This window comes from Nostoc sp. (assembly GCF_036918245.1).
Classification (GTDB): Bacteria; Cyanobacteriota; Cyanobacteriia; order Cyanobacteriales; family Nostocaceae; genus Nostoc.
In genome coordinates this window covers 1-230,686 of record NZ_JBALEF010000094.1, presented here as the reverse complement: position 1 = coordinate 230,686, position 230,686 = coordinate 1, and the positions used below count along the sequence as shown (strand labels likewise).

The following is a 230,686-nucleotide window of genomic DNA, read 5'->3' as shown; positions in this document are numbered from 1 at the left end:
AACCCATCAGTAACATAGGTATAATCACGCCAGTTCCATTCAAGTGAGTATTGATCCATTAGTAAAGATGGATCTCTAGCTGTGAGTAATACAATAGCAGTTACACCTAAAGCATAAAGGTCACTAGAGGGTGAACATAAACCCAAACTAATCTGTTCGCGGGGGGCATATCCCACTTTGCCGACAAGGGACATTTTGCCAACAAATGTTACCTGGTGGTTGGAATTTCTCCCCTCGTTAATGTCAGCAATTTGCTTGCCTACCCCGAAGTCAATCAGCACTGGCAGATCCTTGCCATCGGGTAACATGATGTTGTCAGGAGAAATATCTCGATGGATGATGTTGTGCTGGTGGACATATTCCAAAACAGGCAGCAGATTCTTTAGCCACTGTATAACTTCGTCTTCAGAAAAATTTCTTCCTTGACGTTGAAGTTCTCCTAGCAGTCTGGAATATGTTTTACCGTCAACATACTCTTGTACTAGGAATAACCGACCATCACCTTCAAAGCAAGCCAAAAACTTGGGAATTTGAGGATGCTGCAATTGATGAAGAATTTTTGCTTCTCTTTTAAATAAGTTACGATATTGTTCCAGTCCACTTTCGCCTGTACCAATGGGTGCAAATTCTTTGAGAACACAGGCTTCATTAAACCGACGAGTGTCAAATGCTAAGTAAGTTCGTCCCAATCCTCCCTGTCCTAGAAGTTTTTGGATAATATAGCGGTTATCGATTAGAGTTCCAGCAGCTATTTCTGGCCTTGTCATAGGGGACTGTGACATCATCATCGCACTCCTAGCGATTTTGTTATTGATAAATTATCTAATTTGCTGAAAGTCAGAAACTCTAGCAGATAAAGGCTGATAACATCCTTTAAATTGAGGTTAACACCACTATCGAGCCAAGGAAATACACTTTTCTACAATTTTCTGATGGTCTTGTGTTACCAAATAGACAATTTTAACCTGAGTAGTTTGATCATACTACTCATACTTAAGTATTTTAGCTGCTGCAACATAATCAGTGTCTGCGGTAATATCTGCAAATGTTCAGGGCATCGCCTTTTAGATTTGCTGCTGAACCTGATCTTACCCTTAGTAACCCAATTGAAACTGGATTGAGGAACAGTAAGGATATAGCATGACATCATGGTTTTTCATAAAAACTGAGGTGGCTATAGACTTGCTGAAAGGAACATTATATGTATTTCAAGTGATAAAGATGCGATCGCTCTCAAAAATTAATCTTTCTGGGAACCAATATCGTTATCAGATAGCTGCTTCGGCATCGGCTATCAAAATTATTAGTGCAGGTAATTCCTCAAAAGCAGAAAATTATGCTGCGTATCAAAAAAGACTCCTGAAGCTATAATAATTCATCTAGTTCATCAAGATTCACGCCTAACTGACGCAAACGTTCTGCTAATTGTTCTGCTTTTCGTTAGGCTTGAGTAGCTTCTTGTTCGGCAATCATAGCTCTTTGAGTTGCAGCAGCTTCCTCTGTGGGTGCGGGAATTAATTCTCCCGCCAAAGTGAACCTAGCTGCGAAGTGCAAGCGCACCGCTTTGCTAACGCCAGATTTTGAGATTACCTCTGCTACTATTATCTCTAAATCTTCGGCTTTTTTGGGTCAAATGCCACTGGACTCCAATTGTGAAACTTGCTCAAGGTTGGTAATTAGCAAGATATCACCTCTTTAAAATTTGCATTTGTGCAAGAGGTCTATTGTAGAGACGTTGCACTGTCCAGATACGCAACTTCTTTAAGAAGTCGGGTATCTAACTTATATCTGGTTTGTTAGCAAATTTTTAGCTAATCTAGCAAACCTAAATTCTTTATAAGAAGTCTAATCTTCAGGCTCAATCCCCGCAGCCCGTAATTGTGCTGCTAGTCGTTCGGCACGTTGGCGTTCTTGTTGTGCGCGTTGGCGTTCTTGTTGTGCTAATTCTCCACCCCAAAGCAGAAGGTTTCCTTGTTCATCCCACCACCGTAACCACTTTCCTACGCGATTTTCACGAGTACCTTGCCACACCCCAAGGTAAAGATTCATTTCTGCTATCCAGTAGCGTTGATTTTCATCAGGCTCTTGTAAGATGTACTGTTCGTTTTGTAAGCGATACATCTCGAAACTGCCGCTATCTGGCTCAAAGATAATGTAATTTGGCACTTTTAAAATGCGCTCGTAGAAAAACCATTTTCCTGGGGGATATGTCGCTTTGATAGAATACTCTGTCTCCTGTGTATCGGAAATAAATTCCATCACAATTACTGGTATTTCTCCTTGTAGCTGGGGAGTGTAACTGCGTTTTACCTCTTCGCGTTCAACACGAATATTAGGTATGTATGCCCAATCAGGAGCTTTGATGACCATTTTGCCATTCAAGGTGGCACAAATACCGTAATTGGTTGGAGTTAAGGCATTAACTGAAATTTTTCCGGCTAATTGTAGACTTTCTGTAAGTGCAGCAGCTAAGGCTGGTTGATTGATGTTGTCCACTGGATCATCCGGGAGTTTGTAATCATCGGGTAGTTTTTCCCAAGTGATTTGGTAGTCTTGGGTGAGGGCTGTCATGATCGGTTTTCCTTTGGTGTATAAAAAGGATTAGGGACTGTTTTCCTAATACCCAGTCCCGAAGCGGCTATGGTTACTCATCTTCATCAAGTTCTAAATCGTCTGCTGTCAATTCTTGATGGGGGATGGCGGCAATAATCGCATCTATTACTTTAGAGACTGGTAATATCTCAATATTCAAGTCAGGAAATTTTGTCCCTTTTGGCACGATCGCTCGTTTAAATCCCAACTTAGCAGCTTCTTTCAACCGCAGTTCCATTTGAGAAACCGATCGCACTTGTCCACCTAACCCAACTTCACCGATTAATACTGTACCGGGATCAACTATGCGATCGCGGAAACTAGCTACAATTGCGATCGCTATTCCTAAATCTACCGCCGGTTCTTCCACATTTAACCCACCCGCAGAAGCAACGTAGGAATCCAATTTCGACATCGGAATTCCCACTCGTTTTTCTAAGACGGCAAGAATTTGCACTAGGCGGTTGTAATCTACGCCAGTTCCAGCCCGCCGAGGGGAAGGGTAGCTGGTAGGACTCACTAAAGCTTGCAATTCTACAACGATAGGACGAGTGCCTTCGCAAGCAACCACAATGGCAGTACCTGGCGCTGGATCGTCACGGTTGCCTAAAAATAGCTCTGAGGGGTTGGAGACTTCTCGCAATCCATCTGCCACCATTTCAAAGATACCGATTTCGTGAGTTGCACCGAAGCGGTTTTTGACTGTCCGTAATAATCGATGGGAGGCAAAGCGATCGCCTTCAAAATACAACACTGTATCGACTAAATGTTCTAAAACTTTTGGCCCAGCGATCGCTCCTTCTTTGGTAACGTGTCCGACAATCAGCATAGTGACATCTTCGTGCTTTGCCACCTTCATCAAGGCTGCGGTACATTCCCGTACCTGAGCTACTGAACCTGGTGCAGAAGTCAGCGCCGGAAAAAACACCGTTTGGATACTATCAATCACCGCCACATTTGGTTTTAGAGAATCTATTTCCCGTAAAATTTCTTCTAAATCTGTTTCTGGCAGTACATATAAATCAGCACCTATACTGTCAGGGTCTATAGGAAGTGCGGGATCTACTACTACTTCAACCTTCCCCTCACTAACTACACTTAGAGGTTTTGATACTCCTAAACGGGAAGCTCGTAATTTTACCTGCTGTCCCGATTCTTCACCAGTTACGTAAAGGATGCGGTATTTCTGTGCTAATTGATTAGATACTTGCAACAATAAAGTCGATTTCCCAATACCTGGATCGCCACCAATCAGCACCATAGAGCCAGGGACAACCCCACCTCCAAGCACTCGATCTAATTCTCCATAACCAGACTCCCAACGGGCAATTTGGCGATCGGTAATTTGATCAAATGTTAAAGAGGCTCGCGCTTTAGCTGGTTTAGCATGAGATTTGCCATTGCCTTGAGCTGATTGCCAACTACTCACTCCCCCCCGACTGGGTACATCTACTGAGGATTGAATAGAAATTTGTTCTTCTAGAGAGTTGTAAGTGCCGCAAGCTGGACACTTACCAAACCACTGGGGCGATTCTGCTCCACATTCGTTACAAGTGAAAAAAGTTTTTGGCTTTGCCATTCTTAAATCTTATTAAATAATCTTAATATTTACTTAATTCTTGAAAAAAACTAAAAACTAATAATAGTGGTATTTAGAGCTTTTTCCAAATCAATTCATGGAATGATATCTTAATATTATGGTATTAAAAATTAATCATGTAAATTTTTAGTTAAGGAGCCTAGAGAAACTTGGAAAGCCATAAAGAAAAAATCTTGGTGGTAGACGACGAAGCTAGCATTCGCCGGATTTTGGAAACACGCCTTTCCATGATTGGCTACGATGTAGTGACGGCTGGCGACGGGGAAGAAGCTTTGGAAACTTTTCGCAAAACAGAGCCTGACCTGGTAGTTTTAGATGTAATGATGCCAAAGCTAGACGGCTATGGTGTATGTCAAGAATTACGAAAAGAATCAGATGTCCCCATTATTATGCTAACAGCGTTGGGTGATGTCGCCGATCGCATCACTGGATTAGAATTAGGTGCTGATGACTATGTAGTTAAACCATTTTCTCCTAAGGAGCTAGAAGCCCGGATTCGCTCTGTGCTAAGGCGAGTAGATAAAAACGGTGCTTCTGGAATTCCCAGTTCTGGGGTAATCCATGTCGCTAATATTAAAATCGACACGAATAAGCGACAAGTTTACAAAGGCGATGAGCGCATTCGATTGACGGGTATGGAGTTCAGCTTGTTAGAGTTGTTAGTCAGTCGCTCTGGAGAAGCTTTTTCTCGTTCGGAAATTTTGCAGGAAGTATGGGGTTATACACCAGAACGTCATGTAGATACCCGCGTAGTAGATGTGCATATATCACGTTTGCGGGCAAAATTAGAAGATGATCCTAGCAACCCAGAATTGATTCTCACCGCACGGGGTACTGGTTATCTTTTCCAGCGAATTATTGAACCAGGGGAGGAGTGAGAGATGAGTGAGCAGGGGGAGCAGAGGGGACAATGGGGACAAGGAGAATAACCCTACCCAATGACTAATGACTAATGACTAATGACCAAATCTGATCCTAATCGAGTTTTGCGGCGTCTACCCATTGTTGTGGGTGGGCTAGGCGCTCTACTTTTATTGATTAACCGTTTATTGACACCGGAATTAACCCAGTCTCAATCACGTGGTGATGTAGTGGGCGTGGTTTTGAGTGCGGTGTTAGTTTTGACGGGTTTAATTTGGCAGCAAGTTCAGCCGCGATCGCCTGATATTGTAGAACTAATTGGAGAAGAAGGTTTTGTACTAACAGCAGATTTACCCGAAGCCGTGAAAACAGAGCTAGCCTGGGCATCTCATTTATTGTTGACTAATACAGTAACGCGATCGCTTGTGGTTTTTTATCAAGGTAAAGTTTTGTTGCGTCGCGGGATTCTGAGTACTAAATCTGAAGTTGTGCCAGGAGTAATCTTAAAACAGGTACTCCAAAAACAAAAACCGATTTATTTAGTTGCTCTAAAAATATATCCAGGTAGGCTTGAATTTGATTATTTACCAGAAAATACTCAAGGTGTAATTTGTCAACCTATTGGCAACCAAGGTGCATTAATTTTGGGAGCAAATGCTCCTCGAAGTTACACCAAACAAGATGAAAACTGGATTGCAGGAATTGCTGATAAATTAGCCGTTACTCTTCGCTCGAATTTATCCAACCAAGCGAGTTAACCTAAATTTAGGTTTGTCATCTGTGAGAATAACTCGTAATTTGTAATTACTACCTCAAATTGACTTGCTGGTATCTATAAGTTAATTACGAATTACGAATTACGAATTATTAACTCACCAAGAAGTCAAAAAATTCCACCCTTCCTTTTCCTCTGGCGTCTTTCCTTCTTTTTCTTCCGGTTTTTCGGGTGTCTTTAAATTTGTTTGTTGAATTAAATTATCATAAGCTCCTGAATCAACCCATTTCAATAACTCGCCAGCCCGCATAACTACCCAAGAAAGCCCAGGCTCTGTATAGCTTAATATTTTGGTGACTTTATCCACACTATCAAAGTTATTGGATGCAAACTCACGGGCTTGGATGAGGAAATCTTCAATCACAGGAGCAGTCAAGTACTCATCTGGTAAACCCGCGAGTTTCATCAGTGCAGTAGTTGCTACGTTAATATCCTGACAAGCAAGCATTGCAGCACGATCAGCAGTGAATCTAGCCATCATCCGCCAATTATATAAACCTAGTTCCATACCACCAGCTACTAAGCCTCCGACTCCCAGTGTGGTACTGCTCAACAAATTTTTCAATGTTGGCATAACAATTGCCATTTGGTGGTAAATCATGTGCTGACTCTTGATGCGAGCGACTTCATGTCCGAAAACGTAAAGCAACTCATCTACGCCAAGCCACTCCATTGCATCTAAATTGATACCGACAAGGGGTTTTTCCACCCCAACAATATAGGTTTGAATGTGACCTGTGCCTCGAAATAGATACAATTCAGGAAGTGGAGCAACATCAAGAATTTGGCAGGTTTCTACAAATGCTTGATGTAAATCGGGAAAATTACGCGGCGAAATTCTGATTTCACTACCAAGGCTTTGCAGTCTGAGTAAGCGATCAATACCGTATTCGTTAATTTTTTTGAGTAGCAGAGAGACACCGGGCATATTTTGCAAAGAAGCCAGGGCTTTACGATCAAAGGGGTGTTCGTAGGCTTCTGAACTCAGTCCAGTTAATATTTTTCTCGTCATGGGTTTTGAGCTTTTAAATAGCAGTTTAGAAGCATTAGGCAAACTTGCACCACAGTGTACTAGGCATTTCTCCCTATCTTATCCAGATAGAATATACAGTAGGGGCGCACAGATGTTCGCCCCGATGAGAAAATTTGGCAATTTACAATTAATCTATGCAAATTATTTATTGGCTATTAGTTGCCGTGATGGTTGTGGGTATTATCGGTGCTGTAGTTCCAGCTATTCCTGGTAGCAGCTTAATTTTAATTGCAATTATCATCTGGGGAATCGTTAGTAGTTCCTTTGCAGCTATCAAGATTCCACTAATTGTGACAATTATAGTTTTACTGCTCAGTATCGGAGTAGATTTTTTAGCTAGCTATGTGGGAGCAAAACAAGCTGGAGCTAGCAAGTGGGGGCAAATTGGCGCAATTGTTGGTTTGGTGGTAGGATTTTTGGGATTATTACCAACTTTACCTTTTGGGGGGCCACTGTTAGGAATTTTACTAGGCCCGCTTTTGGGAGCAATTATTGGTGAGTACCTTTACCGGCGTGAATTAGGGTTGGCGGTTAAAGCAGGTATAGGAATTGTAGTGGGATCTTTGGTTGGAAATTTGATTCAAGGGTTGTTAGCGATCGCCGCAGTTGTAGTTTTTGTTGTGACAACCTGGCCACAGGTATTTGGCTCTTAGCATTTGAGAAATCTGACAGATTTGAGAACAGCGATAATAGCTAGCAATTAGCTGTTTGTTACAAACATTCAATTTGATAACCAAGACAATCCATAGTAAACAAATACAGCGGTTCCTGCCATTTATTCTATGAGAGGAACCGTTTTAGTAAATATTGCCAACTAGAAAGATTATAGATACGCTGCACACTCCATTTATCTAAAATATGGTTGAGCAGTTCTAAGTATAAAAAATACTTTTACGTTAGCATTACGTAAATAGTTTTTCTTAAAGTCGGAGCTATTGCCAATAATTTAAACCTTAGAGAGTAAGAGATATACGAAGCGCAGATATGTAAAAAATTAAAACTTTATGAAGACAATTTATTAGTTGAAGATGTGATGAAGACCACTCAGTAAATATTGCAGGTTCTAAGTCTATGTGATTTTATGGAGATAAGAAATACATCACACAAGTTTCGCTTTCGCTGACAGTATTTTAAATAGATTACTGATAGTAAAGGTCAAGCAATCAATTTCTCTGTTCCAGGTTATTATTAGGACTCTCAAACACTCATGATTAATTTTAAATCTAAATTACTAAACACTACTCTGGCTGCTAGTTTTGCAATCCCCTTGGCTACTACTGCGATGTTTACATCTGCTGGTTCAGCTCAAGCTATAAGCCTAAATGGGAGTATTGGTCTTGATGGTACATCTATCGTTCCTAATGATGGAATCAATCCACTTAAGACTAGCATTAAATTTGTCGATGTTGATGGTGTTGATACTGATGGTGATTTTACAGCCTTCTCACCAAATTTAAACCCAGGCGCAGGTATTACCATTAACCCTCTAACTTTAACCAGGACAGCTGTTCTATCAGGCACAAAAGCTACATACTCTACAGGAGTTTACACTCCATTCATTAATTTCGGATCGCGAACCCTGGGTAGTACTACTGCGCTTCTTAGCTTTGACCTAGATGATTCTGTAGTTACCAGAATTCGGAAATCGGGTACTGACATTAATGACGTAATATTGGATGGGATTACGGGGAAATTTAATTTCAATGGAAAAACTATTGCGACAGGCAATTTGGGTGCTTCTCTTAATGGAAAGACAAGCACTTACCACTTAACTCTTAACGCAGTTAGCGTTCCTGAGCCAACCACAATGCTAGGCTTAGGTTTAGTTGGTGCTGGTATGGTTATGTCTCGCCGTCGCAAAAGTGTAATTCAATAGTCCTATCCTAAATATAAAAAAGTTACTTTTAATTGCTAAAAGTAACTCTAATTGATCTATTCGATCTGGCTGGAATGCAAAATTTTCCCAACCAGGTCGAATTTTTTATACTGTCAGATAAATCTATATGAATGGTAAATTTTCTTAACCTTAGATAGACTTAAACTGACTGCAAAGATTGTTTCGCTTCGCTTGCGATCGCATCTACTTCATCATTAGCCAGAGTTTCTAATATAGATTTGGCTTCTGGATTATCCAAACGAGCTAAGGCTTGCACAAGTCTGTAACGAATTTGCCAATCTGGGTTGGTAGCATAGGGAGCCAACAGAGGAACTGCTTGTACATCTCCCAAGTCACCCAAAGAACTAATAGCAGCAGTTTGGACTAATTCGTTTTCTGATGAGAGTGCCTCTTTGAGTAGTTCAAAGGCTCGTGGATCGCCCAACTCTCCTAATGTAGCAATAATGCTGAATTGTATTAGCCATTCATCGGTTGTATGATAAAGCTGCTGTAAATCTTCAAAAGCTTCACTTAACTTCAGAGCGCCCAAACAGTCTGCTGCTGCTGCTTGTACATCTACTTCGGAGTCATGAAGTAAGCGATCGCGCAAGATATCTAAGGATAACTGTAAATCTTGGGTTCCAAGTGTATCCATTTGACTCACTGCTGAGTAACGGACACGGGAATTGCGATCGCCAATAGCACTTTGAATTAATTCAAAGCCAACCGCAGGTTCCAATTCGCGGATTTGATTTACAGCACGTAAGCGATCGCCTAAATCCTCAGAACTAAGCAATTGCTTAACAGACTCCGGAGTAATACTCATTTAGTTATCCTTGATTTTCAAATGTATAAAAAAGACAAACGCGATTAATCGCGTCTCTATTTTTGACTAATCTTGACTAGCAGCCATTGCCCGAATAATATCACCACGAGTAAGAATACCAATTACTTGATCTGTACTATCAAGTACTGGCAAGCGGTGAACGCTGCGATCGTGCATGATTGTAGCTGCTTCTTTTAAAGTTTTATCAGGGGAAATAGCGATCGGGTTTTTACTCATCACCTCCCCGACGGTTTGCCCTAGAGCTTTGTGCAAATCACGATCATACGTAGCAGGATTTTTTAAATAGATAACACTATCAAGAAACATAATGTACGCAGGTGGAGTAACACCAGTTTCTTGCCACATCAAATCGGTTTCCGAGATAATGCCCACCAATTTACCGAGATCATCCACAACAGGTAGTCCGCTGATATGGCGTTCTGCGAGAATTTGGATAGCTTCCTTGAGTGGAGTTTCCTCCCGGACGACAATAGGATCGCGGCTCATTACATCGGCAACGGTTTTAGGCATTTATTTGCTGACACATTAAATCAAAGTCCCTGCGCCTATTGTAGAAAATTGCGGGACTCAACCTGATGCAATTAATAGATTGTTACGGGATTAGTCATTAGAAATTGGGAATTGGGAATTGGGCATTGGGAATTGGGCATTGGGCATTGGTTATTAATTATTCTCCTCTGCTCCCTCTGCTTCTTTCCTACTCCCCAATCCCTTTTAATGCAGCAATAATTTGAATATTTGCTTTCGGAAAAGTAAATTGCTCCAGTTCTTCCAAAGTTACCCAGCGAATTTCATCGGATTCTAAAGGTTGGGGCACACCTGTAACATGTCGGCAATGATGTACTGTGAGAGTAACGCGCAAGTTTGTATAGCTGTGGTCAATAGTAATCAGATGCTCTCCCACTTCAATTACTATTCCCAGTTCTTCGGAAATTTCCCGTTGGATACATTCTTGGATAGTTTCACCTGGCTCTATTTTACCACCAGGAAATTCCCACAAACCACCCATCGCTCCTTCTGGACGACGACGGTCAATTAAAATTTGCTTTTGGTCATTCCAAATTACTGCAACACCAATGATTTTATAGGGTGGGAAAGAACTGGTTTCACTCATAGTTCAATGGGGAGTAGGGAAAGAATTCCTTAATTTTGACTCTTGACTAATAACAAAACTCGGCAGACTAGTTATAACTCTGCCGAGTTTAAATTTATTTATTGCAAAGGTCATCTAGCAGTGTTCGTTTATCCACAAATGTGCATTAATCATCTACAAGTACACCTCTAATATCGTGTCTGGTTAAAAACTTATTATTAAGACCGCAGAGGCCTAGAAGGGAGGAATTTTCTGGCTTTATGCATAAGTTGGGGAGTTATAACTAACTAGCCTGACATCATATAATTGATTGAATTAATCACAAAATTACAGGAGTTCACAGAGAAGCGAAATCAAAGACTCCGCGTTCCTCTGCGCTAACCTCAGCATTCCTACCCTGCGGGAAGGCGAAGCGCCTATGCGTTGAAATTTCAACCTGAATTCGTCACTATTTTGGATATTTTAAAAAACTTAGCTGATGTCTAATCGGGAATTAGCGGCAAAGATTTCGCAGAGACTTATTTTCAATTCGTATCGCCGTAACTATGACTAGCTATCAGCCTAACAATATTGATTAAATTTCCCAAATTTTACATTTCTAGTCAATTTCGCTGTTGTCAGTTTCAGATCCTTGTAAAACCATTTCAAAATTCATTCTCTGTTCAGCGTTACGCAAGAAATAACCACTAATCATCGCAGAAGCAAGAAGCCTACCTAGATTTTCCCGATTTGTGGTTACAGTAACACCAAAGTGTTCTGAAGGTAGATTACCTAATAATCCTGTAATATTCCGTTCCATCACCTGAAAGACTTCGGCAGACGTGGGTTTGGATAGCTGGGTAACTGTCTCTGGACTCAAGGATTTAACGTACTGCCAGAGTGAATCGTTAGTTTCTGATTCGCTATTAAAAAATTCTGAGACACGATTGGATGGGTTACTCATTTTTTAGCTCCTTAACTACCACTATTAGCTGCGGTGCTTGTGATTTTAATATTAAATGTCTGTTTTGGATTTGACTTAGTTATTTTGTCTTCCTGTCAACTAATGTAACAGCCTAGCGTCAGAGTGGAAGTAGGTGTAACCGTACCAAAGTCAGCGTATTTTCTCACCCCAATAAATAGGTGAGGAGTGGGGAGTTAATTACAAACTCATCACTCCTAACTTCTAACTTGCCAAATATTCATCCATGTTGGCTTTAGACTTGCGAAGTTTGCTTAAGGCTTCCCGTTCAATTTGTCGGACTCGTTCTCTACTGATGTTCAATATTTCACCAATTCTAGCCAGAGTCAGGGCTTGCCCATCAGTTAAGCCAAAGCGCAGTGTGATTACTTCCCTCTGTTGTGGCGTTAGATCGCCCATTAAGCGATCTAAGTCATAAGATAGGGAAGATTGCATAACAAACTCTTCGGGAGAAGCTCCTGGATCTTCCAGCATTTCTCCGAGTTCGGTGTCGTAGTTATCACCCAGCCGCAAATCCAAGGAAAGAGGCAAACGCGCCTTTTCTAAATACTCTCGTACTTGTTTGGGCGTCAATTCTAATTCTTGAGCTAGCTCCCCAGCCGTAGGAGCGCGTCCCAACTTTTGAGACAATTGGCGCTGTGCCTTTTTAATCTTATTTAATTTTTCGGTGATATGGATCGGCAACCGAATTGTACGAGCTTTTTCGGCTATAGCACGAGTAATAGCTTGCCGAATCCACCAATAGGCATAAGTAGAAAATCTGTACCCTTTGGTGGGGTCAAACTTTTCTACGCCCCGTTGCATACCAATACTACCTTCTTGGATCAAGTCCAGTAAATCGACGTTGCGCTTGATGTATTTTTTGGCAACGGACACTACCAGCCGCAAATTGGCTTCTACCATCTTGCGTTTGGCAATTTCACCATCTGCGATCGCTTCGTTCAACTCTGCTGGTTCTAGGTTTGTTGCTTTGGCCCACTCTTCTAGAGTCGGTTGATGACCTAGCTGGGTGGCAAGAGATTCCCTTGATTCGTGCAAAGCGCAGGAACGTTGCACCTGTTTACCATAGAAAATCTCTTCCTCGTGGGTTAAGAGTGGCACACGGCCAATCTCACGCAGGTAAGTCCGCACGAGGTCTGTGGCTATCTGAGCGGTCTTCATGGCGCTACTCTTTGGTAATGATGGGGTTGGCGGTAGGGTCATTAAGGGATAGATGCTTTCTTTATTTATTAGGGTGCTACCCAGTCAGACTGGGAACCCGTACTATGGTTTGCAACTTACGCGCCTGAGAAACTCGGCTGCTCATAATAATCAAATTTAGGCTTCTTAACTGCTAAAACTACAGTTATTTCCTACTTTTCACAAGTATCTACAGTTAGATAAAAGGTTGCTTTTTAAACATTTTTTATGGAAGTCCTATTAATAATTGTAACATTTATGAGAATATTTTGGCTAGATGGCGACATGAAATTTCCTGGTTTTTCCAGTTCATCCAACCTTGTTCTCTATCTTAAGGCTGACTAAAAGTCAATTTAAGAAATGATCTGGTTCAAATAATTTTCCTCATATTTGTTAAAGTATCTCAATGAGAACTATATTCATTCTCTTCTAACAATTGTTTAATTTTTTCTGGGAATTGGGCATGGGGCATAGGGCATGGAGCATGGAGGTAGTTATTCCCCTTGTCTCCCCTGCTCCCCTGCTCCTCTGCTTTCCTACTCTCTACTCCTTAGCGATCGGGCAGTACTCTTGGATAGTTTTTACATCCAAAGTGGTATTTTGTAAGGAACGGATGGCGGCGACGGTAGCTTTTGCACCGGCGATGGTAGTAATGATGGGAATTTTGTAAGCTAAGGCTGTGCGGCGGATTAACCTAGCATCAGTCTGGGCTTCTTCCCCTGATGGTGTGTTGATAATAAGTTGGATTTTCTGGTTTTTGATTGCATCTAGGACGTGGGGACGACCTTCATGGAGTTTTAACACTAATTCAATATTTAACCCCTGTTCCAGAAGAACTCGGCGTGTACCAAGGGTAGCCATCACTGTAAAGCCCAAATCGATAAATTCCTTGACCACACTACTTGCAGCAGCTTTATCGCGATCGCTCATTGATACAAATACAGTTCCCGTTAACGGTAAACGCTCCCCAGCACCCATCTCCGCTTTGGCAAAGGCACGGCCAAAGTCGCTGTCAATCCCCATGACCTCACCAGTGGATCTCATTTCTGGGCCCAATATTGTATCAGTTCCTGGGAATTTATTAAAGGGTAATACTGCTTCTTTTACAGCAATATGTGTGGGAATGACTTCCTCTGTAAAATGTAGCTCCTCTAAGGTTTTGCCCGACATAATTAAGGATGCTAGCTTCGCTAACTGTATGCCCGTAGCTTTAGAAACAAATGGGACTGTACGGGAGGCGCGGGGGTTGGCTTCCAAAATGTAAACTTGGGGAGAATAACTACTTGCGCCAACAACGGCAAATTGGATATTCATCAACCCCACGACTGACAGCGCTTGTGCTAGCTGCACCGTCCAAGTGCGAATTTGATTGAGAACTGCTGGTGATAGGGAAATGGAAGGTAAGGAACAAGCGGAATCTCCTGAGTGAATCCCTGCTTGTTCGATGTGTTCCATGATGCCACCAATCACCACCCTTCCTGTATGATCGGCGATCGCATCGACATCGACTTCAATCGCGTTTTCCAAAAACTTATCAATCAAAATCGGATGTTCTGGTTCCACTAGTACCGCAAAGGTCATGTAGCGTTCCAACTCAGCATCGGAATAAACGATTTCCATCGCCCGTCCCCCCAACACATAGCTAGGACGCACCACCACCGGATAGCCAATGCGTTTAGCAACAATCAGCGCATCTTCGTAACTCCGGGCAATACCATTGGGCGGTTGGGCAATATTCAACTGTTGAAGAATCTTTTCAAACCGCTCCCGGTTTTCTGCCATGTCGATGGAATCTGGTGATGTACCCCAAATTTTAGTGATCAGTTCTGAAGTGTCATTGTTAAGAAACTTTTGTAAAGGAATAGCCAACTTCAGCGGGGTTTGTCCGCCAAATTGGATTATCACCCCAACTGGATTTTCAGTTTCGATAATGTTAAGAACATCTTCTTTTGTTAACGGCTCAAAGTAAAGGCGATCGCTGGTATCGTAATCTGTCGAAACTGTCTCTGGGTTAGAGTTGACCATAATTGTCTCATAGCCCGCTTTCTTCAAAGCATAGGCGGCATGACAACAACAATAATCAAACTCAATTCCCTGCCCAATGCGGTTGGGGCCACCACCCAAAATCAACACTTTTGGCTTGGTTGCTGGCAAAACCTCTGTTTCTTCTTCGTAGGTAGAATAGTAGTAGGGAGTAAACGCTTCAAACTCAGCAGCGCAGGTATCTACGGTTTTATAAACTGGGATAATCCCTAGTGACTTGCGGTAGGTGCGAACTTCATCTTCGGTGGTTTTGGTGGCATAAGCAATCTGGCGATCGCTATATCCGTCCCGCTTCACTTCATAAAGTTGCTCTTTTGTCAATTGCTGTAAAGGTGTCCGCTTGAGAAATTTCTCGACATCTAGCAGTTGCTGAAATTTATCTAGGAACCACGGGTCAATACCAGTCAGTTCGTAGATTTCCTCAGCACTAATCCCTAGTTGCAAGGCATGGCGTACGGAGAAAATGCGATCGGGGTTAGGTGTCCGCAGTTGGGCGCGAATTTGTTCACCACTGGGTAATTTTTCGGCTTTGTCGCAACCCCAACCAGCGCGTCCGGTTTCGAGCGATCGCAGTGCCTTTTGGAAGGATTCGTTGAACGTCCGCCCAATTGCCATTGCTTCCCCGACTGATTTCATTTGGGTTGTCAGCACTGGTTCCGAACCAGGGAACTTTTCAAAGGCAAAGCGGGGGATTTTTGTCACCACATAGTCAATTGTCGGCTCAAAAGACGCGGGAGTTTTCTTGGTGATGTCATTTTTAATTTCATCCAAGGTGTAGCCCACAGCCAATTTTGCAGCCATTTTGGCAATGGGGAAACCCGTGGCTTTGGAAGACAAAGCCGAACTGCGGGAAACGCGCGGGTTCATCTCAATTACAACCACATCCCCATTAATCGGATTGACGGCAAATTGAATATTAGAACCGCCAGTTTCTACACCGATCTCACGGATGATTTTAATTGCCATATCCCGCAGCCTTTGATATTCTTTATCAGTGAGGGTTTGCGCGGGAGCGACGGTAATAGAGTCCCCGGTGTGAATGCCCATCGGGTCAAGGTTTTCGATGGAGCAGATAATCACCACGTTATCTGCCAAGTCACGCATCACTTCGAGTTCATATTCTTTCCAACCGAGTAAAGACTGGTCAATGAGAATTTGCGAAACAGGGCTGGCATCTATACCTACCTGTGCCATTTCTTCAAATTCTTCTTGGTTGTAGGCAATACCACCGCCACTTCCACCCATTGTGAAAGCTGGACGAATAATTAGAGGATAAGTACCAATTTGGCGGGCAACAGCTTTGGCTTCTTCTAAAGATTCGGCTGTGTCGCTGGGACACACAGCTACCCCAATCCTTGCCATTGCTTCACCAAACAGTTTTCGATCTTCGGCTTTTTCGATCGCTGGGAGTTTAGCACCGATTAACTCAACACTGTACTTTTCCAACACGCCATTTTTGGCTAAAGCAACGGCGAGGTTGAGGGCGGTTTGTCCTCCCATCGTTGGTAGTAGAGCATCGGGGCGTTCTTTTTCAATGACTTTTTCGACCAATTCTGGAGTTAGCGGCTCAATGTAAGTGCGATCGGCCGTTTCCGGGTCGGTCATAATCGTTGCAGGGTTGGAGTTGACCAAAACCACTTCATAGCCTTCTTCTCGCAGCGCTTTGCAGGCTTGAGTGCCAGAGTAGTCAAACTCACAGGCTTGTCCGATCACAATTGGACCAGAACCTAACAGTAGAATCTTCTGGAGGTCGTCACGGCGGGGCATAGTCGTTGCCTTGGAATATGAGAATAGAAATCCTGATCATTTTAAGGGTCTTTACCCCCTGTGGTGCTTTTTATTATTAAGTTTTCTAAGTTTGATGACAGGAAGGAGTGGGGAGTGGGGGAGCAGGGGAGAATAATTAATAACCAATACCCAAAGCCCAATGATTATTTTGTATTTCTAATTTTATTTAATTATGATCCTCAAATTTCTAAAGCTTTTGCGAATCTTTATTATTTAATCTGATGAACCTTGCGATAAATGATGATTTATTTTGACATCTATCTGTCTGCTTATTTATGCACAAATAAATTACTTAGATAAAAATTTATCTTAACTAGCTAATTGCTAAATATTTTCAACGTTAAAGATTATATAAATATGTTTACTTGTATGAAAAATGGCAGAGAAATAGGTATACCATTCTCTGCCATTTTTTATAATATTTTAATAGTTGGGCTGCCAACTTTTTCTTTGAGTCTAGGTAGACAAATCTAGATTATGAGAATTTTAGCTTTGAACTGCTTGGACAAACCCTAAAGTTAAGCTGTCTTTGGCGAGGAAGTGAGATAAATGATATGCACGTTCCTCAGTTTTCAACAAAATCTTTTCGTACAGATAGCGTGTGCCCCGATCGCCTAAACTCTCTGCCTGAGCAGCTTGACGACGAATCACGCCAATGATTGCTTGTTCGGCAGCTAGGTCGTTTTCCACCATTTGGCGAGAGGAATATACGCCTTCAGATTCTTGCTCAAAACAGGTTAATTCTGCTAATTTGCTGAAGGTACCTACTGGCACACCACCCAGTCCATCCAAACGTTCGCCAATTTCATGAACGTGGTCTTGTACTTGGTTGTAGCTTTCGTTAAAAAACTCATGCAGAGAGTAAAATTCTGAGCCTTCAACTACAAAATGATGCTTTTGGTACTGCAAGTACAGTGCCTGGAAACTAGCTAATATAACGTTAAATCCTTCTGTAACCGGAGCAGTTACACTGTGATCCAGCAATACAGGATTGTCATATACATGACCAAAATTCCGTAACAAAGTTTGCGTTTCAGACATTGTTCTCCTCTCTATTTAGCAATTATAGATTTTAACTGCTCATTGTTTACATATTAACATTTTCACAATCAGAGCAAGCCAATTTGCCATCACAAGATTTTGTATTTTTGTTTACTAAAAGTCTTAAGTTTATCGTTTGCTGGATTATGGCACGCTCATCTAGTTGTGTATATTTATCATTACTATTGACATAAAAACTTAAGTGTGCAAATATACGCCAGGAAGTGAGGGTAGATGGGGGAGTAAATACCTCCTTGTCCTGATTTTACTGGTCATTCCCCTGATCTCCCTGATGGGATGATTGCAAAAATTTTATTTTTTTTCCAAAATTAATGAGAATTGTTTGCACTTAAGGTATGCTGGTTTTGAGAGGCTAGACTACTAAGACTTTCAAAAAGCAGAGAGTTAAATGGCGGTAGTTACTGCAAGTTTGTTGCATTTTGAGGGCAATTCTCTTGAAATCGTATAGTTCAGAAATACAAATAAACCACCTTGTAGAGGTGAATTGGGTAGATCGGTGGCAAGTCTATCAACGTCTAGAGGAGTTAGACATTCCCTGTAGTTGTGCGGCTAACCAGCCATTAAAAGTTGAAATTAGCAATCTGACTGCGGCTGTTCAACTTTGGAGTGTAGTACGGCGATTTACAGCCTCTCGTCAAGACCAGATTTGGACTCTTGAGTGTTGCTGGAAAAGTCGCTATCAACAGTTATAATTTTTAGCTGCTGAGAATATCTTGCTTAATAGCTTGTATTAATTAAAAGGAGGTTAAAAAATGGGTGGATCTCAGAATATGGAAGTATCAGAATTTTGTCTTGAGGGCAGATTTATAGATTTTGTTATTAAAGATGGCTATAAGCTGAAAGGTTTACTGCTGGCTACTCATGAGGGTGAATGCTACGTTCAACTCGCTAAACATTTACGGGCTGCTTTTGACATGCGGCTACCAGCAGGTACTTGGCTACAAGTTGTTGGTTATAAAGAATACGATATAAAAAAAGACAAAGTTACACTGAAAGCTGAACGTGTGATGGCGGCGCGTTCTGAAATAGCGGCAGTTAAAACCATCGCTGCACCACAAGAACCCCCATCTATTGATGATGTCAAGGTAAAACCAGCTAAGACTAAGGCCACGATTTTGGTGTGTCAAAAGTCTGATTGTATGAAACGCGGTGGTAAAGCAGTTTGTCAGGCGTTGGAGGCGGCTTTAAGCGATCGCGGTTTAGAAGACCAAGTTACAATCAAGGGCACTGGTTGTATGAAGAACTGTAAAGCTGGGCCGAATTTAGTTATGCCAGATAAAACACGCCATAGTCGAATTCAAGCTACACAAGTTCCCGCCTTGATGAATCAGCATTTTGGCGACAAAAATTTATCAGCACAGCCGGAAAATTTAAGGGAAGCGGCAATATATAATGGGAAATTTTACGGAAAATAGTAGTGAAATGTTGACATTTTAATGAGAAAGTTTAATAATATCTTCTCAAGTGTGTTCCGTTAATACTCGGTCGTAAGCTTTGCTAGAAGTTAGCAATAAAATCAAAAAACTGGCTTTAATTAAGGCCAGTTTTTTCAATGAATAGGGTTTAAATTGAGCAATTTTTAACCGGGATGCTCCCATAAATTGGAAAGGTTCAAGGCAGCGTGATTGATTGGTGAGTATGTAGACGCACAGGGATTTGAGTGGATTTAGACAAATCCCGTTTTTACCTGGCTGATACCGTAGGGATACAGAATTGCGATCGCCTTATATTTGTATGCAATTGAGTTGAGCGATCGCCTACAGTTTCTCATGAGAAGAGCAAAGTAATAGTAGCAATCGCTTAATATTTGTATGCAATTGGGTTGAGCGATCGCCTACAGTTTCTCATGAGAAGGGCAAAGTAGTAGTAGCGTAGGCATAGCCCGCCGCAGGCATCGCTTTATATTTATAGTGGAAATTACATGATCTAAGTTAGAGAAGACTGCAACAACTGTCGCATGGATATAGCTTGCACATGGTCAGGGAACACGGTTAAAAAGTCATTTAGGTCTTGGATAGCTGCATGGGTATGCTCTAAGGAAGCACCTTGAGATAAAACATGGATATATAACCGCTCTGCTGGTTGATGATATTGAGCAGCTAAATAGTAAAGGGCTAAATTAAAGGCATTAGACCAGTCTTTAGCATCTTTTTCGTAATGCTGTTTAGCAAGCTTGATGGCAAGTGCTAGGTCAGCCCATGCTTTATCTGGTTGGTTAAGGGCTTGGTAGGCTAAAGCGCGATTATATAAATACCAATTACTCTCAGAATCTAAGTCAATAGCGCGGTTGAAATCTGCAAGAGCCTCATTATATAGCTTTAGCATCAGGTAAGTATAACCGCGACTTGCGATCGCCCAGTCAAGTTTGGGGTTAAGTTCAATGGTGCGGTCAAAATCTTGTAAGGCTTTTTCGTAACGCTTCATTGAGCGGTAAGTTTCACCGCGATGTGCCATCGCCCAGTCAAGTTTGGGGTTAAGTTCAATCGCGCGGTCAAAATCTTGTAAGGCTTCTGGGTAACGCTTCATTGAGTGATAAGTTAGACCGCGATGTCCGAGCGACCAGTCAAGTTTGGGGTTAAGTTCAATTGCGCGGTCAATATCTTCTAGGGCTTCTGGGTAACGCTCCATTAAGCAGAAAGTTAGACCGCGAAGTGCGATCGCCCAGGCATGTTTGGGGTTGAGTTCAATGGCGTGGTCAAAGTCTTGTAGGGCTTCTGGGTAACGCTTCATTGAGCGGTAAGTTTCACCGCGATGTGAGATCGCCCAGTCAAGTTTGGGGTTAAGTTCAATCGCGCGGTCAAAATCTTGTAAGGCTTCTGGGTAACGCTTCATTGAGTGATAAGTTAGACCGCGCCAACCTAAAGCAATTGGTTGCCATTTAACTTTAATCCTAGAATTTTGTAGGACTGCGGTAAACATTTCTAATGTAACTTGATAAAAATTTTCGTCATAGGCTTTTAACCCACTAGCTAGTTGCTCACCCCAACGCTCAACTTCAGCAGAATCCGCATCTTTACCAGCCTGAAGCATCGTTTCTGCAAACTGTTGGGCAAATTTACGTTGATTTTTGAGTGCAGCAAGAAATTGATTGAGAGCTACAGATAAATTCTTTTGCGGTGACTGACATAAGTTGTGATACAACCATCTCATCAATAACTGCATCTAAACCTGTGACATCACCGCTAGCTTTGGCATAGCTATAAATTGCTAATGCTGCGGCATACGCTTCGCTAGCAGCTGCTATACAGGTATCATCTACCAGTTCTTGCAGTTGCGTCAGAGACAAAAGCACCGGATACAAGTCCTCAAATATCCCTAAATCCCGGCGCATCTCTTCCAAATCAAAAGAACGAGGCAAAAATTCAGGGTTCTGTGTTGCTACTTCTAAAGCTTTGCTCACAAAAGCCCGACTTTTATCTCCCATCTTCAACATCGTTCGCCGGTCTTCGGGGGTCAAATCAATCAAAAACGGTAACTTTTCTCTAATTGTAGCGATCGCCTGCATGATTGCTTCCTTGTCTGCTGGGGCTAAACTGGCACTGATGCGATTTTCTGCCATTTTTAATACTCCTTTAGGATACTTAATTTCAGTATTCCCAAAGTTATAGAAGCGATCGCGTTTCTTGAGAGGTAATTAACAGAGTTTTACCTAGATTTACAAAAAAGAGACGGGAGTTTAGAAGAAGAGGCTTAGGATAAACTAATGAAACTGAATGCAGAAATAAATGCGTAAACAAATCATCGAATATACATCTCCACTAGATGCGCTGATTGCCCTTACTAAACAGTTAAATACCTATGAAATAAAGTACCAAATGAATTCAGAAGAATTTTTTGCCAAATATAACCAAGGCGAAACCTCTGACGATGAAGTGTTTGTCGAATGGGCAGCAAACTACCAACATTATCTAGCTCTACACCAAGAGATAGAGAGTAAACTCAGAGATGTCGCGTAAAGTTATTCAAGCCTATTTAGATGAAGTTGAGCAACTTTTACTCAACGGCTCTAATACATACATTGAGGAATATAGTGCAGTAATTTTAACGCCACAGAGAGCTAATCTCCGCATTAGGATACGTTTCGCTCTCAAATATTTACTGGCAGTCAGTGAAGCCTTTGTTATTGTAGATAATCAGATTACATATATCGATTACCGCTATCACTTTCAAGATGAGCAAAATAGTCTGATTTTTCGTTATGACAGTACACCACACTTTCCCAACTTGCCTAGCTTCCCGCACCATAAACATCTTTTCGACAACGTAATTGCTTGCGAAAAGCCATATATAGCCGATGTGCTACAAGAAGTGATGGAGCTTTTAGAGTAGAGTATAGAATTTGCATCGCAAAACAGAACAATCAAATGTAACCGTTAAAATTTTGCTCATTGTTCTATTTCTCCTAACCGCTAATCACCGCGATCGCATCAATCTCTACCAACACATCTTTAGGTAAACGCGATACCTGCACACAAGCCCGCGCTGGGGCTGTATCTTCCGGGAAATATTTAGCATATACAGCATTCACCGCCGCGAAATCATTCATATCAGCCAAAAATACAGTGGTCTTCACCACATCTTGAAAAGTCGCACCAGCTGCTGTGAGGATGGCTTCCAGGTTAGCTAATACTTGCTCGGTTTGTTTTTTGACATCATCAGTGTAGACGACATCACTAAGGCGGGGATCGATGGCAATTTGTCCAGCGATGAATACAAATTGACCAGAAGCTGCGATCGCTTGATTATAAGGGCCGACTGGAGCGGGTGCGTTATCAGTATTAATTACTTTACGGGTCATAGATATTACTTTCTCTAACGATGTTTCCTGTTTACCGATCTCTGCTTCAGCTGCGATCGGTTTGTAAACTTCTCCATCTGGCATTATCGCACCAGTCAGGTCTGCATCTTTAAAAGTTGCCCCATACATATTTGCTCCTGTTAAATCTACCTTCTTCAGGTTTGCCTCGTTTAGATTAGCGTTCATCAAATCTACTTTTTGCAGTTCTGCTTTTTCTAGATTTGTCCCTTTGAGGCAGGCTTTTCTGAAATTTACACCTATGAGCTTTGCTGCACCTAAATCAGCCCCAGCCAGATTCATACCAGACAAATCCTTTTGAGATAAATTAACACCCCGAATCTTAGCTCCTTGAAAATTGACATCTTTGAGTGTTGTAGTAGACAAATCTACTTGGCTGAAATCAGATCCAAGTAAGTTAGCCCCAGTTAAATTAGCACCCCTCAAGCTTGATCTTACGACTTTTGTTTCATTCAAGGATGCGTCAGTGAAGTTTGCAGAGTCGAGTGTAGCATCACTTAAATTAGCATTATCTAAGTTAGTGTTACTAAGGTTAGCACTACTCAAGTTTGCTTTACTAAAGTTGGCATTATTCAAGTTAGCGTTACTAAAGTTGGCACTACTCAAGTTTGCTTCACGAAAGTTTGTATTCTTCAAGTTTGCGTTACTAAAATTTCCACTACTTATATTTGCCTTACTTAAGTCAGCACTACTCAAATCTGCCCAAGTCAAATTTAAGTGAGACTTTTCCACTAAACCACTCAAATTTGCACCGATCAAAGATGCCCTAGTGAAATTAGTGTTTTGAAGTAATCCCTTACTCAGGTTGACATCATTCAAATCTGCTCCTGTCAAATCTGCATCCGTAAGGTCTATTCCACTCAGATTTGCACCTTTGAGGTCTACTCCTCTAAGATTTACTGAATGAAATTTCCCTTCTCCTGCGGCGTATTTCTCTAAAAGTTCCTCAGCGTCCATAACGCACCATTAAATACCACTGACACAGTATAATCACAAAAACTTTGTGTCACAGGTATTCCTCTCCCCTCTTCCTTTGCGCCCTCTGCGCCTTCGCGGTTCGTCCCTCTTACCCCAACCTCGGACGTATCCCATAATGCCGATATCGCCAATAATCCCGCAAAATGCGATCGTGGTCAAAACACAAATCACCAGGCACACGCCAATACTCAAAAATGCCTATACCCTTAGCATCATCTCCAGCCACCGGTTCCCCCGTAGCTGTCGCCAAAAACACAATACTAATCGTATGTTGACGGGGATCGCGATTTGGGTCAGAATACACCAGTAATTGTTCAACTAACTCCACCTGCAAACCCGTTTCTTCCTGAGCTTCCCGCCGGGCCGCCACTTCCACTGCTTCTCCATAATCCACAAAACCACCAGGAATAGCCCAACCTAAGGGTAGATTATGTCTTTCAATTAACACTATTGGCCGATGAGGTCGATCTACTAGTTCAATGATGATATCAACTGTCGGTGTAGGATTTCGGTAAGTCATAATCTGTTAACAGTGAACAGTTAATAGTTAACTGTATTTGTTAGCTCTATGACAACTGATAACTGATAACCGAATACTGTTATGTGATAGATTCGATGCGATCGCCTAGCGTGTCGTTCAGACAATAGCTTCCTCCCATAATTCAGATTACTTATGCCTTTTCCTAGATCAAGTGGTATTTTGCTGCATCCTACCTCCTTTCCCAGTCGATTTGGCATTGGGGATTTAGGCTTAGAAGCTTATCGCTTCATCGATTTTCTTAAAGAAAGCCATCAACAATATTGGCAAGTTTTACCTTTGGGCCCCACTGGATACGGCAATTCTCCGTATATGTGCTACTCGGCAATGGCGGGAAGTCCCCTGCTGATTAGCCCAGAAAAACTGCGAGATGAGGGTTTGCTAACAGAAGAAGACTTTGCTAATTTACCAGGATTTCCGGAAGAAAAGGTAGATTTCGAGAAGGTTGTGCCGATTAAGATTGGGCTACTCAAAAAAGCCTATGAACATTTTAGAGCCAATGCCACACCCATCCTACAAAAAGAGTTTGAAGGTTTTTGCGACAGCAAAGCCTATTGGCTAGATAATTACGCCTTATTTATGGCGTTGAAAGATGCCAATGAGAATGCAAACTGGCACACATGGCCGTCAGAACTTGTCAAGCGCGATCCACAAGCAATGGAGCAAGTACAGGAGCGGCTCAATGAAGAGATTTTTTATTACAAGTTTGTCCAATTTGAGTTTTTCCGCCAGTGGTCAGAGCTTAAAAGCTACGCCAACATGCGCGGTATTGACATTATCGGCGATATCCCCATCTACGTAGCTCATGATAGCGCTGATGTGTGGGCGCATCCTAACATATTTTGTCTAGATGAACAGACAGGTGCTGCTGCCCAAATGGCAGGAGTTCCACCAGATTACTTTAGCGCCACCGGTCAATTGTGGGGCAACCCAGTTTACAACTGGGAGGAATTGCAAAAACAAGACTTTAAATGGTGGGTACAGCGCTTTGAGGCAATGCTGGATTATGTAGATATAATTCGCATTGACCACTTCCGGGGCTTCGAGGCTTATTGGGCTGTGCCGCAAGGTGAACAAACTGCGATGAATGGTAAATGGGTGGAAGCGCCTGGAGATGCTTTTTTTGAAGTGATTAGGCAAAAGTTGGGCAAGCTACCCGTCTTAGCAGAAGATTTGGGAGTAATTACACCGGGGGTAGAAGCGCTGCGAGACAAGTATGAATTTCCGGGGATGAAAATTTTGCAATTTGCCTTTAGTGCTGATTCCACTAATCCATTTTTACCATTCAATTATCGGCACAATGCTGTAGTTTATACCGGGACTCACGATAATGATACAACTATAGGCTGGTTCAATACAGCTGAGGACCAGGAAAAGCAAAACTTGTTGCTTTATTTAGGTTCTATCAGCCCTGATGGCATTCACTGGGATTTGATTCGCCTAGCTTTGAGTTCTATAGCCAACCAAGCAATTATTCCCTTGCAAGATATTTTGGGATTAGGAAACGAAGCACGGATGAATTTTCCCAGTATTGCTGAGGGGAACTGGGAGTGGCGCTATCAACCAGGAGCGATAACAGACGAATTGCGCGATCGCTTAAAAGTTCTTACCAAACTCAATGGACGCGCCCCGGAAGATCAAGTCGAGTAAGGAGTGGGGCATGAGACAAGGGGCAGCAAAGGAAGAGGAAAAACGAAGATGAGTGAGCAGGGGAGCAGGGGAGCAAAGGAGAATAATTAATGCCCAATGCCCTTCAGGAGTGCTGAGTGCTGAGTGCTGAGTGGGGAATCTCACTTCTTTACTCAGCACTCGGAACTCTAAACTCGGAACTGTTTTGCCCCATGCCCAATGCCCTATACCCCATATTTCAAAACTTAGGCTTGGCAGCAATCCTAACTTCTTCCTCTTTCCCTGGCTCTCCCATTTTCTTAGCTTTCTCTTGATTGACGCTCACCAACACACCACCAGCATTATCAGTTTTCACTGTCAGTTGCTCTTGGGCTTTCCAAATTCGGTGAGTTCCCTGTGGCAGAATACCCTCAAACTCGGTTTTGCCATCGGCTACTACACGAATCCAAGATGAGGCTTTCAAAGTCACACCAACCTGGACAACCTGTCCCTTTTGGACACCGCTGAGGGTATCGCTGACAGGTTGTACCTGCGTTGACTCTTTTAGTTGAGCTATTTCTGGTTTAACAACTGACTTTTGTTTTGGATATGGCTGGTTTGGGCTATTACTTGCTTGTAGTAACGCATTATTTAATAACTGAGATAAGCCATTTACAGAGCATACTATTAGGAATATGTAAAGAAAGTAAAGATGAATCGGACGTAGTTGAGCCAGGGATGAAGTATTCCCCCTACTTAGAGGGCTAACTTGTGCAGAACTGATCGGAAAAGTGCCAGAAAATTCTACTCCATTCAAGCCTAATGCATCGGCAAATTGCCTGATCAAACCCTGAATATAGACTGGTTCTGGTAGATCGTTTAAATTACCTTCTTCGATCGCCTGCAATAATCGTCTGGGAATCCTGGTCAATGCAACCACTTGCTCTAGAGATAAACCCTGTTCTTGACGCAATGCCCAAAGTTGAGCGCCTAATTCTGCCAACTTTTCAGCTCGTTGTTCCTCTAATGAAAGTGATGGCTGGTGATTATTCTTCTTTCTTAGCCATTTCATGCCTACTGACACTCCTTAATTCCACTGAATCTTTAATAGGTTGCGTTATCTGATCTTGCAAAAAGCGAATCTCATAATCTTTAAGGGAACGATATTTACCCTCTGACAAAAAGGGTTCTTTTAGAGTTTGTAATTTAATTGGGCCAATCGCAGTCCGATGCAGCTTGATTACTGGGTATCCTAACTGTTGAGCTATCTTGCGAATTTGGCGATTTCTTCCCTCCTGCAACACTATTTCTAAAACACTTTGCTCGGTACGACGTTCTATTAGATGTACCTTAGCAGCCCTAGTTTTTCTACCCTCCAACATCACACCTTGACGCCACATTTGCAGTACTGTTTCTGAAGGATGTCCTTTGACCAAAACATGATATGTCTTGGAAATACTGTGACGTGGATGGGTTAATCCAAATGTCAGTTCTCCGTCATTAGTCAGGATTAATGCTCCTGTAGAGTCTGCATCTAAACGACCAACTGGATGAATACCTGAACCCTCCCGTAATTCTTTCGGTAGTAAATCTAGGACTGTTGGTCTTCGATGAGGGTCGTAGCAAGTCGAAACTACTCCCGGTGGTTTGTGCAGCAATAGATATATTAAAGCTGGACGCTGCTTTTGGGATACAGGCTTACCATCAATTGCGATCGCATCTTTTTCGGGATCGACTTTTTGACCTAAATGTGCCAATACCCCATTAATCCGCACCCGTGAGTGCCTAATCATTTCTTCGGCTTCACGACGTGAGGCGATACCCCATTGAGCGAGAATTTTTTGTAACCGTACCTCCATGTGGAAATTGCTTATTTATTGTTATCAATTAAATGATATTTGCATTTTGTAGCGAGTAGGCATAAATGTTACATTTAAAGCTTATTTAATTTATGTTCGGTTGTTGAATAAATACTCATAAACAAATTGATTTAGATGCCAGATCAAAATTCCCAAACAAAAAGTGCAAATAAAATCCGCATAATTACGCAGGTACTCACAACAGCCGTCAAGCTCTGGTTAAGAGCGCAAGTCAGCCAAATATCGGAATTAGAAGTGGAGATTAAAGCTAGCGATCGCCAACTTTTCTCTGGACGCATTCCTTCGGTATCTGTTTTTGCTACTCATGCAGTTTATCAAGGTCTCCTAATTACACAAATTCAATTAATAGCAGAAAATATTCGGGTAAATATCGGTTCCGTACTCAAGGGAAAACCTCTGCAACTGTTAGAAACAGTACCAGTGGTTGGCGATTTAATCGTAGACGAGAAGGATCTGAATGCTTCTCTCTCATCTGACTTATTATCGACTGCTTTGAGCGATCTATTGGTTAAGGTTTTACCAACAGATTACCCCCAGTCACAACCAATCAAGTGGCAAGAAATTCTCCTTGGGAACAACCAAATTATACTGCGAGGTTTGAGAGTAACCAATAGTGAAACAACGCCTCTAGAGATTTGTCTGGGCTTACAATTAATTAGTGGGCGTGAATTGCAACTGGCACATATCCCAATCAAGCTCGACCAGAAAAATATATTAAAAAACAATCATGAGTACAACCTGGATCTTGGCTCAGATGTTGATATTCAAGAATTAACGCTGATCCCAGGCAAGCTGGTGTGTCGTGGGCGGATTAACGTTAACCCTTGATGATGACAAATTAAAAAATATTAATACCCTATTTTAAATGATATGGCGTCTAGTGGGGAGCAGGGGAGCAGCACTTCGGCTACGCTCAGTGACCGAGGAGAGGAGCACAGGAGCAGGGGAGAATAATTAATAACCAATGCCCAATGCCCAATGCCCAATTCACCTATTTACTAAGTAGTGGCAAAAGTAATGTCACAAAATAGTAAACCAAAGGAGCTGTAAAAATATAACTATCGGTACGGTCTAAAATACCACCATGACCGGGGATTAACTGTCCAGAATCTTTGACTCCAGCATCCCGCTTCAGCATAGATTCTGTGAGATCCCCTAAAAGACTAGCAATACCAATTAGCAAACCCAATGCTAAACCAGTGAAGAGGGATTTAGGCAAGTGAAGATAATAGGCTCCTGCTATGGCTACGGCAACACTTGAAGTAATGCCAAAGACAGCACCTTCTACAGTTTTTTTCGGGCTAATGTCAGATAGACGGGTTTTCCCAAAGAATTTGCCAATGGTGTAAGCACCGATATCAGCTGCCCAAATACACAAAAAAGTCAGTAGTGTGGCTGTAAAACCTTGTGCTAAAGAAGCGGAATTTGCCTTTTCCCAGAAATCTGTCCAGGTTGTGGGCCAATAACCTCCAAAAGGGAGATTGCTAAAAGTAGCGCTATCAATTGCTCGTAACCGCACCCAGTAACTTGGTAAATAACCTACGTAAAATAGCCCCATAATGGAAGCGGAAACATCAGCGATCGTGGCAAATTTGGGTTGAAACAGCAGGTAAAAGCAAATAAGTGTGCCGGCTATTGGCATCACAGCGTCAGCTAAACTGCCATCAAGGGTGCAAATCACTAGCAAGACTAGGCTGACAGCCATAGTAGTTTTAGCGGCAGGAGCGATGCCTCTGGCTCGCACCAAATTAAAATATTCTTGTTGACCCAAAAAGATGATAACCGCAAAGATGATGGTAAAGTACCAACCCCCCAAAAGGGTTGCGAAAAGAGCAAGAGCGATCGCAACAATTCCACTAATAATCCGAGACCAAGGCATAGAAGTATTTTGGATTTAGTCTAGTTTCTCACCACTGAGGATAAAAATGGGATCAACGGCGGTAAAGGTTTGAGAAAAGCCGCGTGTTTCTAAGCGATTAACCGCAGATTGGACAACTTCGATATTTCTAGCCCTTAACAGGGAAAAGCTCTGGGAAATAGCATACAGACTTTCTAGATTAGCAGCTGTGGCTACAACCCGACCGGATGGCGGCAAATAATGCCAAGCTGCTTGCAGAATTTCCTGAATGGGGCGACCTCCTTCGATACAAACGCGGTGAGGGGTAATTTTGAGGTCATGCAAACACTCTGGGGCGCTGCCTTCAACAACTTCGACATTTTTCACATCAAAGCGATCGCAGTTACGCTTGATCAGATTAGCTACTTCTTCATCCCTTTCGATAGCGATAATTTGTCCGTCTGGACACAATAGCCCCACCTCTACCGGAATTGTACCTGTCCCTGCACCAATATCCCACAACACGGAATCTGATTTTAACCGCAGTTGGGCAATCAATAGCAGTCGGACTTCTCGCTGGCTCAGGGGAATTCCTGGCAAATGCTCGAATAATTCATCGGGAATACCAGGGGTAATATAAGGCCAAAGTTGGGAGGGCATAGAACTACGCAATTATACTAAAGATATCGATTTGCCAAATTGAAAAGCTATAAGCTATAAAACTTTTCAACCGTAGCATTACAAGAAACCATAATGATTGGCGAAATTTTAGGCGATGTCCGGGGACAAGACGCTGGGCGTCTTTGCTACGAAGTTCAGCAGCTATTAGGAAAAAAAGCAGGGCGGCGGACGCTATTAGCTCGTGATTTGCAAACTCAGGAATTAGTTGTTATCAAATTACTCTCTTTTAGTAGTGATTTTGAGTGGGATTCACTTAAGTTGTTTGAGCGAGAAGCCGAAACTTTAAAAAACCTAGCACATCCCTCAATTCCTGGCTATTTAAACTATTTTGAGGTAAATTTACCAACCATCAAAGGATTTGCTCTAGTACAAACTTATATAAGAGCACAAACTTTAGAGCAATGTTTACAGACTGGACGAAGTTTTACCGAAGCTGAAGTCAAACAGATAGCCAAAGCACTTTTAGAGATTCTCGTTTATCTACATAGGCTGTATCCGCCTGTAATTCACCGTGATATTAAGCCTAGCAATATTTTATTGGGGGAGCGTTCTGGCAATAGTGTCGGTCAAGTTTATTTGGTAGATTTTGGCTCAGTGCAGACAGTCCTAGCTGCCGAAATCGGGACAAGGACTGTGGTAGGAACTTATGGCTATATGCCACCAGAGCAATTTGGCGGACGCACTGTTGCAGCATCCGACCTTTATAGTTTAGGTGCAACCTTAATTTATTTAGTGACGGGTACTCACCCAGCCGATTTACCCCAAAAGGATTTTCGCATTCAGTTTGAACAACTGGCTAATCTCAGTCCCAGCTTTAGCAATTGGTTAAAGTGGATGATTGAACCTAGTTTAGAACGGCGTTTGAGTTCTGCCGATCAAGCGATCGCAGCTTTAGAGAAACCACAACCGACAAACTTGCCTACTTTGGTTGTTGGCAAACCAGATGGGAGTAAGATTCAACTAACTAAAAATGGGGATTCTCTAGAAATTATCGTTCCACCATCTGGTTTTGATCCATCAATAGTATTCACAGGTTTATTTGCGATCGTCTGGAATTCATTTATCTTATTTTGGACAATTGGCGCACTCTCAGCACCTTTTCCTGTCAACATCCCCTTTGCCTTGTTCTCGCTTCCTTTTTGGGGTGCTGGCTTTATGATGATGTATAAATTTATCTTTAATTTGTTTGGAAGCATCTACTTACGCCTGAATCCAGAACAAATTACCCTAACCTGGGAGTTGTTTAGTTGGAAGTTTGAGCGTCCCCGTCCATCCCCAAGGCAAAGTGTTAATAAGTTGGTTTACATTCCAAAACACTTTACTAAAGGCTCTAAAGACACTAGAGTTGCCGTTCCAGCACAATTATATATTTGCTCAGGATTACAAAAATATCAGATTGGTGGAAACGATGGCGGTATTAAATCCGAAGTAGAACTTGAATGGTTAGCTCATGAATTAAGTGAGTGGTTAGGTTTGCCAATTACCAATCCAATGGGAAGTGAGTTGAGCTAGCGATCGCTTTGTTCAATGTGTCCAATTTTGCTTCGACCATACTTGACATAGAACTTATGTACTGAATATTGGTGCAGATACTTAGCATATTGTTCTATTCATCCAGCAAATTGATCAAAAAAAATAGCTAACAGTTGGATAACTTATGCTTTTATGGATGATACTGTCTTCATAGACCGTACAACTGTACTAACAAAGTTTAGATGAGACTTAATTGTAATCCTTACTACGAAACAAAATTTGGTGCTGCTTATTTGGGAAACAGCCTAGAATTAATGGCAGGTATTCTTGACGAAAGTATCGATTTAATTTGCACCTCTCCACCATTTGCATTGGTTCGTAAAAAAGAATACGGAAACGTCGATGCTGAGGAATATGTTGAATGGTTTAAAGATTATGCAGCACACTTTTACCGTATTCTTAAACCAACAGGCTCACTAGTTATTGATATAGGTGGCAGTTGGATTAAGGGAATGCCAGTTCGTTCTCTTTATCATTTTGAACTAGTTGTTGCTTTGTGCAAAGCAAAAGAAAAAGGCGGACTTGGATTTTATCTGGCACAAGAATTGTATTGGTATAACCCAGCAAAACTACCCACCCCTGCCGAATGGGTAACAGTTCGCAGGGAAAGAGTTAAAGATTCAGTAAATACAATTTGGTGGCTGTCAAAAGAACCGCATCCTAAAGCTAATAATAGAAGGGTTTTAAAGCCTTATAGTGATGCGATGAAAAACCTTTTAAAGAATGGGTATAAACCCAAAATTAGACCATCAGGCCATGATATTTCCGATAAATTTGGGAAGGACAGGGGAGGAGCTATTCCCCCGAATATTATTGATGGACGTTGTAGTACAGACAAAGAAGAAATAGGGCAACAGACTCTTATACAAGAAACTTTATTTGAAGATTTAGTCCAGCCCGTAAATGTAATTTCTGCCTCAAATACCGCTTCCAACGATTATTACCAAAGGCGTTGCAAACAAGAAGGTTTTAAGCCACATCCAGCAAGATTCCCTCAAGCTTTACCAGAGTTTGTCATTAACCTTTGTACAGAACCAGGTGATATTGTTTTAGAACCTTTTGCTGGTTCTAATATGACAGGTCGAGTTGCAGAAACTTTACAAAGACGCTGGTTGGCTTTTGAGATTGATGAAAACTACATCAAAAGCTCAAAACTGAGATTTGAAGAAAATGCTCCTTTGGTTGTTGAACCTCCAGCAGATTTACCACCAATAGCAATAGAAAATGCTGATAATAACCAGTCAGTACAGTTAGGACTGTTTTAAAGAAGGCGCTCCAACTAATCAGATGTTTTAAGGAAATTGAAGAATGGAGTCTCATAAATTAAAAAGGTTTACTTATGGACATCAGTTTGAGCCAGCAAAATTCTCTTTAGTTGAAATTCTGGAATTATGTAAAGAGTGTCAACCAAGTCGAGACACACTGGAAGCCAATATTGCCCAACGTTATTTTTCCCAACATTCTAAACGGGCATCATCTAGGCTGGCTTCAGAAAATATCAGCAAATTGGCAATGAATTGTTTCTTATCACTCAGAGCCTATCAGCTTATTGGAGACTTGGAACAGCCACGCCAATATAAAATCACTCCTCTTGTTGAGGAAATTTTATCGAAGTCCAACAATACTTCTTTTGTAAATCGACGGTTTGCGGCTCACATATTAAATAATCTGTCAGGCATGGCTTTATTAAAAGCTATCGACGCAATTAATTCCAGAGGAGAAGAACCACAGTTGGAGTCGATAGCTTATGAATTACAAGAAAGGGGATATGCCATATCACCCAACGCCATCTACACAAGTACCATGAGAAGTTGGTTGTTCCAAGCAGGTGTTTTTGAACGGGAATACGAAATAAACTGGGATATTGTTTCAGAAATTTTAGGCATCAATAAAGATTTTATTGACGAGCTTTATACCCTGACTCCCGGACAAAAACATTTTCTCCTTAGTCTGCTGAATCTTGATGTGAGAGAACTTATACCAGCTAATAAAGTTGCCCAACATACCAGAAGTATTTATAAATTAAGACTCACAACTAAAAATTTAGTCAAGGATGTTATTGAACCTCTTGCAAATCTCGCTTTGATAGAAACAGAAAAAACCACAGGTGGTAGAGGAGCTAAACCGAATAAAGTCAGATTAACAAGCATTGCCCAGTCTGAACTACTAGCACCCTTTCTAAAATCAATCGCTAATGAAACAAGGCTTTCGGAAATTGAACTCAACCGTACCTTTGATGATGTTGTAAATGAATTAAATCATCCAGATAAACATATTAAAGGCAAAGCGTTAGAGCTTCTGGCAGTCTGGATGATACGCCTAACTAGTCTGTGTTTTACAAAATGGCGCAGTAGAGAAAATGGCAAAGGGGAAGTAGATGTTCTGGCAGCTTCAGACAGATTTGTTTATAGTCGGTGGCAGATTCAATGCAAAAATACAAATAAGGTTGATATTGATGTCTTAGCCAAAGAAATCGGGCTGACATTTGTTACGGGGGCAGACGTGGTAATGGTTGTAACAACTGGTGAGTTTACAAGGGATGCTTATCAATATGCTTACAGAATGATGGAAGTATCCCGCTATTATATGATTTTGTTACAAAAAGATGATATTGAAGCAATTAAAAGGGATAAGACGAATATTGTTGAAATTTTCGACAGAAAGGCTAGGCGAGTCTTTGCGAAGAAAGAACTCGACGTGTCTGACGAAGAGTTAAATGAAATTGAACAGGAAGAAGATTTGATGGCTGAAGCTATCGAAGAAGAAATAGATGATAACAGTTGAGATATTTGTTTGGCAATATAGGTATTATTATATGTCTAAATTAGGATTTACCTGTCTATCTAGACTCAATTTCAAGCATTCTTTATATATAAGCTTAATGAAAAAATGATGTAGCAATTAGGACTTTTCAGGTATTCAATTGTCCATCGTGTAGACACAGTTTCAACTCCTCAACAAAAAGGTTTTAATATTGAAATCTAAAATTGAGATTAAAATGACTTTTGAGGGAGAATAATTTTAAAAGTTGATTTTCAAAGAACAACCAAAAGTATTTAATAATTATTTAATATTGTTTTGACTACAAGATATTTACATTAGTAAAGATTGTGTTAAGGTGTAAAAGTAGTTAAGTATAAACAATATCACTAATGTCTAAAGGTAAAGACCAACATATCGTCCCTCACTCTGAAGGTTGGGCAGTTAAGTCTGAGGGTGCTAGTAAGGCTACTAAAATATTTCACACCCAGCAAGAAGCCATTGAGAAAGGGCGTGAGATTGCTATTAATCAGCAGTCTGAATTATTAATACATAACCGAGAAGGGCAAATTCGAGAGCGGAACAGCTACGGCAATGACCCGCACCCACCTAAAGGTTAAAGATTAGTGCATTAGTTCAAAATAGACTGTCAGGTGAGTAATTTTACCTGACATTTATTTTTCTATAGGAATAAAGAATGCTACGAACACGAGTTAGCTCAAGCGATTTGCAAAGTGTTGGTTACGATGCCACAACTTGCATACTTGAAATTAAGTTTCATAGTGGAGGCATATACCAGTATTTTAAAGTTCCAGAATCTATTAATAGGGGACTAATGGCTGCTTTTTCACATGGGAAGTATTTTCACGCTTGTATCAAAGATTTATATTTTTATCAAAAAATACTCTTAAAGACCACATATTAAAAGTTTCTCTATTAACTCTAGGTGATAGCTCTATTACTAGAAACTAGTACATTTGAATTCAATCGCAGTACCTCTATATATCGGTCTGACAAGGTTACAGACGGAATAGACTGAGGAGATTTAGTCGCACTTTTCACGGATTTGAGTTGGTTAATCACAGACTGAGCTACTTTGGCAGATTATGCCAAGTTGCTTTGCCAAAAGTTTTTGAGGACAAAAAGACTTATTTCTATTGATTTTATTTATACCCTGTTTCTGCAAGAGGGTCGAGCGCTTATCAGTGGCGAACTCATCGGATTTGAGCCATCAATGTCTATATTTAATTACAGATGCCTTAGAGGAAATTTATATGTTTGGACTGGGATGGCCAGAAATAGCTGTAATTAGCATAGTCGCTATTCTAATTTTCGGCCCAAAAAAAATTCCCGAACTGGGGACTGCACTGGGCAAAACCCTACGAGGTTTTAAGGAGGAGATGAAAACTCCCAGCGAGGAAACCAATCAGGAAGAAGAAAAACAGTAATTAAAGGAGTCAGGAGGAGCCAGCGCACTGCTTTCTCCTGATACCTGGCTATAGCAAGGTATTAACAACAGAAGAAGGTGCGATCCCATTTTGGGAATCGATGACAGTTGTGCCGGGATTTTGTTGGTGTGTCTCTTCCTTGGCTAAACCACGCAGCTTAATTAACTTAATAGCCCTACTAACACTTTCTGGCAAAATTACCACTAGGCTGTTATCAGGAGCCATGTCTAAGCCTTTATCGATCGCTTGGGTTTCATCCAGAATTGATTCATAGCGGCTATCAGGCTTAACTTCCGTGATACCTTGAATAATCAACTGGGCAGCTGAACCACGTAAGCGTCCCCGTGTATCATCGTCTTCTTTGATGATGATGTAATCAAAAATTTGTGCTGCTAATTTACCCAAAGTAACAAAATCTTCATCGCGGCGATCGCCTGGCCCGCCAATTACGCCAATTCGTTGTCCTGTAGTCCAGTTCCGCACAAAGGAACCCACAGCTTCGTAACTGGCTGCGTTGTGGGCATAGTCTACCAAAGCGTGGTAGTTGCCTAAATTAAATAGATTCATTCGTCCCGGTGTTTGGCTAACTGAAGCCCGGAAGGTCTTCAAACCAGCACGAATCTGCTCAATTGTGACGTTTTGCACAAACGCTGCCAAACTTGCTGCTAAAGCGTTGGCAATCATAAACGGCGCACGTCCGCCCATTGTTAAAGGTATATTTTCGGCTCTTTCTATGCGGTGTGTCCAATCACCTTTAACAATTGACAAATAGCCATTTTCATATACTGCCGCTACTCCACCCTTTTGGATGTGCTTCCGCACTAATTCCGAATCGGGGTTCATGGTGAAGTAAGCAATATTAGCCTTAGTTTTTTCTGACATAGCGGCGACGCGGCGATCGTCGGCGTTAAGTACCACATAGCCATCAGGGAATACAGCTTCCGCTACTACACTTTTGAGGTTAGCTAACTGCTCAATGGTATCTATATCGCCTATTCCTAAGTGGTCGGAGGCTACATTCAATACTACCCCTACATTTGCGGCTTCAAAGCCCAATCCAGAGCGGAGAATACCACCGCGAGCCGTTTCCAGTACTGCTACTTCTACTGTGGGATCTTGGAGGATGACGTGGGCACTTTGGGGACCTGTATTATCGCCAGATTCTACTAAGTAATCACCGATATATGTTCCATCAGTAGTAGTATAACCTACTACTTTTCCAGTCTGTTTATAAATATGTGCTAGTAGTCGAGTAGTGGTGGTTTTGCCATTAGTACCCGTGATGCTGAGGATGGGAATTTGGCTAGATTGCTCGTTAGGAAACAGCATATCCATCACTGCACCAGCGACGTTGCGGGGAATACCCACGCTTGGGGCAACGTGCATCCGAAAACCGGGAGCAGCGTTAACTTCGACAATCACGCCATCCACTTCCCGCAGAGGACGGCTAATATCTGTGGTGACGATATCGAGTCCGGCGATATCCAAACCGATAATCTTAACTACTCGTTGTGCCAACCACAGATTTTCTGGGTGAATTTCATCGGTACGGTCTACGGCACTACCACCTGTACTCAAGTTGGCTGTTGCCCTAAGATAACAAATAGTACCTTTGGGTGGCACGCTATTTAGGGTGTAACCTTGCCTTTCTAGGAGCTGGTAGCTGGTGCGGTCTAGTTCTATCTTGGTCAGGACGTTATCATGTCCTTCACCGCGATTTGGGTCAAGGTTTGTTTCCTCAATCAGTTCGGCAATGGTGGATCTGCCGTTGCCAATGACATGAGCCGGGACACGTTCGGCTACTGCTACTACTTTCCCATTTACGACCAGTACCCTGTGGTCACGCCCAACGTAATATCTTTCGACAATAATTGACCGGGAAACTTGTCTGGCAGCTTCGTATCCAGCTTCAGCTTCTTCCCAAGTTCTGATATCAATGGTGATCCCACGTCCATGATTGCCATCTAAGGGCTTGATGACGATGGGATAGCCGCCAACGAACTCAATGGCTTGTTCCAAATCGTCTAAGAAGTTGATTACTGTACCTCTGGGTACTGGTGCACCAGCAGCAGCGAGGATACGTTTAGTCGCTTCTTTATCGCAAGCTAGTTCTACACCCAGAATGCTGGTGTTGTCCGTCATTGTGGCCTGCATCCGCTTCTGGTTCACGCCGTAGCCTAGCTGAATCAAAAAGCGGGCTTCCAGCGACATCCAGGGAATGCCTCTTTTTTCTGCTTCTTTGACGATCGCTTCCGTGGAAGGGCCTAAGGAAGCATCACGAGTGAAGTCTTTCAGGTCTTGGATATCTTGCTCTAGTTCTGCCTTGGGATAACGGCCTCGATCAACGATACTCTGGCATAGCCGTACTGCGGCTCGTCCAGCGTAGCGTCCCGCTTCCTCATTCAGATACTCGATTACTACTTGGTAAATTCCGGGCGTGGCAGTTTCGCGGGTGCGACCAAAGCCGACATGCATCCCAGCTAATTCTTGGAGTTCTAAGGCTACGTGTTCTACTATGTGGCCGATCATAGTGCCTTCTTTGACTCGCATCAGAAAACCACCGCGACAGCCAGGCGAACAATAGTGACCCTCCAGACTTGGCAGCGCCTCAACTAATCCTTCATAAAAGCCAGGGATTTCATTCGAGGGCGTCTCGCCAAGGTTTTCTAAATCGAGGCGCATGACGATCAGTTTATGGCGTCGAATGCTCCAATAGTTTGGGCCGCGTAATGTCTGGATCTTGAGAATTCTCATGGGAATAGGTAGATGGAGATTCGGAACCAAAATTCTAGTTTCTTACTGGAATTGACCGCTAAACTGTTCGTTAAAAACAGTTTTTTCTTTTTACATGGTATTCTTATCATTTTTCTACGGTAAGAAATAATAAATGTGCGGTCAACTCAGTGTAACCTCAGATACTCTATCCCGTCAGCTGGAGATTCGGTGTACAGCAGGTAATACAGTCCGCTGGTACAAGTGGAAGCGATCGCCGTAGCTGAGGATATGGAGACGTAAATTATGCACGGTTAACGGTTCATTAGCACCGACATGGGGTTCGTTGGTATGGGTCAGCTCGGTGGGATCGACAATGGTGACACTACCTTTACCCATAACTTGTAGCCAACCATCACGTTCAAACACTGCACAAGTATCTTCGTCAATGCCAATACCTAAGCGATCGGGATGAGCTGCGATCGCACTAATCAGTCGCCCCATCCGATTACGGTTATGAAAGTGTTGATCAACGATTACTTCTGGAATAAATCCCAAACCCGTTGCCATATCTACTAGGGAACGATTGGGCGTCTCTCCACTACCGCCGCCAGCAATCATGTGATGCCCCATCACCGCCGCTCCTGCACTGGTGCCTGCTAACGTAAGTTGCCCCGCCCTCACCCGCTGGCGAATAATTTCCATTGCTGGCGTATCTGCCAATACGCCACAAAGACGCAGTTGGTCCCCTCCGGTCAAAAATACCCCACTACAGGCTTCTAAGGATGCTTTGATCTGGGAGGCTTCACACTGTTCTCGTTCGCGGATGTCTAAAATCTCTACCTTCTGGGCACCCATTTCTTCAAAAATGCGAATATACCGACCACCGATGATGGCGGGTTCGCGAGAGGCAGATGGAATAATTGTAATATAAGCCTTACTAGCACCGGCTCGTCCAAAAAAAGTTCGTAGGATTTCGCGCCCATGAACTTTATCTTCTGCGCCTCCGATAACCAGAACGGCGGTTTTAGTTGCTTGGGGTGTCCTCATTTCTAGCGATTTAGCTTGTAATTGCGGCATTGTGTTTCTCCTGTCAACAACTTCAGGTGAATTTAACAAGGTTCAGAAGCCTAATGATTTTTGCGCTTTGCTTCTTTGAGAGGACACTTTTTTGAAGTTTGGAACTGGGTCAGCCACTCTCCAAATTCTTGCTTAACGTTCGCGTTGCCTCAGTCTAAACGTGTTCGTTCCCATTCATCAAAGCCAGCGCCTTGTTTTTCACCTGTCCACTTGCAGCAGGGCAAAATAGTCCTTAAGTAGCTAGATTCCCACTCTTGGGTTAGGGACGAGCAGTTAAGACTACGCTTTTTTCTGAGACTGGCTCGATGCATCCTGGAAGTTGTTAACTTGATATGATTATTAATTTAAATGTAGTTGTGACAACATTTAAACATAAATTAAGTAATTAGAAAAACTTTTGATCCCATCTAAAATCCAAGAGGTCTGGTAGTTTTAGATACTATTGATAAAGTTTAACTGAAGTTTGACTCGACCTTGAACCGACCTTGGCTTGATGGTGTTTGCTAGACATTCAAATTTAAGATTAGTGTCCTCGAATACGAATAACTGTGCGCTTTGATATAGTTACGCTTTTTCCTGACTGTTTTAACTCTGTTCTCAATTCTGGGCTGCTGGGTAAAGCCTTAGCCAAACAGATTGCCGAAGTGCATCTGGTTAACCCACGGGACTTTACCACTGACAAGCACCGAAAAGTAGATGATGAACCCTACGGGGGCGGTGTTGGGATGCTAATGAAGCCAGAACCTATTTTTACCGCTGTGGAGTCGCTGCCGATTCTACCCCGAAGAGAAGTAATTTTGATGAGTCCACAGGGTCAAGCAATTAATCAACCTCTTTTGAAAGAATTGGTGACAAATTATGATCAGTTAGTAGTTATTTGTGGGCATTACGAAGGAGTGGATGAGAGGGTGCTACATTTGGTAACTCGTGAAGTATCTTTGGGCGATTTTATTCTGACTGGTGGGGAAATTCCAGCAATGGCTTTGATTAATGGCGTAGTGCGTCTAATACCAGGAACCGTAGCCAAAACTGAATCTCTGACAGCAGAAAGTTTTGAAGAAGGGTTATTGGACTATCCCCAATATACCCGCCCTGCAAATTTTCGCGGCTTGAAAGTGCCTGATGTCTTGCTCAGTGGGAATCACGCCGCAATCGCGCGGTGGCGTTACGAACAACAAATTCAAAAAACTCGCGATCGCCGCCCCGATCTCCTGGAAAAATTGAAGCAGGGGGAGCAGGGGGAGAATAATAACTTCTAACTTCTAACTCCTGACAAATGACAAATGACTAAAATTCGTATTGGTAATGGCTACGATATTCACCAACTGGTGAGCGATCGCACTTTGATTTTAGGTGGAATTAAAATTCCTCATGAACTGGGTTTGTTGGGGCACAGTGACGCTGATGTGTTAACGCACGCGATTATGGATGCCATGCTTGGGGCATTATCTTTGGGGGATATTGGTCATTATTTTCCTCCTAGCGATCCCAAATGGGCAGGAGCAGATAGTTTAGTACTATTAACTCAAGTACATCAACTTATTCGGCATCAAGGTTGGCAGGTGGGAAATATTGACTCAGTGGTAGTAGCAGAACGTCCAAAATTAAAACCGCATATTCACAATATGCGTGACAAACTAGCGGCGGTTTTAGAATTAGAACCAAATCAAATTGGCATCAAAGCTACCACCAATGAAAAATTAGGCCCCGTTGGGCGCGAAGAAGGTATATGTGCTTATGCTGTTGTCTTGCTAGTTACTTCAGAGTAACTTTTGTTTTAGCCTCTGATCGAGATATTGAAAACTGATTAGGATCAAAATAAATTTGAAATTATGAAATTTTTTAGACAAATATTTCTGGCAATTAAATATTTTTGGTTGCCAATAATTTTGACTTCAGCAACAGCACTTATACTTACTGCCTGCAACCCAGCTAACTTCAAAAGCGCAGCTGCTCAAGTGCCGCAATTGGTAAGTGCTATTCTTAGTGACCCCAAAACTTTTAATTATCCTCTCAGTCAGGAGTCTCCAAATGTTTTTCCTCTGATTTATGAAGGATTAACTACTGAAAACTCCATAACTGGCAAAATCGAGCCTTCTTTAGCAGAATATTGGGAAATTTCTGATGACAAATTGCGGTTTGTTTTTACCCTACGGCAGGGATTGAAATGGTCTGATGGGCAACCCTTAACAGCAGATGATGTAATATTTACCTTCAACGACATTTATTTTAACGAAGCGATTCCCACAGATGCTAGAGATGTGCTCAGGATTGGTGAAAGTCGGGCATTACCAAAGGTACGAAAAATTGATGCTCAACGGATTGAATTCACCAATCCAGAACCATTTGCACCATTTTTAGAAACTCTAGAACTACCAATTTTGCCCGCCCATACCCTAGAACGATTTGTCAAAACAAAAGACCAAGAGGGTAAGCCAATATTTTTGTCAAAGTGGGGCGTTGATACGCCTCTAGATCAAATTATCGTTAATGGCCCTTACAAGCTAGAGCGCTACGACACAAGTCAGCGTGTAGTGTTCAGGCGCAATCCCTACTATTGGCGCAAAGGGACCAAAGGAGAATCCCAACCTTATATTGAACGGATTGTGTGGCAAATTGTGGAATCAACAGATACCTCATTGCTGCAATTTCGTTCTGGCGGATTAGATACTGTCGGAGTCTCACCAGATTATTTTTCTTTGCTAAAGGTGCAAGAAGATCAGGGAAATTTCAAAATTTTCAATGGTGGCCCTGCAACTGGTACAACGTTTATTTTGTTCAATTTGAATAAAGGTAAAAGGAATGGAAAACCCCTGGTTGATCCAGTAAAGTCGCGTTGGTTTAATACTGTAGAATTTCGGCAGGCAGTAGCCTATGCGATTGACCGACAAACAATGATTAACAACACTTTTCGTGGTTTGGGTAAACCACAAAATTCACCCATTTCCGTGCAAAGCCCTTATTATCTGTCGCCTGAAGAAGGACTAAAAGTTTATAATTACAATACACAAAAGGCGAAGGAACTGCTACTAAAATCAGGATTCAAATATAACGACAAAAACCAATTAATAGATGCTCAGGGAAACCGTGTCCGCTTCTCATTGCTCACCAATGCTGGTAACAAAATCCGCGAAGCAATTGGGTCGCAGATTAAACAAGACCTAAGTAAAATTGGGATTCAAGTTGATTTCACTCCTCTGGCGTGGAATACTTACACAGATAAGCTGTCAAACTCATTAAACTGGGAAGTTTCTATGCTGGGTTTGACTGGTGGGCTAGAACCAAATGGTGGGGCTAATGTCTGGTCTCCCGAAGGTGGATTACATATGTTTAATCAGAAACCCCAAGCAGGACAAAAACCGATTGAAGGTTGGGAAGTGGCTCCTTGGGAAGCAGAAACTGCTAAGTTATATATTCAAGGAGCAAGGGAATTAGACCCAGCAAAGCGGAAAGAAATTTATGCCGAAACCCAGCGAATTAGCCAAGAAAATTTACCGTTTATTTATTTAGTTAATCCCTTATCAATGTCAGCAGTGCGTAATCGCTTTGAAGGTATCCAATACTCTGCAATTGGTGGCGCATTCTGGAACATTCACGAAATAAAAATAACGGATTAGTCATCAGTTATTAGTCAGTACTTAGTGGCAAGAATAAAGGATAAAGGACTAATGACAGATGAAAAAACCTTGCGATCGCTCCTCGAAGCGGTTGCCAATGGTAAAGTTACCCCAGATACGGCATTAGACTCACTCAAAGACTTAGCTTATGAATCTGTGGGTGAGTTTGCCAAAATTGACCACCATCGCCAGCTAAGAACTGGTTTCCCAGAAGTGATTTGGGGCCCTGGTAAAACGCCCGATCAAATTGCTCAAATTATGGAGGTGATGCGCCTCCGCAACCCGGTGGTGATGGCAACTCGCATTGAACCAGCAGTTTATACCGCACTGGAATCAAAAGTTAGCGGTTTGCGATATTACGAATCGGCGCGAATTTGTGCGATCGCTCCCCTTACCATCGAACCACAATTCCAGGGTGAAATTGGCATTCTTTCTGCTGGTACCGCCGATTTACCCGTTGCTGAAGAAGCTGCTGTCACTGCTGAACTTTCTGGTTTCCGGGTACAGCGCCTCTGGGATGTTGGCGTTGCTGGGATTCATCGTTTGCTGAGTAACCGCCACCTGATTGAATCAGCATCAGTATTGATTGTTGTAGCGGGGATGGAAGGCGCTTTACCCAGCGTTGTCGCAGGTTTAGCGAGTTGTCCTGTAATTGCTGTACCCACCAGCATTGGTTATGGCGCAAGTTTTGGTGGTTTAGCACCACTGTTGACAATGCTTAACTCTTGTGCTGCGGGAGTAGGTGTAGTAAATATCGATAATGGTTTTGGTGCAGCAGTTTTGGCGGGGCAAATTTTGCGGACTGCCGAGAAATTGCGGTTGGCATCGGCTGCATCTTGAGTTAAGACATTGAAGTTATATCCAATATTTCAGTAAATATCAGTAATTAATGTAAATAATAAACTGATGCTGAAATTTGCCACCCCTAACTTCTTAATCACCAAAGATGAGCAATTACAGCGATTTGACATCTCAGTTACTTTGGCATTTGCCTGTAAATTGGACAGCATTAGCACAAACAATCACCGATCCAAACGTTATGGGTCAGATGCAAAAAGCTTGGAGCTACTTTATACAAACAGGTCAAGTGTGGGCATTGTTGATTGGTTTAGTCATTGGCTATATGATTCGGAATCTAACTAGCTACGGTTAAAGTAATTTTAGATTTTAGATTTTGGATTTTGGATTGATGATTAATCTAAAATCCAAAATTGATGCCCACTCTCCTCATATTTATGACCAAAAAAGAAACTTGGAGCCAGCGGTTTGAATCAGCGTTGCATCCAGCGATCGCTCGTTTTAATGCCAGTATAAGTTTTGATATTGAATTAATCGAATATGACCTCACTGGTTCTCAAGCTCATGCCAAAATGCTTGCTCACACGGGCATCATCTCCCCAGAAGAAGGAGAGCAACTGGTTGCCGGTTTAGAACAAATTCGCCAAGAGTACCGCCAGGGGAAATTTCAGCCCGGTGTCGATGCTGAAGACGTACATTTTGCAGTTGAAGGCCGACTGACAGAAATTGTCGGCGATGTGGGTAAAAAGTTGCATACGGCGCGATCGCGTAATGACCAAGTTGGCACTGATACCAGACTCTACCTGCGCGACCAAATCCAACAAATCGAAAGCGAATTGCGAGAATTTCAAGGTGTTCTACTGGATATAGCCGAAAAGCACGTTGAGACTCTAATTCCTGGTTATACCCACCTCCAACGCGCCCAACCTGTGAGTTTAGCTCATCACCTCTTGGCATACTTTCAAATGGTGCAACGTGACTGGGAACGCTTAGCAGATGTTTCTCGCCGCGTGAATATCTCACCTTTGGGATGTGGTGCTTTAGCGGGCACAACTTTCCCTATTGATCGCCACTACACAGCCAAACTCTTGAATTTTGACGATATTTATGCTAATAGCCTCGATGGAGTGAGCGATCGCGATTTTGCGATCGAATTTTTGTGTGCCGCTAGCTTGATTATGGTTCACCTCAGCCGCCTTGCAGAAGAAGTGATTCTTTGGTCATCTGAAGAATTTCGCTTCGTCACCCTCAAAGATAGCTGTGCTACTGGTTCCAGTATCATGCCCCAAAAGAAAAATCCCGATGTTCCAGAATTGGTGCGGGGGAAAACAGGACGTGTATTCGGTCATCTCCAGGCGATGTTAGTCATCATGAAGGGGCTACCCCTGGCATATAACAAAGACTTACAAGAAGATAAAGAAGGTCTATTTGATAGCGTTAACACAGTCAAAGCGTCTCTAGAAGCGATGACGATTTTGCTCAGGGAAGGCTTAGAATTTCGTACCCAGCGGTTAGCATCAGCTGTGGCGGAAGATTTTTCTAATGCCACCGATGTAGCAGATTATCTGGCAGCACGGGGCGTTCCTTTTCGGGAAGCTTACAACCTTGTGGGTAAGGTGGTAAAAACTAGTATCGCCGCAGGTAAACTCCTAAAAGATTTGAAATTGGAAGAGTGGCAACAACTACACCCGGCATTTGCAGCAGATATTTATGAGGCGATATCCCCCCGTCAAGTTGTTGCTGCCCGCAACAGTTACGGAGGTACTGGCTTTGTACAGGTAAGCAAAGCACTCATAGCCGCCCGTGCTCAAATTGCTCAATAGAGGGATTGGGGAGTGGAGAGTAGGGGGGATAAGGGATACAAGGGGAATTATTGAATAAATCTCTCCCTTGTCTTTTCTCTATGCCCAATGCCCAATCCCCAATCCCCAATCCCCAAAAATAAATAAGGGCGTACAAATAAATGTGCGCCCCAAAAGGTAAATAACCCAAACAATAAGGATTTAGGCAGGCAGCTTATTCAGTGTCAGCTGCTGCTGCGCCTTCTTCTTCCTCACTCTTTGGTGGTCTTTGTTGGAACCTTCTCTGCATTCTTCCTGTCGTAGTCCGTTTACGAAACTTTCTGGCATACGCCTGGTTACGTAGCGCCTTTTCTTTTTTCGGGTTACGGCGCTTGGCCATGTTCACCTCTATTAATAAACAACAAAAAAGTAGCAACTAGGCATCACGTAGGCAAGATGAGCTACCAATGTTATTGATATACTTTTAGCCTAGTGCAGCAATAAATACGCTTTAAACAGTGTACTAGCCTATCGCATTATACCCAACTTTGTCAATAAAAATTCTGAATTATCCCCGCCAGTAAGACGAAAAATATCTTTTCTGAGATTCCAATCTGTCAAATAATTGTAAATTAGCTCATTAGTTGTTGTTCTTGAAACAAACCAATATTATCAAGAAATAATTCAGGAGTCGGTCATCAATACTCAGGAGGCATAGGTAAGTTTAAGCATAGAGTCTAATTTTTGATTTAGTGGTCTTTAATTAATTGTAGGTTTTAAACCCTACTTAATTGCCTCTTATAAATTCATAATTCAGAATTTTGGATTTTGACTTATTATTCATATTATTTTTTCATGTGTTCTAAAAATCTATTAATAACAGCTAGTTTCAGCAGCACTAATGCTAGCTATAAACTGAAAATTTACTTGCCTAAAGAAATATCATGTATATATAAATACAGTGCTTCTCATGAAACTTAATGTTAGAATTGATAATATTCTACGTAAATCGTGAGAATAAAATCTCAAACCACAAACATTTTTGCATAAAACAAAACTCAACAAAAATTTTATTAGTTGAGCCTATGTAAGTGGTAGAGAACTATAGAATACAACACATAAATTTTGAAGATTGAACGTTATTGCTTTTTTTCCGGCAGCTGTCGAGTCCACACGTAGCTTATGGCGTATTGGACAAACAGTATTGGGTATAATATTTCGTCATCCCATTACTGGCACTAGTATCATCCCAATTTTACCCGATGGTCGGATTGTACTGATCCGGCGGCGCGACAATGGTCTTTGGTCATTACCTGGAGGGATTGTGGATTGGGGAGAAGATGTTCCCAATACAGTCCGCCGGGAATTGATGGAGGAAACCGGGCTAGAATTGGTGAAAATTAACCGTTTAGTAGGAGTTTATTCTGCACCAGACCGCGACCCCAGAATCCATTCAATTTGTATTGTGGTTGAAGCCGAGGTGCATGGGACAATGGAGATTAAAGACACTTTAGAAGTCATGGAAATCCAAGCTTTCTCTCCCAGTTTACTACCTTCAGGAAAGATGTCTCACGACCATACTCGGCAGTTGCAAGACTACTTGAATGGCTTGACAACACTGGCATAACAATATTTTTTTCATTAGTCATTAGTTATTTTTCAGATGCTAATGACTAATGACTAATGACTATTTATTATGGTGCTAAAAGTTAACTACTAAATAAAATGGATACACTATTCCGTAACTCCCGGAGAAAGCTCTCTCAAGGGCTATTATTCTGGCGTGAAGTCGGTGAAAAAACTCCTATAATTTTTTTACATGGTGCTTGGAATGAGAGCAGTCAATGGTTATCTGTGATGGAGTCCCTTGCACAAGATTTTCATTGTTTTGCACCTGATTTGTTAGGGTTTGGTGAATCAGAAAATCCTAATATCCACCATTCGATAGATTTACAAGTTGAGTGTCTAGCTGAATTTTTGCAAGCTGTGAAGCTAGAAAAAGTATATTTAGTGGGGCATTCTCTTGGGGGTTGGATTGCTGCTAGCTATGCTTTAAAGTATCCAGAGAAAGTTGATGGTGTGGTACTGCTAGCACCAGAGGGCGTAGAGATAGCAGGACAAGAAGAGTATTGCCAGAAGATGCGGCGATTATTGAATTATCCACCACTAATAGTTAAATTTTTGCGATCGCTAACTCCCTTCACTAAAATTCTGGGTTGGTATGAAAAAATTGCACAGGATTTGCAATTACGTCAGGAATTGTTGCGTTACCCCATAGCTTGCCAGTTACTTTTCAAACGGCGACAAGCAGAAATTGACGCAGAATTAGTGCAAAAGCGGCTTTACATGATAGATATTCCGGTTTTTATTTTACAAGGTGGCCAAGATACACCAGATGCTTTAGCTAAAAGTCGGGTTTATGCTCAACTGATGCCGAAAGTCGAGTTGAAAATGATTGCCCATGCCGGAAATGACTTACCAGAAGCTTGTGCTGGGGTTGTGGCGGTTGAGATTCGGGAGTTTATTAAAGGAAATTAGTAATTAGAGAAAAGCGGGTTACGTATCTCAAAAGCCGTGAACTCAACCAATTAAGCTAAATCATTAAGAGTTTGCTGCCAATCTGCTACACATATTCCTTCGCTCTCAAAGCCTGATATGTGTTTCAAGTTTGTTGTCACAACTATGACCTGATCAAAACTCTTCAATTAGAGAATTGCTTGAACAGCTAGAATTACATCACCATCCAAGCTGTCATTATCTTGCCGTAGGCTTGCCCTAGTTTCGTACCCATGCCCATAATTCGGCTGCTTTTGGCATCGTTTCAGGAGTCAATGGTATAAGACAAATTTGGTTAAATTGGTTGAGGCGGCCAATACTTTTTCGTTTATGTACTCTCAAGAGTTCTGCTCGATCACAAAAATGCCGAAAACCCTTGAAGAGATTCCAGACTCAGCCTGGAATCTCTGTGCTGTCTGACAAGGGATGAAGCCTAAAAGCAGTCTTCTTAAATACGGTCTTTGGGCAACTTACCAGTTTTTTCCTCAATAGTACGACCCTCAGCATCAACATCTAACTCTTCACGTCGAATCGTTTCTTTAACTTCAACGGTTTCTTTGTCTACAACTTTTTGGACTCTGACTTCTTCGCGCACAAAAGCTTCTTTCTGGACATCAGCAACTTCTTCATAGAGTTCTATACGTGCTACCTCGCCCTCACCGAAGTTAGCTGTTTCAGCAGACACAACTTTGCCTGCATCTTGAGGAGTAACTCGCTCAATTACGACTCGCTCTTTTTCCACTGGAACAGAAACTCTTACAGTTTCTGTTTCAACGTGCTTGCCAATTGTCACTTCTCCAGTTTTACGGCGCTGTTTGTTGGCAACCAGCCTTTCTTCGTAGAGTTTGAAGGTTTGGTCTTCATGAGCATTGACATCATAGAGATCGGCGTCGTTTGCATATGTGTAGTTGTTGCGATCATAAGTGGGAGCAGTACGACCATCTGTCGATGCTACCGCAGCTGAACTTCCTACAGACGGTGTACGATATCCTCCACGCACCCGTTCTTCATAGTCGTAATCAAGCGCTGTGTGTTCTTGATATTCAGGCAACTTTTCTGCTTGCTCTTTTGTGATACCAACGGCATATACACGGTTTGCTCTAGAGTCAATACGCGATTTCCCTACTGGTAGTAATACTTTCTTGCCAAAAATCCAAAGGCCTAAGTCAACAATTAAATAGCGGAACGCTCCTTGTTCGTCTACTACAGCATCACTTACCGTGCCAATCTTCTCATCAGTTCCTTGAACATACACATCCATTCCTTTGATGTCGTTACCTTGAATAGCATCCCGGTAGTCTGTATCAAATTCACTTATTTTTTGCAGTGGCATTATTCTATTCCTTAAAAACGTACTATTTCTTTTTTATAATTTAGCACATTCAATTTAGATAAATCCTTTTGACCAAAATTAAATTAAATCATGTTGAGCTTTAAAAAAAAATAGTAATTCAATCTAGTTTTACTTGCATTCTGAAGAAGTCTTATTTCAAAAATCTTAACTTTTGTGACTCTGATGATGAAATAAATTATAACCAAATTTTTCCTGAAGGCAGTCTGGCAGGACTTTTCAGCCGGAGAGTTAACCCCACATGAAAATAAGCCGCTTAACAAAGTAGGGGTTTCAACCTTGTTCACGACTGTCGCGGTAGGAAACTCTAGAGGGCAGTACTTATAAACCAGGATACCTCTATTATTAATATTTTTGTGACTAGGTTATAGCCTAAAACGTCAGTTTAAAACTCAGCCCAACTCATATATATTCAGAACTTTCAGCTATTTAATTTTTTTACAACCTTACATTTTAATCAAATATCTTGATATTTTTTTTAGCTCTTATTATTTGAGTTGAAGTCCTAATCTCACTCTAGAGAAAAAAAACTTACTCCAAGAGATTGATGCTCAACTAATATGAAAATGCCTTAATGTTATTAAAGCCCTAATAAATTAAGCGATCGCTTCAGTCGAGATGATTACTTAGTAATAATTAAAGGTAATTCTATTGAGGGTCTGCGTGCGGAAGCGATTCTCAAACAGCGAAGAATTGAGGATTTTATTATTGATGATGCCTCCGCAGGTGACAACTGAGGAGTTCGTCAAACAGTGAGTTTTGATAACAACAGTGAAGACTCTGCTGTTACCATTGTTGATTGCCGCCATGAAACTGTTTAACTCACTGTGTAGAGTCAAAAGTTCATAGCTAAGGAAATAAAAGGCATTAAAAATGTAGTTGTTAAAGCAACTGTTGCCAAAGTTGATAGCAACAAAGCCTAAACTTTAAAACTGTTCTCATTGTAGAAAATTAGGAGAAAATTATGAAAACTGAATTCGAGCAACAGCAATACGTTGATGCTGCCTCCCAAAACCGGATAGAAGCACTTAAAGGTTCAGAGGCTGGAAACTTGCCAATGTTACCACCTGCCTCAGAAACTGAAGAACAATGGCAAAGAATTGGTAGACAGATTTCTACATTTTTGGCACAACTACCTGAGTACATAGGTCGGTTCTACCAAGAATACAAACTACCAATTATCAGCTTTGCTTTGCTTGTAATAGTGGTTACGACACTGAGAATATTTCTAGCAGTACTGAACGCAATAAATGGTATTCCATTAGTTTCTCCAATTCTACAGTTCATTGGACTGGGTTACACAATTTGGTTTACTTTTCGCTACTTGCTCAAAGATTATACTCGCCAAGAATTAGCAGAAGAAATTCGTTTGCTTAAAAAACAAATTCTAGGCATACAAGAATCCCAGACTTAGAGCTAACTACAGTATAGTGGCGAATGAAAAAGTTTTTTTTCGCCATATATAGCAATTCTAAATCATTCGTGAAAAGTTAGATACCCGACTTCTTTTACGAAGTCGGGTATCTGGACACCGCGAATTTTCACAAATCAGATAGGACTGCCATATATGTGTATTGAAATACTTGTGATCAAATAAAAAGCCGAGTTTTACTTGATCATTGTACAGATATATAGGGGTGTGCGTTAAACTAAGTCGCCCGATCATCAGGACTAGCGCTAATTAAAATAGCTTAGGGAAATCCAAATAATCAAATGCCCATATTTTTTGTGGAATTTATTTATTTTTAAAGAATAAACTGAGCGATGGCATATGGCGGGAGATAAATATATAAGTCCAATTAATAATTATCTAAACAACCTTATCTGATTTTTATAGCAAGCTTGACGATAAAAAAACAACAAAAATAAGAGGAAAAAATGCCTAGACTCGTAGGACAACGCTCTAATACTGGAGCAAATATCACCGTTCTTATCATCCTTATCGCCATCTTTGGGGTATTCCTGGAATACTTTGGTGTTATTGACATCGTTCCTGGTTTTGGCACAGAGGGACGATATTTTCAGCTAAAAATTCAGCCAACCAACGAACAAGTCACTAAATAACCCAATCAATAATAACTGCGAGGGATAGATAAATGCGTAAAGGTAGTGATGTGATCGATAAAGTAGTCGTCACCTCTGACAAGGGTCAGAAAATTCAGCGAATTCTAGATTTAATTTTTGATCACAAACGCAATCAACTTTTGGGTTTCCTGGTTGAAGAGAAGGGACTGTTTCGGGATGCAAAAGTTATTCCCCTACAAGAGGTGCAAGCGATCGGGTCCGATGCGATTATAGTTAAATCGAAAGAATCTGTTGTTAAGGCACATCGTGTCCCTGCAATTAAAGAGATTCTGCACCAGAATATCGTACTCAGAGGAACGAGAATTCTGACCACTGAGGGACTTTACCTTGGTGGACTGGTGGATTTGTTCTTTGATGAACATAGTGGACTGGTGGAAGGATACGAAGTTTCTGGCGGTGTATTTGCCGATGCTTACTCCGGGCGATCTTTCGTTCCTGCTCCCAAAGCATTGACAATTGGTGACGATGTTGCCTTTGTGCCTCCAGAAACTGCTCAAATGATGGAAGAACAGGTCGGTGGTATCCGGGGAGCCGTCCAAGCAACTGAAGACAGGTTCCAAGAATCGGCTCAAACGGCTAACCGTAGGCTACAGTCAGCAAGCCAAAATGCAGGTGAGCAACTGCAAAGCTCAGTAGAGAACGTGAACCGCAGGCTACAGTCAGCCAGCCAAAATGCAGGTGAGCAACTACAAGCCGCAACTGATGCTACTAGCAGCAAACTGCAAGACCTCAATCGAAATGCATCTGCCTCCCTGACAAATAATTTGGTTGACCCTGCCGAGCAAAAGCTATACGTGATTGGCAAGCATGTTGAGCGAGATGTGCTAACGCCAGACGGTAGTGTACTGCTACTACAAGGGCAAGAAGTCACGCTAGTTGATGCAGAAGCGGCCGCTCGTATGGGTATCCTTGATGAACTCTATCGAGCTACTGGTGGCAGTCTGACTGCAAACATCAGCCGCAATTTGCAAGCAGCAACAGAATCTACTAGCAATCGAATTGGGAGCGCAACGATGAGCAGTGCTGCTAACCTACGTCACTCTGTTAATGGGCTGGCAGCACAGGCGATCCAGCAGGTAAGAGGGCGCAGAGTCCTGCAAACGGTGCGTGCTGACGATGGCTTAATTATTGCGGCATCTGGGCAGATTGTAACTGAATCCGTCCTTGCTCGTGCCCAGACTTACGGCAAACAAGCAGAATTGCTCAACGCTGCTGGTCTGGCTCTGGCAACCGCAGTTCGTTCTACCACAAGTGACACATGGTTAGAAACCAAAGTTCAACTGCGCCAGGGGGCAAGCGTCGCTCAAGAGAACCTCAATACTTTCTGGCAAGCCTTGAAACAGAAGGCAGAAATGCTACAAAGACACAGTACACGGGCGATGAGGAAGCAACGAATTGAACAAGCACTGGGTCGTCCAGTTACCCGCGTCATTCTTGATCCAGAAGACAATGTGATTCTGAATGTGGGTGAATTGATTACGCATCGCGCTGTACGTCAGGCTGAAGAAGGTGGAGTCCTGAATATCTTACTGAGTTCGGTCTATATTAAAGAGCCAGAAATCTCTGGTCAAGAGCTACGTGCCCAAGAACATGGAATGGCGGCCCTGTCGCATCACGATAATGGGCGATCGCAACTTGAATCCAAATCAATTTCAGTAAACTAATGCTCGACTTTAACACCTTAACTGAATTTTTAAGTACTTACTGTATTGGGATTTGTGCCTTTTTAATTCCAGCCAACCTAGTTACTAAGCTGAAAAATATCACCTATTAAGGCGTAGTTCTTTTAGATATACCAAACAACATTCCTAGTATTTCAATCGTTGGTATCTGCCTCAGAGAAAATACACTATAGACATATAGCAATCCTATCTGATTTGTGAAAATTCGCGGTGTCTAGATCCCCGCTAATTCCTTTCACTAAAATTCTGGGTTGGTATGAAAAAATTGCCCAGGATTTGCAATTACGTCAGGAATTGTTGTGTTACCCCATAGCTTGCCAGTTACTGTTCAAACGGCGACAAGCATAAATTGAGGCGGAATTAGTACAAAAGCGGCTTTACATGATAGATGTGCCGATTTTTATTTTACAAGGTGGCCAAGACACACCAGATGCTTTAGCTAAAAGTCGGGTTTATGCTCAACTGATGCCGAAAGTCGAGTTAAAAATGATTGCCCATGCCGGAAATGACTTACCAGAATCTTGTACTGGGGTTGTAGCGATCGAGATTCGAGAGTTTATTAAAGCTATCTTAAAAAGCCATAATTTAAACGAATTAAACTAGCTCATTCAGGGTTTGCTGCCAATCTAATACACATATTCCTTCGCTCTCAAAGCGTGATATGTGTTTCAAGTTTGTTGTCACAACTATCACCTGATCAAAACTCTTCAATTGGAGAATTGCTTGAGCAGCAAGAATTACATCACCATCTAAGCTATCATTGCTTGCCGTAGGCTTCCCCTGGTTTCGTACCCATGCCCATAGTTCGGCTGCTTTTCGCATCGTTTCGGGAGTCAGTGGTATGAGACAAATTTGACTGACTAAGTTTGTTGAGGCGATCTATACTTTTTTGTTTTCCTTGTCTCAATAGTTCACGCCGAAGTTCATAATCGGCTATTTCTGGCACACGTATAACAGTTTCAGTTTTCTGTAAAGATTTCAACCACTGTTGGACTTTTGGGTTTACTTGTGGATGCGTTACTTGACTCAAAGGATGAGTGTCTAGCAATACGGCTCTACTGATCTGCGTTTTTACACTGACATCCGATTCTGATTCAAGCCTGTCTCAATCTGTGGGTATGTTTGTTCATCATATCCCGATTCATCAACCATCCATTCGTCAACCAGTTCCATTACCTTTTCTAAGGAATCATCTCCTTTTGATTCCGATTCCAAAAATTGGGCAACTTGATTTTGTCTTAATGCTCGTAACCAGGTTGGCAAGGGATTTGTTGCATTTGTTCTTGGTATATTTATAGTTGCAGGTGCAGCAAGGATGTCTACGTCGTTATTCTCGTTACGAATGAATGTAAATCTACTAAAACTCCCATAATATGTAGTACTTTCAGGGATCTGAACGTTACGCAAACGAAACAAAGGTGGTTGACCTTTGCCCAATGGCAACGATTGTCCCTCAATCAAGGCATCGACTCTTGCCCTAACTGCTAGTAATTCTGCTGAAGAAAGGGCATCCAATTGCTGCATAATGACATCTAGCTGTGAAGTTTTGGGCATGGTTTATTTAGGGGGAAACTTCTCTTTTAATTCTATGCTATCTGGGTTTTGGATTGTCTCTTTGCCGTGAAAATTCGGATTCCTATTCTTTATGCTCCATTACTATTTCCCGCATTCCCCAAAATATCAAATTTGGTTCCACAATCAAATGTGCTGCAATTTCAGGATACAAGGCTTGCAGATAACTTAGTAATAAAGTGCGATCGCCCCCTTTAATTGCAATATTCCCATCAGGAAATAACTGCCACCACGCCTCAATGAAATCTTTAATTCCAGCTATTAATGTGTAAATAACTCCACTTTGAATAGCCTCTGTTGTATTCAGCGCAAAACGTGATGGTAGAGAGGCAAAACTTTGTATTTCTACTAATGGTAATTGTCCTGTTTTTTGACCGAGAGTTGCAAATTGCAAACCTAATCCCGGTAAAATTGCACCTCCAACTAGACACTTATTAGCATCCGCAGCTGTAAAAGTCACCGCTGTCCCAGCATCAATCACCAACATTGGAAAACCCCAAGTTTTCGCCGCACCCCACAAAGCTAAAGCGCGGTCAATTCCTAATGTGGGATACACACCTGTTAGTGGTATCTGGTCTAAGCTAATAACGCGAATGTTGGGATAACTTTGCCAAATAGCAGTTTGGCTGGGAACTACGGAAGCGAGGAGGAGAGGGCAGGGGGGCAGAGGCGCAAAGGTGCAAAGGGGTGGAGTATTTGTGAGAAAATTACTTTGTTGATGGGGTGGAGAAATTGCCAGTAATAAATCATCTAGGGTTTGACATTCAGCTAGGTGTTGTATGACAGACTCAGGAAAATAGTCGGTATCCCAAGCTGAGTAAAGTGTCTCGCGTAAAAACAATGCCCAATGCAGCCGAGAATTCCCAATTTCCAAGGCTAGCCAAATTTCCTCTCGGTGCCTTTGTGGTTTCACACTTTTAACTTTTTTAAGTCAGTCATAGGCTTTTTAATAAAAATTAACATTCAAGCCGTGTAACAATAAACCTAGAGGAATAAATACTCAATTTGTCAAGGAGGGGAGTTATGGTAGCGCTCACCGAAAAAACTGAAAAACGGCTCACCATAGAGACTGTAGAGATTGCTCAAGAGACGACGGCTATTCGCTCTTTGGATTGGGATCGCGATCGCTTCGATATTGAGTTTGGTTTGCAAAACGGCACTACTTATAACTCGTTTCTCATTCGTGGGGAGCAGACTGCCTTAGTTGATACCTCCCACGAGAAGTTTCGTCAACTATACTTCGATACGCTCACCGGACTAATCAACCCAACAGATATTGATTATTTAATTATCAGCCACACTGAGCCAGACCATAGCGGTTTAGTTAAAGATTTGCTGCAAATAGCTCCAGAAATTACCGTTGTCGGTTCTAAGGTGGCGATTCAGTTTCTTGAGGATTTCGTACATCAGCCATTTAAGCGGCGGATTGTGAAAAATGGCGATCGCTTAGATTTGGGCAATGGTCATGAATTTGAATTCGTGATTGCCCCAAATTTACATTGGCCGGATACCATTTTCAGCTTCGACCACAAAACCAAAACTCTCTACACCTGCGATGCTTTTGGGCTGCACTATTGCTCAGATAGCACCTTTGATGAAGACTTGGCGGCGATCGAAGAAGACTTTCATTATTACTACGATTGCTTGATGGGGCCAAATGCCCGGTCAGTTTTATCTGCGCTGAAGCGGATGGCGGAACTGAAAACCATCGGTATGATTGCCACAGGACACGGCCCATTATTATCTCACAATGTTGAGGAACTAGTTGGACGTTACCGCACTTGGAGCCAAACCCAAGCCAAGCCAGAAACTATAATTGGAATATTTTACGTTTCCGAATACGGATATAGTGATCGCCTCGCGCAAGCAATTGCCAATGGTATCGGTAAAACTGGTGTTGCCGTGGAAATTGTCGATTTGGGTTCTGAAGTCGATTTACAAGAACTGCGGGAACTAGTGAGCCGATGTGCTGGACTAATTGTTGGTCTACCTCCGGCTTCTGGCGCTGCAAGCATCCAATCTGCACTCAGCACAGTTTTAGGATCAGCCAAAGAAAAGCAAGCTATCGGCGTATTTGAAACCGGTGGTGGCGATGATGAGCCAATAGATCCTTTGGTGAGTAAATTCCGCAATTTGGGTTTGACAACAGTTTTTCCAGCGATTCGGATTAAACAAACACCCACAGAAAACACTTACAAGTTGTGTGAAGAAGCGGGTACAGACTTAGCTCAATGGGTAACACGCGATCGCAGCATCAAAGCCATGAAATCTCTTGGTGCTGACTTAGATAAAGCACTAGGTAGAATCAGCGGCGGATTATATATTATTACTGCGAAAAAAGGCGATGTTTCTAGTGCCATGCTAGCCTCTTGGGTTGCTCAAGCTAGCTTTAAACCATTGGGATTCTCCATTGCAGTCGCCAAAGATCGGGCGATTGAATCACTTATGCAAGTAGGCGATCGCTTTGTTCTCAACATCTTAGAAGAAGGCAATTTCCAACCATTAATGAAACACTTTTTGAAACGGTTCGCCCCTGGTGCAGATCGCTTTGAAGGTGTGAGAACTCAGCCAGCCGAAAATGGTGCGCCTATTCTTAACGACGCCCTCGCCTATATGGAGTGCGAAGTCATCAGTAGAATGGATTGCGGCGACCACTGGGCAGTATACAGCACAGTCTACGCCGGACGGGTTTCTAAGCCAGAAGCTTTGACTGCTGTGCATCATCGTAAAGTTGGAAACCACTACTAAAAAGTTAGGAATTAGGAGTTAGAAGTTAGAAGTTAAAAATTAGGAGTTGTAGAGACGAGTTTAATAAAAAATATCGTCTGCACAACGGAAGTTAAAAGATTTAGATTAACGACTTTCTTCAACTCATAATTCATAACTCATAACTCATAACTCTTGTTTCAGCCATGTCAAAAAATAAACCCCGTGACGTTCAAGTTTATCCAATAGCTACAGATACAAGAATACTGCGATCGCGCAGTTGGTCAAGACTGAGATTTGAAATTGAATATGCCCTTGCCAAGGGTACAACTGCAAATTCTTATTTAATCGAAAGTGATAAAACCGCCATCATTGACCCTCCAGGGGAAACGTTTACGCAAATTTATTTAGAAGCTTTACAGCAACGTTTCCATCTTGAAGATTTAGATTATGTAATTTTGGGACACGTAAATCCTAACCGCGCTGCAACTTTAAAAGCTTTGTTAGAAATTGCTCCGCAAATCACCTTTGTGTGTTCTAATCCAGGGGCGATAAATTTACGTGCAGCGCTGGAAAATCCAGACTTGCAAATTCTTGTCATGCGGGGCGAAGAAACTCTAGATTTGGGTAATGGGCATAATTTACAATTTATTCCCACCCCCAATCCCCGCTATGCAGATCAACTTTGCACCTACGATCCACAAACAGAAATTCTGTACACAGATAAGTTATTTGGGGCGCACGTTTGTGGAGATCAGGTATTTGATGAAGGTTGGGAAGTATATAACGAAGATCGGCGCTATTATTTTGATTGCCTCATGGCTCCCCACGCCCGTCAAGTTGAAACAACACTGGATAAACTTGTCGATTTTCCTGTGCGAATGTATGCCACTGGACACGGCCCTTTGGTACGCTATGGCTTAATAGACCTAACCAAAGCTTATCGGGAATGGAGTCAACAGCAAACTTCTGCTGACTTGACAGTAGCGTTAATTTATGCGTCCGCTTATGGAAATACAGCCACATTAGCCCAAGCGATCGCTCGTGGAATTACAAAAGCTGGCGTCGCCGTAGAATCGATTAACTGCGAATTTACGGAACCAGAAGAAATCAGGGCGGCTGTGGAAAAAGCGGGTGGTTTCATCATTGGTTCTCCTACCCTTGGTGGTCATGCACCCACACCTGTGCAAACAGCATTAGGAATTGTGCTATCCACTGCTACTAACAATAAACTCGCTGGTGCTTTTGGTTCCTTTGGCTGGAGTGGGGAAGCGGTTGATTTAATTGAGAGTAAATTAAAAGATGCTGGCTATCGGTTTGGTTTTGATACGATCCGCGTAAAATTCAAACCCGACGATGCCACCTTACAATTATGTGAAGAAGCTGGAACCGACTTTGCCCAAGCACTGAAGAAAGCGAGAAAAGTGCGATCGCCAAGTCAACCTGCAACAAATGTAGAACAAGCAGTTGGTCGGATTGTCGGTTCTCTTTGCGTTCTCACAGCCAAGGAAGGCGATCGCTCCAGTGCCATGTTAGCTTCTTGGGTATCTCAAGCAAGTTTTAGTCCACCTGGTTTAACCATCGCCGTCGCCAAAGACCGCGCAGTGGAAACACTGACCCATACAGGAAACAAATTTGTCCTCAACATCCTTAAAGAAGGCAATCACTTGGGCTTGATGAAGCACTTCCTTAAACCTTTTGGCCCAGGACAAGACCGATTTGCTGATGTCGCCGCCCAAGAAACGGAAAGCGGTTCTCCCATACTTACGGATGCTCTAGCATATCTCGAATGTTCCGTACAAAACCGGATGGAATCTGGCGACCATTGGCTAGTTTATGCGACTGTCGAGAGTGGCAAATTGTTAGATACTGATGGCGTTACTGCTGTGCATCATCGCAAGTCGGCAACTCATTATTAATTAATCATCACCAATTTTCGACCCCAGCCTATTTTTTCTAGTACAATTGTTTCCCTTCTCGCTTTTGGGGAGGGGTGGTTTGATTTTAGGTAATCTGGGAAAAGACTGACAATTTTGAAATTGACTTTGTAAATGCTATGACCTTACGTGAACTTGAAGATCAAGCGCTGAGATTATCTGCTGAGGATCGTTGGCAGTTAATCAATACATTGATGCGATCGCTCCAACCAAAACTTCAGCCAACCCCAAAGCCAAAGGGTTTAGCTGCAAGTTTAATCGGTATTGCCAAGACTGATACCCTGCCACCTACAGATGAAGAAGTAAAAGCCATGCTAGATGAGCGGTTGGTGCAAAAGTATCTGTAATGCGAGTTTTTATTTGATACAAATGTTCTGCTGGATGCTTTGCTAGCGCGTGAACCTTTTGTGGCGGATACTGCTTTTTTGCTAGAGACAGTTGAATCGGGGCAAGTTGAAGGATTTATGTCGGCGACAACGGTTACGGATGTACATTATTTAGTTGGACGCCAGACCAAAAGTGCTGAAGTTGCGATTGCCGCAGTGACTCAATTGTTAGCACTGATGGAAATTTGTGCAGTGGATCGCGATGTCCTAGAACAGGCGATCACATTGAGGTTGACTGATTTTGAAGACGCGGTGCAAGTAGCGTCTGCGATGAAGTTGGGGTTGGAAGCGATCGTTACTCGTGATGTAGATGGATTCACAGGTTCGCCGATTCCAGTACTATCACCGAAAGAGATGAGAAATCAGTTGATGTAGCAGAATGCCTGAAAAGTTCGGGGGAAGGTAAGACTTACGCACAATAAATCTCCAACCCCCTTAAAAAGTTGGCTTTTAGGGTTGTGGCTATTTGCTAAAGCTATAAATTTGTTGCGTCTCCAAGCGATCGCTAATCGATGAAGGCAGTGTACCATCCGCGAATGTCTGCCGATCTAGCTGAACTTGTAAATTACTCAAAGGATCGCAACCAGAAGAAATCAGAAATTCTAGTTTCTGGATGTAAGGCACAGTTGCTAGGTTGTCCAGAATTTGGAAGATTGCCTGTATATAAGGATGACCACTCTGCTGATACCAATCACAGCTAGCAACTTTTGCCTGATCAAAACCCAAGTGTACTGTTAAAGATGGCTCGTCAAATAGAGCGATCGCTAAAGGACGCGCTTCTTCCTGCAACAACAGATCGTTAATTTTGGCTAAGTGTCGCAGTTTCTCTAAGCGCTCATAACGTTCCGTCACAGCTTCCGGGTCATCTTGCCAGTGGATTGCCACTGTCACCAGATAAGTCTGTAACAGCATGTGACCCAGCTTTTTCGCCTTTGTCGCTAGATAATAGGAATTGTAGTCAGTTGCCTCAATCAACAATGGCACGCGATCGACTACTTCCAACCCATAACCCTTGACTCCAGCAATTTTGCGGGGATTATTGGTAATCAAGCGAATCTTTTTGATGCCCAAGTCCATGAGCATTTGTGCCCCCATACCGTAGTCTCGCAAGTCAGCAGGAAATCCCAAACGCTCATTTGCCTCTACTGTATCTAGTCCCATATCCTGCAACGAGTACGCTTTCAGCTTGTTAATCAAGCCAATTCCCCGTCCTTCTTGGCGCAGGTATACAACTACACCTTGACCAGCAGCCTCAATCATTTTCAGTGCAGCTACAAGCTGCATCCGACAGTCGCAGCGCAAAGAACCTAAAGCGTCACCAGTTAAGCATTCTGAGTGCATTCGCACCATTACTGGCTCATCTTTGAAATTAGCTGGATCGCCCTTGACAATTGCAACGTGTTCTGTATTATCTAGGGTATGACGATAGGCGTAAATCTCAAACTGACCGAATTGACTAGGCAGCTTGGTAATTACCTCACGATACACTAGGCGATCGTGCTGTAGGCGATAACTGATTAAATCCGCAATACTAATAATTTTTAAATTGTGACGTTTCGCGTATTCAACTAACTGCTGCAACCGCGCCATTGAACCATCGGAGTTTTGAATTTCACAAATTACCCCAGCTGGGTATAGCCCTGCTAATCGAGATAAGTCTACAGCCGCTTCCGTATGTCCTGCGCGTTTGAGTACGCCTCCTTCTTTAGCCCGAATGGGAAAAATATGTCCAGGACGACGTAAATCTGTAGGTTTTGTGGCTGGGTTGAGAGTAACCTGGATAGTGCGGGCGCGGTCTTCTGCTGAGATGCCTGTGGTGACACCTAATTCTGGCCCGGCATCAATACTGACAGTGAAGGCAGTTTGGTTAGTATCTGTAATGTTGCTTACCATCAAGGGTAAGTCTAGCTCGTCTAGGCGATCGCCTGTCATTGCCAAACAAATTAGTCCTCTTGCTTGCACCGCCATGAAATTAATCGTGTCGGGTGTGGCAAATTGGGCAGCACAAATTAAGTCGCCTTCATTTTCTCTATTTTCATCATCTACCACTACAATGACGCGACCAGCTTTTAGGTCTGCTAAAGCGGCATCAATCGAATCAAATTTAAAAGCTTGGGTAGGATTAGTCTGTGACACAGAAAGATTTCCAGCTATAAACGTAAATTTTTTTAACAATTTCTTCTTTTAGATTGTAGCTTCTTTATAAGGCAGAGAAGTAGACTAGCAATGATTTGATAACGGGGCAAAAATTTTTGCTATTAAAAGTGGCGATAAAGTGCAGCGACAGTAAAGGATGAAGGGGATGAAGAAGAATAATAATCGTTTGTTTGCTCGCCCATCTCCCTAGAACAAAGTAGAGGGGTTTGAGACGTTTTGTGCGCTGTGCGTCTGGTCGCTGATATTGTTGATAGCTGAGAACGAATTAACCATTCATGGGATAAGGATTTCAGATCATGGGCAAATTTAGACGCGTACCCGTTGGGATTGTTGGCGCGTCGGGCTATGGTGGAGTGCAGTTAGTACGACTACTGATGGATCACCCAGAAGTCGAAATAGTTTATTTAGGAGGTGAAAGTAGTATCGGGAAATCTTTTGGGGATCTCTACCCGCATCTGGCTCATGCAACTAACCTGCTAATAGAAGCAGTAGAACCAGAAATAATTGCTCACCGTTGTGAAGTAGTTTTCTTGTCTTTACCAAATGGTCTGGCTTGCCAAATCGCGCCCAAATTGTTGGAAAAAGGATGTAAAGTACTAGATTTGAGTGCAGACTATCGGTTCAGTGATTTGACAACTTATACAAATTGGTATGGTATAGAGAGAAGCGATCGCACAATTGCAGCTACAGCAGTTTATGGATTACCAGAACTTTATCGCGATCGCATTGCCGAAGCTCAACTTATTGGCTGTCCTGGTTCCTATCCTACTGCCAGTCTCCTTGCACTTTCGCCACTTTTAAAGCAAGGCTTAATCAGACCAGAAACAGCTATTATCGATGCCAAGTCTGGCACATCTAGCAGTGGACGGCAGGCTCAAACCAACTTATTACTAGCTGAAGCAGACAACTCCATAGCAGCTTTTAATGTTGGTCGTCACCGTCATACCCCAGAAATTGAGCAAATTTGCAGTGACTTAGCCGGTCACGAACTCATGATCCAATTTACACCGCACCTTATCCCAATGGTACGCGGTATTTTGGCAACAGTATATGCCACAATGAGCGATCCCGGTCTAGTGCGAGATGACTTAATCACAATTTTCTCAGCTTTCTACCGCAACTCTCCTTGGGTAAGAGTCTGCGGTAGCGGCGTTTACCCGCAAACCAAGTGGGCTAACGGCAGCAATCTTTGTTACATCGGTGTAGAAGTTGACCCACGCACGGGTCGCGTAATTGTCATGTCAGCAATTGACAATCTAATTAAAGGACAGGCGGGCCAAGCTATTCAGTGTCTGAACCTGATGATGGGCTGGGATGAAACCTTGGGGTTGCCCAAGTTGGGGTTTTATCCTTGATTAGGGGACAGGGGACAGAAAATACCTATTCCCTATTCCCTATTCCCTACTCGCTACTTCGGCCCTAACCCCACAGCACCAGCATAAACGGCGCGATCGCCTAGTTGATCTTCAATTCGCAGCAAGCGATTATATTTTGCTACTCGTTCGCTGCGACACAGAGAACCTGTTTTGATTTGACCGGCACGGGTTGCTACAGCTAAATCAGCGATCGTTGTATCTTCTGTTTCACCAGAACGATGGCTAATTACTGAACGGATACTATTGCGAGTTGCCAAATCAATCGTTTCCAAAGTTTCAGTAAGCGAACCAATTTGATTGAGTTTAATCAAAATGGCATTGGCAGCTTTTTCTTGAATACCTCTTTGCAAGCGCGTGGCGTTCGTTACAAATAAATCATCCCCTACCAACTGCACCCGCGAACCTAACTTCTGGGTCAGCAATTGCCAACTTTGCCAATCTTCTTCGTGTAAGCCATCCTCAATTGACACAATTGGGTATTGGTCAACTAGTTGTCCTAAATAATCAATAAATTCAGCCGATGCGTGAGGTTTACCATCGTAAACATACTGACCATTCTTGTAAAATTCGCTAGCCGCCACATCCAACGCCAAAGCTACTTGTTCCCCTGGTTTGTAACCAGCTTTCTTAATGGCAGCAACTAGCAATTCCAAAGCCACCTGATTAGACTCTAGGTTAGGGGCAAAACCGCCTTCATCACCGACACCAGTAAGCAAACCCTTTTCATCTAACACTTGACTGAGGGTAGCAAACACCTCTGCACCCCAGCGCAATGCTTCCCGGAAGGAAGTTGCGCCAATTGGGACAATCATAAACTCTTGAAAATCCACGTTATTTGAGGCGTGTGCGCCACCGTTAATCACGTTCATCAACGGCACTGGCAGCAAATTCGCTAAAGGGCCACCCAAATAGCGATATAGAGGAATTTCTAGAGACTCAGCACCAGCTTTAGCAGCTGCTAAGGAAACCCCCAAAATCGCATTAGCCCCCAAATTGGATTTGTTAGCAGAACCATCTATCGCAATCATTGTGCGGTCTAGCAGTTCTTGGTTGAGGGCATCCAAGCCTAACAATTTTGGTGCAAGTGCTTCTCTGACGTTTTGTACTGCTTTGAGTACGCCTTTGCCCCCATAACGGCTTTTATCGCCATCACGCAGTTCGTGAGCTTCAAAAGTGCCAGTAGAGGCACCACTGGGAACTTGCGCCAGTCCGACAACGCCGTTAGCTAAATGCACTTCGGCTTCAATTGTCGGTCTACCGCGAGAATCAAGAATTTCACAGGCTGCGATCGCCTCAATGGCAGTATCTAGAAATTTACTCATCTGTACTTTATCCTTTATTCGAGTGTGTTACGCATCCAGTCCAGTTGCCTAACCCAATCGCTAGCATAGGCGGTTAAGCGACTTTCTCGGCTGAGATTAAAGAAGATTTCCATTGTCTGGATCGGGAGCAACACCAAAAATGGGTAAGAGAATGTTTATTTAATTCTTTCCTGATGGCATTTCTACCTGAAGACTTTCAGCTAGGTAAAATGTTGGCAGAGAATAAGACTAAATCAATTACAGAGAAAAGGTCAATATGCGATTACTACACACGATGCTACGGGTGGGCAACCTTGAAGAGTCCTTAAAGTTTTACTGTGAACTTCTGGGAATGAAATTACTGCGCCGAAAAGATTATCCAGGGGGAGAATTTACCCTGGCTTTTATTGGTTACGGCGATGAAAGCGACAATACTGTGATAGAACTAACCTACAACTGGGGTGTAGAAAAGTACGAATTGGGTAATGCTTACGGTCACATTGCCCTTGGCGTTGATGATATTTACGCTACGTGTGAGGAAATCCGCAATCAAGCCGGTAAAGTTGTGCGCGAACCAGGACCGATGAAACATGGTTCGACAGTAATTGCTTTTGTGGAAGATCCAGATGGGTATAAAATTGAACTGATTCAACTGGGAACTCAAGGTTCAGCAGCTAAACAGGAATCACAAGAGCAACTTGTGAGTCAGTAATTCTTATAATTAAGAATATGTAGCGCTTCTGTATTGAAGGCAATAAAGCTGTAGGAAAATACCCACCGATGTCTTGGAAAGTTGAAGCAGAAGCGGGTCGATTGATTCTTCCCGCACACTGGCGTTTCGTGCCGATAAACCCGAATGCGCGAGACTTTTCCCTTTTTGCCTCCCCTTTTTAGGCGGGTTAGGGAATCTCCTCTGCGTAAATCCTATTAGTATCAGCAACACGAAGAGCGACACCGAATAGCCCGTCTTAGACATCGCTCCAATAACACCATCTGGCAAAGTCCGCTCAGAACAGTGTTTTCGTTTTAAATTAGGAGATAGGTAGTAGATTAAACTATCACCAAATTATCAATCCTAAATTGCCACCGGAGATACACGCGGATATACGCTGAGAATGTTTGGATAATTATCTGGGTATTAAGGAGTAGGGTTACAACCACTCCCAACTCCCTACTCCCTTTAATAATCCCCAATCCTTAAACTAAAAATCCAAATTCCAAAATTCTAAAGATGCAACCTACAGATCCAAATAAATTTACTGATAAAGCCTGGGAAGCAATTGTTAAATCTCAGGATATAGTCCGTGCTTATCAACAACAGCAACTAGATGTTGAACATTTAATTATTGCCCTGTTAGAAGAACCCACTAGTCTAGCAATACGTATCCTGGCTCGATCTGAGGTCGATCCAATCCGCTTGCAGCAGCAACTAGAAGCCTTTACCCAACGCCAGCCCAAAGTTGGTAAAAGCGATCAGCTTTACCTTAGCCGCAATTTAGATATTTTACTAGACCGAGCCGAGGAAGCTAGAGCCAGGATGAAAGACTCCTACATTTCCGTGGAACACATACTTTTGGCCTTTGCTGAAGACGATCGCATTGGACGAAAGATACTCAAAGGCTTTAGTGCGGATGCACCTAAACTCGAAGCCACTATCAAAACTATTCGTGGTAGCCAAAAGGTGACAGATCAAACCCCAGAATCCCGCTATGACGCCTTACAAAAATTTGGCAGAGATTTGACAGAACAGGCAAAAGCGGGAAAACTCGACCCGGTAATCGGGCGGGATGACGAAATTCGGCGGGTAATTCAAGTATTGTCTCGTCGTAGCAAAAATAACCCCGTACTCATTGGTGAACCTGGGGTAGGTAAAACTGCGATCGCAGAAGCTTTAGCACAACGGATGGTAAACGGTGATGTTCCTGAATCTCTGAAAAACCGCAAGTTGATCTCGTTAGATATCGGCAGTTTAATTGCTGGAGCAAAATTACGGGGTGAATTTGAAGAACGTCTAAAAGCGGTTCTCAAGGAAGTTACTGAATCTAACGGTGACATTGTTCTGTTTATTGACGAACTACATACCGTAGTCGGCGCAGGTTCCAGCCAACAAGGGGCAATGGATGCGGGAAATTTGCTCAAACCAATGCTGGCGCGAGGAGAACTACGTTGTATTGGCGCGACTACCCTCGACGAGTTCCGCAAACACATTGAGAAAGACGCTGCCCTAGAACGCCGCTTTCAGCAAGTATTTGTCGATCAGCCAAGTGTGGAAAATACTATTTCGATTCTGCGGGGGTTGAAAGAACGCTATGAAGTGCATCACAACGTCAAAATTTCTGATTCGGCTTTGGTAGCAGCAGCCACTTTATCAGCACGTTATATTAGCGATCGCTTCTTACCAGATAAAGCTATTGACTTAGTGGATGAAGCAGCAGCACAGTTGAAAATGGAGATTACCTCCAAACCAGCCGAATTGGAAACCATCGATCGCCGCCTCATGCAGTTAGAAATGGAAAAGCTGTCATTAGCTGGCGAAGAAAAGGGTACTCCGCAAACGAAAGAACGTTTAGAGCGCATTGAACAAGAAATTGCCAATTTAACGGAAAAACAGCAAATATTTAATGAGCAATGGCAAGGTGAAAAGCAGATATTGGAGGCGATAAGCGCCTTAAAGAAAGAAGAAGATGCGCTGCGAGTGCAAATTGAACAGGCAGAACGCGCCTATGATCTAAATAAAGCTGCCCAACTGAAGTATGGCAAATTGGAGGGAGTGCAGCACGAGCGCGAAGCCAAAGAAGCGAGCCTTTTAGAAATTCAAAACCAAGGTTCCACGTTGCTGCGAGAACAAGTCACCGAAGCCGATATTGCCGAAATTGTCGCAAAGTGGACAGGAATCCCCGTCAATCGCTTGTTGGAATCGGAACGACAAAAATTACTGCAATTAGAAAGTCATTTGCATCAACGAGTCATTGGGCAAGAAGAGGCTGTAGAAGCAGTAGCAGCCGCAATTCGCCGCGCCCGTGCGGGGATGAAAGATCCCTCTCGTCCTATTGGTTCATTTTTGTTCATGGGCCCAACAGGTGTGGGTAAAACCGAACTCGCCCGTGCTTTAGCTCAGTTTCTCTTTGATTCTGATGATGCATTGGTGCGCTTGGATATGTCTGAGTATATGGAAAAACACTCAGTTTCTCGCTTAGTGGGTGCGCCTCCAGGATACATAGGTTATGAAGAAGGCGGTCAACTTTCCGAGGCGGTTCGCCGCCGTCCTTACTCAGTAGTACTGCTGGATGAAGTGGAAAAGGCACACCCCGATGTGTTCAATATTTTATTGCAGGTGTTAGATGATGGAAGAATTACTGACTCTCAGGGAAGGACGGTAGATTTTCGCAACACCGTCATTGTTATGACCAGTAACATTGGTAGCGAACATATTTTGGATGTATCTGGTGATGATTCCAAGTATGAAACGATGCGGAAGCGAGTAATGGAAAACTTGCGATCGCATTTCCGCCCGGAATTTCTCAACCGCGTCGATGATATTATTCTCTTCCATACACTAAATCGCACAGAAATGCGGCAGATCATCCGCATTCAACTCAAGCGGGTAGAAAATCTCCTCCGCGAGCAAAAAATCTTCTTTGAGATATCACAATCAGCCTGCGATTACCTTGTTGAATCAGGCTATGACCCAGTTTACGGTGCCCGCCCACTCAAACGGGCAATTCAGCGAGAAGTAGAAAACCCCCTTGCCACCAAATTATTGGAAAATACTTTTATCTCTGGAGACACGATTATCATTGACAAAAATGAAAACGGTCTGTCTTTTAGCAAAAAAATGCTGGTAAAGGTGTCAGTACCACAAATTGCTACATAGTACTTGGCGTCTCCCCTTCACTCAACAGGAGAAGCTAGCGCCTGCCGTATCCAAAGGGTTGTAGGGAGAAAACCAAACTGGCTTAGATAGACAAACAAAGTCTAAGAATAATTGAGGGTTTGAAACCCACGGAGGTGGTTAAACCCCGTATAGTTGCGGTTTATAACCACCCTTTTTAACATTAATGTAACTGCGTGTTGCATCTATGATGCCTAGTAGCTTCTGCCACAGGGTACTAATTTTTCGTACCTTGTGCCAGAAGCTTGCTTGCTGTTAAAGGTGGTAGTGGGATTTACGCCAAGGTGTACTAATGAGTAATTAGTAATTAATCAAAGCAATGTGAACAACAAGATTCCTGACTTCTTAATTAAAGAAGTCGGGAATCTAAGCCGCACATCTGATTATTTTGCATCTCCCTGATATCTTTTCTTTAACAGATGGGTATTATAAGCCTACTCTGCTGACAACATCTTCATAAATTTGTCTTCAAATAAAACACATTTACGCAAATATACTGTGAAGTAATGCTCTTATTATTTATCAGACTTGAACTAAATAATTCTGAAAAAATCAGTGTTTACCGGATAAAATGAACAATTTATAAATGATATAACTTTAATAAATTATCTTTTGTTATAGCTACTTTATTGGAAGTTAGTAAGGACAAATAGAAGAATTAAATAAATATCGTCTTATTTGATTCTGGACAAATACTTGATAGGCATCAATGAAGATTTTGGAAAATATAAAATACCCTATATCCACTTGACTAGGAAGCAGCTATGTCTCGAAAACGTCAGCTATTCAAGGTAATTAAGAAAACCTTCAGAAAAATTAGCAAGCAATTTTTATCTGCAATTAATAAGCAGATTATTTGGATTTTGCGAATTATTTCTGGTACTCGAAGAAGACGCAGTTCGGTTAATTCTGGCTTTGTGTTGCCAACAGTGGCGATGGTAGTTTTGGTAGTCGTGCTGTTAACAACTGCAATTTTGTTTCGGTCTTTTGAACGCTCTAAAAATGCTAGTAATGTCCGTGTTAATGAGGCTGTGCTTAACGCTGCTACGCCAGCGATTGATCGTGCTAGAGCTAAATTAGATGCATTAATAGAAGACCCAACACTACCACGAGGAACTCCTACTGATAGCGCCTTATATGATGCTTTTAAAAAAGACAAATATAGACTTGGTGATGAAACTCGCCTGAAGCTGGCTTTTGAACTTCCTTTAAAACCTGATGGCACTGCTAATACTGCGGGCATTCAAAATCCAACCAGCACCACACCAATAGAGTATGATGAAACACTAAAAACAGCTTGGAAATATGCCGTTGACACAGATAATAACGGCAAAAAAGATACTTTTACTCTTTATGGAATCTTCTTTCGCTCACCCAGTAGAGACTCTACTACAGGGCAGTTTAATCGCGAAAGAAAACCCCTAGATGCGAGAACCCCACCAATGGATAATGATGCGTCAAACCAGCAGTGTAATGCATCTGGTTTTTCTAGCTTAGTGGGCAATTCTAGTTGGTATAAATTAAATAGTGGCAATCTGGGTAAAAGCTTCTTTGTTTATACCGTTAACGTGCCGATTACTGAACAAGTTTATGATAGTCTGCCAACAACTACTACACCTAGTATTAATCAAAATAATTCTGAGCCATACAAAGGTAACAAAAGTGTTGTAGCACTAGAGTTTCAGCAAGACCGTAGTCGCGTTCCTCTAGCAAATAACGCTGTTTTCTTTGAAAATGATCTAGAAGTCATAGTTGGTAGTACAGAGTTACTTTTAAATGGAAGAGTTCACACCAATGGTAACTTGCTAGTAGGGGTTATTGATAGTGACGGTAATATAACTTTCCGGCAAGTTAGCAGCAAAACATCCTGTTTTTACAATCAAGAGAACGGGCAAATTAGCGTTGGGGGGAACGTCGGAAATGGTAGCCTCGCTCAAACTAGTAATAATGATGTAACCGTTGACCTATACCAAGGTTTTGGGAAGAGTATCAGCACTGCTGCAATTAACAGCACGAATAAATCTACAAGCGCTACTGGTGGTAGTAGTATCGGATTCAACGATGCGGCATATAATCTACGCATTGCTGCAATGAAGACTACTGCGAAGGCTTTATGCACAGATTGCAATAGCGCAACTAGCGGTAGCACTCTTAAAGCGGCTGTTGCTGCAAGTGGTTATCCGGCAGATGTGAAAACCAACGTCGATGTTAAAGTACTAAGTACTGATGATGCTACGACAGCCAAAAATATCCTTTACGACGAAATACAAATTTATTTGCAAAATCGTACTCGTCGAGTACCTTTTGCAGAAGTGTCAGACGCCACTGGATCAGGTGCAACAACTGGATATACTGCTATTGCTGCCACTTTAGAACCTCAGGCAAGTTGGAGGCAACCACTAACATCCAGTAACGAGTTCACTGGTGTAACAACACCCTCTGTAGATACATCTAAGCTAGAAGCCACACAACCAAATTTACAAAAGAAAGAAGGCGTTCAAACCAAATTAGGCGATCGCGTTTTTGTCGGCAATAACCTCCCTGCTCTGTGGCTAAAAGACGGAAAATATGTTGGTTCAGAGGCTGAACAGCCAATTTTGAACAGTTCTGGCACTGCGATTAACTGGACTAGATATGGTTCAGAACCACCAGCAAGATGGCGTAACACTCAAATACAGGCAGTTACTGACTTAGGTCTATCTGACCGTAATGGCTTTTGGGAAGAAAATGCCGCAGCAAATCCCATAAACGATTTAGATAACGTGGGTGGTGTGCGGATTGTTACTGGTGCAGGTATTTATGTAGATGGTATTGGTAGTACTGTAAACACAACAACTGGCCCGTTTTACCCACGACGTGCTAATTCATTTTTACCAGCACCAGTTCCAGGTGATATTACAGTTGTCTGGCCTGACACAATGCCGATGTCAACACCTGGAGATACTACTGGTCTCAAAGGCGATCTACTCATGCGAGCCACCGCTGTTTATCACTACAAAGTAGATTATGGCACTGACCAAGAACCGATCGCTTGTGTAAGTAGCTACTACGATCCCTCAACCGAGGAGACAAAAAATAATACACCTACACTACCTTTGAGTGGTACTAACGGCAGGTCAAACAATGGTGTTGTTTACGATTACCCGACAAATGGAAGAGGCGCATTTTTTACGAGTAATAAGACTCGTCTACAACGACAAGCCAACTTGAAATTCCCCAACGGGCGTTCGGTTAATAAACCTTTACAAGATGCTCTACTAAAAATTGGAACTAATACTACAGTACCTAGTACAGGTTTGCAGCTAGCTGATTATTCAGCAATTGACACAGCCCTTTGTGCTGTTTCAATTCTGGACTCTACAACTACTTTCGTTACTACTCCTACTAACCAGCCTAAACACGGTGCAATCAAAGAAGCAACTTTTCTTGATGGTAGGGAAGTTAAGCAGATAAGTACATCAGGCTCACCAACCACATACAATTTAGATTTAGAACAGCGTCAACCTTTAGAAATTCGCGTCACAGACATTGATTTAAGTTCCACTGCGATTGGTATAGCCACTACAGCAATAACAACTAACGAGTATTTATTGCCTTACAGTGGCATTATTTATGCAACTAGGGATGATGCTTTGCCCGATGAGAGTGATACAACTAGCGAAAAAGAGTTACTCAGCCCAACTGATTTTCGGCTAGACTCAACTCGTCGCCCAAATGGCATTCGTCTGATTAATGGGGGAACTTTAGCAAGAACTAGTGCTAATACTTACATTGCTAAAGAAAAAGGTTTGATTTTAGTAACAAATTTGCCCGCATATATTAAGGGCGACTTCAATCTGCACCGTACAAGTACAACAAGCACTACAGAAATTGAGGAATTTACAGAAACAGAGTCAGCAAGTACCAACTTTTATGATCGCAGTACTGCCAATACTGACTTTGCCTGTCGTGCAGGAAGAACCGGCTGCCCTACTTCTGGGGGCGACCTTTGGAGACCAGCAACGATTATTGCCGATTCAATGACCTTGCTTTCTGGCAGTTTCGTTGATGGTGTACGGAGATACGCAGACTACGATTTGAACAATAACACTGGCATTACTGTAGAGGATGGCTTAAGTGCCCGTCCCACGCCTTCATCTACTTTATTAGCCACTTTAAATGATAAAAGACGAAATCGTCTGAAAAATGGTTTTTGGGAAAATGCCTATTCTACCAGTTCTTTTTGGACAAGTGATGGTAATCCCAGACTAGACACTAGCGTTATTTCTACTGGCATTTCTCTCGGCTCTTACTTAGTAAATGGAGTGACTCCAGTTCAGCGCAAGGTTACTGGTCAACCCTTGTATGTCATGGAAATGTGCCGTAAGTTACTAGTTTCAGAGTGCGGTTCTGGAGATTGGGTTGTTGGGTTTGATATAAACGGTGATGGTGTTTTAAGTACTACTTTACAGAATTACACAGTGTTAGGTACTAGTGTAGCGCTGACTGAAAGAGACATCAAGACGTATCAGTTGGGTCAAGCCATACTTGCTGCAGCTCCAAGCGGCACTACTAGTATTAATTCAAATTGGTGGAATACTACCGCATACGGAACTGCTACTACTGGTAACAAGAAAATCAGAGAGCGCTTGGGGTCTGGTGATACAAGTACAAATTATTTATCTCTGCAAGCTACTCTGGCTACAGATCGTCTTTACCCCCGTCGAGTTGCATTTGCCCGTGATAATAGCAACAACCTGGTTACAAGCAGTCCTGGTATTTACAAACCGATGGGTGTAGGTTGCCCCTTGGATACTACTGGTACTGGTTATAGCAATAATGGATGTACTTATGGTACTAATTACGGTTTAACAGACACTAACATCCGCGGTCTCTGGTTTAGAACCACAAATAGTATAACTAACCCAGGAGACATAGACGAAGCAAAATACGCAAGTGACAAACCACTATTCTATTTTCCCCCCATTGATGCTAACGGTGATGGTAGTCCTGATTTGGACAATCAACCGCTCTTAGTACCAGTCTTAGAAATTCATGATGCAAAAAGGAATCCCCCTAACTTGAGAACGGATGCAACCGATGTAGCCTCAGGAGATGACTTTAAGTCTAATTGGCTACAACAGGCAACTGACACTATATTTAATACCACCTTTGTAGTAGGAAATAGTCCCAGTAGAACAGATGAAATCTCATCAGGTTTGCAAAACTTTGTGCGGTTTTTGGAAAACTGGGATACTAAAAAAGCCAAAATCAGCGGTAGCTTTATTCAATTAAAACGGAGTAGCTTCTCCACTGCGCCAATTGCACCCATTTTCACAAATAGACAATCCAGTGCTACTGCTTCTAAAGACTATAATCTCAGCATTTTTGACTACTCATTAGACACTTACCCAACTCGAAACGCTAGTGGTCTGTTACCTTTCTATGCAGCACCAAATAGAAAGTGGGGGTTTGATGTTGGTCTGTTGTCAGAGCAACCAGACTTGTTTGCCCAAAGGTTTACAGCGCCTCCAACAGGTCGCCCAAATGAGTTCTTTAGAGAAGTTGGTCGAGATGATACCTGGGTGAAAACATTGCTCTGTGCTGGTGAAGCTAGTAACCAGACAGCTATCCCAGCAACAGGAGTGACAATAGATTACGCGAACGCAGTTCCTAATGAATATCGCCCAAGTGGCTGTCCATCCATACCATCTGAATAAGCACTATAAATGCCATAAATATTAGATTAGGTAAATTGCCATGTTGATAGGGAAAAAAGGTAACAAACAAGGGTTACAGGCAACTGAAGTAGGTAATACATCTGTATTCTACCTACGACATAGCGAAGGGGGTTTCACAATTATTGAATCTTTGGTAGCGATACTTGTAGTTAGCATTTTGCTAGTTGCGATCGCACCTGTTCTTTCGCTGTCAGTAGCAACCCGTATACAATCCAGACGGATAGAATTAGCCACACAAGCTGCCAAATCATACATTGATGCGGTGAAGACTAAGAAAATTGCCGCTCCAGCACCCCCTGCTAGTAACACTGCCCTCACAGATTTTGCTGCTCCCACACCTTCTGGTAGCTTTAGCTGTACAGCAAACTCTTACTGTACAACGACAACGACCTCAGCCACCACAACAAATTTGTACTGCATAGATTTTGATGGCAGTGGTACGTGTGAAAGTACCAGTGTCACAGATATGGTTGTACAGGGTTTTCGTCCAAATAACAACACTTCCAGCGCAGGATATGCTTTAGGTGTGCGGGTTTACAGAGCTGATGCTTTCAAAGAAACCACTACTCTACTCAAGAACACTTCCACAACTAAGACAACACAAGCTACTTTTACCGGAGGCGTTGGTCAGCGCAAAGCACCTATAGTGGAAATGACAACAGATATCAATGACACTGTGCCTAAATACAGCGACCTCTGCGCCCGCTACACGGGCGGTTGCAATTGAATTTTAATTAGACTTCTTGCAAAATTTCCAATTTTAGAATCTTTCTCATACGCCTCTGCGTGACGCAAATAAATATTTATGCAAGAAGTCTATTCTTAAATATCTGTCAACAAAAGGGAAACCGCAGTATGATAAATTCACTGAAATTTATCCTGAGTACTCAATTAAAAAGCTCTGGAATAAATAAAACAATTAGCGGCTTTACACTGATTGAGTTGCTAGTAGCTATGATAATGGCAGTGTTAATCATAACACCTTTAATGGCCTTTATGATTAATATTCTAGATGGCGATCGCAAAGAACAAGCCAAGGCAACTTCTGAGCAAGAAATCCAAGCAGCATTAGATTATATTGCTCGCGACTTAGAGCAAGCGGTTTACATTTATGATGCTGATGGTGTTACCAGAAACACAAATACTACTACTATTAGTAGTTCAGGCATTGCAGACCAAATACCACCAATCAAATCCGCTTCTAGCTGTAGCCCTACTAGCGGCAGCAATCCGAGTGTTTGTACACCAATACTTGTTTTTTGGAAACGTCAGCTTATAGCTGATAGTGTTGGGATTACTTCCAGTACTCAGACTGGTGCCACAAATTTAGATGATGGTTTTGCTTATTCATTGGTAGCATACTACTTAATCACAAATCCAAATAAGGACAACCCTACCTGGTCTCAAGAAGCACGGATTGGTAGGTTTGAACTTCGAGGCCCAGTGAATGCAGCTTATGCTAATGATAACCCCGGAAAAAAATTTAATCCTGGATTTAATGCACCACCACTAAATAAGAGCGGTGCTACGCTCAAAGACAAAATGAATCAATGGCAGACTGCATTAGGTGCATCAGAAAATTACTCTTCTTCTACTGATAATCCAGTTCCAGTTGTGATTTTGGTTGATTACATTAGCACCACTGCCCCTGGCTTTACAATTAACACTGGTACTGTCGCTTCACCTGCTGCCGCTACAGATTGCCCTGGTACAAACCCTGGTTCAAAACTTGTAGGCGATCAAAAAAGTGGATTTTTTGCTTGTGTCGATGCCAACGAAGTATTAGCACAGGTGTACATCAGAGGTAATGCACTTGCTCGTCTGCAAAATAATAACCCGAGTTATAACAATAGCACAAAAACTTATTTTCCAAGTTCGAGCATTCGGGTACAAGGACACGGATTTTTATTTACTAAATAACCTCTAGCTAATCAATCAAAGGTATTGTATGCATAGTGCAGCTTTATTGAGGTTAAACAAAATTCCTAAACGATTTGTAGTGGAAACACCAAAACCGCAATGTTTAGCAAACAGACTTCGCTACGTATTCCCATACTTCCAAAAGGATGCTGGTTTTAGCCTGATAGAATTAATAGTAGTAATGCTATTGGTAGGAATTTTAGCAGCGATCGCAGCTCCTGGTTGGGTTGCCTTTGTAAATCGGCAACGGATAAATAAGGTTAACGACGCGGTTTTCGCTGCACTGCAACAAGCACAACGTGAAGCTAAAAACAAAAAACTTAGCTACAGTGTCAGTTTTCAGAGAAATAGCACAACCCAAAATGTAGAGGTTGCTATTTATCGTACCGATGCTGCAATCAGCACATGGACATGGAAACCTTTAGCGGCCGATGTAGGAGCCAATTCTGATAAATTTTTGCTGGGCGGAAATCTTAGTGGGGAAAACATTGCTAATACTACTACTAATTCTCCTGTATCCTATCCTTTAAGTACATCAGCAAAAATTACCTTTGACTATATGGGAGCTCTAACTCTGCCAAATAACTTTGGAACAGTGGCAGCAGGTACAGAGCCACCTGGGTTAAAAATAGTAATAGCTGTACCAAGCTCTGCAAATCCTACATTGGCTAGTAGCGTAAAGCGATGTGTGATCGTGAAAACTCTCTTAGGCTCAATGCTGACAGCAAAAGATGATAAATGCAGTTAAGTAATTTAAATACCACTATTTATTTAAAATACGTAATATTGCTGAACATTAAACTGCACGTTGATAGCAAAATTGAAACATCATGTGCAGTTTTAATATTTGATATATTTATTTAAGAGCCACTGATAAATTAGCCATTGGCTGAACATATAAAAAGCATCATCATCAAAATATACCTTTCGTAAAATGACTGAGAACCTTGACTTGACTGTAGCTATCCCAACTTATAACGGTGAAAGTCGTTTACCTGAACTACTAGAACGACTACAAAACCAACTTCACACCGAAAATTTATCTTGGGAAATTATAGTTGTAGACAACAACAGCACTGATAACACAGCTAAGGTTGTTCAAACCTATCAAAAAAATTGGCGATGCCCTTACCCTTTAAAGTATTGCTTTGAAGCAAAACAAGGCGCAGCTTATGCGCGAAAAAAGGCAGTTTTAGAAGCTAAAGGTAGACTCATAGGTTTTCTAGATGATGACAATTACCCAGTATCAAATTGGGTATCAGCAGCTTATGCTTTTGGTGAAAAGTATCCGAAGGCAGGAGCTTATGGCAGCCAAATTCATCCTGACTGGGAAGTAGAACCACCAGAAAACTTTCAGCGAATTGCTCCATTCTTGGCAATTACAGAGCGAGGTAATTTACCACTATTATATGAAGCAGCTAAAAAATTGCTACCCCCATCTGCCGGACTTGTTGTCCGTAAACAAGCGTGGTTAGAAAGTGTACCAGATAAGCCTATCTTAACTGGGAGAGTTAAAGGCAGTATGCTTACCAGTGAAGACTTAGAAATGTTGTCTTATATCCAAAAATCAGGATGGGAAATTTGGTATAACCCAGAAATGGAAGTTTTTCATAAAATACCAAAATTTCGTTTGCAAAAAGATTATTTAATTCCATTTTTTCGAGGTATTGGACTTAGCCGTTATGTAACGAGAATGGTTAATATCAAACAGGTATATAGACCAGTTGCTTTTTTAGCTTATCTGATAAATGACCTGCGTAAAATAATTTTACACTTGCTTAAATATAGAACTATGTTGAAAAATGATTTAGTAGCTGCTTGCGAAATGCAACTATTTTTAAGCAGTTTTATTAGTCCTTTTTATCTTTGGAAGAATGGCTATTTAACTAAAAAATATAATTAGAAATTAATATTTTATTTATATGGATATTGAACAATTAGATTTTACAGTAGCTATTCCTACATACAATGGTGCAAAACGTTTACCTAAAGTTTTAGATTTGCTACTCAATCAGACAGGTATAGAAAGCCTAAATTGGGAAGTTATTATTATTGACAATAATAGTAAAGATGAGACGAATCAAGTAGCTGATTATTACCAAAAAAAATTTAATCAAAACTTTACATTGAGGTATTTTCAAGAAAAACAACAGGGAATAGCATTTGCAAGAATGCGGTCTATTAATGAAGCTAGAGGTGAGTTTATTGCATTCATAGATGATGATAATCTCCCAGCATCAGATTGGGTTTTCCAGTCTTATACTTTTGGCAAAGAGCATCCTCAAGCTGGTGCCTGGAGTGGTCAAATCCACGGTGATTTTGAAGTAAGCCCCCCAAAAGATTTTACAAGAATTCAAGCCTTTTTAGCTATCCGGGAACACGGACTACAACCATATTTATTTGATGCAAATAATTTAAGACTTCCTCCAGGTGCTGCATTGGTTATTCGTAAGCAAGCTTGGTGTGAAAGTGTTCCTGAAGAATTGGTTTTTAAGGGTAGACTGAATAAATTGATGGTTGGCGGGGATGATACAGAAGCTCTCTTATATTTACACAAAGCAGGTTGGGAAATCTGGTATAATCCCGCGATGCATATCAATCATCAAATTCCACATTGGAGGTTAGAAAAAGATTACTTACTAGTGCTAGCGCGTGGTTGTGGTCTGTGTATTTTCCAGCTACGCTTGATCAATGCTAAAACCTGGCAAAAACCAATAGTTTTAGTTAAAACTATCTTAGGAAATCTACACCGAGTATTACAGCATCTTATTAAGTATAGAGGTCAATTAAAAACTAATTTAATTGTAATTTTTGAAATTAATTTTTACTTTGCTAGTATGATCAGTCCTTTTTATTCTCTAAAATGGAAAATAGACAGAATTTTAGGAAATACAACAAAATGATTGAATCAACTTTGGATGTAACAATTATTTCTGTAATTATACCAGCTTACAATAGCGAAAAAACCATTAAAGAAACAATTCAGTCTGTTTTAAATCAAACTTTTACTAACTTTGAATTAATTATAATAAATGATGGTTCGCAAGACTCAACTTTAGATATTATTACAGAAATTAAAGACCCTCGAATAAAAGTATTTTCTTATCCCAATGCTGGCGGAAACGTTAGTCGTAACCGAGGGCTAAACCGTGCAGTTGGAGAATTTGTTAGTTTCTTAGATGCAGATGATCTTTGGACACGTGATAAACTTAAATCTCAATTAAAGGCTCTGCAAGAAAATTTGACTGCAAAAGTTGCTTACAGTTGGACTGATTATATCGATGAAAAGAGTGAAATAGTACTCTCTGGTACACACGTTACAGCCAATGGAGACGTTTATGAAAAGTTATTAGTGACAAATTTTTTGGAGAATGGCTCCAATCCTTTGATTCGTAGAGAAGCTTTAATCGAATTAGGCGGATTTGATGAATCTCTATGTGCTGCTCAAGATTGGGATATGTGGCTGCGATTAGCCTGTAAATTTGATTTTATATGTGTTCCATCTGCACAAACCCTATACCGTATAATTGCTAATTCAGTTTCTTCCAATCTTGTCAGGCAAGAAAAAGCTTGCTTGCAGGTGCTTGAGAGAGCATATAAGGAAAGGTCTTTAGCACTTAAGAATATTTGGAATCTAAGCCTGGCGAATTTATATAAGTACCTAACATGCAAAGCCCTACAAAAGCCGTTTAATCGACAAAAAGGTTTAACTGCGGCTAAATTTTTATGGAATTATGTTATGAATGACTCTTCAAGGGTTCAGCACATAACTTTCACTTTAAAACTATTATTAAAAATTCTCATAATCCTTTTACTGCCTACGTTGCTCGATAATATTACTAACCAGCGCGAAGTAAAAAGCTAAAAAAACTGAAACATTGTTTAACAGCTAGGTAGCTGAAAAACTATCGGAATAAAAAATGGATAGCCTGGTGCATCTACCGTCTTTAGTTTATGCAAAAAATCTCTTTAAAAATAAGCACTCAAACAGTGGTTTTACCTTACCAGAGATGTTAGTAATTGTTGTATTAATTGGTATATTGGCTACGCTGGGAATAGCCAATTGGCTAGCTTTTATGGATACTCGCCGCCTTAACACTGCTCAAAACGAGGTTTACTATGCTATGCGTCAAGCCCAAAGGCAAGCCACCAAGGAAAAATTGACTTGGCAAGCAAGCTTTCGCGAACAAAACAATATCGTTCAATGGGCAGTTCATCCTGCTACAGTAAATCCATCTAACGCTAACTGGAATAACTTAGATGCTAATATAAGCCTTGATTCTGAGACAAACTTCCAACCGTCACTAAGTAGTATACAAAAAGTTCCATTTGACTACAAAGGTAACGCTAAAGATTTAGGAAGGATCACGTTATCCAGCAAATCTGGTGGTCAAGCTAAACGTTGTGTTATTGTTTCAACGCTTTTAGGGACAATGCGAACGGCAAAAGAACATACTAGAGCCGATAACGGCAAGTATTGCTATTAAACCTCGTCGATTTTGAAACCTTGAGTAGTGCGGGCATCTTGCCCACTACTACCAGCAGGTAGCAACAATGCTCCTACTACTTTTAAAAACTATGGTTCTCAAAATAGATGTGGTTTAAGATATTTTTTATTCAATTAAACAAGGTATTGTGTGCTGAACTTACCAGCAAACTCAAAACAGCACCTGATTATTTTTACTCGCTATCCAGAAGCAGGTAAGACAAAAACCCGATTGATACCTGTTTTGGGAAATGTTGGTGCTGCCAATCTTCAACGGGAAATGACTGAACACACCATATTTCAGGTTCAAGAATTGCAAAAAGCCATTGACATATCTGTGGAAGTGCGGTTTGCAGGTGGCGATTCGCAACTTATGCAAGACTGGCTGGGGTTGGATTTGGTTTACCAGTCTCAAGGTGAAGGGGATCTAGGTTTGCGGATGGCGCGATCGCTTTTTGATACTTTTCAATCTGGTGCAGAAAAAGTAATTATCATTGGTACAGATTGTCCTGGAGTAAATGCCCAGATTTTAGCAACAGCCTTTGAGAAGTTACACGCCTTTGATCTCGTACTTGGGCCTGCGATCGATGGTGGATATTACTTAATTGGTTTGCGCCAACCCATCCCGGAGCTATTCGTTAACATTGAGTGGGGAACTGCTCAAGTATTCCAGAAAACCGTGGATATTGCCCAGAAACTTAATTTATCATACGTGGACTTGTTGCCCTTAGCTGATGTTGACCGACCGGAGGATCTGCCAATTTGGGAACAAGCCCTTGCAGGAAAGATGGAGCGATCGCTTTAGGGAGTGGAATCAAAGGGGGGTCAATTTAGATAATGCAAGCTAATTGAAAAAGTGCGTAGGCATTACTTTTCCATAAAGATGTGAGCCGATGATCTTGGGGATGAGAATTAAGAGACAGAAGCAATAAAATCCTGTGGAATATCAGCACTGCTGAAATAGCTCCTTAAAGCTTTTTGAGACTGCTTCAGGTTTAGCAACAATTTCGACAATTTTATTGCGTGCATCTGCTTCAAACAGCGCCTCAACAGCAACTTGGGCGACTTTCTGCCTGGGGATGCTACCATCAAACAGTGTATCTGCACTTTGCATCACGATGTGGTCGGAGTTGTCTTCATTCTTCAACCCCCCAGGCCGGACAATCGTATAAGTAAGACCACTTTTCTGAATATACTCTTCAGCTTGTTTTTTCCACAACAAAATTAGCCAAAACAAGTTCAGCGGATGGAAAAGCCGGGAAGTACACAAAGAAGAAACTAAGATAAGATGCTCAATTCCCTTTGCCTTAGCAGCATCTACTAAATTTTTAGTCCCTTCAAAATCCACTTTATAGGGGCCAGTGGGGTCAAAGCTAGGTTTTGCCCCAGTCGCAACCAACACAACTGTGCTATCTCCCAATGCAGCAGTTAAACTTTCTGGTTGTAACACATCGCCTACCACTAATTCGGCTTCAGGAGACAGAATACCCCTAGCTTTCTCTATATCCCGCACCAAGGCTCGGACGGGAATATTCCGCGCTATCAATTCTTGCACAATCCGGCGACCTGTTTCACCTGTTGCCCCTGCTACAAATGCTTTCATAATAAATGCTATCCTGGGAAACTATTGTGTGCTTGTTCAGTTCTTTATTTTAGTAATTCTATGGAGTCGATCGCAGATTAATGAGGTTTCGGTCAAAATGGGATCTGAATGCGAAATGACCCAGGTGTGTGGGGAATCATTAATATAGACTAACGCCAAAATATACAGTAATGCATTTATGCTTTCAAGAAAAAGCGAATATAAATCCTGGGAAATAACAGAAGCAGTTTTACCTGTAGCGTCCAGCCAAGAAGCCGAGGACACATTAACAGAACCAAATGTAGCGACGCTCACAAAATTTTACGGTCGTTATCAAGATTTTATGGAAATGGCTGCCCCAGTAGAAAAGGTCGCTGAGTATCTTAATGCTCACGCCTCATGGTTTTCGCGCTGCGCTGAACCCATGAAGGTACAATCACTTGGGGAAAATGGCTATGCTTTAACAATTGGTCGTTTTGGTTCCTTCGGTTATGAAGTAGAACCGAAAATTGGTTTAGAATTGTTGCCCCCAGAGGAGGGTATTTACCGCATCCATACAATCCCCATTCCTGACTACCAGCCGCCTGGTTATGACGTAGATTATCGGGCATCTCTACAGTTAATAGGAAACGATGCTTGCAGTAGTATTGGCGAGATGACAAAAGTTGAATGGGAATTGGATTTGATAGTTTATCTTCACTTTCCCAGATTTATTCAGCGATTACCTAAGTCTATAATTCAATCTACAGGCGATCGCTTACTTAACCAAATTGTCCGCCAAGTCTCCCGCCGCTTAACTCGCAAAGTTCAGGAAGATTTTCATAAATCTTTGGAAATACCCTTTCCTGCTAATTCTAAACAAAAGCGCTGAGTCAAAAGTCCTTTGTCATTTCTCATACACTAATGACAACGGACAAAGGACAAATGACAAATGACTATGCTTGAGTGAGAATTTTTTGGACAATTTGCACCCCAGTAACAGCCTGCCAAGCAAAAAGTCCCAAAAGGATAAAATTCAGCAAAATGTGAGTTGCACGTGCCCAATTTGCCCCTTTCTGCATATAAGGAGACAAAGCAGCAGAAAATGCAATCAAACTCGTCATACCCAGTCCTGCTAGTAAGTGAGAACCGAAAAATAACTTTTGGTTATTAATGTAAGTGACAGCCATAGCAGCGATCGCACCTGCTACCATCAAAGCTAGGAGTATAGACCCCATTTGGTAGTGTTTGACGTTATATCTACCTTTAATCAGTTCTTTCTTTTCTTCCCCCTGAGCATTTCTGGTACGCTGTACTTGCAGCCCCAAATAGGCAGCATAAATTGAAAGTGCTAATAGCGCCCACATGAGCACAGGATGAATGAAGTTCAGCCAATATTTTACCGACGTAGAAAGTTCCAGACTCATCGTGTTCTCGCCTAATCATTAAATCTTCATAAAAATTAGCATAACTCTATTTTCTGTGCTTAAATTGGCACAAATTAAAAGAGACTCCCCATCCTCACCGACTATTTTCCTTCGGCCTCTTGCCAAAGTGGATAAACAATCTCAGACTAAATTTTGAGGGTAGACGAACAAAATCCCCTGTGTGGGATCTGATCCATGACTGAAAACAAAGATACTTTGCTGCTAAAAGCTGCTAAAAGTGGTGATATTAAAGGGCTGTGTACGCTATTAGCGGCTGGTACGAGGGTGGACGCGTGCGATCGCCAAGGCACTACGGCGTTAATGTTTGCTGCTAATTTAGGCTACACCGAAATTGTGCGATCGCTGCTGGATGCTGGGGCAAATATCAACTTGCCCAGAAAACTCTATGGTTTGACGGCTTTGATGTTGGCGGCTAGTGCCAAACAGCTTGACATTGTGCAACTTTTACTATCTAGAGGTGCAGATGTTAATGCTACTAATGAAGATGGCAGTACAGCTTTAATGGCAGCAGTACTCAAAGGTCATATTGATGTAGTGCGAGTTTTATTGGCTGCTGGTGCCCAAGTTAATATCGCTGATAAAGATGATGATACGGCGTTAAAACTCGCCGTTAAGCAGGGAAAAATAGAAATTATAGAAGCAATTCTCCAAACTGGTGTCGATGTCAATATCCACGATGAGGAGGGTGAGACACTCTTAATGCTAGCGGCAGACTTGGGACATTTGGAGATTGTAGAAGCACTGCTAGCAGCAGGGGCTGATGTGAATGTGAAAAACGCTGATGGTGGAACTGCCCTATCGGCAGCAGCAGCGGCTGGACACAGTGTGATCGCAGCAGCTTTACTAGATCGAGATGCCCAGATTAATCTTCAAGATCAAGATGGTGAAACTGCCTTACACCTTGCCGTTGTGGAAGGCTACATTGATGTTGTGCAAATGTTACTTAATAGAGGTGCAGAGGTCCAAATTAGCAACCACCTGGGCGATACACCACTGCTTGTAGCAGCATTGCAGGGACATAGCCAAATTGTCGAGGCACTGCTACGTTCTGGCGGAGATATAAATGGAAAAAATCTTGGTGAAGTACCTTTAACGTTGGCTGCATCACAAGGACACACGCAAACGGTGGAAGTGTTGTTAGACTATGGTGCTGATGTCAACATTTCAGGGGATGATGGCAAAACTGCTTTGATCAAGGCAACTGAACGCAAACACAAAGAGATCGTACATTTGCTGCTGGCAAAGGAGGCAGATGTGAATTTTCAAGATTCAGCGAGGGCCACATCATTGATGTGGGCTGCTTCAGCAGGTTATGGCGAAATTGTGCAGTTATTACTCCAAGCTGGGGCAGATGTGAATTTGAAAAACCGGGGCGGTTATACTGCTTTGATGATTGCAGAATTTAATGGTTATAAGAATGTGGTGCGGAGTTTGCAAAAAGCTGGGGCGCAAGAATAGCAATCTAATTTCTTCATCTAAAATATTTTCAGAAATATCTTGACAAATTATTAAATGAAGGTTAGCAGCTTAAATACCAAGGAAGTTTAAAAAAACCAAATCTAGGCGAAGAAACAAAGAAAGCAAAACTCCGTCGTAGCTGTTGTGAACTTGCTACGGCGGAGAAATAAAAAATTAAAACGCCAAAAGGGAGCAGACCAAATGCTTGCGTCACAAGGATAGAAAGAAAGCAAAAATGAAGAAGTAAATTTACCTTTTACTTTTTACCTTGTACATTTTACCTGCTCTCCCCCTTGGCGTTTCCTACTGTGCTAGATGTGCAAAATATATAGTTTTTAATTGAACAGAAAAGTATTCTAACGATCATTTTTTATATTTCTATCCTAAAGGCTAAATACAAACAGTCACAAAAAAAGGTTGATGTGCAAAGGTTTGAGACATCCTACGGAAACTCAAAGAAAAATAAATAAAAAATTAAATTTAGTGGAATCACTGTGGTGAATCCTCTGTCACCATAAACTCAAGCATTGACTCATGACTTGATCGAGTATAAATAGCCAATGATTATAAGATTTGCAGAACAACTAGTGTCATATCATCAGTGTTTTGTTTATCAGCACCGATGAATTGCTGAACTTGATCAAATAGGTAATCCACAATCTCCTCTGGACCATTGCAGTATTTACAAGCAATATTGAAGCCAGCAACAAAATTGTCTTCATCGAAGCGATCGCCACCAGCAGCAGCGGCATCAGTTAAGCCATCTGTATAGTAAATAATTGTATCTCCAGGCTCTAGCTGTGCCTGGGCATCTTCATATTGGCTATTAGCATCCAAACCGATTAACATTCCCAAAGTATCTAAACGGGTGACAGTTTTTGTAGCTGCGTGCCACCACAAAGGAGGATTGTGTGCCGCATTGCTATAAGACAGAATTCGGCTGTGGGGGTTATATTCTGAGTAAAATAGTGTTACAAAGCGATGGGAATTTTCCAAATCCGCATACATAACTCTATTTAAGTTTTGTAGAATTCTGGCGGGGGAATTACCATGTAGTACTTCTCCTCGTAGCATTCCCCGCATCATCGTCATAATCAGCCCAGCAGGGACACCTTTGCCCATGACATCTCCAATAACCAAACCCCAGCGACTAGTTTCCGTACCACCTTTGATCTTGGGCTGAATCTTATTATGATTGGTAGCAATAAAGTCGTAGTAGTCTCCGCCAACCCGATTGGCAGGTTTACAGCGTGCCGCCAGGACTGCACCAGGAATTGTAGGGCATTGACGTGGTAGAAGTCGCCGTTGAATTTCTGCGCCAATTTCTAGTTCTTGGTCTAGGCGTTCTTTTTTTCTGAGTTCTACAGCTAGTTCATCGTTTTCGATCGCTACTGCTGTTTGGTCTGCCACTAACCTAACTAACTTTTGCCTGGTTTCTGTCCAACTATATTCTGGATCGCGGCTCAAGACATAGAGCCATCCCCGTTCTGTATGCTTTACCAGAATCGCTGTACCAAAGATTTGCACATCTGGCCCCAAATAGCGATGCATCTGGTCATCCAAAATCCCCGTGGCTTTCGCTAGGGGGGCAGTATTGGGCAAAAGCGTGATTTGACTACTGGCTATTTCTAGCGCTTTGCGGATATTCTTGCGCTGGCCACTATCTTGCCAATGTAACTGTTCTAACCTGACTTGACCATTAGGTTTGTAGAGAAACAGGGCGCTACCGTCTGCATCTGTCACTCTTGTTGCCATCAGCGGAATCAGTTCCAAAAACTGATTCAAATTATTGAAACTTCTCAGGGCAAATCCTAAAGAACTTAGCAAATCTTGAATTTTGTTCTGTTCCCGGTGCAACCTTGCCACGAGTTCTTTGAGTGCCACGACTGGTGTGACATCCGTGGTGGCATTACTATTATTATCAGTGGGTTGAGAGGGCAGTTGAGACACAGGCACAGGTGTTATTGCACTTTATATTGGCAGATTTTAGATTACTTATAAATCTTTTGGCTTTGGCATTGCTAAACCATATTTAGACAAGACTTGCCATTTTAGCAAGAGTATAAAGACGTAACAGGCAAATTTTATAAGTATTTTATTTGCTTATTGTATTTCTAATGGAATATTAGTAATTTCAAATCATATATTTTTAGTCCAAATTGTACCCGTAAAAATTACTAGTTTTGCTGAGATTTCAGAAAGATTTTCATCTTTTCATAACTTAATTACCAAAGCATATCTCTAAAGTCATAAAAATACTTTATTCAAAGAATAATTTATAACGCTTTCAGAGGAACTGTTTGGTCAGAAGTAACTAGGAGACTAGAAGTCTTTTGAGTGAAAACGTCTATAAGCGCTCAAATCGAGCTTTATTTTCTAAAAAACAGACTTACACCCATAGTCTAGGGGCTTTTGTATGTCGCACTAAATACCGTACTACTACATTTAAAAAGTCCGTTTAAGACTTCAAAAAGGGCATTAGCTAGAAATTTTAGCAAAAGTCACTCATTTATTGTGACAAATTCATAATTTTAGGACTTGAGCTGTTTCTAGTTAGTTCAAGTGATAATAACAGATCAGTCATCCCTAAATTTATCAGTTTTAGGACTTACGAAAAAATAGCTAAAAAGCTTAATTTATCGAATCTCCTTCTCTGTCAGAGGCTTACGTCAACGCGCAGTGTCTCCCAGAGAAGAATCATACAGTATTGCGTAAGTCCTAAGTTTGTTAAGAAAAATTTTTAACTCGAAATTTTTCAACTAACCACTCAAGAGAGCTTCGACAAACTCATAGCTCGAAAAGGGGCGTAGGTCTTCAATTCCTTCGCCAGCACCAATAAAGCGAATGGGTAAACCTAGCTGCTGCACAACGGCAAGAGCAACGCCGCCTTTGGCAGTGCCATCTAGCTTGGTTAAGACAACACCACTGAGTTGGGCAGCTTGGGAAAAAACTTCGGCTTGCCGCAGTCCATTTTGGCCTAAAGTGGCATCTAGAACCAATAGTGATTCTACCTTGGCATTTGGGGCTTTTTTATCGATAATTCGCCGGATTTTACCGAGTTCGTCCATTAAATTTTTCTTGTTTTGCAGTCGCCCAGCTGTATCTACCAGAAGCAATTCGGTTTGACGCGCTTGGGCGGCTGCGATCGCATCAAATACAACTGCTGCCGGATCTGTATTCTTTCCCGGATTGGCAATTACATCCACGCCACTTCTACTACCCCAAACCTTCACCTGTTCCACGGCGGCGGCGCGAAATGTGTCTGCTGCCCCAATCAAGCATTTATAGCCAGATTTTTGTCCCAGGTGGGCAATTTTGCCGATGGTGGTGGTTTTACCGGCACCATTTACCCCAGTGATTAACCAAATATTTAAGGTTTCTTTTTCTGGGGTAAAGGTAGTTTTATGGGAGGTTTTGCTCGGTGCATCCAGCATATCCCGGAGGATTTTTTTCAGGAAAGCGATCGCTTCTTCAGGTGCGGTGACTTCTTCTCGAAGTTTTGTCTGTAGAGCATTGATAATAAAGTCTGTCGCCTCTACACCCACATCAGCTTGCAAAAGCAATGCCTCAATTTCCGTCACAGCAGCAAGGTTTAGCGGCCCTTGACCAACGATCGCCTTTAGTTGGTTGAGAATACTACGGCGAGTTTTGTCTAATCCTTGCCGGAGCTTTTTCAGCCAGGTAATTTCTTCAATTGAAACGTCTTCTGCACTTCTACCTTGAGCTGCTAGAACTTTCGCCGACCAGACAAACCCATCATCAAATAGCAGTCCGGGAATTTCCTCTCCTGTTTCTGAGGTTGTCGCTACTGGCTGTAGTACTACCTCAGGTTCTGGAACTTCAATGGCGGTGGCTATTAGTTGTTCTAGCTTTGCTTGCCGTTCTGCCGCCGCACGTTCTAAAAAGGATAAGTTAGCTGGTGCTGTTGGCTGTGTTGCCTCTGGCGTAGCTAGTGGTTCGGTGGGTGTTGGTTCAACTTCACTTGCCGTGAGTTCTGAGCTGGAAACATCTGGCTGATCGGCAATTGCTGCCACTGAGGAATCTTCTGTAATTTCTTCCTCACTAGCAGCTTGGATAACTTCTGGCTGTGTAGTTTCTAGGGTTGTATTAGCAACTTCCTCAGTTGCTTCTGGTTCAGTGATTTCCCCAATTACCGTTTCTACGGTTTCAGGTTGTATTGATGATGCTAAGGTATCTGCTAGATCGGGTGCGGTTTCTACTACCTCGACTTGCTGTTTTTGCTGAATATTTTTGTAGGCAGCTTTCGCAAATGCTAATAAGTCTGCCGTTGTGTCTGGTGTAGTTTCAGCAGTTGGTGTTGAGGTTTCGGCTGGCTCTAGTTGGGGTTCTTGTGCTGGAGGAGTTTCTTCCTGTTTCTTATCAGAGGGAGTGTTAGAGGAATCGTGATGTTGACGACGGAACCAATTAAAAACCATTGCAGCAGTATTAGTTATATGAGTTATAAGTTATAAGTTATGAGTTTAATTTAACTTTGCACTTTTTCTTGGGGTAAAAACTTCCGGGTTATCCTCACCTTTCAACGCCAGTTTAAAGAAAATCGGTACAAGAAAAGGTTTCCTCTGTTCGCGCAGCATCTCCCCTTCTCTACGAGACGCCAAGGGCGATGGAAGAGGTTCCGCTTGAGGAAGCCGCAGAAGCGGCTACAGACTTTTCTCCACGGCAGTATAGGAATTACGAATTACGAATTCCGCAGCAGTACTACGCAGTTTTTTTCTGCTCAGTGACTCGGCGCAAAACACCGTTAATAAAGCGATGACCATCGTCTCCACTGTAGCGTTTGGCTAGCTCCACAGCTTCGTTGATGGCGATACTGTCTGGAACTCCTAAGAACTTCATTTCTGCCACGGCGATTTGCAAGATATCGCGGTCAATTTGGGCGAGGCGAGTTACTTGCCAATCTACTAAGGCAGCAGAAATGAGTTCATCTATAATGTGTCGATTTTCGTTGACGGTAATCACAAGCTCTTTAGCGTAATTCCGAACTCCCTTGTCCTGATTAGCTAACTGAATCAATACTGGGAAATCAACTGCCGTACCCAACTGATTGATTGCTGTCTGGGTACAGGTAATCGCTTCTTGAAGCATTGTTCTGGCAGTATTGAGGTCGGAGGCCCGAGTTTGGCTACTTAAGAGGCGATCGTTACTGCGTTGCAGTTCACCTGCGGCATTATCGAGAGTATCTTGTACTTCTGAAGTCAGAGTACGTACTGCACCTAGTACCAACTTGGATACTAGTTGATCGTCTTCCAATTTATCTAATTTCTTTGGGTTGACTGGCAATTGGCTAAGGCTTAAAAGCGCCAATTCACGAGCAATTTGCTGGGGTTTACGAGGTTGCATAAAACTGAGGAGTGATTGTGCGAGAACTGATTAACTAGGCAAACCTGAGTTCGGGATAAAGAAAAGGACAGGTAGTAAGCTGAAAATAACAACAAATCCAGCAACCTGCCCTATGTTTAGTTTAGATGCTTTGTTTTGTCATGTAGATGATTTATGTAAAGCTTTTGAAGCTCAATGGCACAAAAAGCGATTAAATCAGGAAGTAATCAAGCGTATTCGTGCTAAAAGCCTATGCTTGAGCCAAATCATGACGCTTCTCATCGCTTTTCATCAAAACCACTATCGTAATTTCAAGCATTTTTATTTAAATCATGTCAAACAGCAATGGTGTTAAGCTTTTCCAGGTCTTCCCAGTTATCAACGATTTATTGAATGGATACCATCAACGATGATACCTTTGTGCGGATTAATCGCTTATTGTCATCAACCTAAGAAACCCAGCCTTAAAATGGAATGGTTTTTAACTTCATATGTTTAAGCCGAACTTAGGTCACCATAGATAAAGGGCTAGTGATTAAAAAATTAGGGCGACTTCAGGAGCCAGACTTTCAAGCTTTGCAAAACCTTTTTCTGGCTATTTTTGGTTGATATGCGAGATTGCTCCTTCAAATCAAAGCCTCTAAGTATCACTCAAACTCAGTTTCGCAGAAAGCTTTTAACAAATCGATACAATTAGCGATCGCTCCTAAATGAGCAATTTCATATCCATGTGTATTTTGTGTGGGAAATGCCAAACACGCAGCACGCCCAACATGACCAAATTTCATCGCAATTGAAGCATCACTACCAAACTGACTCAGTATCGCTAGCTGCACTACTACATCAAGTTGCTTGGCAGATTGGCGCAGTTGTCCATTTAGCCCCTCATCATATATTCCATAAGCATCTTGAGATAAAAGTACAGGACTTTCGCCATCTTTAATCGGATATTCCTCAGATAATGGACAAATTTCTAAAGCAATCAAGGCATCCAAACGCTGATTTTGGGTAAAAAATAGCGCCCCAATTGCTCCCACTTCTTCTTTTGCCGACGCTACTAAATAAACATCGACTACTGGCTGTTTGAGATTTTCAGCCAAAGCTAGCAAAATCGCAACAGAAGCTTTGTTATCCAAAGTGTAACCAGCAATATGATCCTTTAACCGAATTGGACGCTTGCGATGTTTGCCAATCACCATTCTAGTTCCAGGCCGAATACCAGCTGCTTCTAATTGAGCAGATGTCAGCTTCGTTTCAATCCAGGCATTTTCCCACTTAACAGTAGTATCTTCCTGCTGGACTTTTTGGGGTGATTCGTGGGAAACGTGACGGGAACCAAAGCTGAGAATACCGTTGATAGTTTCGTTATCTCCCAGTAAATCGACAACGCCTTCGCCGTAAACCCACGGGAAAGAACCGCCAAGTTTGCTGACTTTGACACGACCTTGATCACCAATACTCTTGACAATTGCACCAATTTCGTCTTTATGTGCTGTGATGGCGATCGCTCGCTCTGGGTTTTTTCCTGGAATCTTGGCAATAATATTATCAGCGCGATCGCACCAGACTTCCACACCCAGCGCCGCAAATCGTTGCATTAACAACTGGTTAATCTCAGTTTCTGCACCACTCGGAGAATGGTGCATGATTAATTCTTCAATAATTTCAAATAAGCGATCGTAATCCCACATCAATTAGTTTAGTTTTCAACTGTTATATGAGACAATTGTGCATCAACAACGCGACCTACTGACCTTTTTTGTTGACGCTTCAGCAATCCTACCGCACCAAAAGCACTAAGGGCTAAAATCCCCAAGTTTATCGAAAGTTCAGGAACAGACTTAGCCTCAATCGCCGCCAGTACAGCGTCTGCTACTAACTTATGAGCAGCAGTCGTTGGGTGGAAATCGTCCCAGAAGAGAAACTTGTTGTTAGCTGGATCACATATATCTAGCCTAGATAGACAAGACTCGGTTACATTCGTAAAATCTAATGCACTTGCCTGATTAAATAAAGAAAAAGTATCAATAGAGATGATGTTGAGATTTGGGTTTTGACTCAAAGCGTCCACAGTTTGTGCGTAAACCCAAGTTAAACTCACTAGTCGATTCACTAAGGGTTGCAGGGTTGCGATCGTCAATTGTAGCTGCTGGTACCTGTCCCAAATCTGACAAGTTAAACACCAAAATTTTTTTCGCGCCGATTCCTACTAAAGTATTCAATTTGAGATACTTCCAAACTAAGTACGTCTATTGAGTTAATTTACGTTGTTTTACTTAACTATGCCTCAAAAATTCATCAAACATAAGTAAAAACGCTTAAAAAACTGAGATTTACATTTTCTTGATGAAAAATAAGTATATTACAAATAAATAGCAAAATTTGTCTACTCAAGGGCGGAATTGCCCACTTTTATGTTGATGGTGGACTAACCGCAACTAAATCAGGTAGACTGTCGTAGATATAGCTTTAACTTTGCTTTAATTTCAAAGCCTCAGTAGCCGAAACACCCTCACCTTGAGTACCGAAATACCACAAAGCCGTAGCAGCCTCAGCACGAGTTACTGGTTTTTTGGGTTGAAATAGAGTCGTATAACCAAACACCCGCCGAATATTTGATTGTTCGCCATTTTGGTAATCAGCCAGCACTGCTCTTAAAGCCTTAGAGTCAATTCTCGCTGCGTCTTGGAAACCCCAGCTTTGTTTGACCGCATCTAAGTTAGCAGAGGGTAAAGCTTGGCGAGTATCTAGGGGTAATTTCCACAGCAGCAACTGTTCCCGCGTTAGAGGTGCATCAGGACGAAATAAAACTACTGTAGAATCTCCAGACAAAGGACTGGGAATTAATCCAGCTTCGGCTAATCCCTGAATTGCTGGGAAATCAGGGTCTTTTGTTGACACATCACTAAAAGCTGGTTGAGTACTTTCTGATGCCAAGCGAATCTGTTTAGCTGGATTGTTAGTATACACAGCATTGTTAGCAGCAATTAGCCAACGGGCATATTCCCGATGTGTAACGATTTTACCGGGTTCAAACTGATTAGTTGTGGTAGTGGAGTTGCTCTTAGTTATCTTTGCTTCTAAAGACAAAACACCTAATGCAGCCAAGTCTTGGATATGTTGCTGCCATTCTTGTGGTGCCTTATTCAAATCGTTGAATACCTGAGATTTAGGGGTGGCTGTAGGGATTGTTTGGTTATTAGCTGTGCTTGGTGGCTGTGCTACCAAGTTTGTGGGTGGTATTGGGCCAATGAATTGTGAATTGCCTGGTTGAGGAACGGCGTTAGCAGTTTCGTTAGGATTTGTAGTTGAAGTAGGTTGTGCTGATGCTGTACTATTCGGTACGTAATCAATCAGTAATTCAGTGGCTGTTTGGGGTTGATTAGGTGTGGCATTAGTAACTGATTTGGGCTGGATGGAAACCTTCAACAGCAAATCGTTGCGACGTGCCTCAAAAGCCCCCCCGGCATCATCTGTCGGCTGTTGTAAAATCTGCCAGTTATTTGTTTGAAACTGGCTGCGATAAAAACTAGCAATAAAATTACTGGGGTCAGAACTTAACCAACGAGTTGAGATTTTGTTTTCTGAGCCACTAGCAGGTGTAACTTCCTGTAGTTTGGCATTGGAATATAAAGGGATATCTTTAGGAAAATCAGATGGTAACTGAACTGCTGATTTATTTTGCTGTGCTTGCGGTTGATTACCTTGAGATTCTCCAAAGACAACTCCATCGCTTTGCAGTTTCGGATCTGCCGCCAAAGATTGCTCAAGGTTTTTGGCGACTGGACTATTAGCACACGCTGTTAACGAAGTGAGTATAACAGCCCAAATTAGAAATACAGCTGGACGTTTACAGGGAAGCACAGGAAATCACAAATTGAGTTTTCAATTCCTACCCTAGCGCAGACTGTCCATTAAATGGGTATGGGGCATAGAGAAGAGATAAGGTAGACAAGGGAAAGACTTGTTCAATAATTCTCCGTTATCCCCTCGTCTCCCCTGCTCTCTTCTGACTCTATGTATCACCAAAAGACACTACCGACTCACTACGTCTTCTTCGTAAATTTCTATGTTGGTGATCATATCTCCAAAAATGAGTAAACGGTAGCAAAAGCTACCGTATTGTCTTCGTTTTACAGCCATTAGGTTTTGATAATTCCTATGCTTATTTATAGAGTTCCCTAAAATTCTGGAAAACTAACATTTTTGGAAAAAAAATATAAATAAACCTGAAATCCTTGCTAGACAAGAGTTTTATAAGTTGGGAGTTCGTAGTAAGGACTTTAGGATTTAGATGAGGACTAGAGCCACCGACTACAAACCGAGCAATACTAGATTGTGAACCAATTTTTCAGAGAGTTATCTAAATATCCAAATTGTAGAGCAGATAATTAATTGATAACTGGTCAAAAAACAGTTTAGCTAGCAAAACCTTGAATCTACTTCCAGATGCACTAGTTGTAATGCGATCGCCAAGCAACTGAAGTGATAGACTAGGAATAAAGCTCCCCTTAGCCTCACCCAAAGAGGAGAATAGATCGAGTTAACTAACACTGGCTGACAATCGATTCTGAAAATTATTCATCTGACGATGGTAATGTGAGTCAGGCAATAGCTGAAAAATGCCAGTGTTAAACAATTCCAGGAACTTAGCGTAAGTTCGTTATTCTTGGCGACTGGGGTAATAGGTAAAGCAGTCAAGTGTCGCAGCAGTTTCCCTATCTCTAAATTGATTTTCTGGAGAAAGTGCTACTTGTGCTGTAGTCAAGACTTTATTAACAGCCTCGAAAACAGTGAGTACTTCCTCTAAAAGTGCGCTCGCCTCTATGTTATCCAAAACTTTCCCTCAATCAACCCATCCCCTGTTATTCTTGGATAGGGCTGTGGTTCTTTTAGGAAAGCTGGAAGGTGCGCTTCGCAAGTTATAGAAGTAGTACAGAGTTGGCTTTGGCTGTTTGTCCCAATGCCTAGTTAATGATTGGCTAGAAGCGAAAAAGACACTTCATCAAATGCACTGGCGGTTGAGAAAACCCTCTACAAACTTGGTCTGAACAGTTAACAGCTTCCTGATAGATTAGATACAATCAGCATCTGTGTTTTCTTGGGCGTAGGCGTAGCCCGTCGTAGACATCGCTTGCTGAAAGCGAGTACTCAAAATGACATGGTGCTGCACTAGCCGATCTGACATAGTATTAAACCTTTCACCTGCTGGCTCTGGCGAAAATTTTTGATTCAGGGCAAATTAAGACTTATATTCAAGGGGCTTGGGTGTTTCTTGGAGATGAAGTTAACCAAAAGGGAGCAAAAGGCTGAAAAAGATATATCTGATGTCAAAAACGCAGATCGGATAGGAGTATGAAAATCTAAAATAGATATTAAGAAGAAAAAACAACGACCATCGACAACCGTCAGTCCTTTTTACTTTCTGTAAAGCGTCACCGGGTTGTTACCAGTGCTGAAACACGATTACATGCAAGTTTCCCAGGATCAGCCTATTTATTCTGAGGCTCCACTCCAGCTGTTACTGTTTGTCGATGGACGCCCCAAGTCCCGTCAACAGGTGCAGCGAATACGTGCTTACTTAAAAGAATTGCAGGCTGAGTATAGTTTTGAACTTCAAACTATTGATGTTGGTCAACAACCTTACTTAGCAGAACACTTTAAATTGGTAGCAACGCCAGCTTTAATCAAAATTCACCCGGAACCACGACAGGTTTTGGCTGGGAGTAATATCATAGCGCAATTGAAAAACTGGTGGCCTCGCTGGCAAGCCGCTGTAGACGCCTACTTAAAATTACAGGAAGACTTACAAGAACGGGTAGACGATACTGTTAGGGCGACATCACCCAAATCCACCATCCGTTCAGTTGCTGTTTCTGCCGAACTCATCCGACTCTCAGACGAAATTTTTCGCTTAAAACAGGAAAAAGATAACCTCCAAGAGCAGCTACAGTTTAAAGATCGGGTGATTGCGATGCTGGCACACGATCTTCGCAATCCCCTAACTGCCGCCGCGATCGCCATAGAAACTCTCCAATCTAACTACAATTTAGAAACAGGCCAATTTGAGCGCCTCAAACCATCCTTGACGGCGCATCTATTAAAACAAGCCCGTAATCAAACTAAGATCATCGATCGGATGATTGCCGACCTTTTGCAGGTAGGTCGTGGCAAAGATACAGAATTTCCTATACTACCACAAAAGGTACAGCTAGGTAAACTGTGCTTAGATGTACTAGAAGAATTGTGCGATCGCTACACCGCCAAATCTCAAGAGGTAGAAACGGATATTCCCAATGACTTACCTTATGTATATGCTGACCCAGAACGCATCCGCCAAGTGCTAGTAAATCTGTTGGATAATGCGATCAAATACACTCCAGAAGGTGGCAAGATTAGCATTGCCGGATTGCACCGCACTACTCAAAAAGTTCAGTTTAGTATTGGCGATACTGGGTCTGGTATTCCTGTAGAAAATCGCGATCGCATCTTTGAAAACCACTTCCGCCTGCAACGGGATGAAGGTACAGAAGGTTACGGCATTGGACTTTGTTTATGCCAACGCATCGTTCTGGCACATTATGGCCAAATTTGGGTGGATTCTGCCCCCAATAACGGAGCATGGTTTCACTTCACTTTGCCAGTTTATCCTTCTTAGGTATTGGGCATGGGGCATGGGCTTAATCGTTCACAAATGACAAATGACAAATGACAATTAAGAACTTGAGACAAAGCGATCGCGTCCCCCGGCTTTTGCTTGGTAGAGTGCTTTATCTGCCAGCACGATCAACTCTGAAGGTGAAGATTCCCAAGTCGGGACAACAGTTGCCACGCCCATACTGAGAGTGACGTGCTGACTCACCGCAGAACCGTCATGAACAATTTGCAAATCTTTGATTCCCGCTTGGATCACCGCGGCAACGTGAAGTGCGCCAGATGCAGGAGTGTATGGCATAATTACAGCAAATTCTTCGCCACCATAACGCGCTACTAAATCCTGATGTTTTTGTGCCTTAAGGCTTAAGACAGCACCCACCTTTTGTAAACATACATCCCCTGCCGGATGGCCATATTTATCATTATAAAATTTAAAAAAGTCGATATCACACAAAATCATTGACAAGGGAAATCCCTCTTGTGCGAGATTAATCCATTGAGTATTGAGATAATCGTCAAAGCGGCGACGATTAGCCAACTCAGTTAAGCCATCTACATTGGCAAGGTGATGCAAAGCTTCGTTTGCCGCCTCTAACTGTTTGTATACTTGTGCTTGCTGTAGCAGTCGGCGCAACCGCTGGCGTAATACAGGCCAGTGAATTGGCTTAGTGACATAATCACTCGCTCCCGCTTCAAAAGCACGGTTTACAGATTCCTCATCGTCCAAGCATGTGATCATCAAGATGGGAGTGCGCTCCCATATCTTAGAGATGACCGTATTGTTAAGGGTCGAGTCAGTATCAAAGGTGGCAAGGGCTGAGATTAAATTATTCCTGACAATCTGGAGCAAGTGTTTACAGCAAGTAAAGCCATCCATCACAGGCATTACAGCATCTAGCAAAACTATATCTGGTTTGATAGTCTCGTAGGCATCTAAACACTGCTTACCATCATTGACCTCGACCACTCGATAACCTTCTTGTTCCATTGCTTTACGCAACAATACCCGGATGGTCTTGTCATCATCAGCCACTAGAATCAGTGGTGGTTGTTTAGAAACAGAAAATGGGCTTATACCTGACATGAGTTGCCTTCCACTTGCGGGACTATCCTGAAAAAGGCTGTGCAACTCAATCGCATGGGGGCGATCGCTATTTTCATCAATGCCAGGATTTGCGGCAAAGGTGTGTCTGGCTTCACAATCAACTGTTTTTTGACAATGGACTGCCTAATGTTGTTGGGCCAAGCAAGCGGTAGATAAATAAGTTGCATAGACAATCTGTAATTGGAACACGAAGGCAATTGCTACCTTATTGTTCAGCGATGGTTATGGGAGGAAATGTTACTTTTATATTTCCCTATTGTTAAAGTCAAATTACGATTTTTTTGAGAATTACAAATACACAGCTTAATTCTTGAGTTGTGTAGTTAGTTGAGAAACCTAGCGATCCAGAGCAAGGCAATTGCCAAATTACCTTCAGAAGATAGTTAATACTAAGTACTAATATCACCTGACTGAAATTTATTTAGTCTATTCGACAAGGCTTGCTGAGGTTTAGTATAATTACATAAGATTGAGATTTAACTTAGTTTAAAGCTTTATTTTCAAGTGACTCTATAACCATTTCGTTCTAGCCATAAACCCCCTACAACTACAGCTTTGCAGATCATACTCAATTCTGTTTTAACGAACTATAACCTTTTCTTAGTCGTTTTTAGACGAATGAGTCCGATTAGACTCAGAATCAATTCTGAGGCAGATGAAAATGAAATAGCGCTGTAAGTCGTTCTGGGCTAATAAATGAAGTGAAATTTTTATTTAATTAGGTTCAGTATATCTAGTTATCTAAAAAATAGACTGTTTTTTTGGAAAGATAGCAATTTAGTAGCTAAGATTATATGTTACTACCATGTACTAAATTAAGATTAATATTTTGAACAACTAATCCTCTAACTGCTTTACAGACAGCACATAAAAGTGCTATCTTTTTGACTACACAAACAAGGAAAAGTTCTTAGAAAAATAGTCTAAACATCTTGACATTCGCTAAATATTTAAAATGCCAGACTCATTAATGTATCAGCAGGATAATTTTGTTGTTCTCGAAACAAATCAACCAGAACAATTTATGACACCATCAGAGTTATTAGAAAAGCTCAAAACAACTCTTCAACAACTCATAATTCAAGATTTGCCGCCTGACTTGCAAAAATTCGATACTGTGGAAGCTCAAGCACAATATTTACTTGACACTAGCTGCAAATTAGATATTAGCCCTGGGCAATATTTACAGTGGTACGCAGTTCGTTTAGAAAAGTAAGTTTTTGGTTAAGTGCTTAAGAGAAGCCCTAAAGATTTTAAGTAAAAGTTGCTGCTCAGATTCCCAACTTTTTGAAGAAGTCGGGGATATAAATCGTGGTTAAGGGAATTCCAAAAAGAATAATTACTAATTCATAATTCCTAGTTAAAGACACTGTACATTAGTCCAAACACTCATCAAAAATTTAGTGGTCAACAAGAGAATGGAGAGTACAAGAGCTACCACTAATTGTAATTATGAATTATTAATTATGTTGACTGTTGCAGAGATATGGGTAACAACAAGTCATAAAGGAATGAAGTTTGGGTAACGATAATTTTTGCTCTTGACTATTGACTATTGACTACTGACTAGTGATTCTTTTTGAATATTGATTAGTGCTAGCTCAATTGTATTTTCAGATGGCTGCGTTATTTGAATTTCCAATCCAGGACCAAAATAATTGGTCATTTTTTCATGCTTTTTTTGCCATACATCAATTGGTATTAGCTGTGAATCAAATTCTAAAATTAGGGCATAGCTCCCATTAACTTCTGTTTCTCGTAACCCTGTGACTATTGGCCGTTCCTGGTCAGTGGGACTCAAACCCAGAAAAGAAAGTGTTGTATCTAGATGAGCATCTTGACCGTAGCAATATCGGGTGATGTCTTTGCGAATTTTATTTTGCGTATCAGTTGCTTGCTGCTGGCGCAGTATCAATGCTGATGGTGAGGTAGTTTGGCTAAATGGTACTGGCTTAAGTTCATTAGCTTTTAGCGCCAGTCCTCCCAATAATAGAGGAATCCCGTAAAAAAATCCGACAAGATTGAGTGTGGCATTATTATCAGCATAGGCGACGAAGCCAATGATGGTTAATATGCCGCCGATAGTTAGACCGAGTGTTCCCAAAGAGATTTGGCGTAGCATGAGCTTAAATTAGTATAAAGTCTGAATACCTTAGTTTTATTATCATCGGCTATGAGCAACAAATTAGGAAAGAACATCGTCCCCAGGCGCTAGTATTCAACTAACCCTAAATTGCCATATTAAGGCGGTTAGAAACCGCACGCCAGTTGCTCAAGAGCCGAAAGGGAACACACCAAGAACGAACAAGTCAGGCATTTTTGCCCAAAGCACTGGCTTCGTTTAAAGGGGACTTTATCCATCTTTGTCTTTTTGATTTTCAAACACTCAATTTTTCCTTAGTCTACATTCGCGCAGCATCTCGTAGGGAAGGCAAGTGGCTCTAAGTTGACTACTAAGGGCGTATAGTGTCCCAGAATATTAGATTTTGAGTTAACTTTAAATTTAAAGGTAGTTAAAGATAGGAAAAAAATAATGGATCTACAGACTATAAAAGAACGAATTGTCGCAGTTCAAAGTAAACGCGATTACCTATTAAGCTTACTGGAGCAACCAAACCTGGGAACTTTGAGAATTGACGTAAATCAGGCTTTGGAAGAACTGGATGAACTAATTGATGAATTTAGACGCACCATTCCGGTAGAGTAGAATTTATCAAAAATTACGTCGGTTTAACCTCAACTTCAGGCTAGACCGACGTTATTCAGTAGTATCATGTCTTCAAATCCCCAGAATTGGACTAAGCCTGAGTTGGCGAAGCAATAATCACTGCATCATTTATCCTGCCACTGAACCATCACCTGCACGCTGACCCAGCTGCCTAACTAAAGCAACAAGTTCGCTTGTCGGTACATCTTTCTTGCAAACTTCATCAAAGCTAGACATTGCCTTTGTCCCGTGAAAATTTACGTCTTCCACTGAGGAGTAAGCAAGTATCTGGGTGTTTGGAGATATAGCTTTAATGTGACTAGACGCACTCCACCCATCCATGACTGGCATCTGTAAATCTAGAACAATTACGTCAGGATGGCAACGTTTAACCATTTCTATAGCTTCTTCACCATTACTGGCTAAACCTACTACTTGAATATTTTCCTGGCAAGAAAAAACCAATTGTAAGGTTAAGCGAGTCAGTTCGTGGTCATCAACTACTAAAACACGCAAGGTAGAAAGCTCGCAGGATAACATTAACATTGAGGGGAAAGACAAATTTATTCAGAATAACCTCTCTAGTCTATGAGAACAAGTGCCAGCACTGGCTCTATCCTATGGTTGAATAACTTGTTTGAACCTATGATAATAAACAACTTAGACAACTGCTCAAAAAATTCAATTTTTCCAAAAAAAACTAAGTTGAGCTAGTTGTCAAGGTATAAGTAACTTATTTTTTAATCAATCAGGTTGGGACTACACCAGTTGAGCGTAATGCCATGTTCATGAGAATTTTTTGTGAATTAGCTTCTGGAGAATCATCATAAGGACGCCGTTGAATGTAAGTACCATCAGCTTGTAATTCCCAAGCTTGGCGATTATCTGCGAGCATAATTCCCATAATTTCTTGCAAATCTTTAGCAATATCTGGGTCTTTTACTGGGGTAATTACTTCGACTCGGCGATCCAGGTTGCGGCGCATCCAGTCAGCACTGCCGATATAGATTTCCTCCTGTGTATTGTTATGAAAATAATAAATCCGAGAGTGTTCTAAAAAGCGACCGACAATACTGATGATGCGAATGTTTTCACTAATGTCTTTGATTCCTGGGCGTAAACAACAAACACCCCTAATAATTAAGTCGATTTGCACTCCGGCGCGGGAAGCTTCATATAAAGTGCCGATAATTTCTGGATCGACTAGGGAATTCATTTTGGCGACAATCCGTCCAGAAAATCCATTTTGAACATTTTCAATTTCGCGGCGAATTAGTGCTAAAAAGCGATCGCGCATATTCACAGGTGCAACCAGCAACTGTCGATAAGATTTTTGCAGGGAATATCCTGTTAAGAAATTAAATAAATCTGTAATGTCAGCACCCAATTCTTCACGGCAACTAAACAATCCCAAATCTGTATACAATCGTGCTGTTTTAGAGTTATAGTTACCTGTGCCAATATGCACGTAGCGACGTATCCGGTCTTTTTCGCGCCGTACCACCATGACGGTTTTACTATGGGTTTTTAGCCCGACTAAACCATAGACGACATGAACTCCAACTCTTTCTAGTCGTTTTGCCCAGTAAATATTATTCTCCTCATCAAATCGCGCCTTTAATTCCACCAGCACAGATACCTGCTTGCCATTTTCAGCAGCGGCAATTAAGGCGTTGACGATGGGCGAGTCACCAGAAGTCCGGTAAAGGGTCATCTTGATGGCTAACACATTTGGATCGTAGGTGGCATGGGTGATAAAGCGCACTACTGTAGCCGAAAAGGATTGATAGGGATGGTGTACTAGTAAATCCTTTTCTCGAATTACAGCAAAAAAGTCTTTTCCTTCGTCCGTCTCCAGCGCATCTGGATCTAAACTCGGTTCTCTCAGCCTTTGCAGGCGTAACGGTACAACAGATTGGCGTGGTGGATCTTTGAGTTCCGGCAATGGTAAGGACATAAAGTACATTAAATCCCGCAGTCCCAAAAGACCATCTACCTCGTAAACATCACTTTCTGTTAATTCTAAATCTTGCAATAATCGCGATCGCACTATTTCAGGAGTCTGGGATTGAATTTCTAGCCGGACTGGACTCCCACCCAGCCGCCGTTTTCGCAATTCCTGTTCGATCGCTAACAACAAATCATCTGCTTCATCTTCTTCTAAGACCAAATCGGCATCACGGGTAATGCGGAACGGATGATATTCTTGAATGTTCATCCCTGGAAATAGAGATTCTAAGTTATGAGCGATCGCTTGTTCTAAAGGTACTCCAGTCCAGTGGGCAGGTTTTTCGCTGTTCTGATCTCCCAACTCAGGCGGTATCGGTAAAAATCGTGGTAGAACACTAGGGACTTTGATTCTGGCAAAGAATTCTTCTTCGGTGTCTGGGTTCTTGACCACAACAGCCAGATTCAGACTGAGATTAGAAATAAAAGGAAAGGGATGACTAGGATCAACAGCCAGAGGAGTCAAAACTGGAAAAACTTGTTCCTCAAAATAGCTGTTGAGATGAGTCCGCTGCTTTTGATTTAAATCTATGTAATTCAGAATATGAATGCCATGATTTACTAGTAGAGAACGAAGTACTTCCTCAAAATGTTGGTGCTGTTTCTGAAAGTGGGGAGTGAGGGTAGACCTAATATCGTCTAGTTGTTGTTGTGGTGTGCGACCATCGGGAGTTAACAGGCTAACTTTTGCCTCTACTTGTTGCTTTAAACCAGCAACGCGCACCATGAAAAACTCATCCAAATTAGAGTTAAATATTGCCAAAAACTTGAGGCGTTCCAGAAGAGGCGTGCGATCGTCACAGGCTTCATGTAAAACCCTGGCATTAAATTCTAACCAGCTTAACTCTCGGTTAAGATAATATTGTGGATCGCTAAGATTGATGGGGGTAGCGCTTTTCTTAGATTTTGCCATAATGACCTAAGGGCAGGCAGATGTAGCCCATTTTGCTGGGGGACAATAAACATAGTAAGTTAAATGGTGCTTGAGCAAAACGCTAAAGCAATTTTTGGCTGTGCTGATTCTCTACCTCGCTACTGGTAAAGGATAGATATCATACTTAAATCAAAAATCTATTTGTATTTAAATGACTTTAGTCAAAGATTCAAAAATTAACTTGTGTAGGCACGAAAGCCAACATTTATAAGAAATTTTTGGGTGCTTTGTGCGATCGCCTTGCGTATCTTCCAGATAATCACCCTACCTATAACTAGATTTTATAGCCCTTTTCAATTTTGTGGAATATGGTATTGGCGTATAGTTATGTGCCCTTTCAAAATATTGCATCCATACAATAACTGCGATCAGCCTGGGGATTCAAATCGTTGCCCATAGCATATTAACCATAAAGATGCACTTAAGATTTAGCAAAGATATGATATAGCCATATCTGACAATTTTTCACGAATTATTAAGCAGTGTTTACGGAGGAGCGGGGTGTTGGAAGCAGTCTAAAGCCTTACCTCCAGTACTTTCTGGATTTGGTGTTACAAAATCTGGAGTTTAGTAATTATTACCACAGCTTTAATACAGACATTGAGTAGGCACAAGCCTTGCTAAAACGCAGTTTTTATAAGCTTTTTGAAGCTTTTATTCCGATCTACACCAACACTTACATTTATTAGTTTTTTTAATTTATGACCTCTATAATTTATCAAAATTTCAGTTTTATTACTGAGATTTTTTTGGTAGTCAATGGTTATATTGAAAACGTAAAGAGAAACAACACGGCGAGTTTGTTAATCATGAAAATTTCTGCGATCGTTAAAGGAAGCATCTGCTTATTAGGTTTGGTTGGCGTTGGTAATATCCTGGCTGCACCAGCAAGTGCAGATCAAGCAGCAGCCCGTGGTGCTGTAACTATTGTTAGAGCTTCAGGCGCTTCTGTAAGTGTTAGTGGTGAATTAGCTTTGCCTAATAACGCATACTTCCCCGGCCCTTTAACAATTACACCTACTTATGGTACTGGTACAGCAGCTACAGATGATGAAACTGTAGATTCTTTGGAAATAGATCCAGGCACAGCTGACGTTACAAACCTCTCTGCTAGCAGCAATCCCTTCGTTGCTTCAGCAGCAGCAGCCTTAGACGCAGCTGTAACAGCTGGCGACATTGGCGCACAAGCAGCGATCATTCGGGCTGGTGCTGGTTCTAATGGCTTAGGCGGTTTAGAATAGATTAAGTTTTTGCTTTTGCCTCGTAAGTACTTACAAAATTTTTAGCAGCTGATAGAACAGTTGAAAAAATCAATAGTTCATAGGGAGGAGAAATAGCAATGCTATATCTGTTCCCTATATTTATTTTGTGGCTCAGATTCCCGACTTCTTCAAGAAGCCGGGAATCTTGTTATTCGTCTTGTGCCTCGTTCCCAGTCTCCGACTGGGAATGCCCATTGGGAGGTTCCACCTCCATTATTAGCGGTAGCAGCCCAATGAAGAACATTTCCTTATTAGACCTGGAAACGAGATTTTAAAGCAAATGGAATGAAAGCGTTAAGGGACTTCCAAATAAAAAAATATTCAATTATTTATTGTGGGGTGGGCGTCTCGCCTGCCTTTGTTTATTGGGCGGGCAAGATGCCTACCCCACAATATTGGATAATTTATTTCTTGGAGTTCCCTAATGATTTGCTATCCAACTCCTCATCATCCTTTTACATAGCTTTAGTGATATCAATATAAACCCTGAAACTCTCACTGAATATTGAATAGAGAGCTTACGTAAAAATACGAAGCCTCAAAATGTCCATTTTTCACAAAACGCTCCCAACAAAGGTTTTATATTTTTATACACTGAAAGAAGAAAAGCCAGATAACAAAAGGTTCTGCTTCGACTTCTGCTGGCCGATGCATATTCTGCATTTCTAAGCAAAATCTGGAAACGAGCCTAAGGCGAGAAACATGAGAAGTTTATAAAACATGAATAGCTTATCTAAAAAATTATCTATAATTCTTCGAGGAAGTATTTGCTTGTTAGGTTTAGTGAGTGTAGGAAATTTTTTAGCAGCGCCAGTAAATGCACAACAAGCCACTGCTATTGGTGCTGTTACTCTTATTAGACCTTCTGGTAGTTTTCTCAGTGTCACTGGCGAAGTATTTTTACCTTCTGGCTCTTACTATGACGGAGGTTTAACAATTGCACCAACCTATGGAGGAATAGCAGGTGGAAATGACGAAACCATAACTGGTCTAACTATAACCCCAGCAGTAGTTAAAACTACTACACTCTCTAACCCAAACACATTTATTGATACAGCAGCGAATTTATTAAATAATAGTACTTCTGTTGAAGATGTAACAACTATAATCCGAGCGGGCGCTGGTAATAATGGCTTAGGTGCTTTAGATTAGACAAAATTTATAAATTAAAAACCTTAGAACCTCGACTTCTCAAAGAAGTTGGGGTTCTTCCACATTGTTGTAATAGTTAAATTGTCTTGCTTACCGACATACCGCCAGGAAATAAACTTCCTGGCTAATAGTTAAAGTCCACTTAAGTGGACTTTAATTTTATCTTTTACAGAAGATGGGCATCTAGATTGGTTAAAATCTTGTATTTAGTCCTCTTGAGAGGACTTTAGATATTAGCCTCGGAATTGATTCCGAGGCGGGATGACAACGAAGTGGAAGATTTAAAAGATGTTGGGAATGACAAGGACTTTATTCTGTGGATATTTAGTGCGCTACATTAATGCCATCAAAATCGATAACCACCTTGAAGCTTTAGATCAAATCCATTCTCGCCTGTACCAATTTGAGTTTCTATAAACACACCATTATCTGGAAAATTGTGCCTGAGAATGACTCCATAGTTGTAGCCAGAAACTCGGCTGCTCAAACCCAGATTATTAACACTATAATTTTTTAGATAAACACCAGCAGAAATATTTTTGCTAACTCTGTGTAATCCTTGAAATTCAAAGAAAAGTTCTTTCCCTATCTCTAGGTTTGTCTTTAAATTCAAACCATAACTAGTACTAAATTCTCCATTGAAAAGACCTAAAAATTCCCCATTGCTATTATTCTCAATAAAAGCAATTCCAGGAGATAAGGAAAAACCGAAATTTCTTTCTTGATGCTGATATAAATAACTTAAGTAAGTAGAAAAAGGATTATTTTTATTAGAGGCACTATTCCAGTCAAGTCTCAAGTAGGGTATGTGAGTATTAACAGCTACTGGTTTTTTGGCTGAATTTAACCGTATATCAGTTTTAATATAGTTGACAAGTATATTAGTATAGATACCTAAAGTTGGTTCTTCTATTCCTAAGTTATTATTGGAAACACCTGGTGCCGAGCTAGCATCTATATTAAACCACGTTCCTAAATTGGCACTATAGTTAAAATTTCCAGAAGAACCCGCTGCTAATAATTCAACTGTCGGTAAAGATAGATAACCGTTAAAGTTATTAAAACTAACACCTATTTTGTCAACTCTAGTAAGTTCCATGTAATCGAATGCTAAATCAGCTGCTCGCACCTGGAGCGGTACTATCGTAGTATCTGCTGAATTAAATTTTTGTACAAATTGTTGTCCTTGGGGGTTTGTCAAAACTACTTCTACAGCAGAGGATTCGTTAATAGGTTTAATAGAAGTATCATTTAAAGGAATTGGGTTCCCAATGAAGGTCAAAGGCCCAAACTTTTCATTAGAAAGTCTGAGATCGGAAAAAAATGTATCACCTTCATCTAAAATAGAAATATTTCTTTCAAGAAACTGAACTGCTCGTTTGTGGTTTCCCGTTCTTATTTGCAAGATGCTAGAGTTGTTAGGAGTGACTTGACTGGGAAATGTATAAGTTCCAGATACCTGCTCTAGTCCACTGGCTGCATTGGCATAGGATAAAGTACGATTCAACCTGTTATTGATTTGTCTTCTTTGGTTAGCCGTAGCAGGTGTATTTAAAGGAGTAAAACCTTCTCCATTCTTAAGTTTTTGTCTAGCTTCTTCTAAACCTTGTTGAATATTATCGATTTTAATAGCTTCAAAAACTCCACCTAATAGCAAACCTAATGTAGAGTTCACTGATTGAATAGTATCAATATTAGTATTGCTGAATTTAGCTGTTAGAGATAATCCTGGAGCAGAAAAAATATTAGAATAAGTAGCTTTAATTGCCACTGGGTCATATTGAATTAAACTGCGATTATGAGGATGGCTAACATAAATTCTGTGCCAATCAGAACTTTCTTGAGTTTGAGATAGTGTCTCAAATACAGGTTGTCTTCTCCCTAAAGATAGCCACTGTAAAGAGTTAAGATAATGAAAGTCTTTCTCGGATTGAGAGAGAAAAGGATTGACTGCTACATTTAATAAATCAAAGTTATCAAATTTTCCAAGTTGAGCAACCTTAATACCTGGAAAGGAAGAGACAGGAGCAGTAAAACCAAAACCTTCTCCTGTCAAAATGTCTCCCCAGAAGATACCAGCAGCTTCTAGAGCATTCTTAGGAATAATTTCACCCACCTTGAGTTGAACATTTCCATCATCTAGCAAAGGTTGTATATTGGTCGTTGGAAAGCCTTGCAGAATTTTAGGAGCATTGATAGCATCTAAAGCTTGAAATAAAGCTTGTCCACCGTCAACGCTCAAAGTAGAGCCACTACCAATAACTGGAATAGGATTTTTTAAAACTGTGACATTAGGATTGTTTACGTCAATCCCACTATTAATAATAACTCTGCCAGCCGGTATACCTTCAGGATTTATCAATTGTCCTGCTATTGAAATTACAGAAAAATTATCAGTATCAACTTCTCCAGCTAAACTCTGAAAATCTGTAGGTATGGCGAACAGAGTTTGCAATCCCCAAAATGCCTGTTGTGAGGTAACATTTTGGGTAATATAAGTATTAGTTTGTCTTCCTTGAGAGAGGATACCGACTTGGGAGCCTTTAGTTTCAACTACTATTCTATTGCGATCGAGAACCCAGTAAAACTGGTCAGCCTTGGGAAATTTGGCATAAGTAAACTTATCAATAATCTGATTGTCTCCAGAAAATCTTACTCTTATATCCGTATCTATATAATTTTCATTTTTATTTGGCTTAAATAATTCTGTGGAAAAAGTAAGGTTATCTGTAGGGTTAACAATCCAAGGATATTTATTGGCGCTAAATGTTAGGGCATCAAGAATTACTATTTTTTGGATTGCTTGTGGTTGCTTTTTTGTTCGGCGTAGTTTTTCTATTAGTATTTGTTGCTGGGGTGTGTATGGTTTTGATGGATTTGAATTTGATGGTTGAATTGTATTTGGTTGGGGTTTTTCTTCATCTTCTTCAGGTAGCTTGGGAGGTTTGTCTTTGTATTCTTCAATTGGGATAACGTCAGCAATGGTGAATTTTCGTAACTGTTTTGGTTTCTTTAAGTTAGAGTTAGACTTTCTTAAAGCCTGTTTTAACAGTTCTTTACCTTGAGAGTTATCTATTTCTTTATCGGACTTGATTAATAATTTGTTATGATTAGCGATTAAATCAATATTGTTTTGCCTGTCTATGTCTAGAGCGATCGCAGATAATTTAATAAATATAATTTTGTATAAAATTGTTGAAGATAACAAACAAATTACAAGAATTCTTACATTTTCTTTTAAGCTCACTAGGGGAATATTGATGCTTTTCTGATTTGGATTTTTCAATGTTTTCAGAATAAAGTTTTTGGCGATTCAAACTATTGAGCATTAGCTAATATCGAAAATTAACCATTATTTAATACTTGGTCTTTGAATTTATTATTGATTTATTTGATTCGATGGATTCAACAGTGTTTCAGTAAATATATATAGTCAAAAAAGTTTGATTTCTTATCCTGTCCGCAAATAATAAAATAGGATTAAGCAGATTTACTGCAACAAGAGTGTAATTCTTGAGCAAAAATTCAACCTCAGCAAAATCACCACAACTCAAAAATTTAGCTATTAATTAGCCGTATAAATACGTAATTTAAGCCGATTAACTTAAAAAATGGAGTAAAAAATATACTTCAGGCTACTCGCTGCCGTCTATCAATTTGATACACTTACATGACTGTCGTATTACTACTGCTGTTTGCTAGTGGAGTTTATTTATACATCCGCAGTAGACTGATTGACTTAGATATTACGAAAAATACTTTTCAACCATCCTTTAAGAATCGCTTTTAACAGACTTTCCTGAACAGCCAAAGGTGAGAAAGGGATTAAAAATTATTAAAAAAGGTTAAGCTATTCTTGAGATAATCATGCTGCTGACTGAATATCACATTTAGATTTATTAAAAAAAGTTAATGAAAGCTCGACATATTGATACTGAAGCTGTAAGGTTAGAAGCCCTCCGCCAGTATCAAATTCTTGACACCGAACCCGAAGAAGCCTACGACAATCTTGCTCAGTTAGCGGCATTTATTTGTGGCACTCCCATCTCTTTGGTAAATTTTTTTGATGAAAACCGTGAATGGTTTAAGGCAAAAGTAGGTTTAGATGTATCAGAAATGCCCCGGAGTGTTGGGTTATCTTACCTTTGCCAAGAGCAGCGTAATGTTGTGGTGGTTACTGATACCCTAGCTGATGAGAAGTTAGCAAGTAATCCGCTAGTACTTGGCTATCCATATATACGGTTTTATGCAGGTGTACCCTTAATTACTCCGAAGGGAGATATGTTGGGAACTCTGTGTGCAATTGACCAAGTTCCACGAGAACTAAGCCAAAAACAAGTGGAGGCGTTTGTGGGTTTGAGTCGCCTGGTAATCGACCAACTCGAACTCAGGCGTCATGTAAGAGAAGTATCTAAAGTTACTGAGAAACTAGTGGCGCACGAGCAAGCAGCTCGTGCCCAATCTGAAACCGCCAAAACCCGCATTAGCAATCTTCTCGAAAGTATCACTGATGGTTTTTTTGCCTTGGATAAAAAGTGGCAATTCACCTATATTAATGGCCAAGCAGAACGGCTGTTACAAAAAACTCACAATGAGCTTTTGGGTAAAAACATCTGGGAGGTGTTTCCAGAAATTATCGGCACAACATTTGATTGTGAATATCACAGGGCAATCTTAGAACAGGTTAGTGTCGAATTTGAGGAGTTCTATCTGCCACAGCAGCAGTGGCTTAAAGTTCATGCCTATCCGGCAAAAGACGGCTTGTCTGTTTATTTCCAAAACGTTACTGAACGACGGAAAACAGCAGAAGCACTACGAGAAAGTGAAGAACGTTGGCAATTAGCATTACATGGTAATAATGATGGTATTTGGGATTGGAACCTCAAGACTAATGAAGTGTTCTTCTCAACTCGATGGAAGGAAATGCTCGGCTATAAAGACCACGAAGTTTCCAACCGTAGGGATGAATGGACAAAACGAATCCATCCCGATGAGCAAGATTGGGCACTTCAGGCTTTCCAAGACCACTTTGCTAAGAAAACACCGTTTTACGTCTGTGAATATCGAGTCCAGTGCCAAGACGGCAGCTATAAATGGATTCTAGATCGAGGACAGGCACTTTGGGACGCATTGGGTGATCTAGTGCGGATGGTTGGTTCTTATACTGATATCACGGATCGCAAGCGGGCAGATGAAGAATTAAAGCGGCAAAATCTGCGATCGCAACTATTTGCTGAAATTACCCTGAAAATTCGAGAATCTTTACAAATAGATGAAATTCTTCAAACCACTGTCACAGAGGTACAAAAATTACTGCAAGCTGACCGAGTGTTAATTTTTCGACTGGAACCTGATGGTTCGGGAACAGTGGTACAAGAGGCAGTGCTGCCTGGTTGGCCGGTAATTCTAGGAAAAAATCTTTTTGACCCCTGTTTTAAAGAAGAATATATAGAAAGATATCGCCAGGGGAGAGTAAGTGCCCTTGAAGATATTGAAGCTGCTCATATCCAACCATGCCATCGAGAATTTCTTCAGCAGTTTGCTGTCAGGGCTAATCTGGTAGTGCCGATTCTTGTCAGGGACGATATTTGGGGCTTATTACTAGCTCATCAGTGTGGCGCACCTCGACAGTGGAATCAGTTTGAGATGGATTTGTTACAGCAATTAGCGAATCAAATTGGGATTGCTTTATCTCAGGCACAACTATTAGAAAAAGAAACCCAGCAAAGTCAGGAACTGACTCGTTCTAATGCAGAATTAGAACAGTTTGCCTACGTAGCTTCTCATGATTTACAAGAGCCATTGCGGATGGTAACTAGTTATTTACAACTGCTGGAGCGGAGATACAAAAACAAACTGGATGCCAATGCGGATCAGTTTATTGCCTACGCAGTAAATGGGGCCAGCCGGATGCAGACCCTAATCAACGATTTGTTAAACTATTCCCGCGTCAGCACTCGTGGACAACCTTTTGTGCCAGTTGATTGTAGTATTGTCTTAGAACAGGTGCTGATTAATCTTCAAGTTGCGATCGCGGATAGTAAAGCAGTTGTCACTTATGATACTCTACCTGAAGTGATAGCTGATGCTACTCAACTGACACAAGTATTTCAAAACCTGATCGCCAACGCGATCAAGTTTTGCCAGAATCAGCAGCCACGAATTCACATCGGAGTAGAGAAGAGAGATGCAAATGCAGATGGGGAAGATTTAAATTCTATCCCGTCGGTAGATGAATGGTTGTTCTGGGTGCGCGATAATGCGATTGGTTTGGAATCCCAGTATGCAGAACGAATTTTTATAATTTTTCAGCGCTTGCATGGTACAGGCAAGTATCCAGGTACTGGAATTGGTCTGGCAATTTGTAAAAAAATTATAGAACGCCACGACGGCCGGATCTGGGTTGAGTCAAAACCGGGTCAAGGCTCGACTTTCTACTTCACAATTCTAGATAGAGATATTAAGCTATCGTGACCACCTTAACAGCGATTATGCCTATTCAGATTTTGTTAGTAGAAGACAATCCTGGGGATGCCCAACTCACACGCATCGCCCTGGAAGAGAGCAAAATCTCGATTCACCTGAACGTGGTCGAAGATGGTGTAGAGGCAATGGCATTCTTGCGAAAACAGGAAAAATATGTCAAAGCAGCCCATCCAGATATTGTGTTGCTCGATTTCAACCTGCCCAGAAAAGATGGGCGGGAGGTACTGGCAGAAATTAAAGGAGATGAAAACCTCAAAAGAATTCCTGTAGTCGTTTTGACGACTTCCCAGGCTGAAGAAGATATCCTCAAAGCCTATAACCTTTTTGCCAACTGTTATATAACTAAGCCAGTAGATTTCGATCAATTCGTTAAAATTGTCCAATCAATAGAAAATTTTTGGTTTGCGATCGTAAAACTGCCACCGGAGTAATGGAAATGGCAGGTGAAAATATTAAAGTTTTATTAGTAGAAGATAACCTTGGTGATGTCTTTTTATTACAGGAGTTTTTAAAGGAAGTTACCACAGTTGTAGTTGATTTGAACCGCGTTGTGCGGCTTTCAGAAGCATTTGACTACCTAGCAAAGGAAATTTTTGATGTAATTCTGTTAGACCTCTCGCTGCCAGATGGCCAGGGACTGGAAACCTTTGTCATCACTCACAATCACGCAAAAGCCACTCCGATAATTGTGCTCACGGGTATAGACGATGAAACCCTGGCAATTAGGGCAATGCAGGAAGGAGCGCAGGATTATTTGGTAAAAGGGCAAGTAACCGGCGACTTGCTGGTGCGCTCAATGCGTTATGCGATCGAACGTCAACGCGCAGACAACGCACTGCGACAGAGTGAGGAACGATTTCGGGTTGCCCTCAAAAACTCTCCAATCTTTGTCTACAACCAAGATAGGGAGTTACGATACAGCTGGGTTTACAATCCCCCCTACGAATTGACTGTTGAGGAAATGTTGGGCAAACAAGACTTGGATCTGATCCCAGTTGAAGATGCTCAACGTCTCATTACAATTAAACGTGGAGTATTAACCACAGGCATAGGAACGCGAGAAGAAGTATCAATTACTATCAAAGATATAACTCGATATTACGACTTAACTATCGAGCCACTACGGAATGAAACCCAAGAAGTTGTCGGGGTGACATGCGCTAGTATAGATATTAGCGATCGCCAAGCTGCGCTACGCGATCGCAAATTGGCAGAAGAAAAAATTCGCGAACAAGCAGCATTACTAGATGTCACCACAGATGCCATTTGCGTCCGAGATTTAAACAATCAAATTATTTTCTGGAACAAAGGTGCAGAAACACTTTACGGCTGGCAAGCTAAAGAGGCTTGGGGTAAAAATGCTAGCGAACTTTTGTATGACGAACCTTCACCGGAAATTGAAGCGGCTCTATTGCAAGTTATTAGTAAAGGTAAGTGGCAGGGCGAATTAACTAAACTTACAAAAACTGACAAAGAAATCCTTGTGGCTAGTCGCTGGAGTCTGGTTTGCGATGAACGAGGGAAACCCAAATCAATTCTCACCGTTGACACAGATATTACCGAGAAAAAGCACCTAGAAGCCCAATTGTTTCGTGCCCAACGCCTGGAAAGTATTGGTACTTTAGCTAGTGGTATTGCTCACGACCTCAACAACATCCTGACACCGATTTTGGCAGGAGCGCAACTGCTACCGCTGAAATTTCCCGATGCAGATGAGCGGACTCGTCATCTACTAGAAATTTTAGAAATCAACGCTAGACGCGGTGCTGATTTGGTCAAACAGGTGCTGTCCTTTGCGCGGGGTGTAGAAGGGAAGCACATCACTTTGCAACTCAGACATATAATTGTGGAAATTGCCAAGATACTTAAAGAGACATTTCCCAAATCGATAGACATCAGCACCGATGTACCGCAGAATTTGTGGATGGTTTCTGGAGATAGTACTCAACTGCATCAAGTGCTGATGAACCTCTGCGTTAACGCCCGCGATGCTATGTCCAATAGCGGTACTTTGAGTATCTCTGCCGAAAATATATTGATTGACGCAAATTATGCCCGCATGAACCTAGAAGCCAAAGAGGGGCCTTACATAGTGATTACTGTCTCCGATACTGGAGTTGGGATTCCTAAAGAAATGCTAGATAGAATTTTCGAGCCATTCTTTACTACAAAAGATGTTGGACAAGGCACTGGTTTAGGACTTTCCACAGTATTGGGGATCGTTAAAAGTCACGGAGGTTTTGTGAACGTGTATAGTGAACCGGAAAGTGGCACTAGCTTTAAGGTTTACTTGCCAGCAGTGGGGGGAATAGAAACACTCAGTCCCGAAAATTTGCCACCACAGACAGGACATGGAGAATTGATTTTGGTTGTGGATGATGAAGCCGCCATTCAAGAGATTACGATAACATCATTAGAAGCTCACAACTACAAAATCTTAGTTGCCAGTGATGGCATTGAGGCGATCGCGCTATATGCTCAAAATAGAGACAAAATTAGTGCCGTCCTCATGGATATTATGCTGCCCTCACTGGATGGTTTAACAGCCATGCGTACCTTGCAAAAAATCAACCCCCAAGTCAGAATTATCGCCAGCAGTGGACTTATGTCTGACAATAAGCTTAGTGCAGTAGCAGCTATTGGTGTCAATACATTTTTGTCGAAGCCCTATACTGTCAACGAATTATTGCTTTCTTTACAGAAAGTACTATCGTGAGTCAAGTAATGACGTAAGTATACTGTTAGCTGTGAGTACAAAACGCTGCTTTATTGATGTGGGTGCAAATTGCTTGGATTTGATATGATTGAGCATCCGTTAACACACTCCTTTTACTGATACTTACAGCTTGGCTAAATCAATATGCCTCGGTTTCTTAGGTTAATCATCAATATAGTAGTTTTAGGTGCATTGTTACTCATATCCCAGCAAGTTTGGGCGCAAGATTGGCGTCCGGTTCGCGGTGGCATCCCTTTCGGTATCAGTGGTATAGCTTTGATAGAGCAACAAAGCAATAGGCTCGATTTTCTGATTGTCCATGACAACAAACAAAAAAACCAAGGTCGTTTAGCAATTATTACCATTAAGGGTAAAAGGCAGCCTGAATATTTCCCCTTGAATTGGCCAAATAATACAGAATTGCCCATCGACTTAGAAGCTTTAACATCTGTTCCAGAGAAAACAAAATCTTCTTTTATCGCTTTAAGCAGTTCTGGGAAAGCTTATCACATCAGGTTCGAGCCTGCCAACAAAACCATCTCAGTTCTCAAAGAATTCAGTCTACCAGAAATTATTCAAGGAAATAATTTTGAAGCATTTGGATTACAAAATATAGATGGTAAATTAGTTGCTATTTGGGGGCATCGAGGTGAAGGAGAACAACCAGCAACTATTTTTTGGGGAATATTTGACTTGGCTAAATATCAAATTACCCTCGCAGGTTCTGCCAATCTGAAAGTACCGTTTCCATCTGGAAATGTTCGCCATATTTCAGATATTAAAGTAGACCCTGTAGGAATTGTATATATCACTTCAGCAAGTGATGCCGGAGATGATGGCCCATTTCAGTCAGCTGTGTATGTCGCTGGTTACTTGGGATTGTGTGGCAACAAAATTGTATGGCGGCAAAATTCTCAATTTATTCCTCTCTACCGCTCTGATTATCACAAAATTGAAGCTATGGAACTTGTTCCCGGTGCAGAAGGCGGTGTAGTGGTTGGTACAGACGACGAGAATTTGGGTTCTTCTGTGTACATTGTGGGTGGAAGTAGCTGAACAGAGATCGGCAGAAGAAAGGAAGGACGATCAATCGCTTGTCCTGCTTTTACTGGAGCAACGGGTGGGGCAGTTATCGCAAATTGAGAGCGATGCTTGCGGGGGGCTACGCCTACGCATTTCTACCTTGAGCTTGGAAGGACTGGAAGCATTGGCATTAGCACTGCTGGATTTTTCATCAATGGCAGACTTCACAACAGGAGGCATCATAGCTGGTTGCTAGAGGAACTCAGAGGGCAAGAATCATCGTTCATTCTAGACCTAATAAAGGTTTAAAGGTACAGACCAGGACTAAGATTTAGGAGTAGCAGCTGGTAAGTGAAATTTAAACTGATACCAATTATTTAGAAATAATGATGAACCCCAAGACTTATAAAAAACTAGTTGTCAAACAGTTGAGCCGAGATTTTAGAAGCGCTGTCGATATTGTTGAAGCTGATTTTCCTATACCTGCTCCCAATGAGATTGTCGTGCGTAATTTGTTTGCTGGAGTGAATGCTTCCGATGTCAATATTGCTGCTGGTGTGTATTTTGTAAATACACCACCATTCGATGTAGGAGTTGAAGCTGGATCTGTTGTCGTTGCTCTTGGTAAGAATGTACGACATCTGAACATAGGGGATCATGTTATTACTTTTCAAATAGGAGGTGGATACCGGGAGTATTTTGCAATTGATGCTACTCAAGTTATTCCAATTAAAGAAGCGACTCCAGAAATACTGACTGTTGTAGCCAGTGGAATGACTGCTGCAATTGGTTTAGAAGTTGTTGGAGAAATCAAAAGCAGTGATGTGGTATTGGTAACAGCTGCAGCGGGTGGTACGGGTAGTTATGCTGTCCAACTCGCCTTGCTTGCAGGTGCTCATGTGATTGGAATATGCCGATCGCAAGCAAAAGTTGAATTTCTCAAGCAGCTTGGCTGTCATCGAGCGATTAATTACTCTCAAGAAAATCTTGATGAAGTTCTCAAAAAAGAATATCCCCAAGGCATTGACTTAGTTTATGAATGCGTTGGGAGTGAGTTGTTTGATATATGTGTTGATCACCTGGCACAGCGCGGTAGATTAGTTATCGTCGGATATATTTCTGAATACTTATCATCAGAACTAGAGTTGGTAAACCGTCCGAGAATATACAACAAATTACTATGGAAATCAGCCTCACTACGCGGCTTTCTCTTCGTTGACTATTCAGAATATTTACAAGAGAAACAGTCTCGACTGATGGAATTATTATCGACAGGTAAAATTAAACCTGCTGTTGATTCAACAGAATTCAGAGGAATAGAGTCTATCGTTGACGCTGTGGAATACTTATATAGTGGTCAAAATTGCGGTAAAGTTATTGTTCGTTTTTAACAACAATTATTAGCTTATACCACCCATAAAAACTAACAACTGACTAATGACACTAAAAAGCACTCCCCTTTTGGAGAGCGCCTTTCATTTTATTTGACCTAATTAGGGCTTGCAACTATATTTTGGGTAAAGCTTGTTTACTTGCGATCGCCAACAAGTTTCCTTAAACATCAATATGCATATATCGAATACTTTGTCAATATTTTTAGGGCGATCGCAACTTAGTGTAGGTTGGCCATTATCTGATTGATAACGACCACTGAATTAGTTACCCCTACACATTAAATCGGAACAACATTACATCCCCTTCCTGCACAACATACTCTTTCCCTTCACTGCGAACCAACCCTTTCTCCTTCGCAGCATTCATCGAACCAGTTGTTACCAAATCTTTATAAGCGACTGTTTCGGCGCGAATAAATCCCCTTTCAAAATCACTGTGGATTACACCAGCAGCTTGAGGTGCAGACATTCCTGCATTAATTGTCCAAGCGCGGGTTTCTTTGGGGCCGCAGGTGAAATATGTCCGCAAGCCTAAAAGCATGTAAGTTGCCCGAATTAACGATTTCAAACCACCTTCATCCACACCTAAAGACGCGAGGAAATCAGCTTTATCTGACTCTGGTAATTCCACTAATTCCGCTTCAACTTGAGCCGAAACTATCACAACTTGGGCATTTTCTGTAGCTGCAATTTGCCGCACTGTTTCCACAAAATGATTACCAGTTGCCAACTCATCTTCAGATACATTGGCTGCGTAGATAATCGGTTTATAAGTGAGCAGTTCTAATCCTTTAATAATTTCTGTTTCTTCTTCATTCAAGCTCACCTGACGCACCGATTTACCTTCATTTAAAGCCGCAGCTAATTTTTCTAAGACTGTGATTTCAAACTGTGCATCTTTGCTGGTACGAGCTTGTTTGCGAGTGCGGTCAATTCGCCGCTCAATTTGTGTTAAATCTGATAAACCGAGTTCTATATTAATGATTTCAATATCTCGTGCTGGATCAACAGAACCAGCAACGTGGATAATATCATCATTCTCAAAACAACGTACTACATGGACGATCGCATCAACTTCCCGGATGTGGGACAGGAATTGATTCCCTAGTCCCTCACCCTGACTTGCACCTTTAACTAAACCGGCAATATCTACAAATTCAACCCGCGCCGGGATAGTTTGTGCCGAACTGGCAATCTTAGCAAGAACATTTAACCGTTCATCCGGTACTGCGACAACGCCGACATTCGGTTCAATCGTGCAAAAAGGGAAGTTAGCTGCTTCTGCTTTGGCATTAGCAACTACAGCATTAAATAAAGTAGATTTTCCGACGTTGGGAAGTCCGACAATTCCGGCTCTTAGCATTTTGGATTTTAGATTTGAGATTTTGGATTACATTACCAAGGTAATCTAAACAGGTTCCGGTATGGTTTGGGGAATTGGCCCTGGAACTGTTTGAGGAATGGGAGCAGGTACTGGTTCTGGTACAGGCCCAGGTAAGGGTTGAGGAATCGCTGGCCCCGGTACAGGTTCGGGACTCGGTAGTGGACTCGGCCCAGGAGTAGGAATTTGTGGATCGGGTATAGAAATCGCAGTAAGATTCAGCATGGTAAGTCTAAATTAAATTATTCAACCTTTCCACGCTAGATGACAACCTCATCTGTTGACATCTCCCCAAATAGCTATACCTACGAACACTTCCTTTAATAAATTACCGCTCTTGTCATTCTCTGCGTCCCTCTGCGCTTCCCTCCGCGCGACGGCAGTCGCTACAACGGGGGGAACCCCCGCAACGCGCTGCCTCCCCTTTGCGTTTAAACTCCAACCTCAATTCGCCACCATTTGCACAAAACTACTGCTCCTTTACCTTTTCTACCACCTCTGGCACTGGATCGTAACCACCTGGATGAAACGGATGACAGCGCAAAATCCGCCGAGTTGCCATCCAGCTACCACGAAACACTCCAAATCGCTCAATAGCTTGAATAGCATACATCGAACAAGTTGGTTGAAAGCGACAAGTCGGGAGAAACAACGGCGAGATAAACATTCGGTAGCCCCGAATCAGCCAAATAAATAATAATTTCATTGCAGCTACCCAAATCTTATAAATTAGTAACAGGGGTAAAAATTTTCATTTTGTCGCATCTTTGTTAATTACATTTTCTGACTTCACCTCAATTCCGGTTTTATGGCTGCAAATTGCGTCGGCTGCAATTTGGGTATTACTCATCCTCCTGATTGCATGGGTGGTAAACCGCTTTGCCGACAAGCCAGAAATCGTGCGGAAGATAGTTCATATTGGCACTGGTAATGTGATTTTAATCGCTTGGTGGCTAGATATTCCCGCCAGTGTAGGGATTACAGCTTCTATTTTAGCGAGTGCAATCACCTTATTATCCTACCGATTGCCCATTCTTCCTGGTATTAATAGCGTTGGACGCCAAAGTTTAGGGACATTTTTTTACTCTGTCAGTTTCGGTATTTTAGTTGCCTGGTTCTGGTACTTGCAACAACCCCAGTACGCAGCACTAGGAATTTTGATAATGACTTGGGGAGATGGACTAGCAGCCTTGATTGGGCAGCGTTTTGGGACACACAAGTATAAAGTTTTTGGGACGCAAAAAAGTTGGGAAGGCTCCCTAACTATGATGCTCGTTAGCTATCTCGTCAGTAGTTTGATTTTAGTTGGAACTCAAGGAAACAGTTGGCAAACTTGGGCAGTATCACTGTTAGTTGCATTTATCGCTACTGGTTTAGAAGCTGTTTCATTTTTAGGTATTGACAATTTGACAGTTCCCTTGGGCAGTGCAGCACTTGCCTTCTTTTTAACTCAGTTAGTTTTGTTGAATTAGTAATTGCCTTGAGTGCTATTTCAAACAATGTCTTAAAGAAAGTAGCACTATATTTTAGATTTAGAAAGGAAATTGGACGATATCTTTGAACTTAACAATACTTATCATTATGTCAAAATTTTCTTCTATGAGCAAAAAACGATGCTTATAAATCGATTATTTAAAGGACTAGCTGTTGTATTGACAGTAATGGGAGGCATAGTAATTATTTGGTTATTAGTTAACTTGGTACAGTCGCAGCTAATAATATCGTCCTCTCCAGGCAGTTCTTTAGCAAGGCGTACTTTATTCGGTTTACAGGCTGCAAAAATTGAACGAAATCTCAGACTTGTGTTCATTGCTAGCGCAGTTGAGATTGCCTTATTCTGGCTACTAGTACTTCTTGATGTTGTCTCTCGACATCGTGGTTTAATAGCTACTTTAGTCCTCTTTATTTTCGTTGGAATTGTCGTCTTTATTGTTTACAGTCAGTATGCAAGTGTTTTTTAGCTGATTGACAAAATTTACACTATTCTAACCTCTCACAGATGATTACCGCGATCGCTCCAAAATCCAATCGAGTAAAATCGGGTTGACTAACTCAGGTGCTTCATCCTGCGGACAATGCCCCACTCCTTCTAAAGGAATAAACTTTTCTACTTGCGGAAAGTTAGCTAATTCTCTCCCTAATTTAATTGGCTCCCACGGATCGGCCGTTCCCCACAAAATAATCGCCGGACAGGGTAATAATGGCAAAAGGTCTTCAGGTAATGGGCCAGTAGAATAAGAAGTAAAAGCAAGAAACACAGCCCCAGCCCCCGGATCGCTTGCTGGTGAAGTGAGAATATCTACCAACTCATCTGTCACCATCTCAGCGTTAGCATAAGCTTGCAGCAGAATTTTCCGCACCGTTTTCGGTTTGGCGAGTTGATTGAAAAAGAAATCACCAACTGGTTTGATAGATAATAGGCGTTGCAGTAGAGGCGCTCCGTAACGACGAGATAAAGGTAAAGTTACCCGTTTGCGATCGTGCAACAGCCGTAAAGAACAGTTGAGTAATGCAACTCCCAAGGCAATATCTGGGTTGCTTACTGCGGCTTGCATGGCGACAATACAGCCAATAGAATTTCCGACTAAAAAAGCTGGCTCACCGACAACTTCCCGGCAAAAATCTGCTACTTGCTGTCCCCAGGTTTCTAATGTGTAGGTAATTTTTTCACCAGGTTGAGGTTTTGCGGAAGCGCCAAAACCAATCAAATCGATCGCATAAACACGGCAATTTTCCGCTAATACGGGAATATTTTTCCGCCAGTGCCACCAAGAAGCACCAAATCCATGCACTAGGATAACAGCTGGGCCAGTAGTTCCTTGGGTTTGATAGCAGATCGGAAAATCTTGCCAAATCCAGGTTTTTGTAGAGTTAAGTGCTGTTTTTGAACTTGAGGTTGTCATGGTAAATTTGATGTAAAGAATGCTAAAAGTTTTTCAGCAGCAAGGCACAAGTAAAATTGTTTTTAATTTGCATAAAATTTATCAGATTTTCAAAATAAATCCTTTGCTCTAGTGATAGCCTATACATATACCACAAAAGCTTCTAGGCTGATAATACTAGCATTAAGCTGATAATTTTATCCAGTATAGAGAGTTGTCATCTTGTTGATAGAGGTAACTTACTCACAACTGAGATTATGTCAGTATTAGAAATTATAACTTCTCTAATATGAGTAATATTTGGGCTATTTTTTAGATGTGAGTGAATTAGCATCAATGCTAGATTCAGTAGTTTCACAATTTACGATCGCAAATTTGGTCTATAAGATTGGCGAATATGAGGCATCGGCTAAGGGGTGGTTTGCAACTGGAAACTGACGCTGAATTTAACAATATTTTTCTTGTTCCTAGTTCTGCGAGCCAGAAATAATGAATCTACTAGAAACAATTGATACTCCCGTTGGGAGCTACGCACCAGATTTTGAACTGCCAGGAATTGATGGTCAAGTACACCATCTCAGGCGTTATCTTGAAAAGTTCCCAGCAGTCGGCGTTATTTCCATGTGTAACCACTGCCCTTATGTAGAGCGGTATTTAGGCAGGCTAAAAAACATTCAAGCCGAATTTGCCCTAAAAGGCTTCACACTAATTGGACTCAATGGTAGTAATGTTGACTACGACACTAGGTCAAGCTTTGAAAATATGAAAGCTTTTGCCCGACGTCACCAGTTGAACTTTCCCTACCTGTGGGACTCAACGCAAGATGTGACCGGTAGTTTTGGTGCAACAAAAACACCAACGGCCTTTCTCATAGATACTAACGGTATAGTCCGTTATAAAGGTAAAATCGATAATCATCCCAAAGAGCCATCATCAGTGGGACAGGATTATTTGAGAACTGCGATCGCTTCTCTGTTTAAAGGTGAAGAAATAGCCATACCACAAACAGAACCAGTCGGCACTACATTGATTTGGCGTAACTAGACATAGATAGTCCCTGTAACTGCTATCTTAAATTGGAGGCAATTGCAACTTTTTTGATAAAGCGTAACTTCATGGGAACGAATTACCGACGGGTTTTACTCAAACTGAGCGGTGAAGCCTTAATGGGCAACATGGGCTATGGAATTGATCCCGAAGTGGTCAAAGGAATAGCACAAGAATTAGCAGAGGTGATAGCCACTGGCACTCAAATCGCCATAGTTGTTGGCGGCGGCAATATTTTTCGTGGCGTCAAAGCAGCCTCGGCGGGGATGGACAGGGCAACCGCTGACTATATCGGGATGATTGCCACGGTAATGAATGCAATGACGCTGCAAGATTCGCTAGAACGCATAGGAGTACAGACGCGAGTGCAAACCGCGATCGCTATGCAAGAATTAGCGGAACCGTATATCCGTCGTCGTGCCATCCGTCATCTTGAAAAAGGGCGGGTGGTAATTTTTGGTGCTGGTTCTGGAAATCCCTTTTTTACTACAGATACTACTGCGGCATTAAGAGCCGCAGAAATCGATGCTGAGGTGATTTTTAAAGCCACCAAAGTAGATGGAGTATATGATGCCGATCCTCATATTTATCCTGACGCCAAGCGTTACAATAGCTTAACTTACACGCACGTTTTAGCCAAAGATTTGCGGGTGATGGATAGTACTGCGATCGCCTTGTGTAAAGAAAATAATATCCCAATTCTGGTATTTGACCTAACGGTGCGAGGTAACATCCACCGAGCAGTCTTGGGAGAATCCATCGGCACCCTTGTGGGAGGTTCTTGTGAAATTAGCTGAAGCTGAAAGTACGATGCAAAAAACCGTTGAGGCAACTCAACGAGCTTTTAACTCGATTCGCACTGGTCGCGCCAATGCGAGTCTATTAGATAAGGTATTGGTGGACTATTACGGTTCGCCTACTTCCTTAAAATCACTGGCAAATATTAGCACGCCGGATGCTACGACGATCTTAATTCAACCCTACGAGCGCAACACCCTAAACATCGTTGAGAAGGCTATTTCCCTCTCAGATGTGGGTTTAACACCCAGTAACGACGGTTCTGTAATCCGGTTGAATATTCCGCCCTTAACGAGCGAACGCCGTAAAGAATTCGTCAAAATGGCATCCAAGTATGCTGAAGAGGGTCGTGTTGCTATTCGCAACATTCGCCGCGATGCCATAGACGCCATTCGCAAACAGGAAAAAGCCTCTGAAATCTCCAAAGATGAATCAAAAGACCAACAAGACAACTTGCAAAAACTGACAAACGAGTATAACGCCAAAATAGACGCACTGTTGGCAGAAAAAGAAAAAGACATCACGACTGTTTAAAGTCTAAAGTCTTAAGTATAAAGGCTGAAGGATAATGGATAAATTCTTCAGCCTTTATTATTTCTTAGGTATCTAACAAAAATTGATCGAGTATCTGAATAGAAAATAAACTAATTGAGGAGCAAAAATTCAGCCTTATGTACGACTGCATCATCGTCGGCGCTGGGCCAGCTGGTGGAACAGCTGCATATCATTTAGCCAAACAAGGTCGCTCAGTATTAGTGTTGGAAAAAGAATCTCTGCCAAGATATAAACCTTGTGGTGGTGGTGTCTCTCCAGCGATCGCTCAATGGTTTGACTTTGATTTTACCCCAGTAATTTCTGTAAAAGCCGACTCTGTTCGCTTTACCTGGAAATTAGGCGACCCCGTGGAAGCAAAAATCGCCACCAAAGAACCAATTTGGATGGTGCGACGAGATATATTTGACCATTTCCTAGTGCAACAAGGACAGAAGCAAGGGGCTGAAGTACGAGATAATACGGAAGTAACTGGTATTGAATTTCAAAGTGACTATTGGCAAGTTAACACAGCTAATGGCCCAGTTACAGGCCGCTACTTAATCGCGGCTGATGGTGCCAAAGGCCCAATGGCAAAATGGCTAGGTTTCAAAGAACGTAAACGTCTGCTCACAGGGGCTTTAGAGGCAGAAATCCCTGGCATTATAGAAAACAAACCTACAATTCATTTTGAGTTTGGCTTGGTTAAAAACGGCTATCTCTGGAACTTCCCCAAAGCTGATGGTTATTCCATAGGTGTCGGGACGTTTATTGGTCGTCAACCCCACGACTTCAAAAAGATTTTGGATGAGTACGCCAAATCGTTGAATGTAGACCTCAAAACCGGCAAACAATATGGTCATCCCTTATGTATTTGGGATGGTAATCAAAAGCTGCACACGCAAAATGCTGTTTTAGCTGGGGAAGCTGCTTGTGTGGTTGATCCCATGACAGCAGAAGGCATTCGCCCCTCAATTTTTAGTGGTTTACTCGCAGCCGCAAGCATTAATGAAGCACTTTCTGGTGACACTAACGCTTTAGAAAAATATAGCGAAGCCATTAATGAAGAGTTGGGTACTGAGATGGCTTGGGCGCAAAAATTAGCTGGAGCATTCTATCGGTTTTCCAACATTGGCTACAAAGTTGGTGTTAAGCATCCCTCGGCTCCCCAGATCATGGGTAAGATTATGTGTGGAGAACTGCGGTATGGCGATGTTGCTGGTCGTGCCCTTAAGCGTTTAATTCCTGGTTTTGGAGGTTAATTAACCAGATAAGTTACTTGAGCAACTTGTTAAAGGTAGGCAAACTTCTGCCAGATTGTACTAGGTATTTCTCAATATGGCAATTTACTTGACAAAACGGCTGTCTATGTTCGCTAATATTCTTGCTCTTGTCCTCTTCATGCCGGGAATTGCCTTAGCTGCACCCGTTCAAATCAATACTACTTCTGATGTTCTTTTCGCCCAAACTACCAAAACTGCAAACTACTCCACCTCGTCGGAGATTAACCTGACTCCCTTACAACGCCAGGAACTCCAGGCTGTGCGTCAGAGAAGAAATAGGGAAATTGCGGCAGTGTTAAACTCATCTCAGCGTGACCAACTTAATCACAATCTCCGGGCTGGTAATAATATCAAGCAAGCCCTAGAAAAACTAAATTTGCGACCAGAGCAACAAGATTTGGTAAAGGCGATCGTGCAATTTACTAACTTGAAAATGAAAGCTATTTCATCTAGGCATTTGCTGACAATAGGAGAGAATTAACAATTCAAAATTCAAAATTCAAAATTAAAGACATTTTCAAACGGGGATTTAAACCCCGACTGAAACTGATACTACGTATAGACGTAGGGGTCTTAAACCCTTTAATTTACGATAAAGGTTTGATTTGTAGAACTTATGGAAACAGCTGACTAATCTGGACTTCAATTTCTGGAAATGCAATCAAGGATAAGGTTGCATTTTTCTGCAAAATAAATTCAAGATTGTAACCTTTCAAGCTTGGTTCGCGGAAAACGTAAACCTGACGCTGATTTACATCCGAAATCCAGTAGTCAGCAATTCCTGCTGTAGTATAAAGAGGCACTTTTTGTTTGCGATCTGTCTCTAGTGTTGAATAGTCAAAACCATTAACCAATCGAAAACCCTCACAGAGGTGGCTACAGAGATGATGGTAGGTTATTACTAGCTATAATCTATCGTTGTAGAGGATAGCAAAGTGTCACTAAGGGGCAAATAAAGGCAAATCCCTCAATAGTTGCCTAGAGAGGGATTTAGTGTGGGCTAGAGAGGGATTTAGTGTGGGCTAGAGAGGGATTTTGGGGTGAGTGTGGCCTTGATTTTTTGACTGCTAGTTTAAATTATTTGCTTTCTCAACTGCTTCCTTTAACTCTTCAAAGGTAATACTACCGTCTTCGTCTGAATCATACTGTACTAGTAACTCCTGGGGGCTACTAGTATTTGTTTCTGATGAGATGATTGCACTTAAGCCAGGACTTAAAAAAAGCTCATTAATGGAGACTTTGCCGTCTTGATCGCGATCTAAGGTATTAAAAAGAGATTGAAGCTCTTGCTCGGTTGTCATAAGTTTCTATCTGAATTAATTTTTCAATTTAATATCTCAAAATCTTGACAAAGACGCAAGGACAGTTAAGGAAAATTTAATGAAATTTTTATATTTGGCAATGTTTTTTTATAAGAGACTCGACCGCCCACTATAGATTTTTCAACCCGCTGGGTATACAGTAAAATATACTACTGAAAACTGTCAAGCATTAAGCAAAAAAGAATTACAGTTATGTGTGGGATGTCGGAAAATGGGAGTATTATGGCCCGTGGGAGAGTGTGGCAACAAGATTTTAGCGATATCTGGCTCAGGTTCGGAGTATTGGCTCAACTGAATGGGATTTTGCACCCGAACTAAGGCAACTTCTACTAGCGATGCCTGCGGCGGGCTGCGCCAACGCTTGAGATAATCAAATGCACACAGTGTTGTCGCTGCATGAAGGGGATTTTTGGCACTCATCGGGATAACTTGCCCATCAATCAGTTCTACCCTTTGATCCTCTGTAATAATACCCGTTTCAAACATCCGGTGATATTCGTTTAGAGTCCACAGACACACTCTAGTTTGTGTCATTGTGTATTTCCTTTAGCGATGCCTGCGGCGGGCTACGCCTACGCACATCACTTTTAGGCGATTATCCCTTACTCTCAACTTTGGCAGCATCTATAATTAATCTTGCCCTATTTAGTTCGTTACCATGTCGGAAGAAGATATCCGAGCCGCGAGGCTGGAGAAAGTAGAACAACTCAAGCAGCTAGGGACTAATCCTTATGCCTATCGTTGGGAATCTACCCATCATGCAGCGCAATTGCAAGAAAAATTTGCCGATTTATCCAGTGGGGAAGAAGTTGATTTAGAAGTTGCCATAGCCGGACGCATTATGGCGCGTCGCGTTTTCGGTAAATTGGCTTTCTTCACTTTGCAAGATGAAACCGGTACAATTCAGCTTTATCTGGATAAAAATCGCATCCAAGAAAGCATGGCAGATATTGATGCCGATGCCTTCAATCACTTGAAGCAACTTACAGATGCAGGCGACATTCTAGGAGCCAAAGGTACTATTAAACGGACTGAAAAGGGCGAGTTATCTGTCTACGTTAAACAATATACTATCCTCACTAAATCCCTGTTGCCCCTACCCGACAAGTGGCATGGATTAACGGATGTTGCCAAACGCTATCGTCAGCGCTACGTTGACTTGATTGTTAACCCAGAAGTGCGGCAAACTTTCCGCCGTCGCGCCCAAATTACTGCCGGTATTCGCCGTTATTTAGAAGAACGGGATTTTCTGGAAATTGAAACACCAGTTTTGCAAAGTGAGACTGGGGGCGCAGATGCACGTCCATTTATCACCTACCACAACACTTTAGAAATGGATTTGTATCTGCGAATTGCCACAGAACTCCATCTCAAGCGGTTGATTGTGGGTGGTTTTGAAAAGGTGTTTGAATTGGGGCGGGTTTTCCGCAATGAGGGAATTTCGACTCGACACAATCCCGAATTTACAACGATTGAAGTTTATCAAGCCTACGCCGACTACAACGATATGATGGCGCTGACAGAAGGGATTATTACCACTGTTGCCCAAGAGGTACTCGGCACATTGGAAATCACCTACCAAGGGGAACTGATAGATTTAACACCTCCTTGGCGGCGGGTAACAATGCACGATTTAGTTAAAGAATTTACGGGCTTGGATTTTAATTCGTTCCAAAGTTTAGAAGAAGCAAAAACAGCAAGTAAAAATGCTGATATTCCTGGTATAGATGAAGCCCAATCAATTGGTAAGTTACTAAATTTAGCCTTTGAAGAGAAAGTAGAAGCTAATTTAATTCAACCTACCTTTGTAATTGATTACCCTGTAGAAATTTCGCCTCTAGCAAAACCTCACCGTTCTGTACCTGGTTTGGTGGAAAGATTTGAGTTATTTATAGTTGGGCGAGAAACTGGGAATAGCTTCTCAGAACTTACCGATCCCATCGATCAAAGAGAACGCTTAGAAGCTCAAGGGGCGCGGAAAGCTGCTGGCGACTTAGAAGCCCAAGGTGTAGATGAGGACTTTCTGACAGCTTTGGAATACGGTATGCCGCCTACAGGTGGTTTAGGAATTGGGATTGATCGCTTAGTGATGTTATTAACCGATTGTGCCAGTATTCGGGATGCGATCGCTTTCCCCTTACTCAAGCCAGAAAAATCAGAATCATCCCCAGATGAAGCTAGTAGTAACAATTCGTAATTGAACTGGGGCTTGGGGACTAGGGACTGGGGAACATTTGAACCCCTTGCTCCCGATCTCCCTAATCCCCCAGCCCCTACACCACTACTTTTTCTAAGATCAGCTTAGAACGTTTCACTTGCTCAGGAATCGCCACGGGATAATCTCCAGTGAAGCAGGCAGAACAGAAACTATTGGTGTCTTCTCGCGTGGCTTCTAGCATTCCCTCCCAACTCAGATAGGCGAGGCTGTCTACTTCCAGTTGCTTGGCAATTTCTGCTACTGACTTGGTAGCAGCAATCAGCTGATCCTGAGAATCGGTATCGATGCCATAGAAGCAAGGATGAGTTACAGGCGGAGAAGAAATTCGCATATGTACTTCTACTGCACCTGCGTCACGTAAGGTTTTGACTAGTTTACGGCTGGTAGTACCCCGTACAATCGAGTCATCTACAATAATTACTCGTTTCCCTGCGAGCACATCTTTGAGGGGGTTGAGTTTCATCCGTAGACCCGATTCCCGCATGGTTTGGGTTGGTTGAATAAAGGTTCGCCCAACATAGCGATTTTTAATTAGTCCTTCGCCGTAAGCGACACCAGATGCTTGGGAAAATCCAATAGCAGCAGGTATACCAGAATCAGGAACACCAAAGACAATATCGGCATCTACAACAGATTCTTTAGCTAACTGGTGTCCTAATCGCATTCGATAGCTGTACAAACTCTCGTTGTGCATGACGCTATCAGGGCGGGCAAAGTAAATCATCTCAAAGATACACAATTTCCGCTCGGATTTTTGACTCCAATGATAAGAAGCTAAACCTTCTTCAGTAATCCAAACTAATTCACCTGGTTCTACATCTCGCAGGTATTCGGCTCCAATGATGTCTAAACCACAAGTCTCGGAAGCCAAAACGTAACGGACTGGATTACCAGCCAAAGTGCCGATTACTAGGGGGCGAATGCCATTGGGGTCACGGACACCCATAACGCCGACGGGAGTACCAATGACTAAACTAAAGGCTCCTTGGCAACGGTGAAATGCCTGAATTGCACCTTCTAGCCAATCAGCGCCCGTATCTATGGCTTCGGCGATCGCAAAAGCGATCATTTCTGAGTCTGTTGTTGTGACTAAGTTACATTTATTCTCAAGCAACTCTTGACGTAGTTGCACAGTATTGACTAAATTCCCATTGTGTGCAAGAGCTAATGAACCTAAACGGGTTTCTAGCACTGCGGGTTGAGCATTAACTCTGCGGCTAGAACCTGTGGTGGAATAACGAGTGTGACCAACAGCAAGGCTACCAGGCAATTGATCCAAGACAGATTCATTAAAAACTTGAGACACCAAGCCCATATCTTTGTAGAGATGTACTTGTGTACCCTCAAAAGTGGCAATACCAGCTGATTCTTGACCCCGATGCTGGAGGGCATACAATCCAAAGTAGGTCAGTTTAGCAACATTTTCTCCTGGGGCATAGATCCCAAAAACACCGCAAGCTTCTTCTGGCTTGTCAGGCTGATTTTCATGACTATTGATTGGGTTGTTGGTCTGGTCGGGGTATTCATCCGAAGTGACAGAATGAATAGAAATCATGCTAGCTTTGCTCCTGGTGGGGGGTCAATCAATCTTGGATTTGAGATTGACGATTTTGGATTGATCGCACCGTAGTAAGGATGCGGCTTGGGATTTAAGAATGGCTATTTTAGATTTTTTTGCCCACTAAGAGCAAGATATGAACTAGAAGCAACGCCTTTAATCCAAAATCTAAAATTCAAAATCTAAAATTGGTAGTCAGTCACTGGGATTATGTAGATAGCTGCGGAGTTCTTAACAAATCTTTAACCATCCATTAAAACAGTACCGTAAATTTGCTCAGAGACGCTAATAGTTCTGAGTGAAGTCTAAATATTCAGCACTCAAAACTCAGCACTCAGAAGTAGTGGTATGGATGGCGAGACGTCTGGCGATCGCATGGAAATAGCGATCGCTCATATCTTCGATACTAACTTTGATTAAGGTTTGGTTATCAGTGGTGAAAACCCCCAAGCCCGTCTCAAAATTACCAACTACACCCAGTTTCTGCCAATCTTGACCTAGATGTTCCTGTAAATATGATTCCCAAATTTCTTGTTGTGCTGATGCTACAGAAACTAAAATTCTGGCACCACCTTCAGCAAACAACACCTCGTCGAGGCGGTTTAACTGTGTTGGTGGTATTTCTAAATTGATTTCGGCACCAAGATTGCCAGCAAGACAACATTCTGCTATGGCGATCGCCACTCCTCCCTCAGCAGAATCGTGGGCTGAATGTACCCAACCATTACGAATTCCCTCACGACAAACTTTCTGGACGCGGCGTTCCAAGTCAAAATCTACCCGTGGTGGTTTTCCGGCAACAGTATCGTGGATAGTGGCTAAATATTCAGATGCTCCCAAACTGATTTTAGATGCCAGAGGCAATCCGAGAAGATAAATCACATCGCCGGATGCTTGCCAACCTTGACCACAAATTTTGGTTATATCAGGAATCAAGCCCACCATACCGACAACAGGAGTGGGATAAATGGGTTGTGGGATGCCTTGAGAATCAAGAGTTTCGTTGTACAAAGAGACATTTCCGCCCGTGACTGGTGTTGTCAATTCTCGGCAACCTTCCGCCAAACCGCGACAAGCTTCTGCCAATTGCCAGTAACCAATGGGTTTTTCTGGGGAGCCAAAATTCAGATTATCCGTCACCGCCAGAGGTTCAGCACCCACACAGCTAAGATTGCGTGCAGCTTCTGCCACCACTGCCTTAGCTCCTTCGTAGGGGTCAAGATAAACATAACGAGGATTGCAATCTACCGTGGCCGCAACACCGCGTTGGAGATTGGAAATTCTTCCCTGCCCCTCTGCCCCTCCGCTCCTTTGCCCCCTATCCTCTTCAAGGGGGCGCAAACGGATAACAGCTGCATCGGCACCACCTGGCAGCATGACTGTATTATTTTGTACTTGATGGTCATACTGACGATATACCCAATTTTTAGAAGCGATCGTGGGTGTATCGAGCAAAGTTAAGAGAATATCATTCCAACTTTGCAGTCCTCCTTGAAGTTCCATTCCAGCAGTTGTAGAAGGAGGTAGGGAATCAGCAGTCCATTCCCAAGCTTGACGCGCATATTCTGGTGCTTCTGCCAACAACTCCCGGTTATACAGTGGGGTATTCTCCGCCAAAGCTTCAGCGGGAATTTCTGCTGCTACTTCACCCTGAAAGAGAATTCGCACGATAGGTTCAGCGATGACTGTACCAGCGACAACGGCTTGAAGTCCCCACCGATGGAAAATGTCAATTAATTCCTGCTCACGCCCTTTATGAGCAACAAATAGCATTCGTTCTTGAGATTCCGAAAGCAGATATTCATAAGGAACCATCCCTATTTCTCTGACGGGAATCTTATCTAAATCTAGTTCAATTCCCACACCGCCTTTTGCTGCCATCTCTGAGGTAGAACAGGTAATTCCCGCTGCTCCCATATCTTGGGCGGCGACAACTGCACCCGTCTTAAATGCCTCCAGACAAGCTTCAATTAACGACTTTTCCAAAAAGGGATCGCCCACTTGCACAGCAGGGCGATCGTCTATGGATTGATCGCTCAATTCTGCACTAGCAAAACTCGCGCCTCCCATGCCGTCGCGCCCAGTGGTGGAACCAACATACAACACGGGGTTGCCTAAGCCAGATGCTCCAGATTTGACGATTTCTGATGTTTCCATCAACCCCAGTGCCATAACGTTTACCAGAGGATTTCCAGAGTAAGCAGAGTCAAAGTAAACTTCGCCGCCAACGGTGGGTACTCCCACACAGTTACCATAATGAGATATTCCTGATACTACACCAGTGAATAGCCGTTGGGTTTTGGCATCTTCTAGGGAACCAAAGCGCAGCGAGTTTAATAGGGCAATGGGACGCGCACCCATTGTAAAGATATCTCTGAGAATGCCTCCTACTCCCGTTGCAGCTCCCTGAAAGGGTTCGACCGCTGAGGGATGGTTGTGAGATTCTATCTTAAAAGCTAGTTGGAGTCCATCACCCAAGTCTACAACACCAGCATTTTCACCAGGTCCTATGAGGATATGGGGACCATCGGTGGGAAATTGTTTAAGTAGAGGTCGAGAATTTTTATAACAGCAATGCTCAGACCACATCACGCCAAACATTCCCAGTTCAGCTTTGTTGGGATGACGGCCTAGCCGACGGACAATTTCTGCGTATTCTTCTGGTTTAAGACCTTCAGCAGCAATTTCTTGGGGGGAAAAGGCTGGTTTTGAGGTTGCAGTCATGGAAGTAATGCACTCTGGGGGGACAGAGCATTATTCTATCGATTTACTTGCCCTGTAAGTACAGTTCCAGAAATGCAGATAATTCTTCTTTGGATATTTCTTTCTGAACTACTTGAATCACTAACTTGTAAGCTTGCTCTTGAGATAGGTTGAGAGTGTAGCCATTTAAGTTCAAAAAAGTAAGCATAACAGCGAAAGCAGTACGCTTATTGCCATCAATAAACGGATGGTTCATTGCTAAATGGTAGAGGTACGCTGCTGCTTCCTCGTGAATTGTTGGATGGAGAAGTTCACCGCCAAAAGTAGCTTGAGGTTGTGCCAGTGCTGAATCTAGCAAACCTTCGTCTCTAACACCTGATGTTCCACCAAATCTGTGAATTTGGCGTTGGTGAATATCTAAGACTTGAGAAATAGTGAGAAATTTAGGAGTCTGCAAGCTGAAGGAATACCTCTTCCCATTTTTTTTCAACTGCTAAGTAAGCCTGCCATACTTCTTCATCTGAGGCAATCTGATTTGAGGCAGCATTTTCTATTTTGTCTTCATTTTGTTCAATTTCGCGCAAATATTTGGCAAAATCAGGAATATTTAATAATATTTTTTCAGTAGCTTCGTTTTCTTCTGTTTTTTGTAGATAAGCAATAATTGCAACTGCTACTCGCAACTTTTCAGGAGAAAGTTGACGCAAACGGCTTTCGGCTTCTGATAAATAATTGCTGTGCTTTTGATCTGTTGCCATCGTTACCCCAAGCTAGGTTTGTTGCAAGACGTTGTGAATCAGTTCTGCTGCTAACTCTAGCTTATCGCGCTGAGTGAGGGCTTCCAGGTCAACAGTAATCGAAGCTTTTAGGCACGGATATCCATCTTACACCAAATGCTTTAGTCTTTAAAGATAACTTGATTTTTTAATCTCAGTGAAATTTCTAGCTCCTTTACTTACGTGAATCTAGTGTCCACTCAGAGATTATTCGGGTATATGCAGTTTAGATGTAACAATCAAGTGACGAGAATCACACATATCGATGATTAGGATCGTCTCCCAGCGATCGGTAACTAGGCATAATTAATGACAACTGAACTCTAGCCGAGTCATTAATAGGGAACACACTTAATAGCCGACAGCCTTAATCAAGGACTGTCGGTTTTTTGTATTTGTCATTAGTCATTAGTTAAATGCCCAATGCCCAATGCTCAATGCCCAATACTTCTCTACGAGATGCTACGCACTCAGTACAAGTGCCCCATGCCCATATCCATAAAATTTCCCCACAACTGGTTGGTAACTTGACAGAGATTCTGCCACAGCCACTACCAAATGTGGGGAAGGTATGATCAAATTGGGGATTTTATGCCTATCGAGTGCTAATACCTCGCACTCACTCTAGTAGACCGAAAGTATATTCCTAGAACCAGCACACACTTTGTATTAAGACATCGCTTGAATGATGTAATCAAAGTAAGGTGCTGCTTCGGCAGCGTCTTCTGCACTCAGTAAGCTAAGGGAGGCTGTTTTGAGGGAATTAATCGCTTCTACCATTCCAGGCACGGGAACGCCCAATGAATTGTACATTTCCCGCACACCAATCACACCGATTTTTTCAATTGGCTCTATGTCACCGGCAAGTACACCATAGGTAATTAGGCGTAAGTACCAGCCAAAATCACGGATGCATAAAGAGCGTTGGCGTTCACCGTAAGCATTACCTCCAGGGGAGATAAAGTCAGGACGCTTCTGCCAAAGTTGTTTGGTTGCTTCCTGAACTATCTTTTTTTCGTTTTCGGCTAAGGTAGCCACAATCCGCGTCCGTTGTACCCCGGTTTGCAAAAAGTCTTTGATATTTTTTAGTTCGCCACTGCTGGGATAACGCAGTTCGTCGTCAGCTTTGAGAATAACTTGGCTAATTACAGTCATGATTATTGAAATCACCTGAAATATTATCTGTTAGTTTAGCGAGTCTGAGGTACACAAGTGAAGGGATCGGAGTTACTTATATATTGAATTTATCTGTTTGGGGAGAGTAGGGAGTAGGGAGTAGGCGAAATGAAGGGGACAATGACCAATGACAAATGACAAATGACAAATGACAAAAATAATTTGGCAACAGGGTGAATTAATTGAAGTGACGATCGCTAACCTGAGTGATACAGGCGATGGTGTGGGGCGCGCTGATGAACGTGTAGTGTTTGTCCCAGATACTGTCCCAGGCGATCGCGCCATTGTCCGCTTAGTTCATGTTAAACCTAAATACGCCCACGGTAAGCTCCAACAGCTATTGTCACCATCCGCCCACCGTATCCGACCCAGTTGTATTGTGGCTGATAAGTGCGGTGGCTGCCAGTGGCAGCATATTAATTATGATTACCAGCTAGTAGCCAAGCAAAATCAAGTTATTCAAGCTTTGGAACGCATTGGCGGTTTTATCCAACCACCAGTAGATCCGGTACTCACTGCCCCTTCTGCTTTCGGCTACCGTAACAAATCTACATATCCTCTGGGCACATCAGCAACAGGACAGGTACAAGCTGGTTACTATCAAAAAGGTAGTCACCAATTAATTAATTTAAATCAATGTCCAGTCCAAGATGCGCGATTAAATCCCTTACTTGCGGAAGTTAAGCAGGATATCCAACACCAAGGTTGGCAAATTTACGATGAACAGCGCCACCAAGGGAAAATTCGCCATCTCGGTTTACGCATTGGCCGACATACAGGGGAAATGTTGCTGACTTTGGTGGTAAAAGACTGGAATTTATCAGGAATTGAAACCAAAGCCCAGGAATGGTTAAAGCGCTATCCGCAGTTAGTGGGAGTGTCGCTCAATCGCAACTCTGATCGCACAAATGCTATCTTTGGATCAGAAACCCGTTGCATCGCTGGAGTACCCCACCTGCGTGAAAATTTTGCTGGACTAGAATTTCAAGTACGCCCAGATACATTTTTCCAAGTGTATACCGAAACAGCAGAGGCACTATTACAGGTAATTCAATCAGAACTCAATCTTCAAGGGCATGAGTTCCTAGTTGATGCTTACTGTGGTATAGGGACTTTAACTTTACCCCTCGCCCAAAAAGTACGTATTGCTACAGGATTAGAAGTGCAACCAGCAGCAGTAGAACAAGCAATTTTGAATGCCCACCGCAACGGAATTGATAATGCAACATTCCAAGTTGGGGCAGTAGAGAAATTGCTTCCCCAAATGGGCACAATACCAGAAGTAGTAATACTCGATCCGCCACGTAAGGGGTGCGAGCGCGCAGTCATAGATACTTTACGGCAATTGAAACCATATAGGATCGTTTACGTCAGCTGTAAAGTAGCTACCCTCGCCCGCGACCTGAAATTGCTTTGTCAAGATGGGCAATATACCATTACACGGGTACAACCTGCTGATTTTTTTCCTCAAACTGCTCATGTTGAAGCTGCCGCCTTTCTTGTGCTATCACATTTTGACAAGGGTAGTAATTCCTTCAAAAAAACTGAAATTTGAAAATTTTAGTCTAGTGCATACTAAAGATGCTAAAATTGAATTAAGCCAAAAATAAAAATTCATTTTGTTTAAATAAATTCAAGTTGCATAGGTTCTTAAAAACATGAAGAAGATTGTGTAAATTATAAATCGGCAACTAACTAGAGTATGGCAATACTCTCTAAAATTAACAGCATATTATTAATTTGCTGACTTCATTATCAAACTTATTCCAGCCGATATATACCTAAACAATCCCAATTCAGAGTTATAGAGCCAATGCTCCCTAGCATTTTCAAAATTTAGTTTTAAAGACGCAAGTTTGAAGGCAGCATGACCACCTCAAGTTTTATCAGGGTGACTGTAATAGCAAACTGATGTCTAGCTAACTGAAAGCTATGGGGTTTCTCTTGTGATTACTATTTCACTCCGTCCAGTTGGACGTTATTGGGGCACTATTAGTTTTGCCTCAACCCTCTACCTTTGTCCCATATTAGACTTATTGTTGGCAGAAATTCCAGCAAGATTACAAGCAGAACTGCGGCTAGGACTTCAAGAAGCCCTAGTCAACGCAGCCAAACATGGTAACAATCTCGATCCGAGTAAAACAGTTGTAGTTCGTTTTTCCGTAATAGATAATCAATATTGGTGGATAATATCAGACCAGGGTAGTGGCTTTACTCCTTCATCTACTAATAATGAAGAACCAACAGACTATCTTCCACCAGATGAGTCAGAAAATGGTCGTGGTTTATGTCTTCTGCATCAAATTTTTGATCAGGTAGAGTGGAACCGTAAAGGCACAGAATTGAGGCTTTGTAAACAAATGGAAAATCGCCGGGGATTATCTCTGCGGCGATAACAGGGCTAGTAGAGACGCGATTAATCGCGTCTGGGGAGGGGAGAAAGTTATTGGTTGATTGATTTTTTATTGCTACTCCCTACTCCCTATTTTCCGTGAGTCGGACAGGGAGGGGCAGAAATAGAGCGATCTAACCAACCAATTGCCTGTTGTAATCTAGCTTGAGCTTCTTCTGGCTGATTTTTTAAAAGATACACAATCGCTGCTGCCACTTGTTCATTAGCGCGGGAATTGCGGTTAGACTTGAGGCGATGCCAATCGTTAGGGGAAATAGTCAGCCTTTCCATAAGGGCTTGAGCTAGTTCTAGAGTAGTAAGTTCGTTCAGTTGACTGGTTTTAGGCAGCTGAGTAGATTGAGACATAATTATGAGTGCTGAGTGATGAGTGCTGAGTGCTGAGTCAAAAACTCATAGTTTTAATTTTGACTATTGGCAGGTCGCATTTAATCTTAGTTTACTATTTGTACATGAAGCCGTCTAAACAATCACAACCGCCTGGGGAAACTCCCGAACCAGATTTTGAACAAGAATTAGAGGAAGTAGAGCGATCGCTCCTATCGTTGAGAGAACGTTACGATCAAGTGCAACGCGATCGCCAACAACAGGCACAATGGCAACAGCGCCGCGATCGACTAAAGCACAATAAATCTCAGACACCAGAAATAAAAGCAGAGTTACGACAAATTCAACGGCAGTTGGAAATGCTAGGACTAAACTTAGAAAGTCAGTTATTTTCTTGGCGTAGCCTCAAAAAACCTTTCTGGCAAGTCGTCCGCTTTGGTGGAATGGGCGTTATCATAGGCTGGATATTAAAGTCTTATGCTGGATAAATATGGTAAATCGACGGATTGCAGAAATATTGCGAAGTGGCCAACCTGATGAGTCCCTCCAAGTGCAAGGCTGGGTGCGGACAAAGCGCGAGTCCAAAGGGTTTGCTTTTATTGAAGTCAATGACGGCTCATCACTAGCTAATTTGCAAGTCGTGATTAATCAGGATTTGCCAGATTATGAAGCTATATTGAAAAAATTAAATACGGGTGCTGCTGTCGAGGCGACAGGGGTATTAGTGGCTTCTCTGGGTAAAGGACAGCGAATTGAGTTGAAAGCCGAGACGGTGAAAGTTTACGGAGAAGCTGATCCCGATACATATCCCCTGCAAAAGAAACGCCATTCTTTTGAGTTTCTGCGAACCATTGGACATTTGCGATCGCGTACCAATTCCTTTGGTGCAGTTTTTCGCGTTAGAAATGCTTGTTCAGCAGCAATTCACCAATTTTTCCAACAAAGAGGCTTTTTGTGGGTACACACACCCATCATCACTGCTAGCGATTGCGAAGGCGCGGGTGAACTGTTTAGCGTTACCAGTTTGGATTTAAAGAATATTCCCCGCACAGAAAATCAAGCAGTAGATTACAGCCAAGACTTTTTTGCTAAACCCACATATTTAACAGTTAGCGGCCAGTTGGAAGCAGAAGTGATGGCGATGGCGTTTTCTAACGTCTACACCTTTGGCCCTACCTTCCGTGCAGAAAATTCCAACACCTCGCGTCACCTAGCAGAATTTTGGATGGTTGAGCCAGAAATGGCTTTTTGTGACCTAGAAGGCGATATGGATTTAGCCGAGGCGTTTCTCAAACACATTTTTAAATATGTATTGGAAACTTGCCCAGAAGATATGGAATTTTTCAATGAACGCATTGATAAATCTGTGTTAGCAACAGCCGAAAATATTATTAATAATCAGTTTGAACGCTTAACTTATACAGAAGCGATCGCACTTTTAGAAAAAGCTGATGTTAAATTTGAATATCCAGTGAGTTGGGGTTTAGATTTACAATCAGAACACGAAAGGTACTTGGCTGAACAACTCTTTAAAAAGCCTGCGATCGTTACAGATTATCCAGCGCAAATTAAAGCTTTTTATATGCGCTTAAACGACGATGAAAAAACCGTCCGCGCAATGGATATTCTTGCACCTAAAATTGGCGAAATTGTAGGCGGTTCCCAACGCGAAGAACGTTTAGAAGTTTTAGAACGCCGCGTGTTAGCGCAAGGATTAAACCCAGAAGATTTGTGGTGGTATCTTGATTTGCGTCGTTACGGTACTGTTCCACACGCGGGTTTTGGGCTAGGTTTTGAAAGACTCGTGCAATTCATGACGGGGATGGGAAATATTCGTGATGTGATTCCCTTTCCCCGTACACCACAAAGTGCTGAGTTTTAGTTTGAGAATTTCAATCAGGCGATTAGAAATCGCGTCTGCACGGACTTATAAAAACTTTGAAACCCCCTAATGCGGGTTTTGCTTGTATAGCCATGTGTTTTATAAAGTGATTCATTAAAATTTAAGATTTTGGAATCTCCTCTTGTAAAACTTGATTTTGCTCAATAGATAGTTCAATAACTTGAGCAATTTGCTCTAAACTCATTCAAATTCGCAACAAATTTAAAGCCAACTTTCTTGTTGTTTCTGCTTTGCTTTTAGCTTCACCTTCTGCTTTGCCTTTAGCTTCGCCTTCTTCTAGGATTTGTTGATAAATGACTGATTCGCGCATAATCTCACTCCTTAAAATCTTGCTAATTACATCTTTATTTAATACCAGACCTACTAAAATCCCACTGGCAGCAGCTATATTTCTTTGTAGCTGGCGATCGCTAATTGCTTCAACTGCTTTGGCTACTTGGGTTAATACCATTGTAGGATCGTTTGTCTGACTTAGCACGGCAAAGGGTAATAGACCTGGAATACTCATAAACCTGTCTGTAGGTTGTTCCCACAGGCGTATTACTTCAAACTGATGGTAAGTGTTGTTTAATCTAAAAGTGTTTTCACTAACTAATTGTGAACTTGTCTTTCTCCAATAGATTACTATTTGACGCATTTCTTTGTGAGGAAAACGGCGATAAACCCTGACCCGATAATCTAACATCCTAAAGGGCATATCTTCATCAGCATCAGTTTGAAATTCGGTATGTAGAACTAAATAATCAGATTGCAATAAGATTAATGAATCGGCGCGAATTGGTTCGCTTGATAATTCAGTAGGGCTAAGTTCTGTTAATTTAATTGGTGAGCCTAGTAACCACGTTGCTAAATCATCTTTGAAGTTTTCGGCAATGAATTTGCAGATATTGTCATACATAGCAGCCTTAAATAAAGGGTATCAGGTATTGTTTATTAAAATTAAATTTGTTTATGTTGCGTTGACACAAGAAAACCCAACATAATATACATCACTGTTTTAAACACCACTTAATTACCAAGTACTTCTTGTCTACGCCGCTCCTGTTCCTGCTCCTCAATTCCTTGGCGTACTTCCAAATATTTTTTTATGCAAAAAAGTCTGACTGCTGTACCGAATAACCGTTTTGTTGTTCTGGTGGTGAATAGCCTTGTGAAAAAATTCTGGTATGGGAATTTCCCGCCACAATGGTTGTCGTGACTTGTCGGACTGCACCAAAATCAATTAAGACAAGCTGCCCACTTGGTTGCAGCATGATATTCTGAGGCTTAATATCACGGTGGAAATATTGATGAGCGTGTACTAAAGCAAGAATTTCTACAAGTTGTTTAAGCCAATTGAGAGCTTGAGCTTCAGAAAGACGTTGATAATTACGAAATTCCATCCACTGCTCTAAATTTACGCCTTCAATTTTCTCCATTGCTAAACAGTGCAATGGTACAGAGCGATTTTTAGATAAAACAGTAAAATAACCATCTGTTCTACCTTGGGAATACCCGCACTGTTTAGCTGACTCAAAACCTTTGCTTCCTGCTGAAACAGTTCAATGGCTTTGGGGTTCTTCTCAGTCAGCACTTTTAAAACTTTAGTTTTCCCACACTCGTCAATTTCAAAAGTGTTACCAAAGCCACCTTGTCCTAGTTGTTTGAGTACCCGATAGCGACCTTGCAACAGTATTTCTGACCTACAGTTACGGCAAATCAGGTTGTTTGCATTCACTGGGTTAACAGGTTTTGGACAATGGGGATTTATACAATAGGTCATTACACAAAAGTAAATATCCTAAAAAATCGATTTTTATTGATATCTAAACAGAGGGCTAAATCTATAAGGTTCTATTAATAGAGTTCCCTAAAATTTTGACAAAGTAACATATATAGCAGTTATCACTTCAGTATTAAATCTTATACACAATAAATTAGGGTTACAACAATTGTTGTAACCCTACAGATTGGCTATATTAAATCTGCTCGAAAAGCACTATAGAATAACAATTAACCTCATAACTACCGAATTAGGAGCAATTTTTCACATTTACTATATCTAGATTAATGGTTTGCAAAAGCAAATACTTTCTTGCTTGCCCGCATGGGATAAGTGACGCTAGTGTTAAAAGAATTGTGCAAAGTAAAGCCCTCATCCCAGAAGTTGAGTAGGAAGCTAGAATGGCAATTCCAAATAAACAAGTAAAATCTAATACAGATATTTTAGATAATAGATGCACCCAAACTCGTATCCAAGTTCGCATTCCTAAAGACTTGTATGAAGAACCAGTTATTTCACGACTGGTTTCTCACTATGGGGTTATAGTCATTATTGCTGATGCTCAGGTAAGCCCAAACGTGCCACAATATAGCTGCTTCGATCTGGAACTGCGAGGTACTGTTTCTCAGATTGAAAGCGCCCTAACTTACCTGGATGAACTGGATTTAGAAGTTTTGCACCAATCCAGCCCTGAAGAAGATGGTTGGTAAATTGAGTGCTGAGTCAAAAACACTCAGCACTCAGCACTCAGTACTTGTTACTGATTTTAGGCCATTTGATTTTCAATCGCCCACCGCGCTAGTTCAGTGCGGTTGTGGAGATTGGTTTTGCCCAACATATTGGACACATGGCTTTCAACCGTGCGCTGACTAACATTTAGTTCTTCAGCAATTTCACGGTTAGCTAAACCCCTAGCGACAAACTGGACTACTTTTAGTTCGGTTGGGGTTAACTGTACATCGAAGGGAACCTGGATACGGGAACCGTTTTCGCCTCCTTTTGCTTGGTGTTCTTTCCAACGGATAGTTTGTTTCAGCGAGGATTCAACTTGCGCTACGAGTTCTTCTGGCTCAAAGGGCTTGACCATATAAACATCAGCACCTTTATTCAGACCCTTAACTCGGTCTGCACTTTGTCCTTTAGCTGAAAGGAAAAGAACTGGAATCCAGCTGGTGCGTTCGTTTTGCCGGACTTGTTCCACAAAAGTATATCCGTCCATTTCCGGCATCATCACATCGCAGATGATCATGTCTGGAACATCTTGCTCTAAAATTTCCAGAGCTTCACGTCCATTTTCGGCGGTGATGACTTCATATCCCCGGAACTCTAAGTAATCCTTCACCAGCAAGATGAGGTTAGGGTCATCATCAATCAATAGAAGTCGTTTGTGATCTTTCATGCTGGGCTCTTTCATAGCAGTGGCACTTGTCGCGCTTCGGTCCATCAAAGTCTTGAATATTTATCCTCTATGGTGGGTTATTCGAGATGTTGTCCTTTTTCCTACTTAACTTGCCTTTGCTGTCTCGAAGTCTCAAAAATGCCGAGCACTTTCAATAGACTATTAGCTCGATAGCAAAAGTCCAGCAAGGATACGTATAGCAGTAGTATCTATAATGCGCTATTATATATCGCTTTGAAAGGGGCGGGGTAAAAAACACTGATTAAATAATAATCTTTCGGACTCACAAGTAAGTATTGGCTTAAAGATGACCCTACCTCAAAACCAACCCGCACTTTCTTAAAGCTTACTGCTATACCATATCCTTTGGTTGTTAAGCCTCTATGAGGTGTTCACAAGAAACTAGGGAAGTTTCTGGCAAAAGATGGATGGATTGAAAACGCATATTCTTCTACCACCTTATTGCCTGTTCAGTGTTCTCGGATGATCCGCAGGGTAACTTCCGGGTTTGCTTGGCGATACCAGACACCATCAGGGTAAATCACCATTATGGGTCTAGAACAAGAAACACGCAAGCAGTTGGCTTTAGTTTTATAGACGCAAATAGAATGACTTTAGTGCGGCTCATCGAGTTTTAAATCTTTAAGTCGCTTTTTTTAGTAATCCCAGAATTCCAGACTAGCTCGTTTTGAGCAGCAATTGCCTGGTCAGCGCAAATAAAAATGTGTCGCTGAATTTTTGCAAGTCCTAAACTTTCTACACAATTACTCAGGATCTTATGTTCCAGAGACTTATTGGTTTTGGGGATTTGATAGTTGGACTGGATCGCTGTCACTGTATTGTTACTTATCGAGTGGCTCCCTGATTACAGTTTTATAACAATTTGCAAGCTTTGCAAAAAATAAAGTTGACTGGGGAGTGGAGAAGAATTCTCATACCTCCCTACTCCCTACTCTCTTCGTAACTTACGGAACAAAACCCGCAAGGTAGAAATAATTAAGCATTTATACTTAAGTACATCTATGACCCTCTAGTTCGGGAACCCGTACTCAAGGCATTCTTGCCATTGGACGCCACTTTTCGGTAAATTAGCACTCAGGAGTTGAGAGTGCTAAACTGGAGAAAATAATTATGGCAGCTTTATCTCTAAGCGTTTCTACAGTTAAACCTTTAGGCGATCGCGTTTTCGTAAAAGTGAGCGCCTCTGAGGAAAAGACCGCAGGTGGTCTGTATTTGCCCGATACCGCCAAGGAAAAGCCCCAAGTAGGGGAAGTAGTGGCCCTTGGTCCTGGCAAGCGTAATGACGATGGAAACCGTCAGGAATTGGAAATTAAAGTCGGCGATAAGGTGCTGTACTCTAAGTACGCTGGCACTGACATCAAACTCGGCACCGAAGAATATGTACTGCTTTCTGAAAAAGATATTTTAGCAGTTGTTATCTAGTGGGGAAAAGGGAATAGGGAACAGGGAACAGGGAATGTCAAAAATAAAGACAATGTCCCATGCCCCATGCCCAATGCCCAGTGCCCAATTCAAAAAAAATTGACTTACTCCCGGAATTTAGACACCTATGGCAAAGCGCATTATCTACAACGAAAACGCCCGTCGCGCCTTGGAACGAGGCATTGACATCCTGGCTGAGGCTGTAGCTGTTACCCTTGGTCCTAAAGGTCGTAACGTAGTCCTAGAAAAGAAATTTGGCGCACCGCAAATCGTCAATGACGGTGTAACGATCGCCAAAGAAATCGAATTAGAAGACCATATTGAAAACACTGGTGTAGCTCTGATTCGTCAAGCTGCTTCTAAGACCAATGATGCTGCGGGTGATGGTACCACCACTGCTACCGTTTTAGCTCATGCGATCGTCAAAGAAGGCTTGCGGAACGTTGCAGCTGGTGCTAACGCGATTTCGCTGAAGCGTGGTATTGACAAAGCTACTGCTTTCCTCGTAGACAAAATTAAAGAACACGCCCGTCCAGTGGAAGATTCCAAAGCCATTGCCCAAGTTGGGGCGATCTCTGCTGGTAATGACGAAGAAGTTGGTCAGATGATTGCCCAAGCAATGGACAAGGTGGGCAAAGAAGGCGTAATTTCCCTAGAAGAAGGGAAATCTATGTTTACCGAATTGGAAATCACTGAAGGGATGCGCTTTGACAAAGGCTACATCTCTCCTTATTTTGCTACTGACCCTGAGCGGATGGAAGCGGTTTTTGATGAGCCTTTCATACTACTGACTGATAAGAAAATTGCTTTGGTACAAGACCTAGTACCAGTATTAGAGCAAGTAGCTCGTGCCGGTCGTCCTTTGGTGATTATCGCTGAAGATATCGAGAAAGAAGCTTTAGCAACCTTGGTAGTAAACCGTTTACGCGGTGTACTAAACGTGGCTGCTGTTAAGGCTCCTGGTTTTGGCGATCGCCGCAAAGCACTACTAGAAGACATCGCTGTTTTAACTGGTGGTCAATTAGTTACCGAAGATGCTGGTCTGAAGCTAGATAACACCAAGCTGGATAGCCTGGGTAAAGCTCGCCGGATCACCATTACCAAGGACAGCACCACAATTGTTGCCGAAGGTAACGAAGTTGCTGTTAAAGCTCGTGTCGAACAGATTCGTCGTCAAATCGATGAAACCGAATCTTCTTACGACAAAGAAAAACTGCAAGAGCGTCTTGCTAAACTTTCTGGTGGTGTCGCTGTAGTGAAAGTGGGTGCAGCGACCGAAACCGAAATGAAAGACAAGAAACTGCGCCTAGAAGACGCTATCAACGCCACCAAAGCTGCTGTGGAAGAAGGTATCGTTCCTGGCGGTGGTACAACTCTGGCTCACCTTGCTCCTGAATTGGAAGTTTGGGCAAAGAGCAATCTTAAGGATGAAGAGTTGATTGGTGCTTTGATTGTCGTTCGCGCCTTACCTGCACCTCTGAAGCGGATTGCTGAAAACGCCGGTCAGAATGGTGCTGTGATTGCTGAACGCGTGAAAGAAAAAGAATTTAACGTTGGCTACAACGCTGCAACAAACGAATTCGTCGATTTGTTAGCCGCTGGTATTGTTGACCCTGCTAAAGTGACTCGTTCTGCTCTGCAAAACGCTGCTTCCATCGCTGGTATGGTGTTGACAACCGAATGTATTATAGTTGACAAGCCTGAGCCTAAAGATAGCGCTCCTGCTGGCGCTGGCGCTGGTGGCGGAGACTTCGATTACTAAATACTTTGTAGTTACATAATTTGTAAAACAGCTGCTTCTCTTGTGGAGGCGGCTGTTTTTTTGTCTGAACGGAGGAAGAAGAGGAGAGAGAAAAGTTATTTGGTTGATGAGACTAAGTTTGTAATCTGTAGATGTTACTATCTGGAGCGGTTTAATTGTTATGATATCGCTTTTCTGAACTAGAGCGATGTCTACGACGGGCTACGCCTACACACTTCAACTTTTACATCAAAACCCATGAGCAAAATTAATCCTGAAACAACCCCCTTACATACCTTAAACCCACTCAACCGATTTTCTGACAGAGCGGAGGATTATGTAAAATATCGACCTAGCTATCCCGCAGATGCAATTGATATTATCTTGGAAGGATTAGGTGAAAATTCACAACTCGTAGCAGCAGATATTGGCGCAGGTACAGGAATTGCCTCAAGACTGTTAGCTGAACGCGGAGTTAATGTCATAGCCATAGAACCAAACGCGGCGATGCGAGAAGCTGCCCAAGCACATCCTTTGATAAAGTTTCGTGATGGAACAGCAGAATTAACCCACCTACCTGATAAATCAGTTGATTTAGTTACTTGTTTTCAAGCTTTCCACTGGTTCAATCCCGAACCAACTTTATTGGAGTTTCACCGCATTTTAAAACCATCAGCACGCTTGGCTGTGGTGTGGAATAATCGCGATCAAGAAGATGCCTTAACTACAGAATATAGCCGACTAGTCCGCGAAGCATCTAATAATCATCCAGCAGAATCTCGAATGCAGTCGGTAGAGCCACTGTTAGTAACTCCCCATTTTATTAACATCCACGAATATAATTTTACTTATAGGCAACAGTTAGATTTAACTGGACTTATTGGACGAGCAATGAGTGTTTCTTACCTTCCGCGTGAAGGCTTGGCATACGAACAGCTTATTGATAATTTTCAAGAATTATATCAGCGCTTTCGTGATGAGAGTGGTTTTGTGTATATGGTCTATCGCACTAGCGTACACTACACCTCGGTGAAGGAATTTCAAAATAAAAATGGGAATCATAAGAAGTAGGGTGCGTTAATTGCCTCTCAATAAATATCAGGATTCACATGGCACAACCAAAATATGAAGGTTATTGCGAATTCATTCCTACAAAATTAGTCAGAGAAAAGTTTGGAGATGTCAATGTTTATGCCCAAAATGCTAAATCACTCTTAACAAAAGCTACTGGTTTTATTGGTAATTATGATTTTACTCTAAATCCTTACAGGGGATGTCAATACGGTTGTAGTTATTGCTATGCTGCTGCATTTACTCCTAATGCTCAAATGCGCCAAGATTGGGGAAAATGGGTAATTTTTAAGGAAAATTCTGCTGAAATTTTAGCGAAAGAATTAAAAAAATGGTATAAAAAAAATCCTCAGATTCCTCCTAGTATATACATGAGTAGCGTTACTGATCCTTATCAACCACTTGAGTCTAAACATCAACTGACTCGTCGGTTGTTAGAGGTAATGCTTGATGTGGGGATTAACGGTTATCCAACTCCAACTTTGGTGATTCAAACTCGTAGCCCAATTATTATTAGAGATATTGATTATTTACAACGATTTAAACGATTGCGAATTAATATGAGCATTCCCACTGGGAGTGAATTAGTGAGAAAAGATTTTGAACCGCGATCGCCCAGTATTAAAGCTAGACTAAATGCTATCACTAAAATTAAACAAAGTATTGATTATTATAAAGGTTTTCTTCCTAAAATTTCTATTACTATTACCCCTCTACTTCCTACTTTGCCAACTGATGAGTCTGCTTTCATTGACAAACTAGCCATCGCCGATAGAATTGTAATTCAAACTTTTCATGCTAGCCAGAGTCGTTCTCTCATTGCATCAACTCGCCAAGAAGCTGAAGAAATTAAGCAAAAATACTCTTGGTGGTATGAGGATGAGAAATTAAGCTATAGGAAATTTAAGGAAAAGTTAGTTTCTCGGCTTCCAGGTATAGAAGTTATGGAAGGCAAAAAGGGATTTGGTTATGAATAATCCTATCGGAAATTGGTGGCGAAGTCAGCAGTTCAAATTATCTTTGAAACGCGGGGATATCCGACGTGCAGTCCAACTATTACAAGAGATTCAAAAATCAGGTGCAAGATTCTCATGGTTAGAAAAACTATTTAGGGATAAACTTCAACTTGAACGTTATTCCCAAGAATACAAACGACAAACAGAAACTTTAAATAAACAACTAACAGAAGCATCCCAGGAAAAAGTTAATCTCATATTAATCCCAGATGAGGAATTTGTTAAATATATCTATAAAGTTTTCAATTTAATACAGCACGATGAATATAAACTGCAATCTACTGGTATTGATGAACGTATATTTGATGATTTGGAATCAAGGCTAGTTGAATATCTCAAAGAAGAATTTAGTAAAATTCCTGAAAAACAGTTATTTATTAAGTTAGAAGACGCTCTTGAGGATATTAATAACTTAAAAATTGGACAAGATCCAGACTATCGTTTTAGTCTAACTCCTCATGTCTACTTTATGAAGTATTTTTTAGAAAATGTATATTGCATATATTTAGCTTGGTTTCTTATTTACCAAGATGCTTTACTACCAAGCAAAGTTAATATCCTTGATATTGCAGCAGGCCCAGGAACAGTTGCTTATGGTTTAGCTTTATTTCTCCAAAGTAGTAGCGGTTTTTTTCATATCCCGCAAATGCACATATCTTATTACTCTTTAGAAAAACAAGATGCCTTCCAGTTTCGTGGACTTCAGTTTTGGCGACGATATATAGAGTCGCGTCTAACCCCTGTGAATGCTTTCTTCCGCTTTGTTACTACTGATATTTTTACTTGGAAGACTCAATCGAATAATCTACCCAAAGATTTTTTCGACTTTCTCGTAATTTCTCACTGCTTCTTTGCAGATCCAGCCAAAAGGGTTGAATCTAATAATACTTACAAGCAAATATTTGCCACCAGCTTAAAAAATTCAGGTTATATTCTGCTAATTGTGCAAGATAAAAAGTTATTCAAACTTTACGATATTCACCAAGTGGAAAACCAAGAGGAAGAAAAAAATGTAGTGGATAAATTTATGGCAGAATTGGGATTAGAGTTGGTCTGGTATAAATATATAACCTCAACAGATTCAAGAATACCTTTGTCCGGTGTTGAATTTGGTAAGTTTGCTCGAGAAAAATTACCAAAACAACTATATATGAGTCCAATACTCCAACAGTATTTTGGTCAGAAGCATCAGTTACACTATACATTAGATGATTATGTAATCTTGGCAAAAAAATAATGATAAATTGCAGGTAAAACACCAAACAATACATTAAGTAAATATAAGGTATCTGAACTTTAATCTTGAATTCCTAAATGATCTGCAATTCACAAACAGCAGAAGGTTGGCATGGCAAACTTAATTTAGTCTATGCCGATCGCCAAGGTGCAACCCAATTAATTTACAATCACCAACAAGCGCCCCTGAAGGTGCAACGCCCATTTTACCCAGAAGGGCAAAAAGTTTGTCATAGCGTAATTTTACATACAGCCGGAGGAATGGTGGGAGGCGATCGCTTATCCTCTAACATTCACCTCCAACCCCAAACCCAAGCCTTAATCACTACAGCTGCTGCAAGCAAGATATATCGCAGCAATGGCTTAACAGCTAGACAAACTATCGAGATGCAAGTTGACGCTGGTGCTTGTTTAGAATGGTTGCCGCAAGAGACAATTTTATTTAACGGTGGGATTTATCGGCAAGATTTACGGGTAGAATTAGCAACCGGGGCCAGTTGGTTAGGCTGGGAGATTACCAGATTTGGTCGCAGTGCTAGAGGAGAAAAATTTTACCTTGGAGAATGGCGATCGCACACAGAAATTTGGCAACAACATGTCCCGTTGTGGATTGATCGGCAATACTTACCGGGTAGTGAAGACATTTTTCACAGTCCTCATGGCTTGGCGGGAAAACCAATAGTAGGTAGTCTAGTTTGGGTTGGTGATGCAGTTTCAGCAGAAATTGTCGAAAAAACGCGAAATTTATGGGATGGGGAAGGAGAAGTGGGTGTTAGTCGGTTACAACATGGATTATTGTGTCGATATCGCGGTACTTCTACATCTGAGGTGAGAAACTGGTTTATTGATGTTTGGAAATTGCTGCGAGTTTCTTTTTTGAATCGTGGTAATTGTATACCAAGAGTGTGGCAGGTTTGAACGAACCGCCATCACGCAGCGTCTCGCAGAGAAGACGCCAAGAACGCCAAGAGGGATAGAAGAATGCAACTTACGCCGCAGGAAAAAGATAAGCTATTAATTTTTACTGCTGCTTTATTAGCAGAAAGACGTAAAGGAAGGGGTCTAAAACTGAATTATCCCGAAGCGATCGCTTATATTTCTGCTGCCATTTTAGAAGGTGCAAGAGATGGGCAAACTGTAGCTGAATTAATGAGTTATGGTACAACTCTCTTAACGCGGGATGATGTCATGAAAGGGATACCAGAAATGGTGCATGAAGTGCAAGTTGAAGCAACTTTTCCTGATGGTACAAAGTTAGTGACAGTACATAATCCCATTCGTTAAATTTACTTTATAGTGTGTTATTTTTAAGACTAAAGCCTTTCATAGACATTGAGTAATAATTAAGTATATAATTTAACACATTATCAGAAGTGTACTGCTTGACATCATCAAGTATAAAGGCAATGAATACAGGAAATACTGGCTTTACAGCAACTATTATAACCACTGCCATAACTACTGCCTTTGCCGTTGTCGCCGGAATAGTTAATCACATTATGTCTGGCAACAGAGACAGAGAAAATCAGCAGACAACCGCATCGTTAAAATATACTGAGCAGCAGCTAGAAGAATTATATGGGCCACTTGCTTTTCTGATCTGGGAAGGTAGACGTACCTATACAGATTTAGCAGAAAAGTTAAGAGAAATGCGCGGTCAAAAACGTATCTTAGAATCTCTTCAAGTAGGAGAAAAAAATGGTTATACAATTTTCCCCTTCAAAAACGAAGCAGAAATTAAATTATGGATTTTTTGGATAGAAAAAGATGCTTTTCCCCGCCATGAAAAAATTAAAAAGCTTTTGATGACAAAGACACATTTAATTGAAGGTGAAATACTGCCAGAAAGTTATCTAAAATTTTTGGATTATCATAATTCCTGGAAAATGGAACATCTGCGGTGGCAAGAACAGCAAATTGAATATTTGTGGAAATCAAAATTTGACTTTCCATTCCAATTTGAAGATGAGGTTCTTAAAACTTTTAAAAACCTTAAGCGTCAACAAGCAAACTTTTTAAAAGTTAATCATGACTTACGAAAAAATAGCCAAAATTATGCAAAAATATCCAAAAATATTACTTTATTGAATCGCCAAAATGCCAATAATGTCAATAATTTATAGAGTGTGCATAAGTGCTATTTAAATGAAATATTGGATTGAACATGATCCCAGGAGAAATCATTACACCAGCAGGTGAAATTGAACTAAATGTTGGTCGTCCAACTGTAAAATTGCAAGTGTCAAATACAGGCGATCGCCCCATACAAGTTGGTTCCCACTATCACTTTTATGAAGTTAACACCGCCTTAAACTTTGACAGAGAACAAGCGCGAGGAATGCGCCTCGATATCCCCGCAGGAACCGCAGTTCGCTTTGAACCAGGCGATACAAAAGAAATAACTCTAATTCCCCTCGTTGGTACTCGCCAAGTCTACGGCTTCAACGCCAAAATTAACGGAAATCTCTAAAAACCTCCGCGTACTTCTGCGTTTCCCTCAGCGTCCCTTTGCGTTAAAAAAAAGGATTTTATATGCCTTACAGAATGGATCGCCGCGCCTACGCCGAAACCTACGGCCCAACAGTAGGCGATTGCGTCCGACTTGCAGACACAGAATTATTTATTGAAGTTGAACAAGACTTAACCACCTACGGCGATGAAGTAAAATTCGGCGGCGGTAAAGTCATCAGAGATGGCATGGGACAATCCCCCATTTCTAACGCTGATGGTGCTGTAGATTTAGTAATTACTAATGCCTTAATTCTCGATTGGTGGGGTATTGTCAAAGCAGATATCGGCATTAAAGATGGCAAAATTTTCAAAATTGGTAAAGCTGGAAATCCTTATATTCAAGATAATGTAGATATCATTATCGGTCCCGGAACTGAAGCCTTAGCAGGGGAAGGAATGATTCTTACTGCTGGCGGCATCGATGCCCATATCCATTTTATTTGTCCTCAACAAATTGAAGTGGCGATCGCTTCTGGGATTACCACCATGATCGGCGGCGGTACTGGCCCCGCTACAGGTACAAATGCCACTACCTGCACCCCCGGCCCTTGGAATATTTACCGAATGCTACAAGCGGCTGATGCTTTTCCCGTAAACTTAGGATTTTTGGGCAAAGGTAACGCCAGTCAAACTCCAGGACTTATAGAACAAGTAGCCGCCGGTGCAATGGGGTTAAAACTACATGAAGACTGGGGAACCACACCCGCAGCAATTGATACCTGCCTCAGCGTTGCCGATGCTTATGATGTGCAAGTCGCTATTCATACTGATACCCTGAACGAAGCTGGATTTGTCGAAGATACGATCGCTGCTTTCAAGAATCGTGTCATCCACACCTACCACACTGAAGGCGCAGGCGGAGGACACGCACCAGATATTATCAAAGTTTGCAGCCAAGCCAATGTCCTGCCATCTTCCACCAATCCCACACGTCCTTACACCCTAAACACCTTAGACGAACACTTGGATATGTTGATGGTATGCCATCACCTCGATCCTGCGATCGCTGAAGATGTCGCTTTTGCCGAATCTCGCATCCGCCGAGAAACCATTGCTGCGGAAGATATTTTGCACGACTTAGGCGCATTTAGCATGATTTCTTCCGATTCCCAGGCAATGGGAAGAGTAGGCGAAGTGATAATTCGCACCTGGCAGACATCTCACAAAATGAAGGTGCAACGGGGAACTCTGAACCCACAGGGAACGGAGCAAAAAGCAGACAATTTTCGGGCAAAAAGGTATGTTGCTAAGTATACGATTAATCCAGCGATCGCTCACGGAATTGCTCAATATGTCGGTTCAGTGGAAAAGGGAAAATTAGCAGATTTATGTTTGTGGCGTCCGGCATTTTTTGGCGTGAAACCAGAGATAGTGATTAAAGGCGGAATAATTGCATGGTCGCAAATGGGCGATGCTAACGCCAGTATTCCCACACCGCAACCAGTGTATATGCGACCGATGTTTGGTAGTTTTGCAGGGGCGCGTCATGTCACATCATTAACTTTTGTTTCCCAAGCAGCTTTAGAGAAAGAAATTCCCAGCCAGCTAGGTTTACAAAAGGTAGCAGTTGCAGTTTCTGGGACACGCCAATTAAGTAAGCGGGATATGAAGCTGAATGATGCACTACCCCACATTGAAGTTGATCCAGAAACATACCAAGTCAGGGCAGATGGTGAGTTGCTAATTTGTGAACCTGCGACAGTTTTACCAATGGCACAGAGGTACTTTTTATTCTAATTCATGACCGAGCAACTTACTGATTACGATAGTCCTTGGAAAGAAGTCAAAATAATTCGTAATTGATAATTCGTAATTCCTAATTATTATCCCACGATTGTTTATTGGTACAGTGGGACAGTAAATGTGACTGTGGAACCCAGTCCTTCACCCAGGCTGTAAAAATTCAGAGTCCCTGCCATTGACTCTATTAGGCTTTGGGACATAGCCAGTCCCAAGCCTGTACCACGGGATTTCTCAATAGGGTAATCATCGACACGGCTGAACAATTGAAACAGTTTGTCTAGTTTGTCCGGGGAAACACCGATACCAGTATCTGCGATCTCCACTGTCACCATACCAGGAAATTGCTGATCTTGAGATATTACCTTTTTGCTAACTACATAGCTCTTGACAACTATACCGCCTTGATGGGTAAATTTGATGGCGTTGCCAACTAGATTTATCATCACTTGCTTTAGGCGTTGATAATCACCTCGGACAATAATTTCATCGTAGGTATCAGGCATTTGCATAAGGAAACTGAGGTTTCTCACCTCAGCATGAGGACGCATGAAATTTTCTACATCACTGAATAGTTCATTGAGCTTGATTGCTCCCAGTTCCATCTCCATTTTGCCTGCTTCGATTTTGGCAATGTCTAGCATGTCATTGATAATATTGAGCAAGTATAGTGATGATTGGTGAGCTTCCTCCAGAAACTGTTTTTGTTCCTCCTGATTATCTGCCATACCATCTAAAATTAGCTTCAAGAAACCTATCGTGGTATTAAGGGGAGTACGAAGTTCATGGGAAATATTGGCTAAAAACTCTTTTTTTATTTGTTCGGCTCCTTGTAGCTTCTGGGAACCTGGGTTAAGTTGCCTGAAAATTTCTCGCCTTTCCAATTTTTGGCTTGCATCTAAGAACTGATAATCCTCATTGCTCAAGCTTCTGTCTGCTGCCCATGCCCATGCATCCTCCAATGCTTGTCCGCGTAATAGCCATGAGTCATCCTTAGAAGTAATCCAGGCTGTCAGAGCTTCAGCATGAGGACGCAAATCTGCTAACGCTTTATTAACCCAACTATGGTCAAAAACGGATTCATAAATACAGTTATAGACTCTTAACTTCCCTTGCTGCTGTACTACTAAACCAGATAGCCGCAATTCCATTTTTTCTGAACTGTTATCAGCTAATACTTTCCCCCATTGCAAAATTTGCTGATACAACCCTAGTAAACGTCCGGCACGTTGCTCATCTCTAAGAATGCGATCGCGTATTGTCCTCAAATGTTCTGGCTCATCCTGTGATTCCCAGTTTTTAAGGAAGTGCGATCGCACCAATTCTTCAACTCCCTCAACTTCTATACCAGCAGGAATGAGTTTGCAAAGTTTTTGGGTAAGAAATGGTTGTCCACCCGTCCAAGCCAAAACCTCTTGCAGCAGTGCTTGGAGATTGCTAATTTTCCCCACTAATCCTTGAGCTAAAGGTTGAACTTCATGCAACTGAAAACCTTTGAGTTCAATCGCTCGACCAACATTAAACGGCGTGCGGCTCTTATCTTTAATCAAATCTGACGGAGTAGCTACTCCCAGCAATGTGAAAGTGAGGCGCTTATATTCGGGCTTATCAGCACGCTGATTATAGCAGTCTCTGATTAAAGCAAAAAAGTCGTCACTAGAAAAATTTAAGCTGAGAACGCTATCTATTTCATCTACAAAAATGACTATAGATTGAGAAATTTCAACTAACAGAATTTCTTCGATAAATTCACTCAATCGCTGTACAGGAGAAAGATGATCCTGATTGCGCCACCAACTCCGTAAATTAAACTTTCCTGAAAGCTCGAAACTACTCACCAAACTACGCACTACACCTGTATACCATTGCTCTGGTGTAAGATTCTGGCTACCAATTTTCATTAAATCAATTGCAGCACAGGCTATGTCTTCCTTTTGTAGCCGTTGCATTGTTTGCACTCGCAAGCTAGACTTGCCCATCTGCCTGGAGTTCAAAACATAACAAAATTCCCCAGCCTTTAATCCCTCATACAAATCTTGGTCTGCCTGACGCTTTACATAACTGGGGGCATCAACTGGTAAACTGCCACCAACTTGATATTCGTAAGCTGGGTTTTGTTCTATGTTCATCAGCTAACTCTCAAGCGATCGCAAAAATATTGACGATACAAATCACAACGTGGCGTTACATCATTTCCTTGCTGTTGTAATAAACCCATGCTGAGTAATTTAAAGCATTGTATCGAATTCAACCGAACGGGGCTAGTATTGGCAACTACCTTTTTGATAGCAGCAGCTAATTCTGGACGCTGTTCTAAATTCCACAGATGCCGACGTAAATGGTCACTATAAGGGCCAGCTTCTGTAGGGGCTGTTTGCAAAAGCACATTGAGCGTAATATCCTGTCTGGCAATATGATAAAGTGCCACTCGTACAAGATAGGGATGTCCTCCCACCATTGCCATTAGTTGTTCAATTTGGGTCAAACTCCAATTGAGTCCATGCCTTCGTGCCAAATCAAGAACCTGTTGGGTGTTAAATTCTGATAACTCAATCGGCAAGCCTACATTAAATGGCGATTGATTGATATTCATTGGAATATAAACTTCTGTGGAATGCACTACTACTAACCGCAGTTTTTTCCAAATATCCCGGTTTTTAGCATCTTCATGCCAAGCGCGTAACAGCCCAAAAAAGTCATTAGCAATTTCGGGATATTGAAATATACGATCAACTTCATCCAATCCCAATGCTAGGGGTTGGTTGATTTCTGGCAAGAGATACTCCTCGAAATAAGCGGTGCAATTGTCCTTACTGCCATAAATCTCATCCCAGTAATCTGCTAGCTTGTTGGGTAGCCTCAACCTCCGTCCGACACTGGCACAAAACCACTGAAGGAACTTATCCAAATCTGCAAAAACCTTTCCATCTGCCAATTGAAAGCTCAAAGGCACGGTTAGATAATCTTGTTGTGACGCTTGATGAAGAATCCGCGCCATGAGTGAGGTTTTACCCATCTGCCGGGGTGCTTTGATCCGAATCAAAGATCCTGGCTTCCAAATTGCCTCGTAGCACCGGGATTCGATGGGAGGACGCTCAATATAAAACGCCGAAGCCAAATCCACCTGTCCTTCAGGTAATTCTGGTTCTGCCACTGGCAGAGGCGGTGAGAGAGTGAGAGGGTGAGAGGGTGATGAAGGGAAAAAATCACTACTCGTCTCTCCATCTGCCAATCTTTCTACATCACCGGTTGCCACTAAACTAAAAATTTCCTGTAAAATTTTGGGAGTATCGGCAGGTGAATTCCACTCTCGCTGCTGAACCTGTTGTAAGTAGCCCCGCAAATCATAATTCAGTGGCGCACTCCAAGCAAAGTTAACACGAATGGGCAAAATCACTGGCTTATGCTGATCGCTGCCATCCTGTAACTCTTTGGCCTGTCTCACCTCTTCTGTCACCATCTCGCTAGTTGCCGATCGCTCAGACAACAGCAACAAAAAGTAATCACACAGTTTTAATTCTTCATCGATGCGCTGAGGCCATTTTTCCCCCAAGCGAATACTCTCGCCCGCCATGAATGCTTCGTGTCCAGCAGCTTTAATCGCTTCATAAAAATTCTGGGCAAGGCTCAAGTCTGGATCTTGACTGCGATAGCTGATGAAAAATCTGACGCTTATGCTGGCTGCTGGGGAAGTTGGCATAATCGGATAAATATCCAGAAATTTTGACGAATTTGACTATTTTCTTGCAATGTACAGAATCAAAGCTGACTTTTACTTTTTTTACAGGTAACTCTTCAGTAGCCAATATCTAACCTACTGATATATCTATTTACTAAACTGATACCAAAATCGTGTCGCTATCCTCTGTATTCAATTCTAGAAATTTACGAGTCATAATTCAATTAGCTTGTAGCTATCTGCTAAAAAGGTAAGTAAAGTAGTTTTTAAAACACATTTATATAAGTTTCTTGGTAACCAATTTTTCTTCGGAGGAAGTTTATTTAAAGGGAATACCTAGAAAACTATACCAATAAACCAGTTTTCCTAAAAATTTACTTTTACCCTATACCTTGCATCTATATGACTTCACAATCTTCTTGCTCTGACAAAATTCTGGTTGTCGATGACTCTCCTGATAACGTGTTCTTGATCAAAACTATTTTGGAAGAAGAGGGTTACACGATTAGCACCGCAGAAAATGGGATTTCGGCCTTGGCAGAATTGAAAGCTTCTCCTTGTGACTTGGTTCTGCTGGATCTGATGATGCCAGGTATGGACGGGTACGAAGTCACCAAGCACATTCGTGGTGAAATGAAATTGCCGCAATACATCCCTATATTGCTGATCACTGCCCACGATGCGCCCAACGTCGCCCACGGATTAGACTTGGGTGCTGATGATTTTATCCGCAAACCTGTAACAGTAGATGAATTGCTGGCACGAGTGCGATCGCTCCTGCGTTTGAAGCATAGTATGGATGAACGTGATGAAATTGCGCGTCAGCGAGAAGATTTTGTCTCCCGCCTCACCCACGACTTACGTACTCCCTTAGTAGCCGCCGATCGCATGTTGATGCTATTTCAGCAAGGTGCATTGGGAACATTATCAACGCAAATGCAGGAAGTAATCGCCATCATGGCCCGTAGCAATATCAACCTGCTTTCTATGGTCAATACTTTATTGGAAGTTTATCGTTTTGAAGCGGGTCGCAAAAGTCTAGCGTTTCAACCGGTTAATCTGGGTCAATTGCTAGATGAAGTGACTGGAGAATTGTCACCCTTAGCTCAAGATAAAACACTGTCCCTAAATTTGGATATTACTGAGGAGTCAAGCACAAACACAGTGATGGGCGATCGCTTGGAACTGCATCGTCTATTTACCAACCTCATCGGAAATGCGATCAAATTTACCGAAGCTGGGTCTATTACTATTCGTTTTACTTCTCAACGCCAGTTCAACAAAAGTAATCAATCTCAGTTCTCTGAAAAATCCAATTCTGTTGACTACATTAGAATTGAGATAGCGGATACTGGCCCAGGTATTCCCCCTGAAGAACAAGCCACGATCTTTGAACGATTTCGCCAAGGCAGTCATAAGAGTTCTGGTAGTGGCTTAGGACTGTATCTTGCTCGTCGAATTGTCGAAGCACATCAAGGCATTATTCTGCTTAATTCTGAGTTGGGCAAAGGTAGTGTATTTATTGTGCTTTTACCCACTAAAACATGAGAAAATTAGTAATTATAAATTAGGAATTGTAGAGTTTTTTATCCTGGCAATTCATGATTTATAACCTTACTACTATCTACCGATAATTTAAAATAAAAAATTTAATTGGAACATCAAAAACTAAAAGTTTATGAATCAAATATGCTGAGATAACAGCAATAGTATTAAATAAATACTTTTTGATAGGACAAAACAATGATTACCACTGAATTATCTAACATTGGCAATATTATCCAGACTCAACGAGAGTTTTTTCAAACGGGCAAAACTAAAGATGTAACTTTTCGCATTGAACAACTGAAAAATCTTAAGCAAGCAATCATTGAGCATGAACAGCCAATAGTCAAGGCATTACAAGCGGATTTACGTAAACCAGAAGTAGAAACTTACCTTACAGAAATTAGCGTAATTAAGGATATTGATTACGCCATAAAACATCTTCAAAACTGGAGTAAGCCCCAAAAAGCAGCGGTTTCCTGGGATTTTTTTTCCTACTCAGCGAGAATTTATCCAGAACCGTTAGGGGTTGTCTTAATTATTGGGCCTTGGAACTATCCATTTAACTTAATTATCTCACCGCTGATAGGTGCGATCGCAGCCGGAAATTGTGCAATTATCAAACCTTCAGAAATTGCTTCTCATACGTCTGATGTAATTGCTAAGATTATCGCCAAACATTTTGACCCTGCTTATCTTGCAGTGGTTGAAGGAGGTGTGGAAGCAAGTCAAAAACTACTTGCAGAAAAGTTTGACCATATCTTTTTTACTGGTGGTACAGCCGTCGGCAAAATCATTATGGCAGCAGCAGCAAAATATCTCACACCAGTGACTTTAGAATTGGGTGGGAAAAGTCCTTGCATTGTAGATACTGACATTAATCTTGAACACACTGTCAGACGAATTACTTGGGGCAAATTTATTAATGCTGGACAAACTTGTATCGCCCCCGACTATCTTTTAGTTAATAAAACAATCAAGAAAGATTTAATAGATGGTCTGGAAAAATCCTTAAAAGAATTTTATGGTGAGAATCCTGTAAATAGTCCTGATTATGCCCGGATTATCAGTCAAAAACACTTTGATAGATTGGTGAGTTTTCTCAAAGACGGTGAAGTTATCATCGGTGGAGAAAATCAACCTTCAGAGCGTTATATTGCCCCAACACTGATTGATAATGTCTCACTAGAAGATTCTGTAATGCAGGAAGAAATCTTTGGGCCGATTCTACCCATCATTGAATATACTGACATTGCAGAAGCGATCGCTTTGATTAACTCTAGACCCAAACCCTTGGCGTTATACTTATTTTCTCAAGACAAAAACCTGCAAAAGCAAGTTTTGCAGGAAACTTCCTCTGGTGGAGTTTGTATTAACGACACAGTTATGCAGGTTGGTGTCTCGTCTTTACCATTTGGTGGAGTGGGAGATAGCGGTATCGGCAACTATCACGGCAAAGCTAGCTTTGACACCTTTTCCCATAAGAAAAGTGTATTGCAAAACTCCTTCTGGCTCGATTTAAAGTTGCGATACGCTCCATATCAGGGCAAATTGCCACTCATAAAGAAACTTCTGGGTTAAAAAGGTTAAAGGGTACAGGTGATAGGGTATAGTTTTTCTTGACTGTAACCTATAACCTGTAACCTATTCCCTTCTGAACTCTTAAAACCCAAAAGCTTTGCTATAACGCTCCTCAGCCCAAGGTTCACCACGGCGATGGTAGCCATTGCGTTCCCAAAAACCAAGTTCTTCAGCAGCTAAAAATTCTAAACCATTAATCCACTTAGCACTTTTCCAAGCGTAGAGGTGGGGTACAACTAGACGCATCGGCCCACCGTGTTCAGATGGAAGGTCTTCACCAAACACTTTAAAAGCAAAGAAGTTTTCTTCGCGCAGAAAATCTTCTACAGAAATATTGGTAGTGTAGCCGCCATAGCAGTGTTCCATAATGTGAGCTACTTTCGGGTCTAATTCAATCAGATTCATGAAATCTGTAACTTTAATGCCAGTCCATTTGACATCAAGTTTAGACCAGCGCGTTACACAGTGGAAGTCGGCTGTGAATTCATGGTGAGGTAGCGCCATAAAGTCTGACCAACTAAAGGTAGCAGATTTTGCTAAACCCCAAACTCGAAACTCCCATTCCTCACTGCTGACTTGGGGAGTTTCACCGTAAGTTAATACTGGGAAACCTTTAGCTAAATGTTGACCAGGAGGAACGCGTTCGCCCTCTTCTTTGCCTGGTTTCTGAAAAAATTTTCCTAGCATAGTTAGAGAAAAATAAGTTTTCTCAAGATGTTTATAAGCTTTTTTTGCTGAGTTGCCAACAGTATCAGATGTTTTACTCTTTATATAAACTCTTGAATGATAGGTAATGGGTAATGGATGTTTCCAATTACTCACTACCAATTTTTTTCGCTCTAATGAGCTTATGTAAAGTGTCTATGATTCATAATGCAATCAGGAAAGCTAAGAAAAAGCATTTATCCAGTGATCGGAAGTTTGATTGTTGAGTTTGGCAATCAAATCTATCGGTGCTGTTCATGCTTTTCCTGACTGAGAAATTATGATTCTTCTTCCTCTTCTTCAGCAGCTGGATATACAAATGTAGAACGTCCAGTCAAAATTGACTTACCCAGAGATAGGGCTTTCTGAGCTTCAACGACGGCTTTATGCCTCCAGGTAGCTCGACGTTTATCTCGTTTTGATTTGGAAGTTTTCTTCTTAGGAACAGCCATGTCACCAGATATCGCGATTTTTGACAACCTTCTTATTCTAGGCCATCCACTGACGCCAAAGACAACAGTTGAGTCAGGAATAAGTAAGTTGGGTTAAGACTGACGCAATGACGCAAGAACAGCAAGAATGACTTTCTCTAAATCCCCCAAGGTTCCGAGCCAAGAAAGCTTTGGCTCGGACTTCTAGTTCAACCCCTCATTTTGGCGTTGACACAGCGCTAGCTGCTGGAACTTGATTAGAGTTATTTTCAAAGAAAAGTAAAGAACGCGCAGTTTTGAAGTAAGTGGCCCAAATTTGAGCATCGGGACGCGATCGCCATTGAGGACGACTTACATCTAATGTCAGGACTGGTGCGATCGCTCCATAATTTTGTACGGACACAATGATGGAAACATCTGTCACCAAGATATCTTGGTCAAAGCTCCTTTGAGCAGCTGCCCTAGCGACCGCTTCCGCTCTCCTGAGAACGGTTTCATAGTTTTCTTCCGGCAGGCGGTCAATAGCTAGATCAACTCTAGCGGTGTAAGCTCGTACAACCTGTGGTGCGATCGCTTCCATCAAAAACCACGCAGGAACAGTAGATATGAGCAAAACTACTAAAGGAATTATCCGGATTCTTCTGGCAATTTGGCTAATAACTGAAAAGGGAACGAGCGATGATGGTAGGTGAGCAGAAATTTTGCTCATGACCTTCTATCTCCTTAGTAATGATCTGTTATTGAAATTAGGTAAAGGTATTTTCCTACTAATTAACGTAATAAAAATTACATTTTAACTTAAGATTCAATCAGAATCACCTAGACTATAAGACATTGGTTAGCTTTGTTTTTTTGGCAAAGCCAACCGCAATTTTAAGACCAGCAAACAACAATAACTGACAAAGAGCGGGATGGCAAATTACTGGGCGATCGCGATTGGTATCAATCAATATCAGTTATTTCAACCTTTAAGTTGTGCCCAAGCAGATGCTGAGGCACTAGAAGATTTTTTGGTGACAGAGGCAGCTTTTATCCCCAAGCACTGTCTAGTTATGACAGATACTTCGCCACCGATTGGGGATAGATCGACTTACCCGACGAAGGAGAATATTTTGCTGCTACTTGAAGATTTAGCAGCAACAAGTTGGCAACCAGAAGACTATCTGTGGTTATTCTTTAGCGGTTATGGAGTCAATTACAAAGGCAAAGATTACTTAATGCCAGCAGAGGGCAACCCGGAACTCGTGCAAGAGACTGGCATAGAATTGCGATCGCTAATGCAAAGTCTGCAACTTGCTGACTTAAATGTATTACTACTACTCGATATCAACCGTGCTTTTGGTACCCAAGCGGATGCTCCCGTTGGTGAAGAAACAATAGAACTAGCCCAAGAACTACAACTCGCAACAATTCTTTCTTGCCAACCAGAGCAATTTTCCCATGAGAGTAGCGAACTAGGTCACGGATTCTTTACAGCAGCTTTGTTAGAAGCTTTGCACTCTGGTAATGGCAGCAACTTGGCAGATTTAGAAAGCTACCTGAGCCTGATTGTACCAAAGTTATGTCATCACCACTGGCGTCCGATCCAAAATCCTGCCACTATCATCCCATCAAGGCAGCAAGTAATCTTGCCAAAATTGGCAATGGAAAGTGATTTTCAGCCAGAAGCGGTGATTTATCCAGAAGAATCTTTTGCTGTTGCCCTTGCAGCTCCTCCCCTCGACGATTTCTCTAAAACTTCAGCAGATCGGGGCAGACAGGGAGAAGTTAGTGTGAACTCCTCCCAACAGGTGAAGAGTCAAAAAGTCCAGGAGTCAGGTGGCAGCTTAGTTTCCCAACCAATGGCAGAAACTTCCTTGGGAGTACATACCAGAGGAAGATTTATCCCCAATTCCTCCAAAGGTTACGTCTCTCGATTGCCAGCGAATCAGCCAAGTATCCCTTATTGGAAACAGTTTATCTTATGGGGCGGAGGCAGCTTGCTGGTAGCAGGTTTAATTGCCGTAGTTTTTCTGCGTAATCAAGAAACTTTTAGAATTAAGCAAATATCAAGTACATCACCTAATGCTACTGTACCTAATGCTACTGTTAGCGATCGCCAGGTTGTCGAGAATTTACCAAGCGATCGCACTCCACCAGTTAGACTCAACAACCAATCTAGCGCTCAAATAGCCTCTAGTTCCCAGTCAAAAAAGCGAAATCAAGCAGTTTTAGACCTGGCGAAAATGTCGCTCAGACAAACTCAGGCGAGTGATTTGAGCATGGCGATCGCTACAGCCCGAAAAATTCAACCCGGTGAACCACTGTACGAACAAGCTCAGGAGAATATTAAGATTTGGAGCCAGATGATTTTAGATTTAGCAGAAGGTCGTGCTAAACAAAGACAGTATGCCAGCGCTATTGCTGCTGCTCGATTAATTACCAAAGATGAAGCCCCCTACGCGAAGGCACAAGCAGCAATTAACCTGTGGCGCTTAGAGGGTAAGCAGTATGTGAGTAACAAAACTCTTTTAGATGCAGCTAACGCCTTAATTAAGTCTGAACAGGCATCTACCTATAATCGAGCGATCGAAGTTGCCAAGAAAGTACCAGCCGATCAACCAGGCTTCGATACTGCCCAAAAATCGATCAATAAATGGAGTGAGAAAATTTTAGACCTGGCCAAGCGTCGCGCCGCCGAAGGAGAACGTAACGCCGCAATTGCCACCGCAGCGTTAGTGCCAGAGGAGACAGGCGCTTACGAAGATGCTCAGGATGCCATCCAAAAATGGCAAAAGAAATAATAAAAAAATAATAAAAAATAGTTAGGAGTTAGGAGTTAGGAGTTATATTATTGATCCCCGACCTGTTACTCCTGACTCATAACTTTTCCCTCAGCTCTCATATCTCAGTATTAGCAGTACTGCGATACATCTTCGCCACACTCGTCGGCTAGATAGCACAACGCTCGGAAACGTAAACCAACTACTTCTTCATATAAGGGGTTGAGTTTGCACATGGGTGGAATGTGAAACAAGGTTTTCCCAAATAATTTGACATCTCGCTCAAAGGGGCACTGAGATGGAATCAGTTTGCACAAGCGGTGAGCTAGTTGGCGATCGCGAATTTGAATGTTTTCTACTCGTTGCCGTAGGGGTTGGAGAATATCCCAGTGAGGCTTGGCAGCAGAATGGTTTAGCTGGGTTGCTTTATGGTCAGTAGTCTCTGCTTGATTGATTGATACCCAGCTTGCCAGAAAAATCTTTTTTGTGGTATTGTCGAATACCTTCATGGTTAACCCTCTGTGTTATTGAGGCTATTCACCTTTTTGATGAATATATACAACGTGGCAACGAACTTTCCCGGAAAAATCGCGTTCTGACTGCGATATAATGTAATACCTGATTAGCCACTTAAGTCAGAACCTACTTTATTACTACGTCAAGTTAATCGCAAATTTCTGGGGATCGGTAGTGTAATATTACGATCTTGTTCATAACTTGACATAGTTTAGATTTTAATAAAGACATCCATCATTGGATAGGCTTTAGTGTAACATTTACAGAACTTAATATAAGGTCTTTCCAAAAGAATTTTTGCTAAGTATAAACATCAGTAATACCCTAGAAGGCATTTTTCCTCTCCGTGTTCCCACTTTCTCACGTAAGTGTGTCTTGTTCATCGCTGGCTGAATACCGTAGAAGTAGTGATTTTTGATCGAGTAGAATCGATTGCATTTCACAAAACTTACGTTGGCAGTAGGAATTTGAAAATGATATAGTCTGAAGCGTTAAAATCAGACGAACTTGCTTATGGGTGTTTCTGTACTCTACAGCGCAATTCCTCCTGGCGGTACGCTGTACGCACGCCTTCAGAGTCAAAAGGCACTCAGCATCCTTGTAGTTTCTCTTTTCCCCTATGGCTGCGGTATTTTCCGCTTTTTTGAGATTGATCCTGAAGAGATTAATGAAATCCTTGAAGATTTTATCGAAACACATCAAGAGACTTTTGGATCTAAGGTAGAAGCAGATCGGGTAATCGCACAATTGCGGTCTGAGTTAAGGCTTACTCGTCAAGCCTATCCAGGGATTGAAGATAGAACAGCATCACTAGAAAAAACATCTGTTGAGATCGAGAAACGTTTGTCGCAGGAGCTATGGAGAAGAAAGTTTGTGAATGCCGATGAGATTGTTGAAAAGCTCATGTTCAAAGACCAAACCCTTGCTCCAACTCTGTTGTCAACAGAGGAGTCATTGGGACTTATATCCCGTGAGCTAGTCAGTGAAGGAGCCAGCATTTTTCGACAGATTGATCCTGAAACACTGTTTACAAGAAATGAGTGGTGTTTTGAAGACTTCGAGCGGTGGAGAGATTTGTATCTTTCAGCAGCCGAGAAAAATGAGGAGATATTGGTTGGAGTTGCTTGAGGCGACAGCAACCTAACAAGTTAGATCGCCTCCAATAACTATAGATAATTTCTATACTCATAATAAAAGAAAGCGCAAAGACATTCAGAAAAATTCTATGTCTTTGCGCCCATCGAAATTTGAGTGGTGATAGTCGCCGCTTAAACTTCTCTCTGTATGAGATTTTTATCTTAAATTCTCTATGATGCTACCTGAGCAGCAGTCCGAGTCCGCCGTCTTCTCCCATCAGCAACTTTTACAGGTGGCTCATCAGGGATTTGCATCAACAAAGTCACAGATGGTTGACATTGCAATTCCCGACGGATGGAACGTTGCAATTCTCGTTCTAAAGTTCCTTGCAATCCACCCCAGTCTATATCTGCTGCTTCACCTTCGCTAGGAGCAAATTCTGACCAGCGCACAGAGAGGATTTCTTCAATGCGTTGTTTTACCCAGGTTTGTAACAGCGATCGCTCTACACTTGTAACTACACCCCGGAGGTGAGTTTCTGGTTTTGCCAACAGTTTACCATTCCAATCAATGGCAGCTGCGATCGTAATAATGCCTTCTGAAGCCATGCGTTGCCGTTCTTGCAGCACTTTGGCACTCACCATACCCGAACTAGTAGTATCCACCAATTCAATACCAGATGGCACTTTACCAGCAACGCCAATAGCATCTTCAGTCAGTTCGACAATATCACCATTCTGAATGATAATCATGTTTTCTGCGGGAATGCCCATACTCTGAGCCGTTTCTGCGTGCTTCACTAGCATCCGATGTTCGCCGTGAAATGGCACAAAGAATTTGGGTCGAGTTAAGGCAATCATCAGTTTTTGTTCTTCCTGACAGCCGTGACCGGAGACGTGAATTCCTTTATCCCGCCCATAGACTACTTTCGCACCCTGAATCATTAATTTATCAATGGTGTTGACCACAGCGATCGTATTTCCGGGAATTGGGTTAGCAGAGAATACTACCGTATCTCCTTCGCGAATTTTAATGTGGGGATGTTCTTTGTTGGCAATGCGGGTCATGGCTGCCATCAATTCACCCTGAGAACCTGTAGTTAAAATCAGTACTCTTTCATCGGGTAGGTTGCGGACAGCGTGCAATGGTTGCAGCAGATTATCTTCACATTTGATGTAACCTAAATTGCGGGCATGAGCAATCAAGTTCAGCATGGAACGCCCGACAACTGTCACTACACGATTCTGCTTCTTGGCGATATCCAAAATCATGTTAATGCGATGGACGCTAGAAGCAAAGGTAGTGACAAATAATCGCCCAGGTGCTTGACTAAATACTCTCTCCAGATTGGGATAAACTGAACGTTCGGAAGGTGTAAATCCTGGTACTTCTGAGTTAGTAGAATCACTCAGCAAGCAAAGAACGCCTTTTTCACCATGTTCTGCTAGGCGTTGCAAGTCAAACTTTTCGCCATCCACTGGGGTATGGTCAATTTTAAAATCCCCTGTGTGAATGACTACACCCAAAGGAGTATGAATAGCAACAGTGAAACTATCAGCGATGGAGTGGGTATTACGGATATATTCAACTAAAAAGTTTTTGCCAATCCGCACTACATCACGTGGTAGAACTGTTCTGATTTCTGTGCGATCGCGGACTCCTGCTTCTTCTAATTTACCCTCTAGCATTGCCATTGCTAGTCTGGGTCCATAAATCACTGGGATATCAAATTGCTTGAGATGAAAAGCAATCCCACCAATATGGTCTTCATGACCATGAGTAACGATCATCCCTTTAATTTTGTGGCGATTTTCCCGCAGATAGGTCGTATCTGGTAAAACAATGTTTACTCCATGCATCGCCTCTGTGGGAAAAGCTAATCCTGCATCTAAGAGGATTATTTCATCGTCATACTCAAAAAGACAGGTATTTTTACCAATTTCATGCAAACCGCCCAAAGGAATAATTTTCAAGGCGGAATTATTAGCTTCGTTTTTAGCCATTTTCTCCTTAGATTGTTACTTGTGGTTAATTAAGTTGATAGTTAACTTTCCTTGTATTTAAGACAACATCATTTGTCTCTTAAGTCAGTCCCAAAGCAATCAAGTTTTAATTGAAGATTTCAATTTTTTATTCAATAAAATCAACTGTAAAACTCAAGGATTCATAGTATATCTATCAGTCCTAGCACAGGTTTTTAAATTGCAACTTATGAACAATTATGATCGTTGTTTATATGTATCTTTGGCAAGGAGAATACTACCAGCATTTAAATAGCTGGTGGCTAGATTAAACTAAGTTCTTTCAGAACTGCTTCTAACTTTTGACTGACTTCTAAATCAGCTTCACATAGCGGCGGACGAGTTGAACCAACCTCCCAACCTTGAAGTTTCAGTGCTTTTTTCACTGGAATGGGATTTGAAGTGAGAAATAGAGCTTTAAACAACGGGAAAAGTTGGAGATGAATGTCGCTTGCTACCTCAATTTTTCCTGCACTAAAAGCTTGAATCATCTGCTGTAGTTGGTTTCCTACCAGATGAGAAGCTACACTTACCACACCCTTTGCCCCGATCGCTAACAAGGGCAAAGTCATGTAATCATCACCAGAATAGATGTGGAATTCTTTTGGTGTCAAGCGACGAATTTCGCTTGCCTGATCTATATTACCAGTGGATTCTTTAATCCCGACAATATTGCTAACCTCAGCTAACCGGGCAACTGTTTCTGGCTGAAGGTTTTGTCCGGTACGACCGGGGACATTATATAACAACAACGGTAAGTCGGGACAGGCTTGTGCTATTGCCTTAAAGTGCGCTTCCAATCCCGCTTGCGGCGGTTTGTTGTAATAAGGAACAACTTGTAAGGAACCATGTACTCCTATTTTAGACGCTTTTTGGGTGGCTGCGATCGCTTCTTTGGTAGAATTTGATCCACAACCTGCGATTACCTTGGCTTTTCCGCCCACAGACTGCAATACTTCGACAAACAACTGGTATTCCTCATCCCAACTTAGTGTCGGGGATTCTCCGGTTGTGCCGCACATCACCAATGTATCTGTACCGTTGTTAGCTAGATGCGCCGCCAGTTCTGCCACTACATCATAGTTGACACTACCATCTGCTTTAAATGGCGTAATCATAGCGGTTAAAACATTACCAAAATCTCCCACCCTTTTTTCACTCCTGATTACCCATGTTTTTATATCTTGGTGGTTCTCTATTGTAATAACCTATCTGCAAATTGCTTTCAAGTGTCATTTTTCCTTTGTCATTAGTCATTTGTCTTTTGTCACTTTCCCAATGACTAATGACTAATAGCTAATGGTTTGAGTAGATTTTTCTCTACTAACAACTCGGCGATTTGTACTGCATTTAATGCTGCGCCTTTGCGGATTTGGTCGCCACACAACCATAATTCCAAGCCACAAGGATGAGAAATATCCTGACGAATTCTTCCCACTAGAACTTCATCTTGACCTGTTGCTTCAATGGGCATCGGAAAATGATTAGTTCCCCAATCTTCGACCAATTTTACTCCAGGGGAAGAATTTAAAATTTCTCTGGCTTCCTTCGCACTAAAGGGAGTCTCAAATTCTAAATTAATGGCTTCTGAGTGGGCGCGGAGTACGGGAACCCGTATACAGGTTGCAGTGATTCTGATTTGCTGCGTACCAAATATTTTTCGGGTTTCGTTGACCATTTTCATTTCTTCCTCACAATAACCCAAATCGTTTAATGGGGAGTTATGCGGGAATAAATTAAATGCCAATGGGTAAGGCAATATTTCGGCAATCGCTGGCTGTCCTTGTAGTATAGCGCTTGTTTGGGTTTTGACTTCTGCCATTGCCCTAGCCCCAGCACCACTAGCAGATTGGTAGGTTGCAGCGACGATGCGTTGCACTGGTTTAACTTTATGCAATGGCCAGACTGCCACAGCCATCAAAATCGTTGTGCAGTTGGGGTTAGCAATAATGCCTTGGTGATTTGCTGCGGTTTGGGGATTCACCTCTGGAACTACTAAGGGAACTTCCGGGTTCATCCGAAAGGCACTGGAGTTGTCAATTACCACTGCGCCCTTTTCCACAGCAACTGCTGCCCAAGTTTTAGATGTGGAACCACCTGCACTAGCCAGTACTATATCGACATTTTCAAAGGTGCGATCGCAAACTTGCTCTATTGGTATATTTTCACCTTTAAACCGCAGCGATCGCCCGACACTCCGCTCTGATGCCAATAACTTCAAGTCAGCAACCGGAAAATTACGACTTTCTAATAATTCCAGCAACTCTGTGCCAACTGCACCAGTAGCTCCCAAAATAGCTAAACAATAGGATTTCGACAAACTTGCTTCCTCCTTTAACAGATTTAATCTGCAATTTCTTGGAACAATTGACAATTTAGTTATATTTAAATAGCGATCGCAGTCTGGAAATACATTTTTAATAGGTTTAGATTTTTCTTTAATTTAGTCTATCTTTATATATTTAATACATTTATTTTTTTGTTTAATAAGTTAAGTGATGTTGCATTTTCAAACAACGGTGATTTATTTTTTTCATCGATTAATCGATTATTTTAACTATATATTATACAATAAAGCGCTATTTATCAGAAAAAGCGAGATATCTGCACTTAGGGGTTTAACAAGCATCCTACCTGTAAAGAAACAAATGTATTGGCTATAAACTTGCTTACCAAGATGATGAATATACCAGGATCTAAATGCATAAAGCCAGCACAACGTAAAACTGAGCTATGCGGTTAAGTAACAAATGCACTCTCGTACCACACACAACTTAATAATAGCTAGACTCAATACTATAACTTTAACCTGGGGGTACTAACCACTCTTTGAGAACCAGGATATCACGGCCTTAGCCCACTGAATAATTAATTCCCAAGTTTTAGAGTGAGTCGGGAGTCAAGAAGGGAATAGGGTACAGGTTATAGGGTATAGGTTACAGATTTTTTCCCTATCACCTCCCCCCTAATCCGAATGCCCTATTAACCAAATTGTTATGAAGGTAAAATGTCAAGTCCTTGATAATTGGCAGTAAACTGGATCTTTGCCCCAAGACAAACATCCATCCTTGGATGTTACAAGACCTTTTGGCAAACTCCCATTACCTCTAAGAGACATCAAGCCATAAACGCAAACAATTATTTTATTGCGTTTTGTGTGTACTCGGAGTATAGAATACCAGAAAACTAGAGACGAAGCATGAAAGTTACCCAGGAAAAACTTCCCGCCAGCCAAATTGGCCTGGAAATAGAGATTACGCCGGAAATTACCAAGCAAACTTACGAACAGGTCATTAAAAACTTAGCGAGTACTGCCAATATTCCTGGGTTTCGTAAAGGCAAGGTGCCTCGGCCGATATTGCTACAACGGCTGGGTACAACTCGAATCAAGGCAGCGGCGCTGGAAGAACTAATTCAAGATGGCATTGAGCAAGCAGTCAAACAAGAAGCTATCCCAGCAATCGGTCAGCCGCAATTGCGCTCCTCTTTTGAGGATTTGATTAATAATTATGAACCTGGAAAGCCCCTGACGATTTCGGCTGCTGTGGATGTAGAACCAGAAGTGAATCTAGTGCAGTACACTGATTTGCAAGCCAAGGCCGAAGAAGTTAAGTACGATCCAGAACGAGTGGAAAACACGCTGGATAAGGAACGTCAAGAATTGGCGACATTGATTCCTGTGGAAGGACGTGCAGCCCAAATCGGCGATATTGCCGTAGTCGATTTTAAAGGTTCATTCGCCAGATCTGAGGGCGAGGACGAAACAGCTGAACTAGAACCGATTCCCGGAGCCGAAGCAACTGATTTTCAAGTTGAGTTGCAGGAAGACAAGTTTATTCCAGGCTTTATTTCGGGAATAGTGGGGATGAATCCGGAAGAAACCAAAGAAATTGTGGCACAGTTCCCAGATCCTTATGCTAATGAAGAATTAGCTGGAAAAGCGGCAACTTTCACTGTGATGCTCAAAGAACTGAAGGAAAAGGAACTACCAGAAATAAATGACGATTTAGCCCAGGAAATCAGCGATTTTGAAACTTTAGAAGAGTTTCGTGCTTCTTTGGTAGAGCAATATCAAAAAGAGGCGGACGACAAAACAAAAACCAATAAACAGGAAGCCTTGTTAACAGAACTGCTCAAGCACGTAGAAGTTGACTTACCAGCAACATTGATTGAGCAAGAAGTGGATGCAATGCTAACGCAAACAGCAATGCGGCTGTCTCAGCAAGGATTAGATGTGAGAAAGTTGTTTACTCAAGATATTATTCCTCAATTGCGGGAGCGATCGCGTACTGAAGCAATTGAACGCATCAAACGCTCCTTATCCTTGCGGGAAATCGGGAAACGCGAATCTATCGAGGTAACCCCAGAAGAAATCGCAGCCAGAGTCACAGAACTTTTGGAGCAATACTCAGAGGAACAGGACGTTGATGAAGATAAACTGCGCTCAATCGTGGAAAACGAACTGTTAACTGAAAAAATCATCGATTGGCTCTTAGAACACTCATCAGTTGAACTTGTACCGGAAGGTTCCTTGAGTCCTGCGGAGGAAACGGAAGACGCAGAATCAGATGCTGATGGTGATGCACCTCAGACTGAGGAAGGAAACAGCGAAACTTCTACAGAAGTCACAGAAGGATAATAAAAAATCCCATAGCCATTAATTCACCAGTTCTGAGTTAAAGTACTGGTGAAATGGGTAAGGTAAGGGAGATGAGGAAGTAGAGGAAGAAATAACCAATGCCCCATGCCCCATGCCCAATGCCCCATAACTCAGAGATGAAGTCAAAATAATTAAAGAATTAGTGAATTTTCGGCAAATAGTGACACCTGTTATGACTTGAGCTTGAGACTGTGTTACACGAGAGGAAATTATATGAGGCATAATGGTTAACACGTAGCTTATAAAATTCCATTCGTTGAAAAGGCAGCATCCGCTGCTGAAACATTTGTCCAAAATAATCGTCAAAGAAAGCTTGTATGCTTGAATCGCAGTCGGGAAATTCCCCAATCAGCAACTTAAGTCGAATAAACATTAACTCCCAGTTGAGCAGCCCTAGCAACATCGTACCGATGGTGATAGAGCAATCTGGCATGGGAGAAAGGGCTTTCGACATCTACTCCCGCCTGCTGCGAGAGCGGATTATCTTTTTAGGAACGCCGATAGACGATGCCGTAGCCAACTCAATTGTGGCTCAGTTGTTATTCCTAGACGCTGAAGACTCAGAAAAAGACATCCAACTGTATGTTAATTCTCCTGGCGGCTCGGTCTACGCAGGGATGGCAATCTATGATACAATACAGCAAATTCGCCCTGATGTTGTTACCATCTGTTTTGGATTAGCCGCGAGCATGGGGGCATTTTTGTTGACAGCAGGAGCTGCCGGTAAGCGAATGTCTCTGCCCGACTCCCGGATTATGATTCACCAACCACTTGGTGGCGCTCAAGGTCAAGCCATTGACATTGAAATTCAAGCCAGAGAAATTCTTTACGTTAAGGCTAAGTTGAATCAGTTAATGGCTCACCATACTGGTCAACCCTTAGAAAGAATTGAAGCAGATACTGAGCGCGACTTTTTTATGTCGGCAGAAGAGGCAAAAAACTACGGTTTGATTGATCAGGTTATTTCCAGGCAAAATCTTCCCGTAGCAGGGGAAAACGTCACCATTCTGAAATAAGAGGCTGGTATGTCTAAGTACGACTCCCATTTAAAATGTTCATTTTGTGGCAAGTCTCAAGAGCAGGTGCGTAAATTAATCGCAGGGCCGGGAGTCTACATCTGCGATGAATGCGTTGACTTGTGTAATGAAATACTAGACGAGGAGTTACTCGATACCAATGGTGCGGCAGCACAACCAGCACCAAGAGCAGAGCCACCTGAAAAACGGCGTACCCACTCTGGTAGTATTTCGTTTAATCAAATACCCAAGCCAAGAGAGATTAAAAAGTATCTAGACGAACACGTCATTGGTCAAGACGAAGCGAAGAAAGTGCTGTCAGTAGCTGTTTACAATCACTACAAGCGGCTGGCAGTCATTCAATCTAAAGCCAGTGGCAAACCTGGGGCGGATGATGCCATAGAACTGCAAAAGTCCAACATCTTGTTAATTGGCCCGACTGGTTGCGGCAAAACTCTCTTAGCGCAAACTCTAGCGAAAATCCTGGATGTACCCTTTGCCGTAGCCGATGCGACGACGCTGACGGAAGCAGGGTATGTGGGAGAAGATGTGGAAAATATCTTGCTGCGACTGTTGCAGGTGGCAGATTTAGATATAGAGGAAGCGCAACGGGGAATTATTTACATTGACGAAATTGACAAAATTGCTCGTAAGAGCGAGAACACCTCAATTACCCGTGATGTTTCTGGCGAAGGCGTGCAGCAAGCCTTGCTGAAAATGTTAGAGGGAACGATCGCCAATGTACCACCCCAAGGAGGGCGCAAGCATCCTTATCAAGACTGCATCCAGATTGATACAAGTAATATTTTGTTCGTCTGTGGTGGTGCTTTCGTAGGCTTAGAAAAAATTGTCGATCAAAGAGTTGGCAAAAAAGCAATTGGCTTTGTGCAACCGGGAGAAGGTCAATCGAAGGAGAAAAGAGCAGCAGACACTCTTCGCCATCTAGAACCGGATGATTTAGTAAAATTTGGCCTGATTCCAGAATTTATTGGGCGGATGCCAATGGTAGCAGTAGTAGATCCGCTAGATGAAGAAGCGCTGATGGCGATTCTCACTCAACCACGCAGCGCCTTAGTGAAGCAGTACCAAAAACTGCTGAAGATGGATAATGTCCAGCTAGATTTTAAAGCAGATGCTTTACGAGCGATCGCTCAAGAAGCCTACCGGCGTAAAACTGGTGCTAGAGCATTACGTGGTATTGTCGAAGAACTAATGCTGGATGTAATGTATGAGTTACCATCCCGTAAGGATGTGACACGCTGTACAGTAACACCAGAGATGGTCGAGAAGCGATCGACTGCTGAACTGATAATACATCCATCTTCACTACCGAAGCCAGAATCTGCTTGATAGTCATTAGTCATTGGTCATTAGTCATTGGTCAAAAAATAAGGAATAATAACCATGTACCAGGGACTAATGACAACTGACAAAGGACAAACGACTAATGCCTTATATTAATGTTCGTGGCGTTGAGCATTACTACGAATGGATGAAAAAACCATCCAGTTCTTTGGTAAAACCGGTGATGGTTTTCATCCACGGTTGGGCTGGTTCGGCTAGATATTGGCAAAATACTGCTGATGCTTTATCAGAGCAATTTAATTGTTTACTCTACGATTTGCGGGGATTTGGCCGTTCTCGTGGAAAGCCAACCATCGCCCAAGCCAGTGAAGCTGTTGCTGAATCTGAGTCACCACAGGAAGAATCAGAGGCAATCAGAGAGTTAACTTATGAATTAGAGGAATACGCTGATGATTTGGCAGCTTTGTTAGATGGGTTGCATCTTCAGCGTGTTTATATCCATGCTCATTCAATGGGTGCGTCTGTTGCCACTTTATTTTTTAACCGCTATCCCGAACGAGTGGAACGAGGAATTTTAACTTGTAGCGGTATTTTTGAGTACGACGAAAAATCTTTTAGTGCTTTTCATAAATTCGGTGGCTATGTAGTGAAATTCCGTCCCAAATGGTTAAGCAAAATCCCATTTGTTGACCGGATGTTTATGGCCAGATTTTTATATAGTTCTATACCACATTCTGAACGGCAAGCTTTTTTGCAAGATTTTCTCGAAGCAGATTACGATGCAGCGATAGGGACAATTTTTACTTCAGTCAGTAAGGCTCAAGCTGAAGTAATGCCGCAAGAGTTTGCCAAGCTGACAGTGCCGACTCTACTGGTGGCGGGGGAGTATGACAAGATTATTCCAGCCGAAATGGGGCGTCAAGCAGCTGCCCTGAGTGACAAAGTGGAATTTGTGATGATTCCCAACACAGCGCATTTTCCAATGTTGGAAGATGTACCAACTTATCTACAACGGGTACAAGAGTTTTTGCAAATTAACACGCCAAAACCACAAGTCGGATAACTAATAGCGGTTTTTTAAACAGTTAAGTGTACCTGTGTGATACCTTGACGCATTTCATATTGTCGCTTTAACCAAGACTTTTGAATTATTTTACGGAGCAAGGGAGCAAGTTGAATCAACAGCGAACGCAGTAGTGCATTTTTTCGCAGTAGTTCGCCTTGTTTAGCTTCCTGTAACTGGAGTTGCTGGGCGCGGATAATTTCTGGCTCCCGTTCCGCTTGGATATGCGATAATGCCATGTCAATATCCTGGTGTCCAGTTTCTTTGTGCAACAACGGTACAAGATGATTAGCAGCGACAATCACATCACGCAATGCTAGATTAATTCCTTGGGCACGGACGGGAGACATTGGGTGTGCAGCGTCACCTAGAAGCAATACCCCTGGTGCATGCCATTGGGGACAATAACCAACCACAACAGAGAGCCGAATAGGGGATTCGATGGTGTCTGCATAATTACGAAAATGCTCTGCTAGCCATGAGGGTGATAGTGAGGCAAAAATCTTTGCCCAGTTGGTTTGTTTCCAGTCAGTGTTTTCGGTTGCGGACATTATCCAAGCCAGATGCAGTTTTCCTGACTCTGCTCCGTGAAAGATGCTAAATGCGCGATCGCCATTTAAAATTGTACGAAACACATTATTCTCTGCAAACTCAGGGCTGGCGGCAAGTTTAAACCAAAGAATATCAATATTTTTAGGCTGGCGTACCAATTCCAATCCTATACGTTGTCGCACAAGAGAATTTCTACCATCTGCCCCAATCACTACGTCAGCAGCAAATTCTCTCCCATCGCTCAGTACTACACCTGCGACACGTTGATTACTCCACAGCAAATCTTTTACAGGAACACCCTGGATGAATTCAAACCCATCAATGGTTTGAGCTTCCGAAATCAGTGCTTTGAGCAGTGGTGGTTGTGAAACCAGTGTACAGGGTCGGGTTGCCCCCATCGGTTCATCAACTCGAAACAACTGCTTGCCCCCGATAATGAATTCCCACGCGTCAAGTTGCCGATGGGGAATATGTTCCAACAACGCCGATAGACCCATTTGCTCTAGGGCATCTAAGCCACTGGGCATTAATCCTTCACCGCGAAATACACGATGAAAGTCTTTTGCTGCTTCAATTAACGTTACAGTAATACCACGTTTTACAAGGAGCAGGGCAAGGGTTACACCTGTTGGGCCTGCGCCCACAATCACAATCTGCACTATCCCATTCCTCCTGTATCAGTTGCTCTCAAAGATGTTGGTAGAATTATCTTGAGATTAACTTAAACCCAGTTCTCGTTTTAGCAAGTTAATCGAGTTAGCGCCGATATAATTTTCAACCTTAATCAGCTTTGGTGGACGAATAATATCTTCATCAGATGCTTGCACGGCTGCTTGCACTGCCGCAAAACTGGCTTGGTCGCTTATGATTACCTCAGCCCGTTTAACCATTGCCTGAAGTTTATAAGCATCTTTTGGTTGCGAAGTCATCACCAGTAGTTCATCACCCCGCAAACCGTGGAGGATGACTTCTGCGGCTCGTGCAATCCCGGAACTAAGGCTAACTATCCCAACACAGTTTTCTTTTGGTAGGGTTTTCAAGAGGTTGAGTTCTTTGCTGTAGTCGTAGATATCGAGAGGAATCACCCGTGCAGCTTTTGGAGCAGCGATCGCTTCTACATTACTGATAAAATATCGACTTGTGACTACTGTCGCAGAGGTAGTTTTATCTAGTACAGCTGTTAATTCTTCCATCGCTACCAACTGAACTGGGATTTTTAGCGATCGTTCTAATTCATACACCATTAACTCACCAGCACCCATATCATAAGATGGAACTGCAACCAGTACCCGCGCACTACAACGCAAGCGCCAGTCAATTTCCGCTAAAAATAGCTCTCTAGCTTGATTCAGTGAACATCCTTGGGAGAGCAGTTCGTCAAGTGCTTGCTGGACAACTTGATAGGCATCAGGATTTTGTTTGAGAATTGGTGATTGCAGCCTACTACCGCCCTCATGACCTTGGGCACGAACATAAATACCCGAACCAGCCATACTTTCAACAAATCCGTCTTCCTCTAGTTGACGGTAAACCTTACTTATGGTATTACGGTGTAACCCCGTTTGCATTGCCAGCGCCCGTGTGCTTGGTAATTTGTAAGCAGGAGGATATTGCCGAGAAGCGATCGCAAATCGGATTTGATTAAACAGCTGGGTTGATGCGGGAATTTCGCTGTCTGGCTGAATACGGAATTGAATCATCACCAAACCTCCTGAATACTAAGTGCTAATGAGTGCTGAGTGCTGGGTGCTGAGTTTTGAGTATTAAGTGTTGCTTTTATACTCAGCACTTTTAACTCAGCACCTTTGTAGTGATGAGTTGCATTTACTACATATCAAATATGTTATTTACATATAAAGTTTTTCTGGGAGAAATTTCTAATGCGCTCACTATTGGTAATTGATAATTTAATTAGAAAAAAGCTAGGCATACTGGCATAGTTATATCAAATAAACACACGGCTAATCACACAGCACTGGTAAAAATTATTATGACAGAGCAAGCAACAATTACCACAACGGTTAATCTTTTGCAAGATAATATTCAAGTGTCTGCTTATCTAGCAGAGCCAAAAGAATCTGGTTCTTACCCAGGAGTTGTAGTATTACAAGAGATTTTTGGTGTCAACGTTCACATTCGGGAAGTTACAGAACGGATTGCCAAACTTGGGTATGTAGCCATCGCACCTGCACTTTTTCAACGGATTGCTCCTGGCTTTGAAACCGGATACACACCCGAAGATATTGAAACGGGCAGAAGCTACGCCATGCAAACTCAAGCCTCAGAGTTATTGAGCGATATTCAATTAGCAATTGACTATCTCAAAAATCTGCCTCAAGTGAAAAAAGATGGTTTTGGCTGTATTGGCTTCTGCTTTGGCGGTCATGTCGCATATCTTGCAGCTACCTTGCCAGATATTAAAGCTACAGCTTCCTTCTACGGTGCTGGGATTACCACTCGCACACCAGGAGGTGGCGCACCGACACTCACCCGCACCAAAGAGATTCCAGGTACTCTTTATGCCTTCTTTGGCAGGGAAGATACTAGCATCCCAGCCGAACAAGTAGATGAAATTGCAGCAGAGTTAGAAAAATATAAAATTCCTCATCGTGTGTTTCGCTACGATGGAGCTGATCACGGATTTTTCTGTGACCATCGTGCCAGTTATAATCCTAAAGCTGCGGCCGATGCTTGGGAGCAAGTAAAACAACTCTTTGGTCAACTAAACTGAAGCATACGCAGCCAAGTTTGTCATTAGTCATTGGTCATTGGTGAATAACAAAGGACAAATGACAAATGACAAATGACAATCTAAACTTCAGTTGCACCATATCAAATAACAACTAATCTTCAAAAGTCATGAATTCCGAATCGAAACTTTCTCAAACAGCCAATTCGCCCTTTACAATGGACGATTTTGCCAAAGCACTAGAAAAACACGACTACCAATTTCAAAAAGGACAGATTGTACATGGCAAAGTTTTCCAACTTGACCATGATGGAGCCTATGTTGATATTGGTGGCAAGTCGTCAGCTTTTCTGCCGCGCGATGAGGCTTCTTTGAGAGCAGTTACCGATTTATCGGAAGTGCTGCCATTGCAAGAGGAAATGCAATTTTTGATTATCCGAGATCAGGATGCAGAAGGTCAAGTTACCCTTTCTCGAAAGCAGTTAGAAATTCAGCACATCTGGGAACGACTGACCGAAATGCAGGAAAATACTCAAACTGTACAAGTACGGGTTATGGGTGTGAATAAAGGTGGTGTAACCGTCGATATTCTTTCTTTGCGGGGATTTATTCCGCGATCGCACCTGGCAGAGCGTGATAATTTAGAAGCACTCAAAGGTCAAAATCTGACTGTGGGTTTTTTGGAAATTAATCGTAACACTAACAAACTCATCCTTTCTCAACGTTTAGCAACTCGTTCTAGCAACTTTAGTTTATTAGAACTAGGTCAACTGGTGGAAGGTAAAGTTACTGGCATCAAACCTTTTGGTGTATTTGTCGATTTAAGTGGGATGAGTGCCTTACTTCATATCAAGCAAGTAAGTCAAAAATTTATTGATTCTTTAGAAAAAGTATTTCAAGTTGGTCAGCCAATTAAAGCTGTAATTATTGACTTGGATGAGGGTAAAGGGCGGGTTGCTCTTTCTACTAGAGTTTTGGAAAACTTCCCTGGCGAAGTGCTAGAAAATTTCGATGAGGTCATGGCTTCAGCTGAGGCGCGTGCTAATAGAGCTAATAACAAAGCTTCTGAATAGTTTTGAGGTGGGCTGCTTGCACAAAGTATAAATAGTGCGTAGGGGTAGCCTGTTGTAGACATCGCACCTGCGGTAGGTAGGATTAATCGGTGAATAGCGCCCAAAAATTGATTAATAATCCAAATAGTGGGTTATTTTATCCCTCTGCATCTACAAAGATGTGGGGGGATTGCAAATTAAGAAAGCTTTTCACAGATTCTTTTCTTGCCTCTGGCTGGAAATGCGTTTAAAACAATAATTTTAGCCAGCTTCGGATTGTGAGCATCAGAATAAATTCTAAGGGGGACTTTTGGGCGATGCCAAAATTCTCCAATAGGTCTATTGTAAAAATATTGTATGGTACATTTAGGCTTTTACCTATTTGTAAATTGAATCGTCCGATTTGAAAAACGCTACGATTTCCCGCAAAACTGTACCCAGTTAAATTATCTACCTGAAAATTATTTTATGAATGTTAGTACCGATCGGACACTTATTCACCAAAAAACATATGCAAAACAATTACGTTCTTTGATGCCACCTGAAGCATTTATCCCCGATCCAAGTAAGTTAATTATCTTGTTCATTAATCTGGCAATTTTGATTCTAGGCTGGATGATAGCAGCTCGGCTAGATTGTTGGTCGCCATATCTTTTATGGCTTTATCTACCTCTAACCATCATTATGGGCAATAGCGTGCTTGTCTTACTATTGAGTTCCCATGAGATGATGCATGGTAGCGTACTTAAAAACGCCCGGTTAACTTATATCATTAGCTTTCTAGGGCTAACAATTGGGTGGATGCCACCAACGTTGTGGAAAGCAGTTCATAACAGAGCACATCATAATCACACTAATGATTTGAGCGACCCAGATCGCAATTACTTATATGAACAGTCTCCAAGTTGGGGAAAATGGATTCAGGACTTATTCGTGCCTTCTACTGAAGTCAATCCTATATTGTTGACAGTGGGATTGACTTCAGCTTGGGGAGTACATACTTTTCGCAATCTGACATCTGTGCTATTTTTCAATCATGAATCCGTCGATTATGTTCCTGCTGCATTTACAGTCAGTCCTAAAGATCGTCGGACGATCGCAGGAGAATTATTAATGATGATAATGATTCATCTGAGTATCATAATCTATCTCAAATTTGAACCCATAAAGCTCATACTTGGTTACTTTTTACCAATTGCAATTGGTTATGCTGGAGTAATTTTTTATATTTATACAAATCATTTACTTTGTAGGATGACCAGCGTTAACGATCCACTGATTAATAGTATGTCTCTCCGAGTTTATAAAATATTTGACCTGTTGCATTTAAATTTTTCTTACCATACTGAACATCATATTTTTCCAGGAATGAACTCTGATTACTATTGTATGATTAGGGATTTGTTAGAAACTCACTATCCTGAACGCTTTAATTTATTGAATGCTGGAGAGGCTTGGTATTTGCTGCTGCAAACTCCCCGGCATTATAAAGATGAAAATACTCTTACAGATTGGTCAGGAGAAAAGTCTGTTCCTTGTCCTACAAGCGACAAGTAAAAAGGACTAATGAAAAATATAGGCTTTGAAACCCACAAAAGTGTGAGTTTTGCCTGTGTAGCTAAGGTTTCTAAACCAATACAGTTCAGTTAGACATAATAATCTGAACATGCGTGGGTTGAGGAACGTAGCAATATTCCCGTAGGGTAACGAACAATTAACCCTTGATGTTAGGTTTCACTTCCCTACGGAACGCTACGCGAACGTTCAATACAACCTACGATTATCCTTAACCCAAGCGTATTGGTTTCTAACCGCCCTTTTAACTTTAGAGGGTAGAAAAATGAGCTATGCTGACCGATACGACCAGGAAAACCTGCTGAATTTGCACAAGGCTAAGATGTCGCTTGAACAATCTATTGACTTGTTGAGCCAGTAAAACTAATCCCATTACTCTATCCCCTGCATCTACAAAGATATAGGGGATCATTTTTAGAGTATTAAAATGAATAAGGTGTGACTTATCGGCATAAGAATGTCTTGAGCATGGTAACAAAGTATAAAAATATGCTCATATCTCTATTTAAGTATTGCTCAATTAATTTTGAGCATATATCGAGCATTTTGACAACTATAAACGCTGTAACTATTCAATTTAGGTATTTATATGTTTCTAGTAACTGGAGCAACGGGAGGAATTGGTCGCAGAGTTGTGCGACTCCTACGGCAACGAGAACAGTCTGTGCGGGCATTTGTCCGCCTTAATTCGCGCTACAGCGAGTTAGAACACCGGGGTGCAGAAATCTTCATTGGTGACTTGCTAGAGGAAAAAGATATCCAGAAAGCTAGTCAGGGTGTGCGCTATATTATCAGTGCCCACGGTTCCGATAGCGATGCCCTATCTTTAGATTACCGCGCTAATATTGAACTCATCGACCAGGCGAAAGCCAATGGTGTAGAGCATTTTGTCTTCATTTCTGTACTGGGAGTCGATCGCGGTTATGAAGACGCTCCCGTTTTCAAAGCCAAACGAGCAGTAGAGCGATATTTGGCAGCTAGTGGCTTAAATTACACTATTTTGCGCCCATCTGGATTAGCATCTAACTTGCTGCCATTAGTAGAACGATTTCGGGAAACGGGATTGTATCTGCTTGTTGGCGATCGCAAAAACCGTACCTCAATTGTCAGTACCGATGATTTGGCAAGGATAGTTGTGGATTCTGTGACTGTTGAAGGCGCTCGCAACCAGATTTTACCCGTCGGAGGGCCAGAGATTTTATTAAGAGAAGATATTCCCCGGATTTTTGGTCGGATTTTCGCCAAGGAGCCAGTAATAATTAACTCACCCCTATTTCTCATTGATGGGTTACAGAGTGCATTACGTTTATTTAATCCCCAAACCCAAAAAGCTTTGGGAACTTTTCGTACATTGCTAGCAAATGAATTTTTCTGCACAAAAGATGAAATTGCCAATTTAGAGGCGATTTTTAACTTCCAATTAGAGACATTAGAAAGTTTTTTGCGGCGTTATTTAGCAGTTTGAATAGTCATTAGTCATTAGTCATTGGTCATTCGTGAATAACTAAGGACAAATGACAAATGACAAATGACAAAGGACAAAGGACAAAAATATATGGTAAATGCTGCTCAAGCACGTCAGACAAAAGAACGATTCGCCCAACCGGAGGAACAACTTACTTATGAATTGGGGAAGGCGGTACAGGAATTGCCACCCCTGTACACTAGATTATTAGCGGGAACGATGAGCGCCATCGTTTTTGGGGCGATCGCCTGGGCGTACTTCTCGCAAATAGATGAAGTCGCAACAGCACCAGGGGAATTAATTGCTTCTACACAGGTAAGACCTGTGACATCTTTGGGTGGAGGGTCAATTGTCGCCGTTAAAATACAAGAAGGCGATCGCGTTACTAAAGGTCAAATTCTGATTCAAAAAGATCCAGACTTGCAAATAACCGATGTTTCCCGCCTAGCTAAATCTACCAGATTGATTCAAGACGATTTGCAACGTTTGGATGCAGAACGTGTTGGAGGCAAAACTACTGGAACGAAACTGCAAGATGAACTTTTAACCTCCCGCCTGCAAGACTACCAAGCGCGTCAAGCAGCGGCGGAAGCAGAAGCAAATCGTCAAATAGCACTCATCGATCAAGCTAAAGTCCGCTTGAGTCGATTGCAAGACAACTTAGTTAATGCCAAAAGCAGCTTTGGGAATGCTCAAACCAACCTTGTCAATGCAGATAGCATCCGAATTAAAATTGAAAGTAATTTAGCCCTTGCTCAAGAAAGGGAAAAAAGCCTACGTACTCTAATTATTCCTGGCGCTGTGCCTCGTGTCGATTACCTGGATGCCCAAGAAAGATTAACTCGTGCAAAGACAGAAATCACCAGAGCGCAAGATGAAGTTATCAACGCCCAGAATAGAATCACAGAGGCTCAAGATAAAGCCACATCATTAGAAAAAGATATTGCGGCTCAAGTCCAGGAAATTCGCCAAGCACAACAAGCTTACAACGCTGCACGCAGTCAGGCCCAGCGTGTAGCATCAGAACGCCAAAGCGAAATTTTAACGCAGTTTAATAAGCGTAAAGAAGAACTGACAACTGTACAAGGTCAATTAGAGCAGGCGAGGAAGCAACAAGCTTTAGAAACGATTGAGGCTCCCGTAGCCGGTACAATTTATAAAGTCAAAGCCACCAAGGGGCCAGTACAATCGGGTGAAGAATTGCTGTCAATTTTGCCGGAAGGGGAAGAAATGCTTTTAGAGGTAAAAGTTCTCAACCGCGATATTGGGTTTATTCGTCAAGGAATGAAGGCAAAAGTGAAAATGGCGACTTTTCCCTTCCAAGAATTTGGCATTGTGGATGGCGAAGTTATGCAAGTCAGTCCAAATGCAATTGCTGATAAAGAATTGGGTTTAATTTTTCCGACGAGAATTAAGCTAAATAAACACGCAGTGAATGTTCGGGGTCAAGAAGTAGAATTTACACCAGGGATGGCTGCTACAGGTGAAATCGTCACTCGTAAAAAGTCAATTTTGACATTCATCACTGAGCCTGTGACACGGCGGTTCAATGAAGCATTTTCCGTTAGGTAGAAAAGTCTGCTAAATCGGCGATCGCTCCGTTATCTCCTTCATCTTCACAACTGGAGTTTAGACTAACCCATGAGAAAATGACGCAGCAGCACTGAGTTGACAATCTATACACCCATTGCCTAAGAAACCCGTCTTGGGGTCATTTTAACCTCTGACTTTTGCCAGAGGAGAAGATTGTCAGTTCAAATATCAGGCGCTAGCCAAAGTTGCCAAGTTATTAATGGTAGCAAGTCACTCCAGTGTTCGCACTGTTACGGGGAAAAACCACAATTGGAATGCAGTATTAAAATTTTCAATTAACATTTCGTCATCTAAAGTCAGTTCAGACTTTTTCAAAGTTTTAAGGTATCTATATCGTTTAAGCGCTTTTTGCTGTTGGTAGCCTCTATCTGTCTCAAGGTGCCAATTGTTGTAGTCCTTCGGCATACTAATTACGTTTCCAATTAAGAGGAAAGTCCTGCTAGACGATTAGCATTAACTAGCTGTAAACGGCTCAGTTAAGATTTAATGAAGTTCTGTAAAGTTTAACATTGTCTTTAGATTTTGTCAGCACTGATGTGCAATTGATTAAAAACTCGTTGCAATGCTTGCAGCACCGCTCTGTTACAAAAACCTCATTCCAACTTATGTATCGCACAACTCACGCCTAAAAATGTAAGGATTTAGCTTGCTAAACCCCTACATTCATTCACGACTAATGAGCGAGTTGGTTGATTTTCTTAACCGAGGAGTATTAACTGCAAATCGCTATAATTTTCAAGTTATACCCAAGAATTTTCTATACTGATCTATTTGTTTTTGCATTTCCTCTAGTTGTTTGCCAAAATCAAGATTATTCTCATCCTCATTACTATTCACATTAATGCTGCCCAGAATATTCTCATAGTTTTGGAATTGCGACCATAATTCTGGATTGGCTAATCCATTATCATCTGCGGCTGATGTCAGATATTTTGTAGTTTCTGCGTAGGTGTAGCCCGTCTTAGACATTGCCTGACCGCTCGCAGGGCTAAAATCAGAATTATTCCAACTAGTGGTAGTTTCTGGTGTTAGAGATTTTCCTGTTTCTGTAATTGCCTGACCGATTCGAGAACCAAAATTGGAGCTATTAAAACTAGAGCTTGTAGTTTGTATCTTATTTACTGCTGTGTCTGCAATCACCTGACTCGCTAGAGAACTGACATTAGAAAGATTCAAACTAGAGCTTGTAGTTTGCGTACTATTTCCTGCGGTTTCTGTGACAATCTGACGGACTTGGGCATCAGTCAGGTTGGGGTTAGCACTAAGCATCAGGGCAACGATACCAGCAACGTGGGGAGCAGCCATAGATGTGCCACTATAAGTTGCATACTGATTATTCGGAACTGATGAATAAACCTTGACTCCTGGAGCGGTGACGTAAGCGATTTGATTTGTTCCAGAGCGGTTAGAGAAGTCGGCCAAATTATTATTCTTATCTACTGCTCCAACGGCAATTCCCGACTTGGATGCATAGCGGGCGGGATATTCTGGTGATGAGCCACCATCATTACCTGCTGCCATGACAACAATCACTCCTTTACTGCTGGCATAGTCAATAGCTGACTCTAGAGTGCGATTAGAAGATTCGCCTCCCAAACTGAGGTTAATCACATTAGCTCCATTATCCACAGCGTAGCGAATACCTTTAGATATGGAACTATAGGAACCAGAGCCAGAGCTATCTAAAGCTTTGACAGGCATAATCTTGGCATCGTAGGCAATACCAGTGACACCGTAGTTATTGTTTTCTCCTGCGATCGTGCCGGAAACATGAGTACCATGACCGTTGTCATCTAGGGTGTTGTTGTTTTGATCGGCAAAGTTCCAACCGTAATTATCATCAACATAGCCATTGCCATCATCATCTATACCATTACCCGCAATTTCCTTGCTATTCGTCCAGATATTATTTTTTAAATCCTCGTGGTTGTAGTCAACTCCAGTATCTACAACAGCGACAACAACGCCTTTTCCTGTGTATCCATGTGCCCAAACTTCCGGTGCTTTAACCAGGTCTGCTCCCCAATTATTGCCACCAAGATCGGGAACATCAGCAAAGGTCTTCTGACCAATAGTTCTAGCCACTGCTGCTGCTCCATTAATCAAGCCATAGCCATTAGTGGGGTTATAATTTTGAGTGCTAAAAGTATTACTAGCGTTACTGCTATTTTCAGATTCATCTTTGTTTAGCAACTGCACATCAGCATCGGTTGATTTATAGCTACTACGTCTGCTGAAGTTGAGACCGTAGTCATCTTTCGTATTCAAGCTATCTAATGAGGAGATTGAAGTGACATTGAGCCGTTTATTTGACAATATATTGTTATTAACATCATCAATGTGCATAAGTTTTTTCTCAAAGATAGCAACCGTTTTTTGACAGTTTGAAGCCTTGAAACCTTCACAAGAAGAAGATTTCAATCAATGTGTGAATAAGCCTCATTGTCAATAATTACTATGAAATTTCATAACAAAATGCTAATTCTATTACCAAAAAACACTCTGACAAGTACAGTTTTCATTAAGAGTAAATTTATCGAGTAAATCTTAAATATTGCAGGTGTATTAATGGAGACTAATCCAAAAATGGTCATAGGGCGTTATAACTATTTTTATTACTCTTAAAACTACTGCGATCGCTAGCTATAAAAATATTTATACCAATTCTCTATGAAGATGTGCCTAATTATTTTGGGACATAGCGAATTATCTTCAGAAAACCTCTGTGTACCTTTGCGCTAACCTCTGCGTACCTTTGCGTTGAAAAAAAGCTAGAATTTGGCGCAGCTTTACAAAGAAACGGTATTACATCACTCAGACTCGATCAAGGGTAATTGTTGAAGTCAGCAAAATTAAAATGGCGAACGGAGTTATGCTCCATTCGCCAAAGGCTATGCTTAAGCCGCTTTACAAACGTTGATCTTTTATATAGCCACAAGCTTTGAGTTAGTTAAATCTATTATATGTTTGCTTGCTGCCGTTGATATAGTGACCAATACAAACCCTTTTGTTGCAACAATTGTGAGTGAGTACCACGTTCGGCAATTACGCCTTGCTCCAATACCAAAATCAAGTCAGCACGTTTAAGGGGAGCAAAGCGGTGAGCAATCAGAAACACGGTACGGTTGGCGGAAATTTTTTGCAGGTTTTGCAGCACTTGTTGTTCAGTTTCACTATCCAAGGCACTGGTAGCTTCATCCAAAACTAAAATCGGCGCTTGGGAAAGAAATAGCCTTGCGAGAGCAATGCGTTGTCTCTGTCCACCAGATAAAGCTGTACCACGTTCACCAACATTGGTTTCGTAACCGTAGGGTAATTGACTGATGAAGTCGTGGGCCACGGCTAATCTTGCCGCTTCTACTACTTGCTCTGCGGTAATGTCGGGACTACCGAGAGTGATATTTTCCAAAATAGAACCGTTAAATAAAAAGTCTTCTTGGAGAACTACACTAACTTGTTGCCGCAGTGAGGCTAAATCGGCACTTTTTATATCAAAACCATCAATAAGGATGCGTCCTGATTCAATTTGATAGAGGCGTTGCAATAGCTTAGACAAGGTACTTTTCCCAGAACCGCTACGTCCGACAATGCCAACAAACTGCCCTGGTTCAGCACTGAAAGAGATTCCCCGCAGAATTGCTTCAAAGTTCGGCCGGTAGCGAAAAAATACTTGCTCGAAGGTGACTTGTCCTTTCAGGGGTGGCAAAACTAAGCCAGTTCCCAGTTCAGCTTCTGGGGAGACGTTGAGAATATCACCAATGCGATCTACAGAAAGTAGCACTTGTTGAAGGTTTTGCCACAACTGTACTAAGCGCAAAAGCGGGCCTGTGACTCTACCAGACAGCATTTGAAATGCAACTAGCTGTCCGATTGTGAGCTTTTGTTCGATGACTAACTTGGCGCCAAACCAGAGAATCAGCATGGTGGACAAATTAGTGAGAAAGTCACCAATGTTGCTGCTGATATTGGAAGTGGTAGAAGCTTTAAAGCCTGTGCGAATGAAGCGGGCAAATAAGCCTTCCCAGCGATCGCGGGCTACTGGTTCGGCTGCGTGGGCTTTAACGGAGTGAATTCCTGTGATTGTCTCTACTAGAAACGATTGACTATCGGCACTCCGGTTAAAAGTTTCATTGAGCCAGTTACGCAGAATTGGTGTTGCAACTATCGTTAATGTGGCAAATAGTGGCAGTACTGCTAAAGCCACAAAGGTGAGTGGGACGTTATAGTAAAACATCAATGCCAGGTACACCACAGCAAAGATGCTATCTAGAATTACAGTTAATGCTGTACCTGTGAGAAACTGACGAATTTGTTCGAGTTCTTGGACTCTTGCTACTGTGTCTCCGACGCGTCGCGACTCAAAATAAGCTAATGGTAGACGCATCAGATGGCGAAATAGCTGTGCTGATAAACTTAAATCCAGACGACGAGCTGTATGGGTAAAGATGAATAGGCGCAGAATACCCAGTATGGACTCAAATATGGCTACACATAAAAGTGCGATCGCCATCACATCAAGAGTTGGCAAACTCCCCTGCACCATCACTTTATCAATAACGACTTGGGTAATTAGCGGTGTTGTTAACCCCAAAAGCTGCAAGGTAAAAGATGCTAACAATACTTCTGTGAGCAATCCTTTATACTTCCAAACTGCTGGGGTAAACCAACTGAGGTTAAATTTTTCTTGCTGGAATATGAGTTCTACTTGCCACAATTGTCCATCCCAAGACGCCTCAACTATCGATTGCGGCAAGCTTTCACAAGTCCGTTCAGGATTTAGAGGGTTAGCGATAATTAAGCGATCGCCTTTAACTCCATAAGCCACCACCCAGGATGGACTCTGGGGTGAGTCAGAATTCCACAGCAATAAAGCTGGAAATGACAACTGTCGCAACTCACTCCAACTCACTTGTAACCGCCGCAATACTAACCCTAACTTTTCTGCTGCTTCCACAACCTGTTTTGGGCGTTGTCCTCTGAGTTGACGCTGCACCCATTCCAGTTGCACAGAATTTTCTAACTGTTGCGCCACCATTGTTAAACAGGCAGCAGCGGTATTCCAGCTGGCAACAAACGGATAAATTGAAGTGATTAGATTGGCGGCTGGGAGTCCTCTTTGGGGTTGGAGGCTATGGGGGCTGGAAGTCCCGTCTGAGGCTGATGTTACTGAAGGATTGCCAGAGAAGGAAAATGTCTCCCTTTCTCCCTCCATATCCACTGGTAACACTTGCCAAAATTCCTGAATTTGTGGGTGAGAAAATTCTGCCCACAGCGCAGTATCCCAACAAACTACTACCACTTCTTTACTAGCAGCTACAGCTTTAAAATCCGCAGATAGCTTTTGAAAGTCGCCAAACCAATCCCCCACATCTAGGGCGGCTATTGGTTTACCAATCCCTTCTTGAGACAGCGCATTGGGCGGGGTAATGCCCGACTTATTGCGACTGTCGTCTCGCAAGCGGACTTTCCCAGCCACAATTAAAAATTGATAGCCACCGACATCGTTTGACCAGATTTTTTCTCCAAGACGATACTGGCGGGTTTGGCACTCATTTTCCAATCGGGATTGTTGTTCGGGAGTCAGCCAGCATAGCGGTGGCTGATTCCAAGGCAAAGAAGCTAGCACTTTTAATCGTAAAGATTCATTATCCAGAATTTTTAACTCACTTGTAACTTGACTGTCAGTTTTTGAATTTTCTCTGCTAGCCATTTTTCAAACAACTCATTTTGTAGTGCTTGCTGTAGTTGAGTATCTTCTAAAGACGCTGGTAGAAATTGTTCTACTCGAAACAAACCATAAGGCCCTTCTCCTTGGGGAGAGTCTTTGCCAACGATTTCTATTGGTCCGATCAATTGTCCAGGACTGGCCACATCAATAGCTGCCCGTAATATATCCGGCATACTACCTCGGCTGACGATTCCCATCATGCCATTCACAATTCGGTCATCTGAAAGGGAATACTCTTTAGCTAGTTGCTCAAAACTACCTCCTTCTTCAATTTGGGTTTGGAGTTCGTCTGCCAATTCTCGATTATCAACAACAATGCGTGAAAGTACCACCCGATCCAAGAAAATTTTGCGTTCAATAAAATATTCTGAGAGTTTTGTTTCCGTCACTACAGCTTTTAGTTTTTCTAACTTGTAACCAAAAGTGACCGATGTGTGAAAGGTACTGTAATCTGTGTTATTTGTCTTTAACCATTCTTGAAAACTTTGGGGGTCAGTGAGTTGATTTTTTAACCTAAAGTCAATAATTGACTGTTCAGTTATTGCGGTGCCAATTTCAATATCATCTCGTGTTCTGATTTCTTCCTCAATTACGTACTGTCGGAGAATATCCCCAATGAACTGTCCCAATTTTCCAGAGGCTTGCAGGTACTTTACTGCTTGCTCTATAGAAATTATTTGGTCATTAATTGTCAAAAATGATAAAGATTCCATGAACTAATTATGTGAAAATGGTTAAACACTTATAGGACTTTTAAATTAAATCATATAGAAATCATCTAGTCATTAATGGATAAAGATGATAAAGATTCCATGAACTAATTACATCTAAATGGTCAAAAAATTATATAGTTAGTAAATAAAATAATTTGCCACGATCACTTTTACAGTCTAGTGGGGACAAAATCAGGATTGAAAATATTAGTGGTGGCCCAGTAGTAAGGCAAATTAGTTATTTTTTAGCAATGCCCTTCAAGAGTGCTGTTAGCGATAGCGGGGCGTTGAGCCAGTGCTGTTAGCGGAATTGTTTTGCTAAATGCCCCACTTAAACGAGTAATTGTTTATTCTCGTCAGTCTAATTAATGAAAGTTATCCATGTCCAAGCAAGTAGCACAGATGCGATCGCACCAATTAATGTATTAAAAATATTTACTACTTCATTGGTCAGCCAGGTATACTTAGATTGCAGTGTTGCGCCAATCACACTTTCTAAGTTGGTGGCAATAAATGCTGCCAGCACACACCAAGCTACTCCCAATAGATCAATTAAACCAACTCCCCAACCCACAAATGCGATCGCTACAGAAGCCACAATCCCAGCTAAAGTTCCCTCCAAGCTTACCGCTCCTTCTGTACCACGAGGCACTGGTTGGAGTGTGGTAATCAAAAAGGTGCTTTTACCATAAGCTTTACCAACTTCACTAGCAGTGGTGTCAGCCAGCTTTGTACTGAAACTTGCTACATAGGCTAACAATAATAGAGACTGGGGACTTGTACTGAGCATTGCCGAAGGATTGGGGATTAGAGACTGGGGAGTAGGTATGAGGAATCCCGAATTTATTATTCCTACTCCCAAGGCACACAGTGCCCCAGTTAAAGCCGAACCCCAAACATTTTCTGGGCCTCTGGCCCCAGAACGCTTTTCGGCAATCCCTTCTGCCTCCTTCTGCGCCATACCGATGCGGGTAACGCCAGAACCAACCAAAAAATAGAACATTACTACTGCATATCCTTGCCAGCCTAATGTTACCCAAATTAAGATGGCCAGGAACCAGGCGTGGAATAATCCAGCAGGGGTAAGTAGCTTTTTTGGAGCAATCCAAGCTAAACCCAATAAAATTGTGTTTAATACTACTGCTACTAACCAGGGATTTACAGAATCAATTGAGAATGACATCAGCAATTAATCATGAGTAATTTTGTCTTAATATCAACAGAATAACCAATTTATCATGCTTAGTGCTTTATTTTTGAAACCTCTCTAGCTCAAGTAATATGTTTGTCTTATTGATTGAATTGCATAGGCATAGCTCTGAAAGCTGAGTGTAAAACCATCAATGATGTCTTAGATATACACTGCAATATTGACTAAAGAACGTGGATTAAACAAAATGCAAAACTTCTTTTGAGTTAGGTAGACTCTTCTCCGTCGCCGCAGATTATAGTGGCTGAAGTATTACTCAATCCCCAATCTTAGTCATAAGGATAAAGAATATAAGTTAATGTCAATAAAAACTGTGTTCAAGTTAACCACAATCAAAACTTAATAGCATAAATTGTAGATAGCATCAACTACTAGTCTTTTTAATACAACCGATGAGCCAAACTTTATTCCATCTAGCTTTCCCTGTAACTGACATTGCCCAAACAAAAGCATATTATGTAGATGGTTTGGGCTGCATTCCTGGTCGTGAAAACCACCATGCCCTGATTCTTAATCTCTACGGTCATCAATTAGTGGCTCATGTCACCAAAGAACCTTTGACACGGCAACAAACTATCTATCCCAGACACTTTGGGCTAATTTTTACCCAAGAACGTGACTGGCAAGACTTACTAAAAAGGGCACAACAACAACAGCTACTTTTTCGTGAAGAAACCAAAAATCGCTTTGTCGGTTCTCCTCTTGAGCATCGCACTTTCTTTTTAGAAGATCCCTTTTATAACTTCATGGAGTTCAAGTATTATCGTCATCCAGAGGCGATTTTTGGGAGTTACGAACATACGCAGATTGGGGATAGGACTTAAAAAATTCGTCATGACGCTCGTGACGCTCAATGACTCGCTCTAAGCGAAGCCATGCCGAAGGCTTTACGCTACGCTATCGCCCTTAGCGTCTCCCCTTCTCCCAAAGGGAGAGGCTAACGCCTTTCCTTCTCTACGAGAGGCTGCGCCAACGGAACGCTACGCGAACGCGGAGCGTCTCGTAGAGAAGGGAGAAGACTCGCTACCGCTGCGCTAACGTAATTCGTAATTAAAGAGGAATAAATCAAGTGTGGCAAGAATTCTAGCTAATGACTGGATTTTTTATTCAGCAAGGGTAGCTTAATAGGCTTTGCTAAAGCTGCTGTGACTACTCTTAAGCTCCTGAAGTCTGTCAACATCCAAGGGTGTAGAGTAACTGGTACTATTACTTGGCTTCCTATGGGCATTTGTGAACTATTTGCTGGCACAATCATTAAATCGTAAGGTGTCCAGATAGACGTAAAATCTAACTGTCTCAACATTACAACATCAGAATTTAAATCCTTGAGAAAAATGCTGTCGGGGCGCATTTGTAGGCAACCAGGACGCCGGGAACCATAAGCAACTACAGTTCCACAATGGGGCGAAGAGATGGTAATAAATCGCTGCACGCGGTTAATTCCTCCCAATCGCTGAACATAGTAACGGCTGACAATTCCTCCCATGCTAAAGCCGATTAAATCTAGGCGTTGTTCTGGTGCAAAGGTCGCTGTAACATAATCGGCTACTTGTTTTGCCAATTCATCAAGACCCACATCACCATTATTAGGAACTAGATTCAGGCTATATACAGACCAACCCTGTTGTATAAGGTATGCCCTCATTTTATGAAAAACTGCTTCTGTATCGTCAATGCCGTGTATTAACAAAACGGGATTGCGTTGTTGATTTTCAATGTTCATTTACAAAATCTAACTGAATTAAGGGGTGTATTTCACCTTTGTAGATACATACTGCTCTACAAACTGAAGCTATTGCTTTTCAGATTCTTTAAAAGATATTGTTGCAAACAAAACTGAAATGCTTCTAACATTAATTAGTATAATTTTATACTAATTAATGTGGCGTCTGCCAATCGGCTACGTCACTCCTCCGACTGGTTAAAAGTAAGTAAACTGCCTGTTTAACTTCAATTAGGTATTTACAAACAAAGAAATGTTAATTCTTGTAAAGCTTGCTTTCAGAATCTTGCTCTTAGCTACAGTAAAATTCAATAATTAGTTCTCGGTGTGTGCAGGTTGCAAATGCTTACAATAGAACATTTGCCCTGTGATTTTACTACAATGTTAATTAAGCACAAACCTATAAGGGTTGTCACCAAAACGGGGTGACGCCAAGTAGATAATGTAACATTTTGTCGTAATTTTTAACAATTACGGTCGAGTTGCAAATATAAAAGGTAAAAGGCAGGGGTAATTGTAATGGATTTTATCAAAAAGTTAATTTCGGGTATTCAGGGTTTCTTTGGCGGTATTCTGGGTTTCATTACCGGATTGTTACCAGGGAAGAAGAAAAGCAACGGCTACTTCTTAGAATTGGACGAAGCCAAAGATGCCGCCAAAGATGCTGCTAAAGAGGTAGCATCGAACGCGAAGAAAGTAGCAGATACAGTTACATCGACAGTTACATCGAACGTGAAGAAAGTAGCAGAGACAATTACATCAGAAGCACCAACTCCATCTAAGCCAGATTCATTGAACGGAACAAAAACCGCGCCTGCTAAGGCTAAGGAAAAATCAGCTAAAAATCCCAAACCAGCTGATGTTCAATTAGTCCAGACTGCTGAAGGTCTTAAAGTTGAACCAGGCAAAAAAGCAAAAGCCGCAGCAGCCAAAGTACTCAAAGAGCAGCCAACTGAAACAACCTTTGCACCAAAATATCTTGCTCCTTCGGCTACTAGTTCTAATGGTCGTCGTCGTCCAGGGGCGAATATGAGTGCTTATCTAGACATGGCACGTCAGATTAAAACACCTAAATAATTCATAGAGACCGTAAATTTACGGTCTCTATAGATTAAACGTGAAGATGCAAGGTTAAGATAACTTTGCCAGTTGTAGATGGGGGAACTCTCCAAAGTAAGAGCGATCGCTTAATTTTCTCCACTACAACTGCATCTTTATAGGGTCGAGGTTTGCTCATCCAAAACTACCCTTTCTACCCGACCTTTGTTGACGGTGAACTCAAAGACGATTTCACCACTGAAACTGGAAGGAAAGTTTAGTTGTTGAAGGTGTTGGGTTAGGTCAGCAATTTCTATTTCATCCAAGCCAGTAATGCTGATTACGCTGCGCTATCCGCCAGTCGTACAAAATTCATTCTGAATTCTGACTCCTGACTCCTGACTCCTGAATTCTGTTCGATAAGTAACTTCATTACGAATTACGAGTTATTTAACAAACACCAATCCACTATATAAATGAAAAGCTGAATCCCAATTGGTCTGTTCCCGACGAAACAGATCGATGTGAGACTTGATATGACTCAGCATTTCTGTTTGATCTAATGTTGTATCTGCAAAAAACGTGAAATCTGACCAGATTTTGACTTGAGGAAGTTGCTGGTCAATCCAACTCGATAAAGTATTCCAATTAATTCTGATTGTATTTTGGCTAGCTTGCGGAATAATTTCTAACCCTTGCTGAAATTCATAGCCGTTATCATAAAGTCGGAGAATACAACGTCTACCAGGTATGTGTAAATCACAAAACTGGGCATAGTCTTGTGTTTGAGTTTTCCATTCCAGTTTACGGCGGGCATCAACATCTACAACTTGTTCAAAAATGGGCAACAGTCCCACTACTCTTGCTGTGATTTCTGACCAGTCAAAGGTGAGAGAACCGAGTTGATTTACCTCGTTACGACAAACAACAGTAGCTTGTGGGGTAGATGCTTGGAAATATTTGACTTGATAAACTTGAATTTGCTGAATTTGCGCTATTGTTGCCCAAAAGCAAGGAATACCAGCCTGCTGTAGCTGTTTACCATAAAATTTTAGTTCTCCTACTTGGCCAGTGCGGTACAATCTCCAACCACGACTTGGGAGTACTAGCCGTGCAGTATAGGGGTCTAGCTGCATAATCTGGGCGAATTTTCGAGATGCTTCTGTTTTCATCTCTGTACTGAGTGGCTCTAAGACTAGTACGCCAAGTTCAATGTCACTTGCTTGGGTCGTTGCTTGAGAAATAGCTCTTTGTCTTTCTTCTAGCTCCATTTCTTGTAGTCGTCGCAAACCTTGGCGTGCGAGCGTTACTATTTTGGCGTTCCTTGTATCTCGCAGCAGTTGCCGATAAATTTTTTCTGCATCTTGGCGCTTTTGAGATACTTCATGTAGCCGACCGAGATAATATTGTACCCAAGGATTTTCGGGTGATTCTTTTTGCAGCTGTTTGAGTAATTTAGCTGCTGTTTTGTAGTCTTTATGCTCAAAGGCGATCGCAACTTGCTCAATCATCACTTACTTTAAATACACGTTGGAGTGATGTCTCGCGCAAAAGTAATTTTGCGTGAGCTATAAATCATTTATACTTCACAACTTGCGGTAATCAAGGATAATGCCACTACTGGGGCTGTAACCGCTCTCAAAATGCGGCGACCAAGAGAAACAGGTTGAAATCCCGCTGACTTCGCATTCTCAATTTCTTGTGTTGTCCATCCCCCTTCTGGCCCAGTAGCAACGAGAATCTCCTCAGAAATGCTACTCAGCACCTTGCTTAAATGGGGATACTCTCCACGAGCCTCACAAATATAACGGTGACTTGTCTGATTCGCGGTGACAGCAGTATTAAAAGCAACAGGCTCTAAAATTGTCGGCACAAAAGAGCGCTCTGATTGTTCAGCGGCTTCCGCAGCGATGCGCCGCCAGCGTTCGAGCTTTTGAGGACTAGGATGAAGTAAAGTGCGATCGCTCAATACTGGTGCAATACTAGCTACTCCCAACTCTGTACAACACCGCACCACTTCATCAAATCCATTACCTTTGGGCAACGCCACCATCAGCGTAATCGATACAGGTAATTCTGTTTCTACTAAAAGTGGTTCTAAAACCTTTGCTTGTTCCCCTGCTAGCTGCGCTAACCACCATTTTCCCTTACCATCCATTGCAATAAAGCGATCGCCTTCACGCAAGCGCAATACACGCCCTAAATAATGCTGTTGTTCTTTTGTAAGTAAAATTTGCCCTTGTTGGAGTTGGGAGGGGGCGATCGCAATTCTTTGCAGTTGAGACATTTTTCTTAATAAATTATTGCCCTGCTTTAGACATCTGCTGTCTAACCCAGGTACGAAAAACACGAGTTGCTGCTATTTGTCCAACTTTTTTGCTTTCTTGGATAAATCGGGGAATCTCCGTCACCAGCACAGGCGCAAAAGTTGGACTGCGATCGCTTTGCAAGTATTGTCCATTGTTAAGGGCGTAGATTCTCAAGACATTTCCGTTATACCGCCAGAATTCTGGGACTCCCATTGAAGCGTAAAGGATTAATTTGTCTATTTTGGGTCTGGAGTATTCTACTTCCAAAACTAGGTCTGGTGGTGGGTCTGTATTCAGGTCAATATTTTCTTTGTTGCGGACTAAGAATTCGTTTTGGATATAGTAACTACTGTCCGGTTCGCCTCCTTGCTCCAAATCATCCGGCGTCATAGTCAACGAGCCAGCGCTTTTAACTTCTAAACCAAATTCTTCACACAGCACAATAACAAAACCTTCAATCAGACGGTTTGAGTTCTCGTGCGGCATCAGCGGGGTGATAATTTCTACTATTCCGTTGTTATAAGCTAGCCTTTTATTTCGCTCACATCCCATATCTGCCAGCATGGCTTTGAATGTTTGCCAGCTAATGTTTTGCAGCACATCCCTAGTTTCTGCAAATTTTGCTGTCGTTACCATAGTTCAGTTTTCTTGTGGATGTGTTACCTAACTGTATTAGGACTTATGCGAGAGAGACACAGATGGATTTATCTGTGTCTCTCTCTAGTTTTATTATCTTAAACTTTTCAGCTTACGAAAGATTCTGGAAGTAAGCCTCTAGCGCTTCACTCACCAACTGAGTCATCGGCTTACCTTGACTTTCTGCTACTTCCTTCAACTTACTATAAACCTCTTCTTTCAAATTGACCCGATGGCGCGATTTGTTTGCACCATTAGCGGTTTGCGGTTCGTAGCTAGCAGCAAATTCGCGGATGGCATCAAAACCAATGCGATCGCAAAAATCACCAAAACTTTCCTTCGATTTCCGAGATTTCTTAAAGTAAACAAAAATCGGCTCTAAGAAGGTTTCAAAGTCATTATGGTGCAGCTTTTCTATGTAAGGTTGTGCCAGTCGAGTCTGATTTGGCGAACCCCCTAACCATAATTGGTAAGATTCTGGAGCGCTACCGACAAAGCCCAATTCTGCCAGGTACGGACGAGCGCAACCGTTGGGGCATCCTGTCATCCTTACCACAAAATGTTCTTTTTGTAAACCTAATTTATCCAACAGAGCGCGAATCCGCTCCAAAATACCCGGTATTGCGCGTTCTGATTCTGTGACTGCCAAGCCGCAAGTAGGCAAAGCCGGACAAGCCATTGCATACCGTACTAAAGGTTCGATTTTGCTAGGGTCGTCTCCGACACCGTGACGGCTGAGAATGTCTTGAATAGCTTCCTTGTTATCTGGTTCGATATCGTAAAAAATCAGGTTATGGTTGGGTGTCAAGCGGATGGAGAAGTTAAACTGCTCGACAATTTCCCGCAAGGCGGTTTTCAGTTGAAACGAACCTTCATCCTTGATTCGACCATTGTCAATGGAAATTCCTAAGAATAGCTTGCCATCACCTTGTTCATTCCAGCCGAGGAAGTCGTGATATTTAAACTCTGGCAGTGGTTTGAAGGCTTCGACTGATTTGCCGAAATATTCTTCAACTTGGGTGCGGAATTTATCTACACCCCAATCGTTGATTAGATATTTTAATCTGGCATGACGACGGTCGGTGCGATCGCCATAATCTCTCTGGGTAGCAACAATTGCTTTCACTATGTCGTAAACATCATCCTTCGCTACATAGCCAATCTGGTCTGCTAACCTAGCGAAAGTTTCTTCTTTACCGTGTGTTCTACCTAAACCACCACCAGCAAAAATATTAAATCCTTCTAATTGTTTCTTCTTATTGGTAATTACTACCAAGGTCAGGTCTTGAGAATACAAATCAACCGAATTATCCCCTGGCACTGTCACGCAAATTTTAAACTTGCGAGGCATATAGTGAGTGCCATAAATTGGTTCTTCGTTGTCATGGATAATTGTGCCATTCCCATTGCGCTGTCGCGCCGCCTTCACCTCTGGGTTTTCTTCAGCACTAATTGCTTTTTCCCCATCTAGCCAAATTTCGTAATAAGCGCCTGTTTGGGCAGAGAGCAAGTCAGCAATATTCTGGGCATACTCCCAAGCATACTGGTACTCTGGGCGATTCTTAAAGGGGGCTGGTGGTGCCATCACGTTGCGGTTGATGTCGCCGCAAGCTCCCAAAGTCGTACCCAGGTTCTTGACAATTGTGGCAATTGCTGTTTTGAGATTCTTCTTTAAAATTCCGTGCATTTGGAAACCTTGACGGGTAGTTACTCGTAAGGTGTGGTTGCCATACTCATCAGCTAGTTTATCTAAAGCCAGATACAGCTGCGGCGGTACCAAACCACCCGGATTTTTTGTCCGCAGCATAAACTGGTAATCTTTTTCCTGTCCCTTGGTGCGGTTGTCGCGGTTATCCTGCTGGTAAGAACCGTGATACTTCAAAAGCTGCACCGCATTTTCGGTAAAATGGGTAGTGTCTTCAAGGATCTCAGTTGCTACAGGTTCACGCAAAAAATTACTATTTTCCTTGATTCCTTCGAGTTTGGAAGGCTTACGGCTAGCGATGGGGGAAGGAGCAGATTTAACCATTAGACTTGTATAGTATTCTCAATAAAGCATTAGTAGACGCCGAATCAGCACCCTTCGGCTACTTGATCCCCGGTAATCCGGCCGGAATAATGAGGAATGTTTTAATTTTACCACGGCAAAAGCTGGCTTTGTCAGTGATGTAATACTTAACAAAACCAGCTTTTGGGAGTAGTAAGTTTTGAGTGCTGAGTCCTGAGTACTAAGTAAAGTATAAACTGACTGAGGACTCAATAATCTTTTATTTGAAGCGATAACCAATACCACCATTGATGCTAACAGCAGAAGCATCGCTATTTTGGTAAGCACCAAGTCCTACTTTGGCATTAGTGTAGACGAGGAAGTTGTTAGCAACTTCCGATTCAACGCCAGCACCTACCACTACTGAATCTCTGTTACCTATAGGAGTTGGTGAGCCATCTTTTTCTACAAAAGAATAACCACCAGTTAAATAGGCGTTAGTTCTATTAGCGATAGGCACATCCACAGAAAGTTCTGGAATTATGGCACTTGTTTTATCACTCCAAAGGACATTACCGCGTGCAGAAAACGGCGTATTTCCTAATTTCGCGCGACCTGTGACATTACCGCCAAAGGTAGCATCATCATTGATACCTTGTCCGCCACTGGTAACGCCAGCTGCAACACCAGCACCAACATAACTAGCATCAGTACCCTTTTTAGTCTCAGCAGAAGCTTGACCAGCTGATAAAACAAAAGGAGCAACTATTAAGGAAGACAATGCAGAAATTGTCACGAAAGACTTGAGTAAGCGTTTCATAATTTTGATCAAATTTTGTATTTTTTACTTGTATATTCCAGGTCGAAAATAAAGTAATAATGTTCCAAATGATTCCCATGTTTTATTAAATGAATGTTGCTATTGATGCATAACGCTTACAGGACAATTATCCCTTAAATTGATAAATAAGCTGTTATAATTACATCTCGATGTCTTTCCATTCTGGTTCTTTGTTCCCCGATAGACACTTTTAAAACTGTCACAATAATTGGAACTAAAACCTAATCGGGATATGGTAAATCAAATACCCGATTAATAATTTTTACCGAGCTTTTTACAAATGATGAAAAAGTAGGCTGTAGCATCTGTTGCAACAAGCTATAGAAGGAATCTATAAAGTTAATTTTGAGCAATTATTGTGGAGATTGAATAATGCTAACCGCTGCAAAAACGTTGTCTGGTTTGATGGGTTTATGTGTCGGTGATGCGTTGGGTGTGCCGGTGGAGTTTACTAGCCGTGCTGAACGAGTAAAATCTCCAGTGACAACGATGCAGGGTTATGGCACATGGAATCAACCACCAGGAACTTGGTCAGATGACAGTTCGTTAAGCTTTTGCTTGGCAGAATGCCTTTGTAGGGGGTATTCATTGGATGCCATAGCCAATTCCTTCTGGCGCTGGTACAAGGAGGCTTACTGGACTCCTCGTGGCGATGTCTTTGACATTGGTCAAACTACTCATACAGCAATTATGCGCCTTAAACAGGGAGTTGTTCCCCATCAGGCGGGTGGCAAGGTTGAAAATAGTAATGGCAATGGTTCTTTAATGAGAATCTTGCCGATGGTTTATTGTCACAGAAGCTTAACTTTAGGCGAATTGCTGGCGCGGGTGCATGATGTTTCAGCGATTACTCATGCTCATGCGCGATCGCAAATGGCCTGTGGCATTTATATTAGTATTGCAGTGGCGCTCTTAGAAGGGGCTGACCTTAAAACAGCTTATCTACAAGCATTACAAGATATCCAAACAATTTATTCTGTGCGGGAATTTTTGTTAGAGAAGCCGCATTTTGGCAGAGTTTTCAGTGGTGAAATTGCCAAGATACCAGTTGAAGAGATTAATTCTGGTGGGTATGTGATTGATACCTTAGAATCATCCCTGTGGTGTTTATTAAATAGCTCGTCTTATTCTGAAGCGGTGCTGAAAGCTGTCAACTTAGGTGGAGATACCGATACTACCGCCGCCGTCACCGGTGGGTTAGCGGGAATTTACTACGGCGTGGAAAATATTCCTAAACAATGGATGAACCAAATTGCTCGTAGACAAGACATTATTTACTTGGCAGAACGTTTTGCAAGGGCTGTTTACAGCTAGTTTGGAATTAAAAATTATACCAAGCATTTGATAAGCGACTTTTCGCAAGTAAAATCAGTGGTAGAAAAGTTTCATGCTGGTTGAACAATGCTAACCTCTGCAAAAACATTGTCTGGTTTGATGGGTTTATGTGTTGGTGATGCCTTGGGTGTGCCAGTAGAGTTCACCAGCCGCGCTGAACGAGTAAAATCTCCAGTGATATCTATGCTGGGTTATGGAACTTGGGATGTTCCTGCTGGTACGTGGTCAGATGACAGTTCGCTGACCTTTTGTTTGGCAGAATGTCTTTGTGAGGGATTTTCACTGGATGCGATTGCTAATTTCTTCTGGCGCTGGTATCACGAAAGTTACTGGACTGCTCAAGGCGAAGTATTTGATATCGGTAACACCACATTTTTAGCAATTGTGAATTGGAAACAAGGAACTCCACCCTTGAAAGCCGGTGGTACTAGTGAAAATAGTAATGGCAATGGTTCTCTGATGAGAATCTTGCCGATGGCTTTTTGTCACAGAAGCTTAACCCTGGATGAATTGATTGCGCGGGTACATCAAGTTTCTTGCATTACCCATGCTCATGCGCGATCGCAAATGGCTTGTGGCATTTATATTAGTATTGCAGTGGCGCTCTTGGAAGGGGCTGACCCGCAAACAGCTTATCTACAAGGATTGCAAGATATCCAAACAATTTATTCTGTGCGGGAATTTTTGTTAGAGAAGCCGCATTTTGGCAGAGTTCTGAGTGGTGAGATTGCCAAGATACCAGTTGAAGAGATTAATTCTGGTGGCTATGTAATTGACACCTTGGAGTCATCCTTGTGGTGTTTATTAAATAGCTCGTCTTATTCTGAGGCAGTACTGAAAGCTGTTAACTTGGGTGGAGATACCGATACCACCGCCGCCGTCACTGGTGGATTAGCGGGTATTTACTATGGCGTGGAAAATATTCCTAAACAATGGATGAACCAAATTGCTCGTAGACAAGACATTATTTACTTAGCAGAACGCTTTGCTAGGGCTGTTTACAGCTAGTCCCGATCTTATCGAAAATCCAAGTGCTTAATATGCTAATGCTAAACCATCAGAACGAGATTCAGAAGCAGCAACTAACACTCCATTATGTCTCAGAATCATTTGACCTTTACCAAACATTATTTCAGAAGCAATTTCCTGATTATGACCTCGCTTTTTTAAGCCTGCAATAATTTCAGTACTTACACCCTTTTCTAAAAGGATCTTATTGCCTTCTAAAAATCGCCATCTAGGTGCATCTAAAGCAGCTTGAGGATTCATTTGATAGTCAGATAAATTAACTACCATTTGTAAGTGTCCTTGTGGTTGCATTGGTGCACCCATAACCCCAAAAGGGCCTAAAGGTTGATTGTCTTTAGTCAGAAAACCGGGGATAATAGTATGAAATGGAAGTTTTTGTGGTGCAACTTGATTAGGATGTCCCTCTTGTAAAGTAAATCCTGCTGCCCGGCATTGTAAAGAAATTCCAGTTTCAGGAATTAAAATACCGCTACCAAATCCTTCATAGTTAGATTGAATGAAGGATACCATTAAATCTGGATCGGCAGTACATAAATAAACAGTTCCTCCTTGAGTTAATCCTGTATTAGCTAGAGTAATTGCTGTATCTTTGATTAAGGATTGACGCTGTATCGCATAATTTTTATCTAGTAGTTGATTAACAGAAACCTTCATCAAACCTGGATCACAAACATGAGAATAAACATCAGCGAAAGCAAGTTTCATCGCTTCAATTTGATAGTGGAAACTTTCGGTTGAATCACGAGCATAGTTTTCAATTTTCAAGCCTTCTAAAATATTCAGTGCCATCAATGCAGCAATTCCTTGTCCATTGGGAGGGATTTCCCACACTTGTAATTGCTTGTATTGAGTTGAGATTGGATCGCACCAAATGGGTTGATGATTGGCTAAATCAGTTTTTGTTAAACATCCTCCTGTATCAGCAGAAAAATTAGCGATCGCCGCCGCTAATTTTCCTCGATAAAAGCTTTCTCCTCCGCTATTAGCAATTTCTTTTAATGTTTCTGCAAACCATAAACTCCCCCATATTTCTCCTGTTTTAGGAGCACAATTATTAGGAAAAAATACTTGCTTGAACGGCTGAAATTCTGGAGAATTTAGAGAGAGATAAATATTTTCTTGACGTTGCCAATATTGTGCAGTTATAGGAGACAAAGAAAACCCTTGTTCTGCATAACGGATTGCTGGAGTAAATAGTTGTTCAAACGGTAATTTTCCCACCGATTCCATAATTGATACCAAGCAGAAACTGCTCCAGGAACAGTTACAGATAACCATCCTAATTGCGGAATTTTTTCCATACCTAAGTATGATTTTAAATTCAGCTGTTGAGGACTTCTTCCAGAAGCATTAAGACCATGTAATTTCCCATCCCAAACAATCGCAAACGCATCTGAACCAATTCCATTTGATGTAGGTTCAACAACGGTTAAAGCAATCGCAGTCGCAACGGCAGCATCAACTGCATTTCCTCCTGCTAAAAACATTTCTATTCCTGCTAGGGTTGCTAAATGTTGACTAGTAGCAACAGCATATTTTTTGCCTAAAATAACTCGACGGTGGGAATGGTAAGGATAATGATTGAGATTGAACTCCATAAAATGGCTCTGTAGCTATGTAATGTAGTCCACGAAGATTTGTAGGAGGGTGTTTGTTTGTCCTTGTCCCGTCCAATTGCAGGGTTGTTTCATGCCCTAAAAGATGTAAAAGTACAACCATCTAGGGGATGAAAAATCATGGATGCAAAGATGAAACAGCCCTGCTTTAATTACTGAATCGATCCTCTACTCCAACTGCTAACTCCTAAACTGTAGACAACGAATAGACCTGACCATCGATTAGCAGTCGCGTGATGCCCTTAGCTTGGAGATGAGTACGAGCCTTATGGAGCATTTTACTATCTGGAACTTTAATCACGCGATCGCGTTTAGTAGAAAAACGCTTGGCGACGCGATGGTTATCAAACACCGGCAGAGTTCTTTGCTGGGTTTCCAGGCTGGGAATTTGTCCCAAGTCACCAAAGTCCTTCAAAGGTCGCGTAATTAATTCTGAGGAACGGTCAATTACCAAATAGCAAGTTTTGGGCAAATTCGCTACCGACAGTGGTAAAACTTCAACTGATGCTTCACCTGGTCTTCTTCTTGTAACTAAAGGTCTTTGCTCATCTAGGTCATCATCATCAAAGTCTTCTTCCTCAAAGTCATCATCTTCTAAATCATCATCTTCTAAATCATCCAAATCCTCTGATTCGTCGAGCAAATCTTCGCCCAGCATGTGCGCGATGACGGCCGCTCCTGGATGTTCATTCTTTAGCGGTGGGATGGGAATGCTGACTATTTCCGGCGGCTTTGGCTCTGGAGTTTCTAATTTCTCTGTGACTCGGAGTTTGGGTTTCTCCGTCGCCGAAGGGCGTCGCCGCACTCGTCTACTAGCAGCAATTGACTCCGCCGTTTCCTCTGAGTAAAGTTCCTGCTCTACACGAATTATCTTACGTGGTAGGGGCTCAACCTTTGGCAATTCCAAGGGTTGGTTTTCACTGGGTGGAACTTCTATCTCCGGCTCTGGTTCTGGTTGACTCAGCAATGGTAATTGCTCATAGCTTACCTGCGCCCTTCCTTCAGGAGTTCTCGCAGCCCGCTTTAAAGAGACTAAGTATTCATACTCATCTTCTGGCAAAGTGCTTTTGAGCAGGCGACTAATCGTCGAGTTACTCACACCATAGCGGTCTGCCAAAGTTGAGGTTGTTTCAGCAGTCTCTCGATATAACTTAAGAATTTCTTGCTTGTCAGAGTCTGTTAATTTTCTCACGGTAGATACCAAAAATCTTTACTAAGCTCGTTTCCGTCCGCTGGTTCGCCGTGTTCGTCTTAGTGATGCGTCATATTCTAAGACAGCGCCCAGGCCAAATAACACTCCACTAAACACCCAAAACACTTCTAATATCTCCCCACTTTGATAATTGGGGCCTTGGGCGTATTTAAACCACATATCTGCAATGTAAAGCGAAAAGGCCGCGGCTGCAATCATTCGCCAAGACTGGGAAACTCTTCCCCCCCAAAAGGCTAGTAGCAAAGTGGTAGCAATAATTAACAAAACTACATCGCTAACTACATAAAACCAATTCAAAATAGCGACTAGCAGTTCTGAGGGTGTTTCCTGTTGCATAGAAATCCACCATGCCAACAAACTACCGAACACTGCAATTGCTAACACAATTAGCCACTGCCATTTTTCCAGATTGATTCGCCTGGAAGCCACAGCTAAAATCATGCCTGCGCCAAGTAATAGATAAGTCAGTACAAAAAATATATCGCCCACAGATAGATCCGGTTCATCTTTTAAAACTATTTCGGTATAGCCGAAAATTATCCCCCCAACGAAATAGGAAAGCATACCTAACCCAATTAAGAGCCAAACATTTCGCCCACTGACGATTTGTGGACTCAGCCAGTTCCTCAAGCATAAGATACTGGCACCCAAATAAGCTAAAGCTTCAAAAATATTTGTGCCAATCACATACCACTCGGCTCGGCTTTCTATGCCATCGGCTCCGGGAACTTTGGCACTAAACAACAAAAAGTATAGCAGTGCCAGTACGGCCCAGCCAATATTAGCTAAGACAATGTTCTGAGTTGTGAAAATTGATTTAGAAAGAAACGAATTCTCGTAAGAGTTATTCATAGGACTTGACTATGTAGATGCACTCTGGCAGTATTTTGAGTTAAAGGACTGTATATCTTGCAGTGTGTCTACCAGTGAATACACAATCAGACACCAAAAGCAAGTGCCAGTGGCAGGAATTTTGTTAAATAATTTCCATGCTACTGCCATAGTTTACTTAGTGGCGATTGATTTAGCCAATTGATAAACACTGATCGCTCGGCTTCTGGCATATCTTCTAGCTTATAAATCACTTGTTTGGTAAAATTAGCGTTGCCAAAATAAGCTTTTCCTAATCGATGCAGTTCTTGTAACAGGATAACTACATGATTTTCTTGCCAATCAGGTATTTTGGCTGTCGGCAAAGGATTAGTAGATACCAAATATTTAACCGCTTCTAGGGAAGATGCTTGGGGAAATTGCTTCTGCTTGAACACCTCCGCAATATCTTTTTCAAATAATGCAGCTTGCCTAGCACCTAAAAACTCTTCAATGTCGATAGAAACACCCTGCAACAGCAAAATACCGGCTTGGACTAAAATCGCCGTTTTGCCATGACCACCTGTGTCACAATCCAGTTGCTCTAAACGGATTTTACCCCAAACACTAAAGCGTTCCGGTTCTTCCAGTAAAACACAGGCTTTACCTCGATTATCCGTTAATTCTCTCCATAAGGCTCTAGCTTCTTCCTCTTGACTAGCTTTGAAGACACTAATCAAGCGAAAAGTCTGCCCTTGATAACTGAGGATCGGCACCTGCTGATCCTTTTTTGGGTGCTGAATGCTTGATATTTCAACATCCTGCCGTTTGAGAATAAACATGGCACTAGCAAATAACTCCTCACAGGGGCACTCTTAATATGGAATATATAATGGCATTTGGCAGCATCGCCAAGGCTGAAATTACCTAGCATACTGTGGAAACGAGCCTAGCGATCGCCAGTTCCTTCCCGAAGGTCTCCGCCCAGAGGACGGTGGCGTTGACAGGCAAATAACCCCTTGACAACTCAATATATCTAAACCAATACCCCATCTGTTTCGTTTTCGGTGTAGATTAACTAACTAGCGACTAGCATCTTAGCCTTGCTAGTGGTAAATCTGCAATTTTCGATTGCTTGTTGGTAGGTGAAGACGATATAATAGTGTAGGTGACTCCTTGGGGAGCCATTATTTTGTTTTGGGCGCGTAGCTCAGTGGATAGAGCAATTGCCTTCTAAGCAATCGGTCGCAGGTTCGAACCCTGCCGCGCTCGTTTTAACTTAATATGAACCCTCAAGCACGGTGAACTGATATGATGATTTAATCGATTGAGGGTTCGTTATTGCTGCATCATACTAAAAACAAGGGCGATATTGCTGCTACGAAAGCGATCGCTGATCTAACGCTTAAAGGGTATTTAGTCCTCACGCCAGTTGTTTGTAAGCATTTACCTTTTGATTTCGTTGCCTACAAAGACGATAAATTTTACAAAATACAAGCTAAATACGCGGGGGATAATAGAGTAGTCAATAAAACTATTTGGGTAGATAAAAATGGTATTCATCAGAAGAAGTATAAAGTAAATGACTTTGACTTTTATGCTGTTTATCTGCCTGATATAGATAAAGTTGTTTATCCATCAATTAACTTTAATGGTTGCTACATAACTACCCAGATACCGAATTCAGCTACACCCTTTTACTGGTGGGAAGATTTTATAGATTTAACTGAAGCAGCGTCTAGGCGAACCTACAAGGAGTTTGGGGTTGATTTAACAACCAGAAAAGTTAATCCAGACTCTAGAATTCATACCAGAAAAGTAGAAAGGCCATCAAAAGAAGAACTAGAAAAACTAGTTTGGGAAAAGCCAAGCGCACAAATTGGGAGAGATTTTGGCGTATCTGATAAGGCTGTAGAAAAGTGGTGTAAGGCTTATGGGGTAGAAAAGCCACCCAGAGGGTATTGGGTGAAAAAGGCTTATGGAAAAGTGGAAGGACAGTTAACAGCCCATAACGAAACGTTCTCTAGGATAGAGTTTTAGCTTTTTTATAAAAATTCTAGCCTTGGCGAGATCACCTGTGGAGGGAGAAAACTTTTAAATATATTCACGTAGACTAAGAAAATATTTATCAAATTAAACCCTCTGAATTCCACATAGAGGGGTAATGAGAGATTATTTTTCATTAAAACTGGGAATACTGAGTTAAGACATTCCACCGAGCATAATCATGTCAACAAATAAGTTAATTTATGGGCGTGACGGTAGCCGAAATATTTTAATGGAAGCTTTAACTACAGTTCAGTCACGTTTAATTATAGTTTGTCCTTGGATAACGAATGAAGGTATTGAAGATGTTACACCTATATTTGAAAAGCTTTTAAAGGATAAAGTTAAGATTAGCATAGGTTGGGGTAATCAAAAAGATATTTCTAAAGTTGATTATGGTGATTATCCTGAAACAGAAACTTTAAGAGTTAGACTAATGAAATATTTAGGTTGGAAATATTTGGGAATTTATCAATTACAACGATTGGAGAAACTTTTCCCGGATTTATTTGAATTAAAGTTAGTTGGCACACATGAAAAATATTTAGTCTGTGATAATTTATTCGCGTTTACAGGAAGTCATAATATATTGACCTCAAAAGGTTTATATGGAGATTATGAGATAGGTTTACGTATTACAGAATCTTCAATTATTAATGAGTTAATAGAGCATTTTGATGAATGCTTTTCTTGGGAGAAGGATAAATGGAATTTAATATACCCTAATTGATAACTAGAAGAGTTGCTACCAACATAGCTGTATGGTGCTTGCATTTAGGTATCATGTTTATGTTCTACTAGCATGATACCCATTTGATACCCCAAATTTTGGATTCATAGTCAAATCATAGTCAAAAAACAAACTGATACCCAAAATTCTGTTCTGATAGCCAAATCATAGCCAAAATCATAATTAGAATAGTCAAAAATGCAAGTAAGAAAGTTAGCTTTTCAACATACAGATTCCTTCAAAAGCCTGAAACCCTTAACTTTACGTCGATTATTTCATTAATAGTAAAAAGCCCGTGACGAGGATTGAACTCGTGACCTCACCCTTACCAAGGGTGTGCTCTACCACTGAGCCACACGGGCGAAAGATAAATTAGGTTTTTTAGTTGTAAGTTACAATGCTGGAAGCTTTGCTCTTAACCCAGTCATTATAACTTATAACTTCGTAAGTGGTGGGCCGGGCTGGATTTGAACCAGCGTAGGCGCTAGCCAACGGATTTACAGTCCGTCTCCATTAACCACTCGGACACCGACCCGATTTGTCTCACGATTTAAAATATTAGCACCATGTTTTATAAATTGCAAGTGATTAGAAAAAATAACTTGCAGGTAGAGATCGCAACAAAACTGCGTCTCTACCATCTGTATAAAAAATACTAGTTACACACTCATCTCCAGCATTCGTTGCATTGGTCGCAGTGCAGCAAGGCGGATATCCTCTGACATGGTAATTTCGGGAGTGCGATTTTTCATTGCCCAGTAGAGCTTTTCTAGGGTGTTTAATCGCATAAAGGGACATTCGTTACAAGCGCAATTATTCATCGGCGGGGCAGGAATAAAATGCTTGTCAGGAGCTAGTTTTTGCATTTGGTGAATGATTCCAGGCTCCGTAGCCACGATAAATTCTTTGGTGGGACTGCTTTGACAATACTTGAGTAAAGCGGCTGTAGAGCCAATAAAGCTGGCGTGGCGCAATACACTACTTTCACATTCTGGGTGTGCGATCGCCTCTGCTTCTGGGTGGGCAATTTTTAACTGGACAATTTTCTTTTCGGAGAAGGTTTCATGGACAACACAGCTACCTTGCCATAGCACCAAATCTCGTCCAGTCTGTTCCATGACATACCGCCCCAAATTCCGATCTGGGGCAAAAATAATCGGCTGTTCCTTCGGTATCTGCTCTACAATCTTGACAGCGTTGGAACTAGTACAAATAATATCGCTCATCGCTTTAATATCAGCAGAGCAGTTGATATAAGACACCACCAGATGATCTGGATGCGCTGCTTTAAAAGCTGCAAACGCCTCTGGTGGACAACTGTCTGCTAAAGAACAACCAGCATTCAAATCTGGTAAAAGTACTAATTTATCGGGATTAAGTATCTTTGCTGTTTCTGCCATGAAGTGAACACCAGCAAAGACAATCACATCCGCATTGGTTTTTTCGGCGGCTCTTGCCAGTTGTAATGAATCCCCAATAAAGTCGGCAATATCCTGAATATCTGGCTCTTGATAATAATGTGCCAAAATAACTGCATTGAGTTCTTTTTTAAGATTCTCAATGGCAACAAACAAATCTAGTGGTAGTTCACCCGGTTGGGTTTTTTCTCGTTGAGCTAGTGCAGTGGTAAACACAGTTAAGGGGTGCTTTAAGTTGCAAATTTGTGTCCTGTGAAATCAATTATAGTAGTTTTTACCAAAAATAGTGGACGGTTGATATTTTCGGGTTGTGTCCAAATCGGGCTGAGTTTCATATCCTGGAGATAGACGGCAAGGAAAGTGGCATGACCAGTCAGAAAACTCAATCGATAACCCTGAAAATTGCTGTAATTGGAGATGTTCACGACCAATGGGAAGTGGAAGATGGTATTGCACTCAAGCATTTGGGTGTTGACTTAGCGCTGTTTGTCGGGGATTTTGGCAACGAGTCGGTAAAAGTGGTCAGAGCGATCGCCGCTCTCGATATTGCCAAAGCAGCCGTGATGGGCAACCACGATGCTTGGTACACCGCCACCGAATGGGGACGTAAAAAGGCTCCTTATGACCGCTCTAAGGAAGACTGGGTACAGGAACAACTCGATTTATTAGGCGCGTCCCATGTCGGTTACGGTAAGCTAGATTTTCCGGCTTGGAATTTAACTGTAGTGGGGGGTCGTCCTTTTACCTGGGGTGGTCCAGAGTGGAAATTCGCGGAAATCTGTAAAGAACGTTATGGTGTGACAAGTCTGGAAGAATCTGCCGATCGCATCTTTAAAGCAGTCAAAAGCGCTGCTTACGAGACAATTATATTTTTGGGTCACAATGGGCCTAGTGGGTTAGGCGATCGCCCTGAAGACCCCTGCGGCAAAGACTGGCATCCAATTGGCGGCGACTTTGGCGATCCAGATTTTGGCGAGGCGATTTCTCAAGCCTTGACTGCTGGTAAAACCATTCCTCTGGTGACATTTGGTCACATGCACCATACTCTCAGACATACTAAGGTGCTGCGGAAATCTATCTTTAGAAGTCCAGAAGGGACAATTTACTTAAATGCGGCAAGTGTCCCGAGGATTGTGGAAAATGACAGCGAGAAGTTGCGTAACTTTTCCATTGTTACTCTAGAGGCGGGTACGGTTTCGCAAGTTTCCCTAGTTTGGGTGGGGAGTGACTTCCAGGTGGCTTCAGAGGAAATTCTGTACGAGCGATCGCGTAGTGTGTCGTAGACATTCGCATCCAGTAGTGCAATCTGCGTAGATGATACGATATAGTATTATCTGTCAGCTTTAGTGCTAACCAACAAAAGCGCCTGAATAGCGTCTGAAAGTAGGGTATACACAAGTTTGACAGATTTATTGGAGAGGTGGCAGAGTGGTCGATTGCGTCCGACTTGAAATCGGATGAGGCTAAAACCTCCGGGAGTTCGAATCTCCCCCTCTCCGTTGAGGAATTAAAAATTGAAAATTAAAAATTAAAAATTGAGGAGGATGAGGTTAGGTGGAGCCTTTGGTGGAGATGATAATGGCACCAAGAATTTCTGTTAGTTCTTCTGCTTCGGTTTGGAGTTGACTAATTCTTTCTTGAGGTACTATTTCGGAAGCAATAAGCAACCTTAACCAATACCGAGTTTCACGGGATTCTTTTAGTGCAATCATGAGCTTGCTGATAAAATCTGCTTTGCTTTGAGCAGCTTGTGCTTCTTCTACATTAGCTCCAATCGATGTTCCTGACCTTAATAACTGTTGAGCAAGGGTTCGCGCTACTCCTGGTTTGTCATCTAAAAACTGGCACAATTTGACTATACGAACTGAAAAAGCAAAAGTGCGCTCGCAAATATCTTTTTTCACAAGCGATATTTTAAATAATTAAATTGCAATTTGTTGTGGGAATATTTAGTAATTTTACAATTCATCTTGATGTACTCTTTACTCAACTTTAATTTTTATTGGTAAAAATAGCGAATCTTCTATTTTTTGTCTGACTTCACAGCTAACGTAACAATCACTTTTTAAACAATCATTTAATAATGAATTAGCATCATAGTAATTAATATTAATTTTACTTATTTGTCGTTTAATTCTTTTTTGTAACAAATATTTCTATATTTTATAACTAAAATTCTCAGTTTTTTCAACCATTGATTTATAGTTTTATCTTGTCGTCCCATCCTCTTTTCTATATTATCAGTGAAAGGAGTTTGCTCCTTTAAATTTTGAAGTGATTTCTGAAATTCAGGTTCTAATTTAAGATTCAAAGAAAGAGCGTAACTCAGATATTCTTCAGGCTCAAGGTCTTCAAATTCAAGAGCATCAGTTAGCGCCTCATCAAAATCAATCTCTGGATCAGTATTATAAGTAAAACCAAATTCTTGAGCAAAGTCGCCACGGTAATCTATAGCTGAGTAACTAAAAAACAGAGCGTGTTCTAAGTAAAAGGCTCTTACTACTGCTTTTTTATGATTATATTTGACTGCTAAAGCTTTGTTATAGATTATTTGCAAAAGGTGCTGTAACTTATCATCAAAGGCTACAATTGAGTCAATCTTTGACTTCATCAAAAGTAATAAATCATCTGCCTTCCGCATCATTCCAGCAGTAAGCAAAAATACTTCCCGCCAACGTATCTCTGTAATATGCCCTACCAAACTTTCCAAGGCAGAGTTAGAAACTATTTCTCTTGCAGCAAAATACTCATGAAACGTTAAATGAGAAAAGGAATAGATACCTTTTGCTCGTTCTACTAATAACCCATGCTGTGCTTCAATAGACTTTAAAACAGCTTCACTATCGAGTTTCAATACTTCTGGATCTGTGTCAGCATTGCGTAAGTTGCGAATAAAATCAGCAATGTATGCTTCGGCAGTTTTCTGCTTAAAAAAATAGTCTTTCTGCTCAAAAGTAGTTAAGCCTATTTGACTCAGCAAGTCTTCCTTACGCTGCAAAGACAGGTTTTTATAGACCTGCTCTCTCTCTATGTTGCGTTTGGCATCCCATTTTTTCAGCAATACATCTAATCCTTCTTGATAAAGTTCAGAGCGGTTTGCTGGGAAATCTCCACTATCTCCAAACACCGAACACAGCAATGTCAAAAGTAAAGGACTACTAGCTAGTTCTTGGATTGGTTCATTCTCCTTTAGTTTTTCAATGAATCTTTTACTTTTAACTGGATCAGTTAATTGGAACCAGTTTTGAGCAAAAATGGCTATTTGTTTTTCATCAAAATCTGCCATTTCTACTTCTGTGAAACTTTGATAGGTGTATTCTTTGGCAGCAATCCGACAGGTAATTACAAATTGATTGGTATGAAATAGGTCAGAAAATTCCCGAATTTGTCGTAAGACACGCTTGGTGTCTTCTTCTCGTACTTCATCTAACCCATCCAGCAAGACTAATGTCTTACCCTCTTTCAACAGTTTGTCTACTGTCACACTGTCATGAGATAACCCACAGATTGACAATTGTTCAGCAATAAATTTCAAAATATCTGGTTGTTTAACTGCTTCTGCAAAATCTTTTAATGTGATAAACAAGGGAACTCTGTTAGCTTGAAATCTCCCTTCAATACACTGCATTGCTAGATATTTTAAAAAAGTGGTTTTTCCTGCTCCTGGTTTACCTAAAACCATTAACTTACTATAACGCTGTACAACCTCTAGCCCTGAGACTCGTTTCTGTTTTACCCGGCTAAGTCCAATCCGCTCAAAGTTATCATAGTCACAGCTTTGCATTAGTTCTGCAACTTTAAGTCGTGTTCGTCCTGTTATTTCCTCCAGAATATTGACATTTGTGTAAATACCTTGTTTTCCTGTTAACTCAATTGGCTTAGGCATATCTAATACCTTCATGGTTCCGCACTTTTCTTTGATGTAGGGTTTGATTTGTTTGCGGATTTCTTGCACTAAAGTATCAATAGAATCATCTACGTCATCTGTAGTTAAATGGCCAGAGGGTTGTTGCTGTGAGTATCTTTTGCTCAAATACTCCCGTAAGCGGCTTTCTTTAACAGGGCCATTACCAGTGATACAAAACTTTTTATAAATACCTGTGAGGCAAGTACTGAGGTTACTTTCAGAAATGTTTAATTCTTGAGTTACGTGGACTAGATTCTTACTACGACCGAATATTTCCAGAAAGACTTCTTTCTCTCGGTACGACAATTCACTGTATTGCTCCAGTTGCTTAAGAAAGTCCTCTGGTATAGACATTGACCACTCCTACAATTACTTATAAGCCAGTGTAGCCAAAGTTTTTATCAAAATGTGGAGTTAAATCAGTATAAGTCAGGCTAAGTCAAGGTAAGTCAGATAAATAACTACAAAAGAAAATTGCGACATTGAACTCAGTTAAGCTACTGAGGCAATCGCAATGCTAGAAACACTAATCCCTTTGGTTGTAAATAAGTCTGTTGAACTTGTTGTTGGAATACTGCTGGAAAAGTTTTGTAAATGGGTACTGAGTGATGTCAATATTAAAAGTGCCAACAATTTTCTGAAAATACAGATTCTTGTACTTTATCTTGATTGGGTTTTACGAAAAACATCAATAAAAGCTCTGTCAGAGGAATCACAAAAGAAGGATTAAGAAAGAGGTGGGTAGTAGAGATAATGAAGCGATCGCACCCACAAACCAAAGGCGATCGCTCCCTAACCTCTCCCCCTATTGCCATCGTGCTACCATTACCAATAAATTATTTTGGGAGTTCAATCAATGGCTACCCTTCATGCACTAAATGTACCCGATGAGTTATACGAACAACTGCAAGAGTTAGCTAAAGCTGAAAATAGCTCAGTTAATGCTCAAGTTATTACAATATTGCAGAACGCCTTGCAGAAGACAAAAACACAGTTAACTGAAGAGGAAAGACGAAAAAATGTCCCAAAACTCTTAGAGGAAATCCGCCTTCGCCGTGAGAGTCGCCAGACTGATGTGGAATGGCCTGATAGTACTGCGTTAATTCGAGAAGACCGAGACAGATGACTATCCCTCTCAGGTGTGTTGTAGACGCAAGTGTAGGTATTAAGCAATTTATACCAGACGATCCACTAACTCCAAAAGTTAATCAACTGTTTGCTCATCTTGCAAATCGCCAAAGTGCAATCTTTGTCCCAGACCTCTTTTACATTGAGTGTGGCAACATCATTTGGAAGTATGTCCGCGCCAGACTTTATGCTGTTGGTGATGTGCCAGCAGATTTAGCAACTCTCAAAAGCTTCCCGTTGCGTGTTGTTTCAACAGCTGATTTGATGGCGGATGCAGTCGCGATCGCATTAAATTATGGAATCTCCACTTACGATGGCTCTTATGTCGCACTTTCACAGCAGGTAGGTGCTACTTTGCTGACTCTCGACGGTAAGCTAGTGAAGGCAATAGCCGCTTCGTCTTACAATGTTTCCTCGTTTCATGACTTCGAGGTTCCGCCGTTGGAGTCAATTTAATATTCAATTGTCAAAAATGCCTTTTACTTATAAACGCACGGTTCGCTTTCAAGATACTGATGCTGCTGGAGTAGTTTATTTTGCTAATGTTTTAGCTATTTGCCATGAAGCTTATGAAGAATCTTTAGAAGCATCAAGTATTAATCTCAAAGATTTTTTTACTAATCCGTCAGTGGGATTTCCTATTGTTCATGCTAGTATTGATTTCTTGCGCCCTATATTTGTCGGGGACAAGTTGTTTATTAGCTTAATTCCCCAAAAAATAGGTGTTGATAAGTTTGAAATTACTTATGAAATTACAGTGATTGAGGTAGTAGTTGCTAAGGCTATTACTAGGCACGTTTGTATTGATGTGAGTAGTAGAAGTAAGCAGGAATTACCTGAAGAGATTATCCAGTGGCTGGAGACGAACCGCAGAGACGCAGAGGGCGCAGAGAGAAGAAAGTCGAGAGAGATTATGTGATGGGGTTTTGCAGGAATTCTGCGGCTATTTGCTGTAGCTGTTGGCGGTTAATTTTACCTTGGGAGTTACGGGGTAAGTTTTGCTGAGGAATCCAATATTTAGGAATTTTAAATTTGCTGAGTTTGTCTTTGAGTAGGGTTTGGATTTTTAAGGCAGAAGTATTTGATTTTTTAGGAATGTAAATCGCTGTTAGGGCTTGTCCCCAGTGTTTATCTGGGATGCCGATGACACAAATATCGGCAACCATTTGAGTTGCTTGTATAGCTGATTCAATCTCTGTTGGGTAAATATTTTCTCCACCTGTAATAATTTTATCGCTGTTACGTCCGACAATATTTAAATGACCTTGTTCGTCTAAAAAACCTAAATCATCTACTTGGAAATTATCTTGATTTTCTCTGGTTATCGGATAATAACCAAGAGCTAGAGATTGAGCATAAATAGTGATGTTTCCTATTTGATTAGAATTTAAAATCTTGCCTTGCTGATTGTGAATAGTTACTTTTGCATGAGGAAGAATTTGACCACTGCTAATTTTACCGCTGAGAAAATCATCTGGTTTGAGGGTAGCAATTTGAGAGGCGGTTTCTGTCATGCCATAGGTAGGTGCTAACCGGATGTGATGAAATCTGGCTTTTTCTAGTAGTTCGCTCCATGCTGGCGCACCTCCCAAAAGTGCAGTATTAAAGTGCGATAGCCATTCAGTTAATTCTGGATTTTGCAAGAGGCGTTGTAACTGTGTTGGTACTAAAGATATGAAAAATTCTGATTGTTTAATATTTAATATCTGACCGGATTCTACGGCTTTAAATGGTTGAATAGCTAGTTTACCTGCGGTAATGAAAGAGCGCATAAATTGCATTAAACCGCTAACGTGATATAACGGCAACATACAAAATGAATTGACTTGCTTGAGTTGAAAGTATTCTGTAAATCCTTGTACTGATGCTATGAGAGTTTCCCAAGTGTGGATGGCAAATTTAATCTGCCCCGATGAACCACCTGTGGGAATCATAATCATTGGGCATGGGGGAGCCACTGCGTTGGGCGGCTCTGCCGACTTGAAGCAAGTGGCGTCATGGGGCATTGGGCATTGGTAATTATTTCCATTCCCTATTTCCCATTCCCTATTCCCAATTCCCAAAATAATGTCTGGCTGTACTAAATCAAAGACTTGTTGCCATTCTTGTGTTCCCCAGTCGGGGTTACAAAGAAAAACTGGGCAGTTAGCTGCACAAACAGCAATAAAACTTGCTAGAAACCTCAATGGTTCGCGTTCAGCTAAGATAATTTTTGGTGGTGTTCCACATGCTGATAACTGTGTTAATTCTAAATATAACTCTTGAGCTATTTGATTAAATTGACGGCTGTTGTAACCAATAAACCAATCATTTTGAGCTAGGTTATTAAGACAGTCTAAAGGTCGTTCCATAAACTTTGAAGCCAGGTTTCTTCTTGTTCAAAAAAATGGTCGATGCCAAAACCAATTGCTCTGTTGTTTTGGGATAATTCGGCTGCTAGCTGGAGTGCTGCTTGTCTTGCGATCGCAGTTTCAAATACTGATGAAAATACAGTATCAATTTGATGCTGGTGACAAAACTTTCTCAGACGAGATGGCGATCCAACTATCCCAGGCTTAATCACAAAAATCCCTCGCCAACCTTGTTGATGACAGGCGGCGAGTTGCCCAAGTGTGGCGACAGATTCATCTAAAGCGATCGCAGTTTCATAACTCGTACTCAATTCCAACATCTGCTGAAATTGCTCAACGGGTAGCGGTTGTTCGATAAATTCAATTTCTAGGGGTAGTTCTGCATTTGCGTTGAGATTGTCGCAAGTCCACAGCCATAAATTAGCTTCTTCATAGCTGAGTCCACCGTTGGCGTCTAATCGCAGTTTGGTAAAGGCTGGTAAGGTGTGTATCAGTGACTCAAAAATTTTTAGTTCATCAGCGATCGTATACACACCAATTTTCCACTTAAACGTGCGATATCCCTGCTGCCACAACGTTTTCCATTGATTTAAAGCCGCTTCCCCGGCTGGTAATAAGGCACTGTAAGATTGGGCATGGGGCATTGAAAAGAATTCACTTCCCCACTCCCAGGCTGACTCAAAACCAAATTGACAAGCAGGTAACTCATCTGGAATGGAGAAAATTATCTTGTCTGTGATTTCTCCTGGGAGTTGGCGACAAAAATCTAAGGCTTGTTCTAGGGTTTCGGAACCGAACCAGCTAATGGGGGCGATTTCTCCCCAGCCGAGTTTACCTGATTCATCGGTAAGGCGGAGGATAATACCTTTACGAATATCCCAATTACCATGATTGGTGGTAAGTGATCGCAAAAATCTTCGCTGATATGGACGAAATTCAAATTGATAACGCATCAATTAGTAATCGCTAAAGCATAAATCCCAAGCCGAACAACAAGCAAGCCCAGAAATGCACAGCTACGGCGATGAATTTACAGTTACTAACTTTGTCCGGTTGGTTGTGATTTTCTTGGACGTGGCGGCATAATTTGACAGCAAAGGGTAAACTCACCCAACTTAGCAATGTCCAAGCTGGAGAAATCCCCAATAGCACAAATAGCAAGGTGAGAGGATAAATACTACCAGTAAACCAAACTAGGAGTTGAGCACCTTTTGCTGTTCCTAGACGGACGATAGGCGATCGCTTGCCTGCGGCTATGTCATCCTTAACTTGGTGAAAGTGTGAGCAAAACAAAATTAAGGTTGTGGCAATTCCGACAATTACTGAGGCTGCTAAACTTGTCATTGACCAAGTTTGGGTTTGGCTGTAGTATGCTGCCTCCACTGCTAAGGGACCAAAAGCAAAAAAGCAAATAATCTCGCCTAAACCCTGATATCCTAAGCGAAAGGGAGGCCCTTGGTACGTATAGCCTAAACCGCAGCACAGCAAAATTATACCGATCACAGTTAGGTCATGTTGCCAAAAGGCGATCGCTAGTATGCCCAGCAACCCTAAACTTAAACATAAATTTCCTATCCAAAATATTAATGGCTTATTGCCTGTTAAGTTCACCAGAGAATGGTGTTTATTTTGATCAATACCTGTTTCGGAATCAAAGACATCATTACTGATATTTTCCCAGGCAAGAATTAAGATTGCGGCAGCTACAAAAGTAGAAAATACTACACCATTGAAAATTTTAGTTTCGGCAAATGCTACTGCTGTTCCTACCCAAATGGGCATAATGGCAACGCTATACATTGGCGGTTTAATTGCTGCCATCCATAACTTAGTGTTGGGATATAAAATTTGCTTGGTAGTCATCAGCTGTGATTAATTAGATTACCGGAATATTACTCACACTTGAGATTTTATAATTTAAAGAGACGCTAAATATGGGTGATATACAAACAACTGTCACTTTTACTATGGCTTGTTAACCTTGTGTTGTTAATACTCACCTTCACGTTGCAGTCTCAGGCTGAAACTGGCTTATCATGGTCTGAGAACACCACAAATAAGGCAAACCCTACGCTGGTGAAATAGCAACTTAATATGTTACCTGTAGAAATACGACCACGATTAATTACACTTTAGGAAGTTAACTTAAAAAAAATTTACTATCGTTAAATCCATGACAGTTTCACCATGTCGTAGCAACTTCTTTGTAAAGCACAAAGATTTATATCAATTTCTGGTAGCAGTGCAAGAAAAGTGCGTCAAAAATAATTGCAAACAAATTGTCAGTATCTCTCAAGAAATTGATTTAGTTGATCCTTTACTTGTATTGGATAAACTTACACAAGCAAATGAAATAAATTTTTACTTTGAGGACAGAGTTAAAGGGGAAGCGATCGCAGCAATTGATTCTGTAGCAAAATTACAGATTGATGGTGCAGATCGTTTTACTCAAGCAGAATATTTTATCAAATCTTGTCTAAAAAATATAATTAATTTTGGTAACGCTAATCAACCTTTTTCTGGTCCTCACTTTTTTTGTTATTTCAGCTTTTTTGATAAAAATGCCCAAGTAGATTATCCATTCCCATCTGCTACCATTTTTCTTCCACGTTGGCAAGTAGCTGTGAAAAATCAGCGTTGCATATTAGTAACAAATACAATTATCAATAAAAATGCAAATATTCAAAGATTGTTGGAGAATGTGCAAAACAAAATGGAATTTCTCCTATCTTTAGAATATTACTCTACTAATATTGATTATTTCCCTACAAACTTATATAAAAAATCTGTCACGAATTCTGCTCAGTTTAAACGTTCAGTAGTATCTGTTTTGGAAAAAATTCGGTCTAGCCATTTAAGTAAGATTGTCCTAGCAGATATATTAGATGTTAAATCAAGCAACCACTTTGACCTAGTTAAATCATTAAATAATCTTAGACAAAATCATCCTAATTGTTATATTTTTTCTACAAGTAATGGCAAAGGGCAAAATTTTATTGGTGCAAGTCCAGAAAGATTAATTAGTATTAATAATCAACAGTTAATCACTGATGCTTTAGCTGGTTCTGCACCACGAGGTAAAACCCCTGCTGAAGATGCAGCTAATGCCAATCGCTTACTAAATAGTGAAAAAGAAAAGCACGAACATTCCCTAGTGCTTGATTTCATTACACAACGCCTATCCCAGTTAGGTTTATTACCGCAAATATTAGCACCACGGCTGCGACAATTATCGAATATCCAGCATTTATGGACACCAATCAGTGCTATAGTTCCTGCTGACATACATCCATTAAAGATTGTTGGACAATTGCATCCTACGCCAGCCGTTGCGGGTGCAGCACAAGATGTAGCTTGTGCCGAAATTCGTCGTTATGAAAACTTTGAAAGGGGTTTATATGCTGCACCTTTAGGTTGGATAGATTCTCAAGGGAACTGTGAGTTTATTGTGGGAATTCGTTCAGCATTAATTGATGGCGATCGCGCGAGATTGTATGCTGGTGCTGGTATCGTGGCTGGCTCCGATCCTGACAAAGAGTTTGCAGAGGTACAGCTGAAACTTCAAGCTTTACTGAAAGCGTTAGTTTAATGGCTAATTTCTCTTGCTATTTTTTATAGGGCAGATGTCCGTAATTATTTATCCATACCAAAAGAACTTGCAAAGATCCCTGCTAGAACCACAACTTTTGAACTGACGGATGCAATATTGCTAACTCGTAACGCTTATAGTTTGGCAGATTTATCGCTATCACCAGTATTTAGACGTAAATGGCCAAGTATCTACGTTCGCGTAGCGTCCCGCAGGGAAGCATTACAAGATTGCAGACCACAGCAACAGAAATTGATACAGTTTACATCACTACTGTTTATACTAAACATACTTACCAAACTTGATATAAATCTTTCTGAGGAGGGACGGACTTACTCAAACCTCACGAGAATATGGAAAAAGTGAGGAGAGCTTGTCATAACCAATAAAACCTGTAGTCTGGAGTTAATAATAATGGCTGATGTGACAAATATAGCGACTAAGCTTGCTGATCTAAAGCTTTTTCAGAATGTTCTGTTGGAAAGTGAGCAAAAATTAATAGAACAGACGGACGACAATACGATTTGCGAGCGGCTCGAAAAAATGATAAGCAGCGATCGCGAAAATCTCGGCATCATCGAAGCAGTTATTTCTAAATACGACAACGCAGCAGAACCTCGCGACATTACTCAACACCATGCCCAGAAGGTAAGCCAAATGATGAGCGGCTCCGAGCTAACTCTGTATGACAAGTACTTACAGCTTGAGTTGCTAAAGCATCAACAGACAATGACCGGGCTGGTTCTACACAAGGTTGCCCAGTCCTTAAATGATGAGCTTCAAGATTTGATGGAACCGCTCAACCGAGTTAATTTTGAAAATCGTGCTCACCAAGAGATTCTTAAAGGCGTTCTTTACTTCGTCGGAACGCGAGAGATAGCCGGTAAGGAACCTGACATGGGTCTGTGGGCTAGCATTGAACAGGGAATTGCAGCCCTTAAGGGTGTTGTAAGCAGCGCTGTAAGCTAGTATAAATCAGTGGCAGAGGGCGCGTCATTCATGGAAGTGAAAAAGCGTACTACTACTTCACATAAAGCCGTACCAAAAACCGCTTAATTTGTGATTTTTCTACTTTTTTGCTTTGGTTGTTCTCAACTCAGCTTCTGTGAGTTATTTTGTGCTTCTTAGTCTAAAGTCCAGTTTTAAAACCTCGTTTCCAGCCTCTGACTGAAAATGCTTCTCATTGGGCTGCTTGTCGCAAGTCAAGAGGCAGCAGCCCACCATCAGGCATTCACAGTCTGCGACTGGGAACCAGACAATGGCGATCGCGCCAGATTGTATACTGGTGCTGGTATCGTGGCTGGCTCCGATCCTGACAAGGAGTTTGCAAAGGTGCTGCTGAAACTCCAAGCTTTACTTAAAGCGTTAGTTTAACATTCAAAAAAGGACGTTTTTAAACAGACTATTTGAGTTGATTTTAACTATCCAAAGAATTGTAGGCTTCATTCAGTTCGGTGGCTGACTCTTCTAATAAACGTTGTTCATCAGCATTTCTTGGTAACACCAGTTGGCGCTCAATACCTTGGGAACTAATGATACATGGAAGTCCCAGAACAACTTCACTACCAACTCCATAGTTAGAATCTGCTCTTACCGATACTGGAAATATCTCCTTTTCATCTCGCAGGATAGTATCAACTAACTGAGAAACTACTGTTGATATGCCATAGCTAGTATTTCCTTTACGTTGAGAAATGTTGTAGCCTCGCTTACGAGTTAACTCTGCGTACTTTTGCTGAATTTGTTCCAGCGTCGCTCCTTGTGGGATAGGAAATTCAGCTAACGGAATTCCCCCAATAAATGCACTAGACCAAACGACAAATTCACTGTCTCCATGCTCTCCAATCACATAAACACGAACGTCTTGTTTATTAACGTTCAGTTGCTTACCAAGTTGATATCTCAGTCTAGCAGTATCAAGAACGGTTCCCGAACCAAAAATTAGGTTTTCTGCTCTTGTGGAATTGGCGATCGCAATCCGTGTTAATACATCCACTGGATTGCTAACAATAATTACAATTGAATTCGGTGCAACTCGATCCAATTCTTTTATTGTTGAACGCATGATCTCTGCATTATCGCTCAATATATCTAATCGGCTTTGTCCTTCTTTTTGCTGCACCCCAACAGTCACGACAATCACATCAGAATCAGCTAAATCTTCATATCGATCTGACGCTATAATTTCCATCTCTTTAAGTAGAGGAATGGTGTCTTCAATATCCCATGCTTGCCCCTCAGCTTTTGATAAGGTTCGGTCAAAAAGAACGACTTTTACACATTTACCGAGTAGCACTAAAGCATTTGCTACGTTTGCACCCACATTTCCCGCACCAATGACACCGACCTTGGATGTTTTGCTACTCATGCCAAATCTATTTTTTTGTAATTGGACTAATAGGTTAATGTTAACTCCAGAACTAACCCTTTCGAGTCAAGATTCTTGAAGCGATCGCTTCATCTCAAAGATTTAATATGTTGACGCAAGACAGAATTGATGAGTGTTTTGTGTTCAACACCCTGAAATTGAAACCAAGCTATCATTGTGAATCAATCTGAATTATGAAAATCGAAGTGGTAAAAGCTACTCAACAACAGAAGTCAGTGCTGTGTAATTTAATGGAACTATACCAGTATGACCTGAGTGAAATAGAAGCTAAAGATGTAGATACCTGCGGCTTGTTTGGTTATCGATATCTTGATTACTATTGGACAGACTCTGAGCGACACCCATTTCTGGTTAAAGTTGATGATAAACTGGCAGGGTTTGTACTTATTAATCAGCACACTTACCTTTATCGAGATAACGATACTAGGTCTATTGCTGAGTTCTTTATCCTCAGAAGATATCGAAGTCAGGGCATTGGTAAACAGGTAGCTACTCACATTTTTGACCAGTTTCCTGGCAGTTGGGAGGTACGGCAGACTGCTTTTAACTTAGGTGCACAAGCTTTTTGGAGCAAGGTAATTAGTCAATACACTAATAGAGCTTTTGAGGAGGTTTTTTTAAATGATCACCGATGGCATGGCCCAATTAAAACTTTTGACAACTCAGAAAAACTATTAACATAAAAAATACACCGATTTACCCGGTGTATTTTTAGCGTCACTAAAGTCCATAATTGGGAGAATTTTTTACACTAAATCCCGATGAATAAAAGCTTTAGCATTCGCCCCGGTGTAAGTAGCGACAATATGACCATCGCCAGTCATTTGATATTTGTAGGTGACTAATCCTTCTAAACCAACGGGGCCGCGGGGAGGCATTTGTTGCGTACTAATTCCTACTTCTGCGCCGAAACCATAGCGGAAGCCATCAGCAAAGCGGGTAGAACAATTATGGAATATATTAGCTGAATTTACTAGTCCAAAGAAAGTTTCTACGGATTTTGAATCTTCAGAGATAATCGCATCGGTATGACGAGAACCATATTCGTTAATATGAGCGATCGCATCTTCTATAGAGTCTACAATCTTTATCGACAAAATAAAATCGCTATATTCAGTTTCCCAGTCTATTTCTGTTGCAGTTTTGATATTAGGTAAAATTTCCAAGGTGCGTTTATCGCCTCTTAATTCCACATAGCGTTCTTGCAAAGCCTCAGCAACTTTTGGTAAAAATTCTCTAGCAATTGATTGGTGAACTAGCAAAGTTTCAATCGCATTACAAACAGCCGGATATTGCGCTTTCGCATCGACGGTAATCGGAACTACTTTAGAAATATCGGCGGCTTTATCTATATAAAGATGACAAATTCCGTCGGCGTGACCTAGTACTGGAATGCGCGTATTTTCCTGTACAAATCTGACAAAAGAATTAGAACCTCTAGGAATAATTAAATCTACATATTTATCTAACTTCAAAAGTTCTAGAGTTTCTTCTCTAGTTGTGAGCAACTGCACTGCATCAGGGTTAACAGCAGTTTTAGATAATCCTTGTTTAATTGCCTTAACTATCGCTTCACAAGAACGCACTGCTTCCTTTCCACATTTGAGGATTACACCATTTCCCGATTTTATTGCTAAAGAAACAATTTGAATCGCCGCTTCTGGACGGGCTTCAAAAATAATCCCCAAAACACCTAAAGGACAGGTGATGCGCTTCAGAACTAAGCCAGTGTCAAGTTCGCGGTGAATCTGGACTTTACCAATGGGATCGGCTAGCTTACCAACATCTCGTACCCCTGCGATCGCATCTCTTAATTTATGTTCATCCAACTGCAAGCGCTTATAAAGTGGTTGGGGAATCCCTTCAGCAGTCGCAGCTTTACAATCAGCAACATTTGCTTGTAAAATTTCATCTTTAGCTGATTCTAAAGCTTCAGCGATCGCCACAAGTGCTTGATTTTTTGCCTCAGTGGAGAGAATTGCTAGCTTACTTGCAGCTTGGCGAGTTTGTCCGGCGATCTTAATTAGGGGAGAAGCAATATCAAAAATAGTCATAGTACAAATCTTTACCTTTTCCTTATCTTATCAATCTGAGGTTATGTTCATCATTCGTCTTCCTCCAATCGGGTGAACCATTTGGGTAATCAATAATTACTCTGATTGGGTGAAGCAAGGCTGGGTTGAAAACATTTATTCTCTAAATATCAAACACAGACAAAGAGGTAGTAAGTTTACAACGTCAAAAATATTGTAAGTATTATTACAGGTTTTATTTGAAAATCTTAAACATGATTTATGCGTTCCTCAGGCTAGAGAGACATAGTAATGTATGTTTCCCTAGTCTTTTACTTACTAGCAGTTTTCATGTATTTGAACCACATCTGTTGTAGGGGCGCAAGGCCTTGCGCCCCTACCGCGTGGTCTATTTACCTGAAAATAGCTGTAAGTAAATATTTTATACTGTCATTTATTTAAATTTTTCCGAAATTGCAGTGACGATTGCTGAATCTATTGAGTATTGATAGATTAAATACCACTCCTTCACTAGGGAGGTTCTATGTCATTGCAATCTGCATTAGATGCCTTAAACCAAAAACGTTATCAAGAAGCGGTCGAATTACTCGAACAATTCTGCCGCGACTGTGTTGAACACAATTCCTCAGATTATCTTTCAGCACAGATGTGGCTGATCAAAGCCTATCAAGCCACAGGCGAAATCGAAAAAGCCAAGGCTCTGTGTCAAAAGTTAATCATCAGTGAAAACCCACAGGCTCGCAGTTGGGCAGAACAAGCCAGTCAATCCTTCCGCCAAACACCATCTAACGTTAGCCAAAAAGCTGGTCGTGCCGCTACCACTGGGATGAAATTAGCGATGGGGGGAGTGGGTGGTAGTTTGGCGTTAGCTTCTGGTGTCACCATGACCTTATTGTTTGGTATGGTGTTGGCTTTAGGTTTGAGCTTAGTATTTATTTTGGGTAACGATAATCCCCTGCAAGGATTAGCGATCGCTATTGGTATTACCCTAGTTTTTAATATCGCCGCCTTTTTCATATCTCCATTCATCATGGACTTAACCCAAGGCTGGCTTTACCAAACTCGCTGGGTAGAGTTGGCAGAAGTTGAAACCCTCAGTCCAGAGACAGCTAAAGTTATTCGCCAAGTCTGTGAGCAGAAAAAGCTGAAAACGCCGCGTTTGGGAATTATTAACGACCAAAATCCCACGGCTTTTACTTATGGCTCATTGCCGAACAGCGCCCGTTTAGTCGTCAGTCAGGGACTTTTCACATACCTGGATGACGATGAAATTGCTACCGTTTACGCTCACGAATTGGGGCACATAGTCCACTGGGATTTTGCAGTAATGACAGTAGCTTCGACCTTAGTGCAAATTTGTTACTTGATTTACAGCACAGCTAGAAGATTTGGGCGTGGCGGTGGTGATAGCAAAATTAAAGATGCGATGCAAACTGCTGCCTTAGTTGCCTACGTGTTTTATGTCATCGGTACTTATCTATTGCTGTACCTGTCTCGCACACGGGAATATTTTGCCGATCACTTTGCAGCTGAAAGTACGGGTAATCCTAATGGATTATCCCGCGCTTTGGTGAAGATTGCCTACGGAATTTTAGAAGAAGGTTCGCGCACACAAGAACCCAGCCGTTTAATTGAAGGGACTCGCGCCTTGGGTATCTATGACCATAAAGCCGCCGCTTCCACAGGAACCGCTTACCGCATTGCATCCGATACTCAAAAAGTTGGTCGCGTCTTTCTGTGGGATATGTTTAACCCTTGGGGCTGGTGGATGGAGTTAAATTCCACTCACCCCTTGACAGGCAAACGAGTTCGCGCATTGAGCAACTATGCCGAACAATTGGGTTTACCCACTGAGTTTGATATGGGGCGAGTTATTGGAGAAGGTAAAAGTCTTAATAAAAGTAGACTTTACGGCAACTTCTTTTTAGATGTTTTACTATATGGCGCTGAAACAATCGGTTTCTTCATTGGCTTGGTAATGGGTGTGATTCTGTGGTCGAGTTCCCCAAACACAGGTTTAGTATTGGGTGCGCCACTAATTGGCTTAGGGATCGGAATTGTCATCAAAGCCTTAGTGATGTTTCCTGATTACAAGCAAGCACCAGAAACCGATATTCTCACCCTGATGTCAGACCCTTATGCCAGTCCGTTGCGTGGACAACCGGCAAAACTTGAAGGTCAACTTATTGGTCGTGGCGACGCTGGTTATAAATTTGGTTCCGATTTAAAAATTCAAGATCGTAGCGGAATGCTTTATCTGCATTACGCCTCACGCTTTGGCCCTATCGGCAATTTCCTGTTTGGGATGAAGCGAGTCCAAAGCTTGATTGGTGAACAAGTTGGAGCTGTGGGTTGGTTCCGTCGAGGTGTTGCGCCTTGGATGGATCTAATTCAACTCCAGAGCAAAAATGGCACCATTGTCAACAGTTACCATCGCTTCTGGTCATTCATCCTTGGCGGTGGATCGATTATCCTGGGAGTGGTCTTGATTATGTTTTTGAGCCGCAGCTAGCAAAGTTTCTAGGCTGCTGTCAAAGCATTTCTCAGTCCATCCAAGCTTTAATTTCTCAGGAGGTAGTTAGTAGCTGCCTCCGTTTTTTTGAATGCAACTTATAAATCATATCAATTCACGAAAACCCTGATATATATAGATTTACAGTAGGGGCATGGCATTGCCCATACGTGTCAACTTAAGTTAAAATGCTTATCCCCCAAGCGTTTTACCCCACCCCCAACCCCTCCCCTTGGTAAGGGGAGGGGCGGTTTTGGCTTTAGACAAAACCGGGGTGGGGTGACGCGGATCATGATGGTAACTGAGTGAACTCAATATCACATCTTTATAAGGGTTTTACGTTAAGTTGACACCAATGGGCAATGCCATGCCCCTACTGGAGTTAGGTGATTTGTTACTTTGGCGTTCGCATTTGTTACTTTGGCGTTCGCATTTGTTATTTCGGCGTTCGCATTTGTTATTTTGGCGTTCGCATTTGTTACTTTGGCGTTCGCATTTGTTATTTCGGCGTTCGCATTTGTTACTTTGGCGTTCGCATTTGTTATTTCGGCGTTCGCATTTGTTATTTCGGCGTTCGCATTTGTTACTTTGGCGTTCGCATTTGTTACGGGAGCTTACTTATGCGTTAACCCTCTTTTGTCACTCTAGGCAGAGGAAAAATAGAAATAAGGGATATTGAAGTTTTGAAAAATTGAACGAGTCAGATTATTGACAATCATT

At 41.7% G+C, this 230,686-nt stretch carries 206 protein-coding genes, 4 tRNA genes and 7 pseudogenes (1 of these 217 cut by a window edge); 117 read left to right on the top strand and 100 right to left on the bottom strand.

The window, feature by feature from the left end:
- On the bottom strand, positions 1 to 782 hold the 5' portion of the coding sequence (locus V7L12_RS27530; protein ID WP_335089247.1) for a serine/threonine-protein kinase. It extends 466 nt beyond the left edge of the window; only the first 782 of its 1,248 coding nucleotides appear in the window; the start codon lies at positions 780 to 782; its stop codon lies off the left edge, out of view.
- Between the two features lie 358 nt (positions 783 to 1,140).
- On the opposite strand from V7L12_RS27530, the gene V7L12_RS27525 reads away from it, so the two are divergent.
- On the top strand, positions 1,141 to 1,371 hold the full coding sequence (locus tag V7L12_RS27525) for a hypothetical protein (protein ID WP_335089187.1): 231 nt from the start codon (positions 1,141 to 1,143) through the stop codon (positions 1,369 to 1,371).
- Here V7L12_RS27525 and V7L12_RS27520 read toward each other — a convergent pair.
- The 3 genes and pseudogenes from V7L12_RS27520 to radA all read right to left on the bottom strand — a co-directional run.
- Positions 1,366 to 1,536: pseudogene (locus tag V7L12_RS27520) on the bottom strand (Uma2 family endonuclease); the annotation flags it as partial. The gene V7L12_RS27525 and the pseudogene V7L12_RS27520 overlap by 6 nt on opposite strands.
- 309 nt (positions 1,537 to 1,845) lie before the next feature.
- Positions 1,846 to 2,571 (bottom strand): Uma2 family endonuclease, encoded by a 726-nt coding sequence (locus tag V7L12_RS27515; protein ID WP_335089185.1) that lies wholly within the window; start codon positions 2,569 to 2,571, stop codon positions 1,846 to 1,848.
- 73 nt (positions 2,572 to 2,644) lie between these two features.
- Positions 2,645 to 4,171, bottom strand: coding sequence for a DNA repair protein RadA (gene radA, locus V7L12_RS27510; protein ID WP_334816274.1), 1,527 nt, complete (start codon positions 4,169 to 4,171; stop codon positions 2,645 to 2,647).
- 170 nt (positions 4,172 to 4,341) lie between these two features.
- On the opposite strand from radA, the gene rpaB reads away from it, so the two are divergent.
- A complete protein-coding gene (gene rpaB / locus V7L12_RS27505; protein WP_012412029.1) occupies positions 4,342 to 5,070 on the top strand; it encodes a response regulator transcription factor RpaB in 729 nt (242 codons plus the stop codon).
- A gap of 81 nt (positions 5,071 to 5,151) precedes the next feature.
- A complete protein-coding gene (locus tag V7L12_RS27500) occupies positions 5,152 to 5,811 on the top strand; it encodes a cofactor assembly of complex C subunit B (protein WP_335089183.1) in 660 nt (219 codons plus the stop codon).
- A gap of 114 nt (positions 5,812 to 5,925) precedes the next feature.
- On the opposite strand, the gene V7L12_RS27495 is transcribed toward V7L12_RS27500, so the two are convergent.
- Positions 5,926 to 6,840 (bottom strand): M48 family metallopeptidase, encoded by a 915-nt coding sequence (locus V7L12_RS27495; protein ID WP_334816270.1) that lies wholly within the window; start codon positions 6,838 to 6,840, stop codon positions 5,926 to 5,928.
- Between the two features lie 155 nt (positions 6,841 to 6,995).
- Here V7L12_RS27495 and V7L12_RS27490 point away from each other — a divergent pair, with 155 nt between their 5' ends.
- Both V7L12_RS27490 and V7L12_RS27485 read left to right on the top strand, forming a co-directional pair.
- Positions 6,996 to 7,514 (top strand): DUF456 domain-containing protein, encoded by a 519-nt coding sequence (locus tag V7L12_RS27490; protein WP_335089180.1) that lies wholly within the window; start codon positions 6,996 to 6,998, stop codon positions 7,512 to 7,514.
- Between the two features lie 554 nt (positions 7,515 to 8,068).
- Positions 8,069 to 8,737 carry a PEP-CTERM sorting domain-containing protein gene (locus tag V7L12_RS27485; RefSeq protein WP_335089178.1) on the top strand — a complete coding sequence of 223 codons (669 nt, stop codon included), beginning with the start codon at positions 8,069 to 8,071 and terminating at the stop codon, positions 8,735 to 8,737.
- A 160-nt stretch (positions 8,738 to 8,897) separates the two neighbouring features.
- On the opposite strand, the gene nblB is transcribed toward V7L12_RS27485, so the two are convergent.
- The 7 genes from nblB to V7L12_RS27450 form a co-directional block, all read right to left on the bottom strand.
- Positions 8,898 to 9,563: a phycobilisome degradation protein NblB gene (gene nblB / locus V7L12_RS27480; protein ID WP_335089176.1), complete on the bottom strand. Its 666-nt coding sequence runs from the start codon at positions 9,561 to 9,563 to the stop codon at positions 8,898 to 8,900.
- 66 nt (positions 9,564 to 9,629) lie between these two features.
- Positions 9,630 to 10,094, bottom strand: a complete 465-nt coding sequence (locus V7L12_RS27475) for a CBS domain-containing protein (protein ID WP_292866563.1) — start codon at positions 10,092 to 10,094, stop codon at positions 9,630 to 9,632.
- Between the two features lie 187 nt (positions 10,095 to 10,281).
- On the bottom strand, positions 10,282 to 10,698 hold the full coding sequence (gene mutT / locus V7L12_RS27470; protein ID WP_335089174.1) for an 8-oxo-dGTP diphosphatase MutT: 417 nt from the start codon (positions 10,696 to 10,698) through the stop codon (positions 10,282 to 10,284).
- A gap of 577 nt (positions 10,699 to 11,275) precedes the next feature.
- Positions 11,276 to 11,620, bottom strand: coding sequence for a DUF760 domain-containing protein (locus V7L12_RS27465; RefSeq protein ID WP_335089172.1), 345 nt, complete (start codon positions 11,618 to 11,620; stop codon positions 11,276 to 11,278).
- Positions 11,621 to 11,842: 222 nt separating this feature from the next.
- Entirely contained in the window at positions 11,843 to 12,799 is a 957-nt protein-coding gene (locus tag V7L12_RS27460) for an RNA polymerase sigma factor, RpoD/SigA family (RefSeq protein ID WP_334816256.1), read from the bottom strand.
- A gap of 561 nt (positions 12,800 to 13,360) precedes the next feature.
- The gene (gene carB, locus V7L12_RS27455; protein WP_335089170.1) at positions 13,361 to 16,627 is read right to left on the bottom strand and encodes a carbamoyl-phosphate synthase large subunit; all 3,267 of its coding nucleotides are present in this window, start codon (positions 16,625 to 16,627) and stop codon (positions 13,361 to 13,363) included.
- Positions 16,628 to 17,134: 507 nt separating this feature from the next.
- Complete coding sequence (locus V7L12_RS27450; RefSeq protein ID WP_335089168.1) at positions 17,135 to 17,689, bottom strand: Dps family protein; 555 nt, start codon at positions 17,687 to 17,689, stop codon at positions 17,135 to 17,137.
- A gap of 455 nt (positions 17,690 to 18,144) precedes the next feature.
- On the opposite strand from V7L12_RS27450, the gene V7L12_RS27445 reads away from it, so the two are divergent.
- The gene (locus V7L12_RS27445) at positions 18,145 to 18,402 is read left to right on the top strand and encodes an Asr1405/Asl0597 family protein (RefSeq protein WP_334816252.1); all 258 of its coding nucleotides are present in this window, start codon (positions 18,145 to 18,147) and stop codon (positions 18,400 to 18,402) included.
- A gap of 60 nt (positions 18,403 to 18,462) precedes the next feature.
- Complete coding sequence (locus V7L12_RS27440; protein ID WP_335089166.1) at positions 18,463 to 19,125, top strand: (2Fe-2S) ferredoxin domain-containing protein; 663 nt, start codon at positions 18,463 to 18,465, stop codon at positions 19,123 to 19,125.
- A 511-nt stretch (positions 19,126 to 19,636) separates the two neighbouring features.
- Here V7L12_RS27440 and V7L12_RS27435 read toward each other — a convergent pair.
- Together V7L12_RS27435 and V7L12_RS27430 are read right to left on the bottom strand one after the other, a co-directional pair.
- The gene (locus tag V7L12_RS27435; RefSeq protein WP_335089164.1) at positions 19,637 to 20,860 is read right to left on the bottom strand and encodes a tetratricopeptide repeat protein; all 1,224 of its coding nucleotides are present in this window, start codon (positions 20,858 to 20,860) and stop codon (positions 19,637 to 19,639) included.
- Complete coding sequence (locus V7L12_RS27430; protein WP_335089162.1) at positions 20,766 to 21,269, bottom strand: hypothetical protein; 504 nt, start codon at positions 21,267 to 21,269, stop codon at positions 20,766 to 20,768. The genes V7L12_RS27435 and V7L12_RS27430 overlap by 95 nt, the downstream gene beginning before the upstream one ends.
- Positions 21,270 to 21,435: 166 nt before the next feature.
- Between V7L12_RS27430 and tumA the strand changes: the two genes are divergently transcribed.
- Together tumA and tumE are read left to right on the top strand one after the other, a co-directional pair.
- The gene (gene tumA / locus V7L12_RS27425; protein ID WP_335089160.1) at positions 21,436 to 21,666 is read left to right on the top strand and encodes an antitoxin TumA; all 231 of its coding nucleotides are present in this window, start codon (positions 21,436 to 21,438) and stop codon (positions 21,664 to 21,666) included.
- A complete protein-coding gene (tumE, locus tag V7L12_RS27420) occupies positions 21,656 to 22,039 on the top strand; it encodes a toxin TumE (RefSeq protein WP_335089158.1) in 384 nt (127 codons plus the stop codon). The genes tumA and tumE overlap by 11 nt, the downstream gene beginning before the upstream one ends.
- Positions 22,040 to 22,112: 73 nt before the next feature.
- On the opposite strand, the gene V7L12_RS27415 is transcribed toward tumE, so the two are convergent.
- Positions 22,113 to 23,483: a Rid family detoxifying hydrolase gene (locus V7L12_RS27415; protein WP_335089156.1), complete on the bottom strand. Its 1,371-nt coding sequence runs from the start codon at positions 23,481 to 23,483 to the stop codon at positions 22,113 to 22,115.
- 109 nt (positions 23,484 to 23,592) lie between these two features.
- A complete protein-coding gene (locus V7L12_RS27410; RefSeq protein WP_335089154.1) occupies positions 23,593 to 24,024 on the bottom strand; it encodes an NUDIX hydrolase in 432 nt (143 codons plus the stop codon).
- Between the two features lie 153 nt (positions 24,025 to 24,177).
- On the opposite strand from V7L12_RS27410, the gene malQ reads away from it, so the two are divergent.
- The gene (malQ, locus tag V7L12_RS27405) at positions 24,178 to 25,692 is read left to right on the top strand and encodes a 4-alpha-glucanotransferase (RefSeq protein ID WP_335089153.1); all 1,515 of its coding nucleotides are present in this window, start codon (positions 24,178 to 24,180) and stop codon (positions 25,690 to 25,692) included.
- 217 nt (positions 25,693 to 25,909) lie between these two features.
- Here the strand turns inward: malQ and V7L12_RS27400 are convergent, their stop codons facing one another.
- Positions 25,910 to 26,722 (bottom strand): helix-turn-helix domain-containing protein, encoded by an 813-nt coding sequence (locus tag V7L12_RS27400; RefSeq protein WP_335089151.1) that lies wholly within the window; start codon positions 26,720 to 26,722, stop codon positions 25,910 to 25,912.
- Positions 26,697 to 27,509 carry a pseudouridine synthase gene (locus V7L12_RS27395; RefSeq protein ID WP_335089149.1) on the bottom strand — a complete coding sequence of 271 codons (813 nt, stop codon included), beginning with the start codon at positions 27,507 to 27,509 and terminating at the stop codon, positions 26,697 to 26,699. Before V7L12_RS27395 ends, V7L12_RS27400 begins: the two co-directional genes overlap by 26 nt.
- A gap of 135 nt (positions 27,510 to 27,644) precedes the next feature.
- On the opposite strand from V7L12_RS27395, the gene V7L12_RS27390 reads away from it, so the two are divergent.
- Positions 27,645 to 28,358, top strand: coding sequence for an LmeA family phospholipid-binding protein (locus V7L12_RS27390; RefSeq protein ID WP_335089147.1), 714 nt, complete (start codon positions 27,645 to 27,647; stop codon positions 28,356 to 28,358).
- 163 nt (positions 28,359 to 28,521) lie between these two features.
- Here the strand turns inward: V7L12_RS27390 and V7L12_RS27385 are convergent, their stop codons facing one another.
- Together V7L12_RS27385 and cbiT are read right to left on the bottom strand one after the other, a co-directional pair.
- Positions 28,522 to 29,409, bottom strand: a complete 888-nt coding sequence (locus tag V7L12_RS27385) for a phosphatidate cytidylyltransferase (RefSeq protein ID WP_334816224.1) — start codon at positions 29,407 to 29,409, stop codon at positions 28,522 to 28,524.
- Between the two features lie 15 nt (positions 29,410 to 29,424).
- On the bottom strand, positions 29,425 to 30,027 hold the full coding sequence (gene cbiT / locus V7L12_RS27380; RefSeq protein ID WP_104905801.1) for a precorrin-6Y C5,15-methyltransferase subunit CbiT: 603 nt from the start codon (positions 30,025 to 30,027) through the stop codon (positions 29,425 to 29,427).
- A gap of 93 nt (positions 30,028 to 30,120) precedes the next feature.
- Between cbiT and V7L12_RS27375 the strand changes: the two genes are divergently transcribed.
- From V7L12_RS27375 to tatA, 6 genes are all read left to right on the top strand, one after another.
- Positions 30,121 to 31,560, top strand: coding sequence for a serine/threonine protein kinase (locus V7L12_RS27375; RefSeq protein ID WP_335089145.1), 1,440 nt, complete (start codon positions 30,121 to 30,123; stop codon positions 31,558 to 31,560).
- Between the two features lie 203 nt (positions 31,561 to 31,763).
- A complete protein-coding gene (locus V7L12_RS27370) occupies positions 31,764 to 32,846 on the top strand; it encodes a DNA-methyltransferase (protein ID WP_335089144.1) in 1,083 nt (360 codons plus the stop codon).
- A 43-nt stretch (positions 32,847 to 32,889) separates the two neighbouring features.
- The gene (locus V7L12_RS27365; protein ID WP_335089142.1) at positions 32,890 to 34,365 is read left to right on the top strand and encodes a restriction endonuclease; all 1,476 of its coding nucleotides are present in this window, start codon (positions 32,890 to 32,892) and stop codon (positions 34,363 to 34,365) included.
- Positions 34,366 to 34,733: 368 nt separating this feature from the next.
- The gene (locus V7L12_RS27360) at positions 34,734 to 34,961 is read left to right on the top strand and encodes a DUF2188 domain-containing protein (protein WP_335089140.1); all 228 of its coding nucleotides are present in this window, start codon (positions 34,734 to 34,736) and stop codon (positions 34,959 to 34,961) included.
- 77 nt (positions 34,962 to 35,038) lie between these two features.
- Entirely contained in the window at positions 35,039 to 35,266 is a 228-nt protein-coding gene (locus tag V7L12_RS27355) for a KTSC domain-containing protein (RefSeq protein ID WP_335089138.1), read from the top strand.
- Between the two features lie 349 nt (positions 35,267 to 35,615).
- Positions 35,616 to 35,789, top strand: a complete 174-nt coding sequence (tatA, locus tag V7L12_RS27350; protein ID WP_094348761.1) for a twin-arginine translocase TatA/TatE family subunit — start codon at positions 35,616 to 35,618, stop codon at positions 35,787 to 35,789.
- A gap of 48 nt (positions 35,790 to 35,837) precedes the next feature.
- On the opposite strand, the gene cphA is transcribed toward tatA, so the two are convergent.
- Positions 35,838 to 38,543, bottom strand: coding sequence for a cyanophycin synthetase (gene cphA, locus V7L12_RS27345; protein ID WP_335089245.1), 2,706 nt, complete (start codon positions 38,541 to 38,543; stop codon positions 35,838 to 35,840).
- Positions 38,544 to 38,717: 174 nt separating this feature from the next.
- The gene (locus V7L12_RS27340) at positions 38,718 to 39,581 is read right to left on the bottom strand and encodes a cyanophycinase (RefSeq protein WP_094348499.1); all 864 of its coding nucleotides are present in this window, start codon (positions 39,579 to 39,581) and stop codon (positions 38,718 to 38,720) included.
- Between the two features lie 548 nt (positions 39,582 to 40,129).
- Here V7L12_RS27340 and trmD point away from each other — a divergent pair.
- The 6 genes from trmD (at position 40,130) to argH (ending at position 45,819) form a co-directional block, all read left to right on the top strand.
- Positions 40,130 to 40,840, top strand: a complete 711-nt coding sequence (trmD, locus tag V7L12_RS27335; protein WP_334822276.1) for a tRNA (guanosine(37)-N1)-methyltransferase TrmD — start codon at positions 40,130 to 40,132, stop codon at positions 40,838 to 40,840.
- A 24-nt stretch (positions 40,841 to 40,864) separates the two neighbouring features.
- The gene (ispF, locus tag V7L12_RS27330; protein ID WP_335089136.1) at positions 40,865 to 41,350 is read left to right on the top strand and encodes a 2-C-methyl-D-erythritol 2,4-cyclodiphosphate synthase; all 486 of its coding nucleotides are present in this window, start codon (positions 40,865 to 40,867) and stop codon (positions 41,348 to 41,350) included.
- 63 nt (positions 41,351 to 41,413) lie between these two features.
- Entirely contained in the window at positions 41,414 to 43,198 is a 1,785-nt protein-coding gene (locus V7L12_RS27325; RefSeq protein WP_335089135.1) for an ABC transporter substrate-binding protein, read from the top strand.
- A gap of 51 nt (positions 43,199 to 43,249) precedes the next feature.
- Complete coding sequence (gene larB, locus V7L12_RS27320; protein WP_335089133.1) at positions 43,250 to 44,038, top strand: nickel pincer cofactor biosynthesis protein LarB; 789 nt, start codon at positions 43,250 to 43,252, stop codon at positions 44,036 to 44,038.
- A 106-nt stretch (positions 44,039 to 44,144) separates the two neighbouring features.
- A complete protein-coding gene (locus V7L12_RS27315; RefSeq protein WP_335089132.1) occupies positions 44,145 to 44,351 on the top strand; it encodes a hypothetical protein in 207 nt (68 codons plus the stop codon).
- Positions 44,352 to 44,433: 82 nt separating this feature from the next.
- Positions 44,434 to 45,819, top strand: a complete 1,386-nt coding sequence (gene argH, locus V7L12_RS27310; RefSeq protein ID WP_335089131.1) for an argininosuccinate lyase — start codon at positions 44,434 to 44,436, stop codon at positions 45,817 to 45,819.
- A gap of 193 nt (positions 45,820 to 46,012) precedes the next feature.
- Here the strand turns inward: argH and V7L12_RS27305 are convergent, their stop codons facing one another.
- On the bottom strand, positions 46,013 to 46,177 hold the full coding sequence (locus tag V7L12_RS27305) for a hypothetical protein (protein ID WP_167407613.1): 165 nt from the start codon (positions 46,175 to 46,177) through the stop codon (positions 46,013 to 46,015).
- Positions 46,178 to 46,909: 732 nt separating this feature from the next.
- On the opposite strand from V7L12_RS27305, the gene V7L12_RS27300 reads away from it, so the two are divergent.
- Both V7L12_RS27300 and V7L12_RS27295 read left to right on the top strand, forming a co-directional pair.
- Positions 46,910 to 47,404 (top strand): NUDIX hydrolase, encoded by a 495-nt coding sequence (locus V7L12_RS27300; RefSeq protein ID WP_292780932.1) that lies wholly within the window; start codon positions 46,910 to 46,912, stop codon positions 47,402 to 47,404.
- A gap of 98 nt (positions 47,405 to 47,502) precedes the next feature.
- Entirely contained in the window at positions 47,503 to 48,315 is an 813-nt protein-coding gene (locus V7L12_RS27295) for an alpha/beta fold hydrolase (protein WP_335089129.1), read from the top strand.
- A 466-nt stretch (positions 48,316 to 48,781) separates the two neighbouring features.
- Here the strand turns inward: V7L12_RS27295 and V7L12_RS27290 are convergent, their stop codons facing one another.
- A complete protein-coding gene (locus tag V7L12_RS27290) occupies positions 48,782 to 49,666 on the bottom strand; it encodes a DUF2382 domain-containing protein (RefSeq protein WP_335089128.1) in 885 nt (294 codons plus the stop codon).
- Positions 49,667 to 50,648: 982 nt separating this feature from the next.
- On the opposite strand from V7L12_RS27290, the gene V7L12_RS27285 reads away from it, so the two are divergent.
- The 5 genes from V7L12_RS27285 to V7L12_RS27265 all read left to right on the top strand — a co-directional run bounded on the left by V7L12_RS27285 (position 50,649) and on the right by V7L12_RS27265 (position 54,054).
- Positions 50,649 to 51,098 (top strand): CAAD domain-containing protein, encoded by a 450-nt coding sequence (locus V7L12_RS27285; protein ID WP_335089126.1) that lies wholly within the window; start codon positions 50,649 to 50,651, stop codon positions 51,096 to 51,098.
- A gap of 464 nt (positions 51,099 to 51,562) precedes the next feature.
- The gene (locus V7L12_RS27280) at positions 51,563 to 51,748 is read left to right on the top strand and encodes a hypothetical protein (protein WP_335089124.1); all 186 of its coding nucleotides are present in this window, start codon (positions 51,563 to 51,565) and stop codon (positions 51,746 to 51,748) included.
- Positions 51,749 to 51,780: 32 nt separating this feature from the next.
- Positions 51,781 to 53,433 (top strand): PRC-barrel domain-containing protein, encoded by a 1,653-nt coding sequence (locus V7L12_RS27275; RefSeq protein ID WP_335089123.1) that lies wholly within the window; start codon positions 51,781 to 51,783, stop codon positions 53,431 to 53,433.
- A gap of 228 nt (positions 53,434 to 53,661) precedes the next feature.
- Positions 53,662 to 53,799: a hypothetical protein gene (locus V7L12_RS27270; RefSeq protein ID WP_335089121.1), complete on the top strand. Its 138-nt coding sequence runs from the start codon at positions 53,662 to 53,664 to the stop codon at positions 53,797 to 53,799.
- A gap of 33 nt (positions 53,800 to 53,832) precedes the next feature.
- Positions 53,833 to 54,054: an alpha/beta fold hydrolase gene (locus V7L12_RS27265; RefSeq protein WP_335089119.1), complete on the top strand. Its 222-nt coding sequence runs from the start codon at positions 53,833 to 53,835 to the stop codon at positions 54,052 to 54,054.
- Here the strand turns inward: V7L12_RS27265 and V7L12_RS33390 are convergent.
- The 3 genes and pseudogenes from V7L12_RS33390 to V7L12_RS27250 all read right to left on the bottom strand — a co-directional run bounded on the left by V7L12_RS33390 (position 54,046) and on the right by V7L12_RS27250 (position 55,936).
- A pseudogene (locus V7L12_RS33390) lies at positions 54,046 to 54,514 on the bottom strand (type II toxin-antitoxin system VapC family toxin). The gene V7L12_RS27265 and the pseudogene V7L12_RS33390 sit on opposite strands and share 9 nt — an antisense overlap.
- Positions 54,515 to 54,522: 8 nt before the next feature.
- Positions 54,523 to 55,005 carry a hypothetical protein gene (locus V7L12_RS27255; RefSeq protein WP_335089116.1) on the bottom strand — a complete coding sequence of 161 codons (483 nt, stop codon included), beginning with the start codon at positions 55,003 to 55,005 and terminating at the stop codon, positions 54,523 to 54,525.
- A gap of 82 nt (positions 55,006 to 55,087) precedes the next feature.
- Complete coding sequence (locus V7L12_RS27250) at positions 55,088 to 55,936, bottom strand: pantothenate kinase (RefSeq protein WP_335089114.1); 849 nt, start codon at positions 55,934 to 55,936, stop codon at positions 55,088 to 55,090.
- A gap of 110 nt (positions 55,937 to 56,046) precedes the next feature.
- Here V7L12_RS27250 and V7L12_RS27245 point away from each other — a divergent pair, with 110 nt between their 5' ends.
- The 4 genes and pseudogenes from V7L12_RS27245 to V7L12_RS27230 form a co-directional block, all read left to right on the top strand.
- A complete protein-coding gene (locus V7L12_RS27245) occupies positions 56,047 to 57,771 on the top strand; it encodes a diflavin flavoprotein (RefSeq protein WP_335089112.1) in 1,725 nt (574 codons plus the stop codon).
- A gap of 164 nt (positions 57,772 to 57,935) precedes the next feature.
- A complete protein-coding gene (locus tag V7L12_RS27240; protein WP_335089110.1) occupies positions 57,936 to 59,648 on the top strand; it encodes a diflavin flavoprotein in 1,713 nt (570 codons plus the stop codon).
- A 137-nt stretch (positions 59,649 to 59,785) separates the two neighbouring features.
- Complete coding sequence (locus V7L12_RS27235) at positions 59,786 to 60,013, top strand: hypothetical protein (RefSeq protein WP_334917241.1); 228 nt, start codon at positions 59,786 to 59,788, stop codon at positions 60,011 to 60,013.
- Between the two features lie 18 nt (positions 60,014 to 60,031).
- Positions 60,032 to 60,427, top strand: a pseudogene (locus tag V7L12_RS27230) (PIN domain-containing protein); the annotation flags it as partial.
- An 87-nt stretch (positions 60,428 to 60,514) separates the two neighbouring features.
- Here the strand turns inward: V7L12_RS27230 and ribBA are convergent.
- Positions 60,515 to 62,188, bottom strand: a complete 1,674-nt coding sequence (gene ribBA / locus V7L12_RS27225) for a bifunctional 3,4-dihydroxy-2-butanone-4-phosphate synthase/GTP cyclohydrolase II (RefSeq protein WP_335089109.1) — start codon at positions 62,186 to 62,188, stop codon at positions 60,515 to 60,517.
- A 317-nt stretch (positions 62,189 to 62,505) separates the two neighbouring features.
- Between ribBA and argC the strand changes: the two genes are divergently transcribed.
- Entirely contained in the window at positions 62,506 to 63,564 is a 1,059-nt protein-coding gene (gene argC / locus V7L12_RS27220) for an N-acetyl-gamma-glutamyl-phosphate reductase (protein WP_334929319.1), read from the top strand.
- A gap of 53 nt (positions 63,565 to 63,617) precedes the next feature.
- Here the strand turns inward: argC and eno are convergent, their stop codons facing one another.
- Complete coding sequence (eno, locus tag V7L12_RS27215; protein WP_335089106.1) at positions 63,618 to 64,907, bottom strand: phosphopyruvate hydratase; 1,290 nt, start codon at positions 64,905 to 64,907, stop codon at positions 63,618 to 63,620.
- A 256-nt stretch (positions 64,908 to 65,163) separates the two neighbouring features.
- Here eno and gloA point away from each other — a divergent pair, with 256 nt between their 5' ends.
- From gloA to V7L12_RS27160, 11 genes are all read left to right on the top strand, one after another.
- Positions 65,164 to 65,598: a lactoylglutathione lyase gene (gene gloA / locus V7L12_RS27210; RefSeq protein ID WP_334825565.1), complete on the top strand. Its 435-nt coding sequence runs from the start codon at positions 65,164 to 65,166 to the stop codon at positions 65,596 to 65,598.
- 519 nt (positions 65,599 to 66,117) lie between these two features.
- Positions 66,118 to 68,760 carry an ATP-dependent chaperone ClpB gene (clpB, locus tag V7L12_RS27205; RefSeq protein WP_335089105.1) on the top strand — a complete coding sequence of 881 codons (2,643 nt, stop codon included), beginning with the start codon at positions 66,118 to 66,120 and terminating at the stop codon, positions 68,758 to 68,760.
- A 782-nt stretch (positions 68,761 to 69,542) separates the two neighbouring features.
- The gene (hpsA, locus tag V7L12_RS27200; RefSeq protein ID WP_335089103.1) at positions 69,543 to 74,477 is read left to right on the top strand and encodes a hormogonium polysaccharide biosynthesis protein HpsA; all 4,935 of its coding nucleotides are present in this window, start codon (positions 69,543 to 69,545) and stop codon (positions 74,475 to 74,477) included.
- Between the two features lie 40 nt (positions 74,478 to 74,517).
- Complete coding sequence (gene hpsB / locus V7L12_RS27195; RefSeq protein ID WP_335089101.1) at positions 74,518 to 75,225, top strand: hormogonium polysaccharide secretion pseudopilin HpsB; 708 nt, start codon at positions 74,518 to 74,520, stop codon at positions 75,223 to 75,225.
- A 128-nt stretch (positions 75,226 to 75,353) separates the two neighbouring features.
- Complete coding sequence (hpsC, locus tag V7L12_RS27190) at positions 75,354 to 76,418, top strand: hormogonium polysaccharide secretion pseudopilin HpsC (protein WP_335089099.1); 1,065 nt, start codon at positions 75,354 to 75,356, stop codon at positions 76,416 to 76,418.
- A 28-nt stretch (positions 76,419 to 76,446) separates the two neighbouring features.
- A complete protein-coding gene (locus V7L12_RS27185) occupies positions 76,447 to 77,166 on the top strand; it encodes a type II secretion system protein (RefSeq protein WP_335089097.1) in 720 nt (239 codons plus the stop codon).
- A gap of 186 nt (positions 77,167 to 77,352) precedes the next feature.
- Positions 77,353 to 78,321: a hormogonium polysaccharide biosynthesis glycosyltransferase HpsE gene (hpsE, locus tag V7L12_RS27180; protein WP_335089095.1), complete on the top strand. Its 969-nt coding sequence runs from the start codon at positions 77,353 to 77,355 to the stop codon at positions 78,319 to 78,321.
- 19 nt (positions 78,322 to 78,340) lie between these two features.
- Positions 78,341 to 79,321, top strand: a complete 981-nt coding sequence (gene hpsE / locus V7L12_RS27175) for a hormogonium polysaccharide biosynthesis glycosyltransferase HpsE (RefSeq protein WP_335089094.1) — start codon at positions 78,341 to 78,343, stop codon at positions 79,319 to 79,321.
- Positions 79,318 to 80,283 (top strand): glycosyltransferase, encoded by a 966-nt coding sequence (locus V7L12_RS27170; RefSeq protein WP_335089092.1) that lies wholly within the window; start codon positions 79,318 to 79,320, stop codon positions 80,281 to 80,283. Before hpsE (V7L12_RS27175) ends, V7L12_RS27170 begins: the two co-directional genes overlap by 4 nt.
- Before the next feature lie 55 nt (positions 80,284 to 80,338).
- A complete protein-coding gene (locus V7L12_RS27165; protein ID WP_335089090.1) occupies positions 80,339 to 80,905 on the top strand; it encodes a pilus assembly FimT family protein in 567 nt (188 codons plus the stop codon).
- A gap of 150 nt (positions 80,906 to 81,055) precedes the next feature.
- Positions 81,056 to 81,709: a TIGR04282 family arsenosugar biosynthesis glycosyltransferase gene (locus V7L12_RS27160; RefSeq protein WP_335089088.1), complete on the top strand. Its 654-nt coding sequence runs from the start codon at positions 81,056 to 81,058 to the stop codon at positions 81,707 to 81,709.
- 141 nt (positions 81,710 to 81,850) lie between these two features.
- Here V7L12_RS27160 and V7L12_RS27155 read toward each other — a convergent pair whose 3' ends face one another.
- Positions 81,851 to 82,507 carry an NAD(P)H-binding protein gene (locus V7L12_RS27155; protein ID WP_334815538.1) on the bottom strand — a complete coding sequence of 219 codons (657 nt, stop codon included), beginning with the start codon at positions 82,505 to 82,507 and terminating at the stop codon, positions 81,851 to 81,853.
- Between the two features lie 178 nt (positions 82,508 to 82,685).
- Here V7L12_RS27155 and V7L12_RS27150 point away from each other — a divergent pair, with 178 nt between their 5' ends.
- Complete coding sequence (locus V7L12_RS27150; RefSeq protein WP_335089086.1) at positions 82,686 to 83,357, top strand: DUF1997 domain-containing protein; 672 nt, start codon at positions 82,686 to 82,688, stop codon at positions 83,355 to 83,357.
- 64 nt (positions 83,358 to 83,421) lie between these two features.
- Here the strand turns inward: V7L12_RS27150 and V7L12_RS27145 are convergent, their stop codons facing one another.
- Positions 83,422 to 83,892, bottom strand: coding sequence for a DUF4079 domain-containing protein (locus tag V7L12_RS27145; RefSeq protein ID WP_334815542.1), 471 nt, complete (start codon positions 83,890 to 83,892; stop codon positions 83,422 to 83,424).
- A 195-nt stretch (positions 83,893 to 84,087) separates the two neighbouring features.
- Here V7L12_RS27145 and V7L12_RS27140 point away from each other — a divergent pair, with 195 nt between their 5' ends.
- Positions 84,088 to 85,371: an ankyrin repeat domain-containing protein gene (locus tag V7L12_RS27140; protein ID WP_335089084.1), complete on the top strand. Its 1,284-nt coding sequence runs from the start codon at positions 84,088 to 84,090 to the stop codon at positions 85,369 to 85,371.
- A 564-nt stretch (positions 85,372 to 85,935) separates the two neighbouring features.
- Here the strand turns inward: V7L12_RS27140 and V7L12_RS27135 are convergent.
- The 3 genes from V7L12_RS27135 to nusB all read right to left on the bottom strand — a co-directional run bounded on the left by V7L12_RS27135 (position 85,936) and on the right by nusB (position 90,732).
- Complete coding sequence (locus V7L12_RS27135; protein ID WP_335089083.1) at positions 85,936 to 87,327, bottom strand: PP2C family protein-serine/threonine phosphatase; 1,392 nt, start codon at positions 87,325 to 87,327, stop codon at positions 85,936 to 85,938.
- Positions 87,328 to 88,130: 803 nt separating this feature from the next.
- Positions 88,131 to 89,807, bottom strand: a complete 1,677-nt coding sequence (gene ftsY / locus V7L12_RS27130; protein WP_335089081.1) for a signal recognition particle-docking protein FtsY — start codon at positions 89,805 to 89,807, stop codon at positions 88,131 to 88,133.
- A gap of 283 nt (positions 89,808 to 90,090) precedes the next feature.
- The gene (nusB, locus tag V7L12_RS27125) at positions 90,091 to 90,732 is read right to left on the bottom strand and encodes a transcription antitermination factor NusB (protein ID WP_334815550.1); all 642 of its coding nucleotides are present in this window, start codon (positions 90,730 to 90,732) and stop codon (positions 90,091 to 90,093) included.
- A 112-nt stretch (positions 90,733 to 90,844) separates the two neighbouring features.
- On the opposite strand from nusB, the pseudogene V7L12_RS33385 reads away from it, so the two are divergent.
- Positions 90,845 to 91,153, top strand: a pseudogene (locus V7L12_RS33385) (IS982 family transposase); the annotation flags it as partial.
- A 205-nt stretch (positions 91,154 to 91,358) separates the two neighbouring features.
- Here V7L12_RS33385 and V7L12_RS27120 read toward each other — a convergent pair.
- The 4 genes from V7L12_RS27120 to V7L12_RS27105 all read right to left on the bottom strand — a co-directional run bounded on the left by V7L12_RS27120 (position 91,359) and on the right by V7L12_RS27105 (position 95,548).
- Entirely contained in the window at positions 91,359 to 92,402 is a 1,044-nt protein-coding gene (locus V7L12_RS27120) for a M42 family metallopeptidase (RefSeq protein ID WP_335089243.1), read from the bottom strand.
- Between the two features lie 8 nt (positions 92,403 to 92,410).
- Positions 92,411 to 92,851: an SGNH/GDSL hydrolase family protein gene (locus V7L12_RS27115; protein WP_335089079.1), complete on the bottom strand. Its 441-nt coding sequence runs from the start codon at positions 92,849 to 92,851 to the stop codon at positions 92,411 to 92,413.
- A gap of 329 nt (positions 92,852 to 93,180) precedes the next feature.
- A complete protein-coding gene (locus tag V7L12_RS27110) occupies positions 93,181 to 94,575 on the bottom strand; it encodes an S-layer homology domain-containing protein (protein ID WP_335089077.1) in 1,395 nt (464 codons plus the stop codon).
- Between the two features lie 799 nt (positions 94,576 to 95,374).
- Positions 95,375 to 95,548: a hypothetical protein gene (locus V7L12_RS27105; protein WP_335089075.1), complete on the bottom strand. Its 174-nt coding sequence runs from the start codon at positions 95,546 to 95,548 to the stop codon at positions 95,375 to 95,377.
- Between the two features lie 615 nt (positions 95,549 to 96,163).
- Here V7L12_RS27105 and V7L12_RS27100 point away from each other — a divergent pair.
- Positions 96,164 to 97,369: a histidine kinase gene (locus V7L12_RS27100; protein WP_335089073.1), complete on the top strand. Its 1,206-nt coding sequence runs from the start codon at positions 96,164 to 96,166 to the stop codon at positions 97,367 to 97,369.
- A 57-nt stretch (positions 97,370 to 97,426) separates the two neighbouring features.
- Here the strand turns inward: V7L12_RS27100 and V7L12_RS27095 are convergent, their stop codons facing one another.
- Together V7L12_RS27095 and V7L12_RS27090 are read right to left on the bottom strand one after the other, a co-directional pair.
- Entirely contained in the window at positions 97,427 to 98,452 is a 1,026-nt protein-coding gene (locus V7L12_RS27095) for a PleD family two-component system response regulator (RefSeq protein ID WP_335089071.1), read from the bottom strand.
- Positions 98,440 to 98,640 carry a hypothetical protein gene (locus V7L12_RS27090; RefSeq protein ID WP_335089069.1) on the bottom strand — a complete coding sequence of 67 codons (201 nt, stop codon included), beginning with the start codon at positions 98,638 to 98,640 and terminating at the stop codon, positions 98,440 to 98,442. The genes V7L12_RS27095 and V7L12_RS27090 overlap by 13 nt, the downstream gene beginning before the upstream one ends.
- Positions 98,641 to 99,428: 788 nt before the next feature.
- Between V7L12_RS27090 and V7L12_RS27085 the strand changes: the two genes are divergently transcribed.
- Positions 99,429 to 99,689, top strand: a complete 261-nt coding sequence (locus V7L12_RS27085) for a chlororespiratory reduction protein 7 (RefSeq protein ID WP_334815565.1) — start codon at positions 99,429 to 99,431, stop codon at positions 99,687 to 99,689.
- A gap of 336 nt (positions 99,690 to 100,025) precedes the next feature.
- Here the strand turns inward: V7L12_RS27085 and V7L12_RS27080 are convergent, their stop codons facing one another.
- The gene (locus tag V7L12_RS27080) at positions 100,026 to 100,595 is read right to left on the bottom strand and encodes a DUF2854 domain-containing protein (protein WP_334815567.1); all 570 of its coding nucleotides are present in this window, start codon (positions 100,593 to 100,595) and stop codon (positions 100,026 to 100,028) included.
- 411 nt (positions 100,596 to 101,006) lie between these two features.
- Here V7L12_RS27080 and V7L12_RS27075 point away from each other — a divergent pair, with 411 nt between their 5' ends.
- Entirely contained in the window at positions 101,007 to 101,180 is a 174-nt protein-coding gene (locus V7L12_RS27075) for a hypothetical protein (protein WP_199784779.1), read from the top strand.
- Between the two features lie 129 nt (positions 101,181 to 101,309).
- On the opposite strand, the gene V7L12_RS27070 is transcribed toward V7L12_RS27075, so the two are convergent.
- Together V7L12_RS27070 and ppk1 are read right to left on the bottom strand one after the other, a co-directional pair.
- A complete protein-coding gene (locus V7L12_RS27070; RefSeq protein WP_335089241.1) occupies positions 101,310 to 101,726 on the bottom strand; it encodes a response regulator in 417 nt (138 codons plus the stop codon).
- 202 nt (positions 101,727 to 101,928) lie between these two features.
- A complete protein-coding gene (gene ppk1, locus V7L12_RS27065) occupies positions 101,929 to 104,100 on the bottom strand; it encodes a polyphosphate kinase 1 (RefSeq protein WP_442947924.1) in 2,172 nt (723 codons plus the stop codon).
- An 830-nt stretch (positions 104,101 to 104,930) separates the two neighbouring features.
- Here ppk1 and V7L12_RS27060 point away from each other — a divergent pair.
- A complete protein-coding gene (locus tag V7L12_RS27060; RefSeq protein ID WP_335089067.1) occupies positions 104,931 to 105,362 on the top strand; it encodes a hypothetical protein in 432 nt (143 codons plus the stop codon).
- A 741-nt stretch (positions 105,363 to 106,103) separates the two neighbouring features.
- Positions 106,104 to 106,535, top strand: coding sequence for a hypothetical protein (locus tag V7L12_RS27055; protein ID WP_335089065.1), 432 nt, complete (start codon positions 106,104 to 106,106; stop codon positions 106,533 to 106,535).
- 346 nt (positions 106,536 to 106,881) lie between these two features.
- Here V7L12_RS27055 and V7L12_RS27050 read toward each other — a convergent pair whose 3' ends face one another.
- A complete protein-coding gene (locus tag V7L12_RS27050; RefSeq protein WP_335089063.1) occupies positions 106,882 to 109,743 on the bottom strand; it encodes a hypothetical protein in 2,862 nt (953 codons plus the stop codon).
- Positions 109,744 to 110,160: 417 nt separating this feature from the next.
- On the opposite strand from V7L12_RS27050, the pseudogene V7L12_RS27045 reads away from it, so the two are divergent.
- The 7 genes and pseudogenes from V7L12_RS27045 to V7L12_RS27015 form a co-directional block, all read left to right on the top strand.
- Positions 110,161 to 110,292, top strand: a pseudogene (locus tag V7L12_RS27045) (two-component sensor histidine kinase); the annotation flags it as partial.
- Positions 110,293 to 110,447: 155 nt separating this feature from the next.
- Entirely contained in the window at positions 110,448 to 113,009 is a 2,562-nt protein-coding gene (locus tag V7L12_RS27040; protein ID WP_335089061.1) for a GAF domain-containing protein, read from the top strand.
- Complete coding sequence (locus V7L12_RS27035; protein ID WP_335089059.1) at positions 113,006 to 113,452, top strand: response regulator; 447 nt, start codon at positions 113,006 to 113,008, stop codon at positions 113,450 to 113,452. The genes V7L12_RS27040 and V7L12_RS27035 overlap by 4 nt, the downstream gene beginning before the upstream one ends.
- Positions 113,453 to 113,457: 5 nt before the next feature.
- Positions 113,458 to 115,737, top strand: coding sequence for a hybrid sensor histidine kinase/response regulator (locus tag V7L12_RS27030; RefSeq protein WP_335089057.1), 2,280 nt, complete (start codon positions 113,458 to 113,460; stop codon positions 115,735 to 115,737).
- A 144-nt stretch (positions 115,738 to 115,881) separates the two neighbouring features.
- Positions 115,882 to 116,793 (top strand): hypothetical protein, encoded by a 912-nt coding sequence (locus V7L12_RS27025; protein ID WP_335089055.1) that lies wholly within the window; start codon positions 115,882 to 115,884, stop codon positions 116,791 to 116,793.
- Positions 116,780 to 117,016, top strand: a complete 237-nt coding sequence (locus V7L12_RS27020; protein ID WP_335089053.1) for a DUF4351 domain-containing protein — start codon at positions 116,780 to 116,782, stop codon at positions 117,014 to 117,016. Before V7L12_RS27025 ends, V7L12_RS27020 begins: the two co-directional genes overlap by 14 nt.
- A gap of 130 nt (positions 117,017 to 117,146) precedes the next feature.
- Positions 117,147 to 118,151: a zinc-binding dehydrogenase gene (locus V7L12_RS27015; RefSeq protein ID WP_335089051.1), complete on the top strand. Its 1,005-nt coding sequence runs from the start codon at positions 117,147 to 117,149 to the stop codon at positions 118,149 to 118,151.
- Positions 118,152 to 118,425: 274 nt separating this feature from the next.
- Here V7L12_RS27015 and ychF read toward each other — a convergent pair whose 3' ends face one another.
- From ychF to yidD, 3 genes are all read right to left on the bottom strand, one after another.
- Positions 118,426 to 119,517 (bottom strand): redox-regulated ATPase YchF, encoded by a 1,092-nt coding sequence (gene ychF / locus V7L12_RS27010; RefSeq protein WP_335089049.1) that lies wholly within the window; start codon positions 119,515 to 119,517, stop codon positions 118,426 to 118,428.
- A gap of 45 nt (positions 119,518 to 119,562) precedes the next feature.
- Entirely contained in the window at positions 119,563 to 119,760 is a 198-nt protein-coding gene (locus tag V7L12_RS27005; RefSeq protein ID WP_335089047.1) for a hypothetical protein, read from the bottom strand.
- 244 nt (positions 119,761 to 120,004) lie between these two features.
- A complete protein-coding gene (gene yidD / locus V7L12_RS27000; protein ID WP_335089045.1) occupies positions 120,005 to 120,241 on the bottom strand; it encodes a membrane protein insertion efficiency factor YidD in 237 nt (78 codons plus the stop codon).
- 61 nt (positions 120,242 to 120,302) lie between these two features.
- Between yidD and V7L12_RS26995 the strand changes: the two genes are divergently transcribed.
- Both V7L12_RS26995 and V7L12_RS26990 read left to right on the top strand, forming a co-directional pair.
- Positions 120,303 to 121,007, top strand: coding sequence for a diacylglycerol/polyprenol kinase family protein (locus V7L12_RS26995; protein WP_335089043.1), 705 nt, complete (start codon positions 120,303 to 120,305; stop codon positions 121,005 to 121,007).
- 141 nt (positions 121,008 to 121,148) lie between these two features.
- On the top strand, positions 121,149 to 121,496 hold the full coding sequence (locus tag V7L12_RS26990) for a hypothetical protein (RefSeq protein ID WP_335089041.1): 348 nt from the start codon (positions 121,149 to 121,151) through the stop codon (positions 121,494 to 121,496).
- 42 nt (positions 121,497 to 121,538) lie between these two features.
- Here V7L12_RS26990 and V7L12_RS26985 read toward each other — a convergent pair whose 3' ends face one another.
- On the bottom strand, positions 121,539 to 122,438 hold the full coding sequence (locus tag V7L12_RS26985; RefSeq protein WP_335089039.1) for an alpha/beta fold hydrolase: 900 nt from the start codon (positions 122,436 to 122,438) through the stop codon (positions 121,539 to 121,541).
- Positions 122,439 to 122,906: 468 nt separating this feature from the next.
- On the opposite strand from V7L12_RS26985, the gene V7L12_RS26980 reads away from it, so the two are divergent.
- From V7L12_RS26980 to V7L12_RS26960, 5 genes are all read left to right on the top strand, one after another.
- The gene (locus tag V7L12_RS26980) at positions 122,907 to 123,461 is read left to right on the top strand and encodes a thioredoxin family protein (protein WP_335089037.1); all 555 of its coding nucleotides are present in this window, start codon (positions 122,907 to 122,909) and stop codon (positions 123,459 to 123,461) included.
- A 71-nt stretch (positions 123,462 to 123,532) separates the two neighbouring features.
- Positions 123,533 to 124,261 (top strand): UMP kinase, encoded by a 729-nt coding sequence (gene pyrH, locus V7L12_RS26975; RefSeq protein ID WP_229548106.1) that lies wholly within the window; start codon positions 123,533 to 123,535, stop codon positions 124,259 to 124,261.
- The gene (frr, locus tag V7L12_RS26970) at positions 124,248 to 124,796 is read left to right on the top strand and encodes a ribosome recycling factor (protein ID WP_292779525.1); all 549 of its coding nucleotides are present in this window, start codon (positions 124,248 to 124,250) and stop codon (positions 124,794 to 124,796) included. Before pyrH ends, frr begins: the two co-directional genes overlap by 14 nt.
- A 137-nt stretch (positions 124,797 to 124,933) precedes the next feature.
- Entirely contained in the window at positions 124,934 to 126,055 is a 1,122-nt protein-coding gene (locus tag V7L12_RS26965) for a geranylgeranyl reductase family protein (RefSeq protein ID WP_335089036.1), read from the top strand.
- Positions 126,056 to 126,131: 76 nt separating this feature from the next.
- On the top strand, positions 126,132 to 126,557 hold the full coding sequence (locus V7L12_RS26960) for a hypothetical protein (protein ID WP_335089034.1): 426 nt from the start codon (positions 126,132 to 126,134) through the stop codon (positions 126,555 to 126,557).
- Between the two features lie 133 nt (positions 126,558 to 126,690).
- Here the strand turns inward: V7L12_RS26960 and V7L12_RS26955 are convergent, their stop codons facing one another.
- The 3 genes from V7L12_RS26955 to V7L12_RS26945 form a co-directional block, all read right to left on the bottom strand.
- Positions 126,691 to 126,930 carry a Uma2 family endonuclease gene (locus V7L12_RS26955; protein ID WP_335089032.1) on the bottom strand — a complete coding sequence of 80 codons (240 nt, stop codon included), beginning with the start codon at positions 126,928 to 126,930 and terminating at the stop codon, positions 126,691 to 126,693.
- A gap of 213 nt (positions 126,931 to 127,143) precedes the next feature.
- Positions 127,144 to 127,377 carry an EF-hand domain-containing protein gene (locus V7L12_RS26950; RefSeq protein WP_335089031.1) on the bottom strand — a complete coding sequence of 78 codons (234 nt, stop codon included), beginning with the start codon at positions 127,375 to 127,377 and terminating at the stop codon, positions 127,144 to 127,146.
- Between the two features lie 183 nt (positions 127,378 to 127,560).
- Positions 127,561 to 127,932 carry a Uma2 family endonuclease gene (locus tag V7L12_RS26945; RefSeq protein ID WP_335089030.1) on the bottom strand — a complete coding sequence of 124 codons (372 nt, stop codon included), beginning with the start codon at positions 127,930 to 127,932 and terminating at the stop codon, positions 127,561 to 127,563.
- A 124-nt stretch (positions 127,933 to 128,056) separates the two neighbouring features.
- Between V7L12_RS26945 and lysS the strand changes: the two genes are divergently transcribed.
- Positions 128,057 to 129,595 (top strand): lysine--tRNA ligase, encoded by a 1,539-nt coding sequence (gene lysS, locus V7L12_RS26940; RefSeq protein ID WP_335089028.1) that lies wholly within the window; start codon positions 128,057 to 128,059, stop codon positions 129,593 to 129,595.
- A gap of 76 nt (positions 129,596 to 129,671) precedes the next feature.
- Here lysS and purF read toward each other — a convergent pair whose 3' ends face one another.
- The 4 genes from purF to V7L12_RS26920 form a co-directional block, all read right to left on the bottom strand.
- Entirely contained in the window at positions 129,672 to 131,171 is a 1,500-nt protein-coding gene (gene purF, locus V7L12_RS26935) for an amidophosphoribosyltransferase (RefSeq protein ID WP_335089026.1), read from the bottom strand.
- Positions 131,172 to 131,501: 330 nt separating this feature from the next.
- Positions 131,502 to 133,898 carry a phosphoribosylformylglycinamidine synthase subunit PurL gene (gene purL / locus V7L12_RS26930; protein WP_335089024.1) on the bottom strand — a complete coding sequence of 799 codons (2,397 nt, stop codon included), beginning with the start codon at positions 133,896 to 133,898 and terminating at the stop codon, positions 131,502 to 131,504.
- Between the two features lie 43 nt (positions 133,899 to 133,941).
- Positions 133,942 to 134,334, bottom strand: a complete 393-nt coding sequence (locus tag V7L12_RS26925) for a type II toxin-antitoxin system death-on-curing family toxin (protein ID WP_335089023.1) — start codon at positions 134,332 to 134,334, stop codon at positions 133,942 to 133,944.
- Positions 134,321 to 134,635 (bottom strand): hypothetical protein, encoded by a 315-nt coding sequence (locus tag V7L12_RS26920; RefSeq protein ID WP_335089021.1) that lies wholly within the window; start codon positions 134,633 to 134,635, stop codon positions 134,321 to 134,323. Before V7L12_RS26920 ends, V7L12_RS26925 begins: the two co-directional genes overlap by 14 nt.
- Before the next feature lie 455 nt (positions 134,636 to 135,090).
- Here V7L12_RS26920 and V7L12_RS26915 point away from each other — a divergent pair, with 455 nt between their 5' ends.
- Positions 135,091 to 135,228, top strand: a complete 138-nt coding sequence (locus V7L12_RS26915) for a hypothetical protein (RefSeq protein ID WP_334929118.1) — start codon at positions 135,091 to 135,093, stop codon at positions 135,226 to 135,228.
- A gap of 94 nt (positions 135,229 to 135,322) precedes the next feature.
- Here V7L12_RS26915 and V7L12_RS26910 read toward each other — a convergent pair whose 3' ends face one another.
- On the bottom strand, positions 135,323 to 135,808 hold the full coding sequence (locus tag V7L12_RS26910) for an allophycocyanin subunit alpha-B (RefSeq protein ID WP_334820294.1): 486 nt from the start codon (positions 135,806 to 135,808) through the stop codon (positions 135,323 to 135,325).
- A gap of 169 nt (positions 135,809 to 135,977) precedes the next feature.
- On the opposite strand from V7L12_RS26910, the gene rlmD reads away from it, so the two are divergent.
- Together rlmD and V7L12_RS26900 are read left to right on the top strand one after the other, a co-directional pair.
- Positions 135,978 to 137,384 carry a 23S rRNA (uracil(1939)-C(5))-methyltransferase RlmD gene (gene rlmD, locus V7L12_RS26905; protein WP_335089019.1) on the top strand — a complete coding sequence of 469 codons (1,407 nt, stop codon included), beginning with the start codon at positions 135,978 to 135,980 and terminating at the stop codon, positions 137,382 to 137,384.
- 391 nt (positions 137,385 to 137,775) lie between these two features.
- On the top strand, positions 137,776 to 138,225 hold the full coding sequence (locus V7L12_RS26900) for an ATP-binding protein (RefSeq protein WP_335089018.1): 450 nt from the start codon (positions 137,776 to 137,778) through the stop codon (positions 138,223 to 138,225).
- Positions 138,226 to 138,311: 86 nt separating this feature from the next.
- Here the strand turns inward: V7L12_RS26900 and V7L12_RS26895 are convergent, their stop codons facing one another.
- Positions 138,312 to 138,587, bottom strand: a complete 276-nt coding sequence (locus V7L12_RS26895; RefSeq protein WP_335089016.1) for a DUF6439 family protein — start codon at positions 138,585 to 138,587, stop codon at positions 138,312 to 138,314.
- 104 nt (positions 138,588 to 138,691) lie between these two features.
- Here V7L12_RS26895 and V7L12_RS26890 point away from each other — a divergent pair, with 104 nt between their 5' ends.
- Both V7L12_RS26890 and asnS read left to right on the top strand, forming a co-directional pair.
- Positions 138,692 to 139,054, top strand: a complete 363-nt coding sequence (locus V7L12_RS26890) for a hypothetical protein (protein WP_335089014.1) — start codon at positions 138,692 to 138,694, stop codon at positions 139,052 to 139,054.
- A gap of 2 nt (positions 139,055 to 139,056) precedes the next feature.
- A complete protein-coding gene (gene asnS, locus V7L12_RS26885; protein ID WP_335089012.1) occupies positions 139,057 to 140,448 on the top strand; it encodes an asparagine--tRNA ligase in 1,392 nt (463 codons plus the stop codon).
- Positions 140,449 to 140,569: 121 nt separating this feature from the next.
- On the opposite strand, the pseudogene V7L12_RS26880 reads toward asnS, so the two are convergent.
- From V7L12_RS26880 to V7L12_RS26870, 3 genes and pseudogenes are all read right to left on the bottom strand, one after another.
- Positions 140,570 to 141,367 (bottom strand): annotated as a pseudogene (locus V7L12_RS26880) (Rpn family recombination-promoting nuclease/putative transposase).
- 187 nt (positions 141,368 to 141,554) lie between these two features.
- Positions 141,555 to 141,887, bottom strand: coding sequence for a serine/threonine protein kinase (locus tag V7L12_RS26875; protein ID WP_335089010.1), 333 nt, complete (start codon positions 141,885 to 141,887; stop codon positions 141,555 to 141,557).
- A gap of 2 nt (positions 141,888 to 141,889) precedes the next feature.
- Positions 141,890 to 142,231 carry a 4-Cys prefix domain-containing protein gene (locus V7L12_RS26870; RefSeq protein ID WP_335089008.1) on the bottom strand — a complete coding sequence of 114 codons (342 nt, stop codon included), beginning with the start codon at positions 142,229 to 142,231 and terminating at the stop codon, positions 141,890 to 141,892.
- A 401-nt stretch (positions 142,232 to 142,632) separates the two neighbouring features.
- Between V7L12_RS26870 and V7L12_RS26865 the strand changes: the two genes are divergently transcribed.
- A complete protein-coding gene (locus tag V7L12_RS26865; protein ID WP_335089006.1) occupies positions 142,633 to 142,941 on the top strand; it encodes an NIL domain-containing protein in 309 nt (102 codons plus the stop codon).
- 56 nt (positions 142,942 to 142,997) lie between these two features.
- On the opposite strand, the gene V7L12_RS26860 is transcribed toward V7L12_RS26865, so the two are convergent.
- A complete protein-coding gene (locus V7L12_RS26860; protein ID WP_012407592.1) occupies positions 142,998 to 143,675 on the bottom strand; it encodes a response regulator transcription factor in 678 nt (225 codons plus the stop codon).
- Between the two features lie 1,086 nt (positions 143,676 to 144,761).
- Between V7L12_RS26860 and groES the strand changes: the two genes are divergently transcribed.
- The 10 genes from groES (at position 144,762) to ureC (ending at position 154,385) form a co-directional block, all read left to right on the top strand.
- Positions 144,762 to 145,073 carry a co-chaperone GroES gene (gene groES, locus V7L12_RS26855; RefSeq protein WP_094348596.1) on the top strand — a complete coding sequence of 104 codons (312 nt, stop codon included), beginning with the start codon at positions 144,762 to 144,764 and terminating at the stop codon, positions 145,071 to 145,073.
- Positions 145,074 to 145,200: 127 nt separating this feature from the next.
- Positions 145,201 to 146,835, top strand: a complete 1,635-nt coding sequence (groL, locus tag V7L12_RS26850; protein ID WP_335089004.1) for a chaperonin GroEL — start codon at positions 145,201 to 145,203, stop codon at positions 146,833 to 146,835.
- Positions 146,836 to 147,072: 237 nt separating this feature from the next.
- Complete coding sequence (locus V7L12_RS26845) at positions 147,073 to 147,885, top strand: class I SAM-dependent methyltransferase (RefSeq protein ID WP_335089002.1); 813 nt, start codon at positions 147,073 to 147,075, stop codon at positions 147,883 to 147,885.
- Between the two features lie 38 nt (positions 147,886 to 147,923).
- Positions 147,924 to 148,862, top strand: coding sequence for an SPL family radical SAM protein (locus tag V7L12_RS26840; RefSeq protein WP_335089000.1), 939 nt, complete (start codon positions 147,924 to 147,926; stop codon positions 148,860 to 148,862).
- Positions 148,855 to 150,138 (top strand): photosystem II assembly protein, encoded by a 1,284-nt coding sequence (locus V7L12_RS26835; protein WP_335088998.1) that lies wholly within the window; start codon positions 148,855 to 148,857, stop codon positions 150,136 to 150,138. The genes V7L12_RS26840 and V7L12_RS26835 overlap by 8 nt, the downstream gene beginning before the upstream one ends.
- Before the next feature lie 77 nt (positions 150,139 to 150,215).
- The gene (locus V7L12_RS26830; protein ID WP_335088996.1) at positions 150,216 to 151,055 is read left to right on the top strand and encodes an urease accessory protein UreD; all 840 of its coding nucleotides are present in this window, start codon (positions 150,216 to 150,218) and stop codon (positions 151,053 to 151,055) included.
- Between the two features lie 63 nt (positions 151,056 to 151,118).
- Positions 151,119 to 151,421 carry an urease subunit gamma gene (ureA, locus tag V7L12_RS26825; RefSeq protein ID WP_335088994.1) on the top strand — a complete coding sequence of 101 codons (303 nt, stop codon included), beginning with the start codon at positions 151,119 to 151,121 and terminating at the stop codon, positions 151,419 to 151,421.
- 98 nt (positions 151,422 to 151,519) lie between these two features.
- Entirely contained in the window at positions 151,520 to 152,260 is a 741-nt protein-coding gene (locus V7L12_RS26820) for a hypothetical protein (RefSeq protein ID WP_335088992.1), read from the top strand.
- A 41-nt stretch (positions 152,261 to 152,301) separates the two neighbouring features.
- A complete protein-coding gene (locus tag V7L12_RS26815) occupies positions 152,302 to 152,607 on the top strand; it encodes an urease subunit beta (protein ID WP_335089239.1) in 306 nt (101 codons plus the stop codon).
- 62 nt (positions 152,608 to 152,669) lie between these two features.
- Complete coding sequence (gene ureC / locus V7L12_RS26810) at positions 152,670 to 154,385, top strand: urease subunit alpha (protein WP_335088990.1); 1,716 nt, start codon at positions 152,670 to 152,672, stop codon at positions 154,383 to 154,385.
- A 101-nt stretch (positions 154,386 to 154,486) separates the two neighbouring features.
- On the opposite strand, the gene V7L12_RS26805 is transcribed toward ureC, so the two are convergent.
- Together V7L12_RS26805 and V7L12_RS26800 are read right to left on the bottom strand one after the other, a co-directional pair.
- Positions 154,487 to 156,517, bottom strand: a complete 2,031-nt coding sequence (locus tag V7L12_RS26805) for an AAA-like domain-containing protein (RefSeq protein ID WP_335088988.1) — start codon at positions 156,515 to 156,517, stop codon at positions 154,487 to 154,489.
- Positions 156,517 to 158,088 carry an AAA-like domain-containing protein gene (locus tag V7L12_RS26800; protein WP_335088986.1) on the bottom strand — a complete coding sequence of 524 codons (1,572 nt, stop codon included), beginning with the start codon at positions 158,086 to 158,088 and terminating at the stop codon, positions 156,517 to 156,519. The genes V7L12_RS26805 and V7L12_RS26800 overlap by 1 nt, the downstream gene beginning before the upstream one ends.
- Positions 158,089 to 158,469: 381 nt before the next feature.
- Here V7L12_RS26800 and V7L12_RS26795 point away from each other — a divergent pair, with 381 nt between their 5' ends.
- Entirely contained in the window at positions 158,470 to 159,615 is a 1,146-nt protein-coding gene (locus tag V7L12_RS26795) for a hybrid sensor histidine kinase/response regulator (protein ID WP_335088984.1), read from the top strand.
- A gap of 195 nt (positions 159,616 to 159,810) precedes the next feature.
- Positions 159,811 to 161,193: an aldehyde dehydrogenase gene (locus V7L12_RS26790; protein WP_335088982.1), complete on the top strand. Its 1,383-nt coding sequence runs from the start codon at positions 159,811 to 159,813 to the stop codon at positions 161,191 to 161,193.
- Positions 161,194 to 161,274: 81 nt separating this feature from the next.
- On the opposite strand, the gene V7L12_RS26785 is transcribed toward V7L12_RS26790, so the two are convergent.
- The 3 genes from V7L12_RS26785 to V7L12_RS26775 all read right to left on the bottom strand — a co-directional run bounded on the left by V7L12_RS26785 (position 161,275) and on the right by V7L12_RS26775 (position 163,038).
- Positions 161,275 to 161,880 (bottom strand): sulfite oxidase-like oxidoreductase, encoded by a 606-nt coding sequence (locus V7L12_RS26785; RefSeq protein ID WP_335089237.1) that lies wholly within the window; start codon positions 161,878 to 161,880, stop codon positions 161,275 to 161,277.
- Between the two features lie 296 nt (positions 161,881 to 162,176).
- Positions 162,177 to 162,350 carry a 50S ribosomal protein L32 gene (gene rpmF / locus V7L12_RS26780; protein ID WP_094328804.1) on the bottom strand — a complete coding sequence of 58 codons (174 nt, stop codon included), beginning with the start codon at positions 162,348 to 162,350 and terminating at the stop codon, positions 162,177 to 162,179.
- A 196-nt stretch (positions 162,351 to 162,546) separates the two neighbouring features.
- A complete protein-coding gene (locus tag V7L12_RS26775) occupies positions 162,547 to 163,038 on the bottom strand; it encodes a hypothetical protein (RefSeq protein WP_335088980.1) in 492 nt (163 codons plus the stop codon).
- A 202-nt stretch (positions 163,039 to 163,240) separates the two neighbouring features.
- Between V7L12_RS26775 and V7L12_RS26770 the strand changes: the two genes are divergently transcribed.
- Positions 163,241 to 165,112, top strand: a complete 1,872-nt coding sequence (locus V7L12_RS26770; RefSeq protein ID WP_335088979.1) for a caspase family protein — start codon at positions 163,241 to 163,243, stop codon at positions 165,110 to 165,112.
- A gap of 110 nt (positions 165,113 to 165,222) precedes the next feature.
- Here the strand turns inward: V7L12_RS26770 and V7L12_RS26765 are convergent, their stop codons facing one another.
- Positions 165,223 to 165,600 carry a Mo-dependent nitrogenase C-terminal domain-containing protein gene (locus V7L12_RS26765; protein ID WP_335088977.1) on the bottom strand — a complete coding sequence of 126 codons (378 nt, stop codon included), beginning with the start codon at positions 165,598 to 165,600 and terminating at the stop codon, positions 165,223 to 165,225.
- A gap of 520 nt (positions 165,601 to 166,120) precedes the next feature.
- Here V7L12_RS26765 and V7L12_RS26760 point away from each other — a divergent pair.
- The gene (locus V7L12_RS26760; protein ID WP_335088975.1) at positions 166,121 to 166,735 is read left to right on the top strand and encodes a hypothetical protein; all 615 of its coding nucleotides are present in this window, start codon (positions 166,121 to 166,123) and stop codon (positions 166,733 to 166,735) included.
- Between the two features lie 179 nt (positions 166,736 to 166,914).
- Here the strand turns inward: V7L12_RS26760 and V7L12_RS26755 are convergent, their stop codons facing one another.
- The 3 genes from V7L12_RS26755 to V7L12_RS26745 all read right to left on the bottom strand — a co-directional run bounded on the left by V7L12_RS26755 (position 166,915) and on the right by V7L12_RS26745 (position 171,025).
- Positions 166,915 to 168,687, bottom strand: coding sequence for a ribonuclease J (locus tag V7L12_RS26755; protein WP_335088973.1), 1,773 nt, complete (start codon positions 168,685 to 168,687; stop codon positions 166,915 to 166,917).
- 281 nt (positions 168,688 to 168,968) lie between these two features.
- Positions 168,969 to 169,853, bottom strand: coding sequence for a 4-hydroxy-tetrahydrodipicolinate synthase (gene dapA, locus V7L12_RS26750; protein ID WP_335088972.1), 885 nt, complete (start codon positions 169,851 to 169,853; stop codon positions 168,969 to 168,971).
- Between the two features lie 134 nt (positions 169,854 to 169,987).
- On the bottom strand, positions 169,988 to 171,025 hold the full coding sequence (locus V7L12_RS26745; protein ID WP_335088970.1) for an aspartate-semialdehyde dehydrogenase: 1,038 nt from the start codon (positions 171,023 to 171,025) through the stop codon (positions 169,988 to 169,990).
- 879 nt (positions 171,026 to 171,904) lie between these two features.
- Between V7L12_RS26745 and tig the strand changes: the two genes are divergently transcribed.
- Positions 171,905 to 173,344: a trigger factor gene (gene tig, locus V7L12_RS26740; protein WP_335088968.1), complete on the top strand. Its 1,440-nt coding sequence runs from the start codon at positions 171,905 to 171,907 to the stop codon at positions 173,342 to 173,344.
- A gap of 18 nt (positions 173,345 to 173,362) precedes the next feature.
- Here tig and V7L12_RS26735 read toward each other — a convergent pair whose 3' ends face one another.
- Positions 173,363 to 173,587, bottom strand: a complete 225-nt coding sequence (locus V7L12_RS26735) for a hypothetical protein (RefSeq protein ID WP_335088966.1) — start codon at positions 173,585 to 173,587, stop codon at positions 173,363 to 173,365.
- A gap of 95 nt (positions 173,588 to 173,682) precedes the next feature.
- Here V7L12_RS26735 and clpP point away from each other — a divergent pair, with 95 nt between their 5' ends.
- The 3 genes from clpP (at position 173,683) to V7L12_RS26720 (ending at position 176,749) form a co-directional block, all read left to right on the top strand.
- Positions 173,683 to 174,381 (top strand): ATP-dependent Clp endopeptidase proteolytic subunit ClpP, encoded by a 699-nt coding sequence (clpP, locus tag V7L12_RS26730; RefSeq protein WP_104905916.1) that lies wholly within the window; start codon positions 173,683 to 173,685, stop codon positions 174,379 to 174,381.
- A 9-nt stretch (positions 174,382 to 174,390) separates the two neighbouring features.
- Complete coding sequence (clpX, locus tag V7L12_RS26725; RefSeq protein ID WP_335088964.1) at positions 174,391 to 175,731, top strand: ATP-dependent protease ATP-binding subunit ClpX; 1,341 nt, start codon at positions 174,391 to 174,393, stop codon at positions 175,729 to 175,731.
- 97 nt (positions 175,732 to 175,828) lie between these two features.
- Positions 175,829 to 176,749, top strand: a complete 921-nt coding sequence (locus tag V7L12_RS26720; RefSeq protein ID WP_335088962.1) for an alpha/beta fold hydrolase — start codon at positions 175,829 to 175,831, stop codon at positions 176,747 to 176,749.
- 14 nt (positions 176,750 to 176,763) lie between these two features.
- Here V7L12_RS26720 and V7L12_RS26715 read toward each other — a convergent pair whose 3' ends face one another.
- Both V7L12_RS26715 and V7L12_RS26710 read right to left on the bottom strand, forming a co-directional pair.
- Complete coding sequence (locus V7L12_RS26715; RefSeq protein ID WP_335089235.1) at positions 176,764 to 177,963, bottom strand: FAD-dependent oxidoreductase; 1,200 nt, start codon at positions 177,961 to 177,963, stop codon at positions 176,764 to 176,766.
- 54 nt (positions 177,964 to 178,017) lie between these two features.
- Positions 178,018 to 179,001, bottom strand: coding sequence for a GntR family transcriptional regulator (locus tag V7L12_RS26710; protein ID WP_334820367.1), 984 nt, complete (start codon positions 178,999 to 179,001; stop codon positions 178,018 to 178,020).
- Between the two features lie 290 nt (positions 179,002 to 179,291).
- Here V7L12_RS26710 and V7L12_RS26705 point away from each other — a divergent pair, with 290 nt between their 5' ends.
- From V7L12_RS26705 to V7L12_RS26685, 5 genes are all read left to right on the top strand, one after another.
- Positions 179,292 to 180,032: a dienelactone hydrolase family protein gene (locus V7L12_RS26705; protein WP_335088960.1), complete on the top strand. Its 741-nt coding sequence runs from the start codon at positions 179,292 to 179,294 to the stop codon at positions 180,030 to 180,032.
- A gap of 128 nt (positions 180,033 to 180,160) precedes the next feature.
- Positions 180,161 to 181,063 carry a S1 RNA-binding domain-containing protein gene (locus V7L12_RS26700; protein ID WP_335088958.1) on the top strand — a complete coding sequence of 301 codons (903 nt, stop codon included), beginning with the start codon at positions 180,161 to 180,163 and terminating at the stop codon, positions 181,061 to 181,063.
- A 447-nt stretch (positions 181,064 to 181,510) separates the two neighbouring features.
- Positions 181,511 to 182,599, top strand: coding sequence for a fatty acid desaturase family protein (locus V7L12_RS26695; protein WP_335088957.1), 1,089 nt, complete (start codon positions 181,511 to 181,513; stop codon positions 182,597 to 182,599).
- Between the two features lie 607 nt (positions 182,600 to 183,206).
- Entirely contained in the window at positions 183,207 to 184,082 is an 876-nt protein-coding gene (locus tag V7L12_RS26690) for an SDR family oxidoreductase (protein ID WP_335088955.1), read from the top strand.
- 63 nt (positions 184,083 to 184,145) lie between these two features.
- Positions 184,146 to 185,654, top strand: a complete 1,509-nt coding sequence (locus V7L12_RS26685) for an HlyD family efflux transporter periplasmic adaptor subunit (RefSeq protein WP_335088953.1) — start codon at positions 184,146 to 184,148, stop codon at positions 185,652 to 185,654.
- 756 nt (positions 185,655 to 186,410) lie between these two features.
- Here V7L12_RS26685 and V7L12_RS26680 read toward each other — a convergent pair.
- From V7L12_RS26680 to V7L12_RS26665, 4 genes are all read right to left on the bottom strand, one after another.
- Positions 186,411 to 188,021 carry a S8 family peptidase gene (locus V7L12_RS26680; RefSeq protein ID WP_335088951.1) on the bottom strand — a complete coding sequence of 537 codons (1,611 nt, stop codon included), beginning with the start codon at positions 188,019 to 188,021 and terminating at the stop codon, positions 186,411 to 186,413.
- 613 nt (positions 188,022 to 188,634) lie between these two features.
- Positions 188,635 to 191,385: a peptidase domain-containing ABC transporter gene (locus V7L12_RS26675; protein WP_335088949.1), complete on the bottom strand. Its 2,751-nt coding sequence runs from the start codon at positions 191,383 to 191,385 to the stop codon at positions 188,635 to 188,637.
- Positions 191,334 to 192,116, bottom strand: coding sequence for a peptidylprolyl isomerase (locus V7L12_RS26670; protein WP_334820385.1), 783 nt, complete (start codon positions 192,114 to 192,116; stop codon positions 191,334 to 191,336). Before V7L12_RS26670 ends, V7L12_RS26675 begins: the two co-directional genes overlap by 52 nt.
- A 361-nt stretch (positions 192,117 to 192,477) precedes the next feature.
- Positions 192,478 to 193,299 (bottom strand): DUF92 domain-containing protein, encoded by an 822-nt coding sequence (locus V7L12_RS26665; protein ID WP_334820387.1) that lies wholly within the window; start codon positions 193,297 to 193,299, stop codon positions 192,478 to 192,480.
- 419 nt (positions 193,300 to 193,718) lie between these two features.
- Between V7L12_RS26665 and V7L12_RS26660 the strand changes: the two genes are divergently transcribed.
- The gene (locus V7L12_RS26660; protein WP_334820389.1) at positions 193,719 to 194,150 is read left to right on the top strand and encodes a VOC family protein; all 432 of its coding nucleotides are present in this window, start codon (positions 193,719 to 193,721) and stop codon (positions 194,148 to 194,150) included.
- A gap of 263 nt (positions 194,151 to 194,413) precedes the next feature.
- Here the strand turns inward: V7L12_RS26660 and V7L12_RS26655 are convergent, their stop codons facing one another.
- On the bottom strand, positions 194,414 to 195,049 hold the full coding sequence (locus V7L12_RS26655; RefSeq protein ID WP_334820391.1) for an esterase/lipase family protein: 636 nt from the start codon (positions 195,047 to 195,049) through the stop codon (positions 194,414 to 194,416).
- A 519-nt stretch (positions 195,050 to 195,568) separates the two neighbouring features.
- Between V7L12_RS26655 and V7L12_RS26650 the strand changes: the two genes are divergently transcribed.
- Positions 195,569 to 196,126, top strand: coding sequence for a hypothetical protein (locus V7L12_RS26650; RefSeq protein WP_334820393.1), 558 nt, complete (start codon positions 195,569 to 195,571; stop codon positions 196,124 to 196,126).
- 34 nt (positions 196,127 to 196,160) lie between these two features.
- Here the strand turns inward: V7L12_RS26650 and V7L12_RS26645 are convergent, their stop codons facing one another.
- The 7 genes from V7L12_RS26645 to V7L12_RS26620 all read right to left on the bottom strand — a co-directional run bounded on the left by V7L12_RS26645 (position 196,161) and on the right by V7L12_RS26620 (position 201,839).
- On the bottom strand, positions 196,161 to 196,286 hold the full coding sequence (locus V7L12_RS26645) for a hypothetical protein (protein ID WP_334820395.1): 126 nt from the start codon (positions 196,284 to 196,286) through the stop codon (positions 196,161 to 196,163).
- Positions 196,264 to 196,413 carry an after-VIT domain-containing protein gene (locus V7L12_RS33380; RefSeq protein ID WP_442947923.1) on the bottom strand — a complete coding sequence of 50 codons (150 nt, stop codon included), beginning with the start codon at positions 196,411 to 196,413 and terminating at the stop codon, positions 196,264 to 196,266. The genes V7L12_RS26645 and V7L12_RS33380 overlap by 23 nt, the downstream gene beginning before the upstream one ends.
- 120 nt (positions 196,414 to 196,533) lie before the next feature.
- Positions 196,534 to 197,598: a tetratricopeptide repeat protein gene (locus V7L12_RS26640; protein WP_334820397.1), complete on the bottom strand. Its 1,065-nt coding sequence runs from the start codon at positions 197,596 to 197,598 to the stop codon at positions 196,534 to 196,536.
- Positions 197,599 to 197,666: 68 nt separating this feature from the next.
- Positions 197,667 to 198,374 carry a 16S rRNA (uracil(1498)-N(3))-methyltransferase gene (locus V7L12_RS26635; RefSeq protein WP_335088947.1) on the bottom strand — a complete coding sequence of 236 codons (708 nt, stop codon included), beginning with the start codon at positions 198,372 to 198,374 and terminating at the stop codon, positions 197,667 to 197,669.
- A 13-nt stretch (positions 198,375 to 198,387) separates the two neighbouring features.
- Positions 198,388 to 199,032, bottom strand: coding sequence for a Uma2 family endonuclease (locus V7L12_RS26630; protein ID WP_334820401.1), 645 nt, complete (start codon positions 199,030 to 199,032; stop codon positions 198,388 to 198,390).
- 112 nt (positions 199,033 to 199,144) lie between these two features.
- Positions 199,145 to 201,061 carry a sulfite reductase, ferredoxin dependent gene (gene sir, locus V7L12_RS26625; RefSeq protein ID WP_335088945.1) on the bottom strand — a complete coding sequence of 639 codons (1,917 nt, stop codon included), beginning with the start codon at positions 201,059 to 201,061 and terminating at the stop codon, positions 199,145 to 199,147.
- Positions 201,062 to 201,299: 238 nt separating this feature from the next.
- A complete protein-coding gene (locus V7L12_RS26620; protein ID WP_104905937.1) occupies positions 201,300 to 201,839 on the bottom strand; it encodes a porin family protein in 540 nt (179 codons plus the stop codon).
- 393 nt (positions 201,840 to 202,232) lie between these two features.
- Here V7L12_RS26620 and V7L12_RS26615 point away from each other — a divergent pair, with 393 nt between their 5' ends.
- A complete protein-coding gene (locus tag V7L12_RS26615; protein WP_335088943.1) occupies positions 202,233 to 203,174 on the top strand; it encodes an ADP-ribosylglycohydrolase family protein in 942 nt (313 codons plus the stop codon).
- 87 nt (positions 203,175 to 203,261) lie between these two features.
- Complete coding sequence (locus V7L12_RS26610; RefSeq protein ID WP_335088941.1) at positions 203,262 to 204,203, top strand: ADP-ribosylglycohydrolase family protein; 942 nt, start codon at positions 203,262 to 203,264, stop codon at positions 204,201 to 204,203.
- 27 nt (positions 204,204 to 204,230) lie between these two features.
- Here the strand turns inward: V7L12_RS26610 and V7L12_RS26605 are convergent.
- The 4 genes and pseudogenes from V7L12_RS26605 to V7L12_RS26590 form a co-directional block, all read right to left on the bottom strand.
- Positions 204,231 to 205,711 (bottom strand): annotated as a pseudogene (locus V7L12_RS26605) (gamma-glutamyltransferase family protein).
- Positions 205,712 to 206,027: 316 nt separating this feature from the next.
- A complete protein-coding gene (locus tag V7L12_RS26600; protein WP_335088939.1) occupies positions 206,028 to 207,032 on the bottom strand; it encodes a transposase in 1,005 nt (334 codons plus the stop codon).
- A gap of 21 nt (positions 207,033 to 207,053) precedes the next feature.
- Positions 207,054 to 207,905: a hypothetical protein gene (locus V7L12_RS26595; RefSeq protein WP_335088937.1), complete on the bottom strand. Its 852-nt coding sequence runs from the start codon at positions 207,903 to 207,905 to the stop codon at positions 207,054 to 207,056.
- 140 nt (positions 207,906 to 208,045) lie between these two features.
- Positions 208,046 to 208,705: an Npun_F0813 family protein gene (locus tag V7L12_RS26590; protein ID WP_335088935.1), complete on the bottom strand. Its 660-nt coding sequence runs from the start codon at positions 208,703 to 208,705 to the stop codon at positions 208,046 to 208,048.
- Positions 208,706 to 209,062: 357 nt separating this feature from the next.
- Between V7L12_RS26590 and V7L12_RS26585 the strand changes: the two genes are divergently transcribed.
- The 3 genes from V7L12_RS26585 (at position 209,063) to V7L12_RS26575 (ending at position 210,639) form a co-directional block, all read left to right on the top strand.
- Positions 209,063 to 209,135: transfer RNA gene (locus tag V7L12_RS26585), tRNA-Arg, on the top strand.
- Between the two features lie 69 nt (positions 209,136 to 209,204).
- Positions 209,205 to 209,903: a group I intron-associated PD-(D/E)XK endonuclease gene (locus V7L12_RS26580; protein ID WP_335088933.1), complete on the top strand. Its 699-nt coding sequence runs from the start codon at positions 209,205 to 209,207 to the stop codon at positions 209,901 to 209,903.
- A 187-nt stretch (positions 209,904 to 210,090) separates the two neighbouring features.
- Complete coding sequence (locus V7L12_RS26575; RefSeq protein ID WP_335088931.1) at positions 210,091 to 210,639, top strand: phospholipase D-like domain-containing protein; 549 nt, start codon at positions 210,091 to 210,093, stop codon at positions 210,637 to 210,639.
- A gap of 290 nt (positions 210,640 to 210,929) precedes the next feature.
- Here V7L12_RS26575 and V7L12_RS26570 read toward each other — a convergent pair.
- The 3 genes from V7L12_RS26570 to nadA form a co-directional block, all read right to left on the bottom strand.
- Positions 210,930 to 211,001 (bottom strand) — tRNA-Thr (locus V7L12_RS26570).
- A gap of 87 nt (positions 211,002 to 211,088) precedes the next feature.
- Positions 211,089 to 211,174 (bottom strand) — tRNA-Tyr (locus tag V7L12_RS26565).
- A gap of 124 nt (positions 211,175 to 211,298) precedes the next feature.
- A complete protein-coding gene (nadA, locus tag V7L12_RS26560) occupies positions 211,299 to 212,273 on the bottom strand; it encodes a quinolinate synthase NadA (RefSeq protein WP_335088930.1) in 975 nt (324 codons plus the stop codon).
- A gap of 149 nt (positions 212,274 to 212,422) precedes the next feature.
- Here nadA and V7L12_RS26555 point away from each other — a divergent pair, with 149 nt between their 5' ends.
- Both V7L12_RS26555 and V7L12_RS26550 read left to right on the top strand, forming a co-directional pair.
- Positions 212,423 to 213,340 carry a TIGR04168 family protein gene (locus tag V7L12_RS26555; protein WP_335088928.1) on the top strand — a complete coding sequence of 306 codons (918 nt, stop codon included), beginning with the start codon at positions 212,423 to 212,425 and terminating at the stop codon, positions 213,338 to 213,340.
- A 131-nt stretch (positions 213,341 to 213,471) separates the two neighbouring features.
- Positions 213,472 to 213,556 (top strand) — tRNA-Ser (locus V7L12_RS26550).
- Between the two features lie 51 nt (positions 213,557 to 213,607).
- Here the strand turns inward: V7L12_RS26550 and V7L12_RS26545 are convergent.
- From V7L12_RS26545 to V7L12_RS26540, 3 genes are all read right to left on the bottom strand, one after another.
- The gene (locus V7L12_RS26545; protein ID WP_335088926.1) at positions 213,608 to 213,961 is read right to left on the bottom strand and encodes a four helix bundle protein; all 354 of its coding nucleotides are present in this window, start codon (positions 213,959 to 213,961) and stop codon (positions 213,608 to 213,610) included.
- 78 nt (positions 213,962 to 214,039) lie between these two features.
- Complete coding sequence (locus tag V7L12_RS33375) at positions 214,040 to 214,207, bottom strand: NACHT C-terminal helical domain 2-containing protein (protein WP_442947922.1); 168 nt, start codon at positions 214,205 to 214,207, stop codon at positions 214,040 to 214,042.
- A complete protein-coding gene (locus tag V7L12_RS26540; RefSeq protein WP_335088924.1) occupies positions 214,177 to 216,318 on the bottom strand; it encodes an NACHT domain-containing protein in 2,142 nt (713 codons plus the stop codon). Before V7L12_RS26540 ends, V7L12_RS33375 begins: the two co-directional genes overlap by 31 nt.
- Positions 216,319 to 216,478: 160 nt before the next feature.
- On the opposite strand from V7L12_RS26540, the gene V7L12_RS26535 reads away from it, so the two are divergent.
- From V7L12_RS26535 to V7L12_RS26515, 5 genes are read left to right on the top strand one after another with little or no spacing between them, the layout of a single operon-like run.
- A complete protein-coding gene (locus V7L12_RS26535) occupies positions 216,479 to 216,694 on the top strand; it encodes a hypothetical protein (protein WP_335088922.1) in 216 nt (71 codons plus the stop codon).
- A 7-nt stretch (positions 216,695 to 216,701) separates the two neighbouring features.
- Positions 216,702 to 216,842, top strand: coding sequence for a hypothetical protein (locus V7L12_RS26530; protein ID WP_335088920.1), 141 nt, complete (start codon positions 216,702 to 216,704; stop codon positions 216,840 to 216,842).
- Positions 216,821 to 217,090 carry an Arc family DNA-binding protein gene (locus V7L12_RS26525; RefSeq protein WP_335088918.1) on the top strand — a complete coding sequence of 90 codons (270 nt, stop codon included), beginning with the start codon at positions 216,821 to 216,823 and terminating at the stop codon, positions 217,088 to 217,090. The genes V7L12_RS26530 and V7L12_RS26525 overlap by 22 nt, the downstream gene beginning before the upstream one ends.
- Positions 217,087 to 217,548, top strand: coding sequence for a type II toxin-antitoxin system VapC family toxin (locus V7L12_RS26520; protein WP_335088916.1), 462 nt, complete (start codon positions 217,087 to 217,089; stop codon positions 217,546 to 217,548). The genes V7L12_RS26525 and V7L12_RS26520 overlap by 4 nt, the downstream gene beginning before the upstream one ends.
- Before the next feature lie 16 nt (positions 217,549 to 217,564).
- Positions 217,565 to 218,011, top strand: coding sequence for an acyl-CoA thioesterase (locus tag V7L12_RS26515; protein ID WP_335088914.1), 447 nt, complete (start codon positions 217,565 to 217,567; stop codon positions 218,009 to 218,011).
- On the opposite strand, the gene V7L12_RS26510 is transcribed toward V7L12_RS26515, so the two are convergent.
- The 3 genes from V7L12_RS26510 to menA are packed head-to-tail and all read right to left on the bottom strand — an operon-like array spanning position 218,004 to position 221,306.
- On the bottom strand, positions 218,004 to 219,443 hold the full coding sequence (locus tag V7L12_RS26510; protein WP_335088913.1) for a 2-succinylbenzoate--CoA ligase: 1,440 nt from the start codon (positions 219,441 to 219,443) through the stop codon (positions 218,004 to 218,006). The two genes, V7L12_RS26515 and V7L12_RS26510, sit on opposite strands and share 8 nt — an antisense overlap.
- Positions 219,428 to 220,396 carry an o-succinylbenzoate synthase gene (locus V7L12_RS26505; RefSeq protein WP_335088911.1) on the bottom strand — a complete coding sequence of 323 codons (969 nt, stop codon included), beginning with the start codon at positions 220,394 to 220,396 and terminating at the stop codon, positions 219,428 to 219,430. Before V7L12_RS26505 ends, V7L12_RS26510 begins: the two co-directional genes overlap by 16 nt.
- A gap of 13 nt (positions 220,397 to 220,409) precedes the next feature.
- Positions 220,410 to 221,306, bottom strand: coding sequence for a 2-carboxy-1,4-naphthoquinone phytyltransferase (gene menA / locus V7L12_RS26500; RefSeq protein ID WP_334820439.1), 897 nt, complete (start codon positions 221,304 to 221,306; stop codon positions 220,410 to 220,412).
- 310 nt (positions 221,307 to 221,616) lie between these two features.
- Between menA and V7L12_RS26495 the strand changes: the two genes are divergently transcribed.
- The 3 genes from V7L12_RS26495 (at position 221,617) to V7L12_RS26485 (ending at position 224,406) form a co-directional block, all read left to right on the top strand.
- Positions 221,617 to 223,032 carry an isochorismate synthase gene (locus V7L12_RS26495; RefSeq protein WP_335088909.1) on the top strand — a complete coding sequence of 472 codons (1,416 nt, stop codon included), beginning with the start codon at positions 221,617 to 221,619 and terminating at the stop codon, positions 223,030 to 223,032.
- A 414-nt stretch (positions 223,033 to 223,446) separates the two neighbouring features.
- Positions 223,447 to 224,001, top strand: a complete 555-nt coding sequence (locus V7L12_RS26490) for a hemerythrin HHE cation-binding protein (protein WP_334820445.1) — start codon at positions 223,447 to 223,449, stop codon at positions 223,999 to 224,001.
- A gap of 204 nt (positions 224,002 to 224,205) precedes the next feature.
- The gene (locus V7L12_RS26485; RefSeq protein ID WP_335088907.1) at positions 224,206 to 224,406 is read left to right on the top strand and encodes a hypothetical protein; all 201 of its coding nucleotides are present in this window, start codon (positions 224,206 to 224,208) and stop codon (positions 224,404 to 224,406) included.
- 43 nt (positions 224,407 to 224,449) lie between these two features.
- Here the strand turns inward: V7L12_RS26485 and V7L12_RS26480 are convergent, their stop codons facing one another.
- On the bottom strand, positions 224,450 to 225,439 hold the full coding sequence (locus V7L12_RS26480; protein ID WP_335089233.1) for an L-lactate dehydrogenase: 990 nt from the start codon (positions 225,437 to 225,439) through the stop codon (positions 224,450 to 224,452).
- 155 nt (positions 225,440 to 225,594) lie between these two features.
- Here V7L12_RS26480 and V7L12_RS26475 point away from each other — a divergent pair, with 155 nt between their 5' ends.
- On the top strand, positions 225,595 to 226,104 hold the full coding sequence (locus tag V7L12_RS26475) for a GNAT family N-acetyltransferase (RefSeq protein WP_335088905.1): 510 nt from the start codon (positions 225,595 to 225,597) through the stop codon (positions 226,102 to 226,104).
- Between the two features lie 63 nt (positions 226,105 to 226,167).
- Here V7L12_RS26475 and V7L12_RS26470 read toward each other — a convergent pair whose 3' ends face one another.
- Positions 226,168 to 227,475, bottom strand: coding sequence for a glutamate-5-semialdehyde dehydrogenase (locus V7L12_RS26470; protein WP_335088903.1), 1,308 nt, complete (start codon positions 227,473 to 227,475; stop codon positions 226,168 to 226,170).
- Between the two features lie 502 nt (positions 227,476 to 227,977).
- Here V7L12_RS26470 and V7L12_RS26465 point away from each other — a divergent pair.
- Entirely contained in the window at positions 227,978 to 229,966 is a 1,989-nt protein-coding gene (locus tag V7L12_RS26465) for a zinc metalloprotease HtpX (protein WP_335088901.1), read from the top strand.
- Positions 229,967 to 230,686 lie beyond the last annotated feature (720 nt).

Coding starts and splice junctions, on each gene's coding strand:
- V7L12_RS27525 (WP_335089187.1), top strand. CDS start 1,141: ATGACATCATGGTTTTTCATAAAAACTGAGGTGGCTATAGACTTGCTG.
- V7L12_RS27515 (WP_335089185.1), bottom strand. CDS start 2,571: ATGACAGCCCTCACCCAAGACTACCAAATCACTTGGGAAAAACTACCC.
- radA (WP_334816274.1), bottom strand. CDS start 4,171: ATGGCAAAGCCAAAAACTTTTTTCACTTGTAACGAATGTGGAGCAGAA.
- V7L12_RS27500 (WP_335089183.1), top strand. CDS start 5,152: ATGACCAAATCTGATCCTAATCGAGTTTTGCGGCGTCTACCCATTGTT.
- V7L12_RS27495 (WP_334816270.1), bottom strand. CDS start 6,840: ATGACGAGAAAAATATTAACTGGACTGAGTTCAGAAGCCTACGAACAC.
- V7L12_RS27490 (WP_335089180.1), top strand. CDS start 6,996: ATGCAAATTATTTATTGGCTATTAGTTGCCGTGATGGTTGTGGGTATT.
- V7L12_RS27485 (WP_335089178.1), top strand. CDS start 8,069: ATGATTAATTTTAAATCTAAATTACTAAACACTACTCTGGCTGCTAGT.
- nblB (WP_335089176.1), bottom strand. CDS start 9,563: ATGAGTATTACTCCGGAGTCTGTTAAGCAATTGCTTAGTTCTGAGGAT.
- V7L12_RS27475 (WP_292866563.1), bottom strand. CDS start 10,094: ATGCCTAAAACCGTTGCCGATGTAATGAGCCGCGATCCTATTGTCGTC.
- mutT (WP_335089174.1), bottom strand. CDS start 10,698: ATGAGTGAAACCAGTTCTTTCCCACCCTATAAAATCATTGGTGTTGCA.
- V7L12_RS27465 (WP_335089172.1), bottom strand. CDS start 11,620: ATGAGTAACCCATCCAATCGTGTCTCAGAATTTTTTAATAGCGAATCA.
- V7L12_RS27460 (WP_334816256.1), bottom strand. CDS start 12,799: ATGAAGACCGCTCAGATAGCCACAGACCTCGTGCGGACTTACCTGCGT.
- carB (WP_335089170.1), bottom strand. CDS start 16,627: ATGCCCCGCCGTGACGACCTCCAGAAGATTCTACTGTTAGGTTCTGGT.
- V7L12_RS27450 (WP_335089168.1), bottom strand. CDS start 17,689: ATGTCTGAAACGCAAACTTTGTTACGGAATTTTGGTCATGTATATGAC.
- V7L12_RS27440 (WP_335089166.1), top strand. CDS start 18,463: ATGGGTGGATCTCAGAATATGGAAGTATCAGAATTTTGTCTTGAGGGC.
- V7L12_RS27435 (WP_335089164.1), bottom strand. CDS start 20,860: ATGAGATGGTTGTATCACAACTTATGTCAGTCACCGCAAAAGAATTTA.
- V7L12_RS27430 (WP_335089162.1), bottom strand. CDS start 21,269: ATGGCAGAAAATCGCATCAGTGCCAGTTTAGCCCCAGCAGACAAGGAA.
- tumA (WP_335089160.1), top strand. CDS start 21,436: ATGCGTAAACAAATCATCGAATATACATCTCCACTAGATGCGCTGATT.
- tumE (WP_335089158.1), top strand. CDS start 21,656: ATGTCGCGTAAAGTTATTCAAGCCTATTTAGATGAAGTTGAGCAACTT.
- V7L12_RS27415 (WP_335089156.1), bottom strand. CDS start 23,483: ATGGACGCTGAGGAACTTTTAGAGAAATACGCCGCAGGAGAAGGGAAA.
- V7L12_RS27410 (WP_335089154.1), bottom strand. CDS start 24,024: ATGACTTACCGAAATCCTACACCGACAGTTGATATCATCATTGAACTA.
- malQ (WP_335089153.1), top strand. CDS start 24,178: ATGCCTTTTCCTAGATCAAGTGGTATTTTGCTGCATCCTACCTCCTTT.
- V7L12_RS27400 (WP_335089151.1), bottom strand. CDS start 26,722: ATGAAATGGCTAAGAAAGAAGAATAATCACCAGCCATCACTTTCATTA.
- V7L12_RS27395 (WP_335089149.1), bottom strand. CDS start 27,509: ATGGAGGTACGGTTACAAAAAATTCTCGCTCAATGGGGTATCGCCTCA.
- V7L12_RS27390 (WP_335089147.1), top strand. CDS start 27,645: ATGCCAGATCAAAATTCCCAAACAAAAAGTGCAAATAAAATCCGCATA.
- V7L12_RS27385 (WP_334816224.1), bottom strand. CDS start 29,409: ATGCCTTGGTCTCGGATTATTAGTGGAATTGTTGCGATCGCTCTTGCT.
- cbiT (WP_104905801.1), bottom strand. CDS start 30,027: ATGCCCTCCCAACTTTGGCCTTATATTACCCCTGGTATTCCCGATGAA.
- V7L12_RS27375 (WP_335089145.1), top strand. CDS start 30,121: ATGATTGGCGAAATTTTAGGCGATGTCCGGGGACAAGACGCTGGGCGT.
- V7L12_RS27370 (WP_335089144.1), top strand. CDS start 31,764: ATGAGACTTAATTGTAATCCTTACTACGAAACAAAATTTGGTGCTGCT.
- V7L12_RS27365 (WP_335089142.1), top strand. CDS start 32,890: ATGGAGTCTCATAAATTAAAAAGGTTTACTTATGGACATCAGTTTGAG.
- V7L12_RS27360 (WP_335089140.1), top strand. CDS start 34,734: ATGTCTAAAGGTAAAGACCAACATATCGTCCCTCACTCTGAAGGTTGG.
- V7L12_RS27355 (WP_335089138.1), top strand. CDS start 35,039: ATGCTACGAACACGAGTTAGCTCAAGCGATTTGCAAAGTGTTGGTTAC.
- tatA (WP_094348761.1), top strand. CDS start 35,616: ATGTTTGGACTGGGATGGCCAGAAATAGCTGTAATTAGCATAGTCGCT.
- cphA (WP_335089245.1), bottom strand. CDS start 38,543: ATGAGAATTCTCAAGATCCAGACATTACGCGGCCCAAACTATTGGAGC.
- V7L12_RS27340 (WP_094348499.1), bottom strand. CDS start 39,581: ATGCCGCAATTACAAGCTAAATCGCTAGAAATGAGGACACCCCAAGCA.
- ispF (WP_335089136.1), top strand. CDS start 40,865: ATGACTAAAATTCGTATTGGTAATGGCTACGATATTCACCAACTGGTG.
- V7L12_RS27325 (WP_335089135.1), top strand. CDS start 41,414: ATGAAATTTTTTAGACAAATATTTCTGGCAATTAAATATTTTTGGTTG.
- larB (WP_335089133.1), top strand. CDS start 43,250: ATGACAGATGAAAAAACCTTGCGATCGCTCCTCGAAGCGGTTGCCAAT.
- V7L12_RS27315 (WP_335089132.1), top strand. CDS start 44,145: ATGAGCAATTACAGCGATTTGACATCTCAGTTACTTTGGCATTTGCCT.
- argH (WP_335089131.1), top strand. CDS start 44,434: ATGACCAAAAAAGAAACTTGGAGCCAGCGGTTTGAATCAGCGTTGCAT.
- V7L12_RS27305 (WP_167407613.1), bottom strand. CDS start 46,177: ATGGCCAAGCGCCGTAACCCGAAAAAAGAAAAGGCGCTACGTAACCAG.
- V7L12_RS27295 (WP_335089129.1), top strand. CDS start 47,503: ATGGATACACTATTCCGTAACTCCCGGAGAAAGCTCTCTCAAGGGCTA.
- V7L12_RS27290 (WP_335089128.1), bottom strand. CDS start 49,666: ATGCCACTGCAAAAAATAAGTGAATTTGATACAGACTACCGGGATGCT.
- V7L12_RS27285 (WP_335089126.1), top strand. CDS start 50,649: ATGAAAACTGAATTCGAGCAACAGCAATACGTTGATGCTGCCTCCCAA.
- V7L12_RS27280 (WP_335089124.1), top strand. CDS start 51,563: ATGCCTAGACTCGTAGGACAACGCTCTAATACTGGAGCAAATATCACC.
- V7L12_RS27275 (WP_335089123.1), top strand. CDS start 51,781: ATGCGTAAAGGTAGTGATGTGATCGATAAAGTAGTCGTCACCTCTGAC.
- V7L12_RS27265 (WP_335089119.1), top strand. CDS start 53,833: ATGATAGATGTGCCGATTTTTATTTTACAAGGTGGCCAAGACACACCA.
- V7L12_RS27255 (WP_335089116.1), bottom strand. CDS start 55,005: ATGCCCAAAACTTCACAGCTAGATGTCATTATGCAGCAATTGGATGCC.
- V7L12_RS27245 (WP_335089112.1), top strand. CDS start 56,047: ATGGTAGCGCTCACCGAAAAAACTGAAAAACGGCTCACCATAGAGACT.
- V7L12_RS27240 (WP_335089110.1), top strand. CDS start 57,936: ATGTCAAAAAATAAACCCCGTGACGTTCAAGTTTATCCAATAGCTACA.
- V7L12_RS27235 (WP_334917241.1), top strand. CDS start 59,786: ATGACCTTACGTGAACTTGAAGATCAAGCGCTGAGATTATCTGCTGAG.
- argC (WP_334929319.1), top strand. CDS start 62,506: ATGGGCAAATTTAGACGCGTACCCGTTGGGATTGTTGGCGCGTCGGGC.
- eno (WP_335089106.1), bottom strand. CDS start 64,907: ATGAGTAAATTTCTAGATACTGCCATTGAGGCGATCGCAGCCTGTGAA.
- gloA (WP_334825565.1), top strand. CDS start 65,164: ATGCGATTACTACACACGATGCTACGGGTGGGCAACCTTGAAGAGTCC.
- clpB (WP_335089105.1), top strand. CDS start 66,118: ATGCAACCTACAGATCCAAATAAATTTACTGATAAAGCCTGGGAAGCA.
- hpsA (WP_335089103.1), top strand. CDS start 69,543: ATGTCTCGAAAACGTCAGCTATTCAAGGTAATTAAGAAAACCTTCAGA.
- hpsB (WP_335089101.1), top strand. CDS start 74,518: ATGTTGATAGGGAAAAAAGGTAACAAACAAGGGTTACAGGCAACTGAA.
- hpsC (WP_335089099.1), top strand. CDS start 75,354: ATGATAAATTCACTGAAATTTATCCTGAGTACTCAATTAAAAAGCTCT.
- V7L12_RS27185 (WP_335089097.1), top strand. CDS start 76,447: ATGCATAGTGCAGCTTTATTGAGGTTAAACAAAATTCCTAAACGATTT.
- hpsE (WP_335089095.1), top strand. CDS start 77,353: ATGACTGAGAACCTTGACTTGACTGTAGCTATCCCAACTTATAACGGT.
- hpsE (WP_335089094.1), top strand. CDS start 78,341: ATGGATATTGAACAATTAGATTTTACAGTAGCTATTCCTACATACAAT.
- V7L12_RS27170 (WP_335089092.1), top strand. CDS start 79,318: ATGATTGAATCAACTTTGGATGTAACAATTATTTCTGTAATTATACCA.
- V7L12_RS27165 (WP_335089090.1), top strand. CDS start 80,339: ATGGATAGCCTGGTGCATCTACCGTCTTTAGTTTATGCAAAAAATCTC.
- V7L12_RS27155 (WP_334815538.1), bottom strand. CDS start 82,507: ATGAAAGCATTTGTAGCAGGGGCAACAGGTGAAACAGGTCGCCGGATT.
- V7L12_RS27150 (WP_335089086.1), top strand. CDS start 82,686: ATGCTTTCAAGAAAAAGCGAATATAAATCCTGGGAAATAACAGAAGCA.
- V7L12_RS27145 (WP_334815542.1), bottom strand. CDS start 83,892: ATGAGTCTGGAACTTTCTACGTCGGTAAAATATTGGCTGAACTTCATT.
- V7L12_RS27140 (WP_335089084.1), top strand. CDS start 84,088: ATGACTGAAAACAAAGATACTTTGCTGCTAAAAGCTGCTAAAAGTGGT.
- ftsY (WP_335089081.1), bottom strand. CDS start 89,807: ATGGTTTTTAATTGGTTCCGTCGTCAACATCACGATTCCTCTAACACT.
- nusB (WP_334815550.1), bottom strand. CDS start 90,732: ATGCAACCTCGTAAACCCCAGCAAATTGCTCGTGAATTGGCGCTTTTA.
- V7L12_RS27120 (WP_335089243.1), bottom strand. CDS start 92,402: ATGTGGGATTACGATCGCTTATTTGAAATTATTGAAGAATTAATCATG.
- V7L12_RS27095 (WP_335089071.1), bottom strand. CDS start 98,452: ATGTCAGGTATAAGCCCATTTTCTGTTTCTAAACAACCACCACTGATT.
- V7L12_RS27090 (WP_335089069.1), bottom strand. CDS start 98,640: ATGCAACTTATTTATCTACCGCTTGCTTGGCCCAACAACATTAGGCAG.
- V7L12_RS27085 (WP_334815565.1), top strand. CDS start 99,429: ATGCCAGACTCATTAATGTATCAGCAGGATAATTTTGTTGTTCTCGAA.
- V7L12_RS27080 (WP_334815567.1), bottom strand. CDS start 100,595: ATGCTACGCCAAATCTCTTTGGGAACACTCGGTCTAACTATCGGCGGC.
- V7L12_RS27075 (WP_199784779.1), top strand. CDS start 101,007: ATGGATCTACAGACTATAAAAGAACGAATTGTCGCAGTTCAAAGTAAA.
- V7L12_RS27070 (WP_335089241.1), bottom strand. CDS start 101,726: ATGTTAATGTTATCCTGCGAGCTTTCTACCTTGCGTGTTTTAGTAGTT.
- ppk1 (WP_442947924.1), bottom strand. CDS start 104,100: ATGGCAAAATCTAAGAAAAGCGCTACCCCCATCAATCTTAGCGATCCA.
- V7L12_RS27060 (WP_335089067.1), top strand. CDS start 104,931: ATGAAAATTTCTGCGATCGTTAAAGGAAGCATCTGCTTATTAGGTTTG.
- V7L12_RS27055 (WP_335089065.1), top strand. CDS start 106,104: ATGAATAGCTTATCTAAAAAATTATCTATAATTCTTCGAGGAAGTATT.
- V7L12_RS27040 (WP_335089061.1), top strand. CDS start 110,448: ATGAAAGCTCGACATATTGATACTGAAGCTGTAAGGTTAGAAGCCCTC.
- V7L12_RS27030 (WP_335089057.1), top strand. CDS start 113,458: ATGGCAGGTGAAAATATTAAAGTTTTATTAGTAGAAGATAACCTTGGT.
- V7L12_RS27025 (WP_335089055.1), top strand. CDS start 115,882: ATGCCTCGGTTTCTTAGGTTAATCATCAATATAGTAGTTTTAGGTGCA.
- V7L12_RS27015 (WP_335089051.1), top strand. CDS start 117,147: ATGATGAACCCCAAGACTTATAAAAAACTAGTTGTCAAACAGTTGAGC.
- ychF (WP_335089049.1), bottom strand. CDS start 119,517: ATGCTAAGAGCCGGAATTGTCGGACTTCCCAACGTCGGAAAATCTACT.
- V7L12_RS27005 (WP_335089047.1), bottom strand. CDS start 119,760: ATGCTGAATCTTACTGCGATTTCTATACCCGATCCACAAATTCCTACT.
- yidD (WP_335089045.1), bottom strand. CDS start 120,241: ATGAAATTATTATTTATTTGGCTGATTCGGGGCTACCGAATGTTTATC.
- V7L12_RS26990 (WP_335089041.1), top strand. CDS start 121,149: ATGCTTATAAATCGATTATTTAAAGGACTAGCTGTTGTATTGACAGTA.
- V7L12_RS26985 (WP_335089039.1), bottom strand. CDS start 122,438: ATGACAACCTCAAGTTCAAAAACAGCACTTAACTCTACAAAAACCTGG.
- V7L12_RS26980 (WP_335089037.1), top strand. CDS start 122,907: ATGAATCTACTAGAAACAATTGATACTCCCGTTGGGAGCTACGCACCA.
- pyrH (WP_229548106.1), top strand. CDS start 123,533: ATGGGAACGAATTACCGACGGGTTTTACTCAAACTGAGCGGTGAAGCC.
- V7L12_RS26965 (WP_335089036.1), top strand. CDS start 124,934: ATGTACGACTGCATCATCGTCGGCGCTGGGCCAGCTGGTGGAACAGCT.
- V7L12_RS26960 (WP_335089034.1), top strand. CDS start 126,132: ATGGCAATTTACTTGACAAAACGGCTGTCTATGTTCGCTAATATTCTT.
- V7L12_RS26950 (WP_335089031.1), bottom strand. CDS start 127,377: ATGACAACCGAGCAAGAGCTTCAATCTCTTTTTAATACCTTAGATCGC.
- V7L12_RS26945 (WP_335089030.1), bottom strand. CDS start 127,932: ATGACACAAACTAGAGTGTGTCTGTGGACTCTAAACGAATATCACCGG.
- lysS (WP_335089028.1), top strand. CDS start 128,057: ATGTCGGAAGAAGATATCCGAGCCGCGAGGCTGGAGAAAGTAGAACAA.
- purF (WP_335089026.1), bottom strand. CDS start 131,171: ATGATTTCTATTCATTCTGTCACTTCGGATGAATACCCCGACCAGACC.
- purL (WP_335089024.1), bottom strand. CDS start 133,898: ATGACTGCAACCTCAAAACCAGCCTTTTCCCCCCAAGAAATTGCTGCT.
- V7L12_RS26920 (WP_335089021.1), bottom strand. CDS start 134,635: ATGGCAACAGATCAAAAGCACAGCAATTATTTATCAGAAGCCGAAAGC.
- V7L12_RS26915 (WP_334929118.1), top strand. CDS start 135,091: ATGCCCAATACTTCTCTACGAGATGCTACGCACTCAGTACAAGTGCCC.
- V7L12_RS26910 (WP_334820294.1), bottom strand. CDS start 135,808: ATGACTGTAATTAGCCAAGTTATTCTCAAAGCTGACGACGAACTGCGT.
- rlmD (WP_335089019.1), top strand. CDS start 135,978: ATGACAAAAATAATTTGGCAACAGGGTGAATTAATTGAAGTGACGATC.
- V7L12_RS26895 (WP_335089016.1), bottom strand. CDS start 138,587: ATGTCTCAATCTACTCAGCTGCCTAAAACCAGTCAACTGAACGAACTT.
- V7L12_RS26890 (WP_335089014.1), top strand. CDS start 138,692: ATGAAGCCGTCTAAACAATCACAACCGCCTGGGGAAACTCCCGAACCA.
- asnS (WP_335089012.1), top strand. CDS start 139,057: ATGGTAAATCGACGGATTGCAGAAATATTGCGAAGTGGCCAACCTGAT.
- V7L12_RS26875 (WP_335089010.1), bottom strand. CDS start 141,887: ATGGAGAAAATTGAAGGCGTAAATTTAGAGCAGTGGATGGAATTTCGT.
- V7L12_RS26870 (WP_335089008.1), bottom strand. CDS start 142,231: ATGACCTATTGTATAAATCCCCATTGTCCAAAACCTGTTAACCCAGTG.
- V7L12_RS26865 (WP_335089006.1), top strand. CDS start 142,633: ATGGCAATTCCAAATAAACAAGTAAAATCTAATACAGATATTTTAGAT.
- V7L12_RS26860 (WP_012407592.1), bottom strand. CDS start 143,675: ATGGACCGAAGCGCGACAAGTGCCACTGCTATGAAAGAGCCCAGCATG.
- groES (WP_094348596.1), top strand. CDS start 144,762: ATGGCAGCTTTATCTCTAAGCGTTTCTACAGTTAAACCTTTAGGCGAT.
- groL (WP_335089004.1), top strand. CDS start 145,201: ATGGCAAAGCGCATTATCTACAACGAAAACGCCCGTCGCGCCTTGGAA.
- V7L12_RS26845 (WP_335089002.1), top strand. CDS start 147,073: ATGAGCAAAATTAATCCTGAAACAACCCCCTTACATACCTTAAACCCA.
- V7L12_RS26840 (WP_335089000.1), top strand. CDS start 147,924: ATGGCACAACCAAAATATGAAGGTTATTGCGAATTCATTCCTACAAAA.
- V7L12_RS26835 (WP_335088998.1), top strand. CDS start 148,855: ATGAATAATCCTATCGGAAATTGGTGGCGAAGTCAGCAGTTCAAATTA.
- V7L12_RS26830 (WP_335088996.1), top strand. CDS start 150,216: ATGATCTGCAATTCACAAACAGCAGAAGGTTGGCATGGCAAACTTAAT.
- ureA (WP_335088994.1), top strand. CDS start 151,119: ATGCAACTTACGCCGCAGGAAAAAGATAAGCTATTAATTTTTACTGCT.
- V7L12_RS26815 (WP_335089239.1), top strand. CDS start 152,302: ATGATCCCAGGAGAAATCATTACACCAGCAGGTGAAATTGAACTAAAT.
- ureC (WP_335088990.1), top strand. CDS start 152,670: ATGCCTTACAGAATGGATCGCCGCGCCTACGCCGAAACCTACGGCCCA.
- V7L12_RS26805 (WP_335088988.1), bottom strand. CDS start 156,517: ATGAACATAGAACAAAACCCAGCTTACGAATATCAAGTTGGTGGCAGT.
- V7L12_RS26800 (WP_335088986.1), bottom strand. CDS start 158,088: ATGCCAACTTCCCCAGCAGCCAGCATAAGCGTCAGATTTTTCATCAGC.
- V7L12_RS26795 (WP_335088984.1), top strand. CDS start 158,470: ATGACTTCACAATCTTCTTGCTCTGACAAAATTCTGGTTGTCGATGAC.
- V7L12_RS26790 (WP_335088982.1), top strand. CDS start 159,811: ATGATTACCACTGAATTATCTAACATTGGCAATATTATCCAGACTCAA.
- V7L12_RS26785 (WP_335089237.1), bottom strand. CDS start 161,880: ATGCTAGGAAAATTTTTTCAGAAACCAGGCAAAGAAGAGGGCGAACGC.
- rpmF (WP_094328804.1), bottom strand. CDS start 162,350: ATGGCTGTTCCTAAGAAGAAAACTTCCAAATCAAAACGAGATAAACGT.
- V7L12_RS26775 (WP_335088980.1), bottom strand. CDS start 163,038: ATGAGCAAAATTTCTGCTCACCTACCATCATCGCTCGTTCCCTTTTCA.
- V7L12_RS26770 (WP_335088979.1), top strand. CDS start 163,241: ATGGCAAATTACTGGGCGATCGCGATTGGTATCAATCAATATCAGTTA.
- V7L12_RS26765 (WP_335088977.1), bottom strand. CDS start 165,600: ATGAAGGTATTCGACAATACCACAAAAAAGATTTTTCTGGCAAGCTGG.
- V7L12_RS26760 (WP_335088975.1), top strand. CDS start 166,121: ATGGGTGTTTCTGTACTCTACAGCGCAATTCCTCCTGGCGGTACGCTG.
- V7L12_RS26755 (WP_335088973.1), bottom strand. CDS start 168,687: ATGGCTAAAAACGAAGCTAATAATTCCGCCTTGAAAATTATTCCTTTG.
- tig (WP_335088968.1), top strand. CDS start 171,905: ATGAAAGTTACCCAGGAAAAACTTCCCGCCAGCCAAATTGGCCTGGAA.
- V7L12_RS26735 (WP_335088966.1), bottom strand. CDS start 173,587: ATGCCTCATATAATTTCCTCTCGTGTAACACAGTCTCAAGCTCAAGTC.
- clpP (WP_104905916.1), top strand. CDS start 173,683: ATGCTTGAATCGCAGTCGGGAAATTCCCCAATCAGCAACTTAAGTCGA.
- clpX (WP_335088964.1), top strand. CDS start 174,391: ATGTCTAAGTACGACTCCCATTTAAAATGTTCATTTTGTGGCAAGTCT.
- V7L12_RS26720 (WP_335088962.1), top strand. CDS start 175,829: ATGCCTTATATTAATGTTCGTGGCGTTGAGCATTACTACGAATGGATG.
- V7L12_RS26710 (WP_334820367.1), bottom strand. CDS start 179,001: ATGATTCAATTCCGTATTCAGCCAGACAGCGAAATTCCCGCATCAACC.
- V7L12_RS26705 (WP_335088960.1), top strand. CDS start 179,292: ATGACAGAGCAAGCAACAATTACCACAACGGTTAATCTTTTGCAAGAT.
- V7L12_RS26700 (WP_335088958.1), top strand. CDS start 180,161: ATGAATTCCGAATCGAAACTTTCTCAAACAGCCAATTCGCCCTTTACA.
- V7L12_RS26695 (WP_335088957.1), top strand. CDS start 181,511: ATGAATGTTAGTACCGATCGGACACTTATTCACCAAAAAACATATGCA.
- V7L12_RS26690 (WP_335088955.1), top strand. CDS start 183,207: ATGTTTCTAGTAACTGGAGCAACGGGAGGAATTGGTCGCAGAGTTGTG.
- V7L12_RS26685 (WP_335088953.1), top strand. CDS start 184,146: ATGACAAAGGACAAAGGACAAAAATATATGGTAAATGCTGCTCAAGCA.
- V7L12_RS26680 (WP_335088951.1), bottom strand. CDS start 188,021: ATGCACATTGATGATGTTAATAACAATATATTGTCAAATAAACGGCTC.
- V7L12_RS26675 (WP_335088949.1), bottom strand. CDS start 191,385: ATGGCTAGCAGAGAAAATTCAAAAACTGACAGTCAAGTTACAAGTGAG.
- V7L12_RS26670 (WP_334820385.1), bottom strand. CDS start 192,116: ATGGAATCTTTATCATTTTTGACAATTAATGACCAAATAATTTCTATA.
- V7L12_RS26665 (WP_334820387.1), bottom strand. CDS start 193,299: ATGTCATTCTCAATTGATTCTGTAAATCCCTGGTTAGTAGCAGTAGTA.
- V7L12_RS26660 (WP_334820389.1), top strand. CDS start 193,719: ATGAGCCAAACTTTATTCCATCTAGCTTTCCCTGTAACTGACATTGCC.
- V7L12_RS26655 (WP_334820391.1), bottom strand. CDS start 195,049: ATGAACATTGAAAATCAACAACGCAATCCCGTTTTGTTAATACACGGC.
- V7L12_RS26650 (WP_334820393.1), top strand. CDS start 195,569: ATGGATTTTATCAAAAAGTTAATTTCGGGTATTCAGGGTTTCTTTGGC.
- V7L12_RS26645 (WP_334820395.1), bottom strand. CDS start 196,286: ATGAGCAAACCTCGACCCTATAAAGATGCAGTTGTAGTGGAGAAAATT.
- V7L12_RS26640 (WP_334820397.1), bottom strand. CDS start 197,598: ATGATTGAGCAAGTTGCGATCGCCTTTGAGCATAAAGACTACAAAACA.
- V7L12_RS26635 (WP_335088947.1), bottom strand. CDS start 198,374: ATGTCTCAACTGCAAAGAATTGCGATCGCCCCCTCCCAACTCCAACAA.
- V7L12_RS26630 (WP_334820401.1), bottom strand. CDS start 199,032: ATGGTAACGACAGCAAAATTTGCAGAAACTAGGGATGTGCTGCAAAAC.
- sir (WP_335088945.1), bottom strand. CDS start 201,061: ATGGTTAAATCTGCTCCTTCCCCCATCGCTAGCCGTAAGCCTTCCAAA.
- V7L12_RS26620 (WP_104905937.1), bottom strand. CDS start 201,839: ATGAAACGCTTACTCAAGTCTTTCGTGACAATTTCTGCATTGTCTTCC.
- V7L12_RS26615 (WP_335088943.1), top strand. CDS start 202,233: ATGCTAACCGCTGCAAAAACGTTGTCTGGTTTGATGGGTTTATGTGTC.
- V7L12_RS26610 (WP_335088941.1), top strand. CDS start 203,262: ATGCTAACCTCTGCAAAAACATTGTCTGGTTTGATGGGTTTATGTGTT.
- V7L12_RS26595 (WP_335088937.1), bottom strand. CDS start 207,905: ATGAATAACTCTTACGAGAATTCGTTTCTTTCTAAATCAATTTTCACA.
- V7L12_RS26590 (WP_335088935.1), bottom strand. CDS start 208,705: ATGTTTATTCTCAAACGGCAGGATGTTGAAATATCAAGCATTCAGCAC.
- V7L12_RS26575 (WP_335088931.1), top strand. CDS start 210,091: ATGTCAACAAATAAGTTAATTTATGGGCGTGACGGTAGCCGAAATATT.
- V7L12_RS26555 (WP_335088928.1), top strand. CDS start 212,423: ATGACCAGTCAGAAAACTCAATCGATAACCCTGAAAATTGCTGTAATT.
- V7L12_RS26540 (WP_335088924.1), bottom strand. CDS start 216,318: ATGTCTATACCAGAGGACTTTCTTAAGCAACTGGAGCAATACAGTGAA.
- V7L12_RS26535 (WP_335088922.1), top strand. CDS start 216,479: ATGCTAGAAACACTAATCCCTTTGGTTGTAAATAAGTCTGTTGAACTT.
- V7L12_RS26525 (WP_335088918.1), top strand. CDS start 216,821: ATGGCTACCCTTCATGCACTAAATGTACCCGATGAGTTATACGAACAA.
- V7L12_RS26520 (WP_335088916.1), top strand. CDS start 217,087: ATGACTATCCCTCTCAGGTGTGTTGTAGACGCAAGTGTAGGTATTAAG.
- V7L12_RS26515 (WP_335088914.1), top strand. CDS start 217,565: ATGCCTTTTACTTATAAACGCACGGTTCGCTTTCAAGATACTGATGCT.
- V7L12_RS26510 (WP_335088913.1), bottom strand. CDS start 219,443: ATGGAACGACCTTTAGACTGTCTTAATAACCTAGCTCAAAATGATTGG.
- V7L12_RS26505 (WP_335088911.1), bottom strand. CDS start 220,396: ATGCGTTATCAATTTGAATTTCGTCCATATCAGCGAAGATTTTTGCGA.
- menA (WP_334820439.1), bottom strand. CDS start 221,306: ATGACTACCAAGCAAATTTTATATCCCAACACTAAGTTATGGATGGCA.
- V7L12_RS26495 (WP_335088909.1), top strand. CDS start 221,617: ATGACAGTTTCACCATGTCGTAGCAACTTCTTTGTAAAGCACAAAGAT.
- V7L12_RS26490 (WP_334820445.1), top strand. CDS start 223,447: ATGGCTGATGTGACAAATATAGCGACTAAGCTTGCTGATCTAAAGCTT.
- V7L12_RS26485 (WP_335088907.1), top strand. CDS start 224,206: ATGCTTCTCATTGGGCTGCTTGTCGCAAGTCAAGAGGCAGCAGCCCAC.
- V7L12_RS26475 (WP_335088905.1), top strand. CDS start 225,595: ATGAAAATCGAAGTGGTAAAAGCTACTCAACAACAGAAGTCAGTGCTG.
- V7L12_RS26470 (WP_335088903.1), bottom strand. CDS start 227,475: ATGACTATTTTTGATATTGCTTCTCCCCTAATTAAGATCGCCGGACAA.
- V7L12_RS26465 (WP_335088901.1), top strand. CDS start 227,978: ATGTCATTGCAATCTGCATTAGATGCCTTAAACCAAAAACGTTATCAA.